The organism is Catenulispora subtropica, assembly GCF_039531675.1.
GTDB classification, from domain to species: Bacteria; Actinomycetota; Actinomycetes; order Streptomycetales; family Catenulisporaceae; genus Catenulispora; species Catenulispora subtropica.
This window is the reverse complement of the sequence record NZ_BAAAQM010000002.1, coordinates 111,258-307,933: the sequence shown is the minus strand read 5'-3', so window position 1 is coordinate 307,933 and position 196,676 is coordinate 111,258. Positions and strand designations below refer to the sequence as shown.

Genomic DNA, 196,676 nt, shown 5'->3' with positions numbered 1-196,676 from the left:
GAGGGCCCCGGAGCGTCCCCCCCCGCCCCCTTCGCGGCGCTGCTTGCCCGCCTAGTCGTCCTAGTCCAGGTAGTCCCGCAGGACCTGGGACCGCGACGGGTGCCGCAGCTTGGACATCGTCTTGGACTCGATCTGCCGGATCCGCTCGCGCGTGACCCCGTAGACCTTGCCGATCTCGTCCAGCGTCTTCGGCTGGCCGTCGGTCAGCCCGAACCGCATCGACACCACACCCGCCTCGCGCTCGCTCAGCGTGTCCAGCACCGAGTGCAGCTGCTCCTGCAGCAGGGTGAACGACACCGCGTCGGCCGGCACCACGGCTTCGGAGTCCTCGATCAGGTCGCCGAACTCGCTGTCGCCGTCCTCACCGAGCGGCGTGTGCAGAGAGATCGGCTCCCGGCCGTACTTCTGGACCTCGACGACCTTCTCGGGCGTCATGTCCAGCTCCTTGGCCAACTCCTCCGGAGTGGGCTCGCGACCGAGGTCCTGCAGCATCTGGCGCTGCACGCGCGCCAGCTTGTTGATGACCTCGACCATGTGCACCGGGATGCGGATGGTCCGCGCCTGGTCCGCCATGGCGCGGGTGATCGCCTGGCGGATCCACCACGTCGCGTAGGTCGAGAACTTGTAGCCCTTGGTGTAGTCGAACTTCTCCACCGCGCGGATCAGGCCGAGGTTGCCCTCCTGGATCAGGTCCAGGAACAGCATCCCGCGCCCGGTGTACCGCTTCGCCAGCGACACCACGAGGCGGAGGTTGGCCTCCAACAGGTGGTTCTTGGCGCGGCGGCCGTCCTCGGCGATGATGTCCAGCTCGCGCCGGAACTCCGGGGACAGCGGCTCGTCGGCGTTCAGCTTCTCCTCGGCGAACAGGCCGGCCTCGATGCGCTTGGCGAGTTCGACCTCCTGCTCGGCGTTGAGCAGCGGGACCTTGCCGATCTGCTTCAGGTAGTCCTTGACCGGGTCGGCGGTGGCACCGGCCGACGCGACCTGCTGGGCCGGGGCGTCGTCCTCGTCGTCGGAGAGGACGAACCCCTCCTCCTTGTCCTCGCCCGCGGCGGCGGCTCCCTCGGCCTCGGAGGCGTCGTCGCCGTCCTCCTCGCCCTCGGCGGCCTCCATGTCCGGGCCGTCCTCGTCCTCGAGGTCCAGCTCCAGATCGATGTCCTCTTCGAGTTCGACGTCCTCGCCGTCCTCGTCCTCGCCCTTCTTGCCGGGCGCGGCCTTCTTGGCGCCGGCGGCCGCCTTCTTCGCGGCGGCCTTCTTGGCCGGGCCCTTGCCGGCCTCGGCCCCGTCGCCGTCGGCGTCGCCGGCCGCGGCGGTCTTCTTGGCCGCGACCTTCTTGGCCGCGGCGGGCTTGGCGGCGGTGGCCGTGGCCGTCTTCTTGGCCTCGGCGTCCCCGCCCTCGGCGGCCGCGGGCTTGGCCGCGGCCTTCTTGGCCGTGGCGGACTTGGCGGCGGTGGCCGTGGTCGTCTTCTTGGCCGCGGTCTTGGCGGCCGCGGCGACGCGCTTGCGGGCGACCCCGGCCGACTGGGCGGCGTTGACCGTCAGGTCAACGCCCTCTTCGTGGAGAACGGTGGTCAGGGCCCGCATGACGCTCTTGGCCTTGGCCATCGGGATGTCCGCCTCTTCGAAGGCTTGCCGCACCTCGTCTGCGGCGATGTGTCCCTGCGCCCTGCCCCGCTCGATGAGCGCCACGAGGTGGGCGGACTCGGCGATCTCGGCGGGCAGTGGACGGGAAGTGCTGGCCGACACGAAAACCCTCTCGCTACTGGATGGCAACCACCCGCTTCCGACGTGAGCCGGTGTACGGTCCCCGGTCGGGGGCCGTCTTGCTCTGTGTCGGGTTCGTGTGGAAGATTCCGATCGCGCCGCGGACTCGGCCGGTCGCACCCGGTCGTTCCGCATTGCACGCGACATAGCATTGTGGCACGCCGATGTATTCCCCCGGCACCGGATACCCGGTGATCTGCGCTAAACATCGACCCGGTGGGCACCGCCGGGCGCGCACACTCCGCGCGCGCCTCCGAGGCGGTGCCTCACACCACTCTACGCGCCCCCGGTCACCGACCGGCACATGACGCTCACGCTCCGCTCACGCCATGGTCACTGGCCGCGCTGTCCGGGCAGTCCGTACGCCGGGGCCTGCTCCTCCAGCTGCGCCGCCAGCATGGCGCGCATCACACTGGCCGCCGCCGCTCCGTCGCCGGCCACCACCTCGTCGGCCAGCCGCTGGTGCGAGGCCGCGGCCGCGTCGTTCATCGGACCGCAGGACCGGCGCCGCATCCCGGCGCTCTCGGCCGCCCCGGACACCACCCGGGCCAGGTGCTCCACCATCCGGTTCGGGCACTCGGCGACCAGCAGCGCGTGGAACTCGCCGTCGGCCTTGGCGTAGCCGGCCTGGTCGCCGTTGGCGGCGGCCTGCTTCAGCACGGCGGCCAGCTCGGCCAGCCGCGCGCCCGCGGCCTCGCCGAGCCGCCCGGCGGCCAGCTGCGCGGCCAGCGGCTCGAAGGCGCAGCGCAGCTCGGCCAGCTCGCGGCACTGGTCCAGGCCGGCCACCCCGGCGGCGCGCCACTCGATGACGTCCGGGTCCAGCAGGTTCCACTCCGGCACCGGCCGGATCCGGGTCCCGACGTTGGGCCGCGCGGTGACCATGCCCTTGGCTTCCAGCACCCGCAGCGACTCGCGGACCACGGTGCGGGAGACCTCGAAGCGGCGGCCGATCTCCTCCGGCACCAGCGGGCGGTCCGCGCCGAGCTCGCCGGCCACGATCATCCGGCCGAGCTGCTGGACCAACTGGCCGTGCAACCCCCGGGCCTGGGTACCGGCGCGCAGCGACAGGTAGGAGTCGGGCAGGGTCCCCGCGGCGGCCGCGGCCAGCGTGTTCGCCACCGGCGACGGGGCGGGGGCAGGAAGCGTCTCGACGGGTGCGGCGGCCCCGGTCATGTGTGTAGGAATGCTCATGTTGTTGTCGTCGGCCGGGGCCCGCCGGGACTTGAGGGTTCTTAGCCGATAGTCGTGCCGATGTCACCCATCGGAATGATTCGGAATGCCCGGACCCCGCGAATCGCCACGTCGAAGGCGCCGCGCGGGCCCATACCCATGGGCGCGACCATCCGGACGTTGAACCGACCGACCTTCGCAGGTGCGACGATCCCACCTGGGACGAGGGTGGACGCACGCCGCGCCCGCCGCCAGGGTGATCACGACCGCGGCCCCCTAATTTCGTCATCTTGACGATAAGGGAAGCGAGCCGCTAGCGTCGCAGCAGCCGTGGCCAGGCCCGGTATCGGCCTCGGGCCGACGTTGAGTTTCTGGGGGAGATCGATGGCGGACATCACGAAGCGGCTGTTCCTCAGCCACTTCCGGGGCAGCCCGACCAACCACGTGGTGCACCTGCGCCGCGGCAAGGCCGCCCATGAGGGGACCGGTCAGGCGTTCTGGTTCCGGCCGCTGACCGCGGTGCTGGCCGAGGTGCCGGTGGACGACCGGGAGCTGCCCATGCTGTTCCACGCCCGCACCAAGGACTTCCAGGACGTGACCGTCCAGGCGTCGATGACCTACCGCTTCGTCGACCCGGAGCTGGCCACCCGCCGCCTGGACTTCGCGGTCGACCTGAAGACCGGCCAGTGGCGGGCCACACCGCTGGAGCAGGTCGCGGTGCTGCTCACCGAGCTCGCGCAGCAGCACGCGCTGACCCTGATCGCCACCATGGAGCTGGCCGAGGCGCTGGCCACCGGGACCGCGGCGGTCCGGGAGCTGGTGGCCGGCGGCCTGGCGTCCGACGAGCGCCTGGCCGAGACCGGCATCGGCGTGGTCGGCGTGCGGGTGGTGGCGGTGAAGCCGGAGGCCGACGTCGAGCGCGCGCTGCGGACCCCGACCCGGGAGCTGATCCAGCAGGAGGCGGACCGCGCCGGCTTCGAGCGCCGGGCGCTGGCCGTCGAGCGCGAGCGCGCGATCAGCGAGAACGAGCTGCAGAGCAGGATCGAGCTGGCCACCCGCGAGGAACAGCTGGTCGCGCAGGAGGGCGCGAACGCGCGCCGGCGCGCCACCGAGCAGTCGGCCGCCGCGCGCATCGCCGCGGAGGGCGACGCCGAGCGGGCCCGCATCGCGGCCGAGGGCGAGGCGGAGCGGGCGCGGATCGCGACCGCGGCGAACGCCGAGCGGACCCGGACCGTCGCCGAGGCCGACGCCGACGCACTGCGCCTGCGCTCGTCGGCGAACGTCGAGGACCTGCGCGCCGTCGGCGCGGCGCAGGCCGAGACCGAGGCGGCGAAGCTGGCGGCGTACGCGGACCTGGACCGCGACGTGCTCTACGCGCTGGCGCTGCGCGAGTTCGCCGGCCAGCTGCCGGAGATCGGCACCGTGAACCTCACGCCGGACGTGGTGACCGGGCTGCTGAGCAAGCTGGCGAACGGCCCGGCCGGCGGCACGTCGGCGTCGGGCTCGGAGTAGCGGCGCGATGTCCGTCGCACCGCGCGTGGTCCTCGTGCACCGGCACAGCGAGCGTGACGAGATCGTCGCCGAGCAGGGGACGTGGGGCCAGGCCGAGTTCGTGCAGAAGCGACGCGGCGTCTCGCTGTCAGCGGTGAAGAAGCGGCACGAGTCGCTGAGCGCGGCGGTGCAGGCGGTCTCGGCGGGCATCCCGAAGGAGTGGCGCCGCGGCACGGTCGAGCGCTCCGACCTGCCGCGGTTCCTGTTCGAGCCCGAGGACGTGGTCGTGGTGGTGGGCCAGGACGGGCTGGTGGCGAACACCGCGAAGTACCTGGACGGCCAGCCGGTGATCGGCGTCGACCCGAACCCGGGCGGCAACATGGGCGTCCTGGTCCGCCACTCCCCCCGCGACTTCGAGTCCCTGCTCGGGAGGGTCGGTGCGGGCAAGGCCCAGGTCGAGGCCCGCACGATGGTGGCGGCATCCACCGACGACGGCGAGTCGCTGGTGGCCCTGAACGAGGTCTACCTCGGCCACTCCGGCCACCAGTCCGCTCGCTACCTGATCACGACCCCGGACGGCGCCGAGGAGCGCCACTCCTCCTCGGGCCTGCTGGTCGGGTCGGGCACCGGCGCGACCGGCTGGCTGCTGTCGGTCGCCCGGCAGCGCGCCCACCCGATCACCCTGCCCGGACCGACGGACCCGGAGCTGGGGTGGTTCGTGCGGGAGGCCTGGCCGTCGCCGACGACCGGGGCCGATCTCACGGAGGGTGTCCTGCCGGAGGGGCAGGAGTTGGCGGTCCGCGCCGAAGGCGAGTCGCTGGTGGTGTTCGGCGACGGCATCGAGAGCGACCGGCTGCTTCTGAGCTGGGGACAGACTGTGCGGATCCGAGCGGCGGGCAGGCGGCTACGCTTGGTGGTGTAACAACACGCTGACCGTGGGGGCGCCGTGGAGAGCAACCGGGACCGACTGACGATCGCCGGCTTCGCGCTGTTCATCGGCGGATCGCTGTTCACCGGCCGCTACATGATGCGCGCGTTGGCGATGCCGCATACGTACACGGACGTGTTGCTGATCGGTGGTGGGGTCACGTTGATCGGGGCCGTACTGGCTGTGGTGGGTGTGCTGGGGTATTCGCGGCGGCGGTAGGTGAAGGCCCGGCGTGGCCGGGTCGTATCAACCCTCTGGCCGAACCCCTAAGGCCGCCCGCCGACCTTCCGGATCACCCGCGCCGCCAACCGGCACCCGGCGGCCAACGCGTCCTCCGGATCCGCGTCCCGCATCCACGCCGCCAGGTACCCCGCGGCGAACGCGTCGCCAGCCCCGGTGGTGTCCACCAGCTCCCCCGCTGCGAGCGGTTCGGCCGGAACCCGGATCGTGCGGTCGAACAACGCGTCGTGACGCACCACGCCGTCCGCGCCGAGCTTGACCACCACCTGGTCGCAGAGTTCGGTCAGGGCGCGGGTGGCGGCGACCGGGTCGTCGTCGATGCCGGTCAGCACGGCCGCCTCGTCGCGGTTGGCGATCAGCATGAAGGGGTTGCCGATCCAGTCCAGGAAGCAGTCCGGGCCGACGGCGGCCAGCGGCCCGGCCGAGGCGACGTCCACGGACGTGGTCATGCCGTGCCGCCGTGCCAGGTCCAGTGCGGCTATCCCGGCCGCCCGGGTGTCGGGGTTCAGGACCGTGTAGCCGGACAGGTGCAGGTGCCGTCCGGGCTGGAACTCGGCCCGCGGCAGGTCTCTCGGGGTCAGCGCGCAGTTGGCGCCGGAGTCCGGCACCATCGTGCGCTCCCCGGCCGGGTCGACGAGCACGACGACGGTTCCGGTGGGACGTGACGGGTCCACCTTCAGCGCGGTGCGCACCCCGGTGGCCCGCAGCGCCTCGGCGGCCTCGCGGCCCGGTAGGTCGTCGCCGACGCAGCCCACGAACAACGCCTCGGAGCCGGTGGCGGCCAGCCAGCAGGCGGTGTTGGCCGCCGAACCGCCGCCGCGCATCGAGATCCGGCCGGGGCTGTCGGACGCGGCCACCAGGGGGCCGCCGAGCTGCGCCAGCACGTCGACCATCAGGTCGCCGACGACGATGATCGGTGCGGCCTCCGGGCCCGCCGGGCCGGAGCCCGAGCTCCCGGCCCGGCCCGCGCCGGGGGCCGAGCCCGAATGCGCGCCCGAATCCGCGCCCGCGCCCGAATCCGCGCCCGAGTCGGGCTCCCAGCCGGCCACGCTCCTCGGTCCCCCGGTCCTAGCGCGCGGGCGCGGCGTCGATGATCGCTGCCGCGATCCGGGCCGCCAGCTCGGCGTTGCGCTTCACCAGCAGCACGTTCGCGCGCAGCGACTCGCCGCCGGTCTCCCGGTGGAAGTACTCCAGCAGGAACGGCGTCACGTCCTTGCCCGCCACGCCCTGCTTCTCGGCGGCGGTCAGCGCGTCGTTGAGGATCCGGTCGTGCAGCGCCGGGTCGAGCTGCTCCTCGACCGGGATGGGGTTGGCCACGAGCGCGCCGGAGGACACCGCGGGCCAGGCCAGCTGCCAGTGCGCGAGGATCGCGTCGGCGACCTCCTCGGCGAAGTCGAAGCTCCACTCCAGCGCGTGGCCGGAGTCGGCGAGGTAGAAGCCGGGGAAGGTGGTGGTGCGGTAGCCGTAGACCGGCACGTTGAGCGTCTCCAGCCGCTCCAGCGTGGCCGGGACGTCCAGGATCGACTTCACGCCCGCGCACACCACGGCCATCGGGATCCGGGACAGCGCGGTCAGGTCCGCCGACTCGTCCCAGGTGTCGCGCGCGTGGCGGTGCACGCCGCCCAGGCCGCCGGTGGCGAAGACGTCGATGTCGGCCTGCGCGGCCAGCGACGCGGTGGCCGCCACGGTGGTGGCGCCGTGCAGCTTCTTGGCCGCGGCCACGCCGAGGTCGCGCACGCCGAGCTTGACCACGTCGTCGGACTCGGCGATGAGCCGGAGCTCCTCGTCGTAGAGCCCGACGCAGGGCTTGCCGTCGACCACCGCGATGGTGGCCGGGACCGCTCCGGCGTCCCGCACCGTCTGCTCGATCTCCCGGGCCACCCGCAGGTTGTCCGGCCGCGGCAGCCCGTGGCTGATGATCGTGGACTCCAACGCCACCACCGGCGTGTCCGATTCCAGGGCCTCGATCACCTCGGGGTGGATCCGCAGCCCCTCGCCGTCCACGGTCACTGTCGCCTCCTGCAAGCCCGCCGGGCATAAAAGCTGATTTCGTTACGCTGATGCGCACACTACTGAAGATCGTAGAGCGAGCCGGGAGCGGGTTGTGAACGACGAAGTCACCGTGATCGACAACAAGGAGCGCCACCGGTACGAAGCGCGCCTCGGCGGCGAGCTCGCCGGGGTTCTCACCTACACCGTGGAGGACGGCGTGGCCGTGCTCCCGCACACCGGCGTCGAGCCCCGCTTCGAAGGCCGCGGCATCGGCGGGCGGCTGGCGAAGGCCGCGCTCGACGACGCGCGCGAGGCCGGGCTGAAGGTGGCGCCGTGGTGCCCGTTCATCGCCGCGTACATCGAGAAGAACCCCGAGTACAGGGATCTGGTGGCACCGGGGGCGTGACGCCTCCCTCATGATCGGCGCGCCGCCGGGTACATGGCGGCGGCGCTCGTCATCATGTGCGTCGGCTGCTTCAGCGTCTGGAGCAGCGTCTAGAGCACCAGCGCGCGGTCCACGATGGCGCCGGCCTCCAGCCCGCGCGGCAGCGTCCCGAACGTCCGGCCCCAGTCCCCGCCGAGCCGCGACGCCACGAACGCGTCCGCGACGGCGTTCGGCGCGTAGCGGAGCACCAGCGAGCCCTGAAGCACCAGCGCCATCCGCTCCACGAAGCGGCGCGCGCCCGCCTCGTCGACCTCCGTGATCTCCTCCTGCAGCTCCTTGAACGCGGCGTCGAACCGCGCGTCGGCGCCGCGGGCCGCGCCGGCCTCGGCGAGGAACGCGTCCCACGTGCCCGCCTCCTTGGCGAGGGCGCGCAGGACGTCGAGGGCGTTGACGTTGCCCGAGCCCTCCCAGATGGAGTTCAGCGGGGCCTCGCGGTACAGGCGCGGCATGCCGGACTCCTCGACGTAGCCGTTGCCGCCGAGGCACTCCAGCGCCTCCGCGGCGAACGGCGCGCAGCGCTTGGTCACCCAGTACTTCGCGACGGCGAGGCCGATGCGGCGGAACAGGCGGGACTGCTCGTCGGCGGCGGTGCCGGTGGCGGCGTCGGTGGCCGCCGCCAGGTGCAGGGCGGTGAGCGTCGCGGCCTCGGACTCCAGCGCCAGGTCGGCGAGCACGGTGCGCATCAGCGGCTGGTCGGCGAGCAGCTTGCCGAAGGCCTTGCGGTGGCGGGTGTGGTTGACCGCCTCGGCGAGTGCGGCGCGCATCAGGGAGGCCGAGCCGGTGACGCAGTCCAGGCGGGTCATGGCGACCATCTCGATGATGGTCGCCACGCCGCGGCCCTCGTCGCCGACGCGCCACGCGCGGGTGTTGTGGAACTCGACCTCGGAGGAGGCGTTGGCACGGTTGCCCAGCTTGTCCTTCAGGCGTTGCAGGCGGAAGGAGTTGCGGGTGCCGTCCGGCAGGACGCGCGGGATCAGGAAGCAGCTCAGGCCGCCGGGGGCCTGGGCCAGGACCAGGAACACGTCGCACATCGGGGCGGAGGTGAACCACTTGTGGCCGACCAGCGTGTACTCGCCGTCGGCGCCGGGGACCGGGGTCGCGGCGGTGGTGTTGGCGCGGACGTCGGAGCCGCCCTGCTTCTCGGTCATGCCCATGCCGGCCAGGCAGCCGGCCTTGGTGGCGGGTTCCCGCAACCCGAAGTCGTACGTCTTCGACGCCAGGCGCGGGGTCCACTCGGCGGCCAGCGCGGGGGCGGCCTGGAGGGCCGGGACGGCCGCGTACGTCATCGAGACCGGGCACAGGTGGCCGCCGTCGGTCTGGCCCCAGACCAGCATCTTCGCCGCCCGGGCGGTGTGCCGGAGGGTCGCGGGGTCCTCCTGCCAGGGCGCGGCGCCCAGGCCGTGGCCGACGGCGACGGTCATCAGCTCGTGCCAGGCCGGGTGGAACTCCACCTCGTCCACGCGTCGCCCGTAGCGGTCGTGGGTAACCAGCACAGGATGGTTCACCTCAGCCAGCCGGCCCCATTCGCGGGCCTGGAAGGAACCGGCCAGCGCACCGAGCCCGAGGAGCTCCGCATGGGTCGACGATCCGTCTCCGAACAGCCGCGTCACCGCCTCGACCAGGGAGGAGTCCGCGCTGTAGGCGTTGTATCCGGCCAGTGGACGGGCCTGGTTCAGGGGCTCGTCGGCGGGTCCGGTCAGCGTGCCTTCGGGCATGGTTCCGGTCATCTCCGTTCGGCGTGATGCGGGTAACGGGGCCTGCTGCCGTTAACGTAGTACCCGATCGCCCCACTCGCCTACCAACCGGTAACAACGACAGATTGTCCAGCGAACCTCCCCTCCCTCCCGTCGTCGGCCCCGAGGACCAGCGCATGCGCCCAGTGCTCGACCTGTCCGCCGGCGCCGAAGCGGCCGCCCCGGAGCCCGCCGCCGCCCGGCCGTCGCCGCGCGAGCGCTTCCGCGCGCAGCTGCGGAACTGGTGGGCGGTCACGAAGATCACCTTCTCGATCTGCATGCGCTACCGGATCACCGGGCTGGCGGCCGAGGCGGCGTTCTTCGCCCTGCTGTCGCTGCCGCCGCTGGCGATCGGGCTGGCCGGCACCCTGGGCTATCTGAACGGCTGGATCGGCGCCGGCCGGATCACCGAGATCAAGCAGCACATCCTGAACGGCGCCGGCACCATGCTCTCCGGGCCGGGCATCGAGAAGCTCGACGGGCTCCTGACCAACCTGCTCGCCAACGGCCACCCGGACCTGATCTCCATCGGGTTCGTCCTGGCGCTGTGGGCCGGGTCGCGGGCGATGAACGTGTACGTCGACACCATCACCATCGCCTACGGGCTGTCCGGGCGCCGCGGCATCGTGCGCACCCGGTTCCTGGCCTTCGGGATGTACCTGCTGGGCCTGGTGCTCGGCTCGGTGGCGCTGCCGTTGCTGGTGATCGGGCCGGACATCCTGGTGGGCGTCTTCCCGAGCCTGACCGGACTGATCCACGCCGCGTACTGGCCGGTGGTGCTCACGGTGCTGGCGGCCTTCCTGAACACCCTGTACCACCTGGCGGTGCCGGTGCGCACGCCGTGGTCGCAGGACCTGCCGGGCACGGTCCTGGCCCTGCTGCTGTGGCTCGGCGGATCGGCGCTGCTCCGTGACTACGTCTCCTCCACGTTCTCCGGCACCAACGCGTCCAATTCGCTGTACGGAGGCCTCGCCGCGGCCGTGGCGATCCTCGTGTGGCTCTATGTCACCGCCCTGGCCACTTTGCTCGGCGCCGCGCTGAACGCGGCGGTGGAACAAGTGTGGCCCTCGCGCAAGTTGTGGTTGGCGAGACTGGCACTGCGCCAGCGGGTGGCAGCTCAACGAGACGCGTCCACGGAGTCCTTGGAAGGGGCTTCCCCTCAGGACTGAGCAGCCCATATGACTGTGACGCGAAGCGTCTCCTCCACGGGTGGTGGCGGGAGACGGGCAGGGCAAAACTCTGGCGACAACGCGTCAGAGGCGTACGTACCATGAAGCGATCTTCCGGGATTTCGGTAGATACCGGGACAGGCGACGGACCTGCGCCCGGTCGAGTTGAACCGGACAGAACAGTGAAAGCTGGGACAGCATACGTGTCACAAGCAGCTCCGATGGGCTCGCAGCGGCTCCGGGCGCTGGGCTGGACCGAGGGTCACCAGAAGGCCTTCGAGATCCTGCAGGAAGCCGCCGGCGCCGACCTCATACCGGCGTTGGTAACAGAAGCCGGCGACGGCGGTTGTAGCGCCGAGTCCGGCGTCGGCGCGCTCCGCGCCACCTACGGCCCCAACCTGCTGCTCTCCATGGCAGCCGACCCCTTGAGACGACCCCTCACCGACGACTGGATCGCCGTCCGCCGCTGGCCGGACGGACGCGCCACCGCGGAGGCCATACTGAGCCGCCGCGTGACCCTCATGCGCCAAGAGCCCTCGCGTTAGCGCCCGTGGCCGCACCCACCGCACACCGCACACCGCGCCCCGGCGGCCGCTAGCGCCGCCCCCGCGCCCCGCTGCGTGCCCGGACTCTCCCGGCGCCCCGGACCCTCTGCGGACTTCCAGGGTTTTTCCCCGCGCCATAGCGGACATTTCTCCCCGTACCGGACCGGACTTCCAGCGGACTTAGACGTTCCGCGACGCGGCCGGAGCCTAACGTAGTCGCTTGCACTGGGTATCCACTTCGTGACACAGAGATCACGGGGCCCGGTGGAAGGCTTTGGGGGCGCGGAGAAATGGGGCAGCAAGCCGCAGGCGGCACCGACCTGGACCCGGCACGCGTCCCGGCCTTGATCCGGGACAGCTTCGCTCTGGTGGGGGACATCGCCGACAAGGTCGTCGCACACTTCTACGCGCTGGTCTTCACCGAGGCGCCCGCCGTCCGGGACATGTTCCCGCCGATGATGGACGCCCAGCGGGACCGCCTCTTCCAGGCTCTGGTCCGGGTGGTGGCCGCGGCCGACCACCCGGACAGTCTGGCCGACTACCTGCGCCAGCTGGGCCGCGACCATCGCAAGTTCGGCGCCAAGCCGGAGCACTACGACGTGGTGTGGCGCTGCCTGATCTCGGCCCTGAAACGCTTCGCGGGCCCGGGCTGGACGCCCGACATGGACATGGCCTGGCTGGCCGCGTACCAGCTGGTCGCCGGCACGATGATCGAGGCCGCCGAACAGGACGCGCAGCTGGCGCCGGCCTGGTGGACGGCCCGCGTGGTCGCCCACCAGCGGCGGACGCGGGACATCGCGGTCCTGACCCTGGAGCCGGACGCGCCGTACGACTTCCGCCCGGGGCAGTACCTGTCCCTGGAGACCCAACGATGGCCGCGTGTGTGGCGGCACTACTCGATAGCCAGCGCACCGAGGCCGGACAACACCCTGACACTCCACGTCCGCGCCATACCGGCCGGCTGGGTGTCGAACGCCCTCGTGAACCACACCCGGGTCGGCGACACCGTCCGCCTGGGCCCCCCTATGGGGACGATGTTCTGCACCACGATGTCGACCCGCGACGTGCTGTGCATCGCCGGAGGGACCGGTCTGGCGCCGATCAAGGCGATCCTGGAGGACATGGCCCTGTGGAACACCAACCGCCGGGTCCGCCTGTTCTTCGGGGCACGGCGCGATGAAGAGCTCTACGACCTGCCCGAGCTCACCGCGCTGGCCGAACGCTTCCACTGGCTGTCGCTGGTCACCCCGGTGTCGCACGACCCGTGCGCACCCGGCGAGCGCGGCATACTGCCGGACGTGGTGGCCCGCCACGGGGACTTCCACGACCACTGGACCGGCAACGACGTCTACGTGTCGGGCTCCGTGCCGATGGTGCGCGCGACGATCGCACGCCTGCAGGAGCTGAACATCCCGCTGGCCCACATCCGCTTCGACGCCTACGGCGGGATGGACGGCCTCTGGCAGCCGGGTACCGGCCAGGGCGCCCCGGTGCCGCCCTCGGCCCCGGCGGGACCGGGAACGGCCGCCCAGGACGGCGGGACCGGTCCGGGACCGGCACCGGGCGGCGGCAGCTGGGCGTCGCAGGGGGGATGGCGGCGCGACAGCGGCTGGCGCGCCGGGGCCGGGGTGGCCGGCGTCGGCGGCGTCGGCGGCGCGGCGAGCTCGGGCGTGGCCGAGGTGGGGAGCGGGTCGGGCGGGATCGCACGCAGCGTCGAGGAGTACCTGTCGCGGGTCTCTTAACCCGACCGCGCACAGGATCCGTTCAACCAGCGATTCGCCGCTGTTGGTCGGCCCGCCGGCCGGCTACGCGTCGAAGTCCAGTTCCACCGCGGGCGTGAGCGGACGCGACTGGCAGGCGAGGACGAAACCCTCGGCCTTCTCCTCCGGCTCCAGGGCGTAGTCGTGGGCCATCGCGACCTCACCCCGCACGATCTTGGCGCGGCAGGTGCCGCACACCCCGCCGGTGCAGGAGTACGGAGTGTCGGGGCGCGCCTTGAGGACCGCGGCCAGCACCGAGTCGTCGTCCTGGGACATGGCCAGCTGCGTCCGGCGGCCGCCGAGGGTGACGGTGACGTCCACATCGCCTTCGGCCAGAACCTTCGCGGTCTCCGCATAGGCGGCCGGGGGCGGGGCGTCCTCGGCGTGGAAGAGCTCGAAGTGCACGTGCCCCCGCTGCACACCGCGCTCGGCCAGCACCGCCTTGGCGCCGTCGACCATGGCCATCGGACCGCAGAGGTAGTAGTGCGCGTCCGGCCCCGGCGACACCGCGTCCAGCAGGCCCGGCAGCCGCTCCGCGTCCACACGCCCGGTGAGCAGCGGCGCCTCCCGCGGCTCCCGCGACAGCACATGGAGCACCATCAGCCGCTCGGCGTAGCGATCCTTGAGATCGGCGAGCTCCTCCAGGAACATGACGGACGAAGCAGTGCGATTCCCGTAAATCAGAGTGAAGCGATCCCCGCGAGCGAGCGCGACCTCGGCCATGGCCAAGACCGGCGTCACCCCGCTCCCGGCGACGATCCCCACATGCTCGTCGCCCTCCTGCAACACGAACCGTCCCGCCGGCGGCAGCACGTCCACGCGGTCCCCGACCGCCAGCTTGCTGCTCGCGATCTGCCCGAACCCCCCGGGCCCGAGCTCCTTGACGGCGATGCTCAACGTCGCCCGCCCCGCGTCCCCATAAGGCGCGGCACACAGCGAATAAGCGCGCCGGGCCTCGACCCCGTCGAGCTCCAACCGCACCGTGACATGCTGCCCGGGCAGGTACCGGTAGCCGCCCCGCGCCTCCGCGGGCACCTCGAAGACGACACGCACCGCGTCATCAGTAAGCCGGTCCAACCCGACAACGGGAAGCAGGGTCACAGCACTCTCACAGGGGTCGGCACGATCACAGGGACTTCATCGCCCCGAAGGGCTCCCCGCACGCCCGGCAGGCGCGCAGGGACTGGCACGGCGTGCTGCCGAACGCGCTGAGCTCGCGCGTGTCGGGGCTGCCGCAGTGGGGACACGCTTGGTTCTGCTGGGTGGGCGGGCGCCCGATCGTCACCGCGACCGGTCCCCCGTGCCCACCGGCGCGCGGCGGCGCGATCCCGTGCTCGGCCAGCTTCCGCCGCCCGTCGTCGCTGATCCAGTCGGTGCTCCACGGCGGCGACATCACCATGCGTGTCCGCACCTCGACCCCGCCCGCGCCCGTGCCGCCGCCGGTCCGCAGCCGCGCCTCGACCGCGGCCCGCACGTCCGCGGCGATCGCCTCGGTCGCCGGGCAGCCCACGAACGTCGGCGTCAGCCGCACCTCCACCGCTCCGTCGCCGGCCACCGCGACGCCGCGCACGATGCCCAGGTCGCCGAGGGTCACCACCGGAAGCTCCGGGTCCGGCACCGCCGAGGCGGCCGCTTCGAGCGCCGCCAGGTCCAGCGCCTCGCTCGCCTGCGTCATCATCGTCACCACCTCGCTTCCGCCTCGCTCCTTGTCAACCCCTTAATGCCTTACCACTTCGCGCCGGGGAACTGCCGGTGCAGCGCCTGCATCTCTCCCAGGAGGAACCCGAATCCCTCGGTGTGCTCGCCCGCGCGACCGCCGCCCGGCTGCCACGCGCCGGTCGGCATCGTCAGCGTCGCCGCCTCCAGCACCGCCGCGACGGAGGCCTCCCAGGCCGGCCGCAGCGTCCGCGGGTCCACCGCGACGCCGGTCTCGGCCAGGGCCAGCGCCACCGTGTCGGCGGCGAACAGCTCCGCTGTGAACGGCCACAGCGCGTCGAGCCCGTCCTGCATCCGCCGGTGGCTCTCCTCCGTGCCGTCCCCGAGCCGCAGTGTCCACTGCACCGCGTGGTCCCGGTGGTACGCGACCTCCTTCACCGCCTTCGCGGCGAGCCCGGCCAGTTCCGGATCCGTGGACTCCACCAGCGCCGAGTACAGCTCGTGCTGGTACGTCGCGAAGTACAGCTGCCGCGCGATCGTGACCGCGAAGTCCCCGTTCGGCTGCTCCACCAGCAGCACGTTCCGGAACTCGCGCTCCGTGCGCAGGTAGGCCAGATCGTCCTCGGACCGCCCGCGGCCCTCCAGCGTGCCCGCGTAGGTCAGCAGGGTCCGCGCCTGGCCCAGCAGGTCCAGCGCGAGGTTCGCCAGCGCGACGTCCTCCTCCAGCTCGGGAGAGTGCGCGCACCATTCCGACAGCCGCTGCGACAGGATCAGCGCGTCGTCGCCGAGCTGGAGCGCGTACTGCGCGACCAGCTCCTTCAGCTCGCCGTCCGCCGGAGCGGGCGTGTTCACCGGCGCGTTCACAGGTTCTTCACACCCTCCGGAACCCGGTAGAACGTCGGGTGCCGATACGTCTTGTCCCCGGCCGGGTCGAAGAACGGCTCCTTCTCGTCCGGCGACGACGCCGACACCTGCGCCGCCGGCACCACCCAGATCGACACGCCCTCGCCGCGCCGCGTGTACAGATCGCGCGCGTTGCGCAGCGCCATCTCCGCGTCCGAGGCGTGCACGCTCCCGACGTGCTGGTGCGACAGCCCGCGCCGCCCGCGGATGAAGACCTCCCACAGAGGCAGTCCGGTGCTCATGCCGCCACAACTTCCTTCTGATCCGCGTGCTTGGCCGCGTAGGCCAGCGCCGCCTGCCGAACCCACTCGCCGTCCTCGTGCGCCCGCACGCGCGTCGCGACGCGCTGCCGGTTGCACGGCCCGTTCCCGGCCAGCACCTCCTGGAACTCCGTCCAGTCGATGACGCCGAAGTCGTAGTGCCCGCGCTCCTCGTTCCACCGCAGGTCGGGGTCCGGGATGGTGAGGCCGAGCGCCTCGGCCTGCGGGACGCTGATGTCGACGAAGCGCTGGCGCAGCTCGTCGTTGGAGTGCCGCTTGATGCGCCAGGCCATCGACTGGGCCGAGTGCGCCGACTCCGCGTCCGGCGGGCCGAACATCATCAGCGACGGCCACCACCAGCGGTTCAGCGCGTCCTGGGCCATCGCGTGCTGCTCCGGGGTGCCGTGCGCCAGGTCGTGCAGCAGCTCGAAGCCCTGCCGCTGGTGGAACGACTCCTCCTTGCAGATCCGCACCATGGCGCGCGCGTAGGGGCCGTAGGAGCAGCGCTGCAGCGGGATCTGGTTGATGATCGCCGCACCGTCCACCAGCCAGCCGATGGCGCCGATGTCGGCCCAGGTCAGGGTGGGGTAGTTGAAGATCGAGGAGTACTTCTGCCGGCCGGTGTGCAGGGCGTCCAGCAGGTCCGCGCGGTCCACGCCGAGGGTCTCGGCGGCGGCGTAGAGGTAGAGGCCGTGCCCGGCCTCGTCCTGCACCTTGGCCAGCAGGATCGCCTTGCGCCGCAGGGACGGCGCCCGGGTGATCCAGTTGCCCTCCGGCTGCATGCCGATGATCTCGGAGTGCGCGTGCTGGGCGATCTGCCGCACCAGCGTCTTGCGGTACGCCTCCGGCATCCAGTCCCGCGGCTCGATCCGCTCGTCGGCGGCGATCAAGTCGTCGAACCGGGCCTGCAGCTCCTGCGGCGCCGGCGCGACCGTCGCCGCGCCTCCCGTCCTCACCTCGGCCGTCACGGCACCCACCTCTCAACCGACCGAACGTTCGGTTTAATGATCCCGCCGGTCCGGCGGCGGTGTCAACAAAGAGGGGATGCCCTTCGGCGCTCGCCGGCGACTCCGACCTCACCCCAAAGCGGTCAGCACGCGCGCCCCGTCCTCCGTGATCGCGATCGTGTGCTCGGAATGCGCGCCCCGCGATCCGTCCGTGAACCGCAGCGTCCAGCCGTCCGGATCGGTGTGGATCTCGTCCGACACCGCCGACCACCAGGGCTCCAGCGCCAGCGTCAGTCCCGGGCGCAGCACCAGGCCGCGGCCCGGGCGGCCGGCGTTCGGCACGTGCGGGTCCTCGTGCATGGTGTGGCCGAGGCCGTGGCCGCCGAACTGCATGTTGACCGGATAGCCGTGCTCGGCCGCGACGGCGCCGATGGCCGCCGAGACGTCGCCGAGCTTCGCCCCCGGGACGGCGGCGGCGATGGCGGCCTCCAGCGCGGTGCGCGTCGACTCCACCAGGCGCGCGTCCTCCGGGCTCGGGGTGCCGACGATGACCGTGCGGGCCGCGTCGGCGACCCAGCCGTCGATCGACACCGCGAAGTCCAGGGACAGGACGTCGCCGTCGCGCAGCGTGTACTTGTGCGGCAGGCCGTGCAGCACAGCGTCGTTCACCGACAGGCAGATGACGTTGCGGAACGGGCCGCGGCCGAACGACGGCGCGTAGTCCCAGTAGCAGGACTCGGCGCCCCGTTCCTTGACCCGCCGCCGGGCGCGCTGCTCCAGGTCCAGGAGGTTCACCCCGGGCCGCGCCAGCTCCGACAACTCGGCCAGCGTCTCGGCCACGAAACGGCCGGTCACCGCCATCTTGTCGATCTCCCGCGGCGTCTTCAGCTCGATCACCGGTTCGTCTCCATCCGCTCCACACCCACTGTCCGCCACACCCGTTCACCCTCGTCGTCCACCTCGCCGGTGGCCACCAGCCCGATCCGCTCGGCCACCCGCGCCGAGGCCGCGTGCTCGGGATGGATGTGCGCCCGCACCTCGGCCACACCGTGGTCGCGCAGCCAGGCGACCATCCCCGCCGCCGCCTCGACCGCGTACCCCTGCCCCTGGAACGGCGCGCCCACGACCCACGCCACATCGGCCACGCGTCCGCCGTCGACCACCGTGGCCTGCACGGTCCCGACCGCCACCGAGTCCTCGGCCCGCCGCACGATCCAGTTGTGCCACTCCTGCGACCCGTCGGCCGGGCCGCCCGCGGCCTGGCGCTCGTATCTGGCCCGCAATTCTTCCCGAGACGGCGGCTCCCCGCCGATGTACGTATAGAGCTCCCGAGCCGCCAACACGGACACCATCTCGTCGGCGTCGGCGGCACTCAGCGGAGTCAAGGATAAGCGTGCGGTCGCTACCGTCTCTCTCAACACGCTTGCATGCTATGCGGCACTGAATGTGAACAACTTCTGCGCCTCAATACGTACTCCGACTCCCCCGACAAGTCCGTCCATCCACTCCTGGAAAGCCGGCCCCTGCTTCGGAAGATAGAAGTCCAGCATCGCCCGCCGCAGATCGGCGCACTCCGGTCCGTGCAGGTCGAACAGCTCGGCGCGGCCGTGCGCCGTCACCGAGAGCTCCTCCCCCGGCAGATATGTCGCGCTCACCGCCGGCCGCGCCCGCAGATGCCGGATCCGGACGGCGTCCGGGCCGGAGCTGAACCACCAGGCCCCGTGCAGGAAATACCCGTCGAAGGGCCCGGTCAGCGGCCGGTTGTCGGCGGTCACCGTGGCGACCGTGATGAGCCGCATCCCGGTCAGCCGACGGGTCAGCTCGACGGCGTCCATCCGACGCTCTTCCGTAATGATTTCCCTCATGTGCGGCCCCGCCGCGGCGGCACTTTCGTCGAGCAGGGCCTGCAGGACGGCAAGTTCTTCGCGAGTCTCCAGCATCCACCGAATATCGCAGCCCAGACCCACGATCCGGGTCCTGACGCGCCCGGCGCGGACCCGGCTATGTCAAACGTCCCGGGTTACCCCTGAAGTTGCCGTCGTATCCGCATCGTTACGCACCTGTGACAAGCCGAGTTGACACGTGCCACACAGCAAGAGGATCCTCGTATTCCGTTAGGACACCTCGTTCGGTGAGGCGTCTTCACGGACAAAGGCCACTGATCCCATCGGTCGAGAGACCCTCCGGATCAGGACAGATCTCCTCGGCTTAAGGGGTGATCCCAAGTGGCTGCGCAGCTGACGCTACGCCGTGAAGTGCCGAAGCTCTGACGAGAGGGGTGGCCGGGATCCATCCTGCCGCCGCCGTGGAAACGGCGGATGAACAGCAGGGGTTATCCGGGTTTACCTCCATCGGTGTCGGCACGATCGTGTGTCCATGTCAGACACGTGGGCACGACGCGAGGGACCAGGCGCTGCGGCGCCGCGGCGGCCGGGAGGTGGTAGCGATGAAATCAGGCAGTAGTTCGGGCCACAGTCGGCCCCGCATCGCGCACGACCTCGTCCACCGTTCTTCCCTCGGCGCGCGCTGACCGCATCAGCAACCTGCTCCACGTCCCCGGCGGCCCCGGGCCGCTTCGGCCTGCCCGGTCCCGGGGCGGATCGGCGCGTGCCGCACGACCAGCCGCCACCATCGGCAGCAGGGGGTGTATCCACATGACCACGGCCGCGCTGAACAGTGACGTCCGCGAGCTGCGCGGCGCTCAGTCCGCTGTACTCGACGACGCGCACGTCGGCGACATCAAGGGTGCGTTCGGCACCATCAAGCTCGACGACCACGGCACCGGCCGGGGACTGTCGGCCAAGCTCAAGACCCTGCTCGCGATCGTCGGCCCGGGCCTGATCGTGATGGTCGGCGACAACGACGCCGGCGCCTTCGCCACGTACGGCCAGGCCGGGCACCAGTACGGCACCAAGCTGCTGTGGACGCTGCTGCTCCTGATCCCGGTGCTGTACGTGAACCAGGAGATGGTGCTGCGCCTGGGCGCCGTCACCGGCGTCGGCCACGCCCGGCTGATCTTCGAGCGGTTCGGGAGGTTCTGGGGCGCGTTCAGCGTCATCGACCTCTTCCTTCTCAATGCCCTGACCCTGGTGACCGAGTTCATCGGGATCACCCTGGCCACCGGCTACCTCGGCCTGCCCAAGGTGCCGTCGGTGCTGATGGCGGCCCTGGTGATCGTGGCGGCCGCGATGAGCGGCTCGTTCCAGCGCTTCGAGCGGATCGCGCTGACCCTGTGCGCGGGCTCGCTGCTGCTGATCCCGATCTCGATCATGGCGCACCCGGCGGCCGGGGCGGTGGCCCACGGCTTCACCACCCCGGTGCTGCCCGGCGGCTCGGGCCAGATGGCGGCGGTGATGCTGCTGGTGATCGGCATCGTCGGCACCACGGTGGCGCCGTGGCAGCTGTTCTTCCAGCAGAGCTACGTCATCGACAAGCGCATCACCCCGCGCTTCATGAAGTACGAGAAGGCGGACCTGTCGATCGGGATCGTCGTGGTCGTGGTGGGCGCGGCGGCCACCATCGGCCTGGGCGCGGTCGCGGCGGCGCACCTGCCGGGACCGTTCACCGACACCGCCGACGTGGCCCGCGGCCTGTCGGCGTACGGCGGCCGGGTGCTCGGCGACATGTTCGCGGTCGCGCTGCTGGACGCCTCGGTCATCGGCGCCTTCGCGGTCTCGCTGTCCACCGCCTACGCCATGGGCGACTGCCTGAAGATCAACCACTCGCTGCACCGCGGCGTCGGACAGGCCAAGGGCTTCTACGCGGTCTACGCCGGCGTGATCGCGCTGGCCGCGACCATCGTCCTGGTGGCCAGCGACCACGTGCAGGGCGTGCTGACGGTCGGCGTGCAGGCGCTGGCCGGCGTGCTGCTGCCCTCGGCCTCGGTGTACCTGCTGCTGCTGTGCACCGACAAGGCGGTGCTCGGGCCCTGGGTGAACGGCCGCCGGACCACGGTGTTCACCGCCGGGGTGATCGCGGTGCTGGTGGCGCTGTCGCTGGTGCTGACCGGTTCGGTGCTCGACCCGGACCTCACCGCCGGCCAGATCGAGGCGATCCTCGGCGTCTGCGCGGTGGCCGCGCTGGCCCTGGGCGCCGGACTCGGGGTCAAGGGCCTGATCGCCCGCCGGGCTCCGGGCCACGTCGCCGAGGTGATCGACCGCTCGGGCCGCGAGGAGTGGCGGACACCGCCGCTGGAGCAGCTGGGCCAGGCCGAGTTCTCGCTCGCCCGGCGGGTCAGCCTGGCGGTGCTGCGGACGTACCTGGCGGTCGCCACGGTGCTGGTGGTCGTGAAACTGGGCACGATGATGTTCGGGTAGCGGCGTCAGCGCCGTTCCAGGAACGCCTCTTCCAGGTCCAGCTGGTTCAGGACGCGCCGATAGACGTCGTCGTTGATCTCCCGCGTGTCCCGCAGGTGTTCGACGGCGGCGCGTTCGGCGTCCAGCATCGAGCGCCGCGCGGCGTCCACCGCCTCGGCTCGCGAACTCGGCCCGCCCGCGGCGACCTGCTGCGCGTACCGCCTCGCCTTCTCACCGCGCCACAACGCCTGGTCGCGCATGCGGTCCACGGCCGGGTCGGGCAGCGACGCCTCCAGCTCGTCGAGGCGCGCCAGCCCGGCGTTGGCCGCGGTGCCCATCGCGGTGCAGTAGGCGAAGGCGTCCTCCTTCTCCTCGTCCACGGCCTCGACCCCGAGCTTGCGGATCAGCGGCGGCAGGGTGAGGCCCTGGACGATGAGGGTCGCCAGCACCACGAACAGCGTGAGGAACTGGACGAGCTCCCGGTCCGGGAGCGGCTCGCCGTGGTGGGTGGTCACGGGGATGGACAACGCGGCGGCCAGCGAGACCACGCCGCGCATTCCGGCCCAGCCGGTCACGAACAGCAGGCGTTCGGCCTGGGCGTGTGCCGCGGGGTCCTTGTCGCCGACCGGCGACCGGAACTTGCGGGTGATGGACCGGCCGATGTAGCCGAAGGTGTAGACGCCTCCGAACCGGGCCAGCACCACCACCGCGAACGCCGCCAGACCGTAGCCGATCAGCTCGCCGGCGCTCCAGGCGTCGACGTCCCGCAGGATCGGGATCAGCTGCAGACCGATCAGGGCGAACACCGTCGCTTCGAGGATCTCGACGATCACGTCCCACACCGCCGTGTCCAGCATCCGGGTGGCGTAGCCGGCACGGACCCGTCGATGGCCGAGGTAGAGGCCGAGGATGACCACGCCCATGACGCCGGAGACGTGCACGGCCTCGGCGGTGATGTAGACGACGAACGGCAGTATCAAGGAGATCGCGCTCTCGGCGCGCGGATCGCGCATCCGGAACCGGATGGGATCCCAGACCATGGCCACGACCGCGCCGATCAGGATGCCTCCGGCCGCGGCGAGCACGAACCGGCCGATGGCGTCGAGGAACGTCACCGTCTCCCCGACCGCGGCGGCCAGCGCGATCCGGAAGGCGGTCAGCGCGGTGGCGTCGTTGAACAGCCCCTCGCCGACCAGGATGTCGACGGTGCGGCGCGGGAGACCCAGACGTCTGGCGATGGCGATGGCCGCGACGGTGTCCGGCGGCCCGAGCACCGCACCGAGCACGAAGGCCACCGACAGGGGCATGCCCGGGATCAGCCAGTGCATGGCGAAGCCGGTGAGCGTGGTGGTCACGAGGACCATGGCGACCGACAGCACCAGAACCGCGGACCAGTTCTCCCGCAGCGACGGCACCGAGGTCTCGACGGCGGCCTGGTAGAGCAGCGGCGGCAGGAGGATCAGCAGGACGAATTCGGGTTCGAGCTCGTAGTCCGGGATGAACGGCGTGACGGAGACGGCGATGCCGACGACGACCAGCACCAGCGGCCCGCTGAGCTCGAAGCGCCGCGCGAGCGCGGAGACCACTACCGAGAAGAACGGGACGCCCAACAAGAAAAGGAGGTGTTGCGCCGTCATGACACCTGATCATCCCATGGCCTCGACGAATACAACGGCGCGTAGCGCCTCCATAACCGGTGGCGATGGGTGACGGGGCGGATGGAGGACGGCGCGACCGTTGTGGGTCCCGCACAGGACGCGGCGGGCGCCGGCGACCATCCCTACCAACACGGTGTGAACGGAGTCGGGGCTACCGGGTGCCGTTGCAGTAGTAGGCGACGTTGTTGAAGTACTGGTTGTCCCAGAAATACAGGTCGGCCCAGGTCTGCGTGCCCGCGACGCCGTCCACGGCGAGCTTCGGGTAGGGCGGCGTCCCGCCCGGCGAATTCACCGTCGGGGCGTTGTTGCAGGACTGGAAGCTGGTCAGGGCGCTCTGCGTGTCGCTGCCCCAGACGCCGTCGATGACCAGCGGCTTGATGCCCAGCATCGACTTCTTCAGCAGGCACTGCAGCTGCTTGACCGCGTTGGTGTTGGTCGAGCCCTGCTTGATCTCCGGCATCTGCTGCGGAGGCAGGTTCAGATAGGTGCAGTCGGTGGAGGGCGGCGGCGGGGCGGTCGTCTTGGGGGCAGTGCTGCCGGGAGTGCTCGGCTTGGGCGCCGTGGTACCGGGCTTCGAGGTCGCGGGGTTGGGCCCCGGAGCCGTGGTCGAAGGCTTGACCAGGCCGGAGGAGGCCGTCGGGTTGCCGGGCTTGGCGGAGCCGCCGGTGGTCTTGGCTCCGGCGCCGCCGGGGGCCGCCGGGGAACCGGAGGTGGCGGCCGCACCGCCGGGGATGTCGGAGCCGGAGACGACCGCGCCACCGGGCAGGATGTCGCCGTTGGGCTTGCCGGAGAAGGCCGCGGCGCCGGGGAAGTCGCCGCCGTTGTTGCTCCCCGCCGAGGACTCGGTCGCGGCCAGAGCGGTGGAAGGGTGCTTCGACGAGTCGTCACCGCCGGTGAACGCCACGGCGGCGCCGCCGATGCCGAGGACTGCGACGGCGGCGAGAGCCGAGGCTATGAGGGTCTTGCGGCGGCGGTCGGGGCCTCCGGGCCCTCCGGGGCCATAGGGCCCTCCCGGTCCCGCAGGGCCGAAGTCGCCTGGACCGCCCTGCCCACCCGCGAGCGGCACTCCGTACGGGGACTGCATCGGCGGCGGAGCGGGGTTCTCGGTCATGACGGCTTATCGTATCGGCGGCCCGGATCAAGCACCGGCCGGGTCCGGCAAAGCTCTCGTAAAGCCCCTGACGCCACGCCGGTGGACCCTTGAACCTCGGCAAACGTGTTGTGGCGGGACCTGCGACAGGAGGATCATCGAGTCCATGACGCTGCCCCGCCAGCGCCCTCAGGGGCCTGCCACGCGACCGGCGCCCGTGCGCGAAGGCCTGCCTGAGAAGGCCCGGGAGAAGAATACGGAGAAGGCCCAGGACGGGCGCGAGTCCGGCGATCCCTGGGGCAAGGTCCCGTTCCGGGTCACGGTGGACGATTCCGACACCCCGTACGACGTCGTCGACGCCCTGCTGCTGACGCCGTTCACCACCGGTGCCCAGCCGCACGCCCGCCACTCCCGCCTGGACGCCCTCCGCGAGGACGCCACCCTGGTCCCCGCCGAGGGCGAGGTCCTGCGCTCGGTGGTGGAGGACAAGCGCGAGTCGTGCCTGACGGCCGGCCCCGGCTGGACGGCCCGCTCGGTCCGCTGGTCGAGCGGCGGCGGCGAGGTGACGGTGGTCGCCGAGACCCCGGAGCTGGCGACGAAGATCCTGGAGCAGGCCACCGACGGCGTCGCGGCCGAGGAGGAGCCGGAGGAGGAGAAGGTCTCCGTCGGTTTCTGGTACGCGGCCCCGCAGCGGGGGCCGTACCGGACCGTGCGCACGATCACCGCCGAACCGTGGGAGGCGGTCCGCAAGAACTACTCGGCCTCCGCGGCCGCGGCCCTCGACAAGCTGATGGCGGTCCGCCGCACCGAGGCGACCGGCCGCATGATCCTCCTGCACGGCGCCCCGGGCACCGGCAAGACGACGGCGCTGCGCACCCTCGCCCGTGAGTGGCGCGAGTGGTGCCAGGTGGACTACGTCCTGGACCCCGACGCCTTGTTCTCCTCCCCCGGCTACCTCATGGAGGTGGCGATGGGCGTGGAATACCACGGCCACGGCGACGAGGACGAGAACAAGCGCCGCTGGCGCCTGCTCCTGCTGGAGGACTGCGACGAGCTGATCCGCGGCGAGGCGAAGGCGACGAGCGGCCAGGCCCTGTCGCGCCTGCTGAACCTCACCGACGGCCTGCTCGGCCAGGGCCGCGACGTGCTGGTCGCGATCACCACCAACGAGAACCTCGCGAGCCTGCACCCCGCGGTGATAAGGCCGGGACGCTGTCTGGCCCAGATCGAGGTCGGCCCGCTGCCCCGAGCCGAGGCCCTGGCCTGGCTCGGCAACGAGGGCGTCGAACCCGGGAAGGTGGGCGCCGGCCCGGCGACGCTGGCGGAGCTCATCGCGGCGCGGGACGGGAACGAGCCGGTGGCCGCCGCCGGCGAGGACGCGGGGACCGGGCTGTACCTGTAGCCCGGCCGTTTCCGTCGGGCTCATCCCGCCTCGATCGTGCGCGGCAGCCCGAACGACGCCAGCGTGCTCGGGCCGAACCGCGTCAGCGCACTCACGCCGCCGCCGGCCAGGGTCACAGTGATCAGGCCGGCGGCGATCAGGCCGGCGTCGCCGCCTCCCCGGCCGCTCAGCCGACCACCAGCACCAGCTTCGCCCGCACGCCGCCGGCCTCACTCACGCGCTGCGCCTCGGCGACCTCGCCCAGCGGGAACGTCCGCACCGGCGGGGGCGCGAGGCGCCCGGACGCGATCAGCTCCCCGATCTCGCCCAGCACGTGCACCGCACGGCCCGAGTCACCCCGGCTGAACAAGACCCCGTGTTCGCGAGCGCCCTCGGAGTCGGCGAGGGTGAGGACGTTCACCGCACCGCCGACCAGAGCGATGAGTTCCGGGAGCACTCCGCTCCCCGCCACGTCCAGGGCGAGATCGACGCCGTCGGGGGCCAGAGAGCGCACTCGCTCCGTAAGGCCTTCGCCATAGGCGACCGGCTCGGCCCCCAGCGACCGCAGGTACTCGTGATTGGCCGGGCTTGCGGTGCCGATCACGCGGGCGCCACGCGCCACCGCGAGTTGGACGGCCGCACCGCCGACGCTGCCGGACGCGCCGTTGACGAGCAGCGTGTCGCCCTTGCGCACACCGAGCTGATCGAGGGCGCGCGTAGCCGTCTCCACGGACGTGGGCAGCGACGCGGCCACCGCGAAGTCGAGCGATGCCGGAATCGGCGCGTAGAAGGACAGGACCGCCTCCTCGGCCTGCGCCGCCCCGTCGGCGTCGAACCCGAACACCCGGTCCCCGACCGTCACGCCCACGACGCCCTCACCGACCTCGTCGACGACCCCGGCCGCCTCGTACCCGAGGGTCTGCGGCAGCCCTCCATCCATCAGACCCTTGCGTTTCTTCCAGTCGCTCACGTTGACACCCGCCGCACGCACGGCGATCCGCACCTGGCCGGGTCCCGGATGCGGCTCCGGGAGGTCCACGATCTGCAAGACCTCCGGGCCTCCGAACCGGTCGAACCGGACCGCCTTCATCCCTCACTCCCATCCTGGTCCCGATCCAGGCGGCACCATCGCGGGCACCGCCTCGTCACTGACCAGTCTCGCGCGCCCGCCCTCGCCGGCCGGCGAGGCGACCGCGCCAGGCGTGTCCGACCCGGCCGCAGTGAGCCGGCACGCGCCGCCTCCGTGACCGGCCCGCCCCGCTCGACGCGGGGCCCGGCCGGCTCCGGCCCGCTAGTGCCGCACGAAGTTGGGACCCCCACCCGCGTCTTCGTCGTAGTACCGATGGAACACCGCCGTCGCCCCACCCGAGAGCGGCGGCACGATCCACGACCACTCCGCCGGACACGCGCGCCCGGCCCGCTCCTCCTTGTCCACGTGCTTCAGGAAGCGCTGCGACTCGGTGTGGTGGTCGGCGATGGTCACCCCGGCCTGCTCGTAGGAGTGCAGGACCGCGAGGTTCAGCTCGACCAGAGCCCGGTCCCGCCACAACGTCCGCTCGCTCCCGGTGTCCAGCCCCAGGTTGGCCGCGACCGTCGGCAGCAGGTCGTAGCGGCCGGCGTCGGCGAGGTTGCGAGATCCTATCTCAGTGCCCATATACCAGCCGTTGAACGGGGCGCAGGGGTAGTGCAGCCCGCCGATCTCCAGGCACATGTCGCTCACCGCGGGCACCGCGTGCCATCGCAGCCCGAGCTCGGCGAACCACGCGTGTCGCGGATGCGACAGCGGCACCTCCAGGACGCAGTCCCGGGGCAGCACGTGCACGTACGGCCGATACCCGGGCGCCTCGATCACCAGCGGAAGGACGTCGAAGGCGGTGCCGTGCCCGTACCAGCCCAGCGCGCGGACGGCGTCGGTGAGCGCGGCGTTGCGCGGGTCGCCGACCACCCCGCCGTCCTCGACGTGGTAGCCGGCGTACCGGATGAGCTGCTCGTTGTGGATGCGCGGACCGGGCCGCCCGGGGCGGTCGGGAGCGAAGACGGTGATGGTCGGCCGGATCCGGCCGCCGTTGGTGGCGGCCCTCAGGTGGCTGACGCACTCGGCGGCGATGCGGACCGGGGTGGCGGCGGCGCGGCGGTCGCGCAGTTTCAGCGAGCGCCAGTAGAGGCGGCCGATGCAGCGGGAGGAGTTGCGCCACGCGACCCGGACGCCGTATTCGAGTTCGGCGAAGGTGTGGTCGTAGGTGCCGTCCGCCTCGATCGCGGCGGCCACCGCCCGGCGGCGCTCGGGCAGCTCGGCGGCGAGGCCGAGCTCGGTGTAGCACTCGTGCAGGAACTGGTCGGCTTCTTCGGCGAGGTCTTCGGGGCTGGATAATCGAGGGATGACCGGCGAGGGGAGGCCGGCGGGCCGGGCACAGCGGTCGACGGAGGATAAGTCGCCTGATAAGTCGGGGCCGCCGGCGGAGTCCGACGTGCCCTCGCCGCTGTCCGTGCTGTCCGTGCTGTCTGTGCTGTCTGTGCTGTGTGTGGGAGGTTTCTGGCGTATCGCGAGACGGAACACAGGGCTGACCCCCTACGCTCGGCATTCGGATGCAGAGCGTCATCTTATGTCTACCACCAGTGTTCGTACTACCGATTGCGAGGATCCGACTGCGATGTGTACCTATCAGACCTTCAAGCTCGCCGTGAGGGGCAGCGCGAAGGGCCCCGAGTCGTGGATCCGGGTCACCGAGGCCAGCGTCTACTACGACCACCCGACGCACGCGACCGACGAGCACACGCTCAACATCGACCTGCGCAACCCCGAGCGCGGCCCCTCGGCCCGGATCGCCGTCGAGCTGTCCGCCCAGGCGGCCTACGACCTCGCCCAGGCGATCCTGACGGCCTTGGAGAGCGTCCCCGAAGGACTCCTGCCGGATGGCCTACACATCGGTACATCCCGGGTCTAACGTGAAGACATGACCGCAGGCAGCGCGAGGACCGACACCGCGAGTGTCTACGACTACGTGGTCGTCGGGGCCGGCTCGGCCGGCGCGGCGGTGGCCGCCCGGCTCTCGGAGGACCCAGGCTGCCGGGTGGCGCTGCTGGAGGCCGGACCGGCCGACCGCAACCCGCTGATCCACATCCCGGCGGCGTTCCCCGAACTCTTCGAGACCAAGGTGGACTGGGCCTACCGGACCGTCCAGCAGCCCAAGCTCGGCGGCCGCCGGATCTACTGGCCGCGCGGCCGGATGCTCGGCGGTTCCTCCTCCATCAACGCGATGATGTGGGTCCGCGGCCTCCCGGCGGACTACGAGGAATGGGGCAAGGCGGCCGGACCCGCCTGGGGTCCGGACGAGGTCTTCGCGACGCTGCGCCGGATCGAGGCGTTCGCCGCCGCCGCGGACGGCGCGGAGCACGGCGACAGCGGTCCGGTCCACGTCGAGGACCAGCGCTCGCCGCACCCGTTGACGTCCCGTTTCCTCGAAGCCTGCGACATCCTCGGCATGCCCGGCCTGCAGACCGCGGTGACGCAGCACGAGGGCCGCCGCTGGTCGACCGCCGACGCGTACCTGAAGCCGGCCCGCAACCGCCCGAACCTGGTCGTACACACCGGCGCGCTCGCCACCCGCGTGCTGTTCCACGACCGACGCGCCACCGGCGTGCGCTATCTCGACGGCCGGCGCATCGGCTCGGTGGCCGCGCGGCGCGAGGTGGTCCTGTGCGGCGGCGCGGTGAACACCCCGCAGCTGCTGATGCTCTCCGGTGTCGGCCCGGCCGACCACCTCCGGCAACGCGGGATCACGGTGGTCGCGGACGTCCCCGAGGTCGGCCGCAATCTGCGCGACCACCTGGCCGCCGGGCTCGTGGTGCGCGCGAAGGACGTCAAAACCCTGATCAGCGGCCGGTCGCCGGGCGGGTTCGCACGCTATCTGGCGCGGCACGAGGGTCCGCTGTCTTCGAACGTCGGCGAGGCGTACCTGTTCACCAAGAGCGACGACGTCCTGGAGCAGCCGGACCTCGAGGTCATCTTCGCTCCGGTCGCCTTTCTCGACGAGGGCCTCACGCGGCCGAAGGAACACGGCTACACGGTCAGCGCCATCCTGCTGAAGCCGTTGTCGCACGGCACCGTCACCCTCGCCTCCATCGACCCCTCCGCGGCGCCGACCATCGACCCGGCGTACCTGTCGGACCCGGAGGGCCGGGACTACGCGACCCTGGCCCGCGGCGTCGCCCTGTGCGAGCAAATCGCCGCCACGCCGCAGCTCGCCGCGTACAGCGACGGCTACCTGCTGCTGCCGGGCCTGTCCGGCCAAGAACTCCACTACACGTCCATCCGCCGGTACGGCCAGACCCTCTACCACCCGGTCGGCACCTGCCGCATGGGCCTGGACGCCGGTTCGGTCGTGGACCCGGCGCTGCGGGTGCGCGGTGTGACCGGCCTGCGCGTGGCCGACGCCTCGGTGATGCCGTCCATCATCCGGGGTCACACGAACGCACCGTCCATCGTCATCGGCGAGAAGGCCGCCGACCTGCTGAAGGAGGACCGGCGGGCGAACCCGGGCAGCTGACCGGAGGCGGGCCCGCCGCCGGGTCCGACTGGACTGGCGGAGGGCTGTGGGGCCGCCGACGCCATGACGCCGGACGGACACCTGCCGGCCGCGACGGAGCCGACGACGCCCGCCGGGCCAGGGTTCTGATAACGAGGCGCCGTGTCCGGCCCCGCGCAGGGGTGATCCGGCCGGCGGGAACGAGGAGAATCTCACCGTGCTGTCCATCGCCCCGGCGCTGGCCGAGGCGATGCGGCGGATCCACAACGGCGAGTCGGTCAGCGCCCTGTTCGAAGGACCCTAGTCAGCTCAGGTTCGCCTGGAAGAAGGCGAAGATCCGGTCCCAGGCGTCCATCGCGGCCTCGGCCCGGTAGCTGACCCTGTTGACGTTGAAGAACGCGTGCCCTGCGCCCTCGTAGGTCTTGAAGTCGTAGGTCTTGCCGAGTTTGTCCAGCGCCTCGGCCAGGCGCGCGGTCTCCTCCGGCGACGGGTGCGTGTCGTCGGCGCCGAAGTTGCCCAGCAGCGGGCAGGACAGCCCGGGCAGCAGGGACTCCAGTGAAGTGGCGCGCAGCCCGATGCCCTCGGGGGTGTCCGACATGACGAAGGCGCCGTAGTTGTCGACGGCCGCCTGCAGCTCCAGGGAGCAGGCCGCGAGCAGCGACTGGCGGCCGCCGGAACAGTAGCCGATGGTGCCGACCCTGCCGTTGGACGTGGGCAGCGAACGCAGGTAGGCGGCGGCCGCGCCGACGTCCGCGACCAGGCGCTCGTCGGGCACGCCGCCGTCGGCGCGGACCGCGGCCGCGGCGTCCTCGTGGGAGATCCCCGGGCCGCCCTCGCGGCTGTAGAGGTTCGGCACGACCGCGTCGTATCCGTGCACGGCGAAGGTGCGCGCGAACTCCCGCGTCGCCTCGTCGTAGCCGGGCAGGTGGTGGATGAGCACGACGCCGCCGCGCGGGGCGTCGTTCTGCGGCACCGCCAGGTAGGCCTCGATCTCGGCGCCGTCGTTCCCCGCGAAGTGGACGGTCCCGGCCTGGATGGCGTTCGTCATGGCAGTCTGCATGGCCGCCATCCTGGCACGCTCACTTCACGGAGAGAACGTAGGCGCGGACAGCGAGCGACACCTCCGCGCCCGACCGAACGCGCTCGGCTCCGGCGTGCCATGCGTTCGGTCCCATGCCGATCACCTGGGCGACCTCATCGGCGGTGAGCGTCAGCCTCCGCTCGAAGGGGTGCTCCTCCTCGATCCGGAAGCGGTCGGCGAACTGCGCGCGCAGCCGCTCGGGCTTGCGGTCGTCGACGGCGAGCAGCCCGTACTCGTCGATCAGCTCCCGGAGATGCCCCGGCTCGGGCACCACGACGATCGCGCGTCCGGCCGGATGCAGCACCCGGCGCATCTCGTGCGGGTTGCGCGGGGCGAAGACGTCGAGCAGCACCGAGGCGGCGTGGCCGCGCACCGGCAGCCCGGCCCAGGCGTCGGCGACCACCGCGCCGATGCGCGGGTGGGCCCTGGCGGCGTGGCGGGCGGCGTGTTTGGAGATGTCCAGCGCGATGCCGGGCCGGTCCACGTCGTCCAGGACCCGGGCCAGGTAGTAGCCGGTGCCCGCGCCGAGGTCGACGACACACGCGCCGTCCTCGCCGCCGGACTCGGCCTCGGCTTCGGCGACCCGGGCGTCGGCCTCTCGGGCCAGGTCGGCGACGAGGTCCGCGATGCCGGCGTAGTGGCCCGCGCCCAGGAAGCCCGCCCGGTCGGCGACCATGGCCGCGGTGTCCGCCGTCCCGGCGCCCCCCGCCCCGGCCAGCAGCGAGACGTAGCCGGGCCGCGCCACGTCGAAGGCGTGCCCCTCCTCACACAGCAGCCGGGAGCCCGGGGCGGCCTCCGCGATCAAGGCGGTGGCGCAATGCGGGCAGGACAGCCAGGTCAAGACGTCCGAGATCACTCCGCCAGTCTTTACCAAAAGCCGACGATCCACGAAGGCACCATGGGAACAGCGGAGGCTCCCTCCGCGTTGATACACTGAAACGCGATACAACGCGTCTCACGCGCGCGCCGTCGAGAGGGATGAGCCATGGCCAGACAAACGATCCGCTATGACGGCGACCGCGGCCCGTCCGCCAAGCCGTTGATCGTCCTCACCGTGCTCGCGGTCCTGCTGCTGGTCGCGGTCCCGATCTCGATCCTGGTCGCGCTGTTCATGATCGTGTTCGGCCACGTCACCGGCGGCTTCGCGGTGATCGGGGTCACGCTGCTGGCCGCGATCGTCTCGGTGGTGGTGGCCGGGGCCAGCGGCATCCGGCACCTGCAGAAGATCGTGGAGTACAAGTCGTTCCGCGTGGTGCAGCTCGGCCGCCGCGAGTACCACTACGAGGGCGACAACTGCGGGCACGACCACTCGAACGACGAGATCCGCATCGTCTGACGCCCCCTCGCCGAACGACCTGGACGCGCCGCTCCCTCAGGCCGTCCAGGTCTCGCGCACCCAGGCGTGCCGGGGATCGTCGCTGAACGCCATCGACCGCCGCGCGCCGCGGTCGGCTCCGGCGAGCACGTTCAGGTAGTACAGGTCGTAGCCCGGCATGGCCATCGACGGGCCGTGGTAGCCGTACGGGATCAGCACGACATCCCCCGCACGCACCTCACGCAGCACGTCGATCTCCCCGGCCGCCGACGAGTACACGCGCTGGTAGGCCGGCCCGCCCTCGTAGTAGTAGATCTCCTCCTTCGCCGTCTCGCCGCCCTCGACGTCCTCGTCGTGCTTGTGCGGCGGCCACGACGACCAGTTGCCGCCCGGGGTGACGACCTCCACCGCCAGCAGCCGGTCGGTGTCGAAGGTCTCCGGGACGCAGAAGTTGCGCACGGTGCGCGCCGCCGGGCCCGCACCGCGCCGCTCGATCGGCACCGTCTCCCGCGCCCCGTACCGGAACGGCAGGTCGGCTTCGGCCCGCGCGGTCGGGATCGCGACCCGGCACATCCCGCTCGCGGCGATCAGCGTGACCGTGCTGTTGCGGGGTATGTACGCGAAGTCGGTGGGCCCGGCGAACACGTCGGCCCGGCCCTGCAGGAAGAACTCCCGGGTTCCGCACTTCACCGTGCACGCACCGGAGAGCGGCACCACGAGCGCCTCGTCTGCCGCGGTGAAGAACCGGTGGTTGCCGGCGAACGCCGCGGTCCGCAGTCCCGCGTAGCGCCAGCCGGCCGACTCCGGCGTGATGTCGACGTCGGTCATGCTGCCTCCTGCTAGCTGCTTAGCAGCGCAGAGTTCTGCGGTCAACCTGTTGTCCGGACAAAGTGACAGCAGCATACTGACCCGTATGGGGATCCGACCGCGGATCGAGGTGGACCGCTCCTCCCCGATTCCGCTCTACTTCCAGGTCGCCGAGCAGATCGCCGAGGCGATCCGCACCGGCGAGCTCGCGCCCGGCGACCAGCTCGACTCCGAAGTGCAGATCGCCGAGGCGCTGGGCCTGTCCCGTCCGACGGTGCGCCAGGCGATCGGGCACCTGGTGGACCGCGGCATGATCGTGCGCCGGCGCGGCGTCGGCACGCAGATCCTGCCGATGCCGGTGCGCCGCGAGATGGAGCTCACCAGCCTGCACGACGACCTGGCCCGCTCGGGCCGGGCGCCGGGCACCGACGTGCTGCTGCTGGCCCGGGTGCCGGCCGAACCGGAGGCGGCCGGCGCGCTCGGCATCCCCGGCGGGACGCCGGTGACCAAGGTGGTGCGGCTGCGCCGCTCGCAGGGCGAACCGCTGGCCCTGATGCGGAACTGGCTGCCCGATCCGGTGCCGGCGCTGAGCGTCGAGCTACTGGAGACCAGGGGTTTGTATGAAGTACTGCGCAAGGCGGGTACACGCATCTGCGTGGCCCGGCAGCGGATCGGCGCCTGCACCGCGGACCAGGAGCAGGCGGCGCTGCTGGAGGAGCGGCGCGGCGCCGCCCTGCTGACCATGGAGCGCACGGCGTTCGACGACAACGGACGGGCGGTGGAGTTCGGCAGCCACATCTACCGCGCGTCCCGGTACAGCCTGGAAGTGACCGTCACAGAACACTGACACCGGCAGGACCGACGAAAGCGGAGGCACCGATGGGAGCACGTTCCGCACGTTCCGGCAATCTCCGAGCCCTTCTAGCGATCACCGCGGCGGCCGCGGCACTGGCCGCCGGCTGCTCCAGCTCCACCTCCTCGCCGAGTGGGGCGAACGTCAACTCGGCCGACCAGCCCAAGAACCCGACCCTGGTGATCACCGCCAACGACATCAGCGGCGGCAAGAACGCCGCCGAGGCGGACTGGATCCAGAAGACCCTCATCCCCGACTTCGTGAAGGCCGAGGCGGCCAAGGGCATCACCGCCACCGTCACGTTCCGGCCCAACGGCGTGGACGACAGCGCCTACAAGTCCAAACTCGCCCTGGACCTGCAGTCCGGCACCGGTGACGACGTGTTCGCGCTGGACGGCATCTGGGTCGGCGAGTTCGCCGACGCCGGCTACCTCAAGCCGCTGGCCGAGGTGGCCGGCGGCCAGGTCAACGACTGGGACGGCTGGAAGCAGATCACCAGCGCGGTGCAGGCGCTCGGCGAGTACCAGAGCAAGCGGTACGGCGTGCCGAACGGCACCGACGGCCGCGTCATCTTCTACAACAAGAAGCTGTTCGCCCAGGCCGGACTGCCGGCCGACTGGCAGCCGAAGAGCTGGCAGGACATCTACGACGCCGCCGACAAGCTCAAGAGCCTGTCCGGGGTGACGCCGATCCAGTGGGACGGCGGCGTGCCGATGGGCGAGGCGACCACCATCCAGGGCTTCCTGCCGCTGCTGGCCGGCGCCGGCGGATCGCTGTACGCCGACGGCAAGTGGCAGAAGCCGGGCAAGGCGTTCACCGACGCGCTCGGCTTCTACCAGAAGGTGTACGCCTCCGGCGGCTACGGCGACGCGGTGCTCCAGCAGGACGCGAAGGGCCGCGACAAGTCGTTCGCGGAGTTCGCCGCCGGCAAGATCGGCATGTACGCCGAGTCGGACTACATGTGGCGCTCGGTCGTGAACCCGCAGGGCGGCACCGCGCCGATGGCCGACCGGGACCAGAGCGTCGGGTACGCGCTGATCCCGGCCGAGACCGCCGGCTCCGGCGTCCGGCAGCAGGACTTCGTGTCCTACTCCGGCGGCTCGGACTGGTCGATCAACCCCAAGACCAAGTACCCGCAGGCGGCCTGGGACTTCCTGGCCTTCATGAACTCCAACGCCGAGACCGTCTCCCGGATCGGCGGCGCGGCGAAGATCACGGCGCGCACCGACGTCAACAACCAGGTGCTGGCGAACGACCCGATGTTGAAGTTCGTCAACGACAAGGTGCTGCCGATCACCTCGTTCCGGCCGTCGCTGGCGGCCTACAACGACGTGTCGGCCCTGGTCCAGAAGGCGGTCGCGGACGTGGTGGGCGGCAAGAGCCCGGACGAGGCGGCGGCCACCTACGAGAAGGGCTTGGAGGCGCTCGTTGGCGCGGGCAGCATCGCCGGCGGCAGCTGAGGATCCGGCGGGGCTGGGCAGGGCGCGCGCGGCGGGGATCGCCGCGCCCGCCTTGCTCGTCGTCCTCGCCTTCCTCGTCTTCCCCGCCCTGTGGACGCTCTATCTGGGGACCACCAACTACCGGCTGACCGGCTTCGCCGCGCGCCACCCGCGCAGCGTCGGCGCCGACAACTACACGAACGTGGTGAAGGACCCGGCGTTCCACCACTCGCTGTGGCTGACCTTCGAGTACGTGCTGGGCTCGGCGGTGATCGGACAGGCGCTGCTCGGGTTCGCCGTCGCCTGGCTGCTGCGCGACGCCACCGGCTGGGTGAAGCGGCTGATCGAGGCCCTGGTGCTGCTGGCCTGGATCCTGCCCAGCTCGGTCGTGGCGTTCCTGTGGGTGGCGCTGCTGGACCGGGACGCCGGCACGCTCAACACCCTGTTGCACACCCCGGGCACGGCCTGGGCCATCGAGCACCCGATGGCCACCATCATCGTGTTCAACATCTGGCGCGGCACCGCGTTCTCGATGCTGCTGTACAGCGCCGCCCTCACCAGCGTGCCGCCGTCGCAGCTGGCCACCGCCCGGATGTTCGGCGCGAACTCCTGGCAGCAGCTGCGCGACGTGGTGTTCCCGCACATCCGCGGGCACGTCCTGACCAACCTGTTGCTGATCTCGTTGTGGACGTTCAACGACTTCACGCCCTACCAGATCACGGCCGGCGGGCCGGACGACAAGTCCTCGATCCTGCCGGTCTACATCTACCGGACCGCGCTGTTCAGCGGGCAGATGGGGCTGGGCGCGGCGATCTCGCTGCTGATGCTGGTCATCAACCTGGTGGTGGCGCTGGTGTACCTGCGACTGCTGCGCGAGCGGCGGCTGGAGCGTGCGGCGTGAGAGATTCCACCCCCGGAGCCGTGGCCGCGAAGATCGGCCGTTACACGTTCTTGTCAGTGCTGTTGGGGTTCTTCGCCCTGCCGATGCTGTGGCTGGCCTCGGCGCCGTTCAACGCCCACCCGACCTTGAACGTGAGCATCAGCTCGTTTACTCTTCACAACTTCTCGGTCCTGCTGAAGGATCCCTATGCGCTGCCGTCGCTGTGGAACTCTCTACTGCTGGCAGGGGGTACGGCTCTGCTGACAGTGGGGTTCGCAGCGGCGGCGGCGTACGCGCTCAGCCGGGTGCGGGTGCCGGGCCGCGACGGGATCCTGTACGCGCTGCTGCTGCTGTCCTCGATCGTGACCGGCACGGCCGCGATGGTGCCGCTGTTCCAGCTGGCCTTCAAACTGCACCTGATCGACTCCCGGCTGGGAGTGATCCTGGTGTTCACCGGCGGGCTGATCCCGGCGGCGATCTTCATCCTGAAGGACTTCACCGACAACATGCCGCGGTCGTACGAGGAGTCGGCCCGGGTGTTCGGGGCGTCACCGTTCCAGATCATCGGGCACATCGTGCTGCCGATGATCCGGCCGGGGCTGGCGACGGTGACGGTGTGGGCCGTGGTGAACGTCTGGAGCAGCTTCCTGATCCCGTACATCCTGGTCCGCACCCCGGAGAAGTATCCGGCCTCGGTCGTGCTCTACACCTTCTACACCGAGGGCGGACAGCCCAACCTCGCGTTGATTTCGGCCTTCTCCCTGCTTTACTCGATCCCGGTGGTCGTCTTGTACCTGTTCGTCAGCCATCGCTACGGTTTCCGGTTCCACGGCGGGATCAAGCGGTAGTCGCGAGGAGCACCCATGACAGAGGTTTCTTAAATGGCGCAGATCAGAACGGTCGACCTGACGAAGACCTTCCCGGACGCGGCCGGCGGGGTCACCGCGCTGGACGCGCTGTCCCTGACCGTCGAGGACGGCGAGTTCTTCGCTCTGCTGGGGCCGTCCGGCTGCGGGAAGACCACCCTGCTGCGCACGCTGGCGGGCCTGGAGACGCCGACGAGCGGCGCCGTCCACATCGGCACGGCCGACGTCACACACACCCCGCCGGGCAAGCGCGGCGTCGCGATGGTCTTCCAGGACTACGCGCTGTTCCCGCACATGACGGTGACCGAGAACATCGCCTATCCGCTGCGGGTGCGCGGTGTTCCGAAGGCCCGGCAGCGGGAGGCGGTGCTGGCCGCCGCCTCCGAACTCGGGCTCACCGGCACCGAGACCACGCTCGGGCTGCTGGACCGCAGGCCCGGCGCGCTGTCCGGCGGCCAGCAGCAGCGGGTGGCCCTGGCCCGGGCCACGGCGGCCGACCCGACCGTATTTCTCTTTGACGAACCCCTTTCCAACCTTGATGCTCGTCTCAGGCTTGAGGCGCGGACGTTCCTCAAGAGGCTGCAGCGCGAGCTGGCGACCACCACGGTCTTCGTCACCCACGACCAGGCCGAGGCGCTCGCTCTCGCCGACCGCATCGCGGTCATGCAGTCCGGCCGCATCCGGCAGCTCGGCACACCCCGCGAGGTGTACCGGCGGCCGGCGAACATTTTCGTGGCTTCCTTCATCGGCTCCACGCCGATGAACCTGCTGGAGGGGACTGTCCGTGACGGACGCGTTCTGGTCGCAGATTCAGAGATCGCCCTGCCGCACGGGACCGCAGAGCGCGTGGCCGAACGCGCCGAGGTGGTCCTTGGGGCGCGCCCGGAGTACTTCCGCGTATCGGCGGATCCGCTCGAGGGGGCGTTTAGGGGCACGGTAGCCGTCGCCGAGAACCTCGGCAGCTCCCTGCTGCTCACCCTGGACGTCGCCGGCACCGCGGTGCAGGTCGTCGTCGGCGAGGACGACGAACCGGAACCCGGGGCGACCCTGTGGGCGTTGCCCCGCCAGGACCGGACGCTGCTCTACGCGGATGGGGAGTTGGTGGGCTGATGCGTCTCGACGGCGTGTGGTGGTTGGAGGACCGGCTGCGGCAGCAGCTGCGGACGGTGCCCTTCGAGGTGCCGCCCGGGACCGCGGAGATCGAGGTCCGCCTCGACTACGACTCCTCCGCCGGCGCCGTGCTGGACCTGGGGTGCGCCGGGCCGGAGGGGTTCCGCGGGTGGTCCGGCGGGGCGCGGTCGTCGTTCCGGATCGGCGTCCATGCCTCGACCCCGGGGTACCTCGCCGGCGAGGTACCTCCGGGTCTATGGCACGTGTGGCTGGGGCTGCACCGCGTGCCGGTCGAGGGCGTGCGGTACTCGCTGGAGATCACCTTCTCCGACAAGGCGCGCAAGGTCTCTCAAGACCTCGGATACCGGGAGCCCGACCCGCTGGAGCGTCCGCCCAAGCGCGACCTGCCGCGGGTCGACGGCCGCCGCTGGTTCGCCGGCGACCTGCACGCCCACACCCAGCACAGCGACGGCGCGCTCAGCATCCGGGGGCTCGCGACGCTGGCGGCGCGCACGGGACTGGACTTCCTCGCCGTCACCGACCACAACACGATCAGCCACTACCCCTTCCTGGAGAAGCAGTCGGCGGTCACCGGCGTCACGCTCATCCCGGGCCAGGAGGTCACCACCGAGCTCGGCCACGCGAACGTGTGGGGCTCGGCGGAGTGGATCGACTTCCGGCGCCCGGCGTCGCAGTGGATGAAGCAGGCCGAGAAGGCCGGCGGGCTGTTCTCGGTCAACCACCCGCTGGCCGGCGACTGCGCGTGGCGGCACCACCTCACCACCCAGCCCTCGATCGCCGAGCTGTGGCACTGGTCGTGGCTGGACCGGACGTGGGGCGAGCCGCTGGCGTGGGCCCGGCGGCACCCGGCGGGCGTGATCCCGGTCGGCGGCAGCGACTTCCACGCCCCCGGCGGCACCCCGGCCTCGCTCGGCGAACCGGTCACCTGGGTGCTGGCCGACGAGTGCACCGTCCCAGCGCTGCTGGACGGCATCCGCGCCGGGCGCACGGCCGTCTCCGCGGCGCGCACCGGACCGCTGCTGCTGCGCTGCGGGGACGAACTGCTGGCCCTGGACGCCGAGGGCCTGGTGCTGGTGCGCCCGGACGAGACCCGGGTGGCGGTGCGGCCGGATCCGGCCGGCCGCCAGCTGTTCCCGGCGTCGCAGAAGGGCATGTATCGCTTGGAGACGTGGCGGAACGAGGTGGTGGCATTGTGCGCGTGACCAAGCCCCCGGAAGTCCCGGCCTGGCGGGTGAAAGTCGCCACGGCGCCGGTGAACTTCGGCATCTACGCCGTGCGGGATCCGTTCATCAGCGCCGCCGAGTACGCGCGGATATCCGCCGACTGCGGCTACGAGGGAACCGATCTGGGCCCGTACGGCTACCTCGACGAGGTGCTGACACCGTCCGGCCCGCCGCTCGCCGGAGGCTGGCACGACCTCCGCTTCGGACAGGAGCGCGGCTTCGCCGAGGACCTGGCCGCGCTCGACGGCACCGCACGCCTGTTGCACGCGAACAACCGGTTCCCGGACATGAGCAGCTTCGCCCCCAAGCCGACCCTCGCCTGCCCGCCGTCCGAGCCGCTGGACGCCGCCGGATGGGGGCTGCTGGTGCGGCAGGCGTACCGGGCCGCGTCCCGCTGCCGCGAGCACGGCCTGGAGCCGGTGTTCCACCACCACATGGACACCAGCATCGAGACGCCGGACGACATCGACCGCCTGCTGGAGCTGACCGAGCTGGAGCTGTGCCTGGACACCGGGCACCTGATCGCGGCCGGCGGCGACCCGCTCGCGACGCTGCGCCGCTGGGGGCACCGGGTGCGGCACGTGCACCTCAAGGACGCGCTGCCGGACGGCACGTTCTGCCGCTTCGGCGCGGGGTCCCTGGACCTGGAGGCGTTCCTGGACGCGCTGCGGGCACTGGATTACGAGGGGTGGCTGGTGGTCGAACAGGACGTCCCGGACAGCGGCCAGGACCTGCGGCAGATCATCGCCGACCTGCGGCACAACCGCGAAGTGCTGGCCGGGCTGGGCTTGTGATGGCGGGATCGGGATCGGGATCGGGAACGGGATCGACGACCGGACAGGTCCGGGTCGCCGTCGTGGGACTCGGCCGCGTCGCACGGCACGTCCACCTGCCGCTGCTCGCCAAACTGGACCGGCACTTCGCGGTGAGCGCCGTCTGCGACTCGCAGCCCGGATATGCCGACCAGGTGGCGGGCGAGCTCGGGCTGACCGGGTCGGCGGTCTTCCGGGACACCGTCAGCCTGTTCAGCTGCGGCGAGTTCGACGCGGTGCTGCTGCTGACCTCGGGCTCGCACGCCGGCCTCGCCGCCGAGGCGCTGCGGCGCGGGTATCCGGTGTTCTGCGAGAAGCCGCTCGGCCACACTCCCGAGGAGGCGGCACTCGTCGCCGACGCCGGCGGCCGGCTCATGCTCGGCTACATGAAGCAATACGACCCGGCCGTCACCGAAGCGCTGGAGACGCTGGACCCGTCGGCCATCCGGCACATCGACGTCAGCGTCCTGCATCCGCCGGAGCGTTTCCCGGCGACCGACTGGGTCCCGGCCTCCGCGCCGGCACAGACTCACAGCGGGGCACGGGAACACTGGGAGTACCGCGCCGTCCTGGACAGCGCGTGCCATGACGTGGCCCTGATCCGGTTGCTGGCCGGCGTGGCGGAGCTCGACGTCGACCGTGCCTCGTCCTGGGGCGCCACCGACGGCGAGTCGGGGTCGCTGGAGTTCTCCGGCCCGCTCCCCCGCGGCCGGTACACCGTGCGGTGGCACTTCCTTCCCGACTATCCCGAATACGAGGAACGGGTGCGGGTGCACACCGAACACGGCACCAGGGACCTGTCGTTCACCAACCCCTACTTCTTCGGCGCCGACTCCGGCTTCGAGCGCGAACTGCTCGCGTTCCACTCCCTGGTCACCGCCGGCACCCCGCCGCTGAGCGGCCCGGCCGAGGGCGCCGCCGACATCCGCACCGGGCTCCGGGTCCTCGCCGCGCTCGGGAAGTCCGCATGACCGTTCCCGGCGCCGAACACCCAGAGCTGGTGATCGTCCCGCACACGCACTGGGACCGTGAGTGGTACCTGCCGTTCCAGCGCGTCCGGCTGCGGCTGGTCGCCGTCCTGGACCGGCTGCTGACCCAGCTCGCCGACGATCCGCGGACCCGTTTCACCCTGGACGGCCAGACCGCCGCGGTCGACGACTACCTGGCGATCCGCCCCGAGAAGGACGGACTGGTCCGCGAGCTGGTGGGCCTGGGCCGGCTGGCGGTGGGGCCGTGGCGCGTGCTCGCCGACTCGTTCCTGTGCTCGGGCGAGAACCTCCTGCGCAACCTGGAGCTCGGCCTGCGCCGCGCCGACGACCTCGGCGGCGCGATGCGCGTCGGCTACCTGCCCGACCAGTTCGGCCACTGCGCGCAACTGCCGCAGATCCTCCGCGTCGCCGGGATCCGCGCGGCGTGCGTCTGGCGCGGGGTGCCGGAAGCCGTCGACGGGACCTGGTTCCGCTGGGTCGCGCCGGACGGGACGGCCGTGCGGACGCGTTACCTGCCGGAGGGCGGCTACGGCGGCGCCGCCGGCGTCTTCGCGGAGGGCGGCCCGGCGCTGGTGCGGCGGCGCGCCGCCGAGCATATCCGTGCCCTGCGACGGTGGCAGCCGGACGGCCCCCTGCTCGGCATGTACGGGACCGACCACTCCGCACCGGTCGACGACCTGGCGGATCTCGTCGAGGCCGCCTCCCGGCCGGCGGCCTGGGAAGAGACCGTGCACCCGGACGGGGAGGAGAACGGCGAGACCCGGATGCGGCTCGACACCCTGGCGGGGTTCTTCAAAGGGCTGGTGACCGACACCGCGGAGGGCTTCGGCGACGCCGCCTCGACCGTCACGGTCCACGGCGAGCTGCGTTCCCACGCCCGCGCCGACATCCTGCCCGGCGTCCTGTCCTCGCGCATCCCTCTCAAGCAGGCCCTGAGCCGGGCCGAGCGCCTGGTCGAGCGTTACGCCGAGCCTCTGGTGGCCCTGTACGGCCACCCCTACGCCAGCCAGCCCTTCCTGAACCTGGCGTGGGAGCGGCTGGTCGACGCCTCCTGCCACGACAGCGTCACCGGCTGCGGCGCCGACGCCACCGCCGACCAGGTCGCGGCCCGCATCGCCGAAGCCGACGACCTCGGCCGCGGGGTCGTGGACCTGGTCCTGGCACCGATCGCGGCCACCGTCCCGGACGGCGGGCACCTGCTGTTCAACCCCTCGCCGCGCCGCCGGACCGAGGTGGTGACGCTCGACCTGCCGGCCGACCGGACCCTGGTGACCGCCTCCGGCGAAGCAGTGCCCTGCCAGGTGCTCGCCACGGAGCAGACCACCTTCGCCGACGAGATGGTCCCGGCGGACGACCTGGACCGCCACCTCCGCAAGGTCCACGGCCGCGAGCTCCACGGTTCGCAGATCACCGCGTGGGACGTCGACGCCGACGCCCGGACCATCGCGTTCGACCTGGCCGCCACCTCGGACCTCGGGTTCGACGTCGCCGACGTGCGCGCCGCGGCCGCCGCGACCGGCGTCGAGCTGTGGCGGGTCAAGGTGCGGACGCGGCCCCGGCACACCGTGGCCGCGCGGGTGGAGGTCGAGCCCCTGGCCCTGGCCGCGGTCACGGCCGCGCCCGCCGCCGGCCTCCCGAGCGAGCCCGCGCTCGGGCCCGTCCCCCCGAGCATCGCCGCCGGCCGCGGCTCGCTGTCCGACCTGGACAACGGCCTCATGCACATAGCGCTGCGCTCCGACGGCCTGCTCGACGTCCTGGCCGCCGACGGCACCCACGCGGCCGGGCTCGGCGCGATCGTCGACGGCGGCGACCTCGGCGACGAGTACACCTACGCGCCGCCCGCACGCGACCGCGTGGTCGACTCCCCCGACGAGGTGTGGAACCGGGTCCTGTGGAGCGGCCCTCTGACCGGCGCGCTGGAGTCGACGCGGTGGTACCGGTGGCCGAAGCACGGGGAGCCGGACCAGGGCACCCGGGCCGCGACGACCGTGACCACCGAGATCGGCACCCGGGTCGAGCTGCGGCAGGGCGAACCGTTCGTGCGGCTCACCATCAGCTTCGACAACCAGGCCGACGATCACCGGGTCCGCCTGCACCTGCCGCTCCCCCGCGCGGCCGCCTGCTCGCACGCCGAGGGCCAGTTCGCCGTCGTCGACCGCGCCCTCCACGCCGAGGGCGGCTCCGGCGAGCACCCGGTCCCGACGTTCCCGGCGTACGGCTGGGTGGCCGCCGGCGGTCTGGCGGTCCTGCTGGACCACGTCAGCGAATACGAACTCGTCGACGGCGGCCGCACGCTGGCCCTGACCCTGCTGCGCTCGGTCGGGCTGCTGTCCCGCACCGAGAACGCCTGGCGCCGGGCGCCGGCCGGCCCCCAGCTGGCGACGCCGGGCGCACAGTGCCACGGACTGCGGACGGTGGAGCTGGGCTTGTTCCTCTACGCCGGCGCGTGGCACGAATCCAGGCTCTTGGAAGCAGCCGAACGTTTCCGCCACCCGTTCACGACGGCCCCCGGCCAGGGGCAGGACCCCGACGGGACGCCGGACGTCCCCGAAGGCGGCATCGAGATCGGCGGCCGCGGCGTGGTGCTCAGCAGCTGCCGCGACGTCGGCCGCGACGGCCCGGAGTTGCGCCTGGTCGCGCTCACCCCCGAGCCGACGACAGCTACGGTGCACTCCACGCACGGCCATGGCGACATAGCGATGCGCCCCTGGCAGATCATGTCGGTCGCCGCCAGGAGCGCATCAGAGAAGGGTTGACGTTCGAACCAACCCAGCCTTTCGCGATGCGGCTAACGCACAGCGGCCCAAGGCCTGTTGGACTGCCGGTACTCAGGTTGCTTCCGATACTTGCGGAACAGCTGTTCCTTGAAATGACGGATCGCCTGAGCGACACGGGTGTGGAAGTAGAGCAAGTTCCCCTGCCTGCGCGCACGGCGCGCTAAGCCGAGAGCCCCTGGGCGGTCACTGGAAGCGCCCAGGGGGCGGCCCCGAGCGCTTCCAGAGCCCTCACAGGCCCTCACAGGCATTCTCAAACGTCGGCCGGCAGCAGCATCGCCTCGTCCGCGTAGCACCAAGCCCAGACCTCACCCGTCTCATAAGAGCGGATCAGGGCGTGCCCAGTGGAGCGCCAGTGCGCCGTCGCGTGCCGGTTCGGCGAGTTGTCGCAACAACCCACATGGCCGCAGGTCAGGCACTCCCTCAGGTGGAGCCAGCGACCCCCGACGGCCCGGCAGTCCCGGCAGGTGTCCTCCGATTCCGGCTCGACGTCCCGGAGCTGGTCCAGGTGGTCGCACCGGCCGCCGTTGGCGGGGATGTACACGGGGATGGACATGGGTGGCAGCTCCTCGCGCGTCTGATTGATCACCCTGTGCCCGTTGTGACCCGATGCACAGATGCTTGGCGCGGAGCGTAGCCAAAGAAGATGACCTGCCATGGGACGAGCGGGAAACATCACGTCCGGTTAGGCTTGCGGTCCCCACAGGGAGTGGCAGGGTCCGGCGGACCGCCTCTCGCCTCCGTCGAACCCCTACCATGGAGTGATGCGGAATGTGGACCCAGGGTATGACGCACGCTCGTTGCATACCCTGGCAGACTTGGCTGTCATGGGGGTGAACTCGTGACGACGACACAGCCGCTGGAAAGCACCGCCGGGGCGACCGAAGCGCCCGGCGGGTCCGCCGAACACCCGGTACCCACGGACAAGACCCCCTCCGGCAAGCGCCGGAGCCGGATTCCTGGACCTCTCCTGCCGGAGAAGTACCGCCCGGTCAACAGGCCGAAGCTCTGGCTGGATGTCGCTCTCATCGGCATCGGGTACTACCTGTACACCCTGACGCGCCTCGCGGCCCCCCTCCACGAGGGCCCGGCCCAGCAGCGCGGCTGGGACATCCTGAAGGCCGAGCACTACCTCGGCCTGAACTTCGAACGCAGCTTCAACCACTGGATCTACGGCATGCGCTGGCTGGCGTTCTCCATGAACGTCTACTACGCCACCCTGCACTTCATCGTGCCCATCGCGGTGCTGATCTGGGTTTATGTGAAGTTCCCGGACCGCTACCGGGCGGTACGCACGGTGATGTGCGTCATGACCCTGATCGCGCTGTTCGGGTTCTACTTCTACTCGCTGTGCCCGCCCCGGCTCCTGCCCAGCGGGAATTTCATCGATACGTTCAAGCTGCTGAACCCCTGGGGCCAGGCCGCCACGACCTCCGACGGCGTCGCCGGCCTGGGCAGCTCGACGAACGAGTTCGCGGCCATGCCGTCGCTGCACATCGGCTGGTCGACCTGGTGCGCCCTGGTGATCGCCCACCTCGCCCAGCGCCGCTGGGTCAAGATCCTGGGCATCGCCTACCCGTTCGCCACGTTCGCGGTGATCCTGGGCACGGCCAACCACTACGTCCTCGACGCGGTCGGCGGCCTGGTGGTCCTGACCCTGGGCTTCCTGGTGCAGCGGATCCTCCAGGGACGCCCGGTGTTCGCACCGGCTCCCGTGGTCACCGGAGAGGGTGGGGTCACGGTGCCCAAGCAGCCCGACGGATCGGGCGGCTCCGGCAGCGTCGTCAGCACCGCCGTCGCCTCCGCGGAGAGCAAGGCCGGCGCCGAGCGATCGTCCCGACCAGAGATACAGCCACAGGGTTAGCGACCTTGAGATACGGGCCCCCTCAACGGGGGCCCTTTTCTTTCACCCCTCAAGGTAAGCATCAAGCGCGGCAGCCCCCGCGAGCATGGCCCGACCACGAGCCGCCAGGCGCGCGTGCCAGTCGCGCAGCATGGTCTCCAGGGGCGCCACCCCTCCGGCCGAGCGGACTTGGGCGATGACCGGCGCGATCTGCTCCAAGAGGTACCCGCCACGCCGGAGCTGGTGGACCAGCTGGGTGTCGCGGACGTCGGCAGGCGTGTAGACGCGGTAGCCGGTGTGCGGATCGCGATGAGGGTGGACGAGACCGGCCCGCTCCCACTTCCGGAGGGTCGCCGGGCGGATGCCGAGCCTCCTGGCCAGCGGGCCGACGAAGGTGTCACGGCCGTCACCGGGCGGCTCGGGCAGCGTGGGAGCGAGGTCACGGAGCGCGGCTTCGACGGACTGGAGGGTACGGCGGTCGGCCAGCAGTTGAGCGTGACTCTCGTCGACGAGCCGGAAGGCCGTGTCGGTCGCCGCCCTGTTGACCGCTTGCATGATCGACGTGGCCGTGGGATGGCCGTGCCCCGGGACCAGGGCCAGGAAGGCACGCAGCGCTTGGGCGTGGCGGGGTGTGTAGACGCGGTAGCCGGTCGGGGTGCGCTCGGCGATGGGGAGGATGCCGGCGTCTTCGTAGTTCCTGACCGCCTGGGTGGACAGACCGTGCTCGCGGGCCAGGTCGATCGGCCTGAGCTGCTTCGCTGTTTGAAGGTTTCGGCGCATGATCCTGCCTTGATCGCGAATAAGTCTCCACCGAAAGTTCAACGATAGCGTTGACGGTATGAATACCCCACGCATTCTCGCCCTGGGTGAGCCGACGCATGGTGAGGACACACTGCTGGCAGTACGCAACGACCTCTTCCGACAGCAGGTCGAAGAAGCGGGATACCGGACCATCGCGTTGGAGAGCGATTGCCTGATGGGGCTCATCGCGGATGAGTACGTCAGGTCGGGGGCCGGCGATCTGGACGAGGTCATGGAGCGCGGGTTCAGCCACGATTTCGGGAGGTCCGCGGGCAACCGCGAGTTGGTGCGGTGGATGCGCTCCCACAACGAGGGGCGGCCCGAACCGGAGCAAGTGCGCTTCGCGGGGTTCGACGGACCGCTGGAGATGGCCGGTGCAGCGAGTCCCCGTGAGTCGCTCACCGCGCTTCACGCCTTTCTCGCGGCACACGCCGATGCGGACCTGCTGCCGTGGGACGGGGAGACGCTGGACCAGCTGATCGGCGACGACGCCCGCTGGACCGAACCCGCGGCGATGATGGATCCCTCGCGCTCCGTGGGCCGGACGGCAGACGCCCAGCGACTACGACTGATCGCCGATGACCTGGCCGCGTTGCTCGCTATGCAGGCGCCTCAGCTGATCTCGACCTCGTCCGCGGATGAGTGGGAACGAGCCCAGCTCCACGCACGCACCGCCACCGGCTTGCTGCGCTACCACTCCTGGATGGCGGACACCTCACCCGGACGCATGGCACAGCTGCTGGGAACGCGGGCGTCGATGATGGCTGCGAATCTGCTGGCGCTGGCGGACCGTGGCCCGGTGCTGGCTTACGCCCACAACGCGCATTTTCAGCGGCCCAAAAGCAGCATACGAATGGGCGGCCTCCCGGCGGAGTGGTGGAGCGCCGGGGCGATGGTGAGTGCGCGGCTGGGTGCGGACTACGGCGTGTTGGCCATGGCGCTCGGGACGATCCGTCATCGCGGGGTGGAGACGCCGGATCCGGACACCGTCGAAGGGGTGCTGTACGCGCTGCCGGAGGATCGGCGCCTGATCGATGTCCGGCAGCTGGGCGACCTGCTGGGCGGGGAGGTGCGTGCGGCGCGTGTGTCGCCGTGGTTCGGCTACGCACCGTTGGATCCGCGGCATCTGGGCGACATCGATGGGCTCGTATTCGTGAAGGATTGTTTCGAGCACTAGGTACTTGGCTCGATTCTTGCTCTCGTTCTCAGCTCCCGTTCTCCGCTCCTGTTTCCAGCTCCGCTTCGAAGCCGTCCAGGATCGCCTTCAGTCCGAACTCGAAGCTGCTCTCGGGCGTGCCGGCGTAGTCGGCGGCCGGGGAATCGATCCGTTCGCGAAGGTGCGGGAAGCCCCGAGCGATCTCGACCGCGTGAGCCATGGCCTCGTCGAGCGAGCGGGCAGCGTCAGGACCGCCAGTGGCAAGTCGACGATTCAAGGAGACTTGCGCTGCGGGGGCGAGGGCGCTGCCCAGGACGTACATCAGCACTGCGGCGGCAGCGCGGTCAGCTGCTGCAGGAGTGAAGCCGGCGGACTCGTAGATGGCGAGCGTGTGGTCGTCGTGCCGTGACTTCCCGGGCCCATAGAGCAAGTAGGCGGCGAAGGCCTGGCTGAGCCAGGGATGCCGGATCAGCATGGCGTGGAGGCTGCGAGCGGTGGTGGCGGCCGCCGTACGCCAGTCGGAGCGCCGGGGGTCCGAGAGGTTGACCTCACTCCAGACGGCGTCGGCGGCCAGGCGGACCAGATCGTCCTTGGTCTTGATGTGCCAGTAGACGGCGGTCGCGGCAGCGTCGAGGCGCTTGCCGAGTGCGCGCATGTTGAGCCCGTCGAGGCCTTCCTCGTCGAGGAGCTCGATGGCGGAGCGCACGATCTGGTCCGGGGTGAGAGTGCTTCTCGGCATGCGGCCAGTGTACTTGCACTAAGTTCAAGTGAGGGCTACGGTTGCACTTGAACTTAGTGCAAGTGCCCAAGGGGAGGCAGGGACCGAGATGGCGTCACAGGAGATCGCGCAGGAGCTGGCCACCTTCGTCGAGGAAGCGGCCAAGGCCTACGGCGTGCCCGGCATCAGTGTCGGCGTGCTGCATGAGAACGCTGAAACATACGTGGCGCACGGTGTCGGCAACGCCGACAACCCGGTCCCCGTGGACGAGCGGACCCTGTTCCACATCGCCTCCGCTACGAAATCCTTCACCGCCACCGCGCTGCTGCGCCTCGCCGCCGCCGGCCGGGTCGACCTGGACGCCCCGGTACGTCGCTACGTTCCCGAGCTGGTGCTGGCAGACGAGGACCACGCTGAGCGGATCACCGTCCGAAACCTCCTGAACCACACCGCCGGACTCGACTGGAACCTGATCGACACCGACGAGGGTGACGGCTCCCTGGCCGGTTTCGTAGCCAAGCTCGGCGCTCTGTCCCTGATCGCCGAACCGGGCGCGCGGGCGTCCTACAGTCAGGCCGGCTACAACATCCTGGGCCGTGTGATCGAGAACGTCACCGGGCAGTCCTACGAGAAGGCCATGGCCGAGCTCGTCCTGGCCCCGCTGGGTCTCGACGACACCGTGTACGACCTCGACGAAGTCGTCCGCCGCAAGTTCGCGATCGGCCACAGCCGCGACGAGGACGGCTCACTGCGCACCGCCGCCCCGTGGAAGGCCTACCCGGCCGGCGCGCGTGGCAACAACCCCGGCGGCGGCGCCGTGTCGACCACCAGGGACCTGCTGCGGTGGGCTCGGTTCCACCTGGGCGAGCCCGTGGGTAACGCCGAGGCCGTGCTTTCAGCCGAGGAGCGGAGAGTGATGCGGCAGCCGTCTGCCGAACTGCGCGGCTCAAGCCTCGGCGACGCTTTCGGCTTCGGCTGGTTCCTGAAGGAGATCGGCGGCGTCCCCACCTTCGGCCACGGCGGATCTGGGAACGGGCAGTTCTCGGAGGTGCTGATCGTGCCGGAACACGGCTTCGCGATCGCCGCTCTGAGCAACAGCCAGGAGGGTTACCAGCTGAACCGGGCGGTGGTGAAGTGGGCGCTGGAGCACTGTTTGGGGGTCGTCGAGGCGGATCCGGAGCCGGTGCCGTACGACGCGGCACGGAACCGCGACGTCGTCGGCCGCTACGAGATCGACGCCATGAACCTGGACATCGCCGACGACGGCGAGCGCCTGACACTGGCTGTGGAGATCAAGCCGGAGATCCGTTCCGGAGCGGATGTGGAGATGCCGCCGGACATCCCTGCTTCGGAGATGGGTTTCCTGGCTGGGGATGGCGATGACTACATCGTCGTCGAGGGTGAGATGAAGGGGCAGCGCGGCTTCTTCTCACGCGATGAGAGTGGCGTGGTGGTGGGGATCGACTTGGCCGGCCGGATCTTTGGGCGAGCTGGTTGAGGGCAACCCGACCCGCCGACGCCCCGTACCCCCTACAACCGCCCCACCTCATTGCTCCACCCATAGAAGACCCGCTCCACGACCCCCCGCGCCCGACGCGCCCCCCGCCGATATTCCTCGACGAACTCCTCGCTGTTCAGCACATCGAGGTAGACCGCGATGCTCGCGCGTTCCTTCACATCGGTCGGAATCGAGTCGCCCGCTCTCCCCCGCACCAGCACGATGCCGTTGCGGACCCGGGTGGCCTCGACCCAGGCCTCGTCCAGGATCTCGGCGTCGGCGGCGGTGATGAGCCCGGCGTCGACGGCGGCGGCCAGGGCTGCGCGGGTGCGTGTCGTTCGCAGGGCGGGGACCTCGTGGGCGTGGCACAGCTGGAGGAGCTGCACCGTCCACTCGACGTCCGCCAGGCCGCCGGGTCCCAGTTTGGTGTGCAGGGCTTTGTCGGCGCCGCGGGGGAGGCGTTCGGCCTCGACACGTGCCTTGATGCGGCGGATCTCGCGGACGGCGTCTTCGTCGAGTCCGGATACGGGGTGGCGCAGGGGCTCGATGAGGTCGATGAACCGGCGTCCCAGTTCGGGGTCGCCGGCGACCGGCTCCGCACGCAGAAGTGCCTGGGATTCCCACTGCACCGACCAGCGGCGGTAGTACTCCGCGTACGAGGCCAGGGAACGGACCAGCGGCCCTTGTTTGCCCTCGGGGCGGAGGTCGGCGTCGATGGTCAGGGGTGGGTCCGGCGTCGGGATCTGGAGGAGGCGGCGGAGTTCGTTGGCGACGGCGTGGGCCGCGTCGGTGGCCGCGCGCTCGCGTTCCGGGGAGATGGTCCTCGGGCGGGAAGGCGCGTAAGCGCTCGCGGATCCGTCAGCGGCCCGATTCCCCGCGCCCCGTGCCGCCTCGTCCGCCTCGTCCGCCTCGGGCAACGGATCGTGGACGAACAACACATCCGCGTCGCTTCCGTAACCGAGCTCGCGGCCGCCGAACCGGCCGGCGGCGATGATCGCGAACCGCGTCGGCAGCGGGCCGTCCAGCTTCGTCTCGACCGCCGTCGTCGCGGCCTGCAGGGCACCGGCCAGCGTCGCCGCGGTGACGGCGCTGAGGCCGTCGCCGATCTGCTCGACGGTGAGCATGCCGAGGATGTCCGCGGCGGCGATGCGGAAGAGTTCTCGGCGGCGGACCGCGCGCGCGGCGGCGACGGCGGCCTCCGGAGTCGAGGCACGGCCGACGGCCGAGCGGATCTCGGCTTCCAGGACCGGGCGGGCCCGCGGGACCAGGTTGGCCGGGTCGCCCAGGATCGCCACCGCCTCCGGGGCGCGGAGCAGGAGGTCGGGGGCGTAACGGCCGGAGGCCAGGACGCGCGCCAGGTGTTCGGCGGCGGCGCCTTCGTCGCGCAGCAGGCGCAGGTACCAGTGGGTGTCGCCGAGCGCTTCGGAGGTCTTGCGGAAGGCCAGCAGCCCCCCGTCGGGGTCGGCGGCGTCGGCGAACCAGCTGAGCATCACCGGCAGCAGGGTGCGCTGGATGGCGGCGCGGCGGCTCACGCCGGAGGTGAGGGCGGTCAGGTGCCGCAGCGCGCCGGCGGGGTCGGTGTAGCCGAGGGCTTCCAGGCGGGACTCGGCCGCTTCGGGGGTGAGCTGCGCCGCGCCCAGGGCCGCCTGGCCCGGGGTCAGCCGGGCGACGGCGTCGAGCAGCGGCCGGTAGAAGAGCTTCTCGTGCAGACGGCGTACTTCGCGCTTGTGCCGCTTCCACTGGTTGTTGAGCTGGTCGACGGGGTCCGTGCGGAAGCCCATCGAGCGGCCCAGCCGCCGCAGCTCGACCCGCTCCTCGGGCAGCGTGTGCGTGCGGCGGAGGCGGTGGACCTGCAGCCGGTGCTCCAGGGTCCTGAGGAACCGGTACGCGTCGACGAGGGCGGCGGCGTCCGCGCGCCCGACGTAGCCGCCGGCGGACAGCATCGTCAGCGACTCCAGTGTGCCCCGCTTGCGCAGGGCGCTGTCGCTGGGGCCGTGGACCAGTTGCAGCAGCTGCACCGCGAACTCGATGTCCCGGAGCCCGCCGGAGCCGAGCTTCAGCTCGCGCTCGGCGTCCTTGGCCGGAATGTGCGCGACGACGCGCCGTCGCATCGCCTGCACGTCCGCGACGAACCCCTCGCGGCGCGAGGCCGCCCACACCATCGGTGTCACGGCCTCGATGTAGCGCGCGCCGAGTGCGGCGTCCCCGGCGGCGGCACGAGCCTTGAGCAGCGCCTGGAACTCCCAGGTCTTCGCCCAGCGCTCGTAGTACGCGATGTGGCTGGGCAGGGTGCGCACCAGCGGCCCGTTCTTCCCTTCGGGCCGCAGGTTCGCGTCGACCTGCCAGATGGAGCCCTCGGACGTCGTGTCGGAGCAGACCCGCATCATGGTCGCGGCCAGCTGGGTGGCGGTGCGCAGGGCCAGGTGCTCGTCGTCGGGGTCGGTGCCGTCCGGCGCGGCGGCGACGAACACCACGTCGACGTCGCTGACGTAGTTCAGCTCGCGGGCCCCGCACTTGCCCATGGCGATCACCGCGAGCCGGGCCGGCGGGGCGTCCTCGGGGAGTTCGGCCCGGGCCACCGCCAGGGCGGCGTCCAGGGTGGCGGTGGCGAGGTCGGAGAGGTCCGCGGCGGTCCGGTCGTAGGACTCGGTGGCGTCGGGTTCGGAGTGGGTGGCGAGGTCGCGGGCCGCGATGCCGAGCAGAGCGTTCCGGTACGCCACGCGCAGTGCGTCCCGGGCGGGGATGCCGGCCAGGGCGGCGACCGGGTCGGGGGCGAGGGGGTCGGCGCCGACCGCGTCCAGCATCAGCCGGCGGAAGGCCGGGGCGAGGTCCTCGACGTCGAACTCGACGAGGCCGCGCCAGGCCTCGGGGTGGCGGGCCAGGTGGTCGCCGAGGGCGACGCTGACCCCCAGTACGCCAAGCAGGCGATCCTGGAAGGGCCGGGCGGCCGCGAGGGTGGCGGCCAGGGACTCGGCGTCGTCGGCGGCCTCCAGCAGCCGGCCGGTGGCGGCCAGCGCCTGGTCGGGGTCGGCGGTGCGGCCGAGCGCCTCCAGGAAGAGCGGATCACGCCCCAGTTCGCCGAGTGGAGCCGCGGCGAGCGTCTCCAGGGCGGTCTCCGGGTCGGTGAAACCCAGTCTGACCAGTCGTGAGCGTGCCGACTCTCCTGCCCGGCCCTGCGCCGCCGCCGTCTGTGCCACCCCGCCACACTACCCAGACACGACGACGACCGGCGCCCCGTGTCCGGGAGCCGGTCGTCGCGCCGGGCCACCGGCGATCCCCCGGTCGCCGTGCGGACGGTGTCTAGTGCTTGGTGACCGCGCCGGTGGCCGGGTCCAGGAGCACCTTGCCCCCGCGCCGGTCGTCGAAGTCGAACATGCCGTTCAGGGAGCCGGCGAGGGCGTCGTAGGACGAGTCGCCGATGCGGCCGGTCTTCCAGTTGTCCTCGATGAAGCGCAGGATCGAGGTCTGGTCGGTGACGCTGTGGTCGACGTAGTTCTCCTTGGAGTACGGGGAGATGACCAGCAGCGGCAGGCGCGGGCCGTAGCCGCAGCGGTCTGCGTAACCGCCGAGCGGGGCCTTGCCGTCGCCGCACTTGCCGGCGCCGCTGAGGGCGTCGTCGCTGCTCGCCGAGGTGTTCACGATCGGCGGCATGACGTGGTCGTACCAGCCGTCGCTGTCGTCGTAGGCGATGACGACGGCGGTGTCCTTCCACTCCGGCGACTTCTGCAGCTTGTTGACGGTGTCCACCAGGAAGTGCTGCTCGTCGATCGGGTCGGAGTAGCCGGCGTGGCCGTCCTGGTAGTTGGCGGCCTTCAGGAACGACACGGCCGGCAGGTTGCCGTGCGCCAGCGCGGCGTCGAAGTCGCTCAGGTCGTACTGGTGGTTCGCCTGGTCGGTCTTGCCGATCTTCGCGACCGAGGTCGGCGGCAGGTGGTGCGGGTTGCTCGTGGACTGGTAGTACTGGAACGGCTCGTGGTGCGCGTTGTAGTCGCCGCGGACGGCGCCGCCGACGTTGGCGTGCGAGGAGCCGCAGACGGCCGGGGTGGTGGCGGTGGCCGGCACGGTGGGCTTGAAGCCGCCCTGGAACCAGCCCCAGGTGACGTTCTTGTCGTTGAGCAGGTCGCCGATGTTCTTGCCCTGCTGCAGCAGGCGGTTGCGGTTGGCGCCGCAGTCGTCGAAGGCGCCGTCCGGGTCCTCGATGACGGTCCCGACGCCGTTGGCGTCGGCCTGGGCGACCACCGAGGGGTCGGTGACCTTCTTGCCGGTCTTCGGGTCCACGGCGTAGCCGCCGTGGGTCTGGCCGGAGACCAGGTTCAGGGCGCCCGGGGTGGAGGGGCCGAACACGGTGCCGTAGGAGTTGTCCGACATCGCGTAGTGCTGGGCGTAGTTCCACAGGCCGGTGACGACGTTGCCGTCGTAGTAGTCCATGACCAGGCCCGGCTTGGACTTGTCCGGGGCGGCGCAGGACTCGGTGTCGGTGTTCGCGACGAACTTGTTCATCAGGCCGCCGTTGAACGCCTTCTGCTCGGCCGTGTACTCGTGGTCCTGGTCGCAGGTCAGGAGCATGTCGGTGCCGAGGCGCTGCGGGTTCGCCGCGTCGGAGTTGTGGTTCAGCAGGTCGCCGCCGCCGAGCAGGCCGTTCACGCTCGGGGTGTCGCCGTGGGCGTAGAACGGGGTGCCGTCGGTGTTGGCGGCGTTCGGGTAGGTCCCGAAGTAGTGGTCGAAGCTGACGTTCTCCTGGAAGATCACGACCAGGTGCTTGATCGGCGTCGCGGTCGAGTGGGCCCAGCTGGGCTGCGGCTCGCCGAACGTCGGGCCGGCGGCCGCGAACGTGAGGCCGGCGGCGGCGCAGGTGGCGAGAGCGGCGGCGGTGACGCGGCGCCGCTTGCCGCGCAGCAGCGCGGCGGTGCGGGTCTTGGCGGACAAGATTCCTCCCGAGGCAGTCCTTTGGCGCCGACAAGGCTGGCGCCGCAGAGTGTCGCGTCGGTCGGATACCCGGTGAGGGGCAGGTGGCATCAGGGTGAACACTCGGACCGGGGGTCGCAGTCGGGGTGGTGGATCATTCCTCGCCGCGTAGTTTGCGGTAGAAGTACAGGCTGTCCGGGCAGAAGTCGTTCTCCTTGATGCTGGCGGCGAGTTCGTCCTCGGTCAGGAACGAGTACCACTCGATCTCCGACTCCTGAGGGACGACCGGGCTGGAGACCGTGGCGGTGTAGACGGCGGCCCACTGCGGCACCTCGTCATGGTCGAAGCGCCACTTGCCGAGCGGCCGCAGCACGACGTTGTGCTGGCCGACCTCCTCGCCGCCCTCGCGGCGCGCGGCCTGGTCGTACGTCTCGCCGGCGTCCACCATGCCGGCGACGAACATGTCGTAGAACCCGGGGGCGACCCGTTTGGTCGCCGCGCGGCGGTGGACCAGGATCCGGCCGGAGCGGTCGCGGAACAGGATGTAGACACAGCGGTGGCGCAGCTTCTCGTCGGTGAGCTCACCGCGGCGGACGACACGCAGGATCTTGTCGTTCTCGTCCACTTCGTAGACGAGTTCATCATCGGGGTTCACCGAGTCATCAAAGCATGCGGCGCGGTGAATCCTCCGCGCAGGCGCGCGCCTCTTATCGGGTGAGTCGGCGGGTGCCGGCCGGATGCCGATGGGAGGCACGAGATGGTGTGGGCCGTGGTGGGTGTGGTCGGGGCGATCCTGGTGTGCATGTGCACGGTGACGTTGATGCGGAAGCGGGGGCGGGCGCGATGACGGGCGCGATGACGGCCTGGCCGGGCGAGCAGCTGGTGCGGGCGGCCCAGGACGGCGACGACGAGGCGGTGCGCGCGCTGGTGTCGGGGTCGTACCCGCACGTGCTGCGGTTCGCCAAGACCCTGTGCGCGACGCCGCAGGACGCGGAGGACGCGGCACAGGAGGCGCTGATCATCCTCTACAGCCGCATCGGGATGCTGCGCGCGACGGCGGCGCTGGCGTCGTGGATGTTCCGGATCGTGCGGAACGAGTGTCTGCGGCGCGCCCGGGTGACCATGCGGCGGCACGCGGTGCCCAGGGAGACGGTGCAGCCCGAGACGGTCACCCGGGCGCTGGAGGACGACGTCCTGGGCCGGCTGGAGACCGAACGGGTGGTGGCGGCGATCGTCGCGCTGCCGGACGACCTGCGCAGGGTACTGATCCTGCGCGACGTGCAGGGTCATTCGGGGCGTGCCGTGGCCGAGGAGCTCGGGTTGAGCCTGGCGGCGATGAAGTCCCGGCTGCACCGGGCGCGGGGTTCGCTGCGGAAGACCTTGCAGGCTGAGGACCTGGTCGGTGGAGAGGGTGGTGGCTGTGGCTGAGCAGAACGGTGGGTTCGCGAGCGGTTCGTTGCCGAGGCATCTCGCGCGTGGCGCCGTGGGGTTCGGTTCGGTGGCGGCCGGCCTGGCGCTGCTGCCGGTGGTGGGCGTGGGGAGTCTGCTGCTGGTGCCGGTCGGGCTGGTGGCGCTGCGAGGGTGTCCGATGTGCTGGACGATGGGGCTGATCCAGACCATCTCGGCCGGTCGGGTGCGGCGGGAGTGCGGCGCGGACGGGTGCGAGCTGCACTGGGACCGGCGGGACGCGTCAGGGGTAGACGAAGAGCCGGGCGACCTGGGGAGCGAGCCACGGCTTGCGGCCATACGGGATCATGCGGCCGGCGGCTATCTGACGGTTCTGGGACGCCCGGCCGCTCGCGGCGAGCAGGAAGCCGACCGGGTCCATGGAGATGTGGCAGTCGGTGCGGCCGGGGCCGGGATCACGGACCGCTCTGACCTCTCCGCCGTGGACGTCGATGCCGATGGTCGTGCCGCCGCGGACATGGAGGCGCACAGCGGCCTCCATCCTGGCGGTCCGCTCACGGTCCACGGTGCGCGGCATGAGCTCGGGGAAGGCGAGGGAGATGATCAGACGCGCCGTGCCGGACGGGATCGGCCACTTCTGGTGTGAGGCGCGCGCCACGTCGAGGGTGTGGAGCAGCGTTTCGCTCAGGAACAGCCCGACGACGGTGCCGAGCTGAAGCCGCGTGTCCTCGCCGAACCACGGCACCAGCCGGGGTTCGGCGGGGTCGCAGCCGGCGGTGGCGGCGACGATGGCGTCGGCTCCGGCCCGGATGCGGGCCGGGGTGGCGAAGTGGGCTTCCGGGGCGGCTTGGGCGAGGGTCAGGGCATTGAGGTCGCTGATGCGGTGGATGAGATCGGCGCGGGGCGGGAGAGCGGCGAGCCAGGCGGCGAAGTCGGTGGCGCGGACGGCGGTATCGGGCTTGTCGGCGGCGGCGGCAGGCTTGGCGGCGGACGTCTTGGCAGTGGCGGCGTTCGCGGCACCGATCTCGTCGAGGATGCCGAAGTCACCGGTCGCGGCGGCCGCGTAGGCGGTGCAGGCCAGACCGAGGTGGACCGAGACGTCGCCGGCCGTCCACCCGGGCAGCGGCGACGCGACCCCGGGCACCCTGACCCGGGAGAGGAGCTCCGACGAGCGGTCTGCCAGCGTCAAGATGACGGCGCGAGCGGCGGCGAAGTCTTCGGCGAGGGTGGTGCGGGTGCGCGGCATGGCTGCTCCCGACGGCTGGCGACGTCCCTATTGGACGAGTTGTCTGCTACCACAGCAGCCGGGAGCGGCGAGGTCAAGATGCGGGACGGTTGGCGAGCAGCTCTTTGCCCGCGGTGGTCAGCCGGAGGCCCTCGGGGAAGCGCTCTTCGGAGGTCCAGGCGGCGGTGACCGCGTCGTTGTGGGCCACGAAGACGACCATCGGATCAGCCGGGTCGGCGGTGGCGTAGGCGAGGACGTCGCCCCGCCGCCACGACGCCGGGCCGAAGGCTTCCACGACGTCGCACTGGCGGCGGCGGTCGGCGAGCCAGGGGTCGAGGGTGGTGAGGAGGTCGGCGTGGGCGGCGGAGGTGAGGACGTGGGCGGGCTGGAACGAACCACGGCGATACATCTCCGGCAACTCAAGCGCGCTGTGGAGAAGGTGATCGGGGTCTGGGATGACCTGGTCCACAAAGTGCCGGGGGTTGCGAGAGTTGGCGGCGACAAGTTGACCGGCGAGATACGCGGGGTCTTCCTCAGCAGACGGCATGCGTCATTGTACTGCTTTACCTGCAATGAGCAGTGTTTTTCCCACAGCTTGGCGTGATTCGATCACACTGTGCGCGTCCGCCGCGCGCTCCAGCGGGAAGCGCTGGCCGATCACCGGATGCAGTCTGCCCTCGGCAGCGGCGAGGAGCGCGGATTCCGTGAAACGACGCATGTCCTCAGGGCCCGCGGTGGGCCGGACAATCGTGACGCCCCGCGCGGCCGCCTCGTCCTCGGACAACGCCGTCCACTGGCCCGACGCCAGGCCGTACGTGAGCATCCGGCCGCCGGGAGCCAACTGCGCGAACGCCGTCCGCCCGATCTCTCCCCCGACGCCGTCGAACACCACGTCCACCGGCCCGCCGAGCCTCGTCGGCCAGTCGGCGGCGAGGTAGTCGACGGCCAGATCGGCGCCGAGGTCCGCGGCGACCTTCGTCTTGCGGTCCCCGCCGGCCAGCGCGACGACCGTGGCGCCGGCGGCCTTGGCCAGCTGGACGAGCAACGTGCCGACGCCCCCGGCCGCGGCTTCGACGAGAACGCGCTCGCCGGGCTTGGTCCGCGCGGCGGACAGGACGAGCGAGGCCGTGCGGCCGTCGGCGAGGACGGCGACGGCGGCGTCGAGCGCAAGCGTGTCGGGGACGCGGTAGAGGGCGTCGGCGGGCACGAGCGCGAGCTCGGCGTACCCACCCGAGCCGCCGGTGGAGCCGACGACCCGTGCGCCGACCAGTCCCGGGTCCATTCCCGCTCCCACGGCACGCACCACTCCCCCGACCCCGTTGCCGGGCACCATCGGAAGCTGGGGCCGGAACGGCCCGTTCCCGGAGCGCACCTGCGTCTCGACGAACGTGATGTTGGCGTATGCGACGTCGACGAGCGCCGTGTTCGGCGCCGGCACCGGATCGGGCGTCTCCTCGATCCGGAGGTTGGCCGCGGGGCCGAAGTCGCTGAGCCAGACCGCTCGCATGGGAATCTCCTGGGGTGGGGGACCACGTCTCGTCGATCCTCGCCCCCAGGTGCCCCGGCGCACCTCAGGCTGGGGTCTTCAGGGTTGTCGGACTTTGGTCCTAGGTCTCCCCACCCTGCTGACAGAGCCTGCTATCAGCGCTAGCATGGCGGCATGGGCAACCAGCAGTTGAACGCGCGCGTCCCGGACGAGATCGCCGAGGCCGCGCGCGCCGCGGCGGCGGACGCCGGCGTGAACCTCGGCGAGTACCTGTCCCGGCTGATCGACGCCGACACCCGGGGGCGCCGCGCCGTGTTCGACGCGGTCTTCGACCGGTTCGTGGAGGACGCCCGGGCAGCCGGGGTGTTCGACGACGACCTGAAGCCCGCGGCGTGAGTGGGGAGACCGCCCCCGGTCATCCGATCGACATCGCGTGGCTCCTGGACGCGGCACAACGCCTGCCGGGCGACCCCACGGTCACCGACTACGGCGCCCTGTACGCGGCGCTGGCCCGGACGCAGGCCGTGGTGCTGGGCCGGCGTGTTTACGAGCGGCCGCATCATCAGGCCGCCGCGTTGCTGCACCAGCTGGCGCGGGTTCCCGCGCTGGAGAACGCGAACCGGCTGTTCGCGGCGGCGACCGCGGTCGCCTATCTGGCCGCGTGCGGGCTGCCCGTGCTGCCGGACGTCCGCGAGGCCGCACGGCTGGCCGCCGACGCCGCGGACGGGACGCTGGACGTGGGAGCGATCTCCTGGGTGCTGCGGAACTGGACCAAGGAGTAGGGACGTCACGAGAGAGCGCCGCCCTCGGCCGGTCGAGCCGGCCGGAGGGCGGCGCTTCGCGTTCAGGCGCTCACGGCCTCACGCCTCAGGGCCTCAGGGCCTCAGGGCCTCAGAGCCTCAGGGCCTCAGGGCCTCAGGGCCTCAGAGCACCGGCAGGTACCGGTTCAGCTCGAAGGGCGTCACCTGGTGCCGGTACTCGTTCCACTCCGCCCGCTTGTTTCGCAGGAAGAAGTCGAAGACGTGCTCCCCGAGCGTCTCGGCGACCAGCTCGCTGTCCTCCATCCGCGAGATGGCCTCGGACAGCGACGACGGCAGGGGCTCGATGCCGAGCGCGCGGCGCTCGCCGTCGGACAGCGTCCACACGTTGTCCTCGGCGCCGGCGGGGAGCTCGTAGCCTTCTTCGATGCCCTTGAGTCCGGCGGCCAGCAGCACCGCGAAGGCGAGGTAGGGGTTGCACGCCGAGTCGACGCTGCGGACCTCCACGCGGGTGGACTGCGACTTCGACGGCTTGTACATCGGGACGCGGACCAGGGCCGAGCGGTTGTTGTGGCCCCAGCTGATGTAGCTCGGGGCCTCGCTGCGCTCGCCGCCGCCGAACAGGCGCTTGTAGGAGTTCACGAACTGGTTGGTCACCGCGGTGAACTCGCCGGCGTGGCGGAGGAGGCCGGCGATGAAGCTGCGGCCGGTCTTGGACAGGCTGTACTCGGCGCCGGGCTCGTGGAAGGCGTTGTGGTCGCTCTCGAACAGCGACAGGTGGGTGTGCATGCCGGAGCCGGGGTGCTCGGCCAGCGGCTTGGGCATGAAGGAGGCGTAGACGCCCTGTTCCAGGGCGACCTCCTTCATCACGTGGCGGAAGGTCATGATGTTGTCCGCCGTGGACAGGGCGTCGGCGTAGCGGAGGTCGATCTCCTGCTGGCCGGGGCCGCCCTCGTGGTGGCTGAACTCCACCGAGATGCCCATGCTCTCCAGATGGGTGATGGCCTGGCGCCGGAAGTCGTGGCCGACGCCGTGCGGCGTCAGGTCGAAGTACCCCGAGTGGTCGACCGGCTCCGGGGCCTTGCCCGGCTTGGGCTGGCCCTCGAACAGGTAGAACTCGATCTCGGGGTGCGTGTAGAAGGTGAAGCCGCGCTCGGCCGCCTTGGCCAGCGTGCGCTTCAGCACCCAGCGGGGGTCGGCGTAGCTGGGGGCGCCGTCCGGCATGAGGATGTCGCAGAACATGCGGGCGGTGCCCGGTGACTCCGCGCGCCAGGGCAGGATCTGGAACGTCGCCGGGTCGGGCTTGGCGAGCATGTCGGATTCGGCCACTCGGGCGAACCCCTCGATGGCGGAGCCGTCGAAGCCGATGCCCTCGCTGAACGCCTGTTCCAGCTCCGCCGGGGCGACCGCGACCGATTTCAAGAAGCCCAGGACGTCGGTGAACCACAGACGGACGAAGCGGATGTCCCGCTCTTCGAGGGTGCGGAGGACGAACTCCTGCTGACGTTCCATGAGCACAGTATGAACGAGGTGCGTTTCCAGGTGATTACGGCGTTAGGAAGTCGCGCGCACGGCGGCGTGTGGTGGCGAGGCGGTAGCGGAAGGATCGACGGGGCCAGTTGTTGACGAGGCGACCGTCCGCCGTCTTGTACCAGGAGGTGCAGCCGGCGGCCCAGGCTGTGCGGCTCAGCAGCCGCTGGGTGTTCGCCGTGTACGCCGCGAGGGCTTCCTCGGCCACCTCGACCTGTCCGGACCCGGCCGCTTCCAACCACCGCATGATGTACCTGACCTGCGACTCGATCATGTAGACGACGGAGTTGTGGCCGAGGTTGGTGGTGGGGCCGTAGAGCAGGAACAGGTTGGGGAACTCCGGGACCGCGATGCCCAGGTAGGCGCTGGCGCCGTCCTTCCACCGCTCGGCGAGGCGGGTGCCGGTGCGACCGGTGATCTCGATGGGGCTCAGGAACTCCGTGGCGCGGAAGCCGGTGGCGTGGATGACCACGGTCGCCGGGTGGTCGGTGCCGTCGGCGGTGCGGACGCCGTCCGGGGTGATCTCGGCGACCGGGTCGGTGACGACGTCGACGTTGTCCCGGGCCAGGGCCGGATACCAGTCGTCCGAGATCAGGATCCGCTTGCAGCCGATGGGGAAGTCCGGGGTGAGCTTGGCGCGCAGCGCCGGGTCGGCGATCTGCTTCCGGAGGTGGCGGGCGGAGAACTTCTGCACGCCTCGGCCCAGAGCGCTGCCGGCGATCGCGGAGTACAGCAGGGTCTCGCCGACGACGGTGTAGATGATGCCGCGCAGGGCCAGGCGGAGGCCGGGGACGTTGCGGAAGGCCCAGCGGGAGGCGGGCCCGAAGGCGTAGTCGTACTTCGGGATCACCCAGTTCGCGGAACGCTGGAAGACCTTCAGGCTGCGGGCGTGCGGGGCGATCTCCGGGACGAACTGCACCGCGGAGGCCCCGGTGCCGATGACGGCGACGTCCTGACCGGCGAAGGCCTCGGGGGGCCACGCGGGGTCCCAGGCCGCGGAGTGGAACTGGGCGCCTGTGAACGTCTCCCGTCCGGGCACGGCGGCGTAGCGCGGCCTGTTGAGCTGTCCCACGCCGCACACCAGGGTCCGCGCGGTGTATTCGGTGCCGGCTGTGTCGCGGAGCCGCCACAGGCCCTCCTGCGGCCGCCACCGGGCTTCGGCGATCTCGGTGCCCAGGCGAAGGTGAGATTCGAGTTTCCAACGGCTCACACACCGGTGGAGGTAGTCGAGGATCTCCTCCTGCTTCGGGTACGCGCGGGTCCAGTCGGCGTACCGGGCGAAGGAGTAGGAGTACAGGTGCGACGGGACGTCACAGCCGCAGCCCGGGTAGACGTTGTCCCGCCAGACGCCGCCGATATCGGATTCCTTGTCGAATACGACGAAATCCCGAATGCCGGAGCGGCGGAGGTTGATCGCCATGCACAGCCCGGAAAAGCCCGCTCCGACGATTGCAACCTGATGGGGGTCCGCAGTCGTCATGTATTGGAGTAGACCGCCATACCGACGCCGCGTCGACATGGCGGCCGGGGTCGTACCCGGCAGCCTCGAGCCCATAGGCCCGCATACCGGGACAAAGGCGGTCCAAATTCGGTCACTGCGGGTGGCCGAGGGGAAACTCTGAAGATCTTTGCCGAAAATCTATCCGCAACCCCTCGCCAAGCGTTGTTGAACGGAGAATAATCCTGCAACGAGACCTCATCGTCCCCCCGTGCGATGGGGTCTCCCATCCCGAGGCCTCACCGTCCCCCCGTGCGGTGAGGCCTCGGACTCTTTTCCGGCCGTGGCCTGAGCACCACCTGCCGGACTCCGGGGTCGCCGGGGCGGCGCCGGGGCAGCCGGGCATCAAGGTCACCGACACCTGGCGGGAACCGGAGTAATCCGGATCACACCGGCGGCGTGTCACTGCCTCCTGAAGCGATCCGTCCTCGTTGCGACGGGGTAGTGGACTCAGCGAGGAGGCTGAAGATGATCCTGGTGACCGGAGCGAGCGGCACGCTCGGCGGCATCCTGGTCCCGATGCTGGCCGCGCGCGGGGAGCAGGTCCGCGCGCTGAGCCGGCGGGCACGGGACGGGGCCGCGGGGTCTTGCGAGTGGGTGGTCGGCGATCTGAACACCGGCGACGGCCTGGACGAGGCGATGGCCGGCGTGGACGTGATCGTGCACGCCGCCTCCAACACCCGCAAGCAGGGCAAGGGCGACACGGCTGCGGCGTGGCACCTGATCGAGGCCGCCAAGCGCGGAGGACGGCGGCCGCACTTGGTCTACATCTCGATCGTCGGCGTGGACCGGCACCCCCTGAAGTACTACCGGACCAAGTACGAGGTCGAGCAGGCGGTCGAGGACAGCGGGCTCCCGTACACGATCCTGCGGACCACGCAGTGGTTCCAGCTGCTCGACACGTTCCTGCGCGGGGCGGCCAAGTCCCCGCTGCTGCCGGTGCCGTCGTTCCCGTTCCAGCCGCTGGACGCCGCCGAGGCCGCCGGGCGCCTCGCGGAGCTGGCCGTCGGGGCGCCGCAGGGCCGGGCCGCCGACCTGGGCGGCCCGGAACTGCTGCCGTGCGGCGACCTCGCGCGCACGTGGCTGCGCGCCACCGGCAAGCACCGGATGCTGGTTCCGCTGCGAGTGCCGGGCAAGGTGGGCAAGGCCTTCCGCGACGGAATCCACAACACGCCCGACAACCGTCAGGGCAAGGCGACGTGGGCGGAGTACTTGGCCGCGGCGTATTAGGGCTGCCTAGCGAACCGCAGCGAGCGGCCCGAACACCTCGTCCAGCGGCGTCGGCGTGAGCCCGAACCGCTGCTGGATCCGGCTGGAGTCCACCAGGAAGGGCTGGTGCGACATGTGGGCGGTCTCCTCGAACTCGGCCCAGATCGGCGCGGTCAGCGTCAGCAGGGCGATGTCCCGGTCGGTCAGCGTCTCCAGGCGGGGCGCGGGCGCGCCTGCGACCTTCGCCAGGACCGTGGCCGCCTCGCGCACGGTGGCGTTGGTGGCCGGGGCGTGCCAGGCCCGGCCGAAGGCGGCTTCGTCCCGGGCGACGGCGACGAGGGCGCGGGCCGCGTCCTCGATCGCGGTGTAGCCGGTCGCGGTGTCGAGCGCGGCGGGCGTCAGGGCGAGCAGCCCGGCGAGCACGTTGGGCGCGACGGTCAGGGTGAAGGAGGACACGGCACCCGTGCCGAGGAACTGTCCCGCGCGCACCTCGGTCGCGCGCACCCGGCCGGCTTCGTGGGCCGCCGCCGCCTCCTGCCACATCTGGGCCCTGACACGGCCCTTCGGGCCGGTGGCGAGCAGCGGGAGATCTTCGGTGACGGGGCCGTCGACGGGACCGTAGCCATAGAGGTTGCCGAGCATCACGTAGCGCGCCTGGCTGCGCTCCGCGGCGGCGAGGATCGCCCGGAACAGCGGCGGGACGGCCTGCGGCCAGGTGTTATACGCGGGCATCGCGCAGTTGACCACCGTCGCGGCGCCTCGGCTGAGCGCGGCCAGGGCGTCGGCGTCGGTGGCGTCCAGGGCGACCGGTTCGATCAGGTCGTGGCCCGCCGAGGCGCCGCGGCGGCTGACCAGGCGCACGCGGTCTCCTTCCTCGGCGAGGAGGCGGGCAGTGGCCAGCGCGGTGGCACCGGCGCCGACGATGACGTGGAACGGCATGGTTCTTCTCCGGAAGGTCGAGGCGGGAAGCGCTCTGGGAACACGCGAGGGCGTGGGGGCGCTGGTCCCACTGTGGCCGTGACGTCCGGTCCCGCAGCAGTACCACGGCAGCCAAGTACCCGGAGGATCCGGCCATGTCCGAGCCCTTGCATCAGGTCGTGTTCGTCGTGGTGCCGCCGGTGATGGCGCACGATCTGTCGATGGCGCAGGCCGTGCTCGGCGAGGCCGGAAGCGACGGGCGGCCCGCGTATCGGCTGCGGGTGACGACGCCGGAGCCCGGGCTGGTCGAGACCGTCGCGGGAGGCGAGCTCGTGATTCACGACGGCCTGGGGCTCGTTGAAGAGGCTGACACCGTCTTCGTGATCGGTGGGGGTGCTCAGCCGCGCGTCGACGAAGGGCTCTCCGCTGCGTTGCGCGCGGCCGCGGCGACCGGGCGGCGGATCGTGGGGTCCTGCACGGGCGTCTTCGTGCTCGCACGGGCGGGGGTGCTCGACGGCCGTCGCGCCACGACGCACTGGCACGTGGTCGAGCGCCTCGCTCGGGAGTACCCGCGCATCAAGGTCGAGCGCGAGGCGTTGTACGTCGAGGACGGGGCGGTGCTCACCTCGGCCGGTGCCGCCGCCGTCATCGAGCTGTGCCTGCACCTGATCCGGACCGACCACGGCGCCGCCGCGGCGGCGGTGGCCGGGAGCCGCGCTGTGGCGGCGCCGGCGAGGCCCGCGGACCAGCCGCAGCCCGTGGTGCCGCGACGGCCCTCGCCGAGCGGGGAGCGGTCGCTGGCCGCCACGAGGGCGTGGGCGCAGTCCCGGCTGGACGCCCCGCTCGGCCTCGCGGACCTGGCCGCGCACGCGAAGGTCAGCGAACGTACTCTCACCCGCCGCTTCCACGCCGAGACCGGACTCAGCCCTCTGCGATGGCTGCTGCATCAGCGCATCGACCTGGCCCGGCAGCTCCTGGAGACCACGGATCTGACCATGGACGGCATCGCCCATCGCAGCGGCCTCGGCAGCCCGGACTCGCTGCGCCGCCACTTCGTGGCGCGCCTCGGGATCACGCCGAGCGGCTACCGGACGGAGTGGCAGCCGCGACGCGCCGCGGCCCGCGAACCCCGTCAGCGCGCGGCCGCGCCCTGAAGCAGGGAGTCCACGAGGTTCGGGACGAAGTTCTCCGGAAGCGGCTCCCGCAGGTACTCGGTCTTCATGGTCAGCACGACCGGACCGGCCAGCATCCGCACGGTGAGCTCGATGTCCAGGTCGGCGCGCAACTCGCCGGCGGCGATGCCGTGCCGCAGGATCGCGCGCATCTGGTCGCGCCGCGGCTCGATCGCCACCTGCTGGTAGCGCCGGACCAGCTCGGGGTTGGTCATGGCGGTGGCCATCACCGAGGCGAACACCAGCCCCGCGCGGTCGGAGTGCATCAGGTCGGCCATGTTCTCCAGGTACTCGACCAGGAGGTTCCGGGTGGGCTCGCCGTCGGTCAGGTCCGGGGTCGGGCACTCGGTCCACAATGTGGTGACCGCGTCGACGACCAGGGCTTCCTTGTTCTGCCAGCGGCGGTAGACGGTGGCCTTGCCGACGCCGGCACTCGCCGCGACCTGCTCCATGGACAGCGAGCGATAGGGCACGCCCTGGCCGAGGAGTTCGAGGACGGCGTCGAGGATCGCGCGTTCGGCGGCCTCGCTGCGGGGGCGGCCGGGGCGACGGCGGCGGTCGCGCTGGTCCTTCGCGGGTTGCGGCTCGCGGGCGTCGCGCGTGTCACAGGCGTCACGGACGTCACGGGTGTCGCGGGCATCGCGGGCGTCGTCGGCGACGGTCCCCGGATGTCGGCCGTTCTGCGGGTGGTCGGCATGCGTCGTCGTCATAGCGCTCCATCATCTCCTCGTCGCGGCCGTCGCGCGGGTAGCGGCGCCCCGATCCTCGGCCGCCGTCGGCCGGGCGCCCCGCCGCGGTGTGCGGACGGGGCCTCCCGGCGGGGCGGCCGAGGCGTCGTCAGGCCGCCGCTAGGCCACCCCCGCGGCCTCAGTGGCCTCCGCGGCGCTCGGGCCGCCCTGGACGGCCTGGGCCGCCGACGCGCCGGCCGGGCGGCGCGGCAGCCAGGCCAGGGCGATGAGCGCGGCCAGGAAGGCCACGGCCGCCGAGACCACCACGGTCACGTGCATCGCGTGGATGAACGCGGCGTCGGCCTGGGGGTAGAACTTCTGCAGGACCGTCAGGTGCTGCCCGGCGCCCTTGGTCGCCTGGATCGAGCCGTCGACGTTGTGCAGCGCGCTCGGGTCCTTGACCACGGTGCCCAGCGGCTTCTCCATCTTGCTCCGGTAGGCGGTGGTGAGCAGCGTGCCGAGCACCGCGACGCCGAGCGCGCCGCCGACCTGCCGGACGGTGTTGCTCACCGAGGAGCCGACGCCGGCCTTCTCCCGGGGCAGCGAGGTCATGATCGCCGTGGTCGCCGGCGGCATCACGTTCGCCATGCCCATGCCCTGCAGGAAGAAGATCACGATCAGCAGCGCCGAGGACGAGGTCTGGTTCACGAACTGGTACATGAGGAAGGTCACGGCGATGACGAGCATGCCGAACGTCGACACCGCCCGCGCCCCGAACCGCTGCACCAGCTTGGCCGACATCGGCGAGAAGATCAGCTGCGCCAGGGCGAACGGCGTCATGTACAGACCGGCCTTCAGCGGGCTGAACTCCAGCACCGACTGCAGGTAGAAGGACAGGAAGAACAGCACGCCCATCATGGCGAAGAAGGACATCGCGACCAGGATGATCGAGGCCGAGAACGGCCGCGAGCTCTTGAACAGGCGGACGTCCAGCGCCGGGTGGTCGGTGCGCAGCTCCCACCAGACGAACGCCGCGCACAGCGCCACGCCGCCGACCAGCGAGCCCCAGATCTGCGGGTTGCCCCAGCCGACGTCGGCACCGCGGATGATGCCGTAGACGAAGACCACGATGCCGGCCATGGACAGCACCACGCCCACCGGGTCCAGCCTGCCCGGCTTCGGGTTCTTGGAGTCCGGCACCAGCAGCGCCATCGCGATCAGGGCCACGATGATGATCGGCACGTTGATCAGGAACACCGAGCCCCACCAGAAGTGGTCCAGCAGCAGGCCGCCCAGCACCGGGCCGATGGCCACGGCCAGGCCCACGCCGCCGGCCCACATGCCGATCGCCTTGGGCTGCTCCTTGGGCTCGAAGACGTTGGCGATGATCGCCAGCGTGGCCGGCATGATCGCCGCGCCGAAGAAGCCCATCAGCGCCCGGGTGGCGATGAGCTGTCCCGGGCTGCCGGCGTAGGCGCAGAGCACCGACGCGATCCCGAACCCGATCATGCCGGTCATCAGGATCCTCTTGCGGCCGAAGCGGTCGCCGACGATGCCGAAGGTGAACAGCAGCCCGGCGAAGACCAGCGTGTAGGAGTTGATGGCCCACTCGAGATCGGACTGCGAGGCTCCCAGGCCCGGCGCCACCGGGTCGTTCTTCGAGTTCGAGATGATCTTCAGGGCGACGTTCAGGATCGTGTTGTCCAGCACGACCACGAGCAGGCTGAAGATGAGCACCCCGAGGATGGCCCATCTGCGGCGGTGGATGACCTCGCGTTCCATGTTCCCCTCTTCCCCTCTTCCCCCACCTCCCCGGCGGGGACGCGCAACGATACGGAACGGGACCGTATCGTTATCTGACGCGAGCGTACGCCTGAGGGATACGAGACGCAAGCGTTTCGGATTATGGGTGGCGACCGTGACCGGGCATTAGTGCCCCGCGCCGGAAATCCGGTGCCCGATGGCCGCGCAGCGGTCAAGGCACCGGCGCCGCCAGGGTCGTTTCTGGAGTCGATCTCCGCAGCGGATTTCCGGTGCGGAACACTAGCGGTACGTGTCCGCCGAGCCGCCGGAGAGCTGGTCGATGAAGGCCGTGAGCCGGTCGCGGAAGCCCCGGCGGGCACCGCGACCGCCGCGGCCGTCGAGCTCGCCCGCGGTCGCGGCGAGCAGATGCTGAGCGGCGTCGAAGCCGGGGACGACACCGTTCTCCGGGACCAGCAGCGCGTCGTGGGACAGCGAGAGCAGCTCGCCCGACGTTTCTTCGCCCTCTGCGACGGTCAGGATGGCCGCCCCTCGGCGCCGGGCGTCGTCCACGCGCTCCAGCAGCGGCACGCCCGGATCGTCCGGGGCTACCACCAGGACCGCCTCGCCCCGGCGGGCCTCCACGAGCCGGTTCAGCGGGACCGCGAGGTGCGGTGGCGCGCCGTCGGGGACCCGGTGGCGGATCAGAGTCGGCGCCAGCTGCGGCAGACCCGACAGACCGGCCTCGGTGTCGAGGTGCGCGGCCAAGTGCCAGGGCTCCTCCTCCGGTGTGCCGACCAGGAGGAGGCCGCCGGGAGTGCGCGGGGCGCGTCGCAGGCTGCGGGCGAAACCGCGGCACTCGCCGAACCAGGCGGTGCCGTCCAGGAGTTCGCGGAGAAGGTCCGTCTGCGCCGAGTCCATAGTCGAATACTGCCGGTCCGGGTGGCTTTGAAACACCCGGACGGCCGTATCAGTACTCAGTGATAGCTGTGGGACTCGTCCGGGTACGTGCCGTGGACGACGTCGCTGGCGAAGGCGCGGGCCGCGTCGCCGAGGACGGCGCGCAGGTCGGCGTACTGCTTGACGAACTTGGGGACGCCGCCGGGGGTGAGGCCGGCCATGTCGGTCCAGACCAGGACCTGGGCGTCGGTGCCGGCGCCGGCGCCGATGCCGACGGTGGGGATGTCGATCTCCGCCGAGACCCGGGCGGCCAGTTCGGCCGGGACCAGCTCCAGGACGATGGCGAACGCGCCGGCGTGCTGGAGGGCCTTGGCGTCGGAGATCAGCTTCTCGGCCTCCTCGTCGCCGCGGCCGGCTATGCGGTAGCCGCCGAGGACGTTGACGGACTGCGGGGTGAGGCCGATGTGCGCCATGACCGGTACTCCGGCCTGGACCAGGGCGTCGACCTGGGGCAGGACCCGGCGGCCGCCTTCGAGCTTGACCGCGCCGCAGCCGGCTTCCTTCATGAAGCGGGCGGCGGTGTCCAGGGCCTGGGAGGGCGAGGACTGGTAGGACCCGAAGGGGAGGTCGCCGATCACCATGGCGCGCTTGGTGCCGCGGACCACGGCCGCGGAGAGCATGACCAGCTGGTCGACGGTGACGGGGACGGTGTTCTCGTAGCCGAGATGGTTGTTGCCGGCCGAGTCGCCGACGAGCAGGACGGGGATCCCGGCCTCGTCGAAGACGCCGGCGGTGAGGGCGTCGTAGGCGGTGAGCATCGCCCACTTCTCGCCCTCGCGCTTGGCCTTGGCCAGGTCCCGGACGGTGACGCGGCGTCCCGTTCCGGTCCCGCCGTAGAGCGAGAGCTTGGGCTCGGTGGGCTGTGCTGGTGTGGACCCCTGCGTGACGCTGGCTTCAGCGGACATGCTGGTTTCTCCTCATTGAGACGACTCGAGGCGCCGAACGGCGTACCCGGACGGGGCTGATCGTCTCACGCCCAGGATCCCTTGTTAAGACCCCGCGTGCACTCGCGCCCCGCGCGGTCCCGCGCCTCGTCCGCCTCACGCGTGACTCTGCTCACACGACAGCGAAAGTCGTTTGCGGGGCGTGGGCCGCGGTTCGGACAATCGCCCGCGTGAACTCACAACCTGCGGCGCCTGGCGACGCGTCGCAGCAGGGCTCCTCCACGAAGCCCCGTCGCCGGTGGCGCGACCTGAGCGTCGACGTCACCCCGCTGAAAGTCTCCCGGGACTACCGGCTGCTCACCTACTCCTCGGTGATCTCCGGGTTCGGGTCGTTCCTGACCTATGTCGCGGTCCCCTTCCAGATCAAGGAACTCACCGGCTCCGCGCTCGCGGTCGGACTGCTCGGCGCCACCGAACTGGTGCCGCTGGTGGTCTGCGGGCTGTGGGGCGGCGCCCTGGCCGACGCCATGGACCGGCGCAGACTCGTGGTGGTCACCGAGGCGGCCGCCGCGCTGCTGGCGGTACTGCTGCTGGTCAACGCCCTGCTACCGCATCCGGCGCTGTGGCCGGTCTACGTGCTGACCGCGGCCTTCGCGGCGGTGAACGGACTGCAGCGGCCGTCGCGGGAGGCGATCGTCCCGCGCGTGGTGCCGCCGGACCTGATCCTGCCCGCCGGGGCGCTGCAATGGCTGCTCGGATCGTTCACGCAGATCGCCGGGCCCGCGGTGGGCGGCGTGCTGGTGGCGACGACCGGGCCGACGGTCGCGTACGCGGCGGACGCGGTGACGTTCGTCGTGTCGTGCGCGTTCCTGGTCCGGCTCAAACCGTCGCCGCGGGGTGAGGACGCCGAGGACGCCAGCCTGCGCGGGATCATCGCGGGCTGGAAGTACGCCCGCAGCCGGCAGGAGCTGATCGGGACGTACGTGGTGGACATCGCGGCGATGACGTTCGCGATGCCGACCGCGCTGTTCCCCTTCCTGGCCGACCGGCTGCACGCGTCGTGGTCGCTGGGGCTGCTGTACGCGGCGCCCGCGGTGGGCTCGGCCCTGGTGTCGTTCACCAGCGGCTGGACGAAACACGTGCACCGGCACGGCCTGGCCGTGATCTGGGCGGCCGGGGCCTGGGGCGCGGCGATCGCGCTGGTGGCGGCGACGCTGAACGTGGGCGTGGTGCTGGCCTGCCTGGCGGCGGCCGGCGCGGCCGACGCGGTGAGCGGCGTGTTCCGGATGTCGATCTGGAACCAGACCATCCCCGACGCGCTGCGCGGCCGCCTGGCCGGGATCGAGATGCTGTCGTTCTCGACCGGCCCGATCCTGGGCCAGGTGCGCGCCGGATCGATGGCGGCCTGGCGCGGCCCGGTGTTCTCGGTCGGCTTCGGCGGCCTGGCCTGCGTCGGCGCGGTGCTGGGCCTGGCGGCGTGCCTGCCGGGCTTCCGGCGGTACGACACCAGGACCGATGTCCATGCGCTGGCCGTGCGCGAGGAGCGGATGGCGGCGCACGCGGGAGCCTCCCTATGATCTGTGCTCGCGGGGGCTGGACGGCCAGGAGCGGTTAAGGGGTTTGACATGGTGGGCGGGGACGGCAGCGGCGGCTATGAGGGCTGGGGGGTGCCGGGCGCGGCGCAGGGAGGTCCGGCGCCTGCGGGCGGCGGGCCGCTGCCGGGCTTCGGGGAGGCCGGCCCGGGAGGGCCGCCGGCCGACGGCCGTCCGATGACGTCGTTCCCGCCCGCCGAGACGGGTTTCTTCCCACCGAACCAGCCGGGCGAGCCGCAGCGGTCGGCCGCCGGATTCCAGGCGCCGCCGGCTCGTGAGCCCGAGCCGCAGATGCTGGTCGGGCCTCCGCCTGTGGCGGGCTCGGGCGGCCCGGGCGGCCCGGGCGGCCCAGGCGGCCCAGGCGGCCCGGACAAGCGTCGCAGGGCCCTGCTCATCGGAGCGTCGGCGGTCGCGGTCGTCGGCGTCACGGTCGGCGTCGTCGCCTTCGCCGGCGGCGGCGGCGACGGCAAGAAGCAGCCGGTCGCGGAGTCCTCCTCCCCCGGCGCCACGTCGGCTGCCTCCTCCCAGGCGCCGGCCAGCAGCGGCGGCCCGGTCGACAACAGCGCACCCGGCAGCCCCGCCAACCGTGACGGCCAGAACGTGCCGGGTGCGCCCGCCTCGTCGGCCGGGAGCACCGCGCCGCCCGCGTCCGGGGCGAAGCCGTCGTCCACCGGTTCCAAGACCTCGGCTCCCTCGTCGGGCCACACCACCGGCGCCCCGGCGCCGGCCACCACCGCGCCGGTCCTCCCGCCGAACGCGGACGTGCTGCACTGGAGGCTCGGCGAGGCCGGCGGGACCACGGCGGCGGACACCTCCGGGCGCGGCCTGACCGGGACCGCCGCGGGAGCCGCGACCTTCGCGCCGGGGCAGCACGGCGGGTCGGTCTTCTTCAACGGGCCCGCGAACCAGATCAAGGGCGGCGAGGTCGCGACCAAGAGCCCCGTGATCGACACCACGAAGAGTTTCACGGTCTCGATGTGGATCGACCAGACCGGCCTCACCACCCCCACGAAGTACGCGGCCGCGTTCAGCCAGGACGGCGCGCAGAACTTCGCGTTCACGTTCAGCTACTCGACCGACGCCAAGACCTGGTCGTTCGTCCGGGCCGACAGCGACGCCACCACCCCGACCAGCATCGGCGTCGGGGCCAAGACGCCGGTGCCGCTGAACTCGTGGCACCAGCTGACCGGGGTGTACGACGCCCCGGCCGGGACGATCGCGTTCTACGTCGACGGGGTGCCGCAGGGCACGGCGAAGGCCGGATCGGCGCCGTACGCCGCCACAGGGCCGTTCGCCATCGGCCGCAGCTGGTACCAGAAGTACCCGTCGAACCCCTTCAACGGCTACATCTCGGACGTGCGGGTGTACAGCCGGGCGTTGAGCGCCGCCGAGGTCAAGGGACTGTAGGCGGCGCCAGACGGGCCGGCTCCCCGGCACGGGGCTCGGCCGGCCACCGGTCGTCGGTACCGGCCCGGCTCCCGGTGGCGGCTACCCCTCGCCGCCGGGGCCCTCGTCGGCCGCGCGCCAGGCCTCGTTGCGCTCCCGCACGCGGTCCAGGGCGTGCTGGGCGTCCTCCGGCGTCCCGTACGGCCCGAGCCGGTCCTTCGCGGCGCACGCGGCCGCGGGTTCGACCGTGCCATGCTTCACGCAGTAGTACCAGCTGTCATCACCCGCAGGCTCGCCCTTCCTGGTCCAGCGCATCGCTGCCTCCCTGGCTCCACCGGGTGCCTAGACTGTCTGACTATGGCGACACTCGTACCCGGAACCGTCTCTCCCACTCTGCCCGTCCCGGCGGGGATCAAGCGACCGGAGTACGTGGGGCGCAAGGGTCCCAAGCCGTACACCGGCGGCGAGGTGCAGGACGCCGAGACGATCGAGCGGATGCGGGTCGCGGGCCGGATCGCGGCCGACGCGCTGGTGGCGGCCGGGGCCGCGGCCAAACCCGGCGTCACCACCGACGAGCTGGACCGGATCGGCCACGAGTACCTCCTCGACCACGGCGCCTACCCCTCCACGCTGGGCTACAAGGGCTACCCGAAGTCGATGTGCACGTCGATCAACGAGGTGATCTGCCACGGCATCCCGGACAGCACGGTGCTGCGGGACGGCGACATCGTGAACATCGACATCACCGCCTACATCGGCGGCGTCCACGGCGACACCAACGCCACCTTCGAGGTCGGCACCGTCGACGAGGAGTCGCACCTGCTGGTCGAGCGCACCCGGGAGAGCCTGGACCGCGCCATGAAGGCGGTCCGCCCGGGGCGCCAGATCAACGTCATCGGCCGCGTCATCGAGAGCTACGCCAAGCGCTTCGGCTACGGCGTCGTCCGCGACTTCACCGGCCACGGCATCAGCACCTCCTTCCACACCGGCCTGGTCATCCCCCACTACGACGACCCGCGCTCCACCCTGGTGATGCAGCCGGGCATGACCTTCACCATCGAGCCGATGCTGACGCTGGGCACCATCGACTACGACATGTGGCCCGACCGGTGGACCGCGGTGACGCGGGACCGGAAGCGGACGGCGCAGTTCGAGCACACGATGGTGGTGACGAACGACGGGGTGGAGGTGCTGACGCTGCCGAGCGCGGCGTCCTGACCGGGAAGGCCGACCGATGAAGGCCGTGGTGTTCTACGAGTCCGCCGACGACGTGGCCGCGAAGGCGCCCGAACACTTCGCCGCGCACGTGGCCGCGTACCAGCCGTACGTCGAGCGTGGCGAGCTGCTGATGATCGGCACCTTCGCCGACCCTCAGGAGGACGGCTCGATGGCGGTCTTCACGACGCGTGAGGCCGCCGAGGCGTTCGTGGCGCGAGATCCGTTCGTCCTCCACGGGGTCGTTCGGAGCTACCGGATCCTGGACTGGCGGGAAGCGCTCGCCGGGTAGGACGGTCCTAGCCGGAAAGTCTCCGGTCCAACGCGGCCAGATCCTCTTCCGTCAGACCGTTCTCCAGCAAGTAGTCCGGCATCCGCAGACCGGCGATCGTCGTCCTCAACGACGCCTCGATCGTCGTCCCGTGGCGCGCGAGCCGCTCGCCGACCGCCGTGATCTGGTCCCGCACGCCCATCGCGTCCCACACCGGCTTCATCCGCTCGAAGGTCAGCAGGTAGTCGGCGACGATCTCGTCCGGCTCCGCGCCGGCGAAGGCGAGCAGCGCCAGTGCCAGCAGGCCGGTGCGGTCCTTGCCGCTCGCGCAGTGGAACACGACGCCGCCCGGCGCCGCGTCGGCTATCAGCTTCACCGCCGCGGCGATCCGCTCCGGATGCTCGGCCAGCAGCGCCGGGAAGTACAGCGGCGTGGCCAGGTTGTCGATCGGCTGCCAGTGGTCGTGGAACGGTGTGCCGACCGGGTCGATCGGGACGCGCGCCGTGGCGATGCCCGGCGGTCGCGGTGAGCGGTCCGGGTCGTCGCGGTCCTCGTCCTCGGCCCTCAGGCTGAGGACGGTGCGCACGCCGTGGTCCCAGAGGGCCGCCCAGCCGGCCGCGGTCAGCGTCGACGGCGCCTCCATCCGCACCAGGGCGCCGGGGCGGACGCGGCCCAGGCCGCCGAGGTCACGGACGTTGACGCAGCCGTCCCAGACGAGGTCTCGTCGCAGGGGCATCGCGTCAGGCTAGGGCATCGGCTCTATCAAGGTCGTGCGAAGGATCGTGATGTGCTCGGCGGTGAGGCCGTGGGCCAGCAGGTAGGCCTCGATGGAGCCGTGGGCGGCGCGCATCCGCTGCAGGGCGCCCAGGATCAGCTCCGGCGGGCAGGCCAGGGCCTGGCCGTTGAGCCGCTGGCCGAGGCCGGTGGAGGCCTTGAGCTGCTCGACGGCGTGGGTGAACTCCTCGGCGAGGAAGGCGCTGGTGAGGTGGTAGTCCTCGGCGATCACCTCGTCGGTCACGCCGAGCAGCGAGAGCACCACGGCGACCACGACGCCGGTGCGGTCCTTGCCGGCGGAGCAGTGCACGAGGACCGGCTGCGCCTCGGCGGCGGCGACCTGGGCGACGGCGGCGGCCAGGGCGGGGCCGCACTTGTCGACCATGTGGTCGTAGACCGTCTTCAGATCCTCGGGGGCGGGGCCGAAGGAGTCGCCGGGCGAGCGGAAGACCGGCATCCGCAGCACGGCTATGCCGGTACCGTCCAGGGCGTCCGGGGACAGCCGCACTTCGAAGTCCTCACGCAGGTCCACCACGGTGCGCACGGAGAGCCCGGCGAGCAGCGCGCGGGCCTCGTCGTCGAGGCGGTGCAGGGCGTCGCCGCGCAGCAGCCGCATGGCCCGGACGGTGCCGCCTTCGGCGGGATAGCCGCCGACGTCGCGGACGTTGAAGGTGCCGCCCAGCGGGATGCGGCGGTCGGTGGCCGGGGCCGGGGTCCCCTCCGTCGGTGTGGTCACCGGCACACCGTACCCGCGCCACGGAGCACCCCGCCCGCACCCCCTGACGAAACATGGGTTGCCACCAGGTATCCTGACCCTTACCGCGTTAGGCCTTCGACGACGTCAGGGGGCTTGGGTGCCGAGGAGCTGGCGACCTGCCAAGTACCGGAAGCGCGAGTACGGCGCTTCCAGCGTTGCCGCGCGCGCGGACGGGATCCTGGACCCCCTCGAACGCTTCGTCGCCGCCGGTTTCGCCGTGGTCCCGGCCGCCGCCCCGCTCAACGGCAGCTGTAGTTGCGACCGCATCGGGTGCCCCACCCCCGCCGCGCATCCCCTGTCCCGCGCCTGGCAGGTGGAGGCGAGCACGGACCTGGCCCAGCTCGGCCGATGGCGCAGCCGCCACCCGGAGGCGAACTACGTCACACCGACCGGTAAGACCCACTCGGTCCTCGACGTGCCGGACCAAGCCGGCGCCGACGCCCTCCAGCGCATCCTGGTCACCGGCACCGCCCCCGGCCCGGTCGCGGAGGCCGACGGGCGGTACCTGTTCTTCGCGGCGCCTCGCACGAACCCTGACACGGACGCGGACACGGACGAGGACGAGTGGTGGTCCAGCTCCCTGGACTGCCGCCCCGAGACGCTCGAGGACCATCCGGGCCTGCGGTGGCACGATCGCGGCAGCTATGTGTTCGTGCCGCCGTCGGTGAGCATGTCGGGGCGCACGGCGCGCTGGGTCTACTGGCCCGCGGACGGGACGCCGCTGCCGGACGCGGTGGTGGTGTTGGAAGTGCTGGCCGACGTGTTGGCGGAGTTCTCGACGCTCTGAGTCCGGGCTCACTCCCTCCGCACCCGAGGATCGATGACCCCGTACAGCAGGTCCACCACCAGGTTCGCCAGGATGATGAACGTCGCCGCGAACAGCACCACCGCGAAGACCACCGGCAGGTCGTTGTTGCCGATGCCGTCGATCGCCACCTTGCCGATGCCGTGGAGGTCGAAGCTGGACTCGGTGAGGACCGCGCCGACCCAGCCGCCGTAGAACCCGGCGAGCAGGCCGAGCACCAGGCCTAGCATCACCGAGACGGCGGTGGCCAGAGCGGCGATCAGCAGCGAGATCTGCGCGCCGTAGACGACCCGGCTGAAGACGTCGCGCTGCAACGACGAGTTCGGCTCCATGCCGAGCAGGTGCGCGCTGCTGATGCCGCCGAACCTGCCGTAGGGCGTGCCGAGGCTCGGGTCCACGAGGCCGTCGAAGGGCTGGTTCGGGTCGTAGCCGAAGAAGTGCACGATCACCGGCGCGAACACCGCCACCAGGATCAGCAGCAGCGCCACCACTCCTCCGGCCATGGCGACCTTGTCCTTGCGCAGGCGGCGCCAGGCGATCTGCCGGAGCGAGCGGCCCTCGACGGCGGTGGCGGTGGCCACGGCGCCACCGAAGTCCTGGACGGTACCGACGGTGCTGGCGTCTCCCTGCGATGCGGTCATGGCGACGGCCTCCCTGTCCAGGGAGGACGACGCTTATCAGGGCACGCCGAAAGAGCTGGACGCGAGGCTTTTCCGAACCGCGTTCATTTGAGAACCAAGCCGAGATTGCCCCGAGGCAGGACTTCTGTGATCGATATCCGTTATTGGCCCGGCCGCGCCGCCGACTGGATCGTTCCGACGACCTCGCCGAATCCGATGCGCGCGCCGTTCGGTCCCGGCGCGACGCCGCTGATGGCGACGGTGTCGCCGTCCACCAGGAAGGTGCGGGTGGAGCCGTCGGCGAGGTGCAGCGGCTCGGTGCCGTTCCAGGTGAGCTCGATCAGCGAGCCGCGCTGCTCCGGCAGCGGGCCGGAGACGGTTCCGGAGGCGTAGAAGTCGCCGGTGCGCAGGCTGGCGCCGTTCACGGTCATGTGCGCGAGCTGCTGCGCCGGGGTCCAGTACAGGCCGGCGAACGGCGGGCGGGAGACCGTGGTGCCGTTCAGTGTGACCTCCAGGGCGATGTCGTAGCCCCAGGTCTCGCCCTGGAGGTAGGGCAGCGGGACCGGGTCCTGATACGGCGGCGCGACGCGGGCGTCTTGTAGCGCGGCCAGCGGCACCACCCACGGGGAGACCGAGGTGGCGAACGACTTGCCGAGGAACGGGCCCAGCGGCACGTACTCCCAGGCCTGGATGTCCCGTGCGGACCAGTCGTTGACCAGGGTCACGCCGAAGACGTGGTCGGCGAACTCCTCGACCCGCACCGGGCGGCCCAGCGGCGAGGGCGTGCCGACCACGAATCCGACCTCGGCCTCGATGTCGAGGCGGACGCTGGGGCCGAAGCGGGGCTCCTCGTCGGTCGGGGCCTTGCGCTGGCCGGAGGGCCGGAGGATCGGGGTGCCGGAGGGCACGACCGTGCCGGAGCGGCCGTGGTAGCCGATCGGCAGGTGCTTCCAGTTCGGCATCAGGGCCTCGCCGTCCGGCCGGAAGATCCGGCCGAGGTTGGTGGCGTGGTCCTCGGAGGAGTAGAAGTCCACGTAGTCGGCGACCTGGAAGGGCAGGTACAGCACGACGTCCGCGAGCGGCACCAGGAGCGGCTCGACGGCGGAGCGGTGCCGGGTCTCGGTGAACAGCTCGGTGAGCCGTTCGCGCACCGCGGCCCAGGCCGGCGCGCCGAGCGCCATGAACGGGTTCAGGGTGCCGATGGCGAAGTACGCCGCCGGCTCCTCGATGGTGCCGTCCAGCAGCCCGTTCAGAGCCAGCGCGCCGAGGCTGACGACGGAGTCGCCGATCCGGGTGACCACGTGCGCCGGCCGCTCGCCGTGCGTCGCGACGCCGTAGGGCAGGTTCTCGACGGGGAAGCCGGACAGGGGCGGGATCGGGACCCAGGTGGCGGGCGAGGGCTGGTTCATGGCAGTCCTTTTGTGAGGCGTGGCGCGGTGCCTGGACGGATCAGTCGTTCAGCGAACCGGGCAGGAGACCCAGAGCCGTGAGATCGTCGATCGGCTCTTGGAAACTACAGGAGCCGAATCCGTGGAACAGATCACGGGTCCGCGCCGCGTCCTCGACCGTCAGCGCCTTGACGGCGTCCGCCAAGGCCGTGGCGTCGGTGACCGCCAGCACCTCCTGGACGTCCTCGATCTCCGCGCCGTCGCTCGCGCGCGCCGCGGCCAGCAGCACGTTGACGAACCCGTGATGGGTGAAGCCGGTCTCGGGGTCCGTGTGCCGGACCGCGTGGTGCAGGCCGGCGGTGCACTTCAGGCCGACCTCCAGGTCCGCGCAGCCGACCAGGAACTCGGCGACCGCCAGCGGGGTCGGGAAGGCCTCGGCGGTCAGGCCGCCGGTGCGCAGCTTGGCGTGCAGCAGCTCGCGGCCGGTGAGCGTGGGCAGCAGCGACCGCAGGTCGGCCGGCGCGATCTCGATGTAGGCCTCGACGCCGTAGGGCAACCGGTCCTCGAGGAGGTCCAGGCGCTCGGCGGGATGCCGGATCTCGGCGGTCTCCAGGATCAGCCGGTCGTCGCCGTCGACGGCTTCGAAGGCGGCCAGCAGGCCGTCCAGACCGGTGTCGGCGATCAGGCCCAGGCGCAGGTCCTCGTCCTCGTCCAGGAGCGGCCTGAGGTCGGGGAGCTTGGAGACCGGGCACAGGAAGCGGCCGAGCAGGCCGCTGTGGGCGGAGGCGTCCAGCACCAGGTGGGCCGGCACCGCCTCGGCGATGGGGGCGTCGCCGGGCGGGAACAGCGCGGCGTCGTCGATCAGCTCTGCCAGCAGGACGCCGAGGGCGCCGGGGTCGGCGGTTGACATGCCCGCCACGGTAGCCCATGGTCGAAGAGAGCGGACAGCGACGTCCGATTATCGAACACTTGAGGGGACGCGGCGATGCCTTTCTACCGCGCCGTGGGCGAGATCCCGCGCAAGCGCCACACCCAGTTCCGGCGCCCGGACGGGGCGCTGTACTCCGAAGAGCTGATGGGCGTCGAGGGTTTCTCGTCGGACTCGGCGCTGCTCTACCACCACGGGCTGCCGACGGCGATCGTCGACTCGGCGGAGTGGGAGCCGCCGGGGCCGATCGGCTCGGCGGTGGCGAACCGCCCGCTGAAGCCCCGGCACTTCCTGACGCACAAGCTGGACGGCGCCGGGCCCGGCGCCGGGGGGCGAGACGCGGTGACCGGGCGGCACCTGCTGCTGGGCAACGGGGACGTACGGCTGTCGTATGTGGCGGCCACGGAGACCTCGCCGCTGTACCGGAACGCCATAGGCGACGAGTGCGTGTACGTGGAGTCCGGGTCCGGCGTGGTGGAGACGTCGTTCGGCGCGCTGGAGGTCGGGCAGGGCGACTACGTCATACTGCCGACCTCGACGATCCACCGGTGGGTGCCGTCGGCCGCGTCGGCCGCGTCGGGTGAACCGCTGCGGCTGTTCGTGATCGAGGCAACCGGGCACATCGGCCCGCCGAAGCGCTACCTGTCGGCCAAGGGGCAGTTCCTGGAGTCGTCGCCGTACTGCGAGCGCGACCTGCGCGGGCCGTCCGAGCCGCTGACGGCCGAGGGCCAGGACGTGGAGGTGCTGGTCCGGCACCGCGCCGGCGGCACCAAGTTGACGTACGCCCACCACCCGTTCGACGTGGTCGGCTGGGACGGCTGCCTGTACCCGTACGCGTTCAACATCGCCGACTTCGAGCCGCTGACCGGCCGCGTGCACCAGCCGCCGCCGGTGCACCAGACCTTCGAGGGCCCGAACTTCGTGATCTGCTCGTTCGTGCCGCGCAAGGTGGACTACCACCCGCTGTCGATCCCGGTGCCCTACAACCACCACAACGTCGACTCCGACGAGGTGCTGTTCTACACCGGCGGCAACTACGAGGCGCGGCGCGGCTCGGGGATCGGCCAGGGCTCGATCTCGCTGCACCCCTCCGGCCTGACCCACGGCCCGCAGCCGGGCGCCGCGGAGCGCTCGATCGGGGCTGAGTTCTTCGACGAGCTCGCGGTCATGGTCGACACGTTCCGGCCGCTGGAGATCGGCGAGGGCGGCGTGGCGTGCGAGGACCCGGGGTACGCGTGGACGTGGTCGGGACGGCACGGCGCCTGAGCTCTTCGAACCGGCCCGGGTTCGGGTAGCGTCAGCGTGTGCTGAGAAGGACTCTGGTGGCGGCGGGCTGTGCGGCGGCGGCCCTTGCGCTGGGCGGCGCCGCGCCGGCCCTCGGCGTGTCGCGCAGCGCCGCGCGGGCGGCTGATCCGTGCCCTGACGCGCGGGCGGCGCTGTTGGCGTTCAACGCCTCGCGGGCGTGGACCGTCGCGGGCACGAAGGGCCTCGGCGTCACCATCGGGGTGATCGGGGCGCCGGACCGGGTCGCCGAGGCGGTGTGCGCGGCGCGGGCGCTGGCGCCGGAGGCGACGGTGCGGGGCGGGTCGGCGAGCGGGGCGATCGTCGTCGTCGCGGACCCGTCGGTGGATCCGGCCTCGGTCGCCGGGGACGCGCTGGTGGTGGCGGCCGCCGGGGACACCTCGGGGCCGATGCCGGCGAGGCCGCAGGGGATCGTGAACGTCGCCGCGGCCGACGCCTCCGGTGCGCCGTTGAGCACGTCCTCGTACGGGCCCGCGGTGACCATGGGGGCGTACGGGAACGACACCGCGACCGCTTCGGGGTACGTCGCCGCGCTGGCGGCGATCCTGCGCGCCGGGCACGGGAACTGGCCGGCGCGGCAGGTGGTGGCGCAGGAAGCGGGGTCCATCAACCCGGTGTCCGGGAATCCGCACACCGACCAGCTCGGCTTCGGGATCATCCAGCCGGTGCAGGCCGTGAGCCTGCCGCCGGTGGATCCGGCGACGCTGCCGGGGTTCGAGGCGATGTTCCCCGCCGACCAGCCGCCGCGGACCGCGCCGGCGAGTCCGCGCTCGCAGCCGGCGACGTCGGCGGCCTCCACCGGGGCGCCGAGTACGGAGACGGGGTCCGCGCCGTCGGCCTCGGCCACGCCGCAACTCACGCCGAGTTCCGCGCCGGCGGAGGGCCCGACCGACAGCGCGCAGCAGTGGCCCACCAATCCGTTGCCCACCGCGGGTCCCTCGAACGTGGGACAGGCGGCGGCGAGCAAAGGCAGCGGAGGCGGCGGTGTCAGTCCGGTGCTGTTCATCGGCTTGCTGGTTCTTGGGGGAGGTGGGGGCTACGTCCTGTGGCAGCGGAGGAGGCAACCGCAGGCGGCACCGGTGAAGCCGGAGTCGGAGTGGGAAGCGCCCACCGGTCCGCGGCATTCCGGATACAGCCCTCCGGACGAATGATCGTCCGCTAAGTTTGGTCCCACTGTGACGGACGACCAGGCTTTCCGCAGGCCCCGCGCTGATGAGCGTTTCCGGGGCGCGTTCTCCGTTCCGGCCGCGGACTCGTCCGATGACTCGCCCACCGAAGTGATCCCGCGGATCCCCGATCCGCCGGAGATCCCGGCCGGCGACGCGCCGACGGACGTCATCCCGAGGATCATGGACGAGCCCGAGCCCGAGCCGTCGCCGCGCGAGGCGCCCACCGAGGTGATTCCGCGCATCGTGGACACGCCGCGGCCCGCGCCGCCGATGCCGGATCCGGTGCCCGCTCCCGTGGCGGCTACGGCGCCGGCTCCCGTGGCGGATCTCATGCCCGCTGCCGTGGCGGCACCGGAGCGGGAGTCTTCCGGTGCCGCCAAGAGCACCCGGTCCTCGCAGCGCGCCGCCGCCCGCACCGACCGCAAAGTGCAGCGCAAACTGCGGATCCTGTCCGGCTTCGGCGAGGTCCTGATCAGCCTCGGCGCGGTCATGGCGCTCTACGTCGTCTACACGCTGTGGTGGACGAACGTCGAGGCGCACAAAGCGGCCTCCGCCGAGAGCAACAAGATCCAGCAGCAGTTCCAGCAGCAGCTGAGCCCGCAGGGCGGCAGCTCCACCGCTCCCCCGCCGACGGTGTTCCAGCCCAGCGAGGGCTTCGGGCTGATGACGATCCCGGCGATCGGGAAGACCGACATCCCGATCATGGAGGGCACCGACAAGGCGAAGGTGCTCGACAAGGGCGCCGTCGGGCACTACACGACGCCGAAGTCGGCGATGCCGTGGGACGCGACCGGGAACTTCGCGGTGGCCGCGCACCGGCGGACGTACGGGGAGCCGTTCCGGTACATCAACCAGCTCAAGGTCGGGGACCACGTGGTGGTGGAGACCTCGCACGGCTGGTTCGTGTACACCCTGGACAAGGAGCTGCCGCAGACCGACCCGAGCAACATCGGCACCATCGCGCCGGTGCCGAAGGGCGGGCCGTACACGAAGCCGGGGAAGTACATCACGCTGACCACGTGCACGCCGGAGTGGGCGTCGACGTACCGGCTCATCTGGTGGGGCCATCTGGAGCGTGTGGACCCGCTTTCCGGGCCGCCGCCGGCGGAGTTGAAGGATCCCGACCGACGGGGCTGAGCTGCCCGATTCGGGAAAACGCCAGAAGGCCCGTTACGATGGACCGAATCCAAGCGAACGCTGCGCGGGAACAGGTCACCTTACAGACCGGTCGGTAACCGGTCTGCTTCATGTGACGCAGAACGCAGTGGGTTCCGGGGCCTGCCATTTTCCGGAACGCCACTTCAGGCGCGGCTATCGCCCCACCTGGTCGTCCAACACCGGGACCAGGCCGCCTTAGTGACCGTTCTGTGCACCCGCTGCGGCGCATGCCATGCGCTCGTACGCCCCTGAGGACGTGTCCGCACCTCGAAGGGCTTTGTTGAGCCATGTCCACATTCATCCCCGATCACGATCTCGCGCGCGACGCGGTCGCCGAGCTCACTGAGCTCACTGAGAACGACTTCTCCGACACCGACTTCCCGGCTGCCGACTTCTCCGCGGCCGACTTCTCCGACGCCGACCCGGCCGATGCCGACTTCGCCGAGGAGATCTCCGGCGCCGAGGTGGCCGACGACACGTCGCTCGCCGGCGCCGAGCCGGTGGCGTTCACCGAGCTGGGCCTGCCCGAGGCGCTGGTGAAGAAGCTGGCCGAGAACGGGGTGCAGACCGCGTTCCCGATCCAGGCCGCGACCATCCCGGACGCGCTGGCCGGCCGGCATGTGCTGGGCAAGGCCCGCACCGGGTCCGGCAAGACGCTGGCCTTCGGCCTGGCGGCGCTGGCCAACCTGAACGGCAAGCGCGCCCGCAAGGGCAAGCCGCTGGCGCTGGTGCTGGTGCCGACCCGCGAGCTGGCCATGCAGGTCAGCGACGCCCTGCAGCCGTACGGGTACGCGCTGGGCGCCGACATCGCCGCGGTGTACGGCGGGGCGCCGATGTACAAGCAGGTCTTCGCGCTGCGCCGCGGCGTGGAGGTGCTGGTGGCCACGCCCGGCCGGCTCACCGACCTGATCGAGCAGGAGGAGTGCGACCTGTCGGAGGTGGCGATCGCCATCCTCGACGAGGCAGACCAGATGGCCGACATGGGCTTCATGCCGATCGTGTCGGAGCTGCTGTCCCAGACCGACCCGGCCGGGCAGCGGCTGCTGTTCTCGGCCACCCTGGACGGCGCGGTCGACGAGCTGGTGCGCCAGTACATGACCGACCCGGTGCTGCACTCGGTCACCCCGGACGGCGACGAGCCGGCCCGGATGGACCACCACCTGCTGATCGTGGAGCCCACCGACAAGGCGCTGATCACCGCCGAGATCGCGGCCCGCCACACCCCCGGCGACGACGCCCGCCGCACCATCCTGTTCGCCCGCACCAAGCTCGGCGCCGACCGCATCGCGGAGAAGATCCGCGAGCACGGCGTCTCGGCCCTGGCCCTGCACGGCGGCATGACCCAGCGGGCCCGCACCAAGACCCTCGCCGACTTCAAGGACGGCCGCGTCCCGGTCCTGGTCGCCACCGACGTCGCCGCCCGCGGCATCCACGTCGACGGCATCGACCTGGTCCTGCACGTCGACCCGGCCGGCGACCCGAAGGACTACCTGCACCGCGCCGGCCGCACCGCCCGCGCCGGCGAGAGCGGCACCGTGGTCACCCTGGTCCTGCCCAAGCAGCGCAAGAGCACCCTGCGCCTGCTGGACCAGGCCGGTGTCGACCCCGAGGTGACCAAGGTCGCCCCGAGCTCCGAGGAGCTCCGCGCCCTGACCGGCGGCCGCCCGGTGGCGGAGTACGTCGCCGAAGCGGACGCGTACCACGCCGCCCGCCGCGCCGCGCGCGAGGCCCGCATGGCCGAGGACGGCCGCGACGGCCACAGCCGCGGTCAGGGCCGCGACGGCTTCCGCCGCGACCGCGGGTTCGGCGACCGGGACCGCGGGTTCGGGAACCGGGACCGCGGGTTCGGAGGCGACCGGGGACGCGGTGGCTTCGGCGACCGGGACCGCGGTGGCTTCGGCGGCGAGCGCCGGCCGTTCGGCGACCGGGGCGACCGTGGAAGCTTCGGCGGCGAGCGTCGCTCGTTCGACCGGGACCGCAACGGCGGCGGCGAGCACCGCTCCTTCGACCGCGACCGCAACGGTTCGCAGGACCGCGGGTTCGGCGGCGAGCGTCGCTCGTTCGACCGCGACCGCAACGGCTCCGGTTCGCAGGACCGCGGGTTCGGCGGCGAGCGTCGCTCCTTCGACCGCGACCGCAACGGTTCGCAGGACCGCGGCTTCGGCGGCGAGCGTCGCTCCTTCGACCGCGACAGCGGCTTCGGCGGCGACCGTGGCGCCACCGGCGAGCGCCGCTCGTTCGGTGACCGTGGCGACCGTGGCGACCGTGGCGACCGTGGTGACCGTGGCGGCTTCGGCGGCGAGCGCCGGTCGTTCGACCGGGACCGCAACGGCGGCGGCGAGCGCCGGTCCTTCGACCGGGACCGCAACGGCTCCGGTTCGCAGGACCGCGGCTTCGGCGGCGAGCGTCGCAGCTTCGGCGACCGCGGTGACCGTGGCGACCGTGGCGACCGCGGCGGCTTCGGCAACGACCGCCGTCCCTTCGACCGCGACCGCAACGGCTCGCAGGACCGCGGTTTCGGCGGCGACCGCCGCGGCTTCGGCGACCGCGACCGCTCGCAGAGCCGCGGTTTCGGCGACCGCGACCGTGCGCAGAACCGCGACTTCGGCGACCGCGGCCAGAACCGCCGCTCGTCCGGCGACGGCTCCGGCGACCGCCGTCCGTACGGCGACCGCAACGGCTCGCAGGGCCGCGACTTCGGCAACGACCGCCGCTCCTTCGGCGACCGGAACCGCTCGCAGGGCAACCGCCCGGCCGGTTCCCAGAGCCGCGGCTTCGGTGACCGTCCGCAGGGCGGCGACCGCGACGGCCAGGGCCGCCCCCAGCGCACCGCCTTCGGGCGTCCGCGCGGCGGCTACAGCAACGACAGCCGCCCGCCGCGTGACCGCCGCTGGTAAGTCGTCGTAAGCCCGAAGGGGACCGCACAAAGGTGTGCGGTCCCCTTCGTCGTTCCCGGATCCTCCGTCGCGCCGCGGTTCCCTCCACCGCGCCGCCGTCTCCCCTGGAATGCCACAAGGGCCCCGCCCGAAGGCGGGACCCCTGCGACGTGTGACAGCGAACTACATGTCCTGCATACGGCCCGGGCTAGTGGTGCCCGTGCCCGGCCTCGATCTCCTTGTACTCCTCGACCGTCGTCTCGACGTTGTCGGAGAACATCGCCTTCGAGGCCTTCGCGCGCAGCTTGAGCCCGCGGCCGCCGGGGCGCGGGACGCCGTTCTCGTCCGTGGCGGGGCCGAGTTCCAGCGGCTTCTGCACCTCGTGCGCGGTGAGACGGAAGCGCTCGCCGGCCGACAGCGGCTCGTGGACCTCGGAGAACTCGCCCTCCAGGGAGACCTTGATGATGCCGGTCTCGCGGCCGTGGAGGATCTTGTCCTTGTCCCGGCGCTGCAGGCCGAGGGCGATGCGCTTGGTGCACCAGAAGGCGATCACCGGGCCGAGGAAGACCAGCACGCGGAAGGTCCAGGTCAGCGCCTCCACCGAGAGGTGGAAGTGGGTCGCGATCAGGTCGTTGCCGCCGCCGAGCCAGAGCACGCCGTAGAACGTCATCCCGGCGACGCCGACCGCGGTGCGGGTCGGGCGGTTGCGCGGACGGTCCAGGATGTGGTGCTCACGCTTGTCGCCGGTGACCCACTGCTCGAAGAACGGCCACAGGGCGTACCCGGTGAACAGGATGCCCGGGACGATCAGCGAGGGGATCAGCACGTTGAACGAGATCGTGTGGCCCCACAGGTTCCACTCCCAGTTCGGCATCATGCGCAATGAGCCTTCGAGGAAGCCGATGTACCAGTCCGGTTGGGAACCCGCGCTGATCTGGTCCGGGACGTAGGGTCCGTAGGCCCAGATCGGGTTGATCTGCACCAGGCCCGCCAGCAGGAACACCACGCCGAAGATCACGAACATGAAGCCGCCGGCCTTGGCCATGTACACCGGCATGAGCGGCAGGCCGACCACGTTCTCGTTGGTCTTGCCCGGCCCGGCCCACTGCGTGTGCTTCTGCACGAACACCAGGATCAGGTGCGCGGTCACCAGGCCGACGATCAGCGCCGGCACCAGCAGCACGTGGATGGTGAACAGCCGTGGGATGAAGTCGGTCCCCGGGAAGTCCCCGCCGAACAGGAAGTACGACAGGTACGTGCCCACGATCGGGATCGCCAGCACCACGCCGGAGGCGATGCGCAGACCGGTGCCGGACAACAGGTCGTCCGGCAGCGAGTAGCCCGCGAAGCCCTCCAGCAGGCCCAGCACCAGCAGCGTGAAGCCGATCAGCCAGTTGATCTCACGCGGCTTGCGGAACGCGCCGGTGAAGAAGATGCGCAGCGAGTGCACCATGATCGCCATGATGAAGATCAGGGCGGCCCAGTGGTGGACCTGGCGCATCAGCAGGCCGGCGCGCACGTCGAACGAGATGTGCAGGGTCGAGGCGAACGCCTCGGACATCGACACGCCGTTCAGCGGGTAGTACGAGCCGTGGTACTCGACCTCGGTCATGCTCGGCTTGAACCACAGCGTCAGGAACACACCCGACAGCAGGATCAGGATGAACGAGAACAGCGCGATCTCGCCGAGCAGGAAGCTCCAGTGGTCCGGGAACACCTTGCGGATCAGGGACTTGGTGCCCTTGTAGATCCCCAGGCGCTCGTCGGCCCAGCGCGAGACCGGGTCGGTCTTGGTCTCCTCGCGGTCCTTGTCCCCGGTGGCCGGGGCAGTCGTGGCGCTCATCCGCGCTCCCAGAAGCTCGGGCCGACCGGTTGGGTGAAGTCGCTCACCGCGACCAGCTCACCGTTCTCGTTGACGCGGATCGGCAGCTGCGGCAGCGAGCGGGCCGCCGGACCGAAGATCACGCGTCCGTCGTCGGACAGGTCGAACGTCGACTGGTGGCACGGGCACAGCATGTGGTGCGTCTGCTGCTCGTACAGCGCCACCGGGCATCCGACGTGGGTGCAGATCTTGGAGAACGCCATGATGCCGTCCACCGACCAGTCCCACTGCCTCTTGCGCTGCTCCTCGGAGCCCTTCAGGGCCTCCTTGGGCAGACGCACGACCAGCACCGCGGCCTTCGCCAGCTGGTTGTTGTAGATGCCCTGTTCCTTCACCTCGGGGGCGTAGAGCGCCTCCGGGTTGGCCATCGCCAGCGTGCCGACCGTGATGTCCTCGGCCCGCAGCGGCTTCTTGGTGTTCGGGTTGACCAGCTTCTCGCCCTCGGTCCACAGCGTGTGCCGGAGGTTCGTGCCGGGCAGCGGCCCGAGGTCGCGCAGCAGCCACACCGCGGGCAGCGGCAGCGCCAGCATCGCGGTCAGCAGCGAGCGGCGGATCAGCGGGTACTTGGTGAAGCCGGAGTCGGCGACGCCCTGCTTCCACTCCGAGACGGCCTCCGCGGTGCTCGCGGGGTCCGACTTCATGTCGTGCCGCTGCTGGACCAGGTCCACGTCGGTCATCAGGGTGCGGGCCCAGTGGATGGCGCCGCCGCCCAGGGCCAGGAACGCGAAGCCCAGGCACAGGCCCAGGGCCAGGTTGTTGGCGTTCACGGTGCCCAGACCGGTGATCCGGACGATCTCGGTGTTCGACACGAACGTGTAGCACACCATCGAGCCGATGATGCCGGCGAACGCGATCAGGAAGAGCAGCGCGACCTGGCGCTCGGCCCGCTTGGCGGCCCGGGTGTCCAGATCCGTGACCCGGGGCCGGTACTCCGGCAGGCCCGGGTCCTTGAAGGGGTCCTCCGCCGCGGCGTCCTTCGTCAGGGTGCCGTGGCCGGGCCCGCCGGCACTTTCAGGCAGGTGGTCCGTAGACATGTCCCGATCACTCATTGTTCGTGGCGTCCTTCCCGGTGGTCGCCTCGAAGTGGGCGACGCGGGCGCGGGACGCCTTGGTGGTGTGCGCGCCGATCCAGCAGGCGAACACGATCAGCAGTCCGAGCACGATGGTCCAGACGAACAGGCCCTCGGAGACCGGGCCGATCGAGCCCAGGTCCAGACCGCCGGGGCTGCCGGCCTGGGTGCGGCTGTTCATCAGGTAGGCGATGATGTCCTTCTTGTCCTGCGGGGACATCACGCCGTCGCCGAAGATCGGCATGTTCTGCGGGCCGGTGAGCATGGCCTCGTAGATGTGCTTCTCGGAGGTCGCGCGCAGCGGCGGGGCGAACTTGCCGTCCGTCAGGGCGCCGCCGGCGCCGACGATGTTGTGGCACTGCGAGCAGTTGGTGCGGAACAGCACACCGCCGTTGGACACCGAGGTGGCGTCCTTGTCGTCGACCGTGTACTGCGAGGCGTCCGGGATGGCCGGGCCGGCGCCGAGCGAGGCGATGTAGTCCGCCATGGCGTCGATCTGGTCCTGGCTGTAGACCGGCGGTTTGGACACGGCCTGCGGGCCGATCTGCTGGGCCGGCATCCGGCCGGTGCCGACCTGGAAGTCGACGGCGGCGGCGCCGACTCCGATCAGCGACGGGCCGGAGCCCTGCACGCCCTGGCCCTGCAGGCCGTGGCAGGACGAACAGGCGGACTGGAAGAGCTTCTGGCCCTCCGCGAGCTTCTCCGGGGTGGCGGCGGCGGAGGCCGACGCCTTCGCCTTGGAGGAGCCCAGGGTGGCGTAGGTCGCGCCGATGAGGCCCAGCGCGAGGAAGAGGACGACGAACGCGGCCAGCGGATGGCGCCGTCGTGCCGAGAGCGAGTTCACGACAGAGGATTCCTTACCGATTCCACTGGTCCGGGTCATTTCATGATGTAGATGACGAAGAACAGGCCGATCCACACCACGTCGACGAAGTGCCAGTAGTACGACACGACGATCGCGGAGGTGGCCTGGTCGTGGGTGAAGCGCTTGGCCAGGTAGGTCCGGCCCAGCACCAGCAGGAACGCGAGCAGACCGCCGGTCACGTGCATCCCGTGGAAGCCGGTGGTGAGGTAGAACACCGACGTCCAGGCGTTCGCCGAGATCGTCAGGTTCTCCTTCACCAGGGCCGAGTACTCCCAGACCTGGCCGGCGACGAAGACCGCGCCCATGATGAACGTGAGGATGAACCAGCTCCGCAGCTTCCGCACGTCCCCACGCTCGGCCGCGAACACGCCCATCTGGCAGGTCACCGAGGACAGCACCAGGATCGTGGTGTTCGGCACGGCCAGGGACATGTTCAGGTGCTTGGCCTGGTCCACGAAGTACTGAGACCCGTGCACCGAGCGGATCGTGAAGTACATCGCGAACAGCGCCGCGAAGAACATCAGTTCCGAGCTCAGCCAGACGATCGTCCCGACGCTGACCAGGTTCGGCCGGTTGGGCAGGCGGTGGGCCTGCCCCGCTTGAGTAGTTGCAGTTGCTGTCGCCACGGCCGCCATTATGTCGTCACCCCATGGCGGCCACACGGCGGGGGTGGGTGTTAAGGAACCAGTGTCCTGTGCGTATGGGGCCGATCGAGTTAACGACGGTGCGCGCGGATCGGTTCCCGGCCCCTTCCGGCCACGCTCAGTGTCCTTGCACCTCCATTCCCGCAGCGGCCAACCGGACATGTCGGACCTGCGTGAAGATCCCCGCCGGGGCGGTCCTACTCTGGACGGGTGAGCCAGCTACCCGTAGACCTGTTCGCCGCGTCCGGCGGCGACGTCCCGCCGCCGCTGACCGGGGCCCGGATCCTCACCGCGTGGAGCGTGGACCCGTGGCTGGCGGCGGTCATCGTCGCGATCGGCGGCCTGTACCTCTACGGGGTGTCGACGCTCACCCGCCGGGGTGACAAGTGGCCGGTCGGGCGGACCGTGGCCTTCGTGGGCGGCGGTCTGGGCACGATGACCGTCGCGACCATGTCCTCGCTGGGGACCTACGACGACACGCTGATGAGCGTGCACATGATCCAGCACATGATCCTGTCGATGGTCACGCCGGTGTTCCTGTGCCTGGGCGCCCCGGTGACGCTGGCCCTGCGGGTGCTGCCGGTGAAGTGGCGCAAGCGGCTGGTGGCTCTGCTGCACTCGCGGTTCGCGAAGCTGGCGTCGTTCCCGCTGTTGACCGGGATCCTGTTCGTGGCCACGCCGTTCACCCTGTACTTCACCGGCTGGTACCAGGCGACACTGGAGAACGACTACCTGCACGAGGTCACGCACCTGCACTTCGTGCTGGTCGGCTCGCTGTGGTTCTGGCCGCTGCTCGGCGTGGACCCGGTGCCGAACCGGCTGGCGCACCCGTTCCGGCTGCTGGCCATCTTCGCCACCCTGCCCTTCCACGCGATCCTGGGCCTGACGATCATGCAGGACAACGATCTGATCGCGGCGTCGTACTACAACGGCCTGAACCGCCCCTGGGGCTCGTCACCGATCACCGACCAGCACGCCGCCGGGGGCATCCTGTGGGGCTCCGGCGACCTGGTCGGCTTCCTGGTCTTCATCGTGCTCGCGGTGCAGTGGGCGCAGCACTCCAAGCGCGAGGCCGAGCGGGAAGATCGACGCCTTGACCGTCTGGAAGCGGAAGAGGCACGCCGAGTAAGCTCGCCCGCATGAACAACCAGCAAGCTTCCGCTGGTAACGCCAGCGAGCAGCCCGCGGTCAAGGTCCTCATCTACAGCGACGACTCCACGACGCGCGAGAAGGTCGTGATGGCGCTCGGCCGCCGGGTCGCCGCCGACCTGCCGCCGATCCGCACCTCCGAGTTCGCGACCGCGGACGCCGTGGTCAGCGCGGTGGACAAGGGCGGCTTCGACATCCTGATCCTGGACGGGGAGGCCACCCCGGCCGGCGGGATGGGCGTGTGCCGCCAGCTGCACGACGAGATCTACCAGTGCCCGCCGGTGCTGGTGCTCACCGGGCGGCCGCAGGACGGCTGGCTGGCCACGTGGTCGCGGGCCGAGGCGTGGACGCCGCACCCGATCGACCCCGTCGCGCTGGCAGACTCGGTCGCGGAGTTGGTCCGGACCCGCCTGGCGAAGCGCGTCCCCGCGTAGGGTGGCGCCATAGGCCTGGAGAGGGCGTCCTCCGGACCCCCTCCCGGGTTCTCACCAGCGTTCCGGAGAAGACGGAGGCGAACCGCCGATGACCGAGCAGCGCACTTGGCCCGAGCTCCTGTCGGCGGTCCTCCGCCGCGAGGACCTCTCCGTCGCGGACGCGGCCTGGGCCATGGACCGCGTGATGACCGGCGAGGCGACGCCGGCGCAGGTCGCGGGCCTGGCCGTGGCGCTGCGCGCGAAGGGCGAGACGGTCGACGAGATCGAGGGCTTCGTCCAGTCGATGTACGCGCACGCCCTGCTGATCGACGTCCCGGGCGCCACCGTGGACATCGTCGGCACCGGCGGCGACCGCGCCCACACCGTGAACATCTCCACGATGTCCGCCATCGTCGCGGCCGGCGCCGGCGCCACCGTGGTGAAGCACGGCAATCGGGCGGCGTCCTCCGCCTCGGGCGCGGCTGACGTGCTGGAGCGCCTCGGCGTCCGCCTGGACCTGCCCCCGGAGGCGGTCGCTCAGGTCGCCAAGGAAGCCGGCATCACCTTCTGCTTCGCCCCGGTCTTCCACGCCTCCCTGCGCCACGCGGGCGTCCCCCGCAAGGAACTGGCGATCCCGACCTTCTTCAACTTCCTGGGCCCCCTGACCAACCCCTCCCGCCCCCGGGCCTCCGCCGTCGGCGTCTTCGACGAGCGCATGGCCCCGATCGTGGCCGGCGTCTTCGCCCGCCGCGGCGTCGAGGCCCTGGTCTTCCGCGGCGACGACGGCCTGGACGAGATCTCGGTCGCGACCACCACCACGGTGTGGACGGCCTCCGGCGGCGAGGTCCGCAAGGAGACGTTCGACCCCCGCGACGTCGGCATCGAGTACTCCCCCCTGTCAGCCCTGCGCGGCGCCGACCCGGAGTTCAACGCGGGCGTGGCGCGCAGGCTGCTGCAGGGCGAGCACGGTGCGGTACGGGACGCGGTGCTGCTGTCGTCGGCGGCCGCTCTGGCGGCCCTGACGCCGTCGGATGAACCGGTGGCGCAGCGGCTGGGCGCCGGACTGGCGAAGGCTGCGGAGTCGATCGACTCGGGGGCCGCGGCGCGGGTGCTGGAGAAGTGGGTCGAGGTTTCGGAGCGGCTGGCGCAGGCGCGCTGAGGGGCTGAGACCGGAACTCACCGGGTCCGCCGCCGGTCGCCGGGGCGGCGGGCGACGGGTCAGAACTCGAGGTCGGCCCAGGTCGCCTGGATCGGAAAGGGCTCTTCGGTGCGGATCGCATCAGCGGTCTCGCCGTTCGCCCAGGCGGCCACCTCGACGTATACGCCCAGCTCCGTATCCAGGCGCCATTGTTGGATGCGGGCGATCGCCGAGTCGTCCGGCTTCAGCCGGACGATCCAGTAGTGCCTGATCCCCGCTCGCGCGTACTGGGTCATCTTCGACTCGAAACCGGTCCGCCGCCTGTCCCGGCCGGTGTCCGTGGCCTCGCTCGACGGGGACACGATCTCGACCGCGAGCAGCACGCTGGACGCCCACAGCCGCCGCTCCCCCGGCTCCAGACAGCGATAGACCAAAACGTCGGGCTTCCGCACCGTCGCGCCCGGGACGTCCCACAGCCGGGTGTCCAAGTCCAGCGAGGCACGCAGACAGGGATACACCTCCGCCTCGACCGCCAGGCGGGCCGCCGCCTTCAGGAGGGCACCGAGCGACAAGGATGCGCTCTGATGGCCCGGCGACCCCGACTCGCGCCGGATCAGCCGACCCCGGTCGAGCTCGTGATCCCGGCACACTTCCTCGGGGATGTGCTCCCACATCTCGAGAGTGATGCCCTCGAGCAGACCCGCCTTCTCCACCAGATCGAAGGCGGCCCAGAGCTCGGGCGACGTCTCCAGCTCGGCGGGTGGAAGCGGCGGTTCGTAGTTCATAGCGACTGTCATACCCAAAAGGCTAGCCACACCCTCTGACAGGGTGTGGCTAGCCGATTACCTGCTGTGCTCACCGCGTGGTGCTACTGCGCCGCCTGAACCCCGGTCGCCGACCCCTTCAGCCACTGGTCCCAGCTCAGGTTCCAGTCGTCGAAGCCCGGCGCGGAGTTCGTGGTGACGTTGTCCTTCGTGTTCGAGGACTTCAGGACCTCGACCACGTCGCCGACGTTGACCTGGTTGAAGAACCAGGCGGCGTTGTCCAGGCTCATGCCGATGCAGCCGTGGCTGCCGTTGACGCGGCCGAACTTGCCGTCGTTCCAGGGAGCGGCGTGGAGGAAGGTGCCGGAGTCGGTGATCTTCACCGCGGACTGGACCTTCAGGTCGTAGAAGTCCGAGGCGTCGGTGAAGTTCACCGAGGCCGAGGTCATCTGCAGGGTGGCGTCCTTCTCCAGGACCACCATCTTGCCGCTCCAGGTCATGTGCTTGGGCACCTCGCCGCCGCTGACCGGGATGGTCTTGATGACCTGGCCGTTCTTCTTCACCGTCATCTGGTCCTTCACCAGGTCCACGGTGCTGATCAGCGAGTCGCCGATGGTGAAGGCGAAGTCCTTGTTGTACGAGCCGAAGGTGACGTCGCCGGCCTTCACGCCGTTCAGGGCCATGTGGACCTGCACCTTGGTGCCGGAGGCCCAGTAGTCCTTCGGCCGCCAGTCGACCTCCTTGGCGCCGACCCAGCTCCAGGCGCCGTCCACGTGCGGGGTGGTGGTGACGGTCATCGCCTTCTCCACCGCGTCCCGGTTCTTCTCGTTCGGCGCGTTGGTGAAGAAGATGGCCACCGGCTGGCCGACGCCGACCGTCGTGCCGTTGTCCGGGGCGTAGTGGTCCAGGCCCAGGCGCTTCTGCGGAGTCAGGGTGGTGAACTTCGACGTCGTGGTCTTCTCGGCGCCGGAGGCGTCCTGCGCCTTCGCGGTGACGCTGTAGCTGCTGGATATCGCCAGCGTGCCGTTGGAGGCCCAGGAGGACCCGTCTGCGGCCATGGTGCCGGCCACCGCCTTGCCGTCGGCGTCGGTGGCGGTCACGCTCTCCAGCTTGCCGCCGGCCGCGCTGATCTGGATGCCCTTGGAGGGGTCGGCGCCCTTGGTGCCGTCCGCCGGATTCGCGGTCAGCACCATCGGCGGCGCCGCGGGCGCCGACGACGAGCTGGTGGCCGCGCCGCCGGGGGTGTCGCCGCCGGCGGCCGCGCCGGAGCTCGAGGCGGTCTGCCCGTTGCCGACCGGAGCGGTCGCGGTCTTGGTGCCGGACGATCCACCGCACGCCGCCGTGAGCAGCGCCACGGCCGCCACCGCGGCGGTCAGCTGCGCCGCCCGGCGCACGCGGCGCCGTCCGCCCGCGGAACCCCCCTGGCCGAGCTGCTGTGCCACGAGTCCCTCCCTGAAAGTCTCTAGTCGTGGCCGATACACCCGAGTAGACGTCGCAGAACAGGCCTGGGTTGCGTGCGAGCCGGGGTGATCGTCGTTTCATTACACGTCTGGTACGGAACAGGGAGTCTACGCGTTCAGGAGGTTCGGTTTCGAACTGGAGGGCAAACCGAGACGAAGCTGAAACGGAGGTCAGAGGGGGCGTGGGCGGGTGCCCGGGCCTGCTGCCACAGTGCCAAACCGCTGTCATCCCCCGGTCACTCGGCCGAGGGAAAGACAGCCGATACGAACGGCCGTACGCTGAATGCATGACCTCCCTGCCTCTCGAAACCGAACGTCACCGCGTGGTGCTGCCTCGAACGATCAAGGCCATACGCGAGGCGCTCACGCCCGAGGAGCGCGAGGACTTCACCGAGGAGCTGGAGAACACTCAGGCCTACGACGTACGGCAGGTTCTGGAGAAGTGGTGGCTCCGCGGCGTGATGAACCTCGCCGGCGCCTGGGACCGCATCCGTGACATCGAGGCCGGCCGTGCTCGTGTCATCCCCATCGAGGACGTGGTACCGGAACTGCGCGGCCGTGTATGACCTATCGGCTGGTTCTCCCCGAAGAGGCAACCAAAGTCCTCGCCATGATGGACGAGGCAACGCACGATCTGTTCATCCTCGCCGCGCTCGACCTCCCGAACGACCCGCATGGGCTGGGGAACCTCCTCAACGCCGAGGGGCCGTTCTCTCGCCGCGCACTGGCACTCGCCGACATAGGGTTCATCGTCTACGTCGTGGACGAGTCCAGAAGAACCGTCACCGTGTCGACTTTCATCTGGGTCGGCTGACGCCCGACACCACGAGAGCCCGGATCCAGGTTTCCCTGGACCCGGCCTCTCTGCGTCAGTTACCGAAACGCGGACTCAGTGCCCAGCGCCGGCCTCGCCGTAGCGGTTGTTCTCCCGCCGGTAGTACTCGAACACCAACCCGATGACCGAGTACGCCCCGAACGGCACCGCCACCAGCAGGAGCCACCATCCGAAGATGATGCCCATGAAGGCGATCGCGGCGGAACCGGCGGTGTACAGCGGCCACCACGAGTGCGGGGAGAAGAAGCCGAGCTCGCCGGCCATCTCCGAGATCTCGGCGTCGTCGCGGTCCTCGGGGCGGGGGCCGATGCGGATCGCGGTGAAGTACAGGTAGAACCACACCAGGGCGCACAGGCCGAAGGCCATGGACAGGGCGGTGGTGCCGACCGTGTCCTCGGACAGCCACCAGTACAGCGGGACGTCGAGCATCAGGAAGATCGCGACGAACCCGAAGAGCTTGGCTTCGAACTTCACTCGGCACCGCCCTCAGTCGAAGCGTCAGTCTCGGAGGCCTGCGCCGGCTTGGCCGCCGCCACCGGCTTCTTGCCGTGGCCGTGGCCCATGTCCAGGGCCGCGACCTCGGGGTGGTGCAGGTCGAAGGCCGGGGACTCGGAGCGGATGCGCGGCAGCGAGTGGAAGTTGTGCCGCGGCGGCGGGCAGGAGGTGGCCCACTCCAGCGAGCGGCCGTAGCCCCACGGGTCGTCCACGGTGACCTTCTTGCCGCGCTTGGCGGTGATGTACACGTTGTACAGGAAGGGCAGCGTGGAAGCGCCGAGGACGAACGAGCCGATCGAGGAGATCGTGTTCAGCGTGGTGAACCCGTCGCTGGACAGGTAGTCGGCGTAGCGGCGGGGCATGCCCTCCGCGCCGAGCCAGTGCTGCACCAGGAAGGTGGTGTGGAACCCGACGAACAGGATCCAGAAGTGGATCTTGCCCAGGCGCTCGTCCAGCATCTTGCCGGTGAACTTCGGCCACCAGTAGTAGAAGCCGGCGTTCATCGCGAACACCACGGTGCCGAACAGCACGTAGTGGAAGTGCGCGACCACGAAGTACGAGTCCTGCACGTGGAAGTCGATCGGCGGGGAGGCCAGCAGCACGCCGGTCAGACCGCCGAACAGGAACGTCACCAGGAAGCCGACCGACCACAGCATCGGCGTGTCGAAGCTCAGCGAGCCGCGCCACATGGTACCGATCCAGTCGAAGAACTTGATGCCGGTGGGCACCGCGATCAGGTACGACATGAAGGCGAAGAACGGCAGCATCACCGCGCCGGTGGTGAACATGTGGTGCGCCCACACGGTCACCGACAGGCCGGCGATCGACATGGTCGCCATCACCAGCGTGTTGTAGCCGAAGATCGGCTTGCGGCTGAAGACCGGGATGACCTCGGAGATGATGCCGAAGAACGGCAGCGCGACGATGTACACCTCGGGGTGCCCGAAGAACCAGAACAGGTGCTGCCACAGCAGCGCCCCGCCGTTGTCGGCCTCGAAGATCTGCGCCCCCAGCCGGCGGTCGGCCTCCAGCGCGAACAGCGCGGCGGCCAGCACCGGGAAGGCCATCAGCACCAGCACCGCGGTCAGCAGGATGTTCCAGGTGAAGATCGGCATCCGGAACATCGTCATGCCGGGCGCGCGCATGCAGACGATGGTGGTGATGAAGTTGACGCCACCGAGGATGGTGCCGAAGCCGGACAGCGCCAGACCCATGATCCACATGTCCGCGCCGATGCCCGGGGAGTGGATCGCGTCGGTCAGCGGCGCGTAGGCGAACCAGCCGAAGTCCGCGGCGCCCTGCGGGGTGAGGAAGCCGCCGACGGCGATCAGCGAACCGAACAGGAACAGCCAGTAGGCGAACATGTTCAGCCGCGGGAAGGCCACGTCCGGGGCGCCGATCTGGAGCGGCACGATGACGTTCGCGAACCCGATGAACAGCGGGGTGGCGAACATCAGCAGCATGATCGTGCCGTGCATGGTGAACGCCTGGTTGAACTGCTCCGTGGTCAGGAACTGCAGACCCGGCCGGGCCAGTTCGGCGCGCATCAGCAGAGCGAGCAGGCCGCCGATCCCGAAGAAGCAGAACGACGTGATGAGGTACATGTACCCGATCACCTTGTGGTCGGTGGACGTCAGCCACTTCACCACGATGTTGCCGGGCACACGGCGCTGGTGCGGCGCGCTCACCGCACGCGGTTCACTGATGGCCGTCACTTTTCTTTCCCTGTGGAGTCGTTGCCGATGCCGGTCAGCGGGCCGACGCGCAGCGGGACGCCGTTCGTGTTGTAGCCCACGGGCAGCTGTCCGGTCTGGCCCTTGCCGGTCACCGGGTCGATCTTGTTGGCCAGGTCCTTCAGGTGCTGCTGGTAGTCGGCGGCCGAGACCACCTTGACCTTGAACAGCATGCGGGAGTGGTCCACGCCGCACAGTTCGGCGCAGCGGCCGATGAACTCACCCTCCTTGGTGGGGGTGATCTCGAACTGGTTCACCCGGCCGGGCACCACGTCCAGCTTGAACAGGAAGTTCGGAACCCAGAACGAGTGGATGACGTCGGTCGAGGTGAGTGAGAAACGCACCCGCTCGTTGACCGGCAGCCACAGGACCGGGATCTCAGCCGGCGTGCCGGCGTCGTAGACGGCCGTCTGGCCCGGGGTCTCCTGCTTGGTGACCGCGTCGTAGTTGTAGTTCCAGGACCAGGACCACTGCCGGCCCACGACGTTCACCTTCACGTCGGGGTTCTTGTGCAGCTCCAGCAGCTTGGACTCGTCCTTGGCCGTGAAGAAGAACAGCACCGCGATCATGATGAACGGCACGACCGTGAACAGGACTTCGATCGGCACGTTGTACCGGGTCTGCGCCGGGATCTCGATCCCGGTGCGCTTGCGCCGGTAGAAGACGACGCACCACAGGGTCAGGCCCCACACGAGGACGCCGACGGCCAGCGCCGCGATCCACGAGCCCTGCCACAGGTGCAGGATGATCGGCGCTTCCTTGGTGGCCGGCGCGGGAACGCCGAGCCGCTTAAATTCGCCTGCGTCGCAGCCGGTGGCGGTCATGGCGACCAGCCCGGCCACGGCAAGCACGCCGAGCTTCGCGCGCCGCGATCGCCGCGCCGATGAGGTGCGCTGCGGCGACGGGTCGGAGCCGTGTGGACTCAAGGTTGCCTTCCCGAGGTTCAAGCCTTAGCGGCGGGCAGCGGCGGCGGGCCTGCCCGGGTCGGCCCGGTGGCCCGCACGTCACGGCCCTGCCAGGGCGGTGTCTTCTCTCTCGCGGCCAAACCCTACTCCAGCCCCAATTGCCCCGCGCGCGGAGGTCCCGGTTAACGGGTGTGGCGGGGTCCGGCGGTCCCTCTTCCGGCCGAACTTTCCGGCCCGCTTCCCGCCGTCGAGCACTGTTTCGAGTCCGGCCGTGCACACCGCGTGACGGCCCAGGGTCCGTATGGTCAAGGCTGTGACACATTTCGACGCGGCCTCGGCCGAACCTCCGCACCCGGCCGCCCGCGCGGCCTTGGCGGCGGCCCTCGACGAGGGCTGGGCGGACCCGGCGCGGCTGTACCGGAGCGGACGGCGGGCGCGGATGCTGCTGGACCAGTCGCGGGCCGTGGTCGCCGAGGTCCTCGGGTGCCGGGCTCGGGAAGTCGTGTTCACCGCGTCCGGGACGGCCGCGATCCATTACGGGGTCGCCGGAGTGCTGGCCGGGCGGCGACGGGTGGGAAGGCGGCTGGTGGTGTCAGCTGTCGAGCACTCGGCGGTGCTGCACGCGGCGGAGACGCACGTCGGGGCGGTGCGGGCCGACGGCGTCCCGGCGGAGAGCGTGCCCGCCGCGAACGGGGACGGCGAGCCGACGATCACCGAAGTCCTGGAGGCTTCCGGCGTCGTGGGGGTGGTCGGGGTCGACGCCTCGGGCCGCGTGGACGTCGAGGCGTTCGAACGGGAGCTGCGGGTGCCGGGAACGGCGCTGGCGTGCCTGCAGGCGGCCAACCACGAGGTGGGGACGGTGCAGCCGCTGGCGCCGGTGTTCGCCGCCGCCGTGGCGGCCGGGGTGCCGTTGCTGGTGGACGCGGCGCAGGTGGTCGGACGGCTGCCGGTGCCGGACGAGTGGTCGGTGCTGTGTGCTTCGTCTCACAAGTGGGGCGGACCGCCCGGGGTCGGGGTGCTCGCGGTCCGCAAGGGCACGCGCTTCGCGCCGGTCTGGGCCGTCGACGAGCACGAGGACGGCCGCGTCCCCGGAGCGGTGAACGTGCCGGGGATCGTCGCCGCGGCCGCCGCCCTGGTCGCCCGCGAGGGAGAACGCGAGGCCGAGGCGCTCCGGCTGCGCGCGCTCACCGACCGGCTGCGCGCGCGGCTGCCACGGGTCGCGGACGACGTCGACGTCTTCGGTGACCCGGCCGACCGCCTGCCGAACCTGGTCGCCTTCTCCTGCCCGGCGGTCAACGCCGAGGCGCTGGTGCTGGACCTGGACCAGGCCGGCTTCGAGGTCTCCTCCGGCTCGGCCTGCACCTCCGACACCGTCACCCCGAGCCACGTCCTGGTCGCCATGGGCGCCGCGGACCGGGGCAACGTACGGGTGTCGCTGCCGTTCGGCACGACGGAGGAAGAGGTCGACCGCTTCCTCGCCGTGCTTCCCGGGGTGCTGGACCGGCTGCGCTGAGGGGGAGCGGGTCTCAGCCGATCGGCGCCAGGTGCCCGGCGACCTCCGCCGCGGCGTCGTCCCCGTAGGCGATCGCGAACCGCTCCAGGAAGTGGCCGCGCGCCAGGTCGTACTCCTGGGTGCCGACCGTCTCGATCACCAGGGTCGCCAGCATGCAGCCGACCTGGGCGGCGCGCTCCTCGCCCGCGCCCCAGGACAGGCCGGCGATGAAGCCGGCGCGGAAGGCGTCGCCGACGCCGGTCGGGTCGGCCTTGCGCTCCTCCTTGGGGGTGGGGACCTCCAGTGCGTACACGCTCCCGTCCTGCTCCAGACGGGTGATGCGGACGCCTTGGGCGCCCAGGGTGATGACGCGGGTGCCGACGCGGCGGAGGATCTCGGACGCGTCCCAGCCGGTCTTCTGCTCGATCAGGGCGGCCTCGTACTCGTTGGTGAACAGGTACCGGGCACCGTCCACCAGGCGCTTGATGTCCTCGCCGGACATCCGGGCCAACTGTTGGGAGCAGTCGGCGGCGAAGGGGATGCCCCGTTCGCGGCACTCCTCGGTGTGGCGGATCATCGCCTCCGGGTCGTCGGCGCCGACCAGGACCAGGTCCAGGCCGCCGACGCGGTGGGCGATCGGGCCGATCTCGATCAGGCGGGCCTCGGCCATCGCGCCGGTGTAGAAGGAGGCGATCTGGTTGTGGTCGGCGTCGGTGGTGCAGACGAAGCGCGCGGTGTGCAGCAGCTCGCTGATCCGCACCGACTCGCAGTCCACGTTGTTGCGCTCCAGCCAGGACCGGTACTCGCCGAAGTCCTCGCCGGCGCTGCCGACCAGGATCGGCCGCAGGCCCAGCTTGCCCATCCCGAAGCAGATGTTGGGCGCGACCCCGCCGCGCCGGATCTCCAGGCCGTCGACCAGGAACGACAGCGAGACGGTGTGCAGTTGCTCGGCCACGAGCTGCTCGGCGAAGCGTCCGGGGAAGCTCATCAGGTGGTCAGTCGCGATGGAACCGGCGACGGCTACGCGCACGAGGGGACTCGTTTCTGTCGAGGGGGCACCGGAGGTGCTCTTCATGGGCACGCCAAATGGGTGGGTTCATCCCTACCCACCCGCGGTCCGGGTCCTGAGGACCCTTGGACCGGGGGCGGGGAGGGGCCCAAGAACCCACCCACGGTACTAAGCTCCGGCCCGTCTGACGCGAGGCCCACTGGACCGGAGGAAGAGTTTTAGCTGAAGCTGTCGCCACAGGCGCAGGACGAACCCGCGTTCGGGTTGTCGATCGTGAAGCCCTGCTTCTCGATCGTGTCGACGAAGTCCACCGTCGCCCCGGCCAGGTACGGCGCGGACATGCGGTCGGTGACCACGTTCACCCCGTCGAACTCGGCGACGATGTCGCCGTCGAGCGACCGGTCGTCGAAGTAGAGCTGGTAGCGCAGACCCGAGCAGCCGCCGGGCTGCACGGCGACGCGCAGCGACAGGTCGTCGCGGCCCTCCTGCTCCAGCAGGGACTTCACCTTGCCCGCCGCCTCGGCGGTCAGGACGATGCCCTGCGCGACAGTCGCCTCCTGCGAGGCCTCCGTCTGCACGGTCATATGCGTACTCCTTCATCTGGACACCGGCGCCCCGTGGAGCGCGCCTGCACAACCAAGGGGAACCACGCGCCGCCGGAAGCTATTCCGTCCCCATCGTCGCACAGGTCGGGGAAGTACGTGAGCGGGCAGTGTGCGGCTTCATACGAGTTGGCGACGGCAGGCGCGGCGGAAGACGGCGAACGCCGGCTTGGGGGTGTAGTCGTCGCGGAGCAGGCCGAAGCCGCCGAACAGCGAGGGGTGGGCCGAGTCGGCGTCCCGGAGGCAGAAGTGGCTGTAGCCGGTGATCGCGAGGGGGCCGCTGAGGCCGGCGACGGTGTCCAGGATCGTCTGGAGCACTTCGGCCTGGCGCTCCTCGGTGCGGTCGGGGCCGGTGGGCCAGCCGTTCTCGGCGATGCGGAAGGGAACGTCGGCACCGATGCCCGCGGCCGGGAGCGCCCGTTCGCGGAAGTCGGTCAGGAGCCAGGCGACCGCGGCGGCCAGCTCGTCCGCCGGGATCGGGCGGAACACGTCCGGGAAGAAGTCCAGGCCGACGTAGCCGAGCGCCCGATGGAAGCCCGGGGCCTCGGCGGCCGCGATGGCTGCCAGGTCCCGCCAGAACCCCGGGTCCGGACCGAAGGTGGGGACCGCGTTGAAGCCGACGGCCAGGTCGAGGCCGAGGGCGGCGGCTTGGTCGGCGGCCGCGACGACGCCGTGGACCAGCGCACGGCGTACCCCGGGAGTGCGTCCGTCGAGGTAGGGCAGGTCGGCGTTGGGCTCTTCGCAGATCTGGAGCAGGCCTATCTGGTCGCCGTATGTGGACACGGCGCCCCGGACGAAGTCGAGCCATCCCTCCACGTCGCCCGCCGGGTCTCGGTAGCCGAGGACGAGTTCCAGTTTGCGGCCGTCGCCGAGCAGCTTCTCCGGTTCCGCCGGAGTCGGCCGTTCGCCGGAACCCTCCGGGGCCCGGAACGGCAGGTAGGCGCGGACCAGGAACCCGGGGATCCCGCCGTGGAGCTCGTCCAGGGCCTCAGTGATCAGGGCGAGGTCGTCGGGGCGGACGGGTTCCAGGATTCCGTCGTCGCCGCCCAGCGCTCCGCCGGGATAGATGCCGAAGGTGAACGTCATGGTGGTCACCGTAGCAATAATTTTGGTGTCACTCCAAAGTTTCAGCGACACTATGATTGCCCTGTGGGCCTTCGCGAACAGAAGAAGCAGCAGACCCGGACCGCGCTGGCGGACGCCGCCCTGGCGCTGTTCACCGAGCGCGGGTTCGAGCACGTGACGGTCGCGGAGGTGGCCGCGGCCGCCGGGGTGTCGGTGAACACGGCGTTCAACTACTTCCCGACCAAGGAGGACCTGTTCTTCGACCGGCAGCAGGAGGTCGAGGGACGGCTGGCGGGCTGGGTCCGCGGCCGGATGCGGGGACGCTCGCCGAGCGAAGCCGTCCGCGACGGCCTGCTGACAGCGCTGGCCGAAGGCGATCCGACGCTGGGCCTGTCGCCCGAGGCCGAGGTCTTCTGGCGCACCATCGACGCGAGTCCGTCGCTGCGGGCCCGCTCGCGCGAGATCGCCGAGCGCTCCGAGGCCGCGCTGGCCGCCGCGCTCGCCGAGGAGTCGGCACCCGGCGATCCCCTCCCCCGGCTGCTGGCCGGGGCGCTGGCCGGGACGTACCGCGCCGTGGTGGCCGAGATCCGCCACCGGCTCGCGGCCGGCGAGGAGGTGGCGGCGATCCGGGTGGAGATGACGGTGGCGGCGCAGCAGATGTTCGACGCCCTGATCGCCGCCGAGAGCTGACCGGGCCGACAGGGCTGACCGGGCCGACAGGGCTGACCGGGCTGACCGGGCTGACCGGGCCGACAGGACTGACAGAGCTGACCGGGCCGGCGGCTCCGGGTCCCGGGAACGGCCGAGGCCGGGCCCCACAGGGAACCCGGCCTCGCTTCGAAGGTCTCGCTTACGGCAGCGCCAGCATCTGCTCCAGCGCCACTCGCGCGTAGTGCGCCGTCTCGGTGTCCACCTCGATCACGTTCGGCACCCGGCCGTCGGCCAGCGCCTCCAGCGTCCACACCAGGTGCGGCAGGTCGATGCGGTTCATGGTCGAGCAGTAGCAGACGCTCTTGTCCAGGAACACGATCTGCTTGTCCGGGTGCTGCGCGGCGAGCCGCTTGACCAGGTTCAGCTCGGTGCCGATGGCCCAGGCGCTGCCCGGCTCGGCCTCGTTCAGCAAGGTGATGATGCGCTCGGTGGAACCGACGTAGTCCGCCTTCTCCACAACCTCGTGGCGGCACTCGGGGTGCACCAGCACGTTCACGCCCGGGATCCGCTCGCGCACCTCGTCCACGCACTCCGGCGTGAAGCGGCCGTGCACGGAGCAGTGGCCGCGCCACAGGATCATCTTGGCGTTGCGGAGCTGGTCGTCCGTGAGGCCGCCGTTGGGACGGTGCGGGTTGTAGACCACGCAGTCGTCGAGGGAGTAGCCCATGTCGCGGACCGCGGTGTTCCGGCCGAGGTGCTGGTCCGGCAGGAACAGGACCTGCTCGCCCTTCGCGAAGGCCCACTCCAGTGCCCGCTGGGCGTTCGAGGAGGTGCAGATCGTGCCGCCGTGCCGGCCGGTGAAGGCCTTGATGTCGGCCGAGGAGTTCATATACGACACCGGCACCACGCGCTCGGCGCTGTACCCATTAGCGCCTTCGCCGCGGGCCAGGTCCTCCAGCCGCTCCCAGCAGCGCTCGACCTGCTCGGCGGTGGCCATGTCGGCCATCGAGCAGCCGGCGGCCAGGTCCGGGAGGATCACTTGCTGGGCGTCGGAGGTGAGGATGTCGGCGGACTCGGCCATGAAGTGCACGCCGCAGAAGACGATGTACTCGGCCTCGGGCCGGGCGGCGGCCTGCTGCGCCAGCTTGAAGGAGTCACCGGTGACGTCCGCGAACCGGATGACCTCGTCGCGCTGGTAGTGGTGGCCGAGCACGAACAGCCGGTCGCCCAGCTTGGCCTTGGCCGCCTCGGCGCGGGCCACCAGGTCGGGGTCGGAGGCCGGGGGCAGGTCGCCGGGGCACTCGACGCCGCGCTCGCTGCGCGGATCGGCGCCGCGGCCGAGCAGGAGCAGGCTGACCGGCGTGGGCGCAGGCTCCTGGAACGTGGTGGTGGACATCTCCCGGTACCCCTTTTCGTCTATCTGACGTTAAGAGATCATACCCTGGTGTCAGTCTGACGAGAACCCGGGGCCGTCCCTCGTGGCGGACATCACACCGGGGCCGGGGAGAAAACGGTTACCATCCGAGCGTGCGCATCGTCATCGCCATGGACAAGTTCGCCGGAACGCTCAGCGCCCCGGAGGCCGTGCAAGCCGTCACCGACGGGTGGCACCGGACCCAACCCGGTGACGAGATCACCGGCGTCCCGATGTCCGACGGCGGTCCGGGCTTCCTGGACGCCCTGGCCGGGGCCTTCGCCGGGCGGCGGCGGTACGAGGAGCGGCTCGCGACGGTGACCGGCCCGCTGGGCACCGAGGTGACCGGGCGCTACCTGATCGAGCTGCGGGGCGGCGCGGCGGGCGGCACCGAGGTCTCCGGGCACCCGACCGCCTACATCGAGGTGGCCGAGGCCGCCGGGCTGCACCTGGTGCCGGCCGAGGAGCGCGACGCCAAGGCCGCGACCTCGTACGGCGTCGGCGAGCTGATCGCGGCGGCCCTGGACGACGGGGCCAGGCGCCTGGTGATCGGCCTGGGCGGCACCTGCACCACCGACGGCGGCGCCGGGATGCTGGCCGCCCTCGGCGCCGAGCCGGCCGAGGCGCTGCGGGCCGGCGGCGCGGCCCTGAAGCACCTGGAGACGCTGGACCTGGCCGAGCCGCGGCGCCGCCTCGAAGGCGTCGAGGTCGTCATCGCCAGCGACGTCGACAACCCGCTGCTGGGCCTGCGCGGCGCCGCGGCCGTGTTCGGCCCGCAGAAGGGCGCCACGCCGGACGACGTGCAGCGTCTCGACGCGGCCCTGACGCGCTTCGCCGAACTCGCCGGCGCCATCGGCCAGGAGCCCGGCGCGGTCCGCCGCACTCTGGACGCGCCCGGCGCGGGCGCGGGCGGCGGCCTGGGCTACGGCCTGCTGCTGCTCGGCGGGCACCGGGTCCCCGGCATCGGCACCGTCATCGCCGAGACCGGCCTGGCCGACGTGATCGCCGGCGCCGACCTGGTCATCACCGGCGAGGGCCGCTTCGACCACAGCTCCCTCGGCGGCAAGGTCCCCACCGGCGTCGCCGAAGCGGCGCTGCGGTCGGCCCGCCCCTGCATCGTGCTCGCCGGGCGCGTCGAGGTCGGCAAGCGCGAACTCGCCAACGCCGGCTTCGCCGCCGCCTACGAGGTCGCCGAACAAGCCGGATCGGCCGAGGAGGCCATGGCGCGGGCCGGGTTCCACCTGGCGGCGCTGGCCGAGCGTGTGGCGAAGAGCTGGTCGCACGCGTAGGCGGCGATGACGAAGAAGGGACCGTCGCCGAGTCGGCGGCGGTCCCCGGAGCACGGAGCGGGCAGCCCTACTTGACGGTGATCCACCCCGCGTAGAACACGCCGAGGCCCAGGCCGCAGAACAGCCCGCAGATGATCCAGAACCGCACCACCACGGTCACCTCGGCCCAGCCGACGAGCTCGAAGTGGTGGTGCAGCGGCGCCATCTTGAAGACGCGTTTGCCCCCGCTGATCTTGAAGTACGTCACCTGGATCACCACCGACAGGGTGATGATCACGAACAGGCCGCCCAGCACCGCCAGCAGCAGTTCGGTCTGGGAGCAGATCGCCAGGCCGGCCAGGGCGCCGCCGAGGGCCAGGGAGCCGGTGTCGCCCATGTAGATCTTCGCCGGAGAGGTGTTCCACCACAGGAAGCCGAAACAGGCGCCCATCACCGCCGCCGCGACGATCGCGAGATCGAGCGGGTCGCGGACCGGGTAGCAGCCGTGCACGCCGGCCAGCACCGCGCAGGACTCGCCGTGCTGCCACACGCCGATCAGCACGTAGGACGCGAACACCATGACGCAGGAGCCGGTGGCCAGGCCGTCCAGGCCGTCGGTCAGGTTCACGCCGTTGGAGGCGCCGGCGATCAGCAGGCCGGCCCAGATCACGAACAACACCGCGCCGAGGTCGATCGCCGAGATGTTGCGCACGAACGACAGGTGGGTGTCCGCGGGCTTGAAGCCCTGCGAGTTCGGGAAGTGCAGCGCCATCACCGCGAAAGCGATCGCCACGATCCACTGCCCGACCATCTTCGCCTTGGCCCGCAGGCCCAACGAGCGCTGGCGGAACACCTTCAGGAAGTCGTCGGTGAAGCCGACCACGCCCATGCCGGCCATCAGGAACAGCACCAGCAGCCCGGAGGCGGTGGGGGCGTGCATGGTGGCCAGCTTGGTGAAGCCGTAGCCGAGCAGGGTGGCCAGCACGATCACCACGCCGCCCATGGTCGGGGTGCCGCGCTTGGCCTGGTGCGTGGTGGGCCCGTCGTCGCGGATCGGCTGCCCGAAGCCGTAGCGCGCCAGGGTCTTGATCGCCATCGGCGTGCCGATGAGCGAGAAGAACAGCGCGATCCCCGCCGCGTACAGCACGCCCCGCATCTGCAGGCCGCTCTCCGAGCCGGCGTGCGGCACCACCGTGCCCCACGCGCCCACCCCGGCGTGGATCGCCGCGTACGTGCTCACCGGCCGCCACCTCCCGCATCGCGCGCCTGCGCGTCGCCGTCCCTGTGATCGCTGTGGATGTCCCCCGCGGTCGAACGTTCCAGGAGCGCGGCGGCGAGCTTCTCCAGCCCGACGAACCGCGACGCCTTCACCAGCACGACGTCGCCGGGGCGGGCCCCGGCACGCACGAACTCCAGCGCGGCGGCGGCGTCCGGCACCGTCACCGACTCCCCGTTGTACGACCCCTCCATGGACGCCCCACTGTGGATCGCGGTCGCCCCGGGCCCGACGGCGACGGTCCGGCTGATGTTCAGCCGCACCGCCAGCCGTCCCACGCCGTCGTGTTCGACGGCGGAGGCCTCGCCCAACTCGCCCATCTCGCCCAGCACCGCCCAGGAACGGGCGCCCGGACGGGAACGCGCCATCGTCGCCAGCGTCTTCAGCGCCGCGCGCATCGAGTCGGGGTTGGCGTTGTAGGCGTCGTTGACCACCGTGACGCCGTCGGCCGACTCGCGGATCTCCATGCGCCACTTGCTGTCCGGCTCGGCGGCCGACAGCACCGCGGCCACCTTCTCGCCGCTCAGGCCGAGTTCCAGCCCGGTCGCGGCGGCCGCCAGGGCGTTGGACACCTGGTGCTCGCCGACCAGGCGCAGCGCGACCGGGACCCGGTGCGGCCCCTCGCCGTCCCGGTACAGCAGGGTGAACGACGCCCGGCCGTCTTGGTCGACCCGGACGTCCTCGGCCCGCACGGCGGCGTCGGCGGCCTCGCCGAACAGCACGACGCGCGCCTTCGTCCGCGCGGCCATGGCCCGGACCCGCGGATCGTCGGCGTTCAGGATCGCGACGCCGTCCCGGTCCGGGTTGCAGTTCCCGGCCTCCGGCAGCGCCTCCACCAGCTCGCCCTTGGCCTCGGCGATGGCCTCGACCCCGCCGAACCGGCCGACGTGCGCGGTGCCCACGTTCAGGACCACCCCGACCCGCGGCGGCGCGATGGTCGTCAGGTACCGGATGTGCCCGCGCCCGGCGGCGCCCATCTCGGCGACCAGGTAGCGGGTGTCCTCATCGGTGCGCAGCACCGTGATCGGGAACCCGAGCTCGTTGTTGAAGCTGCCCTTCGGCGCCACGGTCGGGCCGAGTTCGGCGGCGAGGCGGCCGATCAGGTCCTTGGTGGTGGTCTTGCCGGCCGAGCCGGTCAGGCCGACGACGGTGGTGCGGGGCAGTCCGGCCAGGTGCGCGGTGGCCAGCGCGGCCAGGGCCCGCAGCAGGTCGCCGTCGTCGACGGTGACGGTCGGGACGCTCCCCCGGCCGGCCCACGGCCCCCGGTAGGCGGCGTCCGGCGCCGCGAGGACCGCGACCGCGCCCCGCGCCACGGCGGCCTCGACGAAGTCGGTGCCGTCAGCGGACTCGCCGGGGAACGCCACGAACAGCGCCCCGGGAACCGCGTCCCGCGAGTCGAACACCACGGGCCCGGGGACGGCGAGCGCTTCAGGCTCTGCTCCGTCCGGGCCGGGCGGACCGGTCACCGTGCCGCCCACGGTCTGCGCGATCCAGCCGAGTCGATGGGGGCTCACTGCTCGCCGTGGCCCTTCCCGGCCGCGGTTCCGGCCCCCACCCCGGCCGACGCCTCCAGCGCGGCCCGCAGCACCACCCGGTCGTCGAACGGCTTCTTCACTCCAGCGATCTCCTGCCCCTGTTCATGTCCCTTGCCGGCGACGATCAGCACGTCGCCGGGGCCGCTGGCGGCCACCGCGTAGGCGATCGCCGCGGCCCGGTCGGCGAGCACGCGGTAATTCTGCGCGGCTCCGGCCAGCTCGGCGTCGGCGCCCGCGGTGACGGCCGCGAGAATGTCGGCTGAACTCTCGGAGCGCGGGTTGTCGTCGGTGAACACGGCCTCGTCGGCGAGCCGCACCGCGGCGGCGCCCATCATCGGCCGCTTGCTCTTGTCGCGGTCCCCGCCGCAGCCCACGACCACGCGCAGCCGGCCGTGCCGGCGCTCGGCGACCGGGCGCAGCGCGGCCAGCGCGGTCTCGACCGCGTCCGGGGTGTGGGCGTAGTCCACGACCGCCAGGAACTCCTGGCCGGGGACCTGGACCCGCTCCATGCGGCCCGGGACGCCGTGCACGTCGCCGACGCCGGCGATCGCGGTCTCGAGGTCGATCCCGGAGACCGCCAGCAGCACGACGGCGGCCAGGGCGTTGGCGACGTTGAACCCGCCCGGCAGCCCGGCCACCGCCTTGTGCCGGCTCCCGTCCGGCGCCACCAGGGTGAACGTGGAGTCGTCGGCGCCGAGCTCGATGTCCTCGGCGGACCAGTCGGCCGGCTCGCCCTTGACGGAGAAGGTGTGCACCTCGACACCGTGGGCGCGGCAGCGCTCGGCGATCCGCCGGCCGTGTTCGTCGTCGACGTCCACGACCGCGCGCTTGGTGTACTCCGGGGTGAACAGCTTCGCCTTGGCCTCGAAGTAGTCCTCGAAGTCGGCGTGGAAGTCCAGATGGTCCTGGGTGAGGTTGAGGAACGCCGCCGCCTCGAAACGGATCCCGGCCGTGCGGCCGTAGGCCAGCGCGTGGCTGGAGACCTCCATCGAGACCGCGCCGACGCCCTTCTCCACGGCGGTCGCCAGGATCGCCTGCAGGTCCGGGGCCTCGGGCGTGGTGCGCACCGAGGGCACCACCTCGTCGCCGATGAGGATCTGCACGGTGCCGATGACGCCGGTCTTCCGGCCGGCCCGGCGCAGTCCCCCGTCGACGAGGTAGCTCGTGGTGGTCTTGCCGTTGGTGCCGGTGACCGCGAACATCGCCAGGTGTTCGGCGGGCTCGCCGTAGACGAACGCCGAGAGCCGCCCGGCCACACCGCGCACGTCCGCGACCACCAGGATCGGGGCGTCGAGACCGTCCAGCAGCGCCGCGCCCGCCGCGTCGGTGACCACGGCGACCGCCCCGGCCTCGACCGCGCCCGGGGCGAACTCGGCGCCGTGCCGCGTCCCGCCCGGCCAGGCCACGTAGACGTCCCCCGGCCGGATCCCCTGCGAATCGTGCGAGATGCCCGTGACCACCGCGTCTAATCCGGCCCGGACCGGCCCCTCGGCGCCGTCGGCCGTCGCCCCGATCAGCTCGGAGCATGCGCGGACGGTGTGCTGGGGAACGGAGTGCGGACGGGGCGTGGAGGTCATGGGTTCCCGATACGTCGTCGGATCGGCGGGGACGGTCAGTTGGGGCACGTGCCGAAGGCTACCGGTTCACGGTGCGCAGTCGTGCGTTCGGTGCGCCCGGAGGTGTTCGCGCCCCGGGCGGCCTCCAGCTTAAACACCTGGTGGCCGCACCGGGTGGCGAAGTGATGCGTAGCAGCGTCTAGGACGGTGTCAGCTAGTTAGCGGATCCGTACGTGGTGGGCAGGTTCGACGGCGGCGTGCCGGTGGGCGCGACGCCCCGGCTCTGCAGCGCGAAGGACATCACGCTGGTGAACACCGGGGCCGCGACCTGGCTGCCGAAGTGCTCGCCGACCGGCTTCTGCAGCGAGACCGCGACCACGATCTGCGGCTTGTCGGTCGGCGAGAAGCCGATGAACGAGGCGGTGTAGCCGTCGTACTTGCCGAGCTTGTCGTCGTAGCGGTTGGCGGTGCCGGTCTTGCCGGCGACGCGGTAGCCGGGGATCTGCGCCGTGGTCCCGGTGCCGTGCTCGTCGGTGGTGACCGCCTCCAGCATCTGGGCCACCTTGGTCGCGGTGTCCGCGCTGACCACCGGGGTCTGCTGCGGCGCCGGGGCCAGGGTGAACTTGCCGGAGGCGTCGGTCCAGCCCTGGATCAGAGTCGGGGCGATGCGCACCCCGCCGTTGGCGATGGTCTGGTACACCGAGGCGTCCTGGACCGCGGTGGCCGAGACACCCTGGCCGTACAGGACGGTGTAGCGCTCGGTGTCGGTCCACTTCTCCGGCGGGTCCAGCAGGCCGGCGGTCTCGCCGGGGAAGCCGATGCCGGTCTTCTGCCCGAACCCGAACAGGCGCTGGTACTCGGCGATGGTCCGGTCGCGGTCCAGACCGTGCGGCGCGAACAGGTCGGCGACCTCGATGGTGCCGATGTTGGAGGACTTCGCCAGCACACCGGTCATGGTCAGGCTCCACGGGCCGTGCGACACGTCGTCGTTCGCCGACCAGTGCCCGACCCGCTGCGGCGACGTGAACGGCGGCAGCTGGGTGCCGGGCTCGGCCACACCCTCCTGGATGGCCGCGGACATGGTGATCACCTTCGCCACCGAGCCGGGTTCGAAGGGCTCGGTGAAGGCCCGGTTGCCCAGGTTCGGGCTGTCAGCGGGGGTGATGTGCCGCGGGTCGAAGGTGGGGTAGTTGGACAGCGCCAGGATCTGGCCGGTCTTCACGTCCATCACCACCACGGTCCCGGACAGCGAGCCCGTCTTCTTCACCTGCTCGGACAGCGCCTGGTCGGCGGCCCACTGGATGTCCGGGTCGATGGTGGTCTTCACCGACTCGCCGTCCACGGCGGGCTTCAGGTTCACGCCGGCGGTCGGGATCTCGACGCCGGCCGCGGCCTGGAACGACTCCTGGCCGTCCTTGCCCGCCAGCCGGCTGTTCAGCATCTGCTCGATCCCGGCCTTGCCGGCCCCGTCGGCGTCGGTGAAGCCGACCAGGTTGGCGGCGAGTACGCCGCCGGGATAGGTGCGGCGGTCGTCGCGCGAGTTGGTGTAGACCCCGACGACGCTCTTCGGGTTGCCGGTGTTCGACACCGCCAGCTGCCGGATCTTCGCGCACGTGGCCGGCGAGGCCTTGCGGGCCAGGACGACGTACCGGGTGTCGGGCTTGGTCAGCGCCGTGCGCAGGGTCTCGGCGCTGGGCGCGCCGCCCTGCGCGTACTCGGGCGCGGCCGAGAACAGCCCGGCCAGTTTCGCGGCGAGCTCGTCGACGTCCTCGTGGTACTTGGCGATCAGGGTCGGGTCGGCGGTGACGTCGTAGGCCTCGACGGAGACCGCCAGCGGCGTGCCGTCGGCGGCCAGTATGGCGCCGCGGGAGGCGTGCAGGACGGCGGTGGCCTCGTGGCTGGTGTCGGCGGCCTTGGCGTAGCCCTTCTCGTCGACGGCCTGCAGCTGGAACAGTCGGCCGGCGAACAGGGAGAAGGTGAAGAGCAGACCGAACATGGTGATGCGCAGCCGGCGGCGCGGGGAACCCATGCGCAGCGTGGGCGTGCGCGGGCCCGGAGGACGCGGACGCGAGGGGGCCGCGGTGGGGGAAGAGGTGGCGGCCGGAGACGGGCGGGACGGGAGTCGACGCCCCGGCGGTTGGCGCGGGACGGCCGGCTTGCGCGGGCGACCGGTCCGGGGGTCGATCGGACGGCCGGGACGGTCGGCGCCTTCCGAGTGGTCGGAACGGCGGTCGGGCCGGTCGGGCCGGTCGGGCCGGTCGGGCCGGTCCGGGCGCTCTGGGCGGTCTTTGTCACTCATCGGCTGCTCCCCGTGGCGGATGGGTGGGTCGGTTCGGGCGGCGGAGGTGTCGTCGCCTGCGTCACCGGAGCCGTCGGCGTCGGCGTCGGAACCGCCGCGGCGGACGGCGACCCCAGCACCGAACCGTTCGGCGCCAGGAAGGCCGGATTGCCGTTCGGCACCATGCCCAGATCAGAAGCCTGCGACGCCAGCGCGCCGGCGCCGTTCAGCTGGGCCAGCGACTGCGAGATCTGCTGGGCCTCCTGGGTCAGCTTGGTCGCCGTCGCCTTCTGCTGCTTGATCGTGAACGCGCCCTTGTTCAGCTCAGTGTTGAGGAACAGCAGCGCCAGCATCCCGAGCAGCCCGAGCACCAGCAGCACCGCCACGAACGGCAGCAGCGAGGGCTTGCCCTTGCGCCCGGCCAGCACCACCAGCCGGGGCGACACCGCCTTGCCCCGCTCCCCGGACTCCGTCATCGGCTATCCCTCCCGCACCCGTTCGGCCGCCCGCAGCTTCGCCGAGGCGGCGCGCGGGTTCCGCTCGATCTCGGCGTCGGTCGGCGGCTCGGCGCCGCGGGTCAGCAGCTTGAACCGCGGCTGGTACGCCTCCGGCACCACCGGCAGCCCGGGCGGGGCCGCGGACTCCGAGGCCGCAGCGAAGACCCGCTTCACCAACCGGTCCTCCAGCGAGTGGTACGACAGCACGGCGATGCGGCCGCCGAGGCCGGTCGCGGCGACGGCGGCCGGCAGGGCCCGCTCCAGCACCGCCAGTTCGTCGTTCACCGCGATCCGCAGCGCCTGGAACGCCCGCTTGGCCGGGTGCCCTCCGGTGCGGCGGGTGGCGGCCGGGATCGCGTCCCGCACCAGTTCCGAAAGACGCGCCGTCGTGGTGAACGGTTCCCGCTCGCGCTCGGCGACGATCCGGTCGGCGATGCGGCGGGCGAACCGCTCCTCGCCGTAGTCCCGCAGGATCCTGGTGAGCTCGGCGGCCGAGTAGGTGTTCACGATGTCCGCCGCGGTCAGGCCGCGGGAGGAGTCCATGCGCATGTCGAGCGGGGCGTCGTAGCTGTAGGCGAAGCCGCGGTCGCGCAGGTCCAGCTGCAGGGAGGAGACCCCGAGGTCGAACAGCGTCCCGGACAGCGCCGGCACGCCGAGGTCGGCCAGCACCCGCGGGATCTCGTCGTAGACGGCATGCACCAGCGTCGCGCGCTCCCCGAACGGGGCCAGCCGCTTGCCCGACGCCTCCAGCGCCTGCGGGTCCCGGTCCAGGCCGATCAGCCGCACCTCGGGGAAACGCCGCAGGAACGCCTCGCTGTGGCCGCCGAGCCCCAGCGTCGCGTCGAGCACCACCGCGCCGGGCCGCTCCAGGGCCGGGCCGAGGATCTCGACGCAGCGTTCGAGCATGACCGGGATGTGGGTCGCGCTTGTCATGAGAGGTGGTTCCGCCTTCGATTCCGTGCCGTGCCGCGTCTTCCGGGCCCACCGTACCGAGCCCGGCCCCCCGGTCCGGCACGCCGCGCGCCTTCTGGTCCCCGCCCGTTCAAGGCCGGCGTGCGCGCCGGCTGGCACCGGGGAAGGTGCGCCAGTCGGACGAGCCGGTCGAGCGGGAGGAGGCCACAGGGCGCGCGGCGGGCGTCCGCGGGGACGCGGGGTGGTCGGCTACCGGATGCTCAGGACGCGGCCTCCGTTCCCGTCGCGGAGTACGCCGACTCCGCCTCGGCCAGGTAGTCGGCCCACGCCGCAGCGTCCCAGACCTCCAGCCGGGTGTCGGCGCCGATCACCACGCACTCCCGGGTCAGCCCCGCGTACTGGCGCAGCGGCGGCGGGATGACGATCCGGCCCTGCGCGTCCGGCGCGCAGTCGTAGGCACTGGCGAAGAACACCCGGTGGTAGTCCCGGGACGAGCGGCCTATGACCGCCTCCGGCGAGCCGGGCCGGTTGGCGCTGCGCATCTGCTCGGTGAGCTCGGCGAACCCGGCAGCGGTCCACACCGCCAGACAGCGTTCCTGCCCCTTGGTGACGACCAGCCCGGCGGCCAGTTCCTCGCGGAACCGCGCGGGCAGGATCAGCCGGCCCTTGTCGTCCAGGGAGGGCGTGTAGGTCCCGAGGAACACCCACGCCTCCTCTCCCTGCCCGCCGGGGGCGGCCGGCCGGCGTCCAGCCCCAGCTGGCGGGTCCGTAAAAAATCTGCGCATTGCGCGGTAGTCCGGATCGGACCGGTCCCGCTCCACTTCCCCCCACTGTACTCCACCAAACCTCACGGGCAACCCCAGAACGCCGAGTCTCAGCAGGTCACAGTGACCACGCGGGCCGATCGGGGATTGCCCCGAACGGGTTGTCGAACCGATCGGGACGCGGTGGTGTTGTGTAGAGAGGAACCCTCTCTCCGGCCGTGGTCCAGACCAGAGGGGCAACTATTTCGCCGGACCTCTTGCCCTAAGAGCCCCGGGGTGAGCGAAGATCTGAGGTGCACTGTGTTTTCTCGTGGGCGCATACGCCGCGAACAGGAGGAGAACAGGGCAGCCGGACGTGCAGACACGGACGGCGGGGGCCGGACGACCGCGGGGTGCTACCCGAGCGCCGTGGCCATGCGGGGCGGCCGCGCGAACACCGCGCGACCGAGCGAACAGTGGGAGGATCCTGTGACGGTCGGCAACAGCGAGCTGGGATACAGCGGGGACGCCGGCGCCCCGGGCGCCGCGGGTCTCGCGGCGCGCCCCGGGGCCGCGGTCGGCGGGGTGGACCTGGAACGCCTGGCCGACACCACGGGCCGGATCCGGGCCGCGGTGGAGACGGTCATCGAGGGCAAGCCCGAAGTCGTGAAGCTGGCGGTCACGGTGCTGCTCGCCGAGGGCCACCTGCTGCTCGAGGACGTGCCCGGCGTCGGCAAGACCATGCTGGCCAAGGCGCTGGCCAAGTCCATCGACTGCACCGTGCGGCGCATCCAGTTCACGCCGGACCTGCTGCCCTCGGACATCACCGGGGTGTCGATCTTCGACCAGCAGCGCAAGGAGTTCGAGTTCAAGCCGGGCGCGATCTTCGCCAACTTCGTGGTCGGCGACGAGATCAACCGGGCCTCGCCCAAGACCCAGTCGGCGCTGCTGGAGTCGATGGAGGAGCGGCAGGTGACGGTGGACGGCACCACGTTCCACCTGGAGGCGCCGTTCATGGTGGTGGCCACCCAGAACCCGATCGAGATGGAGGGCACCTACCCGCTGCCGGAGGCGCAGCGGGACCGGTTCATGGCCCGCATCTCGGTGGGCTACCCCTCCCCCGCGGCCGAGCTGCGGATGCTGGACACCCACGGCCAGGTCTCCCCGCTGGACGAGCTGCGCCCGGTGGCGGACGCCGCCGAGGTGGCGCGGCTGATCGAGGCGGTGCGGCGGATCCACGTCTCGGACGAGGTCCGGCGCTACGCGATCGACCTGGTGAACGCCTCCCGCAGCTCGCCGGAGCTGCGCCTGGGCGCCTCTCCCCGGGCCACGCTGCAGCTGGTCCGGGCGGCGCGCGCGACGGCGGCCATGGACGGCCGGGACTTCGTGCTCCCGGACGACGTGCAGCAGCTGGCGGTCTCGGTCCTGGCGCACCGGCTGCTGCCGACCGCCGAGACCCAGATCAGCCGCCGCACCACCGAGCAGGTGGTGGCCGGGCTCGTGAGCTCGGTCCCGGTGCCGAGCCTCGGCGGCGCGGCGCATCTGCGCCGCTAGCCGGTCCCACGGACCCACGACGAGGGCAGGAGGGCACCGGTGTCCGCCCAACAGAATCAGAACACGGAGAGCTCCGACGGCCGCGGCGGGCGGCTGGCCGGGCTGACCACCCGCGGCCGCTCGTTCCTGGCCGCCGGCCTGGCCGCGATGGCCTGCGGCATGCTGTTCGACTACAAGGTGCTGCTGCGGGTCGGCGCGATGCTGGCGATGCTGCCGCTGATCTCGATCATGGTGCTGGCGCGCACTCGCTACCGGGTGTCGTGCCGGCGCGCGCTGGAGCCGGCCCGGGTCGGGGTCGGCCAGGAGGCGCGCGTGCACCTGCGGCTGGAGAACGTCTCCCGGCTGCCCTCCGGCACGCTGCTGGTCGAGGACCGGGTGCCGTACGTGCTCGGCTCGCGGCCCAGGTTCGTGCTGAACAAGGTGGAGCCGCACGGCCGGCGCCGGGTGGTCTACCGGGTGCGCTCGGACGTGCGCGGCCGCTACCTGCTGGGGCCGCTGGCGCTGCGCCTGGCCGACCCGTTCGGCCTGGTGGAGCTGTCCCGCTCGTTCTCGGCGCAGCACGCGCTGACCGTGACCCCGCAGGTGCACCTGCTGCCGAACGCCCCGGTGGGGCAGGCCTGGAGCGGCCGCGGCGAGGGGCACGCGACCTCGGTGGCGGCCGCCGGTGAGGACGACATCGGCACCCGCGAGTACCGGCACGGCGACGACCTGCGGCGGGTGCACTGGCGCTCGACCGCGCGCACCGGCGAGCTGATGGTGCGGCGCGAGGAGCAGGTGTGGCAGAGCCGGGCGACGATCCTGCTGGACACCCGGGCCATCGCGCACCGCGGCGACGGCCCGGCCTCGTCCTTCGAGTGGGCGGTCTCGGCGGCCGCCTCGATCGCGATCCACATGGCCCGGCACGGCTACGCGGTGCGGCTGCTGACCGAGACCGGCCAGGCGGTGACCGCCGCCGCGCACGACTCCTCGGCGATCGGCCTGGACTTCGAGGGCATGCTGCTGGACGCGCTGGCCGTGGTGGAGATGAGCAACGCCGCCACCCTGTCCGGCGCCAACGCGATGCTGCGCCAGGGCGGCGGCGACAGCCTGGTGATCGCCGTCCTCGGCGATCTGAGCGGCGACGACGCCTCGGAGCTGGCGCGGGTGCGGCACTCCACGACCTCGGGCGTGGCGTTCGCGATGGACACCGCCTCCTGGCTCGGCGGGCGTCCGCTGGCCGCCGCGCAGGCCCGGTTCCAGGGCTCGGCGCAGGTGCTGCGGGTCGGCGGCTGGCGGGTGGTGGAGGTGGAGCCCGGCGACCGGGTGCCGGACCTGTGGGAGCAGGCGGCGCGGCGCGGGTCCGGGATGATCGGGACGGTCGGGACGGCCCGGGCCGCCGGTGCCGCCGAACCGGCCGCGACAGAACTGGGGGCGGCGCGATGACCGCCCGACGGGGTACGGGGACTGACACAGGGGGCATCCGATGACGGGCCGCGCGCGCATTGGCATCGCGGCGGCGGTCGCGCTGCTGCTCACCTCCGCCGGGCTGCTGCGGCTGCTGGCCCCGGGCACCTGGATCTGGCCCATCGTGCTGGCGGTGGCCGTCTCCACCGCGGCCGGCGAGCTGTTCCGCCGGCTGATCCGGCCGCGGCCGCTGGTCGTGGCCGCGCAGGCGGCGGTCGTGTTCTGGTACGCCATGGTGCTGCTGGCCCACGACGAGGCGTTCGGCGGCGTGCTGCCCACCTTGGCGGTGTTCCACAAGCTCGGGGACCTGTACTCGGCCGGCGCGCACGACATCCGCAACACCTACGTCGGCGGCGAGGCCACCACCGGCATCGCCGCGATCCTGCTGCTGTCGCTGAGCGCGCTGGCGGTGCTGGTGGACGCTCTGGCCGCGACCTACGCGGCCGCGCCGCTGGCCGGCCTGCCGCTGCTGGCGCTGTACCTGGTCCCGGCCACCCGCAGCGGCGGCGGCTACGACTGGTTCGCGTTCGGCCTGGCCGCCGCGGGCTACACGGCGCTGCTGTCGGCCGAGGGCCGGGACCGGCTGGGGCGCTGGGGGCGGCCGCTGGTGCACGCCGGCAGCCGCCGCACCGGGGCCGACGGGCGGCCGAGCCCGGCGGCCAAGGCCAAGGTCGACACCGGCCCGATCGCCGCCACCGGCCACCAGATCACCACGCTGGCCCTGGTGCTGGCGGTGCTGGCGCCGGTGCTCCTGCCCACGGTCAGCGGCGGCCTGTTCGGCATCGGCCCGAACAGCGGCGGGGGCGGCGGCCCGGGCGGCCACAAGAGCAGCGGCGGCCACTTCAGCCAGAAGCTGGACCTGCACGCGAACCTGAAGTCGACGTCCGACGAAGTGGTCCTGACCTACACGGCGAACAAGGCGACGTACCTGCGGTTCCAGACCGCCGACATCTTCCAGGCCAAGGTGAAGGGCGAGGCGTTCATCCCGAACGCGCAGGCGGGCCTGCGAGCCTTCGGTCCGAACGGGGAGATCTCCGGCTCGGTGCCGGGCTATCCCGCCGACGCGCCGGCGCCGAAGCTGATCAACGTCCACGTGACCATCAAGTCCCCGGTGGCCACGGAGGACCACAAGGGCGGCAACAACGCCCTGCCGCTGCCGTACCCGACTCAGTCGCTCCACCCGCCGGCGACCGGCTTCAACATCGACGAGGAGAGCCTGGCGGCCCTGGGCCCGGGCAGCATCGACGCGGGCCTGCAGTACGACGCCGTCGCCTACGACATGTCGCCGGACGCGCTGTCCCCGGCCGTCCTGGCCGCCGCCAAGATCCCCACCCGCGACGAGGTCGCGGCGCTCGGCATGACCCGGGACCTGGAGACCAGCGGCGTGCCCCAGGACGTCATCGACCTCGCCGCGACCGTCACCAAGGACAAGACCAACCCGGTCGACAAGGCGATCCTGATCCAGAACTACTTCCAGAAGGGCAACGGCTACACCTACAACCTGGACGTCCCGTCCGACAAGACCGGCGCCGAGGCCATGGACTACCTGCTGAAGTACAAGCAGGGCTACTGCCAGTACTACGCCGAGACGATGGTCGCCATGGCCCGCTCCCTGGGTATCCCGGCCCGCGTGGCGCTGGGCTTCACCCCCGGCGCGTCCCCCAAGGGCGACGGAACCTACGAGGTCCGGACGCACGACTACCACTCCTGGCCGGAGCTCTACTTCGACGGCATCGGCTGGCTCCGCTTCGAGCCGACGGTGGGCATCGACAACATCGCCCTCAGCGCCGGCCACGGCCGCGTCCCGCAGTACAACACGGTGGTGCCCAGCGCCACCTCGACGCCGACCACGGCGCCGACCACGTCCTCCTCCGCGAACGCGGGCGCCACGAACGACAACAACTGCCCGATCAACGTCCGCAAGGCCGGCGGCTGCAACGACACCTCCGACGGCACGGTGGCCGCGCCCAAGGAGAAGTTCAGCTGGCTCGGCTGGTTCGGCTCGGTCCCCCGCTTCCTGCAGTACTGGCTGTTCGGTGGCTCCGGCTACGCGATCGCCCTGCGCTTCATCCTGCTGGTCCTGCTCCTGCTGGCCTGCATCCCGATGGTGATGCGCAAGGTCCGCCGCCGCACCCGCGGCAAGGTGGCCTCCGGCCGCGCCACCTCCCGGCGCGGCGCCAAACGGGGCGCCGACAAGCCGGACCCCGAGGACGACGAGAAGCTCGACTGGCAGTCCGCCGACGCCCCGTCGTCGCGCCGCCCGGAATCCGACCCCGAACGCCTCCGGATCCTGGCGGCCTGGGCCGAACTCCGCGACAGCGCCACCGACCTGGGCTACTCCTGGCCCTCGTCGGAGACCCCCCGCCAGAGCGCCCGCCGCATCACCAAGCAGGCGCACCTGTCCCGCCCGGCCCAGGAGGCCATGGACCGCGTCACCGGCCTGGCCGAGCGCGCGAACTACGCCAGGACCCTCCGCCGCCCCAGCCTCGGCGGCGCGGCGCCGACGCGGAACCTGATGGACGACGTCAAGGTCATCCGCGCCGGGCTGGCCGAGCCGGTCTCGCGCCGCACGCGCCTGCGCGCCACGGTGCTGCCGCCGTCGGCGCTGGCCGCCTTGCGGGAACGCCGCGAGGACCTGACCGGCCGCGTGTACGAGCGGCTGCAGGGGACCGGGACGCAGCTGCGGTCCCGAATGTCCGGTGCGGGGACGCGGCCGGAGGGCCGGGCCGGCGAAGGGCGGAAGCCACGGCGGTGACCGCGGAACGCGGCGCGAAGGCCGGGCCCCCGCAGCGGAGCCCGGCCTTCGTCCTCCACGGTGAGGGCTCACGGGCCTTGAGAGCAAGACAGGCAAGAAAAACCGCTGGTTCGACGCTCGACGACGTCGGACCAGCGGTTTTCCGTCTCTCTGTCCCGGGGGGGCTGCGGGGCCTAGAGGTTCCCCTCGTCCCTGCGCCGCTGCCACCGTTCCTCGAACCGCCGCATCGTGGGCGCCCGCCCGGCCTTGCCGGCCGCGGCCCGGACCTTGCGCCGGGCCACCGGCACGATCTCGCCGGGGGCGGGGATCCGGCGCCAGCTCGCGTAGGCCAGCCAGGCGCAGCCCAGCATCACGACGAAGCCGGCGACGCTCAGCACGATCAGGGAGATGACCACGCCGGCCACCAGCATGCCGAGGCCGACCACGAACCCGGCCACAGCCAGGAGGGCACGGCGTCGGAACAGTGCGCGCAGGTCCGCTCCCTGCAGCGCGGAGGCGAACTTCGGGTCCTCCGCGTGCAGCGCGCGCTCCATCTGCTCCAGCAGGCGCTGCTCGTGTTCAGACAGCGGCACTTGGCGAATCCTCCCAGCGTCCACAGCCACACATAGGCGGTGACTGTTCTAAGAATAGGCAGACCCCGGGATCTATGAAAGCTCCCGCAGGACCGATCCGAAGACCCCTTCATCCGAACGATGCCCGCGTATGCGCTGGGCTACGCATGCGTTGATCTCCGCTTGGAGGTCCCTCTCTTACAAGAACGCTCCGTAGGGCGGAAAGGTTCGCCCCGAGGCGGGGAACGGCATTACCAAATCCTTGCCCAAACGCTCAGGGCGCGCTCGGGGAGGGGGCCGAGCGATGCTCGACCGCCCGCGTGGAATGCCTGCAAATGCGCCCAAACAGGCTCAAGTGACTCTCAAGAGCGACTCCGGGGACACCAGAGTCGGCAGAGACTCCTGGGACGGCCTCGGGCCGCCGCACTTGGTCGCTTCGGCCGGTCGCCCGAATCGCCCGCGCTATTCGTCCGCGCCGGCCGCACCGCCCGCGCCGCCCGCGCCGCCCTTGCGGGCCAGCAGGTGCAGCCGCCCCGCCACCGCCCGGAACTCCGGCCGGTCCGCGACCGCCGCCTCCAGGGCCGCCAGATCCGCCGCTCCGTGGGGTTCGGCGTCCACCAGCGCCCCCGGCACGAGGTCCGTGAACACCCGCACCCCGTGCACCGTCTCCACCGCCAGCCCCGCTCCGCGCAGCAGCACGGTGAGCTCGTCCTCGGAGAAGCGCGCGGCCAGCGGGTCCTGGGCCCCGAACCGCCCGCTGGGGTCGGACAGCGCCCGCCGCGCCTCGGCGAAGTGCCCGCCCAGTGCGCGGGCCACCACCGCGGCCGTCCGGTTGGCGGCCAGCACGCTGACCACACCGCCGGGCCGCAGCACCTCGGCGACCGCGCGCAGGCCCGCCGCCGGGTCGTCGGTCATCTCCAGCACGCCGTGGCACAGCACCAGGTCCACGCTGCCCGGCTCGACCTGCTCCAGCAGCCCGGCGAGGTCACCCTGTACGGCCCGCAGCGCCTCCTTCGGGACACCGGCCTCGGAGGCCCGGCGCTCCAGCGCGGCCAGGGCGTCCGGACTCGGGTCCACGACGGTCACCCGGTGGCCCAGCTCGGCCATCGGGACCGCGAAGCCGCCGGTGCCGCCGCCGACGTCCAGCACGTCGCGGGGGCCGTCGGCGTCGAGCACGGTGCGCAGCGCCGTCCACAGGACCGCGGTCCGGGCCTGCGCGCGCCGGGTGGCGGGGCTGGGGGCGGTGGCGCTGGCGGCGCTGTCGGCCATGGGCGGTGCACTCCTGCGGGTCGGCTGGCTGCCGGTCGGGCGGTCGAACGGCAGGCGGGCGGCGGTCGGTCGGCGGTCGGGCCGGTCGGGCCCCGGTCGGGCCCCGGTCCGTCGGCAGTCGGGCCCCGGTCGGGCGGCGGTCGAACACGACGGTGATCGGCGCTCGGAGCCAGCGTAGTGGACCGGATCGGCGGGGGCCGGAGTGTCTCGCGGGGCGCGGCGTGCAGCGCGGGGCGGAAGGCGGGACTGCGGCGTGCGGCGCGGGGGCGGAAGGCGAGCCGCACCGTGCCCGAGACGCCGCCGCCGGGCCCCGCGCAGGTGGGCGCGGCCAATCCTGCCAGCACCTGTCAGTGTCCCGGTGCACCATGGAACACGTGCGCAGCGTGCCCTCCATCCTCCACGTCGACCTGGACGCGTTCTACGCGTCGGTGGAGCAGCTGCACAAGCCGAGCCTGCGCGGCAAGCCGGTGATCGTCGGCGGCGTCGGCGTGCGCGGCGTGGTGTCGACCGCGTCCTACGAGGCGCGCGCCTTCGGCGTGCACTCCGCCCTGGCCACCGGGATCGCCCGCCGCCGGGCGCCGAACGCCGCGTATCTGATCCCCCGCTTCGGCGCGTACCAGGCCTACAGCGAGATCGTCATGGGCCTGATGCACGACCTCTCGCCGCTCGTCGAGCCGCTGAGCCTGGACGAGGCGTTCCTCGACGTGTCGCATCTGTTCGAGCCCGGGGACACGGCCGGGCCCGAGGCCGGGGCGCGGCGGGCGCGGGAGATCGCCGGCGGCCTCCGGGCCCGGATCAAGGACGCGACCGGCCTGACCGCGTCGGTGGGCGCCGCGTCGTCCAAACTGGTCGCCAAGATCGCCTCGGACGCCGAGAAGCCGGACGGCCTGGTCGTGGTCGAACCCGGCGCCGAACAGGCCTGGCTGGACCCGCTGCCGGTGCGCGCGCTGTGGGGCGTCGGCCCGGCCACCGCCGAGCGGCTGCGCAAGATCGGCGCCACCACCGTCGCCGAGCTGCGGACGCTGACCCGCCAGGAACTCGTCGCGGTGCTCGGCACGAGCTACGGCGCCTCCCTCTACGCCATCGCCCGCGGCCTGGACGACCGGGACGTCTCACCGGACCGGGAGCTGAAGTCGGTCAGCGTCGAGGACACCTTCGCCGAGGACCTGCTGGACCCGGCCACCATCACCGCCGAGATGGACCGGCTGGTCACCCGGCTCAGCTCGCGGCTGCGCCAGGCCGGTCGCTCCGGACGGACGATCAGCATCAAGGTCCGCGGCCACGACTTCACCACGGTGTCCCGCTCCGAAACAACGGCCGGTCCCACGGACGACCCGGCGGTCATCCGCGCCGCCACGCATCGCATGCTGCCCGGCGCGGTCGCGGCCGCGACGCAGGCCGTGCCGGGGGTCCGCCTGCTCGGCGTGGGGCTCAGCTCGCTGGCCGAGTGGGCGCAGCTGGACCTGTTCGCCGCGGTCGAGGAGGACCTGCTCGACGAGGACGACCTCGACCCGGAGATGTGGGCGGACGACGACGCGGAAACGAACGCAGACACAGACACAGCCACAGACACAGCCACAGACACAGACGCCGTCGCCGACTCGGCCTCCGGGCTCGGTTCCGCGGAGGGCGCCGGCGACGCCTCCGACCCCGGTCCCGGCCCCGACCCGGCGGACCCCGCCCACATAGCCACGCCAGTCCTCACGGTCGAAGGCGAGCGCTCCCCCCGCCAGTTCGGCCCCCTGCCCCCGGGCACCCGCGGCGCGGTCGACGCGGCGCGCGCCGAGCGCCGCTTCCTCCCCGGCCAGGACGTCGACCACGACGAGTTCGGCCCCGGCTGGGTCCAGGGCGCTGGCCTGGGGCGGGTCACGGTCCGCTTCGAGACGCCGTGGTCGGAGCCGGGCCGCATCAAGACCCTGCGCGCTGACGACGAGGCCCTGCACCTGGTCGACTCCGCGGCCGTCGCCCGGGAGGCACTGGAGCGCCGGGAAGCTCGTCGGGCGCAGCCCTGACCTCCGCATTACCATCGGCCATATGACTGAAGAGCCCACCAAGACAGAGGTCGTCGACAACGAACTCGAAGACCGTTTCGAGGTCTGGTACGGCGGCCGCCTCGCGGGCTTCGCCGCCTACCGCCGCCGGGGCGGCGCGACGATCTTCGTGCACACAGAGATCGCCGACGAGTTCGGCGGCAAGGGACTCGGCACGGTGCTGGCCCGGCGGGCCCTGGACACGACCGTGGAGCGGGGCGAGACCATCGTCCCGATCTGCCCTTTCATCAGCGCCTACCTGCGCAAGCACCCGGAGTACGAGGAGCACGTCCGCTGGCCGGACTCCCAGGCGGCGGACCCGGCGGACCCGGCCGGCCGCTGAGAGGCCGCACCGACGATGAGCAACCTCGACGCCAACCCCGCCGAGCAGGACTGCCCCGCCAAGGGCGACCCGGGCCCGGTCGCCGAGCTGTACGAGGCCCGCGACGTCCCCCTGGGGGGCGTCCGCGGCGTCCACGTGATGCGCACCCTGCCGCAGCGGGTGCTGCCCACCGTGGGCGCCTGGTGCTTCCTGGACCATTTCGGCCCCCATGACACCCCGATGCACGTCAACCCGCACCCCCACATCGGCCTGCAGACCGTGACCTGGCCCTTCCAGGGTGAGATCCGCCACCGCGACAGCGTGGGCTCCGACGTCGTGGTGCGGCCCGGCCAGCTGAACCTCATGACCGCCGGCCACGGCATCGCCCACTCCGAGATCGGCACCACGCCCGGCCAGATCGGCCACGGCCTCCAACTCTGGACCGCCCTCCCGGCCGGCCACCGCGCCACGGCGCCCCACTTCGAGCAGCACCGGGACCTGCCGCTCTACGAACGCCCGGGCCTCCGCGCGATCGTCTTCATGGGCACTCTGGACACCGCCACCTCCCCGGCGACGACGTATTCACCGCTGCTCGGCGCCGACCTCACGGTGAACCCGGGCGCGGACGTGACCATCCCCTTGACCCACTACCACGAGCACGCCCTCCTCCTCATCGAGGGCGACCTCACCGCCGCGGACACAGACCTCCCACCTGGCCCACTCCTCTACCTCGGTACGGGCCGCAGCGAACTGACCCTGTCCAGCCGCACCGGCGCCCACGTGATCCTCCTCGGCGGCGAACCGTTCCGCGAGGACATCGTCATGTGGTGGAACTTCGTCGGCGGTTCCCACGAGGAGATCGAGGAAGCCCGGGCGGGCTGGGAGAAGCGGGACCAGGAGCGCTTCCCGGACATCGCCGGGCACACGGTAGAGGAGCGGATTCCCGCGCCGCCGTTGCCCGGGGTGCGGCTGAAGCCGCGGGGGCGGGGGCACTGAGAGGGCTGTCTCTCTGACACCAAGACGTTGAAGGGGCGCTCCCCACACGGAGCGCCCCTTCAACGTTCTTCCTTCTTCGGCGTACCTACGCCTCAGGTACAAAAACCCTTAGTTCCACCCGGGCATCGGGTACTGCTCCATCAGCTCCCGCACCTCGCCCGCGATGCGCGCGTACTGCTCGGTGTCGCCCTTCGCGGCGGCCTGGACGGTCTCGTCCATCCACGCGGCGATCTGGGCCATGTTCTCCGGGAGGAGGCCGCGGGTGGTGATGGCGGCGGAGCCCAGGCGGATGCCGGAGGGGTCGAAGGGCTTGCGGGGGTCGAAGGGGACCGAGTTGTAGTTCAGCTCGATGCCGGCGGCGTCCAGGGCCTTGGCGGCGACCTTGCCGGTGACGCCCTTGGGGGTCAGGTCGGCCAGGATCAGGTGGTTGTCGGTGCCGCCGGAGACCAGGTCCCAGCCGCGCTCGGTGAGACCGGCGGCCAGGGCCTTGGCGTTGGCCACGACGGTGGCCGCGTAGGTGCGGAACTCGGGCTGCGCGGCTTCCTTCAGCGCCACCGCGATGCCGGCGGTGGTGTGGTTGTGGGGGCCGCCCTGGAGGCCGGGGAAGACCGCCTTGTCGATCGGGGTGGCGTACTCCTCGGTGGTCATGATCATCGCGCCGCGGGGGCCACGGAGGGTCTTGTGCGTGGTCGTGGTGATCACGTCCGCGTAGCCGACCGGGGTGGGGTGCGCGCCGCCGGCGATCAGGCCGGCGATGTGGGCGATGTCGGCGACCAGGATGGCGCCGATCTCCTTGGCGATCTCGGCGAAGGCCGGGTAGTCGATGGTGCGCGGGATCGCGGTGCCGCCGCAGAAGATGACCTTCGGGCGCTCCTTCAGGGCCAGGTCGCGCACGTCGTTCATGTCGACGATGCCGGTCTCGCGGGAGACGCCGTACGCCACCGGGTTGAACCACTTGCCGCTCACCGACACCGGCGAACCGTGAGTGAGGTGGCCGCCCGCGGCCAGGCCGGCGCCCATGAAGGTGTCGCCGGGCTTCATGAACGCCAGGTACACCGCGAGGTTCGCAGGGGAGCCGGAGTACGGCTGCACGTTCGCGTGGTCGACGCCGAACAGGGACTTGGCCCGGTCGATGGCGATGGTCTCGATCGGGTCGATGAACTGCTGGCCCTCGTAGTAGCGGCGGCCGGCGTAGCCCTCGGAGTACTTGTTGGTCAGAACCGTGCCGGACGCCTCCAGGACCGCGGTGGAGACGTAGTTCTCCGACGCGATCATCCGGATCTTCTCGTACTGGCGGCGCGCCTCGTCCTCGATGAGACCGGCGATCTGCGGATCTTCCTTGGCAAGCTCGGGAATGGCGGGCGAGTGCATGTGATGCCTCCTCGGGCGTCATCGTCCGAAGGGACACCCAGGCGCACGGTGCCCGCTCTGTCTCTACGCTTCCTGGTGGTCGGTTCCACCTCCGCGCGCTCCCATAAGGACCCATCCCTATGAAAAGCGTGCGTTCTGCGCCAGTCGCGATGTATAGATGCTATCGCTGTGCGGGTTCCAGGAGCGCCACGCATTCCACATGCCGGGTCATCGGGAACAGGTCGAACGCCCGCAGGTCGGTCAGCTCGTAACCGGCCTCCGCGAAGTACGCCACGTCCCGCGCCAGCGCCGCCGGGTCACAAGCCACGTACGCCACCGCGCGCGGCTTCAAGCCCGCGATCCGCGTGCACACCTCACGTCCGGCCCCGGCCCGCGGCGGGTCCAGCACGACGACGTCCGCGCTGTCCGGCACGTAGCGGTCGTCCGCGAGAACCTCGTCCACAGAGCCCTCTACGAGATCCACCCACGGGAACTCCCCGCTCTCCTCCACGTCCTCCTCGAACCCGAGGTTGTGCGCGGCGTCCCGCACCGCCTGCCGGTCCAGCTCCACGGCCAGCACGGACCCGTCCTCGCCGACCGCCTCGGCCAGCGGCGCGGTGAACAACCCGACGCCGCTGTAGAGGTCCAGGGCGGTCTCCCCTTGTGTCGGGTCCAGGAAGTCCAGGACGGCCTCGGTCAGCACGTCCGGCGCGGCGGGGTGCACCTGCCAGAACCCGCTGCCGCTTACCCGCCACGTACGGCCCTCGGCTACCTCGCGCACATAGGGGCGTCCATGGATGCGCTGCACTCCGGAGATGTGGGTGTTCCTGGAGACGCCCCGGAGAACGGACACCTTTACGTCCGCGTCCACATAAGGCATCTGCTCCCCGCGCGCAGGTGTCACGACAAGGGCCCGGTCCGCCGAGCCCGTGGCCGCGATCACCTCAACGGACTCCATCCCCGGCCAGTCCCGCTGGAGCGCTCCGACCTCGTCCACTCCAGCGGACGCGATGGCGCACTCCTCCACCGGCACCACCTCATGCGACCGGTGCTTGCGGAAACCCAGCTGCCCCTGGGGATCCACCGCGAACTGCACGCGGGTCCGCCAGCCGAACGGCGAGCCGACCTCCTCGACGACCACTTCGCGGTCCAGTTTCGCGAGGCGCCGCAGTTGCTCCTCAACCACCTGCCCCTTGAGCCTCAGCTGAGCCTCGTAGGCCACGTGCTGCCAGTCGCAGCCGCCGCACAGTCCGGGCCCGGCGTACTGGCAGGGAGCCTCCACACGATCCTCAGAGGCCTCGAGGATCTCCACTGCGTCGGCACGCCAGAAGGAGTCCTTGGCGTCCCCCTCGGTCACGAGGGCGATCACCCGCTCGCCCGGCAGGGCATGCCGCACGAATACCGCACGGCCCTCGTGGCGGGCCACACAGAAGCCGCCGTGCCCGGGCGGGCCGACCTCGACCTCGATCCGCGTGCCGACGGCGTCACCGACGCGCTCGGAGCGTTCCTGACGGCCTCGCCGGTCCGGCCGGCCTTGAGAGCCGGGGCGGTCCCCACGGCCGCTCTGGGCGGCGTTGCGGCGGCCGGGATCGGCGTCTGAGGGGCGGCGGCGAGCTGCTGGTCGGTTCACGCGTCCCAGCCTATGGGGTGCCGGTGCGACGCACAGACGGGTGCACGGATGAGCGTGCGTGTGCCCCACGCATTCCCCGGCCGAAGCCCGCCAGAAGCAGGCCGGGGAGTGTGAGTGGGCCCCACGCATTCCCCGGCCGAAGCCCGTTAGGAGCGGGCCGGGGAAGGTGAGGGAACACGTCCTCACGCCCCGTAGTACCGTCGAGATACGAACATCGAAAGTCTCATCGTCCGAAGTCTCCCGAGAGGGCCAAAGTGCACGTCGTCATCATGGGGTGCGGCCGGGTGGGGTCCACCCTGGCGCACAGCCTGGAGGATCTCGGCCACACGGTCGCGATCATCGATCAGGACCCGGGAGCCTTCCGCAGGCTGAGCCCGCACTTCGCGGGCCGCCGGGTGACCGGCACCGGGTTCGACCGCGACACCCTCGCCGAGGCGGGGATCGCGGAGGCCGGCGCGTTCGCCGCGGTCTCCAGCGGCGACAACTCGAACATCATCGCCGCGCGGGTGGCGCGGGAGAACTTCGGTGTCGAGAACGTCTGCGCGCGCATTTACGACCCGCGCCGCGCGGAGATATACCAGCGTCTGGGCATCCCCACCGTCGCCACCGTGCGCTGGACCGCCGACCAGATGCTGCGGCGGCTGCTGCCGGCCGGCTCCACCGAGCTGTGGCGCGACCCCAGCGGCCAGGTGGCGCTGATCGAGGTGCACGTGGATCCGGGCTGGATGGGCCACCGGGTGGCCCGCCTGGAGGAGGCCGCGGAGGCCCGCGTCGCGTTCCTCACCCGGCTCGGCGAGGGCGTGCTGCCCGCCGCCGACACCGTGCTGCAGGACGGCGACCTGGTGCAGGTCATGGTGGCCCCCGGCGACGTGGCGCGGGTCGAGGAAGTTCTCGCGAAGGGACCGAGCACCTGATGCGCGTCGCAATCGCCGGGGCGGGCAACGTCGGCAGCTCCATCGCCAAGGAGCTGCTGGAGAACGGCCACGAGGTGCTGCTGATCGACCGCGACCCGTCGCGGATCGCGGTCGAGGGCCTGCCGACCGCCGAGTGGCTGCTGGCCGACGCCTGCGAGATCTCCTCGCTGGACGAGGCGGCCCTGCAGCGCTGCAACGTCGTGGTCGCGGCCACCGGCGACGACAAGGCCAACCTGGTCGTGTCGCTGCTGGCCAAGACCGAGTACGGCGTGCCGCGCGTGGTGGCCCGCATCAACCACCCGAAGAACGAGTGGATGTTCGACGAGAAGTGGGGCGTGGACGTCGCCGTCTCCACCCCGCGCCTGCTGTCCGCGCTGGTCGAGGAGGCGGTCTCGGTCGGCGACCTGGTCCGCCTGCTCCGCTTCAGCCAGGGCGACGCCAACCTGGTCGAACTGACACTGCCGAAGGACACCGCCCTGGTCGGCACCACGGTCGGCGAGGTGGCCTGGCCGGAGGACACCGCCCTGGTGACCATCATCCGCGGCGGCCGCGTGCTGATCCCCTCGCCGGAGGAGCCGCTGGCGGCCCTGGACGAGCTGTTGTTCGTGGCGCACGTGGACCGCGAGGAGGAGCTCGAGGACCTGCTCTCGCCGGCGATGTCGTCAGAGAGCTGAGCTCCCGCCAGGAAGCGGATACGAGGGGCCCGCGGGATCGTTCCCGCGGGCCCCTCGCGCTCTCACTGCACGTGCTTGGCGATGAAGGCGAAGACTTCGTTCTTCACCTGCGGCCACAGGTCGACGCCGTGGTCGCGATCGTTCTTCAGGATGTGCAGCGTCTTGTCCTTCTCGGCAGTGGCGTCGTACATCCTCTGCGCGTCAGTGGCGAACCGTGAGTCCTCGTCGCCTGCGAAGAAGGCGACCGGGACCTGGAACGTCTTCACCGCGGAGACCGCGTCGGCCGGGCCGTAGGCTGTGGGGCCGGACAGCGACACCACGCCCTGCACCGCCGGAGTGACCTCGCCGGCCGCCGCCAGCACCGCGCTGCCGCCCATCGAGGCGCCGATCAGCACGATCTTCTGGTGGCCCCGGGCCCGCAGCTGCTCGACGGCCTTGGCGACGTCGGTGTCGATGCCACCGCCCATGGTGATCGCCATGACCGTGTAGTCATTGGCCGGGAAGTCGGTCCAGATCGACGACCACTGGCACAGGGTGGCGTCCACCTGATGGGCCAGGACGACCCCGATCGGGCCGGTGCCGATCGTGTACGCCTCGACGTTGTGGCCGTTGCCGCCCTCGAAGTGCGTGACGTGCTTCGCCGCATCGGGGTCGCCCTGCAGACAGGTCGCGTCGATGGAGGGCGACGTGCTGGGCGTGCCGGGCGCGCTGGACGGTGCCGCCGCCGGGTGGGAAGCGCTCGAGGAGCACCCGGACACCGCCAGGACGGCTACGGCCGCCAGTGCGGGCAGAGCATCGAGAACGTGTCGTCGCATGCCCGGTGTGACGCGTCGACCGGCGCGTCACGTTGCGGTGTCAGGCGGGCTCGTCGCCCTCGGCCGTCCCGGCCCCCTCGGCCGGCTCCGGCATCACCGGCGGCGGCGCGTTCTTGATCATCTGCCAGGCGAAGTACAGGCAGGCCAGGTAGGGCGGGTAACCCAGCACCAGCCGCATCACGCCCAGCGCGGTGGTGTGGTGGGTCAGGTACAGCGGCACCTGCACCGCCAGCTTCACCGCGAACAGCCCGGCCAGCAGCCAGGTGGCGTTGGTGAACGCCCGCAGCCGCCCGGGCACCTGCTTCCAGGTGGTCATCTCGCCGGTGATCGGCCCGATCATCAGCCCGACGATCGGCCAGCGGGCCAGCGCGGTGCCGGCGAACAGCAGGAACGACCCGAGGTTGATCAGGATGCCCGGCAGGTAGTAGTTCTGCGCGTGCCCGGAGAACTTCGCGAACGCCGCGCAGACCAGGACGCCGAACAGGCCGGAGAAGGCGTGCTGGAGCGTCTCCCGGCGCAGCAGCCGGATCGCGAACATGACCACGGCCACCGCGACCGAGCCGATGACGGCCGGGTTCAGGCTGTTGGTGGCGGTGTAGACGATGAGGAAGACGATGGCCGGCAGGCCGGCGTCGGCCATGCCCATCTTGCCGCCGAAGGCCTTCTTGACGGCCTCCTCGTAGGCCTTGGCCTCCGCCTCCTTGGCCGCCGCGTGGGCGGCGCCGTCCGCGGCGTCCGCCGCGACGTCGTCCAACGCCGCCCGCATGACGCCCTCGAACGCGGCCGCGTCGCGGCCCCGGCTCGTCGGTTCGGCGCGCTGGCCGCTCTCCAAGGACATACTGCGAACTGTAGCGGGCCGAGCCGTCCTGGACAGGACTGCTCGGCCCGCGGATCACTCGTTGGCGCGGATCAGGCGCGGATCAGACGCGGCTCAGGCGTGGCTCAGCGGGTCTCGGTGATCTCCGGACCGCGCTGGAACGGGTTCAGGTCGCCCTGCTCGTACTGGCCCGGAGCCTGGTCGCCGGCCTGCTGCTGCATGGCCTGCTGGGCCTCGGCCGGCATCCGCAGCGGGATCGGGTCGCGCGGGGCCATCGGGGAGGCCCCGCGGTTGACCACCGTGTCGCGGAAGACGTGCTCTATGTCACGGGCCTCCTGCGGCTGCACCGCACCCTGGCCCGAGACCACGCCGCGCAGGAACCACCGGGGACCGTCGACACCGATGAAGCGGACCAGCTGGATGCCTCGGCTGCCGTCCGGCGCCTGCACCGGCACCTGGGCGCGCAGCTCCACGCCGAACGGGCCCTCGCGCTCGTCCACGGTGCCGCCCTGCTTGGAGATCTCCAGGGCGATCTCGCGGCGGACCTCGTCCCAGATGCCCTCGCTACGCGGGGCAGCGAAGGCCTGCAGCTGCACCGCCGACTGCCGGGCCACGACGGTGGCGGCGATCACCTGGTCGGCGTCGGCCATCTCCAGCCGCAGCTCCATCCCCTCGACCGCCGGCACCAGCAGGGCACCCAGGTCCACGCGGCCGGCCTTGGGGTCCTCGACCTCGTTGAAGTCCCAAGGACCCGCGGCCCGCGAGACGTCGGCGAGGGAGATCTTGCGCTCCTCTTCCTTGGCCTCGGTCAGGTCGCCGTAGGCGTCGGCCTCGCTCACCCGGTCGCGCCGGCCGGATTCGGCCTTCTGTCCGCGTCGGAAAACCACGGCTTCCCACTCTCTCTATCTCTGCGTCCCACTGACGCAGCGCTCTGCTCCACGGGGCGCCGTCCGCCCCGAGCCGTCAGGGCCCGGCCGGCGGCGCCGACGGACACGGTGGTACCCCGGCTCGCGGCCGGCCTGCCTTGCACCGATCGTCGCGAGGGCCCCGGTGAGAGTACCGTCACAACGACTCTCTCAGGGAAACGCGCGGGATCTAGGCAGGTGTTCCCGCCGCCGTGCCGGTCGAACCGAAACCGCCGTCGCCGCGGTGCGAACCCGGGAGCTCGGCGACCTCGTGGAAGACCGCCTTATCGACTCTTTGTACTACAAGCTGGGCGATGCGGTCGCCCCGCTTGAGCGTGACCGGCTCGCGCGGGTCCAGGTTGACCAGGATGACCTTGATCTCCCCGCGATACCCGGCGTCGACCGTGCCCGGGGCGTTGACCAGCGCCACGCCGCAGCGCGCGGCCAGACCGGAGCGCGGGTGCACGAACGCGGCGTAGCCGTCGGGCAGCGCGATCGCCACGCCGGTGGGCAGCACGGCCCGCTCGCCGGGGGCCAGCGTGGCGTCGACCGTGGTGAGCAGATCGGCGCCGGCATCCCCCGGATGGGCGTACGCGGGCAGCGGCAGAGTGGGATCGAGCCGCTGGACGAGGACGTCGACCGGGGCCACTACGGGTTGACCTCGAACGCCCGCGCGGCGCGGAGCTGCTCGGGGTCGTGCATGGCCTCCTGGACGTCCTCCAGGCGGCCGTTGGACAGGAAGTGGTCCACCCCCACCTGGATGAAGATCGCGGTGGCGCGCACCGCGGCCGGGCCCTCGGGCCCGTCGAGGCGGCCCACCGCCGAGGTGAAGATCTTGCGGCCGGCGACGCCGTCGCACTGCGCGGTGATGTGCAGCGTCGTCCCGACCGGAACGGGCAGCAGGTAGTCGGTCTCCAGCCGGCCGGTGACGGCGATCGCGCCGAGCAGCCAGTTCACCGCGCCGAGCGCCTCGTCGAAGGCGAGGGCGAGCAGACCGCCGTGGGCCAGCCCGGGCGCGCCCTGGTGGTTCTCGGTGACGGTGAACTCGGTGGTGACGCTCAGCCCCTCGCCGACCGTGGAGGACACCCGCAACCCGCCCAGTGCGTCGTCGCCGCAGCCGAAGCAGCGCGAGTAGTGCGAACCGAGCTTGGTGCCCGCGGCCGGGGCGTTGGGATGCTTGTCCGGCATGACGGCGTCCGGAGGAGGAGTGGTCGAGGCAGGTCTCACACGAGGAATCTACCGGTAGGTCGAGGTGGTCACCGATCGGGCGTGGCCACGCTCACACCCGATCGGGTTGTGATCAGGGCTGGGGGGGCGCGCACTGACAGTCCACTCTCCGTATCCGCCCCGTATCACTACCACTGATATCCAAGCCCGCCCGCCGTCTTACGTTCCTCGGTATGAAGTCCATGAAGACCCCTGAAACGGACGGACTCCCCGAGGTCGGCACCCTTGTCCGCGATGCCAACGGCCGGATCGGCCGGTTGATGGCCTATACGCGGGCGCGGGCATGGTTGCGGCCGCCGGGCGGGGGCCGGGAGTGGGATGTGGATCCCAGAACGATCAGTTCGGTGCCCGGGTGGGACGCCACGGAGGCGGGGAGGGGAAGCAACGCGGGTTGATCTCCATGTCCGCCGGCCTCCCGGGTGCCGGTAGCGGCGGGAAGCGGATGTGGCAGATTGTCGGCATGGAAGGCAAGGACAGCGGTACCTACGAGGAGCGCCTGACCGCGCCGGTCGGCTGGTGGGCCATAGCCCTCCTGGCCGGGGTGATGGCAGGGCTCATCTTCCTGCGCGCGAGCCCTGTGGCCGCGATCGTCGCGGCGATCGCGACGGCCGTCGGGGCGGCCGCGCTCGTCGTCGCGTACGGACGCGTGGGAGTACGGATCCGTGACGGGTACCTGGAGGCCGGTGCGGCACGCCTCCCGCTGACGGCGCTCGGGGCGGCCACCGCCCTGGACGCCGAAGCCGCACGGCGGCTGCGGACCACGGAAGCGGACGCGCGCGCCTTCATGATGTTGCGGGGATATGTACGGACGGCCGTACGCGTGGAGGTGGTGGATCCGGAGGATCCGACGCCCTACTTGTATCTGTCGACACGGCGGCCGGAGAAGCTCGCCGGAGCCCTGCAGCCCCGCTAAGGCAAAGGCCCCGCTCGAAGCGGGGCCAAGGGGCACAGAGACTACCTCCGCGACTACACCTGCTCAGGCGCAGTCCTTGCAAATCATCTCGTTCCCCTTCTCACGTGCCAGCTGGCTCCGGTGGTGCACCAGGAAGCAGCTCGTGCAGGTGAATTCATCGGCCTGCCGCGGGAGCACGCGGACCGACAGTTCCTCGTTCGACAGGTCCGCACCTGGCAGCTCGAGGGACTCGTTGTCGCCCTCGTCCAGATCCGCCAGCCCCGCGGCCTTGTCGGTGCGGCGGGCCTTGAGCTCCTCCAGGCTGTCCTCGTTGAGGTCGTCGTCGGTCTTGCGCGGTGTGTCGTAGTCGGTAGCCATTCTTGTTCCCTCTCCCCTGACGGCTGTTAGTCGTCGTGTTGGTGCTGTTCTGTGCGGTGGCGGCGGGGCGCCTCCGGCGGCCGGCACATGCGGTGCGCTACCGTCTGCGCGCGGACGCCGTCGGCGTTTTGCCGTCAGCGCAGTAACGCGGAAAGGAGCGCGATTGTGCCCGCTGAAGCGCAGATTGTGCCGTACTTCAAGACCCGTTACGCAATCGACACCCCGGAACAGACCCGAACAGGTGATCCGGGCGTCTGATCAGGCGTCCCTTTGCGGCGGTTCCATCCCCCTTCGTTCCGGACATCACAGCAGTCACACCCAGGAAGGATGACCAACCATGGCCGTCTACGCAATCGGCGACGCAGTGCCGGATATCCACCCCGAGGCCTACATCCACCCGGACGCGACCGTGATCGGCCAGGTCAGCGTGGGTGCGGGTAGCACAGTATGGCCTGGGGCGGTGCTCCGTGGCGATTACGGAAAGATTACGATCGGCGACCGTACGTCGATCCAGGACGGCACGGTCGTGCACGCGACTGAGACCTTGCCCACAGTGATCGGCTCCGATTGTGTCGTTGGTCACATCGCGCACTTGGAGGGGTGCGTGGTGGAGGACGGATGTCTGATCGGGTCGGGGTCCGTGGTACTGCACAAAGCGGTGGTGCGCACAGGGGCGCTCGTGGGAGCTGGTGCCGTCGTCGGCAACAACGTGGAGGTGCCCTCCCACGCCATGGCGCTCGGGGTGCCGGCGAAGATCCGGAAGGACGCGGTCGCCCCGGGGACGTTCGACGACGCGGTGGCCCGCTACGTCGCCAACGGCAAGCGCTACCGCGAGGAGCTCCGGCGGGTGGGGTGAGGGGCCGCTCAAGAGATGTGCATCCGCCCCGCGATCCGCCGCAGCCGCTCGCGCTGACTCCGCCGCTCGTGGCTGAGCAGCGACCGCACCGCGGCTTTGGCGACCGGGTTGTTCCGCACCATCAACGGGGCGATCCGCTCGGCGCGCTCGATCTCGTTCAGGGCTTGCTCGTAGCCGCCGTAGTAGATCCACCCGCGCGCCGCGTCCAGATGGAACCGGCCGCGCCGGGACGCCGGGAAGGTGGCCGGCATCCGCACCTCCGAGGCCAACTGCACGGCGCGCGCCCCGTCCCGCACCTCCACCGCCACGGCCACGCCATGGATGGCGACGTTGGCCGGGCCGAAGCAGAGCTTGTACGGGTCGCAGTCGTCGCCGAGGCGGTCAGCGGTCTGGGCCGCCAAGCCGATCCGCTGCCAGGCCTCGGTCTCGTTCGAGGACAGGGCGGCGGTGATCGCGGCCCGCAGTTGCAGCGAGCCCCACACCGAGGCCTCCGCCCGGCCGACCGGTTCGCCCATGGAGCCGATCGCGCCGTCGATCACGCCCAGCGCGTCCGGCCACAGGTCCGCCGCCCACAGATCGCGCACCCGCAGGTAGTCGAAGACCGCTGACAGACACGGATCCCCGGCCCGGTCCGCGGCGGCCCGGAAGCGCTCCGTGGTGAGCGTGGACAGGTCGTCGTAACCGAGTTCGTGGGCGACCGTGTCAGCCTCCCGATACGCCCGCGCCAGGAGCCCGTGCAGCCGCTCCGACTGCTCCCCCGGTGGGGCCAGGTACGCGGCCGCGTGGATCTCGCGGATCAGGCTCGGCGCCATCTCCCCCAGGTCCGCGTAGCGCGCCGCCATGCGGAGCGTCGTCAGCTGCGCCAGGGCCGCTTCCAGCTCGGAATGGGGCCGCGGGTCGACCGGCCAGTCCGGGGGCAGGTCGTGCCGGGAGACCACGCGCCGGATGGCCGGAATGGCGCGGTGGCCGCGGTCCTCGGCCGGGGTGCCCGGATCGTAGGGCCGCCCGGTGATTTCGTTGGGATAGACCTTCAGCACGCTCGCGGCGCGTACGATCAGGGTCACCGAATCAAGCTCGATGTCGCCGCTCTCGATGCCCGAGACCCACCCCTGCGAGCGGCCCATGAGCTGTCCGAACTCGGCCTGGGTCAGGCCGGCGCGCTTGCGGAGGCGGCGGATGCGCCCGCCGTCGGTCTCCGGCTCGAAGGTGGCCATGGTCGGTGCAGCCTCTCAATTGAGGAACGTCCTGGATTCGAGTCTCATCATGCTCCCTGGCGCGGCGGCGCGGGGGGTGGAACGACAAAATGTCCCCGACGATCCGGGAGGACCCGACTGTGCCAGTGCTCTACCTCATCGCGTGCGGCGCTCCGCCGGCCGCGGAACTCCTCTCGCATCCGGAGGCGGTCCCCGGACTGCAGGCCGACGGCTGGACCGTCTGCGTGCTCTGTACGCCCTCCGGCGAACGCTTCCTGGACCCCGCGGCGGTCTCCATCGCGACGGGCTACCCGGTGCGCGTCGAGCAGCGCCAGCCGGGCGAGCCGGACGTGCTGCCGTCACCTGACGCGATCCTGGTCGCCCCCCTGACCTTCAACACGGTCAACAAGTGGGCGCTGGGGATCTCGGACACGCTGGCCCTCGGAATCCTCAACGAGAGCCTCGGCTCGGGCCTCCCCATAGCCGCGACCGTCTGGGCCAAGGAGGAACTCCAGAAGCACCCCGCGTTCGACGGCCACGCCCAGTCACTCTTCGAAGCCGGAGTCCGCTTCATCCAGCCCGAGGACGGCGATCCGCGCTTCCCCTGGGGAGAGCTCCGCGCGGCGATGGCGGAACTCCTGGCGGCATGAGAAGCGCGGCCCCAGGAGTCCTGTGGGCCGCGCGGTTCCAGATTCAGTGAGCTGACAACGAGACGAACGGATCAGTCGCGCGGCACCGAAACCGCCGCGCCGGAAATCCACCGGGTTGGAGTACCCCGTTCGGATCAATCCTCGGGATCAGCCCTCGGGATCAGCCCTCGAGGTCAGCCCTCGCCGAGCCGCGCCTCGACCGCCTCGACCTTGGCCGTGAGCCCGTCCGTCACCCCGGCGCGGATGTCCGCCTTGAGCACGACGCTCACCCGCGGCGCCTTGGCGGCCACCGCGTCCACGGCGGCCTTCACGACCGCCATCACCTCGTCCCACTCCCCCTCGATGCTGGTGAACATCGCGTCGGTCGAGTTGGGCAGGCCGCTGTCCCGCACCACGCGCACCGCGTCGGCCACGTACTCGCTCACGCTCTCGCCGACGCCGAGCGGGGTCACAGAGAAGGCGACAATCATGGTCCGATCTTAGGTTCCCGGGTCGCGCCGCGCCCGGCGGCCCGGCGATCCGGCCTCACGCCCGGACCGGCAGCCACACCCGCACGATCAGCCCGCCGCCCGGGCGCGGCTCGGCGGCCACCCGGCCGCCGTGCGCCCGCACCACCGACCGCACGATCGACAGCCCGAGCCCCACGCCCTTGTCCTTCGGATCGCGTTTGGCCGAGGCCCCGGCGGACTGCGAGCCGCGCTTGAAGGGCTCGAACAGCGATTCCACCGCGTACGGCGGCACCTCCGGACCCGTGTTGGCCACCACCAGCAGGCCGTGCCCCGGAGCGTCGTGCGCGCGGCCGTCCTGCGACCGGTCGTAGGTGAGCACGTCGACCCAGCCGCCGGCGCCGACGTTGTGCCGCAGGGCGTTCTGGATCAGGTTCATGGCGATGCGCTCGATGAGGATGCCGTCGCCGGAGACGAGCGCCGGCTGCAGCGAGGTGCGGATCGCGACGTGCCGCTCGGCGGCCTCCATCTCGCACTGCACCACCGACCGGTACGCCACCTCGGCCAGGTCGATGTCCTCGCGGTTGGTCGGCTCGTTGTCCGCCTTCGCCAGCAGCAGCAGGCCCTCGATCATGCGCTCGCTGCGCTCGTTGGTGGCCAGCAGCGTCTGGCACAGCTGCCGGGTCTGCTCGGACACCTCCGGGTCCATCAGCGTCACCTCGAGCAGGGTGCGGTTGATCGCCAGCGGCGTGCGCAGCTCGTGCGAGGCGTTGCCGACGAACCGGCGCTGCCCCTCGAAGGCGTGGTCCAGGCGGTCCAGCATGCCGTCGAAGGTCTGGGCCAGCTCGACCAGCTCGTCGTGCGGGCCCTCCAGGTCGATGCGGGCGTGCAGCGCGCGGTCCGGGCGGCTGGCGACGCGGCGCGCGGTGCTGGTGATCCGGTGCAGGGGCCGCAGGAAGCGTCCGGCCAGGATGTAGCCGATCAGCACCGCGACCACGGCCGAGACCACCAGGACGATGATCAGCGGCTTCTCGATCTGGCTGAGGATCTGCCGGTTGACGACGGACTGGCACGCATCGTACTTGAGCTTGTCGAAGTTCTTGCTGGCGTTCGCGCAGCCCTCGGGTCGGGTGACGTCGGCGCCCATGTGGTTCAGGCGCCACCGGAACAACAGGTAGGCGACGTATATGAGCACCATGCCGGTGAGGAACACCGCCGCGCCGTAGGCGATGGTCATCCGCATCCGGACCGTGAGTCCCGGCCGGGGCCGCGGACGCGGCGCCGGCAGCTGGCCTATCTCGCCGCCGTAGGTGCTGTCGACCTGTCCCGAACCGCTCGTCACCCGCCCCGGTATACCTTGGACGTCCTGCATCAGGGAATCCGGTACCCGGCACCCGGAACGGTCATCACGACCGCCGGCTCACCGAGCTTGCGCCGCAGGGTCATCACCGTGACACGGACCACGTTCGTGAACGGGTCGGCGTTCTCGTCCCACGCCTTCTCCAGCAGCTGCTCGGAACTCACCGCCGCCCCGTCGGCGCGCATCAGCACCTCCAGCACCGCGAACTCCTTCGGCGACAAGAGCACCTGGCGCCCCTCGCGCACCACCTCGCGGCGGCTCGGGTCGACCCGCAGCCCGGAGCGTTCCAGCACCGGCGGCAGCGCCGGCACCGCGCGCCGGCCGAGGGCGCGGATCCGCGCGATCAGCTCCGGGAACGCGAACGGCTTCGCCAGGTAGTCGTCGGCGCCGAGGGTGAGGCCCTCGACCCGGTCGGCGACGTCGCCGGCCGCCGTCAGCATCAGCACCCGCGTCGCCAGGCCGCTGCCCACCACGTGCCGGCACACGTCGTCGCCGTGCACCAGCGGCAGATCGCGGTCCAGCACGACCACGTCGTAGTCGTTGACGGATATCCGCTCCAGCGCGGCGTCGCCGTCATAGACGACGTCGACCGCCATGGACTCGCGGCGCAGCCCGGTCGCCACGGCATCGGCCAGCACCTGCTCGTCCTCCACGACCAGCACCCGCACTGCGCGCTCTCCCTCACGAATCCGGCCGGTGTCCCCGGTGTCGCTCCATCATGCCTGGTCACGACGTAAACACCGGGTAAGTGACGAACGTCTCATGATCACAGAGTTTTCTCAGGTGATCGGGAGTTTCCCCTCGTGGAATGCCGGGCAGGAGCCACGAAGCCCCCTAGCGTCACCCCCGCAGGAGAGACACCATGCTCGAATTCGTCACCGGCCTGACCCAGCGCATCCGCGAGACCAAGGCCCGCCTGCAAGGTGCGATGATCGCCGAGGACGCCTATGCGATCCAGGTGGAACAGGCCGAGTTGGACAACCTGCTCCGGATCGCCGCGAACCACCATGTCGAGGTCCGCGAGGACCTCCCCCGCGCCGCCTGACCGGAATCCGGCGGGAAAGCGCCCGGGTTTCCCTACCCTCAGGAGTCCCGATCGGCGTCGTGTTCCTCAAGAAATTCGCACAGTGCCTCATAGAGACCAGGAGCGGCCGCCACCGTCATATCGACGGAGGCGGCCGTTCCGCGCAGGCCGCCGAGCTTCCCGCCGGCCTCCTGCACGATGAGCCCGCCGGCAGCGATGTCCCACGGATTGGTGCCGCGCTCGAAGTAGCCGTCCACGCGGCCGCACGCTACCGAGCACAGGTCGATGGCCGCCGAGCCGCCGCGGCGGATGTCCCGCACCAGGGGCAGCAGGTCGGCCACGATCGCGCCCTGCACCGCACGCCGCTGCGCCGCGTACCCGAAGCCGGTGGCCACCAGCGCCCGCTCCAGCGGCACAGGCTTGCCCTCCGACTGCGCGCTGTACGCGCGGATCGTCTCGCCGTTGCGCCACGCTCCGTGCCCGCGCAGGGCGGTGAACGTCTCGCCCAGCATCGGGATCTCGACGACGCCGGCCACGGTCTCGCCGTCGATCTCGACACCGATGGAGACGCACCACTGCGGGATCTCGTACAGGTAGTTCACCGTGCCGTCGATGGGGTCGATCACCCAGCGCACCCCGGAGGTGCCCTCGCGGTTCGCGCCCTCCTCGCCGAGGAGCCCGTCGTCGGGCCGTTCGGCGAGGATCCCCTCCACGATCAGCTTCTCCGAACGCTGGTCCATCACGGTCACCACGTCGGTGGGGCTGGACTTGGTGGAGGCCACGCCCAGATCGCGCGGCCGCTCCTGGACCAGGACCCGGCCCGCCTCGGCCGCGAGCCGTGAGGCCAGCTCGAGCAGTTCCTTCGGATCGGCGTTAGTCATGACGGCCTTTCGCAGTGAGTACGGTCAGTCCTCGCCCGCCACCGCCGGAAGCGGCGCACGCGGGTTCGGGCAGCAGTTCAGAGGACACACGTCGGGGAACGGCCGCAACCGCCCGACCACGCCGGACAGGGCCCCGCCCTCGATCTCGCCGCGTGCGACCGCGGCCCGCTCGATCACCAGCCGCCGCAGCGCGCCGACGAACCGCGGGTCCGTGCCGACGGTGGCGGCGCGGGCGATCGGCAGCCCGATCTCCTGCGCGGTCTCGGCGGCCTGGACGTCGAGGTCGTAGACGACCTCCATGTGGTCGGAGACGAAGCCGATCGGGGCGAGCACCACGCCGGTCGCGCCCTGGGCCTTGATCTCCCGCAGGTGGTCGTTCACGTCCGGCTCCAGCCACGGCGTCCGCGGCGAGCCGCTGCGGGAGCAGAAGACGAGCTCGTGCGGCAGCACCAGGCCGGTGCGGCGGCTGACCCCCTCGGCCACCAGGCGCGCCACTTCCAGGTGCTGCGCCACGTAGGCGCCGCCGCCGGGGCCGGAGGTCTCCGCGTAGTCCCGGGGCAGGGAGTGCGTCACGAACACCAACCGCGGCCCGATGCGCGCAGGCTCCGGCAAGCCGGCGACCGCCGCCGCGACCGCGTCGGCCATCGGCTCGACGAACCCCGGGTCGTTGAAGTAGGGCCTGATCTTGTCGATCTGGATCGCCGTCCCGGACTTCGCCAGCGCGGCGGCCAGGTCCTCGCGGTACTGGCGGCAGCCCGAGTACGAGGAGTAGGCGCTCGTGAAGACCGCGAGCGCTCGCCGCACGCCGTCGGCCTCCATCTCGGCGAGCGTGTCGGCGAGGAACGGCGTCCAGTTGCGGTTGCCCCAGTAGATCGGCAGCTTCACGCCGGTGTCGGCGAAGTCCTGGCGCAGCGCGGCGATCAGGTCGCGGCACTGGCCGTTGATCGGGCTGACGCCGCCGAACTGGAAGTAGTGCGCCCCGACCTCTTTGAGGCGCTCCGGCGGGATGCCGCGGCCCCGGGTCACGTTCTCCAGGAACGGGACGACGTCGTCGGGGCCCTCGGGGCCGCCGAAGGAGACCAGGAGCAGCGCGTCGTACGGCGCGGTGTCGGGCATCTCAGCGGGTCTCCGGGGCGACGAGGTCGAAGACGAGCTCGGCGGGTCCGGTCATCTCCAGCCGGCCGTCGGCGCGCTCGACGAAGTGCAGACGGCCGCCGAGAACGTCCACGGTGTACGCGGTGCCGGGCGCGGCGCCGTCGCGGCGGGCGGCGGCGATCATCACCGCGCAGGCGCCGGTGCCGCAGGAGCGGGTCTCGCCGACGCCCCGCTCGTGGACGCGCATGGCGAGGTGGCGCGGGGCGACGTCGGCGGCGAACTCGACGTTGACGCCGTCGGGGTAAACGCCCCGCGGGGCGACCACGGGCGACTCGTAGAGCGTCCCGGCGTCGTCGGTGGAGTCCACGAAGACGACGGCGTGCGGGTTGCCCATGTCGACGTCGACGGCGGGCCGGGGCGTGCCCTTCACCTCGACCGTGACGTCCCCGCGCGTGTCGGGGAACACCGGGACACCCATGTCGACCGTCACGTCGGCGCTCAGCGGCCCGGTGGGGGTGAGGCTCACGTACTTCACCCCGCCTCGCGTGGCCACGCCGAACCGCGTGGCGTCCCCGACGAAACCACGGGCTCGCAGATACAGCGCGAAGACGCGCACGCCGTTGCCGCACATCTCCGCGACGCTGCCGTCGGCGTTGCGGTAGTCCATGAAGAACTCGGCGTCGGCGGCCTGGTCCTCGTGACCGGGCACCTGCTCTTGTTCTAGAAACCGTGCGGTGCGCACGACGCGCAGGAGGCCGTCGGCGCCGATCCCGGCGCGGCGGTCGCACAGCTTCGCGACCTGGGCGGCGGTGATCTCCAGGGCCCCGTCGGGGTCCGGGACGATCACGAAGTCGTTCTCCGTGCCGTGGCCCTTGGTCAGCGTCGGCAGGCCCTCGAGGATCATGCCCCGATCCTATCGAGCGCCGCCGCCACGAGGTCGGGACGATCGAATCGCAGCCAGTGCACGCGCGGGTCGCGGCGGAACCACGAGTCCTGCCGCCGCGCGAAGCGCTTGGTGGCGCGCACGGTCTCCTCCTTCGCCTGTTCCTCGGTCCACTCCCCGGCCAGGAAGCGCAGCACCTGCGCGTAGCCGAGGGCGCGGCTGGCGGTGAGGCCGTCGCGCAGGCCCTGGGGCTCCAGGTCGCGCACCTCCTGCACGAAGCCGGCCTTCCACATCCGGTCCACGCGCAGCGCGATGCGTTCGTCGAGCGCGGGACGGTCGACGTCCAGGCCCAGGTGCACGGTGTGCGGGTAGTGGTCGGTGTGCTCGGGCAGGGTGGCGGTGAACCGGCCGCCGGTCAGCTCGATCACCTCCAGCGCGCGCACGATGCGCCGGCCGTTGGACGGCAGGATGGTCGCCGCGGCTTGGGGATCCCGCTCGGCCAGCCGCTGGTGCAGCGCGTACGGGCCGGCCTCGGCGAGCTCGGCCTCCAGCCGCTCGCGCAACGCGCTGTCGGTGCCGGGGAACTCGAACTCGTCGAGCGCGCCGCGCAGATACAGGCCGGAGCCGCCGACGAAGACCGGCGGCCGGTTCCGGGCCAGCAGCCGGTCGGCCTCGACGCGGGCCAGCGTCTGGTACTCGGCGACGTTCGCGACCCGGGTCACCGGCCAGATGTCGAGCAGGTGGTGCGGGACGCCGCCGCGCTCCTCGACGGTCAGCTTGGCGGTGCCCACGTCCATGCCCCGGTACAGCTGCATCGAGTCGGCGTTGACGACCTCGCCGTGCAGGGCCGCGGCGAGGGCCACGCCCAGGTCGGACTTGCCGGAGGCGGTGGGACCGACGACGGCGATCACCGGGACGGCGTTCATGCTGCGCTCACGGCGTCGATTCTCCCATGTCACTCAGGGTGACTGACTCGGTTCGACAGGTGACGTGTCTCGTGATCCACTTGGGGGAAGATCCCCCCTTCACGGAAGGAATCGCAGGCGACATGGGCATCTTCGACGTTTTCAAGACCAAGGTGAACGAGGCGCCCGACAAGGCCTCGGACCTGATGGACAAGAAGGACGAGCCGTCCGAAGCCGGGACGAGCGTCGAGGACGAGGCGTCGAACATGGTGTCCGAGGGCGCGCCGGTGTCGGCCGTCGGTGAGGCGGCCCCCGGGGCCGGCGACGAAGCGGCGGCGGCCGGCGGCTCCGGCGGGATGACGCAGTCCATCAAGGACAACGTGGCCAGCGGTGTGGAGAAGGCCGGGGACATGGCCAAGAGCAAGACCGGCGGTAAGTACGACGACAAGATCGACAGCGGGGTGCGGAAGGCGCGGGACATGCTCCGCTGAGAGGACCGCGGTGCCGGCTCAGCGGAAGGCACCGGGGCAGGGGGTGAGAACACGGCTGCGGCCACCGGGATCCGGTGTCCGCGGCCGTTCTCGGTTTTCTCTCTCGGTTTCTCTCTCGGTTTCTCGGTCTAGCGGGCGAGCCAGGTCGCGACGAAGTAGCCGACGCCGTAGGGGGCATCCTCGTAGAGGAGTTCGGCGTCGTATTCGACGCCTGATGCGTCCGCGGCCGCGGCGAGGGCCCGCCAGGCGGGCAGACCGGCGACGTGCAACTGCCGCGAGAGCTCGGGATCGAGCGCGGCGAGCGCCTCGGTGTCGGCGGTGGCGAGTGCGCGGGCGACGGAGGCGTCGTAGGGTTCGGCGCGTTCGTCGAGGTGTCCGGGGGCCTGAAGCGTGCGGGAGGCGGAGCCGTCGCCGAGGACCAGCATGGCCACGCGGCCGGCGGCTCCGGCGGATCCGGCGTCGAGACCGCCGTTCTCGTCGACCATGACGGCCCGCCGCACCGGAACGCCGGGCCGGTCGCGCAACAGCCAGGCCCCGATCAGGAACGGCAGGGTCATCGGGGTTTTCCCCGCCGGTTCCCAGCGGCCGTCCACCGCGAGGTCGAGTCCGTACTCGTGGAAGTCCCCGGTGGCGGCGATGTCCGTGCTCTGCTCCGGCCCGGCGCCGACGACCAGCAGTTCGTCGGGCTCGGCGGCGTAGAGCTGGTCGATCGCGGCGCCGCACGCGGCCCGCAGTCCGTCGAGGTCCGGCGCGAATCCCTGCGCGATCCGGGGCACCAGGACCGGCGGATGCGGGACGACGGCCGCGGCGATCACCATCCCTCCAGGGTAGGGCACAGATGGGGCGCATGGTCGCGGGTTCGGGCCGGTCCTGACAGACTGGGCTGCGTAAAGTCGGACTGGGAGGGGCCAGCGGTGGCTGGAGAAGAGGACACCACACGGGACAGCCACGGCGCGGAGGGAATCCTGATAGCCGGGCGCTACCGGCTCATCGAGCGGCTCGGCGCCGGGGGCATGGGCCGGGTCTGGCGGGCGTATGACGAGTCGCTGGACTGCGAAGTGGCGCTGAAGGAGGTCTGGCTGCCGCCGATGCTGTCCGACGCCGAGCGCGCCGACCGTCTGGCACGGGCGCAGCGCGAGGCCCGCAACGCGGCCCGGCTGCGCGCGCACCCGCACATCGTCTCGGTCCACGACATGGTGTCGCACCAGGACATGCCGTGGATCGTCATGGACCTGATCCCCTCCCGGAACCTGGCGCAGGTGGTCGAGGAGCACGGGCCGCTGCCGCAGGAGCAGGTGGCGAAGGTCGGGCTCGGAGTGCTGGACGCGCTGAGCGCCAGCCACGCGGCCGGCATCCTGCACCGGGACGTGAAGCCCCCGAACGTGCTGCTGACCACCGACGGCCGGGTGATGCTCACCGACTTCGGGATCGCGGTGCAGGAGGCCGACCTGACGATGACCGCGTCGGGCGTGCTGGTCGGGTCGCCGGAGTTCGTGGCGCCGGAGCGGGCGCGCGGCGAGGCGTCGCGCGGCGCGTCGGACCTGTTCTCACTGGGGGCCACGCTGTTCTACGCGTGCGAGGGGCGTTCGCCCTTCGCACGGGAGACCGCGGTCGGGGTGCTGACGGCGATCCTGTTCGAGGAGACGGCGCCGGTCACCCGCCAGCCGGCGCTGGCGCCGGTGATCAGCGGACTGCTGACGAAGGACCCGGCCGCGCGGTGGGACGCGCCGCGGGCGCGGGCGGAGCTGGAGCGGCTGAGCGGCGCGACTCCGGGGTCCGGGACGCGGACGGACGGGGTGCCGGAGGCGGCGACGATCGTGGTGCCGCCGGGGTCTTCGGGTTCTGGTACGGGAGCCGGCATGGGGTCGGGGACGGGCTCGGGATCGGGGACCGGCGCCGGGTCCGGGTTCAACCCGTTCCTGACGCCTTCACCTTCGGCGTCGTCTTCGTCTTCTTCTTCGCCGTCTTCGTCTTTGTCTTCGTCTTCTTCTTCGTCCGCGCCGCCGACGATGGCGGCCGGGACCCAGGGCCCGGGGACGCCGTATCCGCCGACGCCGACTCCGTACCCGCCCACACCGTATCCGCCCACACCGTATCCGCCGCAGGCGCATCAGGTGACCACGCCCTACGGCCCGGGGCCCGGCTTCTACCCCCAGCCGGTGCCGCCGAAGACGAACAACACCGGGCGCAACGTCGGCATCGGTGTCGGCGCGGCGGTGGTGGTCGGCGGGGTCATCGCGGCGATCGCGTTGTCCGGCGGGGGCAAGAAGAACCGGGACGCGGTGTCGCCGGTCAACAACAGTTCGAGCACCTCGGGCTCCGCGCCGTCGTCGCCCGCGTCGTCGGGGACGCCGAGCGGGAACGCGCCGTCGTCGGGGTCGAACCCGACGACGCCGTCGGACTCGTCGCCGTCGGGCGGCGACTCCACGACGGCCACGCCGCCGAGCACGGTGGACCCCGCGACGTGGGACAAGGCCGACACCGACAAGACGCTGTTCGCGGCGGACCAGCTGCTGCCGATGACGTTCACGGACAGCAAGGGCGTGGTGTACACCGCGACCAACCAGTGGACCGACAAGTGCGTGAACTCGTACGAGAGCGCGCAGCTGAAGACGTTGCTGACCAAGTACAAGTGCGACCAGCAGGCGATCGCCACGTACGTCGACAAGGACCACAAGATCCTGGTCGACATCGTGGTGCTGCCGCTGCCGGACACCACCTCGGCGTCGAACGCGTTCAAGGACATGCAGGCCAAGAACGCCTTCACGATCGACGACTGGGGCGTCTGGTGCCCGCGCACCGGTGCGGGCTCCGAGATCTGCTCGGCGAGCAAGGACACCAGCAACGCCCAGCAGTACGGCTACATCCAGCCGAACCACCGCTACCTTGTGCACGCGGTGTCGCTGTACATCAACCTGACGTCCGACGCGACCGCGCAGGACTGGCTGAAGCCGGCCGCCACCAGCGCCGCCCGCCAAGGCGGCCCGCAGGTCGCGGTGCAGTAGAGTTCATATCAGTGACCTGATGGAAGATGGGGAGGGCACGGTGTCCGTGCAGCGTGGGGATCTGGTCGCCGGGAGATACCGGCTCGGCGACCCGCTGGGACCGGCGTGGCGCGCCCACGACGAGCACGACGACGTCGAGGTGATCCTGGTCCCCACCCAGGACGACACACCAGACGCCACCCCCTGGCGCGACCGCCGCGCCGTCCTCCCCACCACCGCCACGGCCACCGGCGACCACGGCGCCTGGCTGATCTCCGCTCCGGTGGCGGCCCGCACCCTGAGCGAGGCCGTGGCGCAGTGGGGCGCCCTCCCCGCCGAGCAGGTCCTGACGATAGCCGCCGGCGCGGTCACAGCCCTGTCCACGGTGGGGCCCCACCCCTCCATGACCCCGGACCACATCCTCCTCACCGACGACGGCAACGTCCTCCTCCTCCCCGTCCCCACCCCCGACAACGCCCTCTTCGACCTCGGCGCCGCCCTGTTCCTGGCGGCCGAGGGCCGGTCCCCGTTCGACCCCCCGACCGGCGACCCCCGCCAGCCGACCCTCGCGGGACTGATCAGGGGCCTGATGCAGAAGGACCCGGACCACGCCGCCGCCCTGGACCGCACCTACGCGGAGCTGTCGCGCCTCGGTGCACCCCTGGAGGCGGAGCACGGGACGGACACCCTGATGGAGGCCCAGAGCGCGAGCGCCGAGGCCGCGGAGGACGGCACCGGCGGCGAGGAGATCACCGACGCCGGCGACGAGCCGACGCACGTGACGCAGAGTTTCGATCTGCCGACGCAGCCGATGACCGCGGCGGAACTGCTGGCCGAGACCGGTGAGGGCGAGGTGATGGCCGAGGTGGTGGCCGAGGAGGTCGCGGGCGACGAGACGGAGGCGGGCGGCGACGAGGCGTCGGGCGACATCCCGGCCCAGCCGATGAGCACCGCAGACCTGCTCGCCGAGACCGACGACGAACTCACGCGCCCCGTCCCGACCATCGAAGCCGAGCCTGAAGCCGAAACCGCAACGGCCGACGACGAGCCGCCGGCCGATCTGCCGACCCAGCCGATGAGCGCCGCCGACCTGCTCGCCGAGACCGACGACGAACTCACGCGCCCCGTCCCGATCATCGAAGCCGAAGCCGAAGCCGAGCCCGAAACCGAAGCCACAACGGCCGACGACGAGCCGGAAGCCGAGCTCCTCGGCGAGATCGACGAGGAGCCCACGCGCCCGGTTCCGACCATCATCCGGCCCGGTGCGTCGAAAGCGGAGGACCATCGGGCGACGCAAGTCGTCGCGATGAGCGACGCGTTGAGCGACGCGATCCCGGACCACGAGATCACGCGGCCCGTGCCCGTCATCGAGCCCGATCCCCCGGTGATCGAGGCGCCGACCGAGCCGCTCGCCGCGGACCATCTCGCCGCGGACCACCTCGCCGACACGAACGAGTCCAACACCTCGGACCACGAGATCACGCGGCCTGTGCCGGCGGCCGGGCCCGGCCGCGAGGAGATCACGCGGCCGGTCCCGACCATCGCTCCCGGTTCGCCGGATGCCCTGTCCACGCAGGCGCTGCCGCTCGCCGCGGCCATGCCGCCGGAGCCGCCGCCGACCAAGCCCGAGCAGATCCCGGTGGCGACCGCCGCGGTCGCGCCGCCGACCATGGCGGCCGACGTCGTGCCGCCCACCCAGGCAGCTGACGCGGTTCCGCCCCAGCAGCCGCAGAACCAGTTCCAGCAGCAGCCACAGCCGCCGAACCAGTTCCTGCAGCAACCGCAAGGCCAGTTCCAGCCACAGCCGCAGTTCGGGTCCCAACCGCAACAGTCCGCGTCCCAGCCGCCGCAGTCCAGCGCGCCCCCGACCCAGGCCGCGGCCGCGTTCTCGGCTCCCCCGCCCGGCGCCGCGAACCCCTGGCTCCAGCCTCCGCAGCAGCCGCAGTCTCCGCAGCTGCCGCCGAACCCCTGGCAAAACCCCCAGCCCGGCGGTATGCCGCCCGGCCCCGGAGGCCCGGGAAGCCCCAGCGGTCCCTGGGGCAACCAGCCCGGCCAGCCCTTCTACCCCATGCCGGCCCCGCCTCCGAAGAACAACACCGGCAAGACCGTCGGGATCATCGTCGGGGCGGTGGCGGCGGTCGCGTTGGTGGTGATCGTGGTCGTGCTGGCGACCAAGGGTGGGAAGTCGTCCAAGGACGGTGTCGACAACGCCGGGAACACCTCGTCGCACTCGGCGTCGAGCCAGCCGTCGTCGGTGCCCGGGACCAACTTCCCGAGCGGGTCGACGTCGTCCAGCTCCAGTTCGCCGAGTCCGAGTGACAGCTCGTCGGACACGGACACGCCGAGCGACTCCTCGTCGTCCAGCGACTCCTACACGCCGCCGCCGGACCTGACGTCGACGCCGTTCGACCCGTCGGTGCTGAACGAGGGCGCCACCGACAAGACGCCGCTGACGCTCGAGGCGCTGGCGCCGCAGGACTTCAGGGACGACAAGGGCGTGCACTACTCGCTCAAGGCCGGCAGCGTGCAGCCGTGCGTGCAGTCCGACATGTCGGCGAACATGAAGGACATCCTCACGTCCAACAGCTGCAAGAGCGAGATCGCCGCCAGCTACGTCGACGACAGCGGCCAGTACCTGGTCTCGGTCAAGGTGCTGCCGCTGCCGGACCAGCACACCGCCACCGTCGTGTACGACGACCTGGCCCAGCAGTCCGCCGCCGACTTCGGCATCTGGTGCCCGCAGGACGGCCCCGGTTCGTCCGCCTGCCAGGGCGACTACCGCTCGGCCACCATCAAGCAGTACCGCGAGCAGCAGCACCGCTATGTGATCCTGTCGGTGGCGCTGGCCGTGAACCACTCCGAGTCGTCCTCGATCGCGCCGTGGCTGGACGCGGCGGCGAAGAAGGCCGTGGACGCCGCGGGTCCGGACAACTGGTCCGGCAACCAGTGAGCCGCTGAAGCCGGCACGAGTAAGGCCCCTGGGACGCCATGGCGCGTCCCAGGGGCCTTACTCGTCAACGCGAACTGTTCAGCAGACGCCGCACGCGTTCTCCGCCTCGGCCGGCGCCGCGGCCGGCTTGCCGATCGAGGGCATCCCCAGCGCCACGGCCGCCTTCCCGCGCTCGGCCTCCGGCCGCTCCTGCCGGGCCTGCCACGCGTCCCCGGACCGGGTGCGTCGCAGAGCCTTGATCGCGCTGCCGCCGTCCGGGCCGTCGGCGTTCAGGTGGTGCGGTGCGGCGTACGTGATCTCCACCGACACCATGTCGCCGGGACGCGGCAGCTCCGCGGCCGGAGTCTCCCCGACGGCGAAGTGCACCAGCCGGTTGTCCGGCGCCCGGCCCGACATCCGCCGCGTGGCCCCGTCCTTGCGCCCCTCGCCCTCGGCGACGAGCAGTTCCACGGTCCGCCCGATCTGCTTCCTGTTCTCCGCCCAGGAGATCTCCTCCTGCAGCGCCACCAGCCGCTCGTACCGGGCCTGCACGACCTCCTTGGGCACCTGCCCCTCCATCGTGGCGGCGGGCGTGCCGGGCCGCTTGGAGTACTGGAACGTGAACGCCGCCGAGAACCGCGCCTCGCGGACCACGTGCATCGTCTGCTCGAAGTCCTCCTCGGTCTCCCCGGGGAAGCCGACGATGATGTCGGTGGTGATCGCCGCGTCCGGCATCGCCGCCCGGACCCGCTCGATGATGCCCAGGTAGCGCTCCTGACGGTAGGAGCGGCGCATCGCCTTCAGCACCGGGTCCGACCCGGACTGCAGCGGCATGTGGAGCTGCGGCATCACGTTCGGCGTCTCGGCCATCGCCGCGATCACGTCGTCGGTGAAGTCCCGCGGGTGCGGCGAGGTGAAGCGCACCCGCTCCAGTCCCTCGACCTCCCCGCACGCCCGCAGCAGCTTCGCGAACGCCTCGCGGTCCCCGAACTCCGAGCCGTAGGCGTTCACGTTCTGCCCGAGCAGCGTCACCTCGCACACGCCCTCGGCCACCAGCGCCTCGACCTCGGCGAGGATCTCGCCGGGGCGCCGGTCCTTCTCCTTGCCGCGCAGCGCCGGCACGATGCAGAACGTGCAGGTGTTGTTGCACCCCACCGACACGCTCACCCATGCCGCGTACGCCGACTCGCGCCGCGTCGGCAGCGTCGACGGGAACACGTCCAGCGACTCCAGGATCTCCACCTGGGCCTCGTCCTGCACCCGCGCCCGCTCCAGCAGCACCGGCAGCGAACCGATGTTGTGCGTCCCGAACACGACGTCCACCCACGGCGCGCGCCGCGTGATCTCGCCGCGGTCCTTCTGCGCCAGGCACCCGCCGACCGCGATCCGCATCCCCGGGCGCGCCGCCTTCACGGACGCCAGATGCCCGAGGTTGCCGTACAGCCGGTTGTCGGCGTTCTCCCGCACGGCGCAGGTGTTCAGCACGACCACGTCCGCCTCGTTGGACCCGTCCGCCGCCCGCACATAACCAGCGTCTTCGAGCAGGCCGGAGAGGCGCTCGGAGTCGTGGACGTTCATCTGGCAGCCGTAGGTGCGGACGATGTAGGTCGGATGAACCTGCGCTTCGGACATGGAGAACAGGATACGGCGCGTCGGGAAGCCGGTCGGTGCCTGCCGCCCATAGACTCCCACTGAAGATACTATCTCGCGCGATAGTATCTTCTATGGAAGTAATCGGGCGAGGGAGAGGCTCACTGATGGCTCGATTCGTGGGAAGACGGCGCGAGCTCGCCGACCTGGATCACGTACTGGCCGAGGTGGCTGCCGCGGCTCGTGATCCGCGGCCAGGACGATGCCTCGCGCTGCGGGGTCGGCGCCGAATCGGCAAGTCGGCTCTTGTCGAAGAGTTCGTGGGGCAGGCCGACGTGCCGCATGTCTACTTCACAGCGGAGATCGGCGTGAGCGAAGAGCCGCTCAGGGAGTTCGTCCGCACGGTTGCCGGATCAACCTTGCCGGACGCCGGCGTGTTCGAGGACGCCACGCCGGGAAACTGGGCGGCCGCTCTCCGGCAACTGGCCGGGATACTGCCTGACGACCGGCCGTCGGTGGTGGTGCTCGACGAGGTGCCCTACCTCATGGACGACCAGGGTGCCTTCGAAAGCGTCCTCCAGCGGAGCTGGGACCGGGAGTTGTCACGCAAGCCGGTACTGCTGCTGCTCATCGGCTCGGACCTGTCGATGATGGAGGCGCTCACGTCCTACGGACGCCCGTTCCACCAGCGAGCCGCCGAGATGGCGATCGGGCCGCTGAACCCGGCGGACGTCGCCACGATGAGCGGTCTGGACGCCGCCGATGCCATCGACGCCGCGCTGGTCACAGGCGGGCTGCCGGTGATCTGCGCCCGCTGGCGGAACGGCGAGGACCTTTGGTCGTTCCTGGCACGTGAACTGGCCGACCCGTTCAGTCCGGTGTCAGCCTCGGCGCGGCTCTCCCTCGCCGCCGAGTTCCCCGACCAGGCTCAGGCCCGCGCCGTCCTCGCCGCGATCGGATCCGGCGAGCGCACCTTCACCAACATCGCTCGGGCCGCGGGGGACATCGCGCATTCCACCTTGACGCGAGCGACAGATGTCCTCATCGAAAAACGAATGGTGGCCGCGGAACTGCCGATCTCGTTGGGCCCTTCCAAGGAACGCAGGTATCGGATCGCCGACCCGTACCTGCGGTTCTGGTTCGCTTTCCTCGGCCCGCACTTGGCCGAGATCGACCGGATGCGCTCCGACCTGACCCTTGAGCGCATCCGCGGCGGTTGGGCCAGCTGGCGCGGCCGTGCCGTAGAGCCGCTGGTCCGCGATTCGCTGGCCCGGCTGCTGCCGGCCGCGGGCCTGCCCGCGGCACCTGCCGTCGGCGGGTACTGGACCAGGAGTAACGACGTCGAGATCGACATCGTCGGAGCCGACCGCGAGCCGATCGCGCAACGGTTGCTGTTCCTCGGTTCCATCAAGTGGCTGGAAGCCTCACCACTCGATCAGCACGACCTCATCGCCTTGCACAAGCAGCGCGACCGCCTCACCGGGGAACCGGTTCCGCTCATCGGAGTCTCCAGGTCGGGTGTCACCGCCGCCGGATTGGACGCCGCGTTCGGGCCGGCCGATCTTCTGGAGCCGTGGCGGGCCTGACGAGTTCGCCTGGCCGGTTCGTCCAAGTCAGCTGAAGAACCTCTGCGAGATCAGCTTGTCCACCCGCGCCGGATCACCGGTCCCGTTGTCAGCCGTGATCAGGTGCCGCCCGATCCAGAGGCTGTAGCTGACCAGACTGCGGGCTTCGGCCTCATCCTCGTCATCGGCGGGGAACATCTCGCGGTACAGGCTACGGAGGTAGTCCATGCGGCGGTTGTCGACGCGGCGGAGGCGTTCGGCGACCGCCGCGTCGCGGCGGGCCCAGTCGCGGATGGTCAGCTCCAGGGTGATGCCGACGGTAGGGCCGACGGTGGGGCCGTCGCCGGGGAAGACGAGGGAGCGCAGGCGGGAGAGGCGGTCGCGGGCCGTGCCGCCCGGGGCCTCGACGCGGTCGATGACCGCTTCGGTGACCTCGCGTTCCCAGACCTCCAGCATCTCGGACAGCAGGGCCTCGCGGTCGGCGAAGTAGCCGTAGAAGCCGCCCTTGGTGACGCCGAGGGCCTTGGCCAGCACCTCGATGCGGACCGCGTCCGGGCCGCCCGCGGCCAGGGTTCGCAGGCCCTGGTCGATCCAGGCGTGACGCGGCGTGCGGGGCGCGGGCATGGTGTGTCCTTCCTCACGGGCACCCCGATATACGGCGCCGTATAGATGGCTCTAGGCTGGGATCTATACGCCATCGTATAACGAGCGGAGGTCGCTCCCATGTCTCCCATGCGGCTCGCGAGCACGGCCCACACCACCCAGCCCTGGCTGATCCACGAGATCGCCCCCGACTTCCGGTTGGAGGACGTCTGGGCACTGCCGACACCCGGCGGTCCGGACGGTTTCCCGACCCTGGTCGCTGTGCTCCAGGGCAGCGACTTCGAGCGCGACGCCCCGCCCGCCGCCCGCCTGCTGTGGCGGCTGCGCTGGAAGCTCGGCTCCCTCCTCGGTCTGGACCGGAGCCGGGACGGACTCGGCGACCGCGTGGCCTCCCTCCGCGACCGGCTGCCGGCCGATCTGCAGGAGGCGGCGCGCACGCACCACGAGGAAGGACGCCTGCCGTTCACCTTCCTCTACGAGCGGGACAACGAGCGCGCCGGGGAGATCGCCAACAGGACCATGCACGGCGTCATGCACCTGAGCTGGGTCCCGGACGGCGAGGGCGGCTGGCGCGGCCAGATGGCCATCCTGGTGAAGCCCAACGGCCGGCTCGGGACCCTCTACATGGCCGCGATCAAGCCTTTCAGGTACCTGATCGTGTACCCCGCCATGCTGCGTTCCTGGGAACGCCGGTGGGAGCACCAGTGGGAGCACGCGACGACCAAGCCATAGTCGCGCGACGAAGCCCAGGCCGACCCCGTATGTTCGTCTGTTGCGTGAGATCACCGCTCAGAAGACCGCAGGGGGACCTTTATGGCGTCGACACCACCCGATCCCGCCAGAGCCGGCGACGTCGCGGAGTTCACCGTCCTGCTCAACGAGCTCCGCGTCTGGGCCGGGAACCCGTCCTACCGGGCCCTGGCCAAGAAGGCCGGGGCCGTGATGCGGCCGCCCCAGAACGTGTCGCAGTCCACGCTCGCCGAGGCGTTCCAGCCGTGGCGGCGCCGGCTGAGCCTGGACCTCGTGGTGGCCATCGTCCGCGCCCTGGGCCTGGAGGAGGCCGACGTCGCCCGGTGGCGCGCGGCTTGCGTCCGGGTCCATGCCGTCGCGAAGTCCGGCGGCCCGGTCGGAGTGCTCCGCCAGCTGCCGGCGCACCTGGCCACGTTCACCGGCCGGGACGCCGAGCTCGCGCGCCTGTGGGACGCCGTGACGGCGCACGACGGAGACACCGCGCCGACCGTGGTGATCTCGGCCATCGAGGGGATGGGCGGCGTCGGCAAGACCCAACTCGCGGTCCGCGTCGCCCACATGCTGGTCCAGGAGGGCCGGTACGCGGACCTCCAGCTGTTCGTCAACCTCCGCGGTTTCGACGCCGAGCGGGAGCCCACCGACCCCTCGGAGGTCCTGGACGCCTTCCTGCGCGCGCTGGAGGTCCCGGCCCAGCAGATCCCGGCCGGCTTGGACGAGCGGGCGGCGATGTTCCGGGACCGGGTCCACGGCCGGCACGCGGTCATCGTGCTCGACAACGCCGCGGACGAGGACCAGATCCGCGATCTCGTCCCGGCCTCGCCGACGTGCCTGGTCCTGGTCACCTCCCGGCGCTCCCTGATCGGCTTGGAGCACGCAGACCTCCACGTGCTGGACGTGTTCACGCCGGCCGAGGGGGTCGCCCTGCTGCGCCGCGTCGCCGGCGCCGACCGCGTGGACGCCGAGCCGGAGGCCGCGGCCGCGATCGTCGAGGCCTGCGGCCGCCTGCCGTTGGCCGTGGCGCTGGCCGCGTCCCGGCTCCGGTCACGGCCGGCCTGGACCCTGGAACACCTGGAGTCCCGGCTCCGCGCCGGCGGCGCCACCGCGCTCGGCGCGGGCGACCGCGGCCCGCGCGCCGTCTTCGACCTGTCGCTGCAGGGTCTGGACCCGCCCGAGCGGCGGTTATTCACCCTCCTGGGACTCTTCCCGGGCCCCGACTTCACCGCCGAGAGCGCCGCGGCGCTGGCCGGGCTCGCCGTGGCCGAAGCCGGAAGGCTGCTGGAAGAGCTGCTGGACGAGCACCTGCTGGAACAGCGCACCATGGACCGCTTCGAGTTCCACGACCTGCTGCGCGCGCACGCCGCCGAGCGCGCCGCGGCGGATCTGGCCGACGGCGAGCGCGACGAGGCCGTCCACCAGCTCATGACCTGGTACATGCTGACCATGGACGCGGCCGGGAAGGCGATGAAGCCCGGACGCGCCATCCCCGAGTACCGAGGCCCCGAGCCGCGGCTGAAAGCCCTCGCTTTCGCCTCCCCCGCGCAGGCGGCGGAGTGGTGCGAGCAGGAGCTGACGAACCTCGTCGCGGTCACCGACCACGCCGCCGAGACCGGCAGGCCGGAGCTGGGCTGGCGACTGCCGCTGACCGTGTCGACCTACCTGGGCGTGCGGGCGAACTGGCGCGAGTGGGAACGGTTGCACCTTCGGGCTCTGGATTGCGCCCGCGCCACCGGGAACACCAGAGTTCAGATGAAGACCCTGAGCGGGCTCGGCATCTCGGCCGAGCGACTGAACGACCTGGAGGGCGCCGAGCGTTACCTGGACGAGACCCTCGCCCTGGCCCGCGAGCTCGGCGACCGGACCAGCGAGGCCAAGATCCTGACCATACTCATCGCCACGTACTCCCGGACGGACCGGGCCCAGCAGGGCCTGGCCGCGGCCGACCGGGCGATCGCCATCGGCCGCGAGCTCGGCGATCCGTACGTCGAGCGCGCCGCTCTGCAGAACTCCAGCAGCTGCCTGCTGATCCTGAAGCGGCCGGCCGAGGCCCGGGACCGTCTGCTCGAGGCCCTGGAGCTGTATCAGGACCCGGGCGACGAGCTCACCCGCGGGCTCGTCCTGGGCAACATCGCTTTCACGGAAGTCGCGCTCGGGCGGTATGAGGAGGCTGAGGCGGCGTACCGCGAGTACCTCCGGCTCAGCCGGAACAGCCAGGACCAGCACGGTCAGACCGAGGCGCTCCGCGGCATCGCCTCGGTGCGCAGGGCCGCGGGGCGGATGGACGAGGCCCGCTCGCTGTACGCGGAGGCGCTGGTCCTCTTGGACCGCATGGGGAGCCCTGAAGCGGCGAAGGTCAGGGAGCGGCTGGCGACGCCCGATCTGACCCACGCCAGCGACGACGAGCTGTCGACGTACTGACGCGGACCCGGACGTGGATCAGGACTCTGGTGCGGGGCGGGAGCCGGAGCCGGAGCCGGAGCCGGGGCCGGACGCGGAATGCGCATCAGGACTCTGAGCCGGAGCCCGAGCCCGAGCCCGAGCCCGAGCCGAAATCGGACCCGGCTCCGGGCATCATGTGCTGCCGCGTCAGCGGCGTCGAGGCCAGCGAGTTGTGCACCACGAACGCGATGCTCCCGGGCAGGTACCGGTCCTCCGACCATTCCAGCGGCACCCCCGCCGGATCGGTCGTCCTGCGCCGCTCGCGCAGCAGCGGGTCCGCGACCTCGCACTCCAGGTGCTCGGCGTCCTCGGCGTCGGCGCGGACGAGATCGATGGTGTGCTCGGCGTCGGCGACGTAGACGCCGCCGCGCTCCAGGAACTCCGTGACCGAGACCGTGTCGGTCCGCAGCGGCTCCACGATCGCGCCGACGGCCTCGGGGTAGCTGGTCCGCTCCAGCATCGCGGGGCGGCCGGACAGGCGGCGCAGCCGCAGAACCCTGAGGACCCGGGCGTCGTCGCCGATCCGGAGGGACCGCTGCTCCTCGGCGTCGGCGGGGTACCAGCCCTGCCGGATCACCAGGCCGCCGGGGACCTCGCCGATCGAGCGGGCCCAGCGGGCGAAGCTCTGCATCTGCGCGAAGTCCTGGACCGGCGCGTCGTCCAGGACCACGCGACGGGTGCCGCGGCGGGACGTCACCAGGCCGTCGTGGCGCAGCAGCATCAGGGCTTGGCGGATGGTGCCGCGGGAGACCGCGTACTGCTCGGCCAGCGTGCCCTCACTGGGCAGCCGGCCGCCGGGGCCGTAGGCGTGTTCGATGATGGCCTTCCGCAATTCCTCCGCGATCCGGCGGTATCTTGGCTCCTGAGTCACCGGCCCGTGCCGCCTTCCCTCGTTTTCAACCTTGTGCGAACCCATAGTTGGCCATACAACTAGGTGTTGGCCATACAACTTCGATTTGTTCACCTGACTCAGAACTTCCGTCCACCTGGCATCCGCATAGTCCTTGCCGCGGGAACGAACGCGCGGCCGACTCCCGGCCGCCCCCACTTGGAGGAAAACCGTGAACCGACGTTTGACGGGCATAGCCGCCACCGCGGCCGTCCTCGCCCTTAGTGCGGCCGCGTGCTCGTCGAGCAAGAGCTCCGACGCCGGCTCGAAGTCCGGCGGGAGCGCGCAGAGCAGCTCGGCCGGCTCGACCGGGTCGGCCGCCGGCTCGACGGACGCCAAGAAGGACGCCGCGAGCGCGACCACCGCGCAGGACCTGGGCGGCATGGACGCCCTGGTGGCCGCGGCGAAGAAGGAAGGCACGCTGAACGCCATCGCGCTGCCGAAGACCTGGGCCAACTACGGCGCCATCATGGACGCCTTCACCGCCAAGTACGGCATCAAGATCAACGACGCCAACCCGGACGGCTCCTCCCAGGACGAGCTCAACGCCATCAAGCAGCAGAAGGGCAAGAGCAGCGCGCCGGACGTCGTCGACGTCGGCCAGGCCGCCGCCAACTCCGGCGCCGCCGACGGCCTGTTCGCGCCCTACCAGGTCGCCACCTGGTCGCAGATCGCCGACGCCCAGAAGGACGCGAAGGGCCTCTGGTACAACGACTACGGAGGCTACATCGCCATCGGCTACGACGCCGACAAGGTGAAGACCCCGCCGACCACCCTGAAGTCGCTGGACAACCCGGCCTACAAGTCGCAGGTGGCGCTGAACGGCGACCCGACGAAGGCGAACGCGGCCCTGTCCGGCGTCATCGCCGCGGCGCTGGCCAACGGCGGCACCCTGGACAACGTCCAGCCCGGCCTCGACTTCTTCGGCAAGCTCAAGTCCGACGGCGTCTTCGTCCCGGTCAAGGCCACCCAGGCCACCATCCAGTCCGGCACCACGCCGATCACCATCGACTGGGACTACCTGCAGGCCTCGGCCGCCACGGACCTGAAGGCCAAGGGGATCAACTGGAAGGTCGTGGTCCCGTCCGACGCGCTGTTCGGCGGGTTCTACAACCAGGCGATCAGCGCCAGCGCGCCGCACCCGGCCGCCGCCCGCCTGTGGGAGGAGTTCCTGTACTCCGCCGAAGGCCAGAACCTGTGGCTGAAGGGCCAGGCCCGCCCGGCCGAGCTGGACGCGCTGCAGAAGGCCGGCACCGCCGACGCCGCCGCCCTGGCCGCGCTGCCCGCCGTGACCGGCACCCCGCAGTTCGCCACCCAGGACCAGATGTCCGCCGCCTCCAAGCTCACCGTCGCCGGCTGGGCGAAGGCGACCGGCTGACGTGACCTCCGCCGCCCCGGCGGACGCCCCGGCCGGCGCGGGTTCCCCCGCGCCGGCCGCTGCGGCGTTCCGTCCCCGACTGCTCCGGCGCGGTTCCCGGACCTCCAGGACCGGCTCCGCCACCGCACAGCGCACCCGGCCGCTGGACCTGCTCGGCCTGGCGCCGTTCGCCGTCTACGTGGCCGTCTTCCTCGGCGCCCCGGCGTACGCGGTGATCACCGCCGCGTTCCAGGACGACGCCGGGAACACGACGCTGTCGAACATCACCACGACGATGAAGGACCCGTACCGCCACGCCTTCACGGTCAGCATCGAGCTGTCCGTGATCAGCGCGGTCGTCGGCGCGGTCCTGGGCCTGGCGCTGGCGGTGGCGGTGTCCGGCGCGCGCCGGGACGGCCTGGTGCACCGCGCGGTCACCACGGCCTCCGGCGTGCTGGCGTACTTCGGCGGCCTGCCGCTGGCGTTCGTGTTCCTGGCCACGTTGGGGCCGCAGGGCCTGGTCACCAAGTGGCTGGACAGCGCCGGCTACAACCTGACGCAGCACGGGTTCGTGTTGTGGAACATGGCCGGCCTGGTGCTCGTCTACCTGTACTTCCAGATCCCGTTGATGCTGCTGGTGATCTTCCCGGCGCTGGACGGGCTGCGGCCGCAGTGGGAGGAGGCCGCGCGCTCGCTGGGCGCGTCGCGCTTCCAGTACTGGCTGCGGGTCGGCGGCCCGCTGCTGGCGCCGCCGTTCCTGGGCGCGGTGCTCCTGTTGTTCGCCAACGCTTTCGCGGCCTACGCCACCGCCTACGCGCTGAGCACCGGCAGCGTCCCGCTCGTGCCGATCCAGATCGGGTCGGTGATGTCCGGCAACGTGCTGGCCGGGCAGCAGAACATCGGGAACGCGCTGGGGCTGTGGATGATCGTGATCGTCAGCGTCGTGGTGGTGGCGTACACGCTGCTGCAGCGGCGGACGGCGAGGTGGCTGCGGTGACCGCCGTCGTCGCCGAGGTCCCGCAGGCACCGGAGACGCCGGTGTCGTCGCGGGCCGCGAAGAAGGCGCGCCGTAGGCCGCGCGCCGGGCGCGCGGTCATGCTGCTGCTGTTCGCGGCCTACTTCTTCGTCCCGCTCTACGCCGCGGTCGACTTCACCCTGGGCGGCAGCCGCCGCAACATGGGGCACACGCTGTCGGTCTGGACCGGGCTGATCCACCAGGACGGGTTCACCGAGAACCTGATGACGTCGCTGAAGATCGCGGCGGTGACGGTGGTCCTGCTGCTGGTGCTGATGGTGCCGACGATGGCGTGGCTGCACCTGCGGCTGCCGCGGATGCGCCGGCTGGTGGAGGGCGTCTGCCTGCTGCCGATGGCGATCCCGGCCGTGGTCATCGCCAACGGCATCCTGGGCGCGTTCAAGTCGTGGCCGGAGGCCATCACCGGGTCCTGGTGGATCCTGGTCTTCGAGTACGTCATCCTGGCCCTGCCGTTCACCTACCGCTCGCTGGACGCCGGGCTGTCGGCGATCCCGCTGGCGACGATGGTGGAGGCGGCCCGCAGTCTGGGCGCGAGCTGGCCGGTGGCCCTGTGGCGGGTGGTCGTGCCGAACATCCGCACCGCGATCGCCTCGGCCGGCATCCTCGGCGCGGCGCTGGCACTGGGCGAGTTCACGATCGCGAACCTGTTGCTGCTCAACACCTTCCCGGTCTGGACCGACCAGGCCGGCCAGCAGGACGGCGAGGTCGCCACCACCGCCGCGATGCTGATCCTGTTCCTCTCCTGGCTGCTGCTGATGCTGGTGTCGCATCTGGGCCGCGGCCGGACCGCCAAGAAGCCGAAGAAAGTGGGGAGAAGCCGGTGAGCGCCGCCCCCTCCGTCGAACTCGTCGACCTGAGCCGGTCCTTCGGCGGCGTGGCCGCCCTGGACGGCTTGGACCTGACCGTCGAGCCGGGCACCCTGATGTGCCTGCTGGGCCCCTCGGGCTGCGGCAAGACCACGGCCCTGCGGATCATCGCCGGGCTGGAGCACAGCGACCGGGGCGAGGTCCGGGTCGCCGGCCAGGACATCGCCCGGGTCCCGGCGAACAAGCGGGACATGGGCATGGTGTTCCAGTCCTACAGCCTGTTCCCGAACCTGGACGCCCTCGACAACGTCGCCTTCGGCCTGCGCATGCGCGGCTGGAACGCGGCCAAGCGCCGCACCCGCGCCGGCGAGCTGCTGGAGCTGGTCGGCCTGTCGGCGCACGCGGCGAAGTACACGCACCAGATGTCCGGCGGCCAGCAGCAGCGCGTGGCCCTGGCCCGCGCCCTGGCCGTGGAGCCGCGCGTCCTGCTGCTGGACGAGCCGCTGTCCGCCCTGGACGCGGTGGTGCGCGTGCAACTGCGCGAGGAGATCCGCTCCCTGCAGACCCGTCTGGGCATCACGACGGTATTCGTCACCCACGACCAGGAGGAGGCGCTCAGCGTCGCCGACCAGGTCGCGGTGATGCGCGCCGGCCGCCTGGAGCAGTGCGCCGCCCCGGCCGAGGTGTACGCGGATCCGGCGACCCCGTTCGTCGCGGAGTTCATCGGCACGATGAACCGCCTGCCGGGCACCCTCTCGGCCGACGGCGGCACCGTGGAGGTCGCCGGGCGCCGGCTGAAGGTGCGGGAGGGATCGCGGCCCGGAGGGGAGGTCGCGGTCCTGATCCGCCCCGAAGCGGTCAGCTTCGAACCGTCCGAGGAAGGCGCCGCCACCGTGCGGCAGGCCGGCTTCCGCGGTCCGATCACCAGGATCACCGCGGTGCTGGAGGACGGCACCGAGGTGCTGTCGGACGTGCCCAGCGCGGCGGCCACGGAACTCGTTCCGGGCCGGCGGGCGGATGTGATGCTGGACGAGGCGCCGGTGATGGTGGTCGAGCGCTGAGACATCCACAGGGTGGACGCGGGTCTGCGACGCCCACGGTTCCCCGCATACTGTCGGCCATGCGCTACGTGGTCATCCCCGGCATCGGAGGCTCGGGACCGGAGCATTGGCAGACGCTGTGGGAGAACGCGTGGGGTGCCAGGGCTTCCCGCGTCCGCCCGGCATCGTGGGACGAGCCCGACCTCGACGACTGGTGCGAGGCGTTGACCCGAGCGGTCGCGCGGAGCGGTCCGGACGTCGTCCTCGTCGGGCACAGCCTCGGGTGCCTGGCCGCGGCGGTCTGGCTGAGCCGGGAGACGCGGCCGAGCATCCGGGGTGCCTTCCTGGTGGCCCCGCCCGCCGTCGACGCGCCGAGCTTCCCCGCCGCCGAGGCGGGCAGCTTCATCCCCGTCGAACCGGCCCCGCTGACCGCGCCGGCGCTCGTCGTCAGCAGCGATGACGACCCCTACTGCGATCCCGAGTCCGCGCGGCGCCTCGCCGCCGCGTGGCACGCCGGCCACGTCACCGTCGGTCGCGCCGGGCACATCAACGCCGCGAGCGGCCTCGGCGCCTGGCCCGCCGGGCGGAAGCTGCTGGACGCCTTCCTCGCCGGCTAAGCGGTTCCGGTTTCCAGGACGCAGATTCCCAGGATCTCCAGGAACGCCGCCGCCGCCGGCGTCTTGGTCTCCCTGCGCCAGGCCACGCACTCCACCCGCTGCGGGCCGTCGGTCACCTCGACCACGGTCACGCCGCTGAGCCGCGGCGCCCACGCCGCCGGCACCAGCGCCACGGCCAGTCCCGGGGCGACCAGTTCGTCGATGTAGTCGGCGGTGGTGACCTCGAACGGGACGTCGCGGCTCAATCCGGCCGCCGCGAACGCCTCGTCGCTCTGGCGGCGCCCCGCGGTCCCGGCGGGCAGGTCGGCGAACGGCTCCGTGGAGAGCCGCCGCAGATCGACCGCGGACTCGGCGGCCAGCGGGTGGTCCGGGGCGACCACGGCGACCAGCCGGTCGCGTCCGAGTTCGTGCACGGCGACGCCGTGCGGCCGGGCGCCGACCGGCAGACCGAGGAACGCCATGTCCAGGGCGCCGTCGCGGACCGACTCGGTCAGATCGTCGCTGGCGCCCACCCGCAGCCCGATCCGCACCCGCGGGTACCGCTCGCGGAAGGCCCGCAGCGCGGCGGGGATGTCGACCGCGGTGACCGTCGGGATCAGCCCCACCGCCAGCCGGCCCCGCACCTCGCCGACCGCGGCCGCGACCTCGGCGGCGGCGCGCTCGGCGGCGTCCAGGCACTGGCGCGCGGCGGGCAGGAACGCCGCGCCGGCCGGCGTCAGCGCCACCCGGCGGCTGGTGCGGTCGAAGAGCCGCGCCCCCAGCTCGCGCTCCAGCCGCGCGATCTGGTGACTGAGCGCGGACTGCACCACCAGGCACCGTTCGGCGGCGCGGGTGAAGCTGCCGGTCTCGGCGACGGCCAGGACGTACCGCAGTTGCTGGAGTTCCATGGATCCATCGTGAATCACGATCGATCGAGTGACAAACATGTGTTGGACTCATGGATCGATGCGCGATGCCATGGAGGGGTGAACGAGAATCCGCAATCGTCCCTGAGATCCTGGCTGGGCGTGGCCGCGATCACGGCCAGCCTGTTCACCTTCGTCACCACCGAGATGATGCCGGTCGGCCTGCTCACGCCGATGAGCTCCAGCCTGCACGTGGCGGTCGGCGTGGCCGGGCTGATGGTCACGCTCTACGGCGTGTCGGCCGGCCTCGGCGTGCCGTTCCTCATCGCCTGGACCCGGCACGTCAACCGGCGGCTGCTGTTGTCGGCGCTGCTGGCGGTGCTGGCCGTCGGCAACCTGGTCACCGCGGCCGCGCCGGACTTCGCCGTGATCATGGCGATCCGCCTGCTCATGGGCTTCGCCAACGGCGCGTTCTGGGCCATCGGCGTAAGCATGGCGATGCGTCTGGTGCCGGGCCGGCACGCGAACCGCGCGGCGTCGGTCGCGCTGTCCGGGGTCTCGATCGCGACCGTGGCCGGCATCCCGCTGGGCACGTTCCTGGCCAGTGTGAGCAGCTGGCGGACCACGTTCCTGATCTGGAGCGGCCTGAGCGCCGTGGTCTTCGCCGCGGTGGCGGTCACGGTCCCGTCACTGCCGTCGGACAGCGCCGTCCCGGCCCGCGAGGTCTTCGCGCTGCCGCGGGAGAACGCGCGCCTGCGCCTGGTGATGGCCACGGTGGTGCTGTACGTGCTCGGGCACTTCTGTGCGTACACCTTCGTCCGGCCCTTCCTGGAGAAGAGTTCGTCCGCCTCGGCCGCGTTCATCACCGGTCTGCTCGTGGTCTACGGCGTCGGCGGCGCGATCGGCAACTTCCTCGCCGGCTACACCGTGACCAAGAGCGTGAAGGGCAGCTATCTGGCCGCCCGCGCCGGGCTGGTCCTGTCGCTGCTGGTCCTGCTCGCGGCGGGGCACTCGCGGGTCGGCGCGATCGTCGCGCTGACGTTGTGGGGTGTGTGCTTCGGCGCCGCGAACCTCTGCCAGATCAACCTGGTCCTGGCCGCGGCGCCGGACCGCTTCGAGGCGGCGATGGCCATCAACACTCTGGGATACAACCTGTCGATCGCGCTGGGCGCGCTGGTCGGCGGGGTGTTCGCGGACGCGGCCGGCGTCACCAGCGCGGTCTGGTTCGGCGCGGGGCTGGCAGCGCTCTCCGTGGTGGTCACGGGGGTGGTGCGCCGGAAGGAGCCGGCCGCTGGCGCGGAGACGGTCTCGGACGCCGATGAAGCACTGGCCGTCGCCGGGTAACCGCGCACCACGCTACGCGGGTGCGCCCTCCGACGCCGGCGCGTCGTCAGGGCGCACCGCCGTCCCCAGGATGTGGGCGGCGGCCGGGAGCGGGAGGCGGCTCTCCGGGAACAGGAAGTTGTCGAGGTCGGTGAGCTCGAAACCGGCGGCGGCGATCGCGGCCGCGGTGTCACGTCCGGTGTGGCAGCCGCCGCTGAACAGCGGCCAGACGGTCCGGTCCAGCACCCGCTGCACCTGCCGCATCTTCGGCGAATCGGCCTGGACGTGCTCGAAGAAGCGCAACGTCCCACCCGGCCGCAGCACCCTGCGGATCTCGGCGAGCGCCACGGCCTGGTCCGGCACGGAGCACAGCACGAGGCACACGACGGCGGCGTCGAACGACGCGCGGGGGAAGGGCAGCGCCTCGGCCCGGCCCTCGACGACCTCCACCGGAACCGGCGCCCGGGCGGCGGCCCGCCCGGCGTATCCGCGCAGCGTGGGGTCGGGCTCGACGGCGAAGACCCGCTTGACGCCGGCGGGGTAGTGGCTGAAGTTCAGACCGTTGCCCGCGCCGATCTCGACCACGTCGCCTTCCAGACCGGCCAGCAGGCGGTCGCGGTGCGGTCCGATGCCGGCCTTGTCCAGGGCCGGTCCGGCCACCTTCGCGTAGAACCGGGCGAAGACCGGATGCCGGATCCTTCCACTCATCGCCGCCTCCCAACGCGGATGGCCTTGTTTCCAGCTTCTACCCACCGACCACTTCGCGCCGCATGGCATCGAGAAGCGCGGCCAAGCGCGGCGACTCGTCGGACGCCGCTTTCATCGCGTCGGCGAGCGTCTGCCGATAGGTCCGCCGCGCCTCGGCGTGACGCGTACGGCCGGCAGCGGTGATGACGGCATAGATACCGCGCTTGTCGTCCGGGCACAGGTCACGCACGGCATAGCCGGCGTCGTAGAGGCGCGTCGCCAGGCGCGTCACGGAGCTCTGGTTGAGGCCGACGGCCACGGCGAGCTCGGACATGCGCAGCTCGCCCTTCTCGGCTGCGGCCAGGTGGCCGAGGGCGCGGTACTCGGACAGGCCCAGGCCGTGGCGGCGGGCCAGAGCGTCTGCGAGCTCGCCCTCCACGCGGTTGTGCAACGCGAGCACGCCGTCCCAGAGCTGTTCGTCCTCGGTCACGGCAACCTCCCATAAGCTTGTATGTGCAAATAACTTACCGGAGGCGGCAGGGGTTCCCGGGCGTCCGCTCAGACCGCGGCCTCGGACGGGAGCAGGGCCAGGATCTCGGCGGTGGTCCCGGTCTCGCCCAGGCGCGGGAAGATCCGCTCGACGCTGTTGGCGTGCGCGTCGGCGCTGGAGTCGGTGACCGCGTCGGTGGCGACGGTGACGTGGTAGCCGTGCTCGTGCGCGGCGCGGGCCGTGGACTCCACGCCGATGCTGGTGGCGATGCCGGTGAGCACGATCTGCGTCACGCCGCGGCGGCGCAGGTGCAGGTCGAGGTCGGTGCCGTAGAAGGCGGACCAGTTGCGCTTGGTGACCAGCAGGTCGCCGGGGTGGCCGGCGAGGTCGGCGATGATCCGGTCCCAGCCCTCGGGGCGGGGACGGGCCGGACGCGCCTGCTCGGTACGGCCCGGCATCATGTCGGCGCCGTCCTCGGCGAAGGTGACGCGGACCAGGACGACCGGCAGGTTCCGGGCGCGGAACCCCTCGGCCAGTGCGACGCTGTTCTTCACCACGTCGGCGGTCGGGACCGGCTCGCCGGGGATCGCGGCGACGCCGTTCTGGAGGTCGATGACGACGAGCGCGGTCGTGGGGTCGAGGGCGGTGACGGTCATGGCGGGACCTTTCTTTCGGGGCTCAGCGACCGACGCGGGACAGGGAGCGGTCCACGACGGTGACGACCAGGAACAGGACGGAAACAGCGATCAGCAGGACGGCCAGACGGTGCAGACCACCGGTGGTGGCGCCCTCGCGGTAGAAGGCGGCGCTCGCCGCGGAGGCGAGCAGTGCGCCGAGGTACATGAACGTCCGCAGCAGCCCGGCGGAGGATCCCATGCGCTCCGGATCCGCCTGCGCGTACAGGGCGTTCTGGTTGGCCAGGCCGTTCAGGCCCTGCGGGACACCGATCACGGCCGCGACCAGCACGATGGTCCAGATCGCGCTGCCGGAGCCCATCACCAGCAGCAGGGTGCAGCCGACGACCTGCGCCGCCGAGCCGACCAGCAGCTTGGCGCGGACGCGCGGGTCCCGTCCGGTCACGGCGGTGACGACGATCGCGGTGACGGACATCGGGAGCAGGACCACACCCGCCCCTGACGCCGACAGGGAACGGCCTTCCTCCAGCCACTGCGTGAAGCCGTAGAGGAACGAGTACGACGTCGTATAGGCGAGCACTTGGCGGCCGTAGGTGGCCAGCAGAGGCGCGTTGCCGCTGAGCACCCGCAGGTCTATGAAGGGCTGCGGAGTACGGAGTTCGCGCCAGACGAAGGTACCGGCCGCGATGAGGGCGACGGCGACGAGATGGATGTGGCCGACGCCCGGACTCATCAGGAACAGCAGGAACGCGGTGAGCATCGCGGCGAACTGCGCCATCCCGAGGACGTCGATGCGCTGCGCGTCGGCGACCCTCCCCCGCCGCGGCAGCCGCACCGCCCCGAGGACCAGGCACGCCGCCGAGAGCGGAACGTTGATCGCGAAGATCAGATGCCAGCCGCCGGCCGCGATCAGCAGCCCGCCGAGCGTCGGCCCGATCACCGCGATCACCTGGTTGGAGATCGACAACGCGGCGAGGACGCCGCTGGGACTCCTCATCCCGGTGCGGTCGGCCTCCGAGCGCAGCAGCGACATCGAGGCCGGGTACGCCGCCGATGTGCCGAACCCGAGGAGCACCCGCGACAGGATCAGGACCCCGAGCGTCGGCGCCCCCACGCCCAGCACGCCCGCGACCCCGACGAGCGCCGTTCCGGCCAGGTAGAGCGGCCGCGGCCCGAAGGCGTCCACGAGCCGCCCGATCACGGGCTGTCCGACCGCGGTCGCGAGATAGAGCCCGGACACCAGCCACGCGGTCTGCGAGGGCGCGGCGCCGAACGCGCGCCCGATGGGGATCAGCGCGACCGCCAGCATCGAGGAGTTCACCGGGTTCAGGATCGAACCCAGGATCATCGGCACGATGAGGCGGCGGTCGAAGCCCGCCGCGGAGGATCCGGGAGCGCGCGGGGCGCGGGTGCGCAGGCGCTCGACGAGCGCCGTCATGGACGGGGCTCGGAAGGCGCGGGCGCCATCGGGGTCCTCATGCGTCGGCCACCTCCCCCAGCAACGCCATCGCCGTGATCACGGCCTCGATCTGCTCCGGTGTCCCGTGCTCGGCCAGCGCCCGGGCCAGCCACTGCTGGCGGGCGTGCCGCTCGCCCTGGGAACGGGCCCGTCCGGCCTCGGTCAGGGCGAGCAACCACCGGCGGCGGTCGACCGGGTCGGGCCGCCGGACGATGAGCCCCAGCGCCTCCAGACCGGCGACGGTCTTGGCCATCGCCTGGTGCGAGACCTGCTCGGCGGCGGCGAGCGCGCCGGCCGAGGCGGCGTCGACCTTGCCCAGGCGCACCAGGACCGACGTCTGGGCCGGGCTGAGGCCGGATTCGCCGGGCAGCGCCTGCAGGCGGCGGCGCAGGCGCCCGAACATGACCCACGTCTCCAGGGACGCACGCATCGCGATCTCGGGGATGTCGGGGAGGTCGGGCGCTTCGCTCATGGTCCCCACGATAATTCGTCAGTCTGGACTGTGCAACTATGGTTGCACAGTTGCGGCTGCTCAGCTTGGACTGACGGATCGGGCACTCGTTCGGAGCAGCGGATTGGGCCTCTGAGCACCGCACCCGGCCAAATACAGGGCGTGGCGGACCAGAAGACCGAAGATCGCAAGGGCGGCCCGGGGCACACCGTGGTCCTGGCCGTCGTGCTCGTGTTCCCGATCCTGAAGGTGGCGTGGACGGTCGGGGGCGGCGACGCGGCGTGGGACGTCCTGGTGGCGCTGGAGCCGAAGAACTGGGTCGACGTCCTGATGGGCATGGTCCGCAACAGCGTGATCCTGGCGTTCGTCCTGGCGGTGGTGGTGTCGCGGATGACGTTCGTCTTCATGGCCGCGCGGGGCTCGCTCCACGACGGCACGGATCGCCGGGCCCTGATCCTGGGCACGCTCATGTCGTTGATCTCGCCGATCGCCTTCGGGCTGCTGATGACCGTGTTCTTCGGATGGCGGTGGGGCGTGTTCACCGCGCTGGTCGCGTGGCTGCTCCGGCAGGGCGTCGTCCTGGAGTACCTGACGGGGCACCGTGGCGGGCGGGAACGCTCGGCCAGGCTGGCGCCGTGGCAGCACCGGGCCGTCTCGGCCGAGAGGATCGTCGCGACGCTGCTGTCGGTGGTGGTGCTGCCGATCGTGGCGTTCGCGGTGGCGCTGAACGGCGAGTCCTGGGCGTCGCTGGTGAAGTGCGAGGTGCAGATCGGCGCGGTGCGACGGCCGGGCACGCTGATCGAGCTGACCCGGATGGGCGACGGGATCGTGGGGTGGGACCTGGACCGGCAGGAGGTCGCCAACGCGGACGGATGTGTGAAGGTCGACGGCCTCGTGGTCCGGGAACCATGGTGGCGCTGACAGCGCCGGCCCCTTAGGAGCCGGCGCTACGCGCTAGACGCTACGCGCTATGCGATGGCTGCGGGCGGCTAGGAACCGGCGCGGAACGCGGGGAAGCCGGGCTTGTCCGTGATCTGCTTCGGCGTGCCGGAACCATCGGTCGAGATGAGGTAGACGCCGGACTCCGTGGAGTACGCGACCGTCTTGCCGTCCGGAGAAAGGGCCGGGGTGACGTAGTCACCCGCGGCGTTCGGCGTCAGGTCCTTGGCCTTGGGCGCGTCGCCGTTGGCGGTGTAGAGCACGCTGAAGAAGATGTGCCGGTGGCCGTTCACGGTGCGGACGAACACGACTTCGGGTGTCGGGTCGGAGTTCGCCGAGCCGCCGACGATCGCGTAGCTCGGCTCGGAGCCGTTCTTGAAGGCCAGGTCGCCCTGCTGCCGCAGGAAATCGTCGCGGACCCAGATGTCGGAGCTGGAGCCGTTGTCGTGCTCATAGATCGCGCCGCCGAAATCCCCCGCGGCCGAAGGCCACATGTTGCGGGTCTGAGGCGGGTCGACCTCGTTCTCGCCGGCCGTGCCGGCGAGCTCGAGCTTCTCCGGCTTGCCGTCGTGGGCGGTGGCCACGACCTTCCACAGCGTGCCGTCGCCGGCGGTGGAGGCGAAGAAGATGTTGTTGCGGGCCGGGACCCCGTCCTGCGTGTCGGCCTTCGCCACCTGCCACGCCGGGTGCGTCCACTTCTCCCCGGTGGAGTTCTTGGCCGCTTCGACCTTGCCGCTGCCGTCGGCGTTGGCCACCCACAGATTGTCATGGTCGTCGATGAAGGCGACCTTCTTGCCGTCCGGCGACCAGGACTGGTCGTACACGGCGGTGCCGAAGTCGACGGCCTTGCCGTTCATGAGGATCTTGCTGGAGCCGTCGGAGACGGTCAGCTTGGTGCCGCCGGTCCCGTTCCGCGTCCCGGACGCGCTCGACGCGGACGACGACGCCGACGACTCGGCCACCGGGGCGGTCGTGCCGCCGGCCGTGTCCCCACCCGTCGCCGACGAGTCCCCGCCCTTCGTCGCGCTCGACGTCCCCGCCAACCCCAGCGGGTTCCCCGTCCCCCCTTGGCTCGCGCAGCCGCTCACCGTCAGCGGCGTCACCAACGCCGCCGCGCACACCGCCGCCTTGGCCCACTGCCTCTTGCCCCGTCCAGCCATGACCGTTTTTCCCCCATTTCCCGAATGTTTTGTCGCTCCCCCTGCGCCCCGAACGTTATCAACCTCGTGCGACGATCGGTGCCATGGACCACCGGGACCACGCCACGCACGACGAGTTGCAGGCCCTCGGCCTGCCGAACCTGAACGACCCGCGGATCCGCCACATCCGGCAGCTCTTCCTCACCGTCGTGACCGGCGGATGCGCGGTCATGGTCCCCTGGGTCGTCTACCTGGCGGCGGCGTTGCCCAGCCACCATCCGGCGAAGGCCTGGGACGTCGCGTGGGTCGGGTTCGACCTGCTGCTCGTGCTCGGGCTGCTGGTCACCACCTGGGCGGCGTGGCGGCGCCGGCAGATCGTGGTGACCGCCTGCATCTTCACAGGCACGCTGCTGCTGTGCGACGCGTGGTTCGACATAGTCCTGGACTGGGGGACGGCGGACGAGACGGCGTCGGTCTTGTCCGCGCTGCTGGCCGAGATACCCCTCGCGCTGTTCCTGTTCCACTCGGCGATCCGGATCCTGCGCTACACGATCCGGTCAGCGTTCTTCCTCGTCGGCCACCCCGGCCCGGTCCCGGCTTTCCACAAGATGTCGCTCGGTGCTCTGAACGAAGTGCTGCAGTCCCTCCACGCCGCCCGCCAGCAGACCGGCGCCGAGCATGTCGAGTAGCGTCACGGCGTCGTGGTCCGGCGTGCCGGGGACCGTGCAGTACACGACCAGGCGCTGCCCGCCGGTGTTCGGCAGCTCCATCGCCTCGTATTCGAGCGTCATCGCCCCGACGTCGGGATGGTGGAAGGCCTTCGTGCCCTGACCGTGCAGGCACAGCTCGTAACGCTCCCACAGCCGGGCGAACTCCGGGCTCTTGACGACGAGCTCGCCGATCAGGCGCACCAGCTCCGGGTCGTCGGGATCGTCCCCGGCGCGCGCCCGCAGGAACGCCACCGACTTCGGGACCAGCTTGTCCCACTCCGGATAGAGCTCTTTGGCAGCGGGGTGCAGGAAGACGTAACGGGTGATGTTGCGCTGTCTGGCGGGCCAGTCCGCGAGCCCCGGGAACAGCGCCAGCCCGGAGGGGTTCGCGGCCAGGACGTCGTTGGTGCGGCTGACGACGTAGGCGGGGTTCGGGCGCACCATGTCGAGCATGAGCAGCGGGCCCTCGCGCACCGTGCGGGTGCGGCTGCGGCGCTCGGCCTGGCGCACCGGGCTGGCGGCGTTCTCCGTGAGGGTGTGCAGGTGCCGATGCTCGTCGCGGTTCAGGCGCAGGATCCGCGCGAGCGCGTCCAGCACCGCCGGGCTGGGGTTGGTCTCCTTACCGCGCTCCAGTCGGGTGTAGTAGTCGACGCTGACCCCGGCCAGGATCGCGACCTCCTCGCGGCGCAGGCCCGGGGTGCGGCGGATGCCGGTGCCGGAGGGCAGGCCGACGTCCTCGGGACGGACCTGGGCGCGGCGCGCCTTCAGGAAGATGCCCAGTTCGCTGCCGTTGCTGCCGGTGGATCCGCCGCTCGTCATAGAGCCAGCGTAGGGCGGCCGCGCCGAAAGTGAGGGGGTGTGTCACACCCAGGCACAGGGCTCCCCGGCTCGGCGCGGTCTGTATAGGGGCCGCGACCAGGACGAGAGTTACCGGCATGACAGCTATCACCGCGATCCGGCCGCGAGCCACGAGCACCGCCGCCTCCGCAGCGGACACCGCCGCCAACGCCAAGCGCGTCCTGGCGGCCTCCGTCTTCGGCTTCTTCCTGGTCGGCCTCGACGCCATGGTGGTCAACGTGGCCCTGCCGGCGATCAACCGCAGCCTGTCCGGCGGGCTGTCCGGCGCGCAGTGGGTGATCGACGGATACACGCTGGCGTTCGCGGCGCTGATGCTGTCGGCCGGGGCCCTGGCCGACCGGATCGGGGCGAAGGCGGCCTACGGGCTCGGGCTGATCGGGTTCACGCTGGCGTCGGCGGCCTGCGGCCTGGCGCCCTCGCTGGCGCTGCTGATCGGGGCGCGGCTGGTGCAGGGCGCGGCGGCGTCGGTGATGCTGCCGTCGTCCCTGGCGCTGGTGGGGCAGGCGTTCCCGGACCCGGTGGCGCGGAACAAGGCGATCGCCGTATGGACGGCGGCGGGCTCGGCCGCGGCCGCCGCGGGACCGGTGGCCGGAGGGCTGATCACGGCCGCGGTGGACTGGCGGTGGATCTTCTTCCTCAACCTGCCGGCCGGGGCTCTGGCGCTGGCGCTGCTGGCCGGGACGCCGCGGTCGGAGCGGAGGGCCGACGCCGCGGCCGCGTCGTCGCGCTTCGACGTGCTCGGGCTGCTGTCGTCGGTGGTGGCGCTGGCCGGGGTGACGTACGGCTTCATCGAGGGCGGTTCGAAGGGCTTCGGGACGTTCCCGGTGCTGACCGCGTTCGGCGCGGCGGCGGTCGCGGCGACGGTGTTCGTGCTGGCCGAGTCCCGCCAGGCGCGGCCGATGGTCCCGCTGGCCCTGTTCCGGTCGCGGGCGATGTCGCTGGCGGCGGCCGCGGGCTTCGCGGTGAACGCCGCGTTCTACGGGGTGATCTTCGTGCTGAGCCTCTACTTCCAGCAGGTCGGGCACAAGTCGGCGACGGTCACCGGTCTGCTGTTCGCCCCGATCACCGCGGTGGTGACACTGGTGAACCTGACGGTCGCGGCCCGGATGGTGGCCCGCATCGGCGCGCGCCTGTCGATGACGATCGGCCTGGTGGGCACGGCCGGCGCCATGCTCCTGCTGCTCGCGGTCCGGCCCGGCCAGCCGGCCTGGGCCCTGGTGCTGCTGCTGGTGCCGGTCGCCTTCGCGGGCTCGTTCGTCGTCCCCGCCCTGACGATCATGGTGATGGGCAGCGTCCCGGCCGACCGCGCCGGAACCGCCGCCGGCATCGTGAACACCTCGCGCCAGGTCGGCGGCGCCCTCTCGGTCGCGGTGATCGGCGCTCTGGTGGCCGGCGGCGACTTCAGCGGCGGGATGCACGCGGGGCTGGTCGGAACGGCCGCCCTGCTGCTGGTGACCGCGGTGGCGGTGCAGCTGCTGGCCCCCGGCCGGAAGCGGTGAGACGATCCGCGGTGGATCGACGGAACCCGGTCCCTGGAGAGCGCGTCCAAGTGCTCACCGGGGACTGATTCCGTTCACGGGGATATCGGGGTAGGGGGTTCTGGTGCACAAGTGGGCCGCTAAGGCTTTGACCGTGATGCTCGCGGCTGGCGGGCTACAGGGGATCGCGGTGGCCGATCCAGCGTGGGCGTGCGGATGTGGAGCGTACATCCCGGGCGCCAACGGGACCGCGAGCGTCGCCAGAGAGCAGGCCGTCGTCCGGTTCGACGGCACGACCGAGGACGTCGTGATGCGCTTCTCAGTGCACAGCGACGCGCCTGACGCCGCCTGGGTGATGCCGGTTCCGGGCCCGGGCCCGGCGAAGACGACGCTCGGGGACAAGGACCTGTTCGACCAGCTGAGCACCGCCCAGGAGCCGCTCGTCAAGGTGCACCACTATTTCCTGCCCCACCTGTCGGAGAGCGGCGCGAAGAGCGGCGCCGGCGCCCCCGACAACGTCGGCGGCCCGATGGCGGCGGCCCCGACGGGCGCGCCCGTGCGCGTGCTGTCCGACCAGCGCATCGGCGCCTTCGAAGTGGCGAACCTGGCCTCAGCAGACCCGAAGGCCCTCGGTGAGTGGCTGGAGCAGCACAGCTTCACCCTCAAAGCGGCGACAGCGGAACGTCTGGCGGCGTACACGGCCCAGGGATGGCAGTTCGTAGCCGTGCGACTGGCATCGGGGAGCTCGGCGGACCTGGACGGCGTACTGGACCCGATCCGGATCTCGTTCCCGGCCAAGGACGCGGTGTACCCGATGCGCCTGTCGGCCGGAGCGACGACCCCGCAGCACGTCGAGTTGTCGGTCCTGGCCCCGCACCGGATGGAGATCGCACAGGCGCCGATCGCCGCCCACGCGGCCCCCTCGGCGTTCGGCGACTGGATCGACCCGTCCCGGACGGGACCGGCCCTGGCGAACCTGGCGGCCGGACGGATGTTCCTGACAGTGTTCGACGACGCCTTCGAGCAGCCGTCCCAGATCACCCAGGACTACGGCTTCTCGCCGGCCCGATCCGACTGGGTCCAGCACCCGGTGACATATAAGGAGGAACTGCTGACGTTCCTCGGGATCCCGGCGTATCTTCTCGTGGTGCTGGCGCTGACCGGTATCGGTGTCGTGACGGTGGTGCGGCGCGGTCGGCGATCAGTCAGGAGGGGCCGGGGTGCGGCCCACCTTGCCGGTTGACGTGGAGACCACCGGCCTCAGCGCGCGTACTCCGTGGCCCGCGACTCCCGCACCACCGTGATCCGGATCTGCCCCGGATACGTGAGCTCCTCCTCGACCTGCTTCGCGATGTCCCGGGCGATGACCTGCGCCTGGATGTCGTCGACCGCGTCGGGGACGACCATCACGCGGATCTCGCGGCCGGCCTGCATCGCGAAGACCTTCTCGACGCCCTCGTGGTCGGCCGCGATCTGCTCCAGGCGCTCCAGGCGCTTCACGTACGCCTCCAGCGACTCGCGGCGGGCGCCGGGGCGGCCGCCGCTGATCGCGTCCGCCGCCTGGGTCAGCACCGCTTCGACCGTGCGGACCTCGACCTCGTTGTGGTGGGCCTCGATCGCGTGGACGACGTCGTCGTGTTCGCCGTACTTGCGGGCGATCTCGGCGCCGATCAGGGCGTGGCTGCCCTCGACCTCGTGGGTGAGGGCCTTGCCGATGTCGTGGAGGACCGTGCAGCGCTTGAGCAGGGCGGGATCCAGGCGGAGCTCGCTGGCCATGATGCTCGCCAGGTGGGCCGACTCCACCAGGTGCTTGAGGACGTTCTGGCCGTAGGACGTGCGGTAGCGAAGCTTGCCGAGCAGGGCGATCAGCTCCGGGTGCATGTCGGTGATGGCGAGTTCCATCAGGGCGTCCTCGCCGGCGCGGACGCAGAGCTGCTCCACCTTGGCCTTGGAGCGCTCGTAGATCTCCTCGATGCGGTGGGGGTGGATGCGGCCGTCGAGGACGAGCTCCTCGAGGGTGAGGCGGCCCACCTCGCGGCGGACCGGGTCGAAGCAGGAGAGCAGGACCGCTTCAGGGGAGTCGTCGATGATGAGGTTCACGCCGGTGATCGACTCGTAGGCGCGGATGTTGCGGCCCTCGCGGCCGATGATCCGGCCCTTCATGTCGTCGCTGGGAAGGTGCAGGACGCTGACGACGGACTCGGCGGTCTGCTCGCTGGCGACGCGCTGGATCGCCAGGGCCACCGTCTTGCGGGCGCGCTTCTCGCCCTCGTCGCGGGCCTCCTGCTCGATCTGGCGGATCAGGACCGCGGCCTCGCGCTTGGCCTGGTTCTCGATCGACTTCACGAGCTCGGTCTTGGCCTCGGCGGAGGAGAGGGCGGCGGCCCGTTCCAGGACGGCGCGGCGCTCGTCCTCCAGGGTGGCCAGCTCGGCCTTCTTGCGCTCCAGCTCGGCGGAGGAGGCGACCAGCTCGCGCTCCTTGTCGGCGGTGCGGCGCAGGTCGGCGTCCAGGCGCTCCTCGCGCTCGGCCTGGCGGGCCTCGCGGCGCTCCAGGTCCAGGCGCAGCTCGCGGATCTCGTCCTTCAGGACGCGGGTCTCGGCCTCGGCCTCGTCGCGGATCCGGCGGGCGCGGTCCATCTCCACGGCGGCGGCGGTGGCGGCCTGCTCGCGGATCTGCACCGCCTGCGCGTCCGCCTGCTTGCGGGCCTCGGCCGCCTCCCGGTGGACGGCGCCCAGGTCGCGCTGGGCGGCCACGATCGCGGCCGCGTGCTCGCTCTCCCGGGCCTGGGCCCGCTGCGCGAGCTCGGCGAGCTGCTTGTCGAAGTCCTCGTACGCGCGCTTCTTGAGGTTGTTGATCCGGCGGGAGCCCCCGACGTTCAACCCCACGAGCAGGCCGACGCACGCCGCGACCACCGCTGCGATCGCGATCAACAGGCCGACCATTTAGTTCGCTCCCAGCGCGCTTGAGTGATCCTTCGATGATCCCTCACTGAGTGCGAGGTTAGGGCGAGGTAACAATACGGTCAAGGAGGAGTGTGGTCGACAACCGTCTGTGTCGCCGCGAAAAACCGACGAAAACACTGGATGGAGTGGATTCCCCGCCGACTTCAGGCGTCGTCCGGCGCGTCGAGATCGACGTCCTGCCCCTCGGCGGCCAGCGCCTCCTTGACCGCCCGGAACGCCACCGACGAGGAGTACCCCTTGCGGGCCAGCATCCCCACCAGCCGGCGGGCCCGGACCTGCGGGTCCAGGCCGCGAGTGGCCCGCAGGCGGGAGTCGACCAGCCGTCGAGCGGTCGCCGCCTCCTGGTCCTCGTCCAGCGTGGACAGCGCCTCGGTGGCGGTGTCGTCGTCGATGCCCCGGCGGCGCAGCTCGTAGCCGAGGGCCCGCTTGGCCAGGCCGCGCTCGGCGTGACGGGAGCGGACGAAGGTCTCGGCGTAGGTGGCGTCGTCGAGCAGGTGCAGCTCTTCGAACCGGTCGAGCACCGCCTCGGCGATGTCGTCCGGGATCTCCTTCTTGCGGAGCCGGTCGGCGAGCTGGGACCGGGTCTGCATCTGCCGCCCCAGGTGGTACAGCAGGATGTTCTTCGCGCGTTGTTCGAGCTTCTCGCGGGACGGCGGCGGTGCGGGCCGGTCCGGGTCGGAGTCGTCGGCCGGGTCCCGGTCCCTGCGGCGGGAGGACCAGCCGGAGGACGCCTTCTTGGCCGGCGTCTTCTTGGCGGCGGTCTTCTTCGCCGCCGGCTTCCGGGCGGCGGATCGTTCCGCAGCGGCCTGGGGCACGGGCTCGGGCACAGGCTCAGGCTCCGCCCACCCCGGAGCCGCGGCGGGCTCGTCCCCCGCCGCCGCGAACCAGTCGGGGCCGGACCCCTCGTCCTGGGCCCGACCCCAACCGGCGCTCACCTACTACTCCTCCGAGCCGGCCGCGGCGGCAGCGGCCTTGCGGCCCCGGGCCGCCTTCACGGGCTTGGGCACGGACTCGACCTCGCTGGACGGCGCCGCGTCCGCGGCCGGCGCCGCGCCGTCGCCCGCCGGGTCCTCGGTCACCTTCGGCCCGATCCCCAGCTTCTCCTTGATCAGCTTCTCCAGGCCGTCCGCGACGTCCGGGTTCTCCTTCAGGAACCGGCGGGCGTTCTCCCGGCCCTGCCCCAGCTGCCCCTCGGAGTACGTGAACCAGGCGCCGGCCTTCTTCACGAAGCCGTGCTCGACGCCCATGTCGATCAGCGAGCCCTCGCGCGAGATGCCGGAGCCGAAGACCACGTCGAACTCGGCCTGCTTGAACGGCGGCGCCACCTTGTTCTTCACGACCTTCACCCGGGTGCGGTTCGCGACCGCCTCGGTGCCGTCCTTCAGCGTCTCGATGCGGCGCACGTCCAGGCGCACCGAGGCGTAGAACTTCAGCGCGCGGCCGCCGGTGGTGGTCTCCGGCGAGCCGAACATCACGCCGACCTTCTCGCGCAGCTGGTTGATGAAGATCACGGTGGTGTTGGTCTGGTTGATCACACCGGTCAGCTTGCGCAGCGCCTGGCTCATCAGGCGGGCCTGCAGACCGACGTGCGAGTCGCCCATCTCGCCCTCGATCTCCGCCTTCGGCACCAGGGCCGCGACCGAGTCGATGACGATGATGTCCAGCGCGCCGGAGCGGATCAGGGTGTCCGCGATCTCCAGCGCCTGCTCGCCGGTGTCCGGCTGGGAGATCAGCAGCGCCTCGGTGTCCACGCCGAGGTTCTTGGCGTACTCCGGGTCCAGCGCGTGCTCGGCGTCGATGAACGCGGCCTGGCCGCCGCGGGCCTGCGCGTTGGCGACGGCGTGCAGCGCGATGGTGGTCTTGCCGGAGGACTCCGGGCCGTAGACCTCGACGATGCGGCCCCGCGGCAGCCCGCCGATGCCGAGGGCCACGTCCAGGGCGATCGAGCCGGTGGGGATGATGTCGATCGGCTGGGCCGTGCGCGCGCCCAGGCGCATGACGGAGCCCTTGCCGAAGTTGCGCTCGATCTGGGCGAGGGCGGCGTCGAGCGCCTTCTCGCGGTCGGTGGTCGTTGCCGCCATGGATGCCTGCCTTAAGAGGTTCATGCGTGCTTCACGTCTGACGGTCTCGAAGGTAGACGACCCCACTGACAAAAGCTGTCGCAGGCGGCCGTCGCCAGGTCTGACCGTCTATCACGGTACCTGGGGCGCGGGGTCTTCTTGAGCGGAACGCCCGTTCTGCCGGGTGACGGTCACTATGACCAGCACTGCGACCGGCGCCAGCAGCGCCACGGCCAGGCCCGCCAGCCACGAGTAGCCGAGGGTGCCGACCACCAGCCCGGCCAGCGCCGCGCCGCCCGCCGAGGAGCCCTGCATCACGAAGTCGCTGGCGCCCTGCACCGAGGGCCGGACCCGGTCCGGCGTGGATTCGGTGAGCAGCGTCGAGCCGGCCACCACGCCGCAGGACCAGCCGACGCCGAGCAACAGCAGGCCGACGACCATGGGCGCTTTGGAGCCCATGGGTGCGGTGCCGACGATCAGACAGGCGGTGGCGAGGATCGCCATCCCGGCGGACAGCACCGGGATCCGCCCGATCCGGTCCACAGCGAGCCCGACCAGCGGCGAGAGGGCGTACATGCCGGAGATGTGCACCGACAGCACGAGGCCGATGACCGTCACGGACATCCCGTCGGCGTTCATGTGGACCGGCGTCATCGACATCACCGACACCATGACCGTGTGCGAGACCGCGACGACCGCGATCGCGAGCACGGCCCGCGGCGCCGCGGCGATCACCGCGAAGGACTCCTTCAGCGACAGCCGCTCCGGCGCCGCGACGTCCTCCCCGCGCAGCTCCCGCGCGATCAGCAGCGGGTCCGGCCGCAGCAGCAGCCCGAGGACCAGCGCCGCGCCGGCCATCGCGAACCCCGACCACAGGAACGCCCCGGCCAGCGGCGGCAGCCCCAGCGCCCGCGCCGTGCCCTCGGCCGGGTGGGCCAGGTTCGGGCCCAGGATGGAGCCGATCGTCACCGCCCAGATCACCAGCGACAGCGCCCGCCCGCGGCGCTCGGCGGGCGCCAGGTCGGTCCCGGCGTAGCGGGCCTGGAGGTTCACCGCGGAAGCCCAGCCGAACAGCGCCATGCCCAGGAGCAGCAGCCAGTAGGCGTCGAGCTTCGCGGCCGTCACGATCACCAGCGTGCCGCCGATCGCCGCCGAGTACCCGAGCACGAGCCCGGGGCGGCGCCCGCGCGCGGCCATGATGCGCGACAGGGGGATCGAGGCGAAGGCCGCGCCGAGCGAGGAGAAGGTCCCGGTCAGCCCGGCCAGGCTCGCGTTGCCGGTGATCTCCTTGGCCAGCAGGGTGGACAGCGAGAACCCGGTCGAGGACCCGATGCCGCCGAGGATCTGGCTGGCGATCAGGACCCGGACGGTCCGGCGCTGGACGGACTGGGCGCGCGCGGCCGGGTCGAGGGGTATTCGGATGGCGGCGGTCTCGGCTGCGGTCACACGTGGAACGTAGCGGGGATCCTTACCGGTCCGGAAGTGGCAGTCCGGTGCCACAGGTGACGATTCCGGCCACGGCCGTCAGAACGACAGCTCCCGATCCTTGGCCACCGCGGCCCACACGGTCTTGGCGTCGAACCCGTCCCGCAACGCCTCGACCACGGTCCGGCCGCCGAGTTCACTCATCACGTGGTCGCGGGCGAAGGAGTCGGACAGCGGGCCGAACTCTTCCCGCATCCGCTCCCAGAAGTCCTGAAGCTGCATGGGATCAAGTCTGTCAGACGGCCAAGGCAGTATGGATGGTATGAAAACGTCGGCAGCCCTGGATCACTTCCACCCGGCCACCAAGGCCTGGTTCACGGCTGCCTTCGCGGACCCCACCAGCGCCCAGGCCGGGGCCTGGAACGCCGTCGCCGCGGAGAAGAACGCCCTGGTCGTGGCCCCGACCGGATCCGGCAAGACGCTGGCGGCGTTCCTGGCCGCGCTGGACCGCCTGGCCTTCGGCCCGCCGCCGGCCGACGCCAAGCGCCGCTGCCGCGTCGTCTACGTCTCCCCGCTGAAGGCGCTGGCCGTGGACGTCGAGCGCAACCTGCGCGCGCCGCTGGCCGGGCTGAAGCAGGCCGCCGCGCGCCTGGGCCTGCCCGAGCCGGACGTCGACATCGCGGTCCGCTCCGGCGACACCCCGGCCGACCAGCGCCGGAGGTTCATGACCAGACCCTCGGACATCCTGATCACCACCCCGGAGTCGCTGTTCCTGATCCTGACCTCGGCGGCGCGCGAGTCGCTGCGCGGCGTGGAGACGGTGATCGTCGACGAGGTGCACGCGGTGGCCGGGACCAAGCGCGGCTCCCACCTGGCGGTGTCCCTGGAGCGCCTCGACGCGCTGCTGGAGAAGCCCGCGCGCCGGATCGGCCTGTCGGCCACGGTGCGCCCGGCCGAGACGGTCGCGCAGTTCCTCGGCGGCCCGCACCCGGTGGAGATCGTGGCGCCGAAGATCGTGAAGACCTTCGACATCAAGGTGTCGGTGCCGGTCGAGGACATGGGCGCGCTGGACGCGAACGAGGGCGAGCGCGCGCCGGCCGACGAGACCGGGCGGCGCACGGCCTCGGTGTGGCCGCACGTCGAGGCGGCGGTGGCCGGGCTGATCGAGGAGCACCGCTCGACCATCGTGTTCACCAACTCGCGGCGGCTGGCCGAGCGGCTGACCGGCAAGCTGAACGAGGCGCACTGGGAGCGGGTCACCGGGGAGGTCCTGGAAGAGCCGCTCAGTACCGCGCAGTTGTTGTCATCACCGGCGGAGCTCATGGCGCAGGCCGGGTCGGTGGCCGGGGCGCCGCCGGTGCTGGCCCGCGCGCACCACGGCTCGGTCTCCAAGGAACAGCGCGCCGACATCGAGGAGGCGCTGAAGGCCGGGAACCTCCCGGCCGTGGTCGCCACCTCCAGCCTGGAGCTGGGCATCGACATGGGCGCGGTGGACCTGGTGGTGCAGGTGGAGTCGCCGCCGTCGGTGGCGGCCGGGCTGCAGCGCGTCGGCCGCGCCGGGCACCAGGTGGGGGCGGTCTCGCGCGGCGTCATCTTCCCCAAGTACCGGGGCGACCTGGTGCAGTCGGCGGTGGTGGCGGAGCGGATGGCGACCGGCTCCATCGAGGCGCTGAAGGTGGTGCGCAACCCGCTGGACGTGCTGGCGCAGCAGATCATCGCGATGGTCGCGGTCGAGGACTGGGCCGCCGACGACCTCGTCGCCCTGATCCGGCGCTCGAACCCGTTCTCGGCGCTGCCGGACTCGGCCTACGAATCAGTGCTCGACCTGCTGTCCGGCCGGTACCCGTCGGACGAGTTCGCCGAGCTGAAGCCGCGCATCGTGTGGGACCGCGTCGAGGGCAGGCTGTCGGCGCGTCCCGGGGCGCAGCGGCTGGCGGTGACCTCCGGCGGCACCATCCCGGACCGCGGGTACTTCGGCGTCTTCCTGGCCGGGGCCGAGTCCGGCGCCAAGCGCGTCGGCGAGCTCGACGAGGAGATGGTCTACGAGTCGCGGGTCGGCGACGTGTTCACGCTGGGCTCGTCCTCGTGGCGGATCGAGGACATCACCCACGACCGCGTCATCGTCTCCCCGGCGCCCGGCTTGCCCGGCAAGCTGCCGTTCTGGCACGGCGACGCGCTCGGAAGGCCGCTGGAGCTGGGCCGCGCGCTCGGCGGTTTCCTGCGGGAGCTGGGCAAGGCCGGCGAGGCCGAGGCCAGGACCCGGCTGACGGCGTCCGGACTCGACGAGTGGGCCGCCGACAACCTGCTGTCCTATCTGCGCGAGCAGAGGCAGGCCACCGGCCGCGTCCCGGACGACCGGACGATCGTGGTCGAGCGCACGCGGGACGAGCTCGGCGACTGGAAGGTGCTGGTCCACTCCCCGTTCGGGGCGCAGGTGCACGCGCCGTGGGCGCTGGCCATCGGCACCCGGCTGCGGGAGCGCTACGGCCTGGACGCGCAGGTGATGCACGCCGACGACGGCATCGTGCTGCGGCTGCCGGACACCGACGCCGCCGACCCCACGACCGAGACGCTGGGGCTGCTGTTCGGCTCGGACGAGATCGAGGACATCGTCACCGGGGAGATCGGCGGCTCGGCGCTGTTCGCCTCCCGGTTCCGGGAGTGCGCCGGGCGCGCGCTCCTTCTGCCGCGCACGCGCCCCGGCAAGCGCACGCCCCTGTGGCAGCAGCGCCAGCGCTCGGCGCAGCTGCTGGCGGTGGCGGCCAAGCACGCGAGCTTCCCGATCGTGCTGGAGGCGGTGCGCGAGGTCCTGCAGGACGTGTACGACGTGCCGGGACTGATCGAGCTGTGCCGGGACATCGAGGCGCGCAAGGTGCGGATCGTCGAGGTGGAGACCGCGCAGCCCTCGCCGTTCGCCCGCTCCCTGCTGTTCGGCTACATCGCGCAGTTCATGTACGAGGGCGACTCACCGCTGGCCGAGCGCCGGGCCGCCGCGCTGTCGCTGGACCCGGCGCTGCTGGCCGAGCTGCTGGGCCAGACCGGGCTGCGGGACCTGCTGGACCCGGAGATCCTGGCGGCGCTGGAGGAGGAGCTCCAGTACCTGACGCCGAACCGGCGGGCCCGGGACGCCGAGGACGCCGCCGACCTGCTGCGCCTGCTCGGGCCGCTGTCCACGGCCGAGGCCGCGGCGCGCGGCGTCGAGGCGGCGTGGCTGGTGGACCTGGAGAGCGCGCGCCGGGTGATCCGGGTGCGGATCGCCGGCGAGGAGCACTGGGCCGCGATCGAGGACGCCGGGCGGCTGCAGGACGCGCTCGGCGTGCCGCTGCCGGTGGGGATCCCGGAGGCGTTCACCGCGGTCGTCGCCGATCCGCTGGGCGACCTGGTCGCGCGCTACGCCCGCACGCACGGGCCGTTCACCGCCATCGAGCCGGCGGCCCGGTTCGGGATCCCGGCCTCGTCGGTGATCGCCGCGCTGGAGCGGCTGGCGGCGGCCGGCCGGGTGCTGTCCGGCGAGTTCCGGCCCGGGGGCAGCGGAACCGAGTGGTGCGACGCCGAGGTGCTGCGGCGGGTGCGGCGGCGGACGATGGCCGCGCTGCGCAAGGAGGCCGAGCCGGCGCCGCCGCGATCGCTGGCGATGCTGCTGCCGGCCTGGCAGTCGGTGGGGCGCGCCGCGTCGTCGCCGTTGAAGGGCGTGGACGGCGTGCTGCGGGTGGTGGAGCAGCTGGCCGGCGCGGTGGTGCCGGCGTCGGCGCTGGAGCGGCTGATCCTGCCCTCGCGGGTGGCGGACTACTCGCCGACGATGCTGGACGAGCTGACGTCCTCCGGCGAGGTGGTGTGGGCCGGCGCCGGGTCGCTGGCCGGGGACGACGGCTGGGTGACGCTGTGCCCGGCGGAGCTGGCGCCGCTGCTGCTGCCGGAGCCGTCCGAAGCCCTGGATCCCGGGCCGGTGCACGAGGCGATCCTGGAGGCGCTCGGCGAGGACGCCGCCCTGTTCCTGCGCGGGATCGTGGCGCGGGTCGGGGACGAGTTCCCGTCGGCGGACGTGCTGTCCGGGCTCTGGGATCTGCTGTGGGCGGGCTACGTCACCAACGACACGCTGGCGCCGCTGCGCGGGCTCCTCGGCTCGGGCAAGAGCGCGCACAAGGCCCGCCGCCCCACGCCGCGCGGCCGCTACGCGCGGTTCGGGGTGACCGGTGCCGCCGCGGCGAGGGCGGAGCAGAACGCCTCGGCCGCGGTGAGTCCGTCGGCGGCCGGACGCTGGTCGCGGCTGGTACCGCGGCTGGAGGATCCGACGCGCCGGGCCCACCTGCTCGGCGAGGTGCTGCTGGACCGGTACGGCGTGGTGACGCGCGGATCGGTGATGAGCGAGCGCATCCCGGGCGGCTACGCGGGCGTGTACTCGGTGCTGTCGGCGTACGAGGAGGCGGGCCGGGCGCGGCGCGGGTACTTCGTCGAGGGTCTGGGCGCCGCGCAGTTCGCCGCCGAGGGCGCCGTGGACCGCCTGCGGTCGCTGGCCGCCGCGTTGGAGGCGCTGGAGGCCCGCGGGCACGAGGCCACCGGCGCGGCGCTCGACGAGAGCGTGCACAAGCTGATGGGCGTCCCCCACGACTACACCCCCCGGCGGCCGAAGAAGGATCCCGAGCGCATCGGCGCCCTGGTCCTCGCGGCCACCGACCCGGCGAACGCCTACGGCGCGGCCCTGCCGTGGCCGGCCCGCCCGGTCGGCGAGGACGGCGCCCCGGCGACCGGCCACAAGCCGGGCCGCAAGGCCGGCGCCCTGGTGGTGCTGGTCGACGGCGAACTGGTGCTGTACGTCGAACGCGGCGGCCGGACGCTGCTCTCCTGGACGGAGGACATGACCGTGCTCCAGCCGGCGGTGGACGCCCTGGCGCTGACGGTCCGCGACGGCTGGCTCGGGAAGCTGACCGTGTCGAAGACCGACGGCGAGGACGTTCTGTACGCCGGGCGGGACTCGGCGCTGGCGCAGGCGCTGGCCGCCGCCGGGTTCCGGTCGACGCCTTCGGGGCTGCGACTGCGGGGCTGATCCGGTCTCTAGGCGGCCACGATGCGGTCCAAGGTGCGCCGGCCCGTTCGTGCCATCGTCGGGTTGCTCTCCAGGTAGTACCAGACCAGCCCCATCGCCTGTGCGAACGCCCAAGCTCTGCCGCGCTCCCATTCCAGGTCATCGCAGCCGAGCTTCTCGCGCATCCGAAGGCGCGGCGCGTCCTCCAGGAGATGCCAGGCGGCGACCAGGTCCAGCGCCGGGTCGGCCGCACCCAGGCCGCCGACGTCCAGTACCCCGGCCAGTCGGCCGTCGGCGACCAGCACGTTGCCCGGGATCAGATCCCCATGGGTCATCACGTCGGCGGAGTGCTGCGGCAGCTCTCGCATGACGGCCCACATCCCGCGCAGCCGCGGTACGTCCAGCAATCCCTCGCTGCGCTCGAAGCACGTCGCCAGCCACTCGTCATGTGCCCGCAGATCGCCGCCGCGCCCCCGGCCGCTGAACGTGCGCCCGCGGGTGTCGATGGCCCGCACATCCCTGATGAACTCCGCCAGGTCCTCGGCGAACGCCGTCGACGTACCGGGGTCGTCATCGTCCGCGACGACGCCGGAGAGCCAGGTCTGCACCGACCACGGCATCGGATACCCCGCGCCGGGTTCGCCCAGCGCGACCGGCACGGGGGTCGGGAAGCGCGTGTGCGCCGCCAGTTCGGCGCCCGCGTCCGCCTCGGCCCGAAGATGGCGCCGGACCTTCCCGGCCTCGTCCGGCACCAGCGGAAACCGTGCCGTGAGCTCGTCCCCGATCCGGAAGATCGCGTTGACGGTCCCGCTCGCGTCGACCCGCCGCACCGCCAGCCCCCGCCAGTCCGGGAACTGTCCGTCGACCAGCTCGCGGACGGTCTCGACCGTCACCGCCAGTTCCCCGTCGTGCATGCGTGCCCTAGCCGAACTGGTCATATCCCATCTTCGCCACCATCGCCGCCACCACCACCAACAGCACGGCCCGCACGAAACCGGCCCCGCGTTCGAGCGCCAGCCGGGAGCCGGCCCGCGCACCCATGATGTTGCACACGGCCATCCCCGCGCCGAGCGTCCACAGCACGTGGCCCTCGGCCGCGAACACCAGCAGGGCGCCGAGGTTGGTGCCGGTGTTGACCACCTTGGCCATCGCCGAACTGGCGACGAACTCGGTGAACAGGCCGATGGTGAAGCAGATGATCAGGAACGTGCCGGTGCCGGGGCCGAAGATGCCGTCGTAGAACCCGATGACGGCGCCGGCCAGCAGCGTCGTGGCCACGCGGCGGCGCCGGGACACCGCGGCGGCCCCGGCCTCGGCGCCGAAGGCCGGCCGGAACACCACGAACAGCGCGACGGCCGTCAGCAGCACCATGACGACGGGCCGGAACACGCGGGTCGGCAACGCGGAGGCCGACACCGCGCCCAGGCCGGCGCACAGGACCGCCAGCGCGGCGGCGGGCAGCACGACGCGCTTGTCGACCGGCGTGCGCCGGGTGTAGGTGAGGGCCGCGGTGCTGGTGCCGGAGATGCCGACCAGCTTGTTGGTGCCGAGGGCGGTCGCCGCCGGAAGCGCCGGGAACGCCACCAGCAGGCTCGGCAGCAGGACCAGGCCGCCGCCGCCCACGATCGCGTCCACTCCCCCGGCCCCCGCCGCGGCCGCGAACAGCCCCGCCCCGTGCGCTATGTCCATGGCCGGGGACCTTAGCGATCGTGGATCACATCGGGGTCACGACTCCTCGCCGCACCGGGCCGCGGACCCGTGGGCCGGCGCCCATGTCAGGGTCCGCGTTCAGCTCGCCGCCTGCTCCCCCGAGCCGAGCGGCAGCCCGTCCTGGAACGGCACGCCGAGCAGCTGCGCGACCACCCCGAGGTAGACCTCCGCCTCGCGGGCCAGCTCCGCCGCCTCGGCGTCGGTGACCGCGTTCGGCAGGCCGGCCTGCGCGGCGGCGCGGCGGGTGGCGCCGGAGGCGAAGTACGCCGCCCAGTCCGCCAGCTCCGGGGCCTCGCGGTAGAGCAGGTCCCAGACGCTGCGCGGGCGGCGGCGGCCGGGGGCGGCCGGGACCGCGCGGGCGGTGACGACGGCCGCCGAGGCGTGCAGCGCGGCCATGTGCGCGCCGCAGTAGCGGTCGTACGGATGCGAGGAGGTGACGGCCTCGGCCAGCTCGTGCACGGCCTGCTCGAACAGGTCGCGCGCGGAGCGGGACGCGGGGCCGCGCCGGTGGCCGCCGGAGCCCAGCGGGGGCAGGGGCGGCGGATGGGCCCGCGACCCGGCTATCGGTCCCGTGTCCGTGCTTTTGAGTGTCTTCGTCGCTGCGGGCATAGGTCCCTCCCAATCACTGATGACATGTCGGACACGACTCGCAGCATGTCTCTTCCACAGTGACAGGCGGCACTGACAAAAACACGTGTTCAAGCGCGGAAATCCACGTGAACCGTCAGCGCCGGCGCCGCTGGTCAGCTCTCGGGGAAGCGCAGGACCCGGCCGACTTGCCGGGGCAGGGGGCTCAGCGATTCGGCGACGAGCAGCCACCCGCCTCCGCCGACGTCGTGGCAGAGCTGGAACACCGCCACCTCACCGTCCCGCCCGACACTGGCCCGCACGCTCCACAACTCGCGCTCCACCTCCCGGTCCCGCCCGAAGACCAGGGTCTCCACGGTGCCGCGATGCCGGTCGGTACGCAGAAGTACGGAAGGGATCTCGCCGCTGTCGGACCCGACCTGGATCCAGTGCGAGAGGACCTGGCGCACGCGGTAGAGCTTGCCGCGCCAGATGAAGTGCGCCGGCTCACCGTGCCGCCGCAGTACGTCGATCTGTTCGTCCTCGGTGCTCACAGCGGCACCCATCCCATTCGCATTCATCGCAGCCTCCGCAAACGCCGCCGCCTCAGTGTCCGAACGCCCGGACCGGCCACGGCGGGCCACGGGCTTCCCCTCCCGCGGGCCGCCGGCGGGGCGGCCGATCCGGGCGTCGGACCGTCATCGAATCTTTGTTCGACTCGGACCAGGCTACCGCCCCCGGGGCACGGCGCTCAACGGAATCGAGTCAAGACTCGCTCAAATGAGTGAAAGCGGGCTCCGGCCCCACCCGGCGAGAGGGTCACGACCTGTGGAAATACAACGAACGGAGGAGGGGTCTCCCCTCAACTCCGGAGGGCTCGCGAGCTTGAGACGCCGAGGCCAGCCCGATCCGGTCCCGCTTCACGAAGCTCCGCCGCCCCGTGTCGGCGGTGCTCCATCAAGCGGGACCGGGTCTTCCCCCATTCGGCTCGCGCGGCCGGCCCGTGCCTCCCCCGGCACACCCCACCGTGGCGCGACCATCGCGTGCCGTCAGTAAGTGTGGCGCACGGGACTGACAGTCCTCATGGGTATTAGTACTCAGGTCCAACATGAGTACGCACTCGGGCCCCACCCGCCGCCCGGGGAAGGCGCGCGTTATCGGATCGCAACACGGTCGGGGCGGCCGAGTTGCAACTTAACCCGCCCCTTCGAACGTCTATAGGAGTGACTGGCCGGACGTTTTCGACGCCTGCCAGCGCACCCGGTGGGGGTGCCAGTGGGGGTAGGGAAGGCCTCTCGGCCTTGGCGGGGTCCGCGTCTGTGGGGGCGCGGATCCCGCCCCTCTTTTTCCGCCCGGCTTCTTCGCGGGCGCGCCGATCGGTCACCCTGACGGCGCAGAACTCCTTGTGCCGCACTGCGATCATGGCGCCGGGCGCCGATGCTCTTTGACGTGGGACGAAATCGACATCCGGCAAGCGCACCCCTTGCGCAGTCCGCGCTGTCCGCCGACCCGCCGCCCGCCACGGAGACCGTGTCCGTCCTCGTCCCGCTGCTGAACGACGAACGCCGCGTCCTGCGCTGCGTCCGCGCGCTGCTGGGCCAGACCCGGGTGCCGAAGCTGGACCTGGTGTTCCTGGACGCCGGCTCGACCGATCTGACCCGCCGCCTGGTCCTGCAGGCGGCGATGGACGACCCGCGGGTGCGGCTGCTGGTCGGCGCCCCGGCGCCGGCGGGCTGGTGCGCGCACGCGCACGCCTGCGAGCAGTTGGCGGTGGCCGCGCGCGGCCGCGCGATGGTCTTCGCCGATCCCGGCCTGGCCCTGGCCCCCGGCGCGGTCGCGGCCGCGGTGGCCGCCCTGCGCGGTCGGCACCCCTTCGATCTGGTGATCTCCGAGGCGCACCGCCGCACCCGCCCCGAACGGCTGCCGACCGGGCCCCAGCGCTCCACCACGGCCCGGCTGCTGGCGGTGGACACCGAGACGTACTGGCGCGTCGGCGGCCACTGCAACGCCGCGCACGACCCCGAAGGCGAATCAGGCCTCATCCGGGCGGTGCGCCGCTCCGGCGGTCGCGTGGCGTCGCTCGACGGCCGCCACGCCATAGAGTTCCTGGACGGTTCGCTGTGGCCGCGGGAACGAGCCGGGGCGGCGTCGCCCTCCGGCGTCGGCGGCCGCCACCCGCTCACCGACACCGAGAACTCGATCCTGCACTCGTTCACGGACACCGCGCGGCGGCTGCTCGCGGCCTTCACGGCGTCGCCGGCGCCGGGGCGGGCCGCCCAGGCCCGGCGCGTCCCGGTGCTCGCCGCGCTGACCGCGGGATCCGGCCACGCGAGACCGGCGGGGCCGATCGCCGACGCGGCCGCCAACCGGGCGGCCGGGACCGCCGCCCGCACCGCGCTGGAAGACGCCGAGTGGGGCGAGGTCCAGATGGTCGGCGGCAAGCTGTTCCGCTGACGAGGCGAGGCGGACTTCAGCGGTGGCCGCACGGCCACCGCTGCTTCATCGCACCCCGGCCAGCACCCCGCCCCCGGCGGCCGACCCGAGCGTCCCGGCCGCCGGGAGGAACGTCGGCCCCGAGAAGTCCCAGAACCCCACCGGTTTCCGGTAGTGGATCAGCTCCCGACCCGGCGCCAGCTCCGTCCGCCCGTACTCCTGGTACCCGGCGGCCGCGTACATCCGCTGGTTCTCCCACATCATCGAGTGCGTGACCAGCCGCAGCTCGGGCAGCCACAGCTGGCGCGCGTGCTCCTCGGCGAAGGCGAGGACGCGGCGGCCCAGGCCCTGGCCCTGACGGTCCGGGGCGACGGCGAAGTTGTCCAGGTGGAGCCAGCCGTCCTCGGGAAGGAGGGTGACGGTGGCCACCGCGGGGCTGCCGACGACGAACAGGCAGCCGCGACGCATCAGGTGCGGGTAGTCGGCGTCGAGCGGGGCCGGGCGGACCCCGATGCGGGTGAGGTAGTGGCGGTAGGCCGAATGGATGACGGCGTGGACCGCCGCCAGGTCCATCGGCACCGCGTATCGGACTGCCAGCGGCTCCATGAGCGCGCCTCCCTCTTCCGGCCCCGTGGATTGGTCATCGCAGGCTGGCACACGGCGGTCACGCTGGGTGGCGAGACCGGCCGTCGTTCATCAGACAAGGTGACATCGCGGGTGACTGGACCGCCAGGGGCCGGCCGGTCCGGCGTCAGACCGCCAGCGGCAGTCCGGCGGGGGAGGCGTGGGCGCCGGCCACGTCGTGGTCCCGGTCGTAGTCGTGGCGGCGGTCCAGACCCAGATCGCGGTAGACCTCGAGGGTCGCCGTCGACATGTTCAGCGTGATGAAGTGCAGCCCCGGCGCGCCCTCGGCCAGCAGCCGCTCGCACATCCGGGTGGTCCACTCGACGCCGACCGCGCGCACCGCCGCCTTGTCGCCGTCCACCGCCACCAGCGCGTTCTCCAGCTCGGCCGGGAACGCCTGCCCGGTCAGCCCGGTGATCCGCTTGATCTGGCCGACGTTGGTCACCGGCATCACGCCCGCCAGGATCGGCACGTCGCACCCGGCGGCCGCGACCCGGTCGCGCAGGCGCAGGTAGTCGTCGGCGAGGAAGAACATCTGCGTGATCGCGAAGTCCACGCCGCGGCGGCACTTCTCCACGAACCGCGCGATGTCCGAGTCCCAGTCCGGGGAGCGCGGGTGCATCTCCGGGAAGGCCGCGACGCCGACGCAGAAGTCGCCGGACTCCCGCACCAGGTCCACGAGCTCGCTGGCGTAGGACAGCCCCTCGGGGTGCGCCGTCCACTCCCCCAGCGGATCGCCCGGCGGGTCGCCGCGCAGCGCCAGGATGTTCCGCACGCCGGCGTCCGCGTACTGCCCGACGACGTGCCGCAGCTCGGCCACCGAATGGTCCACCGCTGTGAGGTGCCCCACGGGCGTCAGCGTGGTCTCGGACGCGATGCGCTCGGTCGTCTCGACCGTCTTCATCCGCGTGGAACCGCCCGCGCCGTACGTCACCGAGACGAAGGTCGGCGAGTACGCCTCCAGCCGCCGCAGCGCCCGCCACAGCTGCTGTTCCTGCTCGTCGCTGCGGGGCGGGAAGAACTCGAACGAATAGGAGCGCTCACCGCGGGCGAGCAGCTCGCGGACGGTGGCGGCACGGTCCGGCCGCACGGAGGGGAGTCCCAGTGCCATGCCTCCACCGTAACCACGACGGCCTCGGATGGGGGCGGACCACGCCTATCGTCCCGAGCCGCGAGACGCGACCCGTATGGTTGTTCCCGTGAATCCCCTGGACCGCCACGATCTGCGCCACCGAGTCGACGCCGCCCTGTCGGCGTTCCTGGACCGCCAGGGGGCGGCCCTGATCGCGATGTCCCCGGAGCTCGCGCCGCTGCCCACGGCGCTGCGGGAGTTCCTGGACGGCGGCAAGCTGATGCGCCCGGGATTCTGCTACTGGGGCTGGCGCGGGGTGGTCGGCAAGACCGATGCGGCCGATGATCCGGCGCTGGAGGCCGCCGCGGTGCGCGCCGCGGCGTCGCTGGAACTGCTCCAGGCCTCGGCGCTGATCCACGACGACTACATGGACGACTCCGACACCCGCCGCGGGATGCCGGCCATCCACCGCCGGTTCGCCGCCGCGCACCGCGAGGCGGCCTGGGAGGGCTCGGCGGCCCGATTCGGCGCCGCCGCCGCGATCCTGCTCGGCGACGTGTGCCTGACTTGGTGCGACGAGATGTTCGCGGGCTGCGGGCTGCCGTCCGCCCGGATCGCCGCCGCCCGGCCCTACTTCGACGTGATGCGCACCGAGGTGATGGCCGGCCAGTACCTGGACGTCCTGGCCCAGGCCCACGGCCTGGACGAGCCGGAGCGCGCCGCCCAGCGCGCGCAGACCGTGATCCGCTTCAAGTCCGCGAAGTACACCATCGAACGCCCGCTGCACGTCGGCGCCATGCTGGCCGGCGGCACCCCGGATGTGATCGCCGCCTACTCGGCCTACGGCCTGCCGCTCGGCGAGGCCTTCCAGCTCCGCGACGACGTCCTGGGCGTCTTCGGCGACCCGGCGGCCACCGGCAAGCCGGCCGGCGACGACCTGCGCGAGGGCAAGCAGACGCTGCTGGTGGCCCTGGCCGCGGCGCGCGCCGACAGCCCGGGCGCGATCAAAACGCTGCGCGCCGAGCTCGGCAACCCCGAGCTCGACGCGGCCGGCGTCACCGAACTCCAGGAGATAATCCGGTCCACCGGCGCCCTCGACGACGTCGAGACCCGGATCACGGCCCTGACGCGGGAGGCCACGGCCGCGGTGGACGCGGCGCCGATCGCCGAGGAGGCGAAGGGCGTGCTGCGGGAGCTGGCGGTCATGGCGACCGCGCGGAAGAAGTAGGCGCCGCTCCGCACGCCACCGCCCCGCACGCCGACACCGCGCACGCCGACACCTCGGACACCGACACCCCGCACGCAGACACCTCGGACACCGGCAACAGCCGCCGGCCCCGTGACCCGCTACCCCCGCTGGTTCAGCCCGTCCACGACCGGCCGCCCGTGCTCGAACCCGAGCCGCGTCACCGTCGCGGTGTCCAGCCGGAAGAACCGCCCGCCGGTCGGCGGCAGCCCGAGCCAGCGCGCGCACAGGATGCGCAGCACGTGCCCGTGCGCCACCAGGCACACGTCCTCGCCCTCGCCCCCGGCCAGCGTCGGCCGCACCCGCGCGAGCACCCGGTCCACCCGCGCTCCGACCTGCTCGATCGTCTCCCCGGGATGCGCGGCGTCGCCGGGCACGATCCCGTCGTCCCACAGGTACCAGCCCGGCCGGGTCTGGTGGATCTCGTCGGTCGTCACCCCCTCGTAGCCGCCGTAGTCCCACTCGACCAGGTCAGGGTCCTGGGTCACGCCGGTGAGCCCGGCGAGTTCGGCGGTCCTGACCGCCCGCGTCAGGGGGCTGCTGCACACCGCGCCGAAGGCGGTGCCGGCCAGCAGTTTCCCGGCGGCGCGCGCCTGGTCCTCGCCGACGGGGGTCAACGGCAGGTCGGTCAGGCCGGTGTGGCGGCCGTCGCGGCTCCACTCGGTCTGGCCGTGGCGCAGCAAGATCAGCTCGGACATGCCCCGAGCCTAGCCCTCGCGCGCCGGTCTGTGCCGACGCCCCCGGGAGCGCCGTCCCCGCTCCGCTCCCCCGCTCCTCGCGCGCCCCGTGGCGCTCCGGGTGGCGTGTGCCGTCCGGGCATTGACCGGGCCCGGATCTCCCTTTTGACTGGAAAGCGGCGGCATTGGCGGCCCGGGGCGGATCTCCCCGCCGCACCGCTCGGACCGCCGCCAGCGAAGGAGGCGCCATGGTGAAGCAGCCGGAATCCGTGCACCCGTCCGTTGAAGGCACCAGTCCGCCGACGCCCGCCGAGAGCCGGGCGCTGCCGATCGTCGTCCTCGAGGCCGAGGCCGGGAGCTGCAGCTGCGGCGGCGGCTGCAAGTGCGGCTGCCAGAGCGGCGGCTCCTGCGCGTGCGGAGGCGCCTGCTGCCACTGAGCCGGCCGCGCACGACCGCGGATCCCACGGCACCGGGCCGCCGGAGGAACCCTCCGGCGGCCCGTTCCCTTGTCGCGGGATTGCTGTTAGGTTCACCGAAACTAGAACACGTATCAGTTTCGGCG

The 196,676-nt window shown here is 71.6% G+C and carries 182 protein-coding genes, 1 pseudogene and 2 riboswitches; of the genes and pseudogenes, 79 read left to right on the top strand and 104 right to left on the bottom strand.

The window, feature by feature from the left end; genetic code table 11:
* Positions 1-60: 60 nt before the first annotated feature.
* Both ABD466_RS03590 and ABD466_RS03585 read right to left on the bottom strand, forming a co-directional pair.
* Positions 61-1,746: an RNA polymerase sigma factor gene (locus ABD466_RS03590; RefSeq protein ID WP_344655437.1), complete on the bottom strand. Its 1,686-nt coding sequence runs from the start codon at positions 1,744-1,746 to the stop codon at positions 61-63.
* Between the two features lie 351 nt (positions 1,747-2,097).
* On the bottom strand, positions 2,098-2,955 hold the full coding sequence (locus tag ABD466_RS03585) for a FadR/GntR family transcriptional regulator (RefSeq protein ID WP_344655436.1): 858 nt from the start codon (positions 2,953-2,955) through the stop codon (positions 2,098-2,100).
* A 363-nt stretch (positions 2,956-3,318) separates the two neighbouring features.
* Between ABD466_RS03585 and ABD466_RS03580 the strand changes: the two genes are divergently transcribed.
* From ABD466_RS03580 to ABD466_RS03570, 3 genes are read left to right on the top strand one after another with little or no spacing between them, the layout of a single operon-like run.
* Positions 3,319-4,446: an SPFH domain-containing protein gene (locus ABD466_RS03580; protein ID WP_344655435.1), complete on the top strand. Its 1,128-nt coding sequence runs from the start codon at positions 3,319-3,321 to the stop codon at positions 4,444-4,446.
* Positions 4,447-4,453: 7 nt separating this feature from the next.
* Complete coding sequence (locus ABD466_RS03575; RefSeq protein ID WP_344655434.1) at positions 4,454-5,347, top strand: NAD(+)/NADH kinase; 894 nt, start codon at positions 4,454-4,456, stop codon at positions 5,345-5,347.
* A 24-nt stretch (positions 5,348-5,371) separates the two neighbouring features.
* Complete coding sequence (locus tag ABD466_RS03570; RefSeq protein WP_344655433.1) at positions 5,372-5,572, top strand: hypothetical protein; 201 nt, start codon at positions 5,372-5,374, stop codon at positions 5,570-5,572.
* A gap of 47 nt (positions 5,573-5,619) precedes the next feature.
* Here the strand turns inward: ABD466_RS03570 and ABD466_RS03565 are convergent, their stop codons facing one another.
* On the bottom strand, positions 5,620-6,642 hold the full coding sequence (locus ABD466_RS03565) for a carbohydrate kinase family protein (RefSeq protein WP_344655432.1): 1,023 nt from the start codon (positions 6,640-6,642) through the stop codon (positions 5,620-5,622).
* A 19-nt stretch (positions 6,643-6,661) separates the two neighbouring features.
* A complete protein-coding gene (locus ABD466_RS03560) occupies positions 6,662-7,603 on the bottom strand; it encodes a pseudouridine-5'-phosphate glycosidase (protein WP_425558526.1) in 942 nt (313 codons plus the stop codon).
* A gap of 94 nt (positions 7,604-7,697) precedes the next feature.
* On the opposite strand from ABD466_RS03560, the gene ABD466_RS03555 reads away from it, so the two are divergent.
* Entirely contained in the window at positions 7,698-7,991 is a 294-nt protein-coding gene (locus ABD466_RS03555; RefSeq protein WP_344655431.1) for a GNAT family N-acetyltransferase, read from the top strand.
* A gap of 89 nt (positions 7,992-8,080) precedes the next feature.
* Here the strand turns inward: ABD466_RS03555 and ABD466_RS03550 are convergent, their stop codons facing one another.
* Positions 8,081-9,745, bottom strand: a complete 1,665-nt coding sequence (locus ABD466_RS03550) for an acyl-CoA dehydrogenase family protein (RefSeq protein WP_344655430.1) — start codon at positions 9,743-9,745, stop codon at positions 8,081-8,083.
* A gap of 155 nt (positions 9,746-9,900) precedes the next feature.
* Here ABD466_RS03550 and ABD466_RS03545 point away from each other — a divergent pair, with 155 nt between their 5' ends.
* The 3 genes from ABD466_RS03545 (at position 9,901) to ABD466_RS03535 (ending at position 13,219) form a co-directional block, all read left to right on the top strand.
* Complete coding sequence (locus ABD466_RS03545) at positions 9,901-10,932, top strand: YihY/virulence factor BrkB family protein (protein WP_344655429.1); 1,032 nt, start codon at positions 9,901-9,903, stop codon at positions 10,930-10,932.
* Between the two features lie 203 nt (positions 10,933-11,135).
* Positions 11,136-11,477, top strand: coding sequence for a hypothetical protein (locus ABD466_RS03540; RefSeq protein ID WP_344655428.1), 342 nt, complete (start codon positions 11,136-11,138; stop codon positions 11,475-11,477).
* A gap of 290 nt (positions 11,478-11,767) precedes the next feature.
* Positions 11,768-13,219, top strand: coding sequence for a globin domain-containing protein (locus ABD466_RS03535; RefSeq protein WP_344655427.1), 1,452 nt, complete (start codon positions 11,768-11,770; stop codon positions 13,217-13,219).
* A 63-nt stretch (positions 13,220-13,282) separates the two neighbouring features.
* Here the strand turns inward: ABD466_RS03535 and ABD466_RS03530 are convergent, their stop codons facing one another.
* The 8 genes from ABD466_RS03530 to ABD466_RS03495 all read right to left on the bottom strand — a co-directional run bounded on the left by ABD466_RS03530 (position 13,283) and on the right by ABD466_RS03495 (position 18,943).
* Positions 13,283-14,338 (bottom strand): 2Fe-2S iron-sulfur cluster-binding protein, encoded by a 1,056-nt coding sequence (locus ABD466_RS03530; protein ID WP_344655426.1) that lies wholly within the window; start codon positions 14,336-14,338, stop codon positions 13,283-13,285.
* Between the two features lie 25 nt (positions 14,339-14,363).
* Entirely contained in the window at positions 14,364-14,915 is a 552-nt protein-coding gene (paaD, locus tag ABD466_RS03525; RefSeq protein ID WP_425558525.1) for a 1,2-phenylacetyl-CoA epoxidase subunit PaaD, read from the bottom strand.
* A gap of 47 nt (positions 14,916-14,962) precedes the next feature.
* Entirely contained in the window at positions 14,963-15,757 is a 795-nt protein-coding gene (gene paaC / locus ABD466_RS03520; RefSeq protein WP_344655425.1) for a 1,2-phenylacetyl-CoA epoxidase subunit PaaC, read from the bottom strand.
* Positions 15,754-16,038, bottom strand: coding sequence for a 1,2-phenylacetyl-CoA epoxidase subunit PaaB (gene paaB / locus ABD466_RS03515; RefSeq protein WP_344655424.1), 285 nt, complete (start codon positions 16,036-16,038; stop codon positions 15,754-15,756). The genes paaC and paaB overlap by 4 nt, the downstream gene beginning before the upstream one ends.
* On the bottom strand, positions 16,035-17,033 hold the full coding sequence (paaA, locus tag ABD466_RS03510) for a 1,2-phenylacetyl-CoA epoxidase subunit PaaA (RefSeq protein ID WP_425558524.1): 999 nt from the start codon (positions 17,031-17,033) through the stop codon (positions 16,035-16,037). The genes paaB and paaA overlap by 4 nt, the downstream gene beginning before the upstream one ends.
* 99 nt (positions 17,034-17,132) lie before the next feature.
* On the bottom strand, positions 17,133-17,900 hold the full coding sequence (gene map, locus ABD466_RS03505) for a type I methionyl aminopeptidase (RefSeq protein ID WP_344655423.1): 768 nt from the start codon (positions 17,898-17,900) through the stop codon (positions 17,133-17,135).
* Positions 17,897-18,388, bottom strand: a complete 492-nt coding sequence (locus ABD466_RS03500; RefSeq protein WP_344655422.1) for a GNAT family N-acetyltransferase — start codon at positions 18,386-18,388, stop codon at positions 17,897-17,899. The genes map (ABD466_RS03505) and ABD466_RS03500 overlap by 4 nt, the downstream gene beginning before the upstream one ends.
* A 45-nt stretch (positions 18,389-18,433) precedes the next feature.
* Positions 18,434-18,943 carry a pyridoxamine 5'-phosphate oxidase family protein gene (locus tag ABD466_RS03495; RefSeq protein WP_344655421.1) on the bottom strand — a complete coding sequence of 170 codons (510 nt, stop codon included), beginning with the start codon at positions 18,941-18,943 and terminating at the stop codon, positions 18,434-18,436.
* Positions 18,944-19,119: 176 nt separating this feature from the next.
* Positions 19,120-19,288, top strand: a riboswitch (M-box (ykoK) riboswitch).
* 369 nt (positions 19,289-19,657) lie between these two features.
* Here ABD466_RS03495 and ABD466_RS03490 point away from each other — a divergent pair.
* Positions 19,658-21,319 carry an NRAMP family divalent metal transporter gene (locus ABD466_RS03490; protein ID WP_344655420.1) on the top strand — a complete coding sequence of 554 codons (1,662 nt, stop codon included), beginning with the start codon at positions 19,658-19,660 and terminating at the stop codon, positions 21,317-21,319.
* Positions 21,320-21,324: 5 nt separating this feature from the next.
* Here the strand turns inward: ABD466_RS03490 and ABD466_RS03485 are convergent, their stop codons facing one another.
* Both ABD466_RS03485 and ABD466_RS03480 read right to left on the bottom strand, forming a co-directional pair.
* A complete protein-coding gene (locus tag ABD466_RS03485) occupies positions 21,325-22,935 on the bottom strand; it encodes a Na+/H+ antiporter (protein ID WP_344655419.1) in 1,611 nt (536 codons plus the stop codon).
* A 172-nt stretch (positions 22,936-23,107) separates the two neighbouring features.
* Positions 23,108-24,067 (bottom strand): peptidoglycan-binding domain-containing protein, encoded by a 960-nt coding sequence (locus ABD466_RS03480; RefSeq protein ID WP_344655418.1) that lies wholly within the window; start codon positions 24,065-24,067, stop codon positions 23,108-23,110.
* Between the two features lie 145 nt (positions 24,068-24,212).
* On the opposite strand from ABD466_RS03480, the gene ABD466_RS03475 reads away from it, so the two are divergent.
* Entirely contained in the window at positions 24,213-25,448 is a 1,236-nt protein-coding gene (locus tag ABD466_RS03475; protein WP_344655417.1) for a DUF5925 domain-containing protein, read from the top strand.
* A gap of 166 nt (positions 25,449-25,614) precedes the next feature.
* Here ABD466_RS03475 and ABD466_RS03470 read toward each other — a convergent pair whose 3' ends face one another.
* Both ABD466_RS03470 and ABD466_RS03465 read right to left on the bottom strand, forming a co-directional pair.
* Positions 25,615-26,517 carry an NADP-dependent oxidoreductase gene (locus ABD466_RS03470; RefSeq protein WP_344655416.1) on the bottom strand — a complete coding sequence of 301 codons (903 nt, stop codon included), beginning with the start codon at positions 26,515-26,517 and terminating at the stop codon, positions 25,615-25,617.
* Positions 26,518-26,718: 201 nt separating this feature from the next.
* Positions 26,719-27,807, bottom strand: coding sequence for a nitric oxide synthase oxygenase (locus tag ABD466_RS03465; RefSeq protein ID WP_344655468.1), 1,089 nt, complete (start codon positions 27,805-27,807; stop codon positions 26,719-26,721).
* Between the two features lie 271 nt (positions 27,808-28,078).
* Here ABD466_RS03465 and ABD466_RS03460 point away from each other — a divergent pair, with 271 nt between their 5' ends.
* From ABD466_RS03460 to ABD466_RS03450, 3 genes and pseudogenes are all read left to right on the top strand, one after another.
* Positions 28,079-28,372, top strand: a complete 294-nt coding sequence (locus tag ABD466_RS03460) for a DUF6295 family protein (protein ID WP_344655415.1) — start codon at positions 28,079-28,081, stop codon at positions 28,370-28,372.
* A gap of 9 nt (positions 28,373-28,381) precedes the next feature.
* Positions 28,382-29,974: a GMC family oxidoreductase gene (locus ABD466_RS03455; protein WP_344655414.1), complete on the top strand. Its 1,593-nt coding sequence runs from the start codon at positions 28,382-28,384 to the stop codon at positions 29,972-29,974.
* A gap of 184 nt (positions 29,975-30,158) precedes the next feature.
* Positions 30,159-30,257: pseudogene (locus ABD466_RS03450) on the top strand (ribose-phosphate diphosphokinase); the annotation flags it as partial.
* Here ABD466_RS03450 and ABD466_RS03445 read toward each other — a convergent pair.
* Both ABD466_RS03445 and ABD466_RS03440 read right to left on the bottom strand, forming a co-directional pair.
* Positions 30,258-31,022, bottom strand: a complete 765-nt coding sequence (locus ABD466_RS03445; RefSeq protein ID WP_425558523.1) for a dienelactone hydrolase family protein — start codon at positions 31,020-31,022, stop codon at positions 30,258-30,260.
* A gap of 10 nt (positions 31,023-31,032) precedes the next feature.
* Positions 31,033-31,890, bottom strand: coding sequence for a putative RNA methyltransferase (locus ABD466_RS03440; protein WP_344655413.1), 858 nt, complete (start codon positions 31,888-31,890; stop codon positions 31,033-31,035).
* 129 nt (positions 31,891-32,019) lie between these two features.
* On the opposite strand from ABD466_RS03440, the gene ABD466_RS03435 reads away from it, so the two are divergent.
* Positions 32,020-32,370 (top strand): hypothetical protein, encoded by a 351-nt coding sequence (locus tag ABD466_RS03435; RefSeq protein WP_344655412.1) that lies wholly within the window; start codon positions 32,020-32,022, stop codon positions 32,368-32,370.
* 36 nt (positions 32,371-32,406) lie between these two features.
* Here ABD466_RS03435 and iolB read toward each other — a convergent pair whose 3' ends face one another.
* Positions 32,407-33,177 (bottom strand): 5-deoxy-glucuronate isomerase, encoded by a 771-nt coding sequence (iolB, locus tag ABD466_RS03430; RefSeq protein WP_344655411.1) that lies wholly within the window; start codon positions 33,175-33,177, stop codon positions 32,407-32,409.
* 85 nt (positions 33,178-33,262) lie between these two features.
* Here iolB and ABD466_RS03425 point away from each other — a divergent pair, with 85 nt between their 5' ends.
* From ABD466_RS03425 to ABD466_RS03385, 9 genes are read left to right on the top strand one after another with little or no spacing between them, the layout of a single operon-like run.
* A complete protein-coding gene (locus tag ABD466_RS03425; protein WP_344655410.1) occupies positions 33,263-34,003 on the top strand; it encodes a GntR family transcriptional regulator in 741 nt (246 codons plus the stop codon).
* A gap of 32 nt (positions 34,004-34,035) precedes the next feature.
* The gene (locus tag ABD466_RS03420; RefSeq protein WP_344655409.1) at positions 34,036-35,469 is read left to right on the top strand and encodes an extracellular solute-binding protein; all 1,434 of its coding nucleotides are present in this window, start codon (positions 34,036-34,038) and stop codon (positions 35,467-35,469) included.
* Complete coding sequence (locus tag ABD466_RS03415; RefSeq protein ID WP_344655408.1) at positions 35,438-36,349, top strand: carbohydrate ABC transporter permease; 912 nt, start codon at positions 35,438-35,440, stop codon at positions 36,347-36,349. Before ABD466_RS03420 ends, ABD466_RS03415 begins: the two co-directional genes overlap by 32 nt.
* Entirely contained in the window at positions 36,346-37,176 is an 831-nt protein-coding gene (locus ABD466_RS03410) for a carbohydrate ABC transporter permease (protein WP_344655407.1), read from the top strand. Before ABD466_RS03415 ends, ABD466_RS03410 begins: the two co-directional genes overlap by 4 nt.
* A gap of 33 nt (positions 37,177-37,209) precedes the next feature.
* Positions 37,210-38,304 (top strand): ABC transporter ATP-binding protein, encoded by a 1,095-nt coding sequence (locus ABD466_RS03405; RefSeq protein WP_344655406.1) that lies wholly within the window; start codon positions 37,210-37,212, stop codon positions 38,302-38,304.
* The gene (locus tag ABD466_RS03400; RefSeq protein WP_344655405.1) at positions 38,304-39,527 is read left to right on the top strand and encodes a CehA/McbA family metallohydrolase; all 1,224 of its coding nucleotides are present in this window, start codon (positions 38,304-38,306) and stop codon (positions 39,525-39,527) included. Before ABD466_RS03405 ends, ABD466_RS03400 begins: the two co-directional genes overlap by 1 nt.
* Positions 39,524-40,342 (top strand): TIM barrel protein, encoded by an 819-nt coding sequence (locus ABD466_RS03395; protein WP_344655404.1) that lies wholly within the window; start codon positions 39,524-39,526, stop codon positions 40,340-40,342. The genes ABD466_RS03400 and ABD466_RS03395 overlap by 4 nt, the downstream gene beginning before the upstream one ends.
* A complete protein-coding gene (locus ABD466_RS03390) occupies positions 40,342-41,331 on the top strand; it encodes a Gfo/Idh/MocA family protein (RefSeq protein ID WP_344655403.1) in 990 nt (329 codons plus the stop codon). Before ABD466_RS03395 ends, ABD466_RS03390 begins: the two co-directional genes overlap by 1 nt.
* Entirely contained in the window at positions 41,328-44,105 is a 2,778-nt protein-coding gene (locus ABD466_RS03385; protein ID WP_344655402.1) for a glycoside hydrolase family 38 N-terminal domain-containing protein, read from the top strand. The genes ABD466_RS03390 and ABD466_RS03385 overlap by 4 nt, the downstream gene beginning before the upstream one ends.
* Positions 44,106-44,376: 271 nt before the next feature.
* Here ABD466_RS03385 and ABD466_RS03380 read toward each other — a convergent pair whose 3' ends face one another.
* On the bottom strand, positions 44,377-44,679 hold the full coding sequence (locus ABD466_RS03380; RefSeq protein WP_344655401.1) for a UBP-type zinc finger domain-containing protein: 303 nt from the start codon (positions 44,677-44,679) through the stop codon (positions 44,377-44,379).
* Positions 44,680-44,964: 285 nt separating this feature from the next.
* Between ABD466_RS03380 and ABD466_RS03375 the strand changes: the two genes are divergently transcribed.
* Positions 44,965-45,987, top strand: a complete 1,023-nt coding sequence (locus ABD466_RS03375; RefSeq protein WP_344655400.1) for a phosphatase PAP2 family protein — start codon at positions 44,965-44,967, stop codon at positions 45,985-45,987.
* Between the two features lie 42 nt (positions 45,988-46,029).
* On the opposite strand, the gene ABD466_RS03370 is transcribed toward ABD466_RS03375, so the two are convergent.
* Positions 46,030-46,746 carry a TioE family transcriptional regulator gene (locus ABD466_RS03370; protein ID WP_344655399.1) on the bottom strand — a complete coding sequence of 239 codons (717 nt, stop codon included), beginning with the start codon at positions 46,744-46,746 and terminating at the stop codon, positions 46,030-46,032.
* A 58-nt stretch (positions 46,747-46,804) separates the two neighbouring features.
* Between ABD466_RS03370 and ABD466_RS03365 the strand changes: the two genes are divergently transcribed.
* The gene (locus ABD466_RS03365) at positions 46,805-47,944 is read left to right on the top strand and encodes an erythromycin esterase family protein (protein ID WP_344655398.1); all 1,140 of its coding nucleotides are present in this window, start codon (positions 46,805-46,807) and stop codon (positions 47,942-47,944) included.
* A gap of 28 nt (positions 47,945-47,972) precedes the next feature.
* Here ABD466_RS03365 and ABD466_RS03360 read toward each other — a convergent pair whose 3' ends face one another.
* Positions 47,973-48,662 (bottom strand): TetR/AcrR family transcriptional regulator, encoded by a 690-nt coding sequence (locus tag ABD466_RS03360; RefSeq protein ID WP_344655397.1) that lies wholly within the window; start codon positions 48,660-48,662, stop codon positions 47,973-47,975.
* Positions 48,663-48,690: 28 nt separating this feature from the next.
* Between ABD466_RS03360 and ABD466_RS03355 the strand changes: the two genes are divergently transcribed.
* On the top strand, positions 48,691-50,139 hold the full coding sequence (locus ABD466_RS03355) for a serine hydrolase domain-containing protein (protein WP_344655396.1): 1,449 nt from the start codon (positions 48,691-48,693) through the stop codon (positions 50,137-50,139).
* Positions 50,140-50,171: 32 nt separating this feature from the next.
* Here ABD466_RS03355 and ABD466_RS03350 read toward each other — a convergent pair whose 3' ends face one another.
* From ABD466_RS03350 to ABD466_RS03340, 3 genes are all read right to left on the bottom strand, one after another.
* Positions 50,172-53,336: a bifunctional [glutamine synthetase] adenylyltransferase/[glutamine synthetase]-adenylyl-L-tyrosine phosphorylase gene (locus ABD466_RS03350; RefSeq protein WP_344655395.1), complete on the bottom strand. Its 3,165-nt coding sequence runs from the start codon at positions 53,334-53,336 to the stop codon at positions 50,172-50,174.
* Between the two features lie 103 nt (positions 53,337-53,439).
* Positions 53,440-55,065, bottom strand: coding sequence for a phospholipase C (locus ABD466_RS03345; RefSeq protein WP_344655394.1), 1,626 nt, complete (start codon positions 55,063-55,065; stop codon positions 53,440-53,442).
* Positions 55,066-55,198: 133 nt separating this feature from the next.
* Positions 55,199-55,699 carry an NUDIX hydrolase gene (locus ABD466_RS03340; RefSeq protein WP_344655393.1) on the bottom strand — a complete coding sequence of 167 codons (501 nt, stop codon included), beginning with the start codon at positions 55,697-55,699 and terminating at the stop codon, positions 55,199-55,201.
* Between the two features lie 188 nt (positions 55,700-55,887).
* Here ABD466_RS03340 and ABD466_RS03335 point away from each other — a divergent pair, with 188 nt between their 5' ends.
* Positions 55,888-56,472 (top strand): RNA polymerase sigma factor, encoded by a 585-nt coding sequence (locus tag ABD466_RS03335; RefSeq protein WP_344655392.1) that lies wholly within the window; start codon positions 55,888-55,890, stop codon positions 56,470-56,472.
* Between the two features lie 262 nt (positions 56,473-56,734).
* On the opposite strand, the gene ABD466_RS03330 is transcribed toward ABD466_RS03335, so the two are convergent.
* From ABD466_RS03330 to ABD466_RS03320, 3 genes are all read right to left on the bottom strand, one after another.
* Positions 56,735-57,697, bottom strand: coding sequence for an SCP2 sterol-binding domain-containing protein (locus tag ABD466_RS03330; protein WP_344655391.1), 963 nt, complete (start codon positions 57,695-57,697; stop codon positions 56,735-56,737).
* 73 nt (positions 57,698-57,770) lie between these two features.
* A complete protein-coding gene (locus tag ABD466_RS03325) occupies positions 57,771-58,085 on the bottom strand; it encodes a hypothetical protein (protein WP_344655390.1) in 315 nt (104 codons plus the stop codon).
* Between the two features lie 141 nt (positions 58,086-58,226).
* Positions 58,227-59,183, bottom strand: coding sequence for a zinc-binding dehydrogenase (locus ABD466_RS03320; protein WP_344655389.1), 957 nt, complete (start codon positions 59,181-59,183; stop codon positions 58,227-58,229).
* 153 nt (positions 59,184-59,336) lie between these two features.
* Here ABD466_RS03320 and ABD466_RS03315 point away from each other — a divergent pair, with 153 nt between their 5' ends.
* On the top strand, positions 59,337-59,558 hold the full coding sequence (locus ABD466_RS03315; protein WP_344655388.1) for a hypothetical protein: 222 nt from the start codon (positions 59,337-59,339) through the stop codon (positions 59,556-59,558).
* Positions 59,555-59,944: a fic family toxin-antitoxin system, toxin component gene (locus tag ABD466_RS03310; protein ID WP_344655387.1), complete on the top strand. Its 390-nt coding sequence runs from the start codon at positions 59,555-59,557 to the stop codon at positions 59,942-59,944. The genes ABD466_RS03315 and ABD466_RS03310 overlap by 4 nt, the downstream gene beginning before the upstream one ends.
* 141 nt (positions 59,945-60,085) lie before the next feature.
* Here ABD466_RS03310 and glnA read toward each other — a convergent pair whose 3' ends face one another.
* Positions 60,086-61,432 carry a type I glutamate--ammonia ligase gene (glnA, locus tag ABD466_RS03305; protein WP_344655386.1) on the bottom strand — a complete coding sequence of 449 codons (1,347 nt, stop codon included), beginning with the start codon at positions 61,430-61,432 and terminating at the stop codon, positions 60,086-60,088.
* A 34-nt stretch (positions 61,433-61,466) separates the two neighbouring features.
* Entirely contained in the window at positions 61,467-62,930 is a 1,464-nt protein-coding gene (locus ABD466_RS03300) for a flavin-containing monooxygenase (RefSeq protein ID WP_344655385.1), read from the bottom strand.
* 486 nt (positions 62,931-63,416) lie between these two features.
* Between ABD466_RS03300 and ABD466_RS03295 the strand changes: the two genes are divergently transcribed.
* Positions 63,417-64,178 carry an SDR family oxidoreductase gene (locus ABD466_RS03295; protein WP_344655384.1) on the top strand — a complete coding sequence of 254 codons (762 nt, stop codon included), beginning with the start codon at positions 63,417-63,419 and terminating at the stop codon, positions 64,176-64,178.
* A 6-nt stretch (positions 64,179-64,184) separates the two neighbouring features.
* On the opposite strand, the gene ABD466_RS03290 is transcribed toward ABD466_RS03295, so the two are convergent.
* A complete protein-coding gene (locus tag ABD466_RS03290) occupies positions 64,185-65,096 on the bottom strand; it encodes an NAD-dependent epimerase/dehydratase family protein (protein ID WP_344655383.1) in 912 nt (303 codons plus the stop codon).
* Positions 65,097-65,230: 134 nt separating this feature from the next.
* Here ABD466_RS03290 and ABD466_RS03285 point away from each other — a divergent pair, with 134 nt between their 5' ends.
* On the top strand, positions 65,231-66,229 hold the full coding sequence (locus tag ABD466_RS03285; protein ID WP_344655382.1) for a GlxA family transcriptional regulator: 999 nt from the start codon (positions 65,231-65,233) through the stop codon (positions 66,227-66,229).
* Here ABD466_RS03285 and ABD466_RS03280 read toward each other — a convergent pair.
* The 4 genes from ABD466_RS03280 to panB all read right to left on the bottom strand — a co-directional run bounded on the left by ABD466_RS03280 (position 66,208) and on the right by panB (position 70,520).
* Positions 66,208-66,957, bottom strand: coding sequence for a TetR/AcrR family transcriptional regulator (locus ABD466_RS03280; RefSeq protein ID WP_344655381.1), 750 nt, complete (start codon positions 66,955-66,957; stop codon positions 66,208-66,210). The genes ABD466_RS03285 and ABD466_RS03280 overlap by 22 nt on opposite strands.
* Before the next feature lie 138 nt (positions 66,958-67,095).
* Positions 67,096-68,697 (bottom strand): MFS transporter, encoded by a 1,602-nt coding sequence (locus ABD466_RS03275; protein WP_344655380.1) that lies wholly within the window; start codon positions 68,695-68,697, stop codon positions 67,096-67,098.
* Between the two features lie 261 nt (positions 68,698-68,958).
* Entirely contained in the window at positions 68,959-69,576 is a 618-nt protein-coding gene (locus ABD466_RS03270; RefSeq protein ID WP_344655379.1) for a hypothetical protein, read from the bottom strand.
* 56 nt (positions 69,577-69,632) lie between these two features.
* Entirely contained in the window at positions 69,633-70,520 is an 888-nt protein-coding gene (gene panB, locus ABD466_RS03265) for a 3-methyl-2-oxobutanoate hydroxymethyltransferase (RefSeq protein ID WP_344655378.1), read from the bottom strand.
* A gap of 287 nt (positions 70,521-70,807) precedes the next feature.
* Between panB and ABD466_RS03260 the strand changes: the two genes are divergently transcribed.
* Together ABD466_RS03260 and ABD466_RS03255 are read left to right on the top strand one after the other, a co-directional pair.
* Entirely contained in the window at positions 70,808-72,076 is a 1,269-nt protein-coding gene (locus ABD466_RS03260) for an MFS transporter (protein WP_344655466.1), read from the top strand.
* A 48-nt stretch (positions 72,077-72,124) separates the two neighbouring features.
* Positions 72,125-73,498 (top strand): LamG domain-containing protein, encoded by a 1,374-nt coding sequence (locus tag ABD466_RS03255; RefSeq protein ID WP_344655377.1) that lies wholly within the window; start codon positions 72,125-72,127, stop codon positions 73,496-73,498.
* Positions 73,499-73,579: 81 nt separating this feature from the next.
* On the opposite strand, the gene ABD466_RS03250 is transcribed toward ABD466_RS03255, so the two are convergent.
* The gene (locus ABD466_RS03250; RefSeq protein WP_344655376.1) at positions 73,580-73,792 is read right to left on the bottom strand and encodes a hypothetical protein; all 213 of its coding nucleotides are present in this window, start codon (positions 73,790-73,792) and stop codon (positions 73,580-73,582) included.
* Positions 73,793-73,834: 42 nt separating this feature from the next.
* Between ABD466_RS03250 and map (ABD466_RS03245) the strand changes: the two genes are divergently transcribed.
* Both map (ABD466_RS03245) and ABD466_RS03240 read left to right on the top strand, forming a co-directional pair.
* On the top strand, positions 73,835-74,695 hold the full coding sequence (gene map / locus ABD466_RS03245; protein ID WP_344655375.1) for a type I methionyl aminopeptidase: 861 nt from the start codon (positions 73,835-73,837) through the stop codon (positions 74,693-74,695).
* Between the two features lie 16 nt (positions 74,696-74,711).
* Positions 74,712-74,984, top strand: coding sequence for a YciI family protein (locus ABD466_RS03240; RefSeq protein WP_344655374.1), 273 nt, complete (start codon positions 74,712-74,714; stop codon positions 74,982-74,984).
* Between the two features lie 7 nt (positions 74,985-74,991).
* On the opposite strand, the gene ABD466_RS03235 is transcribed toward ABD466_RS03240, so the two are convergent.
* Together ABD466_RS03235 and ABD466_RS03230 are read right to left on the bottom strand one after the other, a co-directional pair.
* Positions 74,992-75,699, bottom strand: a complete 708-nt coding sequence (locus ABD466_RS03235) for a tyrosine-protein phosphatase (protein ID WP_344655373.1) — start codon at positions 75,697-75,699, stop codon at positions 74,992-74,994.
* Positions 75,700-75,708: 9 nt separating this feature from the next.
* Positions 75,709-76,473 carry a tyrosine-protein phosphatase gene (locus ABD466_RS03230; protein WP_344655372.1) on the bottom strand — a complete coding sequence of 255 codons (765 nt, stop codon included), beginning with the start codon at positions 76,471-76,473 and terminating at the stop codon, positions 75,709-75,711.
* A gap of 118 nt (positions 76,474-76,591) precedes the next feature.
* Here ABD466_RS03230 and ABD466_RS03225 point away from each other — a divergent pair, with 118 nt between their 5' ends.
* A complete protein-coding gene (locus ABD466_RS03225) occupies positions 76,592-77,281 on the top strand; it encodes a bifunctional DNA primase/polymerase (protein WP_344655371.1) in 690 nt (229 codons plus the stop codon).
* Positions 77,282-77,289: 8 nt separating this feature from the next.
* Here the strand turns inward: ABD466_RS03225 and ABD466_RS03220 are convergent, their stop codons facing one another.
* The 3 genes from ABD466_RS03220 to ABD466_RS03210 all read right to left on the bottom strand — a co-directional run bounded on the left by ABD466_RS03220 (position 77,290) and on the right by ABD466_RS03210 (position 80,217).
* Entirely contained in the window at positions 77,290-77,940 is a 651-nt protein-coding gene (locus ABD466_RS03220) for an ABC transporter permease subunit (RefSeq protein WP_344655370.1), read from the bottom strand.
* Between the two features lie 140 nt (positions 77,941-78,080).
* On the bottom strand, positions 78,081-79,328 hold the full coding sequence (fahA, locus tag ABD466_RS03215; RefSeq protein ID WP_344655369.1) for a fumarylacetoacetase: 1,248 nt from the start codon (positions 79,326-79,328) through the stop codon (positions 78,081-78,083).
* A 40-nt stretch (positions 79,329-79,368) separates the two neighbouring features.
* Positions 79,369-80,217, bottom strand: a complete 849-nt coding sequence (locus tag ABD466_RS03210; RefSeq protein ID WP_344655368.1) for a hypothetical protein — start codon at positions 80,215-80,217, stop codon at positions 79,369-79,371.
* Between the two features lie 75 nt (positions 80,218-80,292).
* Between ABD466_RS03210 and ABD466_RS03205 the strand changes: the two genes are divergently transcribed.
* The 4 genes from ABD466_RS03205 (at position 80,293) to ABD466_RS03190 (ending at position 86,761) form a co-directional block, all read left to right on the top strand.
* Positions 80,293-81,501: a homogentisate 1,2-dioxygenase gene (locus tag ABD466_RS03205; RefSeq protein WP_344655367.1), complete on the top strand. Its 1,209-nt coding sequence runs from the start codon at positions 80,293-80,295 to the stop codon at positions 81,499-81,501.
* A gap of 38 nt (positions 81,502-81,539) precedes the next feature.
* Complete coding sequence (locus ABD466_RS03200) at positions 81,540-82,688, top strand: hypothetical protein (RefSeq protein ID WP_344655366.1); 1,149 nt, start codon at positions 81,540-81,542, stop codon at positions 82,686-82,688.
* A gap of 24 nt (positions 82,689-82,712) precedes the next feature.
* On the top strand, positions 82,713-83,843 hold the full coding sequence (locus ABD466_RS03195; protein ID WP_344655365.1) for a class E sortase: 1,131 nt from the start codon (positions 82,713-82,715) through the stop codon (positions 83,841-83,843).
* A gap of 308 nt (positions 83,844-84,151) precedes the next feature.
* Positions 84,152-86,761, top strand: a complete 2,610-nt coding sequence (locus ABD466_RS03190; RefSeq protein ID WP_344655364.1) for a DEAD/DEAH box helicase — start codon at positions 84,152-84,154, stop codon at positions 86,759-86,761.
* Positions 86,762-86,948: 187 nt separating this feature from the next.
* On the opposite strand, the gene qcrB is transcribed toward ABD466_RS03190, so the two are convergent.
* The 4 genes from qcrB to ctaE are packed head-to-tail and all read right to left on the bottom strand — an operon-like array spanning position 86,949 to position 91,192.
* Positions 86,949-88,583, bottom strand: a complete 1,635-nt coding sequence (qcrB, locus tag ABD466_RS03185; RefSeq protein WP_344655363.1) for a cytochrome bc1 complex cytochrome b subunit — start codon at positions 88,581-88,583, stop codon at positions 86,949-86,951.
* On the bottom strand, positions 88,580-89,671 hold the full coding sequence (gene qcrA, locus ABD466_RS03180) for a cytochrome bc1 complex Rieske iron-sulfur subunit (protein WP_344655362.1): 1,092 nt from the start codon (positions 89,669-89,671) through the stop codon (positions 88,580-88,582). The genes qcrB and qcrA overlap by 4 nt, the downstream gene beginning before the upstream one ends.
* Positions 89,664-90,536, bottom strand: coding sequence for a cytochrome bc1 complex diheme cytochrome c subunit (gene qcrC / locus ABD466_RS03175; RefSeq protein WP_344655361.1), 873 nt, complete (start codon positions 90,534-90,536; stop codon positions 89,664-89,666). The genes qcrA and qcrC overlap by 8 nt, the downstream gene beginning before the upstream one ends.
* Positions 90,537-90,571: 35 nt before the next feature.
* Entirely contained in the window at positions 90,572-91,192 is a 621-nt protein-coding gene (ctaE, locus tag ABD466_RS03170; protein WP_344655360.1) for an aa3-type cytochrome oxidase subunit III, read from the bottom strand.
* Between the two features lie 219 nt (positions 91,193-91,411).
* On the opposite strand from ctaE, the gene ABD466_RS03165 reads away from it, so the two are divergent.
* The 3 genes from ABD466_RS03165 to trpD all read left to right on the top strand — a co-directional run bounded on the left by ABD466_RS03165 (position 91,412) and on the right by trpD (position 93,922).
* A complete protein-coding gene (locus ABD466_RS03165) occupies positions 91,412-92,344 on the top strand; it encodes a cytochrome c oxidase assembly protein (protein ID WP_344655359.1) in 933 nt (310 codons plus the stop codon).
* Positions 92,341-92,784, top strand: coding sequence for a DNA-binding transcriptional response regulator (locus ABD466_RS03160; RefSeq protein ID WP_344655358.1), 444 nt, complete (start codon positions 92,341-92,343; stop codon positions 92,782-92,784). The genes ABD466_RS03165 and ABD466_RS03160 overlap by 4 nt, the downstream gene beginning before the upstream one ends.
* 88 nt (positions 92,785-92,872) lie before the next feature.
* Complete coding sequence (gene trpD, locus ABD466_RS03155; RefSeq protein WP_344655357.1) at positions 92,873-93,922, top strand: anthranilate phosphoribosyltransferase; 1,050 nt, start codon at positions 92,873-92,875, stop codon at positions 93,920-93,922.
* Between the two features lie 59 nt (positions 93,923-93,981).
* Here the strand turns inward: trpD and ABD466_RS03150 are convergent, their stop codons facing one another.
* Complete coding sequence (locus ABD466_RS03150) at positions 93,982-94,698, bottom strand: Uma2 family endonuclease (protein WP_344655356.1); 717 nt, start codon at positions 94,696-94,698, stop codon at positions 93,982-93,984.
* 71 nt (positions 94,699-94,769) lie between these two features.
* Positions 94,770-96,107 carry a L,D-transpeptidase gene (locus tag ABD466_RS03145; RefSeq protein WP_344655355.1) on the bottom strand — a complete coding sequence of 446 codons (1,338 nt, stop codon included), beginning with the start codon at positions 96,105-96,107 and terminating at the stop codon, positions 94,770-94,772.
* 305 nt (positions 96,108-96,412) lie between these two features.
* Here ABD466_RS03145 and ABD466_RS03140 point away from each other — a divergent pair, with 305 nt between their 5' ends.
* Positions 96,413-96,691: a hypothetical protein gene (locus ABD466_RS03140; RefSeq protein WP_344655354.1), complete on the top strand. Its 279-nt coding sequence runs from the start codon at positions 96,413-96,415 to the stop codon at positions 96,689-96,691.
* 44 nt (positions 96,692-96,735) lie between these two features.
* Positions 96,736-96,939: a hypothetical protein gene (locus tag ABD466_RS03135; RefSeq protein WP_344655353.1), complete on the top strand. Its 204-nt coding sequence runs from the start codon at positions 96,736-96,738 to the stop codon at positions 96,937-96,939.
* 75 nt (positions 96,940-97,014) lie between these two features.
* On the opposite strand, the gene ABD466_RS03130 is transcribed toward ABD466_RS03135, so the two are convergent.
* Genes ABD466_RS03130 through ctaC form a run of 3 tightly spaced genes read right to left on the bottom strand, consistent with a single transcriptional unit; the run spans position 97,015 to position 100,114 of the window.
* The gene (locus ABD466_RS03130; RefSeq protein ID WP_344655352.1) at positions 97,015-97,434 is read right to left on the bottom strand and encodes a cytochrome c oxidase subunit 4; all 420 of its coding nucleotides are present in this window, start codon (positions 97,432-97,434) and stop codon (positions 97,015-97,017) included.
* Positions 97,431-99,170, bottom strand: a complete 1,740-nt coding sequence (ctaD, locus tag ABD466_RS03125; RefSeq protein WP_344655351.1) for an aa3-type cytochrome oxidase subunit I — start codon at positions 99,168-99,170, stop codon at positions 97,431-97,433. Before ctaD ends, ABD466_RS03130 begins: the two co-directional genes overlap by 4 nt.
* A complete protein-coding gene (gene ctaC, locus ABD466_RS03120) occupies positions 99,167-100,114 on the bottom strand; it encodes an aa3-type cytochrome oxidase subunit II (protein WP_425558521.1) in 948 nt (315 codons plus the stop codon). The genes ctaD and ctaC overlap by 4 nt, the downstream gene beginning before the upstream one ends.
* 292 nt (positions 100,115-100,406) lie before the next feature.
* Between ctaC and ABD466_RS03115 the strand changes: the two genes are divergently transcribed.
* Positions 100,407-101,606: a cysteine desulfurase family protein gene (locus tag ABD466_RS03115; RefSeq protein WP_344655350.1), complete on the top strand. Its 1,200-nt coding sequence runs from the start codon at positions 100,407-100,409 to the stop codon at positions 101,604-101,606.
* Positions 101,607-101,619: 13 nt separating this feature from the next.
* On the opposite strand, the gene ABD466_RS03110 is transcribed toward ABD466_RS03115, so the two are convergent.
* The 3 genes from ABD466_RS03110 to ABD466_RS03100 all read right to left on the bottom strand — a co-directional run bounded on the left by ABD466_RS03110 (position 101,620) and on the right by ABD466_RS03100 (position 104,282).
* Entirely contained in the window at positions 101,620-102,615 is a 996-nt protein-coding gene (locus tag ABD466_RS03110; protein ID WP_344655349.1) for a carbohydrate kinase family protein, read from the bottom strand.
* Between the two features lie 197 nt (positions 102,616-102,812).
* Positions 102,813-103,178, bottom strand: coding sequence for an iron-sulfur cluster insertion protein ErpA (erpA, locus tag ABD466_RS03105; protein WP_344655348.1), 366 nt, complete (start codon positions 103,176-103,178; stop codon positions 102,813-102,815).
* Between the two features lie 138 nt (positions 103,179-103,316).
* Complete coding sequence (locus ABD466_RS03100) at positions 103,317-104,282, bottom strand: hypothetical protein (RefSeq protein ID WP_344655347.1); 966 nt, start codon at positions 104,280-104,282, stop codon at positions 103,317-103,319.
* A gap of 63 nt (positions 104,283-104,345) precedes the next feature.
* On the opposite strand from ABD466_RS03100, the gene ABD466_RS03095 reads away from it, so the two are divergent.
* A complete protein-coding gene (locus tag ABD466_RS03095) occupies positions 104,346-104,951 on the top strand; it encodes a TetR family transcriptional regulator (RefSeq protein ID WP_344655346.1) in 606 nt (201 codons plus the stop codon).
* Between the two features lie 160 nt (positions 104,952-105,111).
* On the opposite strand, the gene nadA is transcribed toward ABD466_RS03095, so the two are convergent.
* A complete protein-coding gene (gene nadA / locus ABD466_RS03090) occupies positions 105,112-106,308 on the bottom strand; it encodes a quinolinate synthase NadA (protein WP_344655345.1) in 1,197 nt (398 codons plus the stop codon).
* A gap of 131 nt (positions 106,309-106,439) precedes the next feature.
* Between nadA and ABD466_RS03085 the strand changes: the two genes are divergently transcribed.
* A complete protein-coding gene (locus tag ABD466_RS03085) occupies positions 106,440-107,615 on the top strand; it encodes a glycerate kinase family protein (protein WP_344655344.1) in 1,176 nt (391 codons plus the stop codon).
* Between the two features lie 67 nt (positions 107,616-107,682).
* Here the strand turns inward: ABD466_RS03085 and mraY are convergent, their stop codons facing one another.
* The 7 genes from mraY to mraZ form a co-directional block, all read right to left on the bottom strand.
* Complete coding sequence (mraY, locus tag ABD466_RS03080; RefSeq protein ID WP_344655464.1) at positions 107,683-108,750, bottom strand: phospho-N-acetylmuramoyl-pentapeptide-transferase; 1,068 nt, start codon at positions 108,748-108,750, stop codon at positions 107,683-107,685.
* 80 nt (positions 108,751-108,830) lie between these two features.
* A complete protein-coding gene (locus tag ABD466_RS03075; RefSeq protein ID WP_425558520.1) occupies positions 108,831-110,384 on the bottom strand; it encodes a UDP-N-acetylmuramoyl-tripeptide--D-alanyl-D-alanine ligase in 1,554 nt (517 codons plus the stop codon).
* Complete coding sequence (locus tag ABD466_RS03070; protein ID WP_344655343.1) at positions 110,381-112,030, bottom strand: UDP-N-acetylmuramoyl-L-alanyl-D-glutamate--2,6-diaminopimelate ligase; 1,650 nt, start codon at positions 112,028-112,030, stop codon at positions 110,381-110,383. The genes ABD466_RS03075 and ABD466_RS03070 overlap by 4 nt, the downstream gene beginning before the upstream one ends.
* Positions 112,031-112,175: 145 nt before the next feature.
* Complete coding sequence (locus ABD466_RS03065; protein ID WP_344655342.1) at positions 112,176-113,990, bottom strand: peptidoglycan D,D-transpeptidase FtsI family protein; 1,815 nt, start codon at positions 113,988-113,990, stop codon at positions 112,176-112,178.
* Between the two features lie 266 nt (positions 113,991-114,256).
* Positions 114,257-114,715 carry a cell division protein FtsL gene (ftsL, locus tag ABD466_RS03060; RefSeq protein WP_344655341.1) on the bottom strand — a complete coding sequence of 153 codons (459 nt, stop codon included), beginning with the start codon at positions 114,713-114,715 and terminating at the stop codon, positions 114,257-114,259.
* 3 nt (positions 114,716-114,718) lie between these two features.
* Positions 114,719-115,669: a 16S rRNA (cytosine(1402)-N(4))-methyltransferase RsmH gene (gene rsmH / locus ABD466_RS03055; RefSeq protein ID WP_344655340.1), complete on the bottom strand. Its 951-nt coding sequence runs from the start codon at positions 115,667-115,669 to the stop codon at positions 114,719-114,721.
* 239 nt (positions 115,670-115,908) lie between these two features.
* On the bottom strand, positions 115,909-116,352 hold the full coding sequence (gene mraZ / locus ABD466_RS03050; RefSeq protein WP_344655339.1) for a division/cell wall cluster transcriptional repressor MraZ: 444 nt from the start codon (positions 116,350-116,352) through the stop codon (positions 115,909-115,911).
* Positions 116,353-116,880: 528 nt separating this feature from the next.
* Between mraZ and ABD466_RS03045 the strand changes: the two genes are divergently transcribed.
* From ABD466_RS03045 to ABD466_RS03035, 3 genes are read left to right on the top strand one after another with little or no spacing between them, the layout of a single operon-like run.
* On the top strand, positions 116,881-117,945 hold the full coding sequence (locus ABD466_RS03045; protein WP_425558519.1) for an AAA family ATPase: 1,065 nt from the start codon (positions 116,881-116,883) through the stop codon (positions 117,943-117,945).
* 39 nt (positions 117,946-117,984) lie between these two features.
* Positions 117,985-119,367, top strand: a complete 1,383-nt coding sequence (locus tag ABD466_RS03040; RefSeq protein WP_344655338.1) for a DUF58 domain-containing protein — start codon at positions 117,985-117,987, stop codon at positions 119,365-119,367.
* 40 nt (positions 119,368-119,407) lie between these two features.
* Complete coding sequence (locus ABD466_RS03035) at positions 119,408-122,143, top strand: transglutaminase TgpA family protein (protein ID WP_344655337.1); 2,736 nt, start codon at positions 119,408-119,410, stop codon at positions 122,141-122,143.
* A gap of 173 nt (positions 122,144-122,316) precedes the next feature.
* Here ABD466_RS03035 and ABD466_RS03030 read toward each other — a convergent pair whose 3' ends face one another.
* Positions 122,317-122,715 (bottom strand): DUF3040 domain-containing protein, encoded by a 399-nt coding sequence (locus ABD466_RS03030; protein WP_344655336.1) that lies wholly within the window; start codon positions 122,713-122,715, stop codon positions 122,317-122,319.
* 441 nt (positions 122,716-123,156) lie between these two features.
* A complete protein-coding gene (locus ABD466_RS03025; protein WP_344655335.1) occupies positions 123,157-123,963 on the bottom strand; it encodes a methyltransferase in 807 nt (268 codons plus the stop codon).
* A gap of 374 nt (positions 123,964-124,337) precedes the next feature.
* Here ABD466_RS03025 and ABD466_RS03020 point away from each other — a divergent pair, with 374 nt between their 5' ends.
* Genes ABD466_RS03020 through ABD466_RS03010 form a run of 3 tightly spaced genes read left to right on the top strand, consistent with a single transcriptional unit; the run spans position 124,338 to position 127,311 of the window.
* Positions 124,338-125,975: a DNA polymerase IV gene (locus tag ABD466_RS03020; RefSeq protein ID WP_344655334.1), complete on the top strand. Its 1,638-nt coding sequence runs from the start codon at positions 124,338-124,340 to the stop codon at positions 125,973-125,975.
* A 22-nt stretch (positions 125,976-125,997) separates the two neighbouring features.
* Complete coding sequence (locus ABD466_RS03015; protein ID WP_344655333.1) at positions 125,998-126,336, top strand: GNAT family N-acetyltransferase; 339 nt, start codon at positions 125,998-126,000, stop codon at positions 126,334-126,336.
* A gap of 15 nt (positions 126,337-126,351) precedes the next feature.
* Positions 126,352-127,311 carry a pirin family protein gene (locus ABD466_RS03010; RefSeq protein ID WP_344655332.1) on the top strand — a complete coding sequence of 320 codons (960 nt, stop codon included), beginning with the start codon at positions 126,352-126,354 and terminating at the stop codon, positions 127,309-127,311.
* Positions 127,312-127,419: 108 nt separating this feature from the next.
* On the opposite strand, the gene glyA is transcribed toward ABD466_RS03010, so the two are convergent.
* Complete coding sequence (gene glyA, locus ABD466_RS03005; protein ID WP_344655331.1) at positions 127,420-128,682, bottom strand: serine hydroxymethyltransferase; 1,263 nt, start codon at positions 128,680-128,682, stop codon at positions 127,420-127,422.
* Positions 128,683-128,710: 28 nt separating this feature from the next.
* Positions 128,711-128,840, bottom strand: a riboswitch (ZMP/ZTP riboswitch).
* A 2-nt stretch (positions 128,841-128,842) separates the two neighbouring features.
* On the bottom strand, positions 128,843-130,291 hold the full coding sequence (locus tag ABD466_RS03000; RefSeq protein WP_425558518.1) for a class I SAM-dependent RNA methyltransferase: 1,449 nt from the start codon (positions 130,289-130,291) through the stop codon (positions 128,843-128,845).
* A gap of 254 nt (positions 130,292-130,545) precedes the next feature.
* Here ABD466_RS03000 and ABD466_RS02995 point away from each other — a divergent pair, with 254 nt between their 5' ends.
* Positions 130,546-131,205 (top strand): potassium channel family protein, encoded by a 660-nt coding sequence (locus tag ABD466_RS02995; RefSeq protein WP_344655330.1) that lies wholly within the window; start codon positions 130,546-130,548, stop codon positions 131,203-131,205.
* Positions 131,205-131,879: a potassium channel family protein gene (locus tag ABD466_RS02990; RefSeq protein WP_344655329.1), complete on the top strand. Its 675-nt coding sequence runs from the start codon at positions 131,205-131,207 to the stop codon at positions 131,877-131,879. The genes ABD466_RS02995 and ABD466_RS02990 overlap by 1 nt, the downstream gene beginning before the upstream one ends.
* A 62-nt stretch (positions 131,880-131,941) precedes the next feature.
* Here ABD466_RS02990 and ABD466_RS02985 read toward each other — a convergent pair whose 3' ends face one another.
* The 5 genes from ABD466_RS02985 to ABD466_RS02965 all read right to left on the bottom strand — a co-directional run bounded on the left by ABD466_RS02985 (position 131,942) and on the right by ABD466_RS02965 (position 135,604).
* Positions 131,942-132,694: an alpha/beta hydrolase family protein gene (locus ABD466_RS02985; protein ID WP_344655328.1), complete on the bottom strand. Its 753-nt coding sequence runs from the start codon at positions 132,692-132,694 to the stop codon at positions 131,942-131,944.
* Positions 132,695-132,734: 40 nt separating this feature from the next.
* Positions 132,735-133,532, bottom strand: a complete 798-nt coding sequence (locus ABD466_RS02980) for a DUF3159 domain-containing protein (RefSeq protein ID WP_344655327.1) — start codon at positions 133,530-133,532, stop codon at positions 132,735-132,737.
* A gap of 104 nt (positions 133,533-133,636) precedes the next feature.
* On the bottom strand, positions 133,637-134,398 hold the full coding sequence (locus ABD466_RS02975) for a DUF3710 domain-containing protein (protein ID WP_344655326.1): 762 nt from the start codon (positions 134,396-134,398) through the stop codon (positions 133,637-133,639).
* 208 nt (positions 134,399-134,606) lie between these two features.
* Positions 134,607-135,065 carry a dUTP diphosphatase gene (dut, locus tag ABD466_RS02970; RefSeq protein WP_344655325.1) on the bottom strand — a complete coding sequence of 153 codons (459 nt, stop codon included), beginning with the start codon at positions 135,063-135,065 and terminating at the stop codon, positions 134,607-134,609.
* Positions 135,065-135,604 carry a PaaI family thioesterase gene (locus ABD466_RS02965; protein WP_344655460.1) on the bottom strand — a complete coding sequence of 180 codons (540 nt, stop codon included), beginning with the start codon at positions 135,602-135,604 and terminating at the stop codon, positions 135,065-135,067. The genes dut and ABD466_RS02965 overlap by 1 nt, the downstream gene beginning before the upstream one ends.
* 212 nt (positions 135,605-135,816) lie before the next feature.
* On the opposite strand from ABD466_RS02965, the gene ABD466_RS02960 reads away from it, so the two are divergent.
* The gene (locus tag ABD466_RS02960; RefSeq protein ID WP_344655324.1) at positions 135,817-136,038 is read left to right on the top strand and encodes a hypothetical protein; all 222 of its coding nucleotides are present in this window, start codon (positions 135,817-135,819) and stop codon (positions 136,036-136,038) included.
* 65 nt (positions 136,039-136,103) lie between these two features.
* The gene (locus ABD466_RS02955; protein WP_344655323.1) at positions 136,104-136,556 is read left to right on the top strand and encodes a DUF3093 domain-containing protein; all 453 of its coding nucleotides are present in this window, start codon (positions 136,104-136,106) and stop codon (positions 136,554-136,556) included.
* Between the two features lie 63 nt (positions 136,557-136,619).
* Here ABD466_RS02955 and ABD466_RS02950 read toward each other — a convergent pair whose 3' ends face one another.
* A complete protein-coding gene (locus ABD466_RS02950; RefSeq protein ID WP_194911845.1) occupies positions 136,620-136,913 on the bottom strand; it encodes a DUF4193 domain-containing protein in 294 nt (97 codons plus the stop codon).
* Positions 136,914-137,250: 337 nt separating this feature from the next.
* Between ABD466_RS02950 and ABD466_RS02945 the strand changes: the two genes are divergently transcribed.
* Positions 137,251-137,769, top strand: a complete 519-nt coding sequence (locus ABD466_RS02945; protein WP_344655322.1) for a gamma carbonic anhydrase family protein — start codon at positions 137,251-137,253, stop codon at positions 137,767-137,769.
* 8 nt (positions 137,770-137,777) lie between these two features.
* Here ABD466_RS02945 and ABD466_RS02940 read toward each other — a convergent pair whose 3' ends face one another.
* Complete coding sequence (locus tag ABD466_RS02940; protein WP_344655321.1) at positions 137,778-138,983, bottom strand: helix-turn-helix domain-containing protein; 1,206 nt, start codon at positions 138,981-138,983, stop codon at positions 137,778-137,780.
* A gap of 89 nt (positions 138,984-139,072) precedes the next feature.
* On the opposite strand from ABD466_RS02940, the gene ABD466_RS02935 reads away from it, so the two are divergent.
* Positions 139,073-139,612: a flavoprotein gene (locus ABD466_RS02935; protein WP_344655320.1), complete on the top strand. Its 540-nt coding sequence runs from the start codon at positions 139,073-139,075 to the stop codon at positions 139,610-139,612.
* Positions 139,613-139,785: 173 nt separating this feature from the next.
* On the opposite strand, the gene ABD466_RS02930 is transcribed toward ABD466_RS02935, so the two are convergent.
* Genes ABD466_RS02930 through ABD466_RS02920 form a run of 3 tightly spaced genes read right to left on the bottom strand, consistent with a single transcriptional unit; the run spans position 139,786 to position 142,086 of the window.
* Positions 139,786-140,082: an MTH1187 family thiamine-binding protein gene (locus tag ABD466_RS02930; RefSeq protein WP_344655319.1), complete on the bottom strand. Its 297-nt coding sequence runs from the start codon at positions 140,080-140,082 to the stop codon at positions 139,786-139,788.
* Positions 140,083-140,137: 55 nt separating this feature from the next.
* A complete protein-coding gene (locus ABD466_RS02925; RefSeq protein WP_344655318.1) occupies positions 140,138-141,400 on the bottom strand; it encodes a sensor histidine kinase in 1,263 nt (420 codons plus the stop codon).
* Between the two features lie 29 nt (positions 141,401-141,429).
* Positions 141,430-142,086: a response regulator transcription factor gene (locus tag ABD466_RS02920; protein WP_344655317.1), complete on the bottom strand. Its 657-nt coding sequence runs from the start codon at positions 142,084-142,086 to the stop codon at positions 141,430-141,432.
* A 194-nt stretch (positions 142,087-142,280) separates the two neighbouring features.
* Between ABD466_RS02920 and ABD466_RS02915 the strand changes: the two genes are divergently transcribed.
* Positions 142,281-142,463, top strand: a complete 183-nt coding sequence (locus ABD466_RS02915) for a hypothetical protein (RefSeq protein ID WP_344655316.1) — start codon at positions 142,281-142,283, stop codon at positions 142,461-142,463.
* A 38-nt stretch (positions 142,464-142,501) separates the two neighbouring features.
* Here the strand turns inward: ABD466_RS02915 and ABD466_RS02910 are convergent, their stop codons facing one another.
* Genes ABD466_RS02910 through miaA form a run of 4 tightly spaced genes read right to left on the bottom strand, consistent with a single transcriptional unit; the run spans position 142,502 to position 146,227 of the window.
* Positions 142,502-143,323, bottom strand: coding sequence for an inositol monophosphatase family protein (locus ABD466_RS02910; protein ID WP_344655315.1), 822 nt, complete (start codon positions 143,321-143,323; stop codon positions 142,502-142,504).
* A gap of 24 nt (positions 143,324-143,347) precedes the next feature.
* Complete coding sequence (locus tag ABD466_RS02905; RefSeq protein WP_344655314.1) at positions 143,348-144,439, bottom strand: ferrochelatase; 1,092 nt, start codon at positions 144,437-144,439, stop codon at positions 143,348-143,350.
* Between the two features lies 1 nt (position 144,440).
* Positions 144,441-145,322, bottom strand: a complete 882-nt coding sequence (gene dapF, locus ABD466_RS02900) for a diaminopimelate epimerase (protein ID WP_344655313.1) — start codon at positions 145,320-145,322, stop codon at positions 144,441-144,443.
* Positions 145,319-146,227: a tRNA (adenosine(37)-N6)-dimethylallyltransferase MiaA gene (gene miaA, locus ABD466_RS02895; RefSeq protein ID WP_344655312.1), complete on the bottom strand. Its 909-nt coding sequence runs from the start codon at positions 146,225-146,227 to the stop codon at positions 145,319-145,321. The genes dapF and miaA overlap by 4 nt, the downstream gene beginning before the upstream one ends.
* A 122-nt stretch (positions 146,228-146,349) precedes the next feature.
* Here miaA and ABD466_RS02890 point away from each other — a divergent pair, with 122 nt between their 5' ends.
* Entirely contained in the window at positions 146,350-146,697 is a 348-nt protein-coding gene (locus ABD466_RS02890; protein WP_344655311.1) for an antitoxin, read from the top strand.
* Between the two features lie 128 nt (positions 146,698-146,825).
* Here ABD466_RS02890 and ABD466_RS02885 read toward each other — a convergent pair whose 3' ends face one another.
* Positions 146,826-147,515, bottom strand: coding sequence for a class III extradiol ring-cleavage dioxygenase family protein (locus tag ABD466_RS02885; protein WP_344655310.1), 690 nt, complete (start codon positions 147,513-147,515; stop codon positions 146,826-146,828).
* A gap of 96 nt (positions 147,516-147,611) precedes the next feature.
* Here ABD466_RS02885 and ABD466_RS02880 point away from each other — a divergent pair, with 96 nt between their 5' ends.
* Complete coding sequence (locus tag ABD466_RS02880; protein WP_344655309.1) at positions 147,612-149,702, top strand: serine/threonine-protein kinase; 2,091 nt, start codon at positions 147,612-147,614, stop codon at positions 149,700-149,702.
* A gap of 19 nt (positions 149,703-149,721) precedes the next feature.
* A complete protein-coding gene (locus ABD466_RS02875) occupies positions 149,722-152,631 on the top strand; it encodes a serine/threonine-protein kinase (protein ID WP_344655308.1) in 2,910 nt (969 codons plus the stop codon).
* A gap of 78 nt (positions 152,632-152,709) precedes the next feature.
* Here the strand turns inward: ABD466_RS02875 and miaB are convergent, their stop codons facing one another.
* Positions 152,710-154,242: a tRNA (N6-isopentenyl adenosine(37)-C2)-methylthiotransferase MiaB gene (gene miaB, locus ABD466_RS02870; RefSeq protein WP_344655307.1), complete on the bottom strand. Its 1,533-nt coding sequence runs from the start codon at positions 154,240-154,242 to the stop codon at positions 152,710-152,712.
* Positions 154,243-154,367: 125 nt separating this feature from the next.
* Between miaB and ABD466_RS02865 the strand changes: the two genes are divergently transcribed.
* Positions 154,368-155,786, top strand: coding sequence for an ATP-binding protein (locus tag ABD466_RS02865; RefSeq protein ID WP_344655459.1), 1,419 nt, complete (start codon positions 154,368-154,370; stop codon positions 155,784-155,786).
* Positions 155,787-155,813: 27 nt separating this feature from the next.
* Here the strand turns inward: ABD466_RS02865 and ABD466_RS02860 are convergent, their stop codons facing one another.
* A complete protein-coding gene (locus ABD466_RS02860) occupies positions 155,814-156,389 on the bottom strand; it encodes a TetR/AcrR family transcriptional regulator (RefSeq protein ID WP_344655306.1) in 576 nt (191 codons plus the stop codon).
* Between the two features lie 108 nt (positions 156,390-156,497).
* Between ABD466_RS02860 and ABD466_RS02855 the strand changes: the two genes are divergently transcribed.
* Positions 156,498-157,100: a DUF2867 domain-containing protein gene (locus tag ABD466_RS02855; protein WP_344655458.1), complete on the top strand. Its 603-nt coding sequence runs from the start codon at positions 156,498-156,500 to the stop codon at positions 157,098-157,100.
* Positions 157,101-157,181: 81 nt separating this feature from the next.
* Positions 157,182-159,533 carry a tetratricopeptide repeat protein gene (locus ABD466_RS02850; RefSeq protein WP_344655305.1) on the top strand — a complete coding sequence of 784 codons (2,352 nt, stop codon included), beginning with the start codon at positions 157,182-157,184 and terminating at the stop codon, positions 159,531-159,533.
* Positions 159,534-159,618: 85 nt separating this feature from the next.
* Here the strand turns inward: ABD466_RS02850 and ABD466_RS02845 are convergent, their stop codons facing one another.
* Positions 159,619-160,425, bottom strand: coding sequence for a GntR family transcriptional regulator (locus ABD466_RS02845; RefSeq protein ID WP_344655304.1), 807 nt, complete (start codon positions 160,423-160,425; stop codon positions 159,619-159,621).
* 190 nt (positions 160,426-160,615) lie between these two features.
* Here ABD466_RS02845 and ABD466_RS02840 point away from each other — a divergent pair, with 190 nt between their 5' ends.
* From ABD466_RS02840 to ABD466_RS02820, 5 genes are read left to right on the top strand one after another with little or no spacing between them, the layout of a single operon-like run.
* Positions 160,616-161,821: an ABC transporter substrate-binding protein gene (locus tag ABD466_RS02840; RefSeq protein ID WP_344655303.1), complete on the top strand. Its 1,206-nt coding sequence runs from the start codon at positions 160,616-160,618 to the stop codon at positions 161,819-161,821.
* A 1-nt stretch (position 161,822) separates the two neighbouring features.
* Positions 161,823-162,797, top strand: coding sequence for an ABC transporter permease (locus ABD466_RS02835; protein ID WP_344655302.1), 975 nt, complete (start codon positions 161,823-161,825; stop codon positions 162,795-162,797).
* Positions 162,794-163,660, top strand: a complete 867-nt coding sequence (locus ABD466_RS02830; RefSeq protein ID WP_344655301.1) for an ABC transporter permease — start codon at positions 162,794-162,796, stop codon at positions 163,658-163,660. Before ABD466_RS02835 ends, ABD466_RS02830 begins: the two co-directional genes overlap by 4 nt.
* The gene (locus tag ABD466_RS02825) at positions 163,657-164,703 is read left to right on the top strand and encodes an ABC transporter ATP-binding protein (protein WP_344655300.1); all 1,047 of its coding nucleotides are present in this window, start codon (positions 163,657-163,659) and stop codon (positions 164,701-164,703) included. Before ABD466_RS02830 ends, ABD466_RS02825 begins: the two co-directional genes overlap by 4 nt.
* A gap of 59 nt (positions 164,704-164,762) precedes the next feature.
* A complete protein-coding gene (locus tag ABD466_RS02820; protein ID WP_344655299.1) occupies positions 164,763-165,299 on the top strand; it encodes an RBBP9/YdeN family alpha/beta hydrolase in 537 nt (178 codons plus the stop codon).
* Here ABD466_RS02820 and ABD466_RS02815 read toward each other — a convergent pair.
* A complete protein-coding gene (locus ABD466_RS02815) occupies positions 165,296-166,186 on the bottom strand; it encodes a LysR family transcriptional regulator (RefSeq protein ID WP_344655298.1) in 891 nt (296 codons plus the stop codon). The two genes, ABD466_RS02820 and ABD466_RS02815, sit on opposite strands and share 4 nt — an antisense overlap.
* Positions 166,187-166,306: 120 nt before the next feature.
* Here ABD466_RS02815 and ABD466_RS02810 point away from each other — a divergent pair, with 120 nt between their 5' ends.
* Positions 166,307-167,488 (top strand): MFS transporter, encoded by a 1,182-nt coding sequence (locus ABD466_RS02810; RefSeq protein WP_344655297.1) that lies wholly within the window; start codon positions 166,307-166,309, stop codon positions 167,486-167,488.
* A 12-nt stretch (positions 167,489-167,500) separates the two neighbouring features.
* Here the strand turns inward: ABD466_RS02810 and ABD466_RS02805 are convergent, their stop codons facing one another.
* The 5 genes from ABD466_RS02805 to ABD466_RS02785 all read right to left on the bottom strand — a co-directional run bounded on the left by ABD466_RS02805 (position 167,501) and on the right by ABD466_RS02785 (position 171,210).
* On the bottom strand, positions 167,501-168,175 hold the full coding sequence (locus ABD466_RS02805; RefSeq protein WP_344655296.1) for a class I SAM-dependent methyltransferase: 675 nt from the start codon (positions 168,173-168,175) through the stop codon (positions 167,501-167,503).
* Between the two features lie 37 nt (positions 168,176-168,212).
* Positions 168,213-168,644, bottom strand: coding sequence for a MarR family winged helix-turn-helix transcriptional regulator (locus ABD466_RS02800; protein WP_344655295.1), 432 nt, complete (start codon positions 168,642-168,644; stop codon positions 168,213-168,215).
* Positions 168,645-168,712: 68 nt separating this feature from the next.
* Positions 168,713-169,300, bottom strand: coding sequence for an isochorismatase family protein (locus tag ABD466_RS02795; RefSeq protein WP_344655294.1), 588 nt, complete (start codon positions 169,298-169,300; stop codon positions 168,713-168,715).
* Between the two features lie 22 nt (positions 169,301-169,322).
* Entirely contained in the window at positions 169,323-170,717 is a 1,395-nt protein-coding gene (locus tag ABD466_RS02790; protein ID WP_344655293.1) for an MFS transporter, read from the bottom strand.
* Between the two features lie 37 nt (positions 170,718-170,754).
* Positions 170,755-171,210, bottom strand: a complete 456-nt coding sequence (locus ABD466_RS02785; RefSeq protein WP_344655292.1) for a MarR family transcriptional regulator — start codon at positions 171,208-171,210, stop codon at positions 170,755-170,757.
* A 141-nt stretch (positions 171,211-171,351) separates the two neighbouring features.
* Between ABD466_RS02785 and ABD466_RS02780 the strand changes: the two genes are divergently transcribed.
* Entirely contained in the window at positions 171,352-172,110 is a 759-nt protein-coding gene (locus ABD466_RS02780; RefSeq protein WP_344655291.1) for a hypothetical protein, read from the top strand.
* 68 nt (positions 172,111-172,178) lie between these two features.
* Here ABD466_RS02780 and ABD466_RS02775 read toward each other — a convergent pair whose 3' ends face one another.
* Positions 172,179-173,288, bottom strand: a complete 1,110-nt coding sequence (locus tag ABD466_RS02775; RefSeq protein WP_344655290.1) for a TolB-like translocation protein — start codon at positions 173,286-173,288, stop codon at positions 172,179-172,181.
* Positions 173,289-173,824: 536 nt separating this feature from the next.
* Positions 173,825-174,796, bottom strand: a complete 972-nt coding sequence (locus ABD466_RS02770) for a helix-turn-helix transcriptional regulator (protein ID WP_344655289.1) — start codon at positions 174,794-174,796, stop codon at positions 173,825-173,827.
* A 116-nt stretch (positions 174,797-174,912) separates the two neighbouring features.
* On the opposite strand from ABD466_RS02770, the gene ABD466_RS02765 reads away from it, so the two are divergent.
* Together ABD466_RS02765 and ABD466_RS02760 are read left to right on the top strand one after the other, a co-directional pair.
* Positions 174,913-176,334 (top strand): MFS transporter, encoded by a 1,422-nt coding sequence (locus tag ABD466_RS02765; protein WP_344655288.1) that lies wholly within the window; start codon positions 174,913-174,915, stop codon positions 176,332-176,334.
* Between the two features lie 169 nt (positions 176,335-176,503).
* A complete protein-coding gene (locus ABD466_RS02760) occupies positions 176,504-177,556 on the top strand; it encodes a DUF2330 domain-containing protein (protein ID WP_344655287.1) in 1,053 nt (350 codons plus the stop codon).
* Positions 177,557-177,573: 17 nt separating this feature from the next.
* On the opposite strand, the gene rny is transcribed toward ABD466_RS02760, so the two are convergent.
* The 5 genes from rny to ABD466_RS02735 form a co-directional block, all read right to left on the bottom strand.
* Entirely contained in the window at positions 177,574-179,256 is a 1,683-nt protein-coding gene (rny, locus tag ABD466_RS02755; RefSeq protein ID WP_344655286.1) for a ribonuclease Y, read from the bottom strand.
* Between the two features lie 164 nt (positions 179,257-179,420).
* The gene (locus tag ABD466_RS02750) at positions 179,421-180,212 is read right to left on the bottom strand and encodes a regulatory protein RecX (protein WP_344655285.1); all 792 of its coding nucleotides are present in this window, start codon (positions 180,210-180,212) and stop codon (positions 179,421-179,423) included.
* A gap of 3 nt (positions 180,213-180,215) precedes the next feature.
* Positions 180,216-181,358, bottom strand: a complete 1,143-nt coding sequence (gene recA / locus ABD466_RS02745; protein WP_344655284.1) for a recombinase RecA — start codon at positions 181,356-181,358, stop codon at positions 180,216-180,218.
* A gap of 111 nt (positions 181,359-181,469) precedes the next feature.
* Positions 181,470-182,783 carry an MFS transporter gene (locus tag ABD466_RS02740; protein ID WP_344655283.1) on the bottom strand — a complete coding sequence of 438 codons (1,314 nt, stop codon included), beginning with the start codon at positions 182,781-182,783 and terminating at the stop codon, positions 181,470-181,472.
* A gap of 78 nt (positions 182,784-182,861) precedes the next feature.
* Positions 182,862-183,044: a DUF3046 domain-containing protein gene (locus ABD466_RS02735; RefSeq protein WP_344655282.1), complete on the bottom strand. Its 183-nt coding sequence runs from the start codon at positions 183,042-183,044 to the stop codon at positions 182,862-182,864.
* A gap of 31 nt (positions 183,045-183,075) precedes the next feature.
* Here ABD466_RS02735 and ABD466_RS02730 point away from each other — a divergent pair, with 31 nt between their 5' ends.
* Positions 183,076-187,806, top strand: a complete 4,731-nt coding sequence (locus tag ABD466_RS02730) for an ATP-dependent helicase (RefSeq protein WP_344655281.1) — start codon at positions 183,076-183,078, stop codon at positions 187,804-187,806.
* An 8-nt stretch (positions 187,807-187,814) separates the two neighbouring features.
* On the opposite strand, the gene ABD466_RS02725 is transcribed toward ABD466_RS02730, so the two are convergent.
* The 4 genes from ABD466_RS02725 to ABD466_RS02710 all read right to left on the bottom strand — a co-directional run bounded on the left by ABD466_RS02725 (position 187,815) and on the right by ABD466_RS02710 (position 190,616).
* On the bottom strand, positions 187,815-188,699 hold the full coding sequence (locus ABD466_RS02725) for an aminoglycoside phosphotransferase family protein (protein WP_344655457.1): 885 nt from the start codon (positions 188,697-188,699) through the stop codon (positions 187,815-187,817).
* A 7-nt stretch (positions 188,700-188,706) separates the two neighbouring features.
* A complete protein-coding gene (locus tag ABD466_RS02720) occupies positions 188,707-189,474 on the bottom strand; it encodes a TSUP family transporter (protein WP_344655280.1) in 768 nt (255 codons plus the stop codon).
* A 99-nt stretch (positions 189,475-189,573) separates the two neighbouring features.
* On the bottom strand, positions 189,574-190,104 hold the full coding sequence (locus tag ABD466_RS02715) for an SAV_6107 family HEPN domain-containing protein (protein ID WP_344655279.1): 531 nt from the start codon (positions 190,102-190,104) through the stop codon (positions 189,574-189,576).
* 134 nt (positions 190,105-190,238) lie between these two features.
* A complete protein-coding gene (locus ABD466_RS02710; protein WP_344655278.1) occupies positions 190,239-190,616 on the bottom strand; it encodes a DUF6504 family protein in 378 nt (125 codons plus the stop codon).
* Between the two features lie 976 nt (positions 190,617-191,592).
* Here ABD466_RS02710 and ABD466_RS02705 point away from each other — a divergent pair.
* A complete protein-coding gene (locus tag ABD466_RS02705) occupies positions 191,593-192,516 on the top strand; it encodes a glycosyltransferase family 2 protein (RefSeq protein WP_344655277.1) in 924 nt (307 codons plus the stop codon).
* A 45-nt stretch (positions 192,517-192,561) separates the two neighbouring features.
* Here the strand turns inward: ABD466_RS02705 and ABD466_RS02700 are convergent, their stop codons facing one another.
* Together ABD466_RS02700 and metF are read right to left on the bottom strand one after the other, a co-directional pair.
* The gene (locus ABD466_RS02700; RefSeq protein WP_344655276.1) at positions 192,562-193,101 is read right to left on the bottom strand and encodes a GNAT family N-acetyltransferase; all 540 of its coding nucleotides are present in this window, start codon (positions 193,099-193,101) and stop codon (positions 192,562-192,564) included.
* A 145-nt stretch (positions 193,102-193,246) separates the two neighbouring features.
* Complete coding sequence (gene metF, locus ABD466_RS02695; RefSeq protein WP_344655275.1) at positions 193,247-194,230, bottom strand: methylenetetrahydrofolate reductase [NAD(P)H]; 984 nt, start codon at positions 194,228-194,230, stop codon at positions 193,247-193,249.
* Between the two features lie 76 nt (positions 194,231-194,306).
* Here metF and ABD466_RS02690 point away from each other — a divergent pair, with 76 nt between their 5' ends.
* Positions 194,307-195,419, top strand: a complete 1,113-nt coding sequence (locus ABD466_RS02690; RefSeq protein WP_344655274.1) for a polyprenyl synthetase family protein — start codon at positions 194,307-194,309, stop codon at positions 195,417-195,419.
* Between the two features lie 119 nt (positions 195,420-195,538).
* Here the strand turns inward: ABD466_RS02690 and ABD466_RS02685 are convergent, their stop codons facing one another.
* On the bottom strand, positions 195,539-196,135 hold the full coding sequence (locus ABD466_RS02685; RefSeq protein ID WP_344655273.1) for a histidine phosphatase family protein: 597 nt from the start codon (positions 196,133-196,135) through the stop codon (positions 195,539-195,541).
* Between the two features lie 227 nt (positions 196,136-196,362).
* Between ABD466_RS02685 and ABD466_RS02680 the strand changes: the two genes are divergently transcribed.
* Entirely contained in the window at positions 196,363-196,551 is a 189-nt protein-coding gene (locus tag ABD466_RS02680; RefSeq protein ID WP_344655272.1) for a hypothetical protein, read from the top strand.
* Positions 196,552-196,676 lie beyond the last annotated feature (125 nt).

Coding starts and splice junctions, on each gene's coding strand:
- ABD466_RS03585 (WP_344655436.1), bottom strand. CDS start 2,955: ATGAGCATTCCTACACACATGACCGGGGCCGCCGCACCCGTCGAGACG.
- ABD466_RS03580 (WP_344655435.1), top strand. CDS start 3,319: ATGGCGGACATCACGAAGCGGCTGTTCCTCAGCCACTTCCGGGGCAGC.
- ABD466_RS03575 (WP_344655434.1), top strand. CDS start 4,454: ATGTCCGTCGCACCGCGCGTGGTCCTCGTGCACCGGCACAGCGAGCGT.
- ABD466_RS03550 (WP_344655430.1), bottom strand. CDS start 9,745: ATGCCCGAAGGCACGCTGACCGGACCCGCCGACGAGCCCCTGAACCAG.
- ABD466_RS03545 (WP_344655429.1), top strand. CDS start 9,901: ATGCGCCCAGTGCTCGACCTGTCCGCCGGCGCCGAAGCGGCCGCCCCG.
- ABD466_RS03535 (WP_344655427.1), top strand. CDS start 11,768: ATGGGGCAGCAAGCCGCAGGCGGCACCGACCTGGACCCGGCACGCGTC.
- paaD (WP_425558525.1), bottom strand. CDS start 14,915: ATGATGACGCAGGCGAGCGAGGCGCTGGACCTGGCGGCGCTCGAAGCG.
- paaB (WP_344655424.1), bottom strand. CDS start 16,038: ATGAGCACCGGACTGCCTCTGTGGGAGGTCTTCATCCGCGGGCGGCGC.
- ABD466_RS03495 (WP_344655421.1), bottom strand. CDS start 18,943: ATGCTGGAGACTCGCGAAGAACTTGCCGTCCTGCAGGCCCTGCTCGAC.
- ABD466_RS03490 (WP_344655420.1), top strand. CDS start 19,658: ATGACCACGGCCGCGCTGAACAGTGACGTCCGCGAGCTGCGCGGCGCT.
- ABD466_RS03485 (WP_344655419.1), bottom strand. CDS start 22,935: ATGACGGCGCAACACCTCCTTTTCTTGTTGGGCGTCCCGTTCTTCTCG.
- ABD466_RS03480 (WP_344655418.1), bottom strand. CDS start 24,067: ATGACCGAGAACCCCGCTCCGCCGCCGATGCAGTCCCCGTACGGAGTG.
- ABD466_RS03475 (WP_344655417.1), top strand. CDS start 24,213: ATGACGCTGCCCCGCCAGCGCCCTCAGGGGCCTGCCACGCGACCGGCG.
- ABD466_RS03470 (WP_344655416.1), bottom strand. CDS start 26,517: ATGAAGGCGGTCCGGTTCGACCGGTTCGGAGGCCCGGAGGTCTTGCAG.
- ABD466_RS03460 (WP_344655415.1), top strand. CDS start 28,079: ATGTGTACCTATCAGACCTTCAAGCTCGCCGTGAGGGGCAGCGCGAAG.
- ABD466_RS03455 (WP_344655414.1), top strand. CDS start 28,382: ATGACCGCAGGCAGCGCGAGGACCGACACCGCGAGTGTCTACGACTAC.
- ABD466_RS03445 (WP_425558523.1), bottom strand. CDS start 31,022: ATGGCGGCCATGCAGACTGCCATGACGAACGCCATCCAGGCCGGGACC.
- ABD466_RS03435 (WP_344655412.1), top strand. CDS start 32,020: ATGGCCAGACAAACGATCCGCTATGACGGCGACCGCGGCCCGTCCGCC.
- iolB (WP_344655411.1), bottom strand. CDS start 33,177: ATGACCGACGTCGACATCACGCCGGAGTCGGCCGGCTGGCGCTACGCG.
- ABD466_RS03425 (WP_344655410.1), top strand. CDS start 33,263: ATGGGGATCCGACCGCGGATCGAGGTGGACCGCTCCTCCCCGATTCCG.
- ABD466_RS03420 (WP_344655409.1), top strand. CDS start 34,036: ATGGGAGCACGTTCCGCACGTTCCGGCAATCTCCGAGCCCTTCTAGCG.
- ABD466_RS03405 (WP_344655406.1), top strand. CDS start 37,210: ATGGCGCAGATCAGAACGGTCGACCTGACGAAGACCTTCCCGGACGCG.
- ABD466_RS03400 (WP_344655405.1), top strand. CDS start 38,304: ATGCGTCTCGACGGCGTGTGGTGGTTGGAGGACCGGCTGCGGCAGCAG.
- ABD466_RS03390 (WP_344655403.1), top strand. CDS start 40,342: ATGGCGGGATCGGGATCGGGATCGGGAACGGGATCGACGACCGGACAG.
- ABD466_RS03385 (WP_344655402.1), top strand. CDS start 41,328: ATGACCGTTCCCGGCGCCGAACACCCAGAGCTGGTGATCGTCCCGCAC.
- ABD466_RS03380 (WP_344655401.1), bottom strand. CDS start 44,679: ATGTCCATCCCCGTGTACATCCCCGCCAACGGCGGCCGGTGCGACCAC.
- ABD466_RS03370 (WP_344655399.1), bottom strand. CDS start 46,746: ATGCGCCGAAACCTTCAAACAGCGAAGCAGCTCAGGCCGATCGACCTG.
- ABD466_RS03365 (WP_344655398.1), top strand. CDS start 46,805: ATGAATACCCCACGCATTCTCGCCCTGGGTGAGCCGACGCATGGTGAG.
- ABD466_RS03360 (WP_344655397.1), bottom strand. CDS start 48,662: ATGCCGAGAAGCACTCTCACCCCGGACCAGATCGTGCGCTCCGCCATC.
- ABD466_RS03335 (WP_344655392.1), top strand. CDS start 55,888: ATGACGGGCGCGATGACGGCCTGGCCGGGCGAGCAGCTGGTGCGGGCG.
- ABD466_RS03330 (WP_344655391.1), bottom strand. CDS start 57,697: ATGCCGCGCACCCGCACCACCCTCGCCGAAGACTTCGCCGCCGCTCGC.
- ABD466_RS03325 (WP_344655390.1), bottom strand. CDS start 58,085: ATGTATCGCCGTGGTTCGTTCCAGCCCGCCCACGTCCTCACCTCCGCC.
- ABD466_RS03320 (WP_344655389.1), bottom strand. CDS start 59,183: ATGCGAGCGGTCTGGCTCAGCGACTTCGGCCCCGCGGCCAACCTCCGG.
- ABD466_RS03315 (WP_344655388.1), top strand. CDS start 59,337: ATGGGCAACCAGCAGTTGAACGCGCGCGTCCCGGACGAGATCGCCGAG.
- glnA (WP_344655386.1), bottom strand. CDS start 61,432: ATGGAACGTCAGCAGGAGTTCGTCCTCCGCACCCTCGAAGAGCGGGAC.
- ABD466_RS03300 (WP_344655385.1), bottom strand. CDS start 62,930: ATGACGACTGCGGACCCCCATCAGGTTGCAATCGTCGGAGCGGGCTTT.
- ABD466_RS03295 (WP_344655384.1), top strand. CDS start 63,417: ATGATCCTGGTGACCGGAGCGAGCGGCACGCTCGGCGGCATCCTGGTC.
- ABD466_RS03290 (WP_344655383.1), bottom strand. CDS start 65,096: ATGCCGTTCCACGTCATCGTCGGCGCCGGTGCCACCGCGCTGGCCACT.
- ABD466_RS03285 (WP_344655382.1), top strand. CDS start 65,231: ATGTCCGAGCCCTTGCATCAGGTCGTGTTCGTCGTGGTGCCGCCGGTG.
- ABD466_RS03280 (WP_344655381.1), bottom strand. CDS start 66,957: ATGACGACGACGCATGCCGACCACCCGCAGAACGGCCGACATCCGGGG.
- ABD466_RS03275 (WP_344655380.1), bottom strand. CDS start 68,697: ATGGAACGCGAGGTCATCCACCGCCGCAGATGGGCCATCCTCGGGGTG.
- ABD466_RS03270 (WP_344655379.1), bottom strand. CDS start 69,576: ATGGACTCGGCGCAGACGGACCTTCTCCGCGAACTCCTGGACGGCACC.
- panB (WP_344655378.1), bottom strand. CDS start 70,520: ATGTCCGCTGAAGCCAGCGTCACGCAGGGGTCCACACCAGCACAGCCC.
- ABD466_RS03255 (WP_344655377.1), top strand. CDS start 72,125: ATGGTGGGCGGGGACGGCAGCGGCGGCTATGAGGGCTGGGGGGTGCCG.
- ABD466_RS03250 (WP_344655376.1), bottom strand. CDS start 73,792: ATGCGCTGGACCAGGAAGGGCGAGCCTGCGGGTGATGACAGCTGGTAC.
- map (WP_344655375.1), top strand. CDS start 73,835: ATGGCGACACTCGTACCCGGAACCGTCTCTCCCACTCTGCCCGTCCCG.
- ABD466_RS03240 (WP_344655374.1), top strand. CDS start 74,712: ATGAAGGCCGTGGTGTTCTACGAGTCCGCCGACGACGTGGCCGCGAAG.
- ABD466_RS03235 (WP_344655373.1), bottom strand. CDS start 75,699: ATGCCCCTGCGACGAGACCTCGTCTGGGACGGCTGCGTCAACGTCCGT.
- ABD466_RS03220 (WP_344655370.1), bottom strand. CDS start 77,940: ATGACCGCATCGCAGGGAGACGCCAGCACCGTCGGTACCGTCCAGGAC.
- fahA (WP_344655369.1), bottom strand. CDS start 79,328: ATGAACCAGCCCTCGCCCGCCACCTGGGTCCCGATCCCGCCCCTGTCC.
- ABD466_RS03210 (WP_344655368.1), bottom strand. CDS start 80,217: ATGTCAACCGCCGACCCCGGCGCCCTCGGCGTCCTGCTGGCAGAGCTG.
- ABD466_RS03205 (WP_344655367.1), top strand. CDS start 80,293: ATGCCTTTCTACCGCGCCGTGGGCGAGATCCCGCGCAAGCGCCACACC.
- ABD466_RS03190 (WP_344655364.1), top strand. CDS start 84,152: ATGTCCACATTCATCCCCGATCACGATCTCGCGCGCGACGCGGTCGCC.
- qcrB (WP_344655363.1), bottom strand. CDS start 88,583: ATGAGCGCCACGACTGCCCCGGCCACCGGGGACAAGGACCGCGAGGAG.
- qcrA (WP_344655362.1), bottom strand. CDS start 89,671: ATGAGTGATCGGGACATGTCTACGGACCACCTGCCTGAAAGTGCCGGC.
- ctaE (WP_344655360.1), bottom strand. CDS start 91,192: ATGGCGGCCGTGGCGACAGCAACTGCAACTACTCAAGCGGGGCAGGCC.
- ABD466_RS03160 (WP_344655358.1), top strand. CDS start 92,341: ATGAACAACCAGCAAGCTTCCGCTGGTAACGCCAGCGAGCAGCCCGCG.
- trpD (WP_344655357.1), top strand. CDS start 92,873: ATGACCGAGCAGCGCACTTGGCCCGAGCTCCTGTCGGCGGTCCTCCGC.
- ABD466_RS03150 (WP_344655356.1), bottom strand. CDS start 94,698: ATGACAGTCGCTATGAACTACGAACCGCCGCTTCCACCCGCCGAGCTG.
- ABD466_RS03140 (WP_344655354.1), top strand. CDS start 96,413: ATGACCTCCCTGCCTCTCGAAACCGAACGTCACCGCGTGGTGCTGCCT.
- ABD466_RS03135 (WP_344655353.1), top strand. CDS start 96,736: ATGATGGACGAGGCAACGCACGATCTGTTCATCCTCGCCGCGCTCGAC.
- erpA (WP_344655348.1), bottom strand. CDS start 103,178: ATGACCGTGCAGACGGAGGCCTCGCAGGAGGCGACTGTCGCGCAGGGC.
- ABD466_RS03100 (WP_344655347.1), bottom strand. CDS start 104,282: ATGACGTTCACCTTCGGCATCTATCCCGGCGGAGCGCTGGGCGGCGAC.
- nadA (WP_344655345.1), bottom strand. CDS start 106,308: ATGTCCACCACCACGTTCCAGGAGCCTGCGCCCACGCCGGTCAGCCTG.
- mraY (WP_344655464.1), bottom strand. CDS start 108,750: ATGCGGGGCGTGCTGTACGCGGCGGGGATCGCGCTGTTCTTCTCGCTC.
- ABD466_RS03065 (WP_344655342.1), bottom strand. CDS start 113,990: ATGGGTTCCCCGCGCCGCCGGCTGCGCATCACCATGTTCGGTCTGCTC.
- ftsL (WP_344655341.1), bottom strand. CDS start 114,715: ATGACGGAGTCCGGGGAGCGGGGCAAGGCGGTGTCGCCCCGGCTGGTG.
- rsmH (WP_344655340.1), bottom strand. CDS start 115,669: ATGACAAGCGCGACCCACATCCCGGTCATGCTCGAACGCTGCGTCGAG.
- ABD466_RS03035 (WP_344655337.1), top strand. CDS start 119,408: ATGACGGGCCGCGCGCGCATTGGCATCGCGGCGGCGGTCGCGCTGCTG.
- ABD466_RS03025 (WP_344655335.1), bottom strand. CDS start 123,963: ATGGCCGACAGCGCCGCCAGCGCCACCGCCCCCAGCCCCGCCACCCGG.
- ABD466_RS03015 (WP_344655333.1), top strand. CDS start 125,998: ATGACTGAAGAGCCCACCAAGACAGAGGTCGTCGACAACGAACTCGAA.
- ABD466_RS03010 (WP_344655332.1), top strand. CDS start 126,352: ATGAGCAACCTCGACGCCAACCCCGCCGAGCAGGACTGCCCCGCCAAG.
- glyA (WP_344655331.1), bottom strand. CDS start 128,682: ATGCACTCGCCCGCCATTCCCGAGCTTGCCAAGGAAGATCCGCAGATC.
- ABD466_RS02990 (WP_344655329.1), top strand. CDS start 131,205: ATGCGCGTCGCAATCGCCGGGGCGGGCAACGTCGGCAGCTCCATCGCC.
- ABD466_RS02985 (WP_344655328.1), bottom strand. CDS start 132,694: ATGCGACGACACGTTCTCGATGCTCTGCCCGCACTGGCGGCCGTAGCC.
- ABD466_RS02980 (WP_344655327.1), bottom strand. CDS start 133,532: ATGTCCTTGGAGAGCGGCCAGCGCGCCGAACCGACGAGCCGGGGCCGC.
- ABD466_RS02965 (WP_344655460.1), bottom strand. CDS start 135,604: ATGCCGGACAAGCATCCCAACGCCCCGGCCGCGGGCACCAAGCTCGGT.
- ABD466_RS02960 (WP_344655324.1), top strand. CDS start 135,817: ATGAAGTCCATGAAGACCCCTGAAACGGACGGACTCCCCGAGGTCGGC.
- ABD466_RS02955 (WP_344655323.1), top strand. CDS start 136,104: ATGGAAGGCAAGGACAGCGGTACCTACGAGGAGCGCCTGACCGCGCCG.
- ABD466_RS02950 (WP_194911845.1), bottom strand. CDS start 136,913: ATGGCTACCGACTACGACACACCGCGCAAGACCGACGACGACCTCAAC.
- ABD466_RS02945 (WP_344655322.1), top strand. CDS start 137,251: ATGGCCGTCTACGCAATCGGCGACGCAGTGCCGGATATCCACCCCGAG.
- ABD466_RS02940 (WP_344655321.1), bottom strand. CDS start 138,983: ATGGCCACCTTCGAGCCGGAGACCGACGGCGGGCGCATCCGCCGCCTC.
- ABD466_RS02935 (WP_344655320.1), top strand. CDS start 139,073: ATGTCCCCGACGATCCGGGAGGACCCGACTGTGCCAGTGCTCTACCTC.
- ABD466_RS02930 (WP_344655319.1), bottom strand. CDS start 140,082: ATGATTGTCGCCTTCTCTGTGACCCCGCTCGGCGTCGGCGAGAGCGTG.
- ABD466_RS02915 (WP_344655316.1), top strand. CDS start 142,281: ATGCTCGAATTCGTCACCGGCCTGACCCAGCGCATCCGCGAGACCAAG.
- ABD466_RS02910 (WP_344655315.1), bottom strand. CDS start 143,323: ATGACTAACGCCGATCCGAAGGAACTGCTCGAGCTGGCCTCACGGCTC.
- ABD466_RS02905 (WP_344655314.1), bottom strand. CDS start 144,439: ATGCCCGACACCGCGCCGTACGACGCGCTGCTCCTGGTCTCCTTCGGC.
- dapF (WP_344655313.1), bottom strand. CDS start 145,322: ATGATCCTCGAGGGCCTGCCGACGCTGACCAAGGGCCACGGCACGGAG.
- miaA (WP_344655312.1), bottom strand. CDS start 146,227: ATGAACGCCGTCCCGGTGATCGCCGTCGTCGGTCCCACCGCCTCCGGC.
- ABD466_RS02890 (WP_344655311.1), top strand. CDS start 146,350: ATGGGCATCTTCGACGTTTTCAAGACCAAGGTGAACGAGGCGCCCGAC.
- ABD466_RS02885 (WP_344655310.1), bottom strand. CDS start 147,515: ATGGTGATCGCCGCGGCCGTCGTCCCGCATCCGCCGGTCCTGGTGCCC.
- ABD466_RS02875 (WP_344655308.1), top strand. CDS start 149,722: ATGGAAGATGGGGAGGGCACGGTGTCCGTGCAGCGTGGGGATCTGGTC.
- miaB (WP_344655307.1), bottom strand. CDS start 154,242: ATGTCCGAAGCGCAGGTTCATCCGACCTACATCGTCCGCACCTACGGC.
- ABD466_RS02865 (WP_344655459.1), top strand. CDS start 154,368: ATGGCTCGATTCGTGGGAAGACGGCGCGAGCTCGCCGACCTGGATCAC.
- ABD466_RS02860 (WP_344655306.1), bottom strand. CDS start 156,389: ATGCCCGCGCCCCGCACGCCGCGTCACGCCTGGATCGACCAGGGCCTG.
- ABD466_RS02855 (WP_344655458.1), top strand. CDS start 156,498: ATGCGGCTCGCGAGCACGGCCCACACCACCCAGCCCTGGCTGATCCAC.
- ABD466_RS02850 (WP_344655305.1), top strand. CDS start 157,182: ATGGCGTCGACACCACCCGATCCCGCCAGAGCCGGCGACGTCGCGGAG.
- ABD466_RS02820 (WP_344655299.1), top strand. CDS start 164,763: ATGCGCTACGTGGTCATCCCCGGCATCGGAGGCTCGGGACCGGAGCAT.
- ABD466_RS02815 (WP_344655298.1), bottom strand. CDS start 166,186: ATGGAACTCCAGCAACTGCGGTACGTCCTGGCCGTCGCCGAGACCGGC.
- ABD466_RS02805 (WP_344655296.1), bottom strand. CDS start 168,175: ATGAGTGGAAGGATCCGGCATCCGGTCTTCGCCCGGTTCTACGCGAAG.
- ABD466_RS02795 (WP_344655294.1), bottom strand. CDS start 169,300: ATGACCGTCACCGCCCTCGACCCCACGACCGCGCTCGTCGTCATCGAC.
- ABD466_RS02790 (WP_344655293.1), bottom strand. CDS start 170,717: ATGACGGCGCTCGTCGAGCGCCTGCGCACCCGCGCCCCGCGCGCTCCC.
- ABD466_RS02785 (WP_344655292.1), bottom strand. CDS start 171,210: ATGAGCGAAGCGCCCGACCTCCCCGACATCCCCGAGATCGCGATGCGT.
- ABD466_RS02775 (WP_344655290.1), bottom strand. CDS start 173,288: ATGGCTGGACGGGGCAAGAGGCAGTGGGCCAAGGCGGCGGTGTGCGCG.
- ABD466_RS02770 (WP_344655289.1), bottom strand. CDS start 174,796: ATGACGAGCGGCGGATCCACCGGCAGCAACGGCAGCGAACTGGGCATC.
- ABD466_RS02765 (WP_344655288.1), top strand. CDS start 174,913: ATGACAGCTATCACCGCGATCCGGCCGCGAGCCACGAGCACCGCCGCC.
- rny (WP_344655286.1), bottom strand. CDS start 179,256: ATGGTCGGCCTGTTGATCGCGATCGCAGCGGTGGTCGCGGCGTGCGTC.
- recA (WP_344655284.1), bottom strand. CDS start 181,358: ATGGCGGCAACGACCACCGACCGCGAGAAGGCGCTCGACGCCGCCCTC.
- ABD466_RS02735 (WP_344655282.1), bottom strand. CDS start 183,044: ATGCAGCTTCAGGACTTCTGGGAGCGGATGCGGGAAGAGTTCGGCCCG.
- ABD466_RS02730 (WP_344655281.1), top strand. CDS start 183,076: ATGGATGGTATGAAAACGTCGGCAGCCCTGGATCACTTCCACCCGGCC.
- ABD466_RS02725 (WP_344655457.1), bottom strand. CDS start 188,699: ATGCACGACGGGGAACTGGCGGTGACGGTCGAGACCGTCCGCGAGCTG.
- ABD466_RS02720 (WP_344655280.1), bottom strand. CDS start 189,474: ATGGACATAGCGCACGGGGCGGGGCTGTTCGCGGCCGCGGCGGGGGCC.
- ABD466_RS02715 (WP_344655279.1), bottom strand. CDS start 190,104: ATGCCCGCAGCGACGAAGACACTCAAAAGCACGGACACGGGACCGATA.
- ABD466_RS02700 (WP_344655276.1), bottom strand. CDS start 193,101: ATGGAGCCGCTGGCAGTCCGATACGCGGTGCCGATGGACCTGGCGGCG.
- metF (WP_344655275.1), bottom strand. CDS start 194,230: ATGGCACTGGGACTCCCCTCCGTGCGGCCGGACCGTGCCGCCACCGTC.
- ABD466_RS02690 (WP_344655274.1), top strand. CDS start 194,307: ATGGTTGTTCCCGTGAATCCCCTGGACCGCCACGATCTGCGCCACCGA.
- ABD466_RS02685 (WP_344655273.1), bottom strand. CDS start 196,135: ATGTCCGAGCTGATCTTGCTGCGCCACGGCCAGACCGAGTGGAGCCGC.
- ABD466_RS02680 (WP_344655272.1), top strand. CDS start 196,363: ATGGTGAAGCAGCCGGAATCCGTGCACCCGTCCGTTGAAGGCACCAGT.